This window comes from Pseudarthrobacter sp. P1 (assembly GCF_050156935.1).
Taxonomy (GTDB): Bacteria; Actinomycetota; Actinomycetes; order Actinomycetales; family Micrococcaceae; genus Specibacter.
In genome coordinates, this window is record NZ_CP189584.1 from 1 (window position 1) to 230,686 (window position 230,686).

Below are 230,686 nucleotides of genomic sequence, written 5' to 3' on the forward strand. Positions count from 1 at the left end.
TTGAGAACTCAATAGTGTGCCAAGTTTTATTGATACCAATGAATCATTGATTGGTTGAACGGGCCCGTCCATCCCACCCCCGTGGTGGTGGCGGCCCGAACAGCCGGTTTCAAATTTAGTGCACCGTGTGTCCGCCCTTTTCCGGCGGTCCGGGGTGTGTCTGTAAAAACATTTATGGAGAGTTTGATCCTGGCTCAGGATGAACGCTGGCGGCGTGCTTAACACATGCAAGTCGAACGATGGCCCCCGCTTGCGGGGGTGATTAGTGGCGAACGGGTGAGTAACACGTGAGTAACCTGCCCTTAACTCTGGGATAAGCCTGGGAAACCGGGTCTAATACCGGATATTTACCCTCCTCCGCATGGCGGGGGGTGGAAAGCCTTGTGCGGTTTTGGATGGACTCGCGGCCTATCAGCTTGTTGGTGGGGTAATGGCCCACCAAGGCGACGACGGGTAGCCGGCCTGAGAGGGTGACCGGCCACACTGGGACTGAGACACGGCCCAGACTCCTACGGGAGGCAGCAGTGGGGAATATTGCACAATGGGCGAAAGCCTGATGCAGCGACGCCGCGTGAGGGATGACGGCCTTCGGGTTGTAAACCTCTTTCAGTAGGGAAGAAGCGAAAGTGACGGTACCTGCAGAAGAAGCGCCGGCTAACTACGTGCCAGCAGCCGCGGTAATACGTAGGGCGCAAGCGTTATCCGGAATTATTGGGCGTAAAGAGCTCGTAGGCGGTTTGTCGCGTCTGCCGTGAAAGTCCGGGGCTCAACCCCGGATCTGCGGTGGGTACGGGCAGACTAGAGTGATGTAGGGGAGACTGGAATTCCTGGTGTAGCGGTGAAATGCGCAGATATCAGGAGGAACACCGATGGCGAAGGCAGGTCTCTGGGCATTAACTGACGCTGAGGAGCGAAAGCATGGGGAGCGAACAGGATTAGATACCCTGGTAGTCCATGCCGTAAACGTTGGGCACTAGGTGTGGGGGACATTCCACGTTTTCCGCGCCGTAGCTAACGCATTAAGTGCCCCGCCTGGGGAGTACGGCCGCAAGGCTAAAACTCAAAGGAATTGACGGGGGCCCGCACAAGCGGCGGAGCATGCGGATTAATTCGATGCAACGCGAAGAACCTTACCAAGGCTTGACATGAACCGGAAACGCCTGGAAACAGGCGCCCCGCTTGCGGTCGGTTTACAGGTGGTGCATGGTTGTCGTCAGCTCGTGTCGTGAGATGTTGGGTTAAGTCCCGCAACGAGCGCAACCCTCGTTCCATGTTGCCAGCGGGTTATGCCGGGGACTCATGGGAGACTGCCGGGGTCAACTCGGAGGAAGGTGGGGACGACGTCAAATCATCATGCCCCTTATGTCTTGGGCTTCACGCATGCTACAATGGCCGGTACAAAGGGTTGCGATACTGTGAGGTGGAGCTAATCCCAAAAAGCCGGTCTCAGTTCGGATTGGGGTCTGCAACTCGACCCCATGAAGTCGGAGTCGCTAGTAATCGCAGATCAGCAACGCTGCGGTGAATACGTTCCCGGGCCTTGTACACACCGCCCGTCAAGTCACGAAAGTTGGTAACACCCGAAGCCGGTGGCCTAACCCCTTGTGGGAGGGAGCTGTCGAAGGTGGGACCGGCGATTGGGACTAAGTCGTAACAAGGTAGCCGTACCGGAAGGTGCGGCTGGATCACCTCCTTTCTAAGGAGCACCAAGCACGCGACGGTGCACCGCATGGTGTCCTGTCGCTGTGAGGAAGCAAAGCCCATTGCGAGAACGATTGTTTCTCGGTGGGTGCTCACGGGTGGAATTTCAATGGAACAGACCCCTGGCGGGTTTGGCCGGTTTTCCAAGTACGGATGTCCGCACGCTTGCGTGGGGTGTCCTGGAACGGAGCGTGACCGGCCTTCTTCGTGGGGGGATCGTTTGGCACACTGTTGGGTCCTGAGGCAACAGGAACCGTTGGTGCTTAGGCATCACCGGTTGGCTGGTTGGCTTGGTTTCCCGCACACGACCCCGTCCCCGGGGTCCGCCGGCACGCCCGAAAGGGTGGTGTTGGTTCCGGGGTGTGGTGTGTGACGGGGTTGTTGGTTGAGAACTACATAGTGGACGCGAGCATCTTATAAAGGAAGCAATTTCTTATGAGTTGATGAACCTGGATCTGGCACGCCCTTGGGTGTGTCTGTTTTCATGGTTCTCTCGAAATATTATATTGAATTCTGTGATCTAAGTGGTCAAGTTTTTAAGGGCACACGGTGGATGCCTTGGCATTAGGAGCCGATGAAGGACGTAGGAATCTGCGATAAGCCTCGGGGAGTTGATAACCGAACGGTGATCCGAGGATGTCCGAATGGGGAAACCCCGCCACGCGCCGCAAGGTGACGTGGTGACCCATGCCTGAACACATAGGGCATGTGGAGGGAACGTGGGGAAGTGAAACATCTCAGTACCCACAGGAAGAGAAAACAACAGTGATTCCGTCAGTAGTGGCGAGCGAACGCGGACGAGGCTAAACCGGTCCATGTGTGATAGCCGGCGGGCGTTGCATGGTCGGGGTTGTGGGACTTTCCATTCCAGTTCTGCCGGACTGGTGAGGTGAGAGTGTAGGCATAGGTGAACGGTCTTGAAAGGCCGACCGGAGAGGGTGCGAGTCCCGTAACCGAAATGCTTGTTACACCGCCTGGGAAGCATCCCAAGTAGCACGGGGCCCGAGAAATCCCGTGCGAATCTGTCAGGACCACCTGATAAGCCTAAATACTACCTAATGACCGATAGCGGACAAGTACCGTGAGGGAAAGGTGAAAAGTACCCCGGGAGGGGAGTGAAATAGTACCTGAAACCGTGTGCTTACAAACCGTCAGAGCAGGCTTGGTTCCTGTGATGGCGTGCCTTTTGAAGAATGAGCCTGCGAGTTAGTGTTACGTCGCGAGGTTAACCCGTGTGGGGAAGCCGTAGCGAAAGCGAGTCTGAATAGGGCGAGTGAGTGGCGTGATCTAGACCCGAAGCGAAGTGATCTACCCATGGCCAGGTTGAAGCGACGGTAAGACGTCGTGGAGGACCGAACCCACTTCAGTTGAAAATGGAGGGGATGAGCTGTGGGTAGGGGTGAAAGGCCAATCAAACTTCGTGATAGCTGGTTCTCCCCGAAATGCATTTAGGTGCAGCGTTGCGTGTTTCTTGCCGGAGGTAGAGCTACTGGATGGCCGATGGGCCCTACAAGGTTACTGACGTCAGCCAAACTCCGAATGCCGGCAAGTGAGAGCGCAGCAGTGAGACTGTGGGGGATAAGCTTCATAGTCGAGAGGGAAACAGCCCAGACCACCAACTAAGGCCCCTAAGCGTGTGCTAAGTGGGAAAGGATGTGGGATTGCGAAGACAACCAGGAGGTTGGCTTAGAAGCAGCCATCCTTAAAAGAGTGCGTAATAGCTCACTGGTCAAGTGATTCCGCGCCGACAATGTAGCGGGGCTCAAGTACACCGCCGAAGTTGTGGATTTCCGGTACCAGGCAAGCCTTCGTGGTTCAGCCGCCGGGAGTGGTAGGGGAGCGTCGTGTGGGCAGTGAAGTCGCGGTGTAAACCAGCGGTGGAGCCCACACGAGTGAGAATGCAGGCATGAGTAGCGAAAGACGGGTGAGAAACCCGTCCGCCGAATGATCAAGGGTTCCAGGGTCAAGCTAATCTGCCCTGGGTAAGTCGGGACCTAAGGCGAGGCCGACAGGCGTAGTCGATGGACAACGGGTTGATATTCCCGTACCGGCGAAAAACCGCCCATGCCAAGCGGGGGACACTCACCGCCCGAAGCCTGCCCGGACACCCTTGTGGTGGAAGGGTTTTGGTGGAGCGCGGGAGAAGATCCCGGGAGGCAAGCGTATTAACAGGTGTGACGCAGGAAGGTAGCCGAGCCGGGCGATGGTTGTCCCGGTCTAAGGATGTAGGGCGGGCCGTAGGCAAATCCGCGGCCCTTAAATGCCTGAGATCTGATGGGACCCCCGTCAAGGGGGGATTCGGTGATCCTATGCTGCCTAGAAAAGCATCGGCGCGAGGTTTTAGCCGCCCGTACCCCAAACCGACACAGGTGATCAGGTAGAGAATACTAAGGCGATCGAGAGAATTATGGTTAAGGAACTCGGCAAAATGCCCCCGTAACTTCGGGAGAAGGGGGCCCCAACCTTGAACCACCCGCGCGGTGGGGAGGGGATCGGGGCCGCAGAGACCAGGGGGAAGCGACTGTTTACTAAAAACACAGGTCCGTGCGAAGTCGCAAGACGATGTATACGGACTGACTCCTGCCCGGTGCTGGAAGGTTAAGAGGACCGGTTAGCCGCAAGGCGAAGCTGAGAATTTAAGCCCCAGTAAACGGCGGTGGTAACTATAACCATCCTAAGGTAGCGAAATTCCTTGTCGGGTAAGTTCCGACCTGCACGAATGGAGTAACGACTTCCCCGCTGTCTCAACCATAAACTCGGCGAAATTGCAGTACGAGTAAAGATGCTCGTTACGCGCAGCAGGACGGAAAGACCCCGAGACCTTTACTATAGTTTGGTATTGGTGTTCGGAGTGGCTTGTGTAGGATAGGTGGGAGACTGTGAAGCGCCAACGCCAGTTGGTGTGGAGTCATCGTTGAAATACCACTCTGGTCACTTTGGACATCTAACTTCGGCCCGTAATCCGGGTCAGGGACAGTGCCTGATGGGTAGTTTAACTGGGGCGGTTGCCTCCTAAAGAGTAACGGAGGCGCCCAAAGGTTCCCTCAGCCTGGTTGGCAATCAGGTGTCGAGTGTAAGTGCACAAGGGAGCTTGACTGTGAGAGCGACAGCTCGAGCAGGGACGAAAGTCGGGACTAGTGATCCGGCGGCACATTGTGGAATGGCCGTCGCTCAACGGATAAAAGGTACCTCGGGGATAACAGGCTGATCTTGCCCAAGAGTCCATATCGACGGCATGGTTTGGCACCTCGATGTCGGCTCGTCGCATCCTGGGGCTGGAGTAGGTCCCAAGGGTTGGGCTGTTCGCCCATTAAAGCGGTACGCGAGCTGGGTTTAGAACGTCGTGAGACAGTTCGGTCCCTATCCGCTGCGCGCGCAGGAAATTTGAGAAGGGCTGTCCTTAGTACGAGAGGACCGGGACGGACGAACCTCTGGTGTGTCAGTTGTACTGCCAAGTGCACCGCTGATTAGCTACGTTCGGATGGGATAACCGCTGAAAGCATCTAAGCGGGAAGCTCGCTTCGAGATGAGATTTCCATGAACTTTGGTTCGAGAGGCCCCCAGCCAGACCACTGGGTTGATAGGCCGGATGTGGAAGCGAGGACTAACGACTCGTGAAGCTGACCGGTACTAATAGGCCGATAACTTACACCACCCCACACCTGGGTGAACCCGTTCTTCAAAAGGGGTTTACCACCTAAGGGTGTGGAGGTCACTGCATGCTTGCGTCCACTATGTGGTTCCCGGCCAACAACTTCCGTTGTTGCGCGGGGGACGAACACCCGCCACGGGTTTCCCCTCGGAAGCCCCGGCACGGGTGATAAATGAATGAAACGACACACGTTTCCCTGGTTTTCCCGCACCACCCCGCCTGAAAAGGCCAGGGTGTGGTGTGTGGAGGTAGAGTTACGGCGGTCACAGCGTGGGGGAAACGCCCGGTCCCATTCCGAACCCGGAAGCTAAGGCCCACAGCGCCGATGGTACTGCACTCGTGAGGGTGTGGGAGAGTAGGACGCCGCCGGACACCCATTAGGGCAGGCCCCGCACCGTTTGGTGCGGGGCCTGCCCGCATTTAACACCCGTTTTGGGGGCCGGGGGCGCGGCGCACGGTGCGTGGCCCGGCACCGCGCCGGTGATGCCTCGCGGCCATGACAAATGGCACAGCTCTGCTGCTGTCAGCGGTTTGGTTCCACGCCTAGGCTTGATACATGTCATCCTTGTTTTCCCATGCTGCAGATTCTGCCGAAGCGTCGGGCCCGGCTCCTGCACCGCGACACACGCTAGTGCGGTGACCTTAAACGTTGGGGGTGTTTTCTCATGCCGCTTTCGCGGTGTCGTGGCGGCCCCAGCGGTGGCCCTTCTCGCTGCGGATGCGGGCGCGTTCGCGGCGTTGGGCTTCCAGCACGTCGGGGTGGCGGGCGTGGGCGTTGCGCCAGCGCAGGTATTCGTGCAGCCGCCGGGTCTGCACGACGTGGTTGGGGTGGACCGAGTTGGCCAGGGTGAATTGGCGCAGCACCCCGAAGTGCGCCTCGATCGGGTTGGCCCAGGACGCGTTGGTCGGTGTGAAACACAGCTCCACGCGGTGGCGGGCGGCCCAGCGCCGGATCCGCGGGGTTCCGTGGGCAGAGAGGTTGTCCAAGATCACGTACACCGGTTCCCCGTCCGGGAGGTGGACCCGGATGCTCTGGAGCGCGGTGAGGCTGTTCACCCCGCCCTTGCGCCGGTGGTTGATGCCCCACAGGGTGTCCTCCCCGACCGAGTAGCAGCCGTGGAAGTACGTCACGCCCTCGGTGCGGTGGTAGGTCGCCGGCAACCGGTCCGGCCGCCGCTCCGGGGCCCATCCGGTGCCGGGGGTGGGGCGGATCCCCAACGGGCCGAATTCGTCGAAGGCGAAGGTGCGTTCCGGGTGCTGGTCGAGCACCTCCTCGATCCGCTCCAGTTTCGCCTCGATATCGGGGTCGGTGGAGTCCTTCCATGTCGAGGTGCGTTGGAAGGTGATCCGGTGCCGGTGCAGCAGGGTCCGCAACGCCTCCCTCCCGATCCGGACCGGATGATCAGGATCTTCGCGCAGATACCCGGCGAGCTTGCGCACCGACCAGTGCGTGATGGGCGTGCCCGCCACGCACGGGCGGGACAGGGCCGTCGCGGCGACGAGATCCTCGTGGCCATCATCGAGCAGGCGGGGACGGCCTCCCGCCCAGTCAGGGTCCAGGCAGTCCAAACCGATCTCGTTGAAGCGGTGGATCACCGCCCGCACGGTGTCCTCGTCCGCGGCAACCAGGCGGGCGATCACCGGCACCGTGTTTCCTCCCGCCGAGGCCAGGATCATCGTGGCACGCCGCCACCGGATCGCATTGCCGCCCTGCTTCGACTCACCCCGGCGCACGATCCGTAGCAGCCGCTCTCCCTCCGCCGGACTGAGCCGGCGCACCTTCACACGTTCAGCCATACTTCCAGCGTGGCACGACTTTAAACACCGTCAACCTTTGCGGTCACCGCACTAGTGAATGTCCCGGCCGGCCGCATTGACGCTTTCGAGGGTTTCACCGACAACATTCACCTGTGGTGGCCCATGGAAGATTTCAGTGTGACGGGACATGGATCCCACGTTGGATTCCAAAACGGTCAGCTGGTCGAGGAATCCGAGCGAGGCGAAGAGCACCTATGGGCCATCGTCCGGGGCTGGGAGGAAGCCGAATGGATTGAGCTGGCGTGGCAGCTGGGCGGAGATCCCCTCAACCCCACCCAAGTGAAGATCACTTTTACCATCGAACCTGACGGCGGCAGCGCCGTCGAGCTGGTCCAGAACGGGTGGATGCCGGGCCAGGCGGGCATCGACCAGTACGCGAAGTACTGTGATTGGCCACTCATCTTGGCCAGGTACGCCAGATTCATGGGTGCAGCGCCAAGCCTCGACTAGAATAGATGTTTGGGCCTGTGCGCCCTGTGATTTTTGACGAAGATATTTACATCCATAGTGAAGAGCGGCTGTTACTGTGCCAGTTAGTGCGCTCATAGTTTTAGGAGTCGACCATGGCTGAGCATTACAGCGGCAATCGCGAAGGAAATTCACACGAGGGGCGTGGAGACAACCGCCCTCAGCAGGGCCGCGACGGCGGGGCACCCCGTGGCGAGCGTCCCCCGACAAACGACCGTCGCCCGGCCGGCGACCGCCCCGCGTTCGGTGGCGGCCCCCGCCGCGATGACCGTGGCGCGGGCGACCGCAACTTCGGTGAGCGCAAGCCGTTCAACGACCGTGGTGACCGTCCGGCATTTGGTGGCGGTGACCGTCGCCCCGCTGGCGGACGCCCCACCGGTGACCGTCCGTCGTTTGGTGGCGGAGACCGTCGTCCCTCGGGCGACCGCCCCTCCTTTGGTGGCGGCCCGCGCCGCGACGACCGTCCCTCGGGCGACCGCCCCTCCTTTGGTGGTGGCCCGCGCCGCGACGACCGTCCCTCGGGCGACCGCAACTTCGGTGAGCGCAAGCCGTTCAACGACCGTGGCGACCGTCCGTCCTTCGGTGGCGGAGACCGCCGCCCGTCAGGCGACCGGCCCTTCAACGACCGCGCACCCCGCAGTGACCGCCCCGCTTTTGGTGGTGGCGACCGCCGCCCCTCGGGTGACCGCCCCGCTTTTGGTGGCGGCCCGCGCCGCGACGACCGCCCCTCGGGCGACCGCAACTTCGGTGAGCGCAAGCCGTTCAACGACCGTGGCGACCGTCCGTCCTTCGGTGGCGGAGACCGCCGCCCCTCGGGCGACCGCCCGTCCTATGGTGGAGCTCCTCGTGGGGACCGCCCCACCGGAGATCGCAACTTCGGTGGTGAGCGCAAGCCGTTCAACGACCGTGGCGACCGTCCGTCCTTCGGTGGCGGAGACCGCCGCCCCTCGGGCGACCGCCCGTCCTATGGTGGAGCTCCTCGTGGGGACCGCCCCACCGGAGATCGCAACTTCGGTGGTGAGCGCAAGCCGTTCAACGACCGTGGCGACCGTCCGTCCTTCGGTGGCGGAGACCGCCGCCCCTCGGGCGACCGCCCGTTCAACGACCGCGCACCCCGCGATGGTGAGCGCCGTGAATGGCAGCCGCGCGAGGACCGCGCACCCCGTGGTGACCGTCCGTCCTTCGGTGGCGGAGACCGCCGCCCCTCGGGCGACCGCCCGTCCTATGGTGGAGCTCCTCGTGGGGACCGCCCCACCGGAGATCGCAACTTCGGTGGTGAGCGCAAGCCGTTCAACGACCGTGGCGACCGTCCGTCCTTCGGTGGCGGAGACCGCCGCCCCTCGGGCGACCGCCCGTCCTATGGTGGAGCTCCTCGTGGGGACCGCCCCACCGGAGATCGCAACTTCGGTGGTGAGCGCAAGCCGTTCAACGACCGTGGCGACCGTCCGTCCTTCGGTGGCGGAGACCGCCGCCCCTCGGGCGACCGCCCCTCCTTTGGTGGCGGCCCGCGCCGCGACGACCGCCCCTCGGGCGACCGCAACTTCGGTGGAGGAGACCGCCGCCCGTCAGGCGACCGTCCGTCCTTCGGCGGCCATGGCCCCCGTGAGGACCGTCCGGCACCGACGCGCAACGCCGCGGACCTGCGCAGCGCCAACCGCCCCGACCGCGAGCGTTCGCCGGAAATCGATGACGACGTCACGGGCAGCGAGCTGGACAAGGTGACCCGTGCGCAGCTGCGCACCCTCGAGGCCAAGAACGCCGAGTGGGTATCGCGCCACTTGGTGATGGCCGGCCGCCTGATGGATGTCGACGCCGAGCTGGCCTTCCAGCACGCGCTGGCCGCCAGCCGCCGCGGCGGCCGCATGGCCGCCGTCCGCGAAGCCGTGGGCCTGACCGCCTATGCCGCCGGCCACTATGGCGAAGCACTGCGCGAATTCCGCACGTACCGCCGGATCAGCGGTTCCAACGAGCACCTTCCCGTGATGGCCGACTGCGAACGCGGTCTGGGCCGCCCGGACCGCGCCCTGGACCTGCTGCGTTCGGAGGAAGCCGAGACGCTCGACGCTGCCGGCAAGGTGGAGGCTGCGATTGTGGCTTCCGGTGCACGCACCGACCTGGGCGAGCTTGACGCTGCCGTGGCCGCACTGGAGATCGAGCAGCTGGACCTCAACCGGGCCTTCTCCTACAGCCCGCGGCTCTTCCGCGCCTACGCAGCCGCTTTGGTTGCCGTTGGACGCAACGATGAGGCGGCAAAGTTTGAGCACCAGGCCGTGGTGGCCGAGGACGCGCTGGGTCTGGGCGAGGATGCAGACCCGTTCATCTTCGACCTGGGTGAAGAGGACGAGCCGGAGCGCAAGCCCCGCAAGCCCCTCCACGACCCGCGCTTCGATGAGAACGGCGAGGCCATCGTGGTGAAGGCAGAGCCTGCTGACGCCAAGAAGGCCCCGGTCCGCGACGTGGAGCTGGACGATGCCGAGTCCGACTACTTTGAGTCCGACGATGCCGAGTCCGATGAGTACAGCGCAGAGGACGACGACGAAGATGGCACCGAGGGGTCCGACAACGATTCCGCCGAGGCCGGAGCCGAGGACGAGAGCGCTCCGAACGACGACGCCGAAGGATCCAAGCTGAATGACTGAGCCCCGGCCCGCCGCTGGCACCCTGATTTCCGCCTTTGACGCGGTGCTGTCCGATCTCGACGGAGTGGTGTACGCCGGTCCGCATGCGATCGACGGTGCCGTGGAGGCACTGCAGCGCCTGGCCGAGGTGGACGTGGCCCTGGGCTATGTCACCAACAACGCCTCGCGCACACCGGCCCAGGTGGCGGAGCATCTGCGTGAGCTTGGTGCCCCGGCAACCGAGGCCCAGGTGGTGAGCTCCGCCCAGGCCGGTGCCGCCCTGCTGGCGCAGCGGTTCCCCGCGGGGTCCAAGGTGTTGGTGACAGGCAGTGCGGCGCTGGCCCGCGAGGTGGAGCTGGTGGGCATGGTCCCCGTCCGGTCCGCGGACGAGGGCGCCGTCGTCGTGATCCAGGGCTTTGACCCCTCGCTGGGCTGGCGGGATCTGGCGGAGGCCGCCTACGCCATTGCCGGCGGGGCGGAATGGATTGCCACCAACACGGATATGTCCATCCCGCAGGCCCGGGGCATTGCACCCGGCAACGGGACGCTGGTGGCTGCCGTCAAGGCGGCCACCGGGCGCGAACCGCTGGTGGCGGGCAAGCCTGAGGCCGTCCTGTTCCACCAGGCGGCCGACCGGCTGAACTCCGTCGCCCCGCTGGTGGTCGGGGACCGGCTGGACACGGACATCCTTGGCGGCAACAATGCCGGCATGGCCACGGCCGCGGTGCTGACCGGGGTGGACACCATCGAGTCCATCCTGGCGGCCCGCACCGCCGAGCGCCCGGACTTTGTCCTGCGCACCCTGGACGAGCTCTACCTGCCCTACCCCGCCGTGGAGGCGCGTGGCGCAGGGTACGGTTGTGGAGCATCCTTTGCCGAGGTCGACGGCGGCGCCCTGCGGGTCAGCGGCTCGCCCGAGGACCTGGACAGCTGGCGTGCCGCCTGTGCCGCGTGGTGGGCCGAAGTGCCTGCGACCGACTCGGCCACCACGCCGTCGATCACCTGGCTGGCGGCGGGCCCGGAGGCCGCCCGTGGCTGATCCGGCACCCGGCGCCGCAACACCGGATTCCACCGCGGCCACGCCGCAGGACACAGTTCCTGCGGCGTGGCCGGTGGATGCCCCGGCCACCGGCGACTCCGGCGTGGACCGGGTGCTCTCCGGGGCCCGGATCCTGGCCACCACGCCCGTTGCCCGGCACACGGCCACCTATGCCACGCTGCATGACGCCCTGGTGGCCGAGCTCGACGCCGACCCCACCGCGCAGCTGGCGGGGAGCTAGGCCATGGCGCGACTCGACCAGGAACTGGTCCGGCTCTCGCTGGCCCGTTCCCGCACCCACGCCGCCACGCTGATCGCTGCCGGCTTGGCCAGTGTCAACGGAACCGTCCAGCGAAAGGCGGCGTTCGCCGTCGCCGACGGCGCACAGGTCACCGTGGCTGACACCGGGGCGGACGACTACGTCTCCCGGGCCGGCCACAAGCTCGCCGGTGCGCTGGACTTCTTCCCGCAGGTCATCGTCGCCGGCAAACGCTGCCTGGATGCCGGCGCCTCGACCGGCGGCTTTACCGACGTTCTGCTGCGCAGGGGAGCTGCCACGGTGCTGGCGGTCGACGTCGGGCACGGCCAGCTGGTGCCCCAGTTGCGCAGCGATCCGCGCGTGCAGGTCCACGAGGGCCTGAACATCCGCTACATGTCCGCGGAGGACATTGGCGGCCCCGCCGACCTGACCGTCTGCGACCTATCCTTCATTTCCCTCACGCTGGTGGTGGCGCCGCTGGCCGCCGCGACACGCCCGGGCGGCGAGCTGCTGCTCATGGTCAAGCCCCAGTTCGAGGTGGGCCGTGAACGGCTCAGCCGCACCGGCGTCGTCGGCTCCGAAAACGAACGCCGCCGCGCCGTGGGCCAGGTGGCACAGTCGGTGCTGGACGCCGGGCTCCTCCTGCTCGGGCTGGGCGCGAGCACGCTGCCGGGCCAGGATGGAAATGTGGAGTATTTTCTGCTGGCCGGCAAAGCGATGTCGGACGGGCCGCATAAGATCGAAGAGCACTCACCCAGCGTTGAGGAGCTGCTGGCCGGCCTCTGGCCCCAGCCGGCTTCATAGAACACAGAAAGCAGACTCCATGAGCAGGCGCGTACTGATCCTGGCCCACACCGGGCGAGAGGAGTCGATGGTCGCCGCATTGGAGGCCTGTGTGCAGCTCCATGCCTCGGCGCTGATTCCGGTCATGTTCCAGGACGAGCTCGCGGACATGACAGCGTACCTGGGGATGGTTGACGTTCCCATGCAGATCCTGGGCCTCGACGTCGGACTCGAAGACATTGAGCTCGTCATGGTCCTGGGCGGCGACGGCACCATTCTGCGCGGCGCGGAGCTGGTGCGCGAGTACGATCTTCCGCTGCTGGGCGTCAACCTTGGCCACGTGGGTTTCCTGGCCGAGAGCGAGCGGGCCGATCTGGCGCAAACAGTGGATTGGGTGGTGCGCCGCGCGTATTCCGTGGAGGAACGGATGACCCTCGATGTCACCGTCTGGGCCCAGGGTGCCAAGGTGGCCCACACGTGGGCGCTGAATGAGGTGGCGCTGGAAAAGGGCAACCGCGAACGCATGATCGAGGTGGTGACAGAGGTGGACGGCCGCCCGCTGAGCTCCTTTGGCTGCGACGGCGTGGTCATGGCGACCCCCACCGGTTCGACCGCCTATGCCTTCTCCGCCGGCGGCCCCGTGGTGTGGCCCGAGGTGGAGGCCCTGTTGATGGTGCCCATCAGCGCCCACGCCCTCTTCGCCAAGCCCCTGGTGGTGGCCCCGACGTCGACGCTGGCCGTGGAGGTGCTCAACCGCAACGGCGCCCAGGGCGTGATGTGGTGCGATGGCCGCCGCACGGTTGACCTCCCCCCGGGATCGCGCATTGAGGTCACCCGGTCCAACCGTCCCGTCCGGTTGGCCCGCACGCACCAGACACCCTTCTCGGCCCGTCTGGTGAACAAGTTTGAGCTGCCGATCCAGGGCTGGCGCGGACCGGCGACGGACGTTGCAAGCATGGCCACGGCGCCGATCCCTGTGGTGCTCAACCCCAAACCCAAATCTCCCGTGCCCGAGCCCGGGCCGGACACACAGTCGTTCAGGAGGGCCAAAACCACGCCATGATCGAGGAAATCCGCATTCGGGACCTGGGCGTCATCGCAGAGTCGGTGCTGCCGCTGGGCCCCGGCCTGAGCATCGTCAGTGGCGAGACCGGCGCGGGCAAGACCATGGTGGTCACCGCCGTCGGGCTGCTGCTGGGCAACCGCTCCGATGCCGGCGCCGTGCGCAATGGCGCCAAGTCGGCCATGGCGGAGGCCACGGTGCGCCTGCCCGCCGGCCATCCGGCGCTGCTGAGGGCGCTGGAGGCCGGCGCCGTGCTGGACGAGTTCGACGGCGGTGCGGAGCTGATCCTGGCCCGGACGGTGGGCAGCGACGGCCGCAGCCGGGCCCATGTGGGCGGCCGGAGTGTGCCCGTGGGGGTGCTGGCCGAGCTCGGCGAGCAGTTGGTGGTGGTGCATGGGCAGTCGGACCAGATCCGGCTCAAGAGCGCCGCGGCCCAGCGTGAGGCCCTGGACAAGTTTGCCGGCGAGGCCGATGCCTCCTTCGCAACCACCCTGGCCGAGTACCAGCAGCTGCACAGGCAGTGGCTGGCCGATGCCGCCACCCTCGACGAGCTGCGCAACAGCAGCCGTGAGCGCCTCCGCGAGGCGGAGGCGCTGTCCCTGTCGCTGGCGGAGATCGACGGCGTCGATCCCCAGCCGGGGGAGGACGAGGCCCTCAAGGCCGAGTCCATCAAGCTGTCCAACCTGGAGGCACTGCGGGTGGCCTCGACCCAGGCGCATGAGGCCCTGATTGCCGAGGACTACGCCGAGTCCGGCGACGCGACCACGCTGGTGGACACCGCCAAGCGGCTGCTGGAGCATGTGGCCGACGCCGACGAGGAACTGGCCGCCGCCGCCACCAGGCTGGCCGAGGTGGGCTATTTGCTGGCGGACATTGCCCGCGACCTGGCCGGCTATACGGCCTCGCTGGACACCGATGTGCCGGCCAGGCTGTCGGAGATCGAGGACCGCCGCGGCGCCCTGGCTGTACTGGTGCGCAAATATGCCCCGTCCGTGGATGAGGTGCTGGCCTGGGCCAACGCTTCCCGGCTGCGGCTGGAGGAGCTCAGCGACGACTCCGGCAGGATCGAGACGCTGCAGGCGCAGGTGGAGGCCGCAGCGGCCTCGCTGGACGCGATGGCGGCCACCCTGACGGGCATCCGCAGTGCTGCCGGCGCCACCTTGTCGGAGCGGGTCAGTGCCGAGCTGGCGGCCCTGGCCATGCCGGACGCCCGGCTGGTCATCGAGCTGGTGCCCGCCGCCCGCGGCATCCACGGCGCGGACGACATCTCCTTCCTGCTCAAGCCCCATGCCGGCGCGGCCCCGCGCCCGCTGGGCAAGGGAGCCTCGGGCGGTGAACTCTCGCGCGTCATGCTGGCGATCGAGGTGGTGCTGGCCGCCGTCGACCCCGTCCCGACCTTTGTCTTCGATGAGGTGGACTCGGGCGTGGGCGGCAAGGCCGCCGTCGAGATCGGCCGCCGGCTCGCCATGCTGGCCCAACACGTCCAGGTTTTGGTGGTGACACACCTGCCGCAGGTGGCCGCCTTTGCCGACCAGCACATCCGTGTGAGGAAGACCTCAGGGGCCGGTTTCACCTCCAGCGACGTGCTCCTGCTCGACGACGTCGAGCGGGTCAAGGAGCTGGCGCGCATGCTCGCCGGACAGGAAGATTCCGCCACAGCACAGGCCCACGCCCAGGAATTGCTGGAGGATGCCCGCCACGGGGCCCGCTGACAGGGGCCCTCCCGGCCGGCGGTCCGGGAGCCCCGACGCACAAGGCCAGGTGGCGCGATCCGCCCGCAAACCCTTCAAAGATGATAGGCTCGAATTCCGTGGTGCATCGATCAAATTCCCGGTTCAGTGGTCAGTCTCAGACGACCAAACACATTTTCGTCACCGGTGGCGTGGCGTCCTCTTTGGGGAAGGGTCTGACGGCTTCAAGCCTCGGCCATCTCCTGCGGGCCCGCGGCCTCTCCGTGACCATGCAAAAGCTGGATCCCTACCTCAACGTGGATCCCGGCACAATGAATCCCTTCCAGCACGGTGAAGTCTTCGTTACCGACGACGGCGCCGAAACCGACCTAGACATTGGCCACTACGAGCGCTTCCTGGATGAAAACCTTGAAGGCTCCGCCAACGTCACCACCGGCCAGGTCTACTCCACGGTGATTGCCAAGGAGCGCCGCGGCGAGTACCTGGGCGACACCGTGCAGGTCATCCCGCACATCACCGATGAGATCAAGCGCCGGATGCGCCTGCCCGCCGAGGGCAAGAACGCCCCCGACGTCATCATCACCGAGATCGGCGGCACCGTTGGCGACATCGAGTCCCAGCCCTTCCTCGAATCGGCCCGCCAGGTCCGCCAGGACGTCGGCCGCAACAACGTCTTCTTCCTGCACGTCTCCCTGGTGCCGTACATCGGCCCGTCGCAGGAACTGAAGACCAAGCCCACCCAGCACTCCGTGGCTGCGCTGCGCTCCCTGGGCATTGCCCCGGATGCGCTGGTCCTGCGTTCGGACCGGGACCTGCCCGACTCCATGCGCGAGAAGATCGGCCGTGCCTGCGATGTGGACGTCGAGGCCGTCATCGGCTGCCCCGACGCCCCCAGCATCTACGACATCCCCAAGACGCTGCACTCCCAGGGCCTGGACTCCTACATCGTCCGTGCGCTGGACCTGTCCTTCAAGGATGTGGATTGGACCAAGTGGGACACCCTGCTTGACGCCGTGCACAACCCGCAGCACCATGTTGAGGTTGCCCTGGTGGGCAAGTACATCGACCTGCCGGACGCCTACCTGTCCGTCACCGAGGCCCTGCGCGCCGGCGGCTTTGCCAACCGCGCCAAGGTCAAGATCCGCTGGGTCCCCTCGGACGAGTGCGCCACCGAGGCGGGCGCTGCGAAGGCGCTCGACGGCGTGGACGCCATCTGCGTGCCCGGCGGCTTCGGCATCCGCGGCCTCGAGGGCAAGCTGGGCGCGCTGAAGTTTGCCCGCGAAACCCAGCTGCCGGTCCTGGGCCTGTGCCTGGGCCTGCAGTGCATGGTCATCGAGTACGCCCGCAACGTGGTCGGTCTGGAAGGGGCGTCCTCCTCGGAGTTCGAACCCGATTCCAAGTACCCGGTCATCGCCACGATGGAAGAGCAGCTGGACATCGTTGACGGCAAGGGCGACCTCGGCGGCACCATGCGCCTGGGCCTGTACGACGCCACGCTGCTGGCGGGCTCCGTCATCGCGGAGACCTACGGCCGCACCGACGTCAGCGAACGCCACCGCCACCGCTACGAGGTGAACAACAAGTACCGCGACCAGATTGCCGCCGCGGGCCTGGTGTTCTCCGGCACGTCCCCGGACGGCAAGCTGGTGGAGTTCGTGGAGCTGCCCAAGGACGTCCACCCGTACTACGTCTCCACCCAGGCCCACCCGGAACTGAGCTCGCGACCCACCAAGCCGCACCCGCTCTTTGCCGGCCTGATCGGCGCAGCCCTGGAGCGCCAGAGCTCCGCCCGACTGCTGGAAGGCTGATCCATGACCGGTCTTGGTGCACCCCCGCCGCACGCCGTCGAGCCGGTTGTCCAGCCTCCGCTGGACAACCCGGCCATGCCGGCCGATGAGCTCAGTCCGCGCACGCGGCTGTCCTCCGACACGGTGTACCAGGGCCGGATCTGGAACGTTGTCTCCGACACCTTTGTCCTGGCCGACGGCGGCGCGCCGCTGACCCGGGACTACATCGACCACCCCGGCGCAGTGGCGGTGGTGGTTCTGAACGAGTCCAACCAGGTGTTGCTGCTGAGCCAGTACCGCCACCCCGTGGGCATGACCCTGTGGGAAATCCCGGCCGGGCTGCTGGACGTGGAGGGCGAGGACTTCGTGGTTGGCGCCGCGCGCGAGCTTGCCGAGGAGGCGGACCTGGTGGCCGCCGAATGGCATGTCCTCACGGACTTCTTCAACTCCCCGGGGTCCTCGTCCGAGGCCATCCGGCTGTACCTGGCCCGCGGCCTGAGCATGGTCCCCGAGGACCAGCGGCATGTCCGCACGGAGGAGGAAGCCGAAATCCAGTTCCGCTGGGTGGACCTGCCCGACGCCGTTGCCGCCGTCCTGGCCGGCTCCCTGCACAACCCCTCCGCCGTCGTCGGCATCCTTGCCGCGGCCGCCGCGCAGGCCACCGGCTTCACCTCGCTCCGCCCGGCCGATGCGCCCTGGACGGCGCACCCAAGCCAGCGCGGCCAATGAGCACCGCAGACGGCCGCGCCGCCACCGAGCTGGCCCGCGCCGTCACCGACTACCTGCAACATGTGGCAGTGGAACGCGGCCTGGCCGCCAACACCCTGGCTGCCTACCGGCGCGACCTCGCCCGGTACGTCAACTTCCTGTCGGCCCAGGACATTGCCGCCCCCGGTGCCGTCACCCGGCACCACGTCAGCGCCTTTGCCCAGGCCCTCTCGGACGGGTCCGACGGCGCCAGCACGCTGGGCGTGCGCAGCGCGGCCCGGACCATCGTCTCGGTCCGCGGCCTGCACAAATTCTGGGCGCTGGAGGGGTTGACGGTGGCCGATCCCGCGGCCGATGTGCACCCGCCGATGCCGGGCCGCCGGCTGCCCAAGGCCATCAGCGTGAAGCAGGTGTCAGCCATCCTGGAGGCCGCGGGATCCGACACCGCCACCGGCCTGCGCGACCGTGCCCTGCTCGAATTCCTGTATTCCACCGGCGCCCGCATTTCCGAGGCCGTGGGCCTGGACGTCGACGACCTGACACTGGGCCCCGGGGCCGGAACCACGGGCTCCGCCGAGGGCCCCGCCGTGGTCCGGCTGTTCGGCAAGGGGTCCAAGGAGCGGCTGGTGCCGCTGGGCTCCTACGGGGTGCGCGCACTGGAGGCGTACCTGGTCCGTGGCCGTGGCACGCTGGCCGCCAAGGGCAAGGGCACGCCCGCGCTCTTCCTGAACTCCCGGGGTGGGCGGATCAGCCGGCAGAGCGCCTGGACCATCCTGAAGGCCGCCGCGGAGAAGGCAGCCATCACCCAGGATGTCTCCCCGCACACGCTGCGCCACTCCTTCGCCACGCACCTGCTCGAGGGCGGCGCCGACGTCCGCGTGGTGCAGGAACTTCTCGGCCACGCCTCGGTGACCACCACGCAGGTCTATACGCTGGTCACGGCGGACACACTGCGCGAGGTCTACGCCGCCGCCCACCCCCGCGCCCTGGGCTGACCCGGGTGCGCGGGCATAGGGTGGAGGCGTGAATGCCGCCGCCGTGACCCTGTGCTTCCTGCTCCGCTCCGATGGCGCGGGGGACCACGTGCTGCTCGGGCTCAAGAAGACCGGCTTCGGCATGGGAAAGATCGTTGGCGTCGGCGGCCACGTGGAGCCGGGGGAGAGCGTCCTGGAAGCGATCTGCCGCGAGGTGGCGGAGGAAATCCACGTCCAGGTGGTGCCGGCGGACCTGCACCCGGCCGGGACGGTGGACTTTGTCTTCCCGGCACGTCCGGAGTGGGACATGGCCACCACCGTGTTCACCACCCGCAGCTGGCAGGGGGAGCCGCGCGAAAGCGACGAAATCTTGCCCGAGTGGCACCCGGTGGCCGTCCTGCCGGTGGACCGGATGTGGGCCGACGCCGAGCACTGGCTCCCGCCCATGCTGGCCGGGCGGCAGGTGGCGGCGACCATAGTGCTCGCCGACGACAACCAGACCGTCGCCAGCGCGGACATAGCGGTGGCGTAGCCGCCTGCCCGCGGACGGACCGTCCCTCGAAGCGTGTAGAGCCCGTTAACTATGGCTGTTAGTTCAGAACGGTGGGCCTGACAGAGAGCGGCTCTCTGCCAGGCCAATCACCTGTTCGGATTCCTCGCGATTGAGTCAGCCTGACGGCGGAAGCGCACGGCCACATGGGAAGGCGGGCGCGTGCCCACGATTGCGTGGATCAAAGACGACCGTTTGCGATGGAGCGCGCCTGGCGTGGGCTTGCTCCGTCGACCGCTATTTGGCTGACAGGCCCAGTTTCAGTCCGAAGCCGATGATGCCGTCGACTGTCCGCTTCGTCGAGCGCCGGCTGAGCCGTCCGCGGATTGAGCGGGCACCCGAAGATGATCATCGCGAACAAAGGGCATTCCTTCGATGTCGTGGACGAGCCCGAGCAAGATGCCCATCTTCAGCTGATGAGCGGGACGAATCGTGGAATCACCGCGAGGTAGAACGCGGAGATCTTGGGGTTGAGTAGGTTGGTCGGCAGTCCACGGTTCCACGAGCGCCAGGTGTCCGCTATGGCGGGCACGATCTTCGAGACAAGCCGTACGCCGCCAACGGTGTGGGGCGCCACCGTCCAGGGGATAGTCGGGGACAAGTCCGGGGCCCGCCCACCCCGGGGCAACGGGAGATGGAGCCGGCAGCGGTTCAGCATCAACGCGTTTCCTTGACGCTGGCTTCCTGGTAGGTAAATACTGTGATTCAGACCACAGCTCGAGAGGACGTGACGACCATGGACACCGTGGAGCACGAGAACTTTGGCAGCCCCAGCGAAACCCGCACCTTTCCCCACGGCAAGGCCGAGATCTTGACCATGGCTAATGGCACCATTGGCCGGCTGACCTTGGATCCGGGGTGGCGCTGGTCCAATGACGTCAAACCGATCGCCGGAACGGAAAGCTGCGAAGTGCCGCATTTCCAGTACCACGTCTCCGGACAGCTGGCCATCCGGATGGACGACGGAACCGAGTTCGTCGCAGGGCCCGGCGATGTCACCAGTCTCCCCCAGGGGCATGACGCCTGGGTTGTCGGCGACGAACCGGTCATCACCGTCGATTGGTTCGGTGCCACCAACTACGCGAAGGCCCCCGAGTAGCGTCGATCCACCGTCAGGGTGGCGGTGGTCCTGGAGTCATTTCCGGTGCCGGAACCCGATGGTTCCAAAAGCCCGCACCGAGTATAAGCCGACTATGGATGGTCCTCCAGGAATCAGGTCAAGACCGTGGATGAAACGACTGCAAACGAGAAGGTCATTAACCGGCTGATCGGTTGTATCAACGACCATCACATTGAGATCATGGACGAGCTGTTCCACGACGATGCGCTCATGCACTGGCCCCAATCCGGAGAACTCGTGCGCGGGGCCGAGAACCGAAGGAGGATCTACGGCGCGTTCCCGCAATTGCCGACCATCACGCCGCGCCGAATGCTCAGCGCCGGGGATCTGGTCATCGCCGAGGCGTCGTTGGATTATGGCGGCCCCAAGTATGAAACGGTGTTCATCTTTGAATTCCGGGCCGGCAAGATTGCCAAGGAAACGGCCTACTGGAGTGAGGCCTTCGACGCACCCCCGTGGCGCGCGCAGTGGGTTGAAAAAATCTAGAGACGGATCCGCGGCTGCGCGTTTCCACAGCGGGCTCCGGAATATGGGCCACCGTCGACGAACACCACGCCCTCGATCACCCGGACATGTTCTCCTGGCCCGAACCCGGTCGGAGGTGCCGGGACGACAGCGGATGAGGGCGGTGGCGAACAAGACCGCTGGTCACGGCCATGGGCCCGCACTCTCAGACTCCCCACCGTTTTCAGGGGTTGGGTCACGCAGCGGGCGCAGATCGGTCACCGGTTCCAGTGTCGGGAAGCTGTAGCGGCCTTCCCGGAGTGGTGCCGCCAGTTGTTGCCTGTGGTTTTCCCTGATTCGGTGGCTGGTGGATTGTGGCCGGGGTAGCGGGGTCGTAGCCGGCGGATGTTTGGTGGGTGAGGCGGGTGGCGTGGGCGACGACGTCGGGCAGGCTCCCGTGGCGTTCGTAGACTTGGCGCTGCCGGCTGGCCCCGGTTCCGTTGCTGAGGATCCGTTCCAGGGACTCCTCGACGTAGGCTCCATCCCCGGCCTCGTCCAGGGCGTCCCGGACATGGTCATGGAGTGCGGAGATGACACGTGTTGCGGTGTCCGGCTTGTGGGTTGTCGGGTGGAGCAGCTCGCCGTGGATGCCCCACCGGCTGGCCCGCCAGGCCCCTTGGCGCAGGATTATGGCGGGAACCAGGTCCGGCGGCTGGCCGGCCGCCCATTCCCGGGCGGCGGTCTCGACCAACGCCCGCACCAACGCGGCAATCAGGACGGTGTCCCGGGCATCGAGGCACACATCGGACACCCTGATCTCCACGGTGGGGTGGCGGGTGGACAGGCGGGCGTCAAAATCAGGATTGATGACAACCCCGGTGCTTGAGAGGTCTTCCACCAGGCCGTGGTAGGCCCGTGCCGATCCGAAGACCTCCGTCGGCCCGGCGGTCGACCACCGGTTCCAGGCCTGGGTGCGGAAGCTGGAGTACCCGCTGTCCGTGCCGTTCCAGAAGGGGGAATTTGAGCTCAACGCAATGAGCGGCGCCAGCCAGGACCTGATGCGGTCCAGGACCGCGACGCCTTCCTCGTCCGAGCCGACGGAAACATGGACGTGGGTTCCGCAGGTCAACTGCTCGCGGGCCGTCAGAGCATGCCTCTGGATGAGAGCGTCATATCGCTCGTTCCGGATTGGGTGGGGTGTGACGGGCAGCGGGGAGGTGGCAAGGGCGGCGATCCTCGCACCGACTTTCCGGGCCAGCGCGTCGGCGTGGGCGCGCCCGGCCCGTATCTCGGCGGCGAGCCCGGCCAGGCTGCTGTGCGGGTGCGTGATGACTTCGAGTTGTTCCTGCTGCAGCTCCGCGGCCAGCACCGCCTGGCCGCCGGGGCCATGGAGGCCCAGCACCTCCGCGGCCAGCGGCAGCGGGAGACCGTTGACGGGATCTACGATCAGGAATTCTTCTTCGACACCAAATGTACGCACCTGACAAGTGTGGCCGAGGATGGCGAAATCGATGGGCCGCGCACCCGTGTCCTTCATTGTTTCCCGACGCACTGTGGGCGCCCCTGGGCCCGCAACCCGATCCGCCCCACCGGACGGACCCGCGGGCCGGTCGCTCAGCCGGCCGTGCCTTAGGCGCCTGCGGGCAGGGCCTCGGGGACGTGCGGCTTGGCGATGCCGGCAAAGGTGAACTTCGCCTCGTCGCCCTCCCCGTCAACGTCCACGGCCACGATGTCGCCGGCCTTGAGCTCGCCGAAGAGGATCTTCTCGGAGAGCTGGTCCTCGATCTCGCGCTGGATGGTCCGGCGCAGCGGCCGGGCACCCATCGCGGGGTCGTAGCCACGGGTGGCCAGCAGGACCTTGGCGGCGGCGGTCAGCTCGATGCCCATGTCCTTGTCCTTCAGACGGCCCTCGAGGCGTCCAACGAACATGTCCACGATCTCGATGATCTCGTCCTGGGTCAGCTGCGGGAACACCACGACGTCGTCAACACGGTTCAGGAACTCGGGGCGGAAGTGCTGCTTGAGCTCCTCCGTGACCCGGGCGCGCATCCGGTTGTAGCCGGTCTGGGTGTCCGTGACGGACTGGAAACCGGTGGCGACGGCCTTGGAGATGTCCCGGGTGCCCAGGTTGGTGGTCATGATGATGATGGTGTTCTTGAAGTCCACCACCCGGCCCTGGCTGTCCGTCAGGCGGCCGTCCTCAAGGATCTGCAGCAGCGAGTTGAACAGGTCCGCGTGGGCCTTCTCCACCTCGTCGAACAGCACCACGGAGAACGGACGGCGGCGCACCTTCTCCGTCAGCTGGCCACCCTCTTCGTAGCCAACGTAGCCGGGAGGGGCACCGAACAGGCGGGACACGGTGTGCTTCTCCGAGTACTCGCTCATGTCCAAGGTGATCAGGGCATCTTCCTCGCCGAAGAGGAATTCGGCCAGGGCCTTGGCCAGCTCGGTCTTGCCGACGCCGGTGGGGCCGGCGAAGATGAACGAGCCGCCCGGACGCTTGGGGTCCTTCAGGCCCGCACGGGTGCGGCGGATGGCCTGGGAGATGGACTTGATGGCCTCGTTCTGGCCCACCACGCGCTTGTGGAGCTCATCCTCCATCTTCAGCAGGCGGCTGGATTCCTCCTCCGTCAGCTTGAAGACCGGGATGCCGGTGGAGTTGGCGAGCACCTCGGCGATGAGTTCCTCATCCACCTCGGCGACATCGTCCAGGCCGCCGGACTTCCACTGGCGCTCCTTCTCGGCGCGCTCGGCAATGAGCTTCTGCTCCTTGTCGCGCAGCGAGGCGGCACCCTCGAAGTCCTGCTCGTCAATGGCCGATTCCTGGCCCGCTTGACGTCGGCGATGACCTCGTCCATGGCCTTGAGCTCCGGCGGCGCCGTCATCCGGCGGATGCGCAGGCGCGCCCCGGCCTCGTCGATCAGGTCGATGGCCTTGTCCGGCAGGAACCGGTCGGAAATGTAGCGCTCGGACAGCGTGGCGGCGGCCGTGAGGGCGCCGTCGGTGATGGACACGCGGTGGTGCGCCTCGTAGCGGTCGCGCAGGCCCTTGAGGATCTCGATGGCCAGGGCCACATTGGGTTCCTGGACCTGGATCGGCTGGAACCGGCGCTCCAGCGCGGCATCCTTCTCAATGTGCTTGCGGTACTCGTCCAGCGTGGTGGCACCAATGGTCTGCAGCTCGCCGCGGGCCAGCATGGGCTTGAGGATCGAGGCCGCATCAATGGCACCCTCGGCCGCACCCGCACCAACCAGCGTATGGATCTCATCGATGAACAAGATGATGTCCCCGCGGGTGCGGATCTCCTTGAGGACCTTCTTCAGGCGCTCTTCGAAGTCGCCGCGGTAGCGCGAACCTGCCACCAGGGACCCGAGGTCCAGGGTGTACAGCTGCTTGTCCTTGATGGTCTCCGGGACGTCGCCGCGGACAATGGCCTGGGCCAGACCCTCCACGACGGCGGTCTTGCCGACGCCGGGCTCGCCGATCAGGACCGGGTTGTTCTTGGTGCGGCGGGAGAGGACCTGCATGACGCGTTCCATCTCGTGCTCGCGGCCAATGACCGGGTCAAGCTTGTTTTCGCGCGCGGCCTGGGTCAGGTTGCGGCCGAACTGGTCCAGCACCACCGAACCGGCCGGGGTGCCTTCCTGCGCGGTGCCGCCGCTGGCCACGGGCTCCTTGCCCTGGTAGCCGGAGAGCAGCTGGATGACCTGCTGGCGGACCCGGGTGAGGTCTGCGCCGAGCTTCACCAGCACCTGGGCGGCCACGCCCTCGCCCTCGCGGATCAGCCCGAGCAGGATGTGCTCGGTGCCGATGTAGTTGTGCCCAGCTGCAGGGCCTCGCGCAGCGAGAGCTCCAACACCTTCTTGGCGCGCGGGGTGAAGGGGATGTGGCCGCTGGGCGCCTGCTGGCCCTGGCCAATGATCTCCTGCACCTGCTCGCGGACACCGTCCAGCGAAATGCTCAGGGATTCAAGTGCCTTGGCGGCAACGCCCTCACCCTCATGGATGAGGCCGAGCAGAATGTGCTCGGTGCCGATGTAATTGTGGTTGAGCATGCGGGCCTCTTCTTGGGCCAGCACGACAACACGTCGGGCTCGGTCAGTAAATCTCTCAAACATTTCGCCACACTCCTAGCTACTGCGTACCTTGATGCTACGCAGAACGCGCCCCCCGTGGGGGCGTGTTCGCCACAGGCGCGATATTGGGCAGCCAGGTTCCCCGGGGGTGTGACTGTTGGTGGGGAAGGGCGGTTTCCTTTCAGCCTCAAATGCCGGTTCCAGACCCCTATGTCGCGGACCATCTGCTGTGCCATGCGGGGCAGCCCAGGATTCGACGTCACCTAGAACCGCCATTCCCAACTGTGAATTGACCGCCAAACAGTCACACCGTTAACACCACGGAAACACGTTTGTCACCGGATCTTTACCTTGGTGGATTTTCTGTAACCTCCCGGCAATCTCGTGGCCTCAGTCCGAAACAATGAGCACCCAAAATTGAAGTATTGACGGTGGGGGACCGGCGCCCCTGGGCCCGGTAGGCAGATTTCTTGAGAAGGGACCACCGGGTGCAAATCACTGCGGGAAACGTCTGGTTGATGGTGTCGGCGGCACTGGTACTCCTAATGACACCGGGACTGGCCGTGTTCTACGGTGGCATGACGCGCGCCAAGGCGGCCCTGAACATGATGATGATGAGCTTTGTCTCGGCGGGCATCGTCGGCGTTGTCTGGGTGCTGTGGGGCTATTCCATGACCACGGGGGAGGGCATCGGCGGCCTGTTCGGCAATCCGTTCGCCAACTTCGGACTGGAAGGGATTGCCGGCACCACGGATCTCATCAAGGCCGGCTTTAGTGCCACGTTTGCCATGGTGACGGTGGCACTCATCAGCGGAGCCATTGCCGACCGGGCCAAGTTCACTTCGTGGGTCATCTTCGTCCCTGTCTGGGTCACAGTGGTCTACTGCCCGCTGGCCTACATGGTCTGGGGTGGCGGACTGATGAGCCACGGCGGAGCCATCAGCGCCGTGTTCGGACAGGTGATCGACTTCGCCGGAGGCACCGTGGTTGAAATCAGCGCCGGCGTGGCCGCACTGGTCCTGGCACTGATCCTGGGCAAGCGCCACGGTTTCGGCTCCGATTCCAGCCAGCGCCCGCACAACATCCCGCTGGTCATGCTCGGTGCCGGCATCCTCTGGTTCGGGTGGTTCGGCTTCAACGGCGGCGCCGCTGCCACGGGTGAGCAGGCCGGGCTAATCCTGATGAACACCATGGCCGCCCCGGCTGCCGCCATGATCGGATGGCTGGTCACCGAAAAGGTCTGCGGCGGCCACCCCACCTCCCTCGGCGCGGCCTCGGGGGTCATCGCCGGTCTGGTTGCGATCACCCCCGCCTGCGCCAATGTGAGCCCGGTCGGCGCGCTGGGGCTGGGACTGGTGGCCGGCGTCGTCGCCGCCCTCGCCGTGGGCCTGAAGTTCAAGCTCGGCTTCGATGACTCGCTCGACGTCGTTGGCGTCCACCTCGTTGCCGGTTTGGTGGGAACCCTGGCACTTGGCTTCATCGCCGTCCCCGTCAACGGGCACGGCGGCGGGCTCTTCTACGGCGGCGGATTCGGGCAACTGATTGCGCAATTGGTGGCCGTGCTGGTCACCATCGCGGTCTCCGGCCTGGCAACGGCAGTGATTGGCCTCGCGATCCACAGGTACTTCGGGTTCCGCGTCAGCCACGAGGATGAGGTGGCTGGGGTGGACGTCTCCGAGCACGCCGAAACCGCCTACGAATTCGAGGGGCTGTCCCAGAGCAAGTTCAACCCCTTCGGCACGCAAGTGCGGGTGCACGCCCCGGTGCACCAGACCGCGGCCGACGAGGCCGCCGTCCCCACCCCCTAGCCTGAAGTTACGCAGGTTAGCTCCAGCTCTACGCTGCCAAAAAGCCGTTTGTCATCCGCCCGGTTTCTTGAAGAAGAAGGCCGCCGCGGTTCCCCAAGCAGCGACGGCGGGCCGGCCACGTGGGGAGGTGGCCGGCCCGCCGTCGTGCAGCCAGGCGCTAGGCCAGGTGGCGCTCGTCGGGGCCGTTGTAGGCGCTGAGCGGGCGGATCAGGGCGTTGGCGGCCCGCTGCTCCATGATGTGCGCCGTCCAGCCGGTGATCCGGGAGGCGATGAAGATGGGGGTGAACATCTCCGTGTCGAAGCCCATCAGGTGGTAGGTGGGGCCGGCCGGGTAGTCGAGGTTGGGCTTGATGGCCTTCGCCTCGTCCATCGCCTGCTCCAGTCCGTCGTACAGGCCCAGCATCTCCGGCCGGTGGAAGTGCGCGATCATCGCATCCAGCGCCGCCTTCATGGTGGGCACGCGGGAATCGCCGTGCTTGTAGACCCGGTGGCCGAAGCCCATAACCTTCTTCTTCGCGGCCAGGGCGTCCTCCATCCAGGCTTTGGCCCGGGCGGCGGCGTCCTCGCGGGACTCCTCGGCGCGGATGCCGATCTCCGTGAACGTGTGCATCACGGCCTCGTTGGCCCCGCCGTGCAGCGGGCCCTTCAGCGCCCCGATGGCCCCGGTGACGGCCGAATGCAGGTCCGAGAGCGTGGAGGTGATGACGCGCGCTGCGAACGTGGAGGCGTTGAAGGAGTGCTCCGCGTAGAGCACCATGGACACGCGGAACGCATCCACCACCGCCGGGGCTGCCTCCTCGCCGAAGGACATCCAGAGGAAATTCTGTGCGTAGTCCAGGTCCGACCGCGGTTCCACCACGTCCTGGCCGCGGCGGCGGCGCTGGTCGTAGGCGACGATGGCGGGGAAGGCGGCGAAGAGGCTTTGGGCCTTCGCCAGCTCCGCGGCGGGGGAGGAGTCCTCCGCCAGCGGATGCCTGGCCCCGATGACCGAGACCGCCGTGCGGCCCACGTCCATGGGGTGACAGTCCAGCGGTAGCAGGTCGATGGTCGCCTTCACCACCGGGTCGAGGGCACGGTGGGACCGTTCAAAGGACGTGAACGCGGCCAGCTCCTCCGCGGACGGCAGCTCGCCGGTCCACAGCAGCAGTGCCACCTCCTCGAAGCTCTTCTTGGCCGCCAGTTCCTGCACCGGATAGCCGCGGTAGAGCAGCGAATTGGTGTCCGCATTGACCTTGGAAACGGCGGTGTAGTCCACCGTGACGCCGGCCAGGCCCTTCTTGATCTCATGTGAGCTCATGGAATGTCTCCTTTGACGCGACAGGGATGATTAGAGGTTGGCGTTGTTTTCGCCGATGTCCAGGCCGGGGATCTGGAAGTTGAAGATGCCGGTGTCGAAACGGTTGTACGCCTCGTAGTCCACCAGATCGTAGAGCCGGGCCCGGGTGAGCATCTCGCCCACCTGCGATTCCTGGGTCCCGTCCGCGGAGATGGCATCGAGCACGCGCTCGGCCGCCCCCATCGCACTGCGCAGCAGGGTCACCGGGTAGATGACCAGGGCGACGCCGGTGCCGGCCAGCTGCTCCCGGGTGAAGAGCGCGCTCTTGCCAAACTCGGTCATATTGGCCAGCACCGGGACGTCGACGGCGTTGCAGACCGCCTCAAACTCGGACAGGTCCTTCATGGCCTCCGGGAAGATGGCGTCCGCGCCGGCGTCGACCAGGGCTTTGGCCCGGTCGATGGCCACCGCCAGGCCCTCGACGGCGCGGATGTCGGTCCGGGCCATGATCAGGAAGTTGGGGTCCCGACGCGCGTCCGCGGCGGCGGCAATGCGCTTGACCGCGGTGTCCAGGTCCACCATGTTCTTTCCGTCCAGGTGGCCGCAGCGCTTCGGATTGAACTGGTCCTCGATGTGCGCCCCGGCCAGGCCTGCGGTCTCCAGCTCCTGGATGGTGCGGGCCACGTTCATCGGCTCGCCAAAGCCGGTGTCGGCGTCGATCAGGCAGGGCAGGTCCGTCATCCGGGCGATCTGGCCGCCGCGGGTGGCCACCTCCGTCAGCGTGGTCAGCCCGATGTCCGGCAGGCCCAGGTCATTGGCCAGGACCGCGCCGGAGATGTACACGCCGTCGAAGCCCTTCTCGCCGATGAGCCGCGCCGAGAGCGGATTGAACGCCCCCGGGAACTGGCGTGCCGCCCCGGGGGTGAGCATGGCGCGCAGGTCCGCGCGCTTCTGCTCCGCCGTCTTGTGCGAGTACAACATCTAGAACAGACCCTTCGGTGCCGCCGCGAGGTCGATGACGCCGGGGGCGGCCTGGATGTTCAGCTGGTCCAGCTCGCCGGCGGCCAGCTCGGGCAGGCGCTCGGCGGCGGCCAGGAAGCGCTCGATCTCCGCCGGCTCCACCAGGCCCTGCGCCAGCGTGCGGAACTTGTTGATGTACTGCGCGCGAGCAAAGGGGCGGGCACCGAGCGGGTGGGCGTCGGCGACGGCGATCTCGTCGGTGATGACCGTGCCGTCGGCCAGCGTGATCTCCACGGAGCCGCCGAAGGCCTTCTCCGCGATGTCGTTGGTGTGGTACCGGCGCGTCCATTCGGCGTCCTCCTCCGTGGTGACCTTGTGCCACAGCTCCACGGTGTCCGGGCGTCCGGCGCGCTCGGGGGCGTAGGAGTCCACATGGTGCCAGGAGCCGTCCTGCAGGGCCACGGTGAAGATGTACGGGATGGAGTGGTCCAGCGTCTCCCGGGAGGCGGTGGGATCGTACTTCTGCGGATCGTTGGCGCCGGAGCCAATCACGTTGTGCGTGTGGTGGCTGGTCTTGATCAGCACGCTGGCCACGTTCTTCGGGTCCACCACCTCGGGGTGCTCGTGGTGCAGCTTGCGGGCCAGGTCGATCAGGGCCTGGGCCTGGTACTCGGCCGAGTGCTCCTTGGTGTAGGTGTCAAGGATGGCCCGCTTGGCCTCGCCCGGGGCCGGCAACGGCACCTCGTAGGAGGCATCGGGGCCGTCCAGCATCCACGCGATGACGCCGTCCTCGCCCTCGTAGATCGGCACGGGGGAGGTCTGCCCGCGCATGGCGCGGTCCGCCGCCTCCACGGCCATCTTGCCCGCGAACGCCGGGGCGTGCGCCTTCCAGGTGGAGATCTCGCCCTTGCGCGACTGGCGGGTGGCGGTGGTGGTGTGCAGCCCCTGGCCCACGGCCTGGAAGATGGTCTCCACGTCCAGACCCAGCAGCGTGCCGATGCCGGCCGCGGCGGAGGGGCCGAGGTGGGCCACATGGTCGATCTTGTGCTTGTGCAGGCAGATGGACTTCACCAGGTCCACCTGGATCTCGTAGCCGGTGGCGATGCCGCGCAGCAGGTCCGCACCCGAGGCCCCCACATGCTGCGCCACGGCCAGGATCGGCGGGATGTTGTCGCCCGGGTGGGAGTACTCGGCGGAGAGGAAGGTGTCGTGGTAGTCCAGCTCGCGGACGGCGACGCCGTTGGCCCAGGCGGCCCATTCGGGGGACACCTTCTCCGCAATGCCGAACACGGAAGCGCCGCTGCCGCCGGTGGACGGGGCGTGGCTGAGCGCCTGGGCGCGGGCGGCCACAATGGGCGCGCGGTTCAGCGAGGCAATGGCAACGGAGGCGTTGTCGATGACGCGGTTGATCACCATGTCGGCAACCTCCGGACTCACGGCCACCGGGTCGGCGGCGACGACGGCGATCTTGTGCGCCAGCTGGTCCTCGCGGGCCAGGTTTTCCTCGCTCTTGTACACACGGACGTGGTGCTGCGTAACCATAAGGGGTCCTCTCAGGAAGTGCCGGTCAAATCGTGGGCAGGGGCTGGCTGGATGCCAGCAGGTACTGCAGGCTGTTGTCCAGGTGGACGGTGGTGGCGGCGCTGGCGACGGCGGCCCGGCCGTTCGCGATGGCCAGGGCGATGGTGCTGTGCTCCCGTGCCGCCGCGGCCAGCCGGACGGTGTTGTCCCGGGACAGGCGGCGGATGCGCACCAGATGCACGCGCAGGCTCTTGAGGGCCTGGGCGAGGTAGGAGTTGCCGACGGCGTCATCAATGGCGCAGTCCAGGGCGCCGGCGAGCTCGTAGTAGCCGTGCCGGTCCGGGTCCCCGTCGGTGAGCAGAGCTCCGGCGTTCTCCAGTTGCAGGTGCAGGTCCAGGAAGACCTCGCGGTCGCCGCGCTCGCAGGCCAGCTCGGCCGCCCGGCATTCCAGTGCGGAGCGCAGTTCAAAGAGTTCCCTGACATGGTCCATGGAAATGTCGGTGACCACTACGCCGCGGCCCTTTTGCGGTTCCGCCAGCCCCTCGGCGTTGAGCCGGGCCAGGGCCTCGCGGATCGGGGTGCGGGACACGCCCAGGCGCTCGGAAAGTTCCACCTCGGCCAACACCGTGCCGGGCGGCAGGCGCCATTCGATGATGTCGCTGCGGAGGGCCGCATAGGCCTTGTCGCTGGCGCGCATGCCGGCCTCCTTTGGACGACTGGGTGGATGGATTCCGGCGGTGGGCGGGGGGCTTGCCGCCCGGTGGACTGCATCATCAGTGTATACAAACAAGCGCCATTTTGCCACGAATTTCGAAATCCTCCGTCGAAGATTCATCAAATGTATACACAAACCCTTGTTGACGCCGGAGCGGGAACGCTAGTATGGCTGGCATCACAACGGTGTGGAGGAGAGAATCCATGGTGGGATCCAGCTATCGGGAGCAATACCGGCGCAGCCTTGCCGATCCGGACGGGTTCTGGCGGGACGCCGCCGGAGCCGTGGACTGGGACACCGCCCCGGAGGTGGTGCACAGCGAGCTCGAGGCCCCCATTTCCCGCTGGTTTCCCGACGGCACCATGAACACCTGCGCCAACGCGCTGGACCGCCATGTCGCGGCCGGCCGCGGCGGGGCGGCGGCGCTCATCTACGATTCGGCCATGCTGGGCAGCTCGCGCGGCTATTCCTACGCGGAACTGGCGGAGCTGGTGGCGCGCTTTGCCGGGGTGCTCCGTGCCCACGGCGTCGGAAAGGGCGACCGGGTGGTCATCTACCTGCCGATGATCCCGGAGGCCGTGGTGGCCATGCTGGCCTGTGCCAGGCTGGGGGCCGTCCACTCGGTGGTCTTCGGCGGCTTTGCGCCCGCCGAGCTGGCGGCCAGGATCAGGGATGCCGCCCCCGCCGTCGTCGTCACGGCCTCCGGCGGTCTGGAGCCGAACCGCAAGGTCGAGTACCTGCCCGCCGTGCACGAGGCCCTGGCGCTGGCGGGCGCGCCGCACACCCCTGTGGTGGTCAAGGTCCGGGACGGATTCGCCACCGCGCCGGCGAGCCTGGACTGGACCTGGCTGGACTGGGATGCCGCCATGGCGGGAGCGCAGCCGGCCGCGCCCGTGCCGGTGGCCGCGACGGATCCGCTCTACATCCTCTACACCTCCGGCACCACGGGGACGCCCAAGGGCGTGGTCCGCGACAACGGCGGGCATGCCACGGCCCTGCTGTGGACCATGAAGAACCTGTACGGCATTGGCCCCGGGGACGTGTGGTGGACGGCCAGCGACGTGGGCTGGGTGGTGGGGCACTCCTACATTGTGTACGGCCCGCTGCTGGCCGGAGCCACCACAGTGCTCTACGAGGGCAAGCCCGTGGGGACACCCGATGCCGGCGCCTTCTGGCGGGTCATTGCCGAGCACAAGGTCAAGGCGCTCTTCACCGCCCCGACCGCCCTGCGTGCCATCCGCAAGGCCGATCCCGCGGCGGCGGAGCTGGCGAAGCACGACGTCGGAAGTCTGGAAACGCTGTTCACCGCCGGTGAGCGGCTGGACACCGACACCTTCCATTGGGCCAGCGATGTGCTGGGGGTGCCGGTGGTTGACCACTGGTGGCAGACGGAGACCGGCTGGGCCATCTGCGCCAACCCGCGCGGCATGGATCCGCTGCCCATCAAGGCCGGATCGCCCACCCTGCCGATGCCCGGCTACGACCTGTGCATCCTGAACGGCCAGGGAGCACCGGTGGCCACGGGGGAGGAGGGCAACATCGTGCTGCGCCTGCCGCTGCCGCCGGGCACCCTGACCACGCTCTGGCACAACGACCAGCGCTACATCGATTCCTACCTGCGCGCCTTCGAGGGGTTCTACGCCACCGGGGACTCCGGCTACCAGGACGAGGACGGCTACGTCTTTGTGATGGGACGGACGGATGATGTCATCAATGTCGCGGGGCACAGGCTCTCCACCGGATCCATCGAGCAGGCCCTGGCGCAGCATCCGGCCGTCGCGGAATGCGCCGTGATCGGTGTGGCGGACCAGCTCAAGGGCCAGCGGCCCAGCGGCTACGTGGTGCTCAAATCCGGGGTGGTGATCGACCCCGGGACGCTGGAAGGCGCGCTGGTGGCGCTGGTGCGCCGGCTGATCGGCCCCGTGGCGGATTTCAAGAACGCCACGGTGGTGGAGGCCCTGCCCAAGACGCGCTCCGGCAAGATCCTGCGCAAGACGATGCGCCAGATTGCCGACGGCGAGGACTACGTGGTGCCCTCCACCATCGAGGATCCCTCGGTGATCGAGGCGCTGGTCCCCGTGCTGCGCCCGGCGCAGACCTAGCCGGGCGCTTTGGCTGCGAAGCCTTCCCCTAGATCCTGATGACGATCCGGCAGTACAGCCATCCGCATTCCAGGCAGTACAAGCGTCCATGGACGCGGATGCATCCGATCGTCAGTCCCACGGCGTCGGGATGGCCAGGGAGCACCAGAACCAGAGTCTGCCCTTGCTGATCCTGGCTGGCCCCACGTTGTTCGGTGCCACCGACCCAGGTAATGGGCATTCGCTTCCACGCGGCCGGCGGCCTCAGGCCGAGTTCATCGACAAGATGGCTGACATCGTCCCCGGGCTTGGGCCGGCGGACCGTCAATGCGCTGATGAAAGCATGCAGAAACTGTTCGAGTTCTTTCACGTCCCGCAGGGAATCGGCTAGAGGATCACTTGTGTCCACCGGAACCTCCCTCAATTTGCCTCCAAGTCTACGACCGATTTGCGTTGATTTCATTGGATTTTCGGGGAAAGAAACTGCCTGTCGCAGGAAATGCCTTGCCCGTGAATTGAGGGAATGGGTTGCCGTTTTCCGGATATCCACGCGCCCTTGACAGGGTCCGCAATCGGGCGAACCATAACGAGTAATTGGTTGCATGGGAGCGAATTCGGCCGCTGGGGGCGCGCATTGTCTGAGGTGCCGGTGCGGATCGCACGTGCGCCTCAGGGGCGGGGCTTTGCAGAGGATTTGGACCATGACTACTTTCACCCGGGTTGGCGACAGCGGAGCATTGGCCGGTGCCGCCACCAATATCACTATTGAGGAACTTGGTTTCTTTTCGCTGACGGCGGTGCGGACCGGATCGGGCAGCCTGAAACTGATCAATTGGAGCACCGGTGGCCCGGGTCCAGTTACCCGCGACTCCGACAGCGATGGCCAGGCAGGGGCCGTGAGTGCAATTGCCGTCACGAGAAACCGGAACCTGACAGTGACCGCCGTCCGCGACGGCAGTGGAGACCTGCTTCTCATTTCCTGGGACGACGGGATCGGTGCGGGCCCCATCGCCCGGCTCAAGGACACCCACGGCAAAGCTGGTGCGGCCAGCATTGTCACCATAGTGCCCGGCCCGTCGAAAACCGCAGCGGATCTGGTCACGGCGGTCCGGGCCGGCAACGGCTCCCTGAAGCTCATCAGCTGGAGCCTGGACAACGCCACGGGAACCATGACCCGCTTGGGCGACAGCGGCGACCAGGCCGGCGCGGTGAGCCTCATCGCGGTCTCGGTCCCGACGCCCAATGTTGTGCTAACGGCGGTCCGGGCCGGCAACGGCAACCTCAAACTCATCAGCTGGGGCGTTTCCGAAGACGGCCACAGCATTTCGCGGCTGGGCGACAGCGGCGACCAGGCCGGCGCGGTGAGCGAAATTGCGCTGGCGGGGGTGGTCACGGCGGTGCGGGCCGGCAACGGCTCCTTGAAGCTCATCAGCTGGCGGATCTCGTCTGATGGCACACAGATCCAGCGGCTCCACGACAGCGGCAGCCAGGCTGGCGAGGCAACCTGCATCTGCATTTCCCGCTTTGGGGACGCGAGGTTTGTCACGGCGGTGCGGGCCGGCAACGGCTCCCTGAAGCTCATCAGTTGGGACATCGATCCGACCAGCGGAACCATCCACAGAACGGGGGACAGCGACGACAAGGCCGGCGCGGTCAGTGAAGTCGCCTTGGCCGTTCCCGGCGGAAACAACATCACGACTGCGGTGCGCGCCGGGAATGGGACATTGAAGCTCATTACATGGCGGATGGAAGGCTGACACCAGCCGTGCCAGCGCTCCGTGCCCCGAGCGCCACCAACCTTCGGTCCGGGTACTGCTACCCGCGGGCCTGCCGCCGCTGGTCGGCAAAGATGCGCGATCGCTCGGAGGAGAGTGCCAGCAGCAGCAGGATGTCCAGCGTCAGCCCCACCAGATTGGTTTCGAAGGCAAGCAGCGGGTTGCCCCATGCCGTCTGGATCCCTTGGAGGGCTATCGCCCCGGTGGTGAGGGACATGGCCAGGGTCCTGGCCCGGCGGCTGCCCCGGAAGACGGCCGCCGCCAGGGCGGCCTCCAACACCGCGAACAGGGCAAACGCGGCGCCGGTCCAGGCCACGGCCGTGGCGTCCACACCCACCAGGGTGATGTCCCCGGGCGCCAGGAACAGTGTGAGTGCCAGCTCCATGCCTTCGAGGGCGCCCGCGGCCAGGAAGAAGGCGCCGGCCACGGTGGAGGGTGGCCGCCTGGCTCCGGCCGGCGCGGCCGGTGCCGGTTCCGCGGCCGGTGCGTGGACCATGCGGACGTCCACGATGGGCAGGTCGCCGTCGGTGGCGATCGCATCGCCGCCGCCGTTGCGGGAATGGTAGCCGGTGGAAAAATCGCGGATCACCTCGACGGAGATGGGTGCCGGCCCGGCCGCCAGCGAGGCGAGGACATAGTCCCTTTCGACATCGATGTTCTTCTCGATCTTGTGGGTGATCTGCAGGGTGAAGAGCGAGAACCCCACGCTCTTGTCGAAGGTGCCCGCGGCGAGCCAATCGACCCCGACGCCGCCGGGCAGCGCCAAAACCTGATGTGGTGCCGCTTGCCCGGACTGCCGTCGACCTCCTGCTGGTAGGCAAAGTCCTGCTGCCGGCCAAAGAGCAGCAACGGGCTGACCGGAGCCTCAAGGTAGCTGCGCCGCCGCAGCGTGGAGGTGACGATCCGCCACCCGCTGGCCAGCGTCAGGTTGTCGGCGCGAGTCCAGCCGGCGCCGGACATGGCCGCCTGCACCTGGGCCCCGGAGCCCCGGAGGCCCACGTTGACGGGATCCCCGAGCAGGCCGTCGCTGGTGCGGGTCCGGCCGATGAAATAGGCGGGGACGTAGATCTGCGTGAGGATGCGGTGGATCCGGGGCAGCACCAGGTACGCCACCAGGACCCAAAAGACGCCCAGGAACCACAGCTGCCCCCACCCCCAGCCAAAACTGGCCCGGGCCAGGGAGGCGGCCAGCCAGAGGGCCGCCGCGCCGCCGACGACGAAAAAGGCATGGTCCAGCACTGTATAGCGCCGCATGCCCGCACCCCGTGGCGGAGCCGCGGCAGCCACGTCCGCTGGAGTCCCGTCCCGCTGCGCCATGGGGGCCATGCTAGCGGGGACCGTCCGGTCCGGACAGCCCCCGCCCGGTTCTAGCCCGCCCGGTCCTGGCGGAAGGCGGCCAGCGGGTTGGCCAGCCTGCCGGCCATCGCCAGTCCGCCCGAGGGATCGGCAAGGTCGAGCATGTTGGAGTTGTTGCGCAGCTGGAGCCGGTTCAGGCAGGAGAGGTCGAAATCGGCCGCAAAGAGGTCATGGCGTTCGAAGGCCTCGGCCAGTTCGGGGTGGTCCTGCTGGTAGCCGTGGAGCACGGCGGCCACGGTGCCCCAGAAGCCGTCCTCGTCCAGCTGGCCGTCCTCCACCAGGATCGCACTCAGGAACCCGAAGATGCAGTCGAAGACGTCGGTGAAGACGGCCAACACCATTTCACCCTCGGGGATGGCTGCCTTGATCCGGGAGATCTCCTCCGGCACGGCGAGGAGGTCTCCCATCAGGACGATCTCCTCGCCGATGTCCTTCATGATGGCCCGCACCGGCACACCGTCCTCCAGCACCAGGATGGCGTTCTCACCATGGGGCATGAACGCGAGTTCATAGCGGTAGAGGCAGTGCACCACGGGCACCAGATACGCGTGCAGGTACCGCCGCAGCCATTCCCGGGCGCCCAGGCGCGAGCGCCGGATCAACGCCGAGACGAACGGAACGCCGTCGTGGTCCACATGCAGCAGCGAGGCCATGGTGGCCAGCTGCTGGCCGGGCGCCAGCAGCGGCAGCGGGCTTTCCCGCCAGAGTGCGGAGAGCATCTTCCGGTAGGGGGAACCGTGCTCGGAGGCGTTCTCGTAGTGGCCGTTGTGGTAGCCGATGGTGGCACACTCGCGCAGCATGGCGGGCCCGTGGTGCGCCAGGGTGGCATCGGAGCTGATCAGGGCATGGAGCCAGTCGTTGATGGCGGGGGTGGCCTTCATGTACTGCGGCGAGAGCCCGCGCATGAAGCCCATGTTGAGCACCGACATGGCGGTCTTGACGTAGCAGCGCCCGGGTGCCGAAACGTTGAAGAAGGTCCGGATGGACTGCTGCGCCTGGTACACCTCCTCGACGGGCCCCAGCGGCACAATGCGCCGGGCGGCAATCTCCGCCGCGAAGGTCACCGCGATCTTGTTCTCCCACTGCCAGGGGTGGACGGGCATCAGCAGGTAGTCCAACGGATCCAGCCCCTGCCCCGCCAGCAGTGCGTCAAAGTGCGCCAGCAGGTCTGCGCCGAGCTCGGCGCCCAGATGTGCCGTGGCGTCCAGTCCGGCGCTCGCGGTGAAGACGGCCCTGGACCGGTGCACGGCCAGCCACTGGAGCCGGACCGGGGCGCCCGCCTCCGGGGCAAAGGCCAGATAGTCCTGGATGCCAAAGCCGAGCCGGCCGTTGTTGGCGACGAAGCAGGGATGGCCCTCCGTCATCGACAGTTCGATCAGTTGGAAATCTGCCGCGGGATCGTCCCCGCCGCTGGCACCTGCGGCCAGTTCGGCCGAGCCGGCGCCGGCCGCATATTGCTTGTAGGCATGGCTGGCCAGCGTGGAACTGATCTCTTCCAGGTACACCGGCAGCATCTGGGCATCGATGCCCAGGGAGCCGCGGAACTCCGCCACCAGCTCCATGGCGTCCAGGGGCAGCGCGTTTCCCCGGGCGTCGGTCTTGCGGATCGAGGCGGCCTCGATTGCCCAATGGTCCAGCCGGAGGCGGCGGGCGCTGAAGCGGTAGGCAACGGCGCCGTCGTCGCTGGCAAGCCAGTACTGCCCCCGGCCCGCGGGACCGCCCTGGAGCAGCTTGGGGCTGAGTAGGCGCTCATGGGAGAACTCGGCCAGGGCCTTGCGCGCCAGATGCCGGTTGGCGGCCGCCCAGCGGCCGGGGGTGAGGTGTGCGACGGCGGCCGCCTCGGGGCGCTCGGGCACCAGGAGGGCGGGGGAGTGGAGGGCGGCGGTGGTCATCGGTGGGTTCCTCCGGAAACGGTGGGTGCGGGGGTGGCGGGCGCAGGGACGGGGCGCGCCAGCAGCCGGCGGGCGTCGTTGAAATGCCTGCGGGTGCACAGGCTCAGCCAGGCTTCCTTGTCCGGCAGCTGGATGCGGGCCTGCCGGCGGAAGCCCAGGCGCTCATTGAGCCCATGGATCTTGGCGTTGGCGGAGTCGGGCTCCACCACCACGCGGTCCACGGCAGGGTCGGCGAAGATTTCGGCCAGCACGGCGGCCATGACATCGGTGGTGAACCCCCCTCCGGGGCTGCACCGGCGGGCCCACCAGCAGGTGCATGCCCACATCGGCTGCCCGCGCGTCGTACAGTCCCGCCAACGGGGACCGGGCCGGATCGTAGCGTTCCATCAGGAACGCCGGGGCGCCGTCCGCCAGGCCCAGCAGCGCCACGTGGTGGCCGCTGGCCTGGATTTGCGCATACTCCCGCTCCACCTCGGCAACACTGGCTGACGCCATGCCCCAGAACCGGGCATAGTCCAGGGTCACCCAGGAATGCAGCAGCGCCGCGTCGGCGGACGGGTCCACGGGCCGGAAGGTGAACGTCATGCCGGCACCCCCACCCGGGACGGCACGCCAAAGTGCGCGAACGCAATGCTCCGCTCCATCGGGTAGATCTCCTTGCCGGCGACCTCGCGGAGGATGGCGGAGTTGCGGTAGGCGGCCATGCCCAGATCCGGCGTCACGAATCCATGGGTGTGCAGTTCCGCGTTCTGGACAAAGATGTCCCCGTCGGTGCCGATCCCGTAGTTGCGGTCCACGTCGAACCTGCCCCGCGCGTCGCGGCGGATCCGGCCGGCGATGCCGGCCAGGAAGGCCGGTTCACGGTAGGTGTAGCCGGTGGCGAGCGCGACGGCGGCACTGTCCAGGCTGAAGTCCTCCGCCAGTTCCTGGTGGTGGAGCGCGAGCGTGTGGACGCCGTCGGCCGGGCTGTATGCGGCACCGGTGAGCGCCGCATGCGTCAGCAGGCTGGTGCGGACCGGGCCCGCCAGACTCTTGGCATAGAGGAGGGCGTAGATGTCGTTGATGAGCGCCTCGTCGATGCCCTTGTAGAGGTTATTTTTGGCTGGCGTTGAGCCGGTCCCGGGTCGGGGCCGGCAGGGCGTGGAAGTAGTCGACGTACTCGGGCGAGGTCATTTCCAGCGTCAGCTTGCTGTATTCCAGCGGGAAGAACCGCCCGGACCGGGTCACCCAGTTCAGCTGGTAACCGTGCACATCGATCTCGGCCAGCAGGTCGTAGTAGATCTCCGCGGCGCTCTGGCCCGAGCCGCCGATGGTGATGCTGGGCTGGCGCTGGAGTTCGGCCTTGCGGGCCAGGTAGTCGGCATTGTGCAGCACCACCCCGCCGGCGCCGAGCATCCCGGCGGCCGCCGCTGGCACGTACGGGCTGGTGCCGGTGCCCAGCACCAGGTTCCGGGCCAAAAACCGCGCCGGCCCCTCCGGTCCGAGCGCGTGGACGGTGTACACGCCGTCGGCAAAGCCGATGTGCTGAACATCCACACCGAAGTTCACCCGGGGGAGCTGGCTGGCCACCCACTGGCAGTACTGGTTGTATTCGGCCCGCAGCGGGTAGAAGTTTTCCCGGATGTAGAACGGGTACAGCCGCCCCGTCTCCTTGAGGAAGTTCAGGAACGAGTAGGGCGAGGTGGGGTCCGCCAGGGTGACCAGGTCGGCCAGAAACGGGACCTGCAGATGCGCCGCCTCCAGCATCATGCCCGGGTGCCAGTCAAAGCCGCTCCGGCGCTCGAGGAAGACGGCGTCGATCTCCTCCAGCGGTGCGGCCAGGGCAGCCAGCCACAGGTTGAAGGGGCCAACGCCGATCCCGGCAATGTCGTGGATGCGGTCCGTGGGGGTGCCGTGCGTGCTCATGCGGCACCGCCGGAAATGCTGGCCGCGGCGTCCGTGCGCAGGGCTGCGCCGGTGCGGCGCAGCAGCTCGACAATCTGGCGGAGGTCCCCGAGGGTGGTCTCGGCATTGAGCAGGGTGAACTTCAGGAAGTGCCGCCCGTCCACCGTGGTGCCCGCCACCACTGCCTCGCCGGAGGCGAAGACGCTGGCGCGGATCCTCGGATTCAGCGCGTCGGCCGCGTCCTCGTCCATGCCCGCGGGCCTGTAGCGGAACACCAGGGTGCTCAGCGCGGGTGTGGCCGCGAGGTCAAAGTCGGGGTCCTCGGCAAGCAGGCCGCCGGCCCGGGCGGCCAGATCGATCACCTCGTCGAAGAGGGCGCCCACGCCGTCGGCCCCCATCGTGCGCAGGGTCAGCCACAGCTTCAGGGCGTCAAAGCGCCGGGTGGTCTGGATGCTCTTGTCCACCTGGTTGGGGATGTCCGCCTTGGCGGCACTTTCCGGGTTCAGGTAGTCGGCGTAGTAGGTGACGTGGCCCAGGGTTGCCTTGTTCCGCACCAGGATGGCGCTGGAGCTGACGGGCTGGAAGAACGTCTTGTGGAAGTCGATGGTGACGGAATTGGCCAGCTCGATGCCGTCGATCAGGTGCCGGTGGCGGGTGGACACGATCCGGCCGCCACCGTAGGCGGCATCCACATGGAACCAGCTGCCGTAGGTCCGGCTGAGGGCGGAGAGCTCGCGCAGCGGATCGATGCTGCCAAAGTCGGTGGTGCCGGCCGTGGCTACGATGGCCATCGGCACCAAGACCTCGGCGTGGCAGGCGGCCAGTTCCGCCGCCAGCGCCGCGGGGTCCATCCGGCGGTCTTCCCCGCAGGGGATGGTGACGACGGCGTCGTAGCCCAGGCCCAGCATGGAGGCGGACTTGGCGATGCTGAAATGGCTCGCCTGTGAGGTGAAGATCCGCAGCCGGTCCAGCAGGGCCGGCAGGCGCAGTCCGGCGGCCGCCGGATCCAGCCGGAGCCGGGCCACCGTGTGGTTGCGGGCGATCAGCAGGGCCTGCAGGTTGGACTGCGTCCCGCCGCTGGTGAACACGCCGTCGGCGTCGGGCCCGAGGCCGATGTGCTCGGCGGTCCAGTCAATGAGGCGCCGTTCGATCATGGTGGCGCCGGCGCTCTGGTCCCAGGTGTCCAGCGAGGAGTTCACCGCCGACAGGACTGCCTCGCCCACCAGGGCGGGAATGACGACGGGGCAGTTCAGATGTGCCGCATAGCCGGTGTCGTGGAAGTAGACGGCGTCGCGCAGGCAGAGGGTGTCCAGCTCGGCCAGGGCCGCCGCCGTGTCCGCCAGCGGCGCCGCCAGGTCAACGGCAGCCACCTGGGCGGCCAGCTGGGCGGGGGTTGCGCCGGTGAAGGGGGCGGTGGTGCGCGCCACCTTGGTGGCCACCAGGTTCACCCCCTGCAGGACGTCGGCCACATAGCGGGCGCTGTTGCCGGCGTTGAACAGGTAGTTGGTCGCGGCCAGGGCCCGTTCCACTCCCGAGCCGAAATCGTGCTCGGCGGGTGGCAGGTGTTGCGTGTGGGGCAACGGTGTCACTGTAGAAATCCTTGCTGTCGGTAACGTTGGCGCTTTGGCTAAGCACAGCCTCGCCTTACTTAGGATTACCTTTACGTCAAACTACTATGACGTAATTACCGAAAGTGGAGGTGTTTGACGACCGGCCGCGGGTCAGCCGATCCAGCGGTATTCGCTTTCCGGCCGCCCGCCCGTGCCGTAGCGGGAACCGCGGTGTGCCCTGGACGATTCGGCCAGGAATTCCAGGTACCGCCGCGCCGTGACCCGGGACATGCCCAGTGCCTCCATGGTTTCCGTGGCCGAGACCGGTCCGGTGCTTCCGCGCAGCAGGCCGACGACGGCGGCCAGCGTGTCCTCTTTCAACCCCTTGGGCAGCGGTGTCTCGCCGGGGGTCCGCAGGCTGGCGAAGGCCGAGTCCACGTCCTGCTGGGAGGCCTTGGCGCCGGTGGTCTCCAGCTGCCGGCGGAACTGGCGGTAATTGGCCATCTTCTCCGCGAAGGCCGCGTAGGTGAAGGGCTTGATCAGGTACTGCACGATGCCGGCGGAGACGGCGCCGCGCACGATGGCCAGCTCGCGCACCGCCGTGATGGCGATGATGTCCACGCCGTAGCCGGCGCTGCGGATCCGCCGGCTGACATCCAGTCCGTGCAGATCCGGCAGGTTCATGTCCAGCAGGATCAGCTGGATGGGTGCTCCGGCGGTCTGGGCATCCTTGAGCGCGTGCAGCGTGCCCTGGCCGTCGTGGGCCACCGCTGCCACGGCGAAGCCCTCCAACCGGCGCACATAGGCCGCGTGGGCGTCGGCGGCAATCGGCTCGTCATCCACCACCAATACCCGGATAACGTCTGCGGAGCCGCCGGTCCTAGCGTCCATGGGGGTCCTCCTGGGTGGCCGGTGCTTCGGCCGGTGCGGGGCCGGCCGGCAGCACCACGGTGAAGACGGCGCCGGGGTTGCTGCGCACGGACAGCGTCCCGCCCAGCCGCTGGACGGCCTGCTGCACCAGGGCCAGCCCGATGCCCCTGCCGTAGCCATCGCTGCCCTTGGTGGTGTAGCCCATCCGCAGCAGCCGCTGGGCCGCCGCTGCATCGATCCCGGCTCCACTGTCGGCCACCTGCAGCACCACCTCGTCCGCGGTGGCGTCCATGGAGACCTCCACCCAGCGCGGCTCGGTTCCGTCGGCGGCGGCATCCAGGGCATTGTCGATCAGGTTCCCCACTACCGTGACGACGTCGTGGGCGCTGAGGGAATTCCCCGTGCCCGTGGCGCCGGCCGCAATGCGCAGCTCGATGCCGCGTTCACTGGCTTGTGAAATCTTTCCCATCAGCAGTGCGCCGGCGACGGGCTCGTCCACGCCGTTGAGGACTGTGTCGGCCAGCCGCTGGCTGAGCTGCAGATCCGCCGTCGCAAACTCCAGCGCCTGCTCCGTGCGGCCCAGCTCAAGCAGCGAGACCAGGGTGTGGATCCGGTTGGCGTGCTCGTGGGTCTGGGCGCGCAGGGCATCGGTGAGCGTCTTGGAGGAGCGCAGTTCGTCGTCGAGCGCCTTCAACTCGGTGTGGTCCTGCAGGGTGGCGACGGTGCCGATCACCCTGGGTTTGCCCCGGCGGGCCGCGGTGCCCGGCTCGTGGGCCTCGTCCTGGGAGACCACCAGCAGGCGGGTTGGCATCAGGTGCAGCTCCTCGCGGGCGGTGCGGCCGCTGCGCAGCAGTTCGGCCAGGCTCGGGGTCAGGTCCAGTGCCGCCAACCGTGGCGCGGGCTGCCCCTCGACGGGCGCCGGAATGCCCAGCAGCGTGGCCGCCTGGTCGTTGTACATCACCAGCTCGCCCCGCGGGTCCACCAGAACCAATCCGTCGCGGACGCTGTGCAGGACGGATTCGTAGTAGACAAACAATTGGCCCAACCGCTCCGGACCCCAGCCCAGCGTCACCCGGCGCAGGTAGCGGCCCAGCAGCCAGGCCAGCAGCGAGCCGCCCGCCAGCAGGGCCCCGGCCATGCCGACGACGGCGGGGAGCCGGGCATTGAGCGCCACCTCGAGGTTGCTGACCGTCACGCCCGCGGCCACCATGGCCACCACGTGTCCGCCGGCGTCCTTGACCGGCACGATCGCTCGCACGGAGGGGCCCAGCGTCCCGGGCGTGGTCTCGGTGTAGCTGTTTCCGGCGAGCGCCTGGTCCACGGAGCCGATGTACGGTTTGCCGATCTGGGCCGGATCGGGGTGCGTCCAGCGCGTCCGGTCCGGGGCCATGATGGTGATGAAATCCGCCTTGGCGTCGGCCATGACCTTTAGGGCATAGGGCTGCAGCGCCGCGGAGGGGTCCGGGGCGGCGGCGGCCTGTTCCACGTAAGGGTTGTCCGCCACGGCGGTGGCAATGGAGAGCATCCGCTCCCCGGCCTGGCTGTACGTGCGGCCCTTGGCATCCAGCAGCACGGCCGTGGACACCAGGGCGGCCACCACCAGGACAAAGAGCAGGTTGCCGACGAACAGGCGCCGGGCCAGGCTCCACCGTGCAAAGTGCATCATTGCACCCCTTCTGCCGAGCTGTCGTTCCGCCGTCGCCCTACGAGTCTTTCATGCGCATCCACTCCATGGTGGCAGGACGTCCATGACCAATATGACCGCAAGGGTGAGCAAAGTCACAAACGGGGCCACTGTTGAACAGAAGCGGTTCCACCACCGTCCCACCCAGCCCAAGCCCCACCCATCAGCCTAGATCAAGGAGTCATCATGAGCTCTCAACGTGGAGAGTCAGCAGTGCAGTCACCGGTCCGCCGCCGCGGATTGGACAAGACGCACTGGCTGTACCTGGCGGTCATCGCCGCCGTCGTCCTCGGCGTCGCCGTCGGCCTGGTCTTCCCCGGCAAGGACGGCTTTGCCGCCCAATTGAAGCCGCTGGGTGATGGCTTCATCTCCCTGATCAAGATGATGATCACCCCCATCATCTTCTGCACCATCGTGCTGGGCATCGGCTCCATTGCCAAGGCGGCCACCGTGGGCAAGGTGGGCGGCATGGTGCTGGTGTACTTCGCCATCATGTCCACCTTCGCCCTGGCCATCGGCCTGGTGGTGGGGAACTTCGTGCCGATCGGCGCCGGCCTGCACCTGCAGGACGCCGTGTACAAGGCCACCGCGGAGGCCAGCACCACCCAGGAGTTCGTCCTGGGCATCATCCCCACCACGCTCTTCTCCGCGCTGACCACCGGCAACATCCTGCAGACGCTGCTGATCGCCCTGCTCACGGGCTTTGCCCTGCAGCGCCTGGGCAAGACCGGCAAGGCAGTCCTCACCGGAATTGCCCACCTGCAGGCGGTGGTGTTCCGGATCCTGATGATGATCATGTGGCTGGCCCCCGTGGGCGCGTTCGGTGCAATTGCCGCCGTCGTCGGGCTGACCGGCTGGAAGGCCGTGGGCTCCCTGGCATTGCTGATGGGCGCCTTCTACCTGACCTGCGCGCTGTTTGTGGTGCTGGTGCTGGGCGGGCTGCTGAAGCTGGTCACGGGCGTCAACATCTTCAAGCTGATGCGCTACCTGGGCCGGGAATACCTGCTGATCGTCTCCACCTCCTCCTCCGACGTCGCCCTGCCCCGGCTGATCGCCAAGATGGAGCACCTGGGCGTCTCCAAGCCGGTGGTGGGCATCACCGTCCCGATGGGCTACTCGTTCAACCTCGACGGCACCGCCATCTACCTGACCATGGCGTCGCTGTTCATTGCCAACGCCATGGGCAAGCCGATGGACCTGGCCTCGCAGATCGGCCTGCTGGTGTTCATGGTGATCGCCTCCAAGGGCGCTGCCGGCGTCACCGGTGCCGGGCTGGCCACGCTGGCCGGCGGATTGGCGGCGCACCGGCCGGACCTGGTGGGCGGCGTGTCCTTCATTGTGGGCATCGACCGCTTCATGTCCGAGGCCCGCGCCCTGACCAACTTCACCGGCAATGCCGTCGCCACGGTCCTGATGGGCACCTGGGTCAAGGAGATCGACAGGGCCAAGGTGGACCGGGTGCTGGACAAGCTGGAGCCCTTCGACGAATCCGCACTCCTGGAGGATGGCCACGGGCCGGCCCGGGACTTGCCGGAAGATGGCCAGCCCGCAGACGACAAGTCCGTCAACGATGGCGCGTCCAAGGGTGCGCTGGAGCCGGCCGCCGTGTAGCCCGCACTCTCCGGCAGCCGCGGCGAGAATGCAGCAGTGGCTCCCTCGGGGTGCCGGATGCGACCACAACCGCATTCCCGGCCGGCATAAACCCCACAAAACGCCTGTGGCCGCGCCGTGGACAAGAAGTCCACGGCGCGGCCACAGGCGTTTGGCACCGGCCAGTTTGGCTGGGTCCTTAACGTCCTGCTGGCTGGGCCCGGCGCCGCAGCCGCGTGCCCCACAGGAACGCCAGCAGGCTGAGCAGCAGCTGCGCCGGATAGGCCACCGACGGCACGCCGCCGGAGACCAGGCAGATCAGCACCGGCAGCAGGGTGATCAGCGTCAGGTCCGGGCCCACCAGGAAGCTACGCACGGCACCGGTGGGCACCGGGCCCATGGCCGTGGACACCGCCGGCATGGTCCAGTCCGGTGCCGGCCGGAAGGCCGCGCGAATGGTTGCGGCGCCCAGTCCGGGACCGGCAAGGACGGCCAGCACCACCAGTGCCGGCGATCCCACGCCCAGCATGGTGAGCAGGACAAAAGCCGTGCCGCACCAGAGCACCATGCCCGTCGCCGGAACCACCCAGTGGACGCGGCGCACGATCCGTTCGGGCAGCGGCATGAGTGCATCCACGCTCGGATTCGAGGCGGCGAAGCGTGCCGTCGCACCCAGTGACACCACTGCGGCGTGGGCGCAGAAATAGACCACCACGGCAACCAGCACGGCATTGCCCAGGAACTGCACGGAGGCCAGGCTGGCGGGAAGTGTGGCCAGGACCAGGGCGCGCAGCAGCCGTGCTGGCTGGCGCAATTGCATGGCCAGCTGGGCGCTGAGCAGCGTCTTGACGGCCCGGGCCATGGCCGTGCCTCGGGGATGGACCAGCCTGATGCGGATCCGCGGGCCGGCGCCGGACAGGGATGCCGGACCGAGCGAGCGGGCCAGCTCGCTGGCGTCCATCGAGAGCACGGACCCGGCCACGTAGCTCGCGGCCAGGGCACTGGCGCGCAGCCTGGCGGTGCTGATCTGCTCCAGCCGGGCGTGCACCCACGCCAGGGCCATGCCGGCGGCGGCCAGCACCACCAGCGGCCACAGCGAGCCACTGGCCACCAGCAGCGGCCACCCGGTGGGCAGCGCCACCATCCAGCCCAGATCCGCCGAGCCGCCGGCGGCGTTGTACAGCGCCGTGGCCACCAGCGACAACGGCGCCAGCACCGTGACGGCACCCGCCACCGGGCGCAGCCATGCACCGCCGCCGGTGATCTGGGCCCACGAGGCAAGTGCGTGCACCAGCACCGCCAGTGCCGCGGCGCACAGCGAGGCCAGCCCCAGCCGGCCGGGGTCGGTGGTGCCTTCCAGGCCCAGGGCCAGGACCAGTGCGACGGCGGCCCCGGCCAGTGCCGGCCACAGCACGGAGCGGATGAATCCGGGCTGGATGAAGCCGCGCCGGTGCACGGGCAGGGGGAGCCACCAGGACGTCTGCGGCACCGTCATGGCAATGGGTCCCAGTGAAAGCTCCACGCCGAGCAGGGCCGCGGCCAGGGTGAGCAGCAGCGTGGCCGCGGCCTGCTCCGGGGCAAGATGTTCAAAGCCTGCCGACACGGCAGAGGCCGCCCAGCCGGGCTCCGCGGCCAGGCCAAGGGATTCGCGCAGCCGCACCACCAGGGCGCCGGACATGACCACCAGCACCAGGGCGCCCAACACGTAGGTGTAGCCCTCGGAGACCAGTTCCATCAGACCGCCCTCGGTGCGGACCAGGCCTGCCCTGAAGGTATAGGTGCGGATCTCCCGGGCGCTCAGCACGTCGGTGGGTGCACTCTTTGGATTGCGTGCCATCGCCGGCCCCTAGTCCGCGTGCGGGTTCTCGGCGGAGATGGCCACGGCGGCGGCCTCCGGCGTCATGGGGCGGATGGTGTCGGCGATGAACAGCGCCCCGGTGGCTGCGGTGCGCACAAACGCGGGATCGTGCGAAACCACCAGCAGTGCCAGCCCGCCGTCCACCTCGGCCCGAAGCCGGGCCGCCAGCCTGGTGCGCATGGCCGTGTCCAGCCGCTGCTCGGGCTCGTCGAGGACCAACAGGGAGCGCGGCCGGACAAAGGCCGCCGCCAGCAGCATGCGCCGGCGCTGCCCGGAGGAGAGCCGGTGCGGCAGCGAGGATTGCTCGCCCGCCAGCCCGAAGAACTCGAGCTCGGCGTCGATCAGTTCCTCCACCTCGGTGGCGCCGTGCCCGGCGGCCACGATCGCCAAATGCTCCGCGACCGTGAGTGCCGGGAAGAAGGCGTCGTCGTCGAACACCTGCGCCACCTCGCGGCGGAACTCCAGCGACCTGTCGTCCACCTCGGCGCCGTGGACAAGAGATGTTCCGCCGAGCGGCTCCAGCTGGCCCACCACGGTTTTGAGCACTGTGGACTTTCCTGCACCATTGGGTCCAATGAGCGCCATTGATTCACCGGCGCGGACCGTGAAGGTGACGGCCCCGCAGACCGGGACCTTGCCATAGCCGCTGAGCAGCTTGTTGGTCTGGACCACCACCGGGGCGGCGGATGCGCGTGAGTTGCTGCGGGGCTTGGAGGCGGGGCTGCTGGGCGTGTTCATTGAGCAGAAGTCTAGGCGCACCGGGCCCGGTGCGCTGGTTCGCAGCCCACCATCCTCGTGGACGCGGCGCCCTGTTTTCCCACCGCATTTATGCGGCGCGGAGGCATATGTTTGGCCGGGGTCAGCTAATTCCGGGTGCAAATCCTGCTTTGTTGATGCGGCGAATGCCACCCAAAATGTTGTCGGCGCTAACCGAATGCCAGGCCGACCGCCGGCCACCTTGGTCCGGCTGCGCTGTCACTTCAGGGTGGGGCAGACGTTCACCGCCGTGCCGGACCCGGAGAGTCCCCGCAATTGCGTGAAATCCAGGTTGAGGGCGTAGTTGACATTGCCCGTTGTCAGGTGGGGCACGTCGAATGCGGGAAGCAGCAGGTGGTTCCGCCCGGTCGAGGTGGCCTCAAAGCGATCGCTCAGAAATTCATGGCGGGAGCCGCCGGGCCGGCGCCCAGCACCAATCCGGCCACGCGGGCCGTCGATAATAGCCAGCGTTTCATGGCGAATTTCCTAGATGGTGATGGTTTGCTCCGTGCTGTATCGGTAGCCGTTAAACATCCACTGGTTTCATGGGGCCAATAGTGAGCGCAGCGGTGCTGGCAATATTCTTCCCGTTTATCCCTTCGCTGCCGAGGGTAAGGAAGGGAAATATGCGTGCTTTGGGGCTGCCCGGAAAGCGGGCCTGGCGATGCCTGGTCCACCAGCGGAACGGGCCGGGTTGAAGCGTGGTGCACCGGAAGGTTCACCCTTCACTTGAGGGTCAAGGCTCACGCGTCTACCGGGGCCGATGTCCAAAAGTTGGTTGCCGTGCGCGGTAACGTAGTGGTCAGGACCGTTAAACGGCGCAGCAGAGGCGAAAGTGTGGATCATTACGTGAGCAACGAGCAGAGTTCAACAACTCTGGCAGGGATCGAGGGCGACTTCGACGACGTCGTGATGGGCCCCACCGGGCGCCCCGTGACGGAATTCCCCGAACCTCCCGTGCTGACCTCGCACGGCCCTGCCCGGGTGATTGCCATGGTGAACCAGAAGGGTGGCGTGGGCAAGACCACCTCCACCATCAACCTGGGTGCCGCGCTGGCCGAGGCCGGCCGCAGGGTGCTGCTGGTGGACTTCGACCCGCAGGGCGCACTGTCCGCCGGGCTGGGCGCCAACCCCCACGAGCTGGACGTCACCGTGTACAACGTGCTGATGGACCGCAAGGTGGACATCCGCGATGCCATCCAGCACACCGACATTGAAAACATCGACATCCTGCCGGCCAACATCGACCTCTCCGCCGCCGAGGTGCAGCTGGTCAACGAGGTCGCCCGCGAGCAGGTGCTGGACCGGGCACTGAAGAAGGTTGAGGACGATTACGACGTCGTCCTGATCGACTGCCAGCCCTCCCTGGGCCTGTTGACAGTCAACGCGCTCACCGCCGCGCATGGCGTCATCATCCCGCTGATCTGCGAGTTCTTTGCCCTGCGTGCCGTGGCTTTGCTGGTGGAGACCATCGAAAAGGTCCAGGACCGGCTCAACCCGCGCCTGCAGGTGGACGGCGTGCTCGCCACCATGTACGACGCCCGCACCCTGCACAGCCGCGAGGTCATCACCCGCCTGGTGGAGGCCTTCGGCGACACGGTCTTCGAAACCGTCATCAAGCGCACCATCAAGTTTGCCGATGCCACGGTGGCCGCCGAGCCGATCACCACGTATGCGGCAAACCACCAGGGGGCGGAATCCTACCGCCGCCTGGCCAAGGAACTGATCGCCCGTGGCGGAGCGCCCTGAGGCACGCGCCACTGGCGGTTTTGAGCTCCGGCTGGACAACTTCACCGGCCCGTTTGACCTGCTGCTGGGCCTGATCTCCAAGCACGAGCTGGACATCACCGACATCGCCCTGGCCCAGGTCACGGACGAGTTCATCAGCTACATCCGTGGGCTGCAGGAATTGGGCCAGGAGTGGGCGTTGGATGAGGCCAGCGAATTCCTGGTGCTGGCCGCCACGCTGCTGGACCTGAAGGCTGCCCGGCTGCTCCCGGCCGGCGAGGTGGACGACGAGGGCGATCTGGAGCAGCTGGAGGCCCGCGACCTGCTCTTTGCCCGCCTCCTGCAGTACCGCGCGTTCAAGCATGCGGCGTCCCTGATGGCGGACAGGCTGGCCGAGGAGGCCGAGCGCTACCCCCGGATGGCGGGCCTGGAGGCCCAGTTTGCCGCGCTGCTGCCCGACCTCGTCTGGCGGCACACCCCTGAGGCCTTCGCCCAGCTGGCCGCCACGGCCCTGGCGCCCAAGGAAGCCGCGCCCACCACCGTGGCGCTGGACCACCTGCACGCGCCTGCCGTGAGCGTGGCGGAGCAGGCCGCCGTCGTGGCCGCCATGCTGGCCGGCGGCCGGCAGCGCTCGTTCGCCGCCCTGACGTCCGACGCCGGGTCCACCCTGGTGGTGGTGGCCCGGTTCCTGGCGCTGCTGGAAATGTTCCGCGACGGGGTCATCGCCTTCGACCAGGACACCCCGCTGGGGGAGCTGCGCATCCGCTGGAGCGCGGACGGCCACCACCACAGCGGGTACATCATGGCCAGCCAATACCGCTTGGCCAGTGGATTTGAACAAAATGGTGACCTTGGCCATGCCGGTGGCGATGGCCGGACCATGGACCTCGACGGCGCCGAGCAGGAGATGATCGCATGAGCACCCCAACACCACGGACGCCCCCCGGCGGCGCCCCGGATGCGCGCGCTGGCGCGGACATAGAGCTGGACGGACTGCCCGGCGGCGCGGCCGCAGCGTTGGAGGCGGTGCTCATGGTGGTGGACGAACCCGTCACCGAATCCCAGCTGGCCGCCGCCGTCGGATTGCCCGCGGAGCAGGTGGCGGGGCTGCTGGCGCAACTGGCCCTCGAATACGACGGTTATACTGGAAAGGTCAATGGTGCGCCACAAACCGGATCCCCAGCAATGGGACTGCCCACGTCACGGCCGAGAGGCTATGAACTGCGGCAACTCGCCGGAGGGTGGCGCATCTATTCGCGTGCCGAATTTGCGCCGATCGTCTCACATTTCGTGGTCGACGGCCAAACGGCACGGTTGACGCAGGCAGCGCTGGAGACCCTGGCGGTGGTTGCGTACCGGCAGCCTGTGACCCGTTCGCAGGTCTCTGCCATTCGTGGCGTCAACGTGGACTCCGTGGTGCGGACACTCGCCCAGCGCGGCCTCATTGAGGACGCGGGCGTGGATCCGGAATCCGGGGCAACCACCTACCGGACCACCGGACATTTTCTGGAACGGCTGGGCCTGGGCAGTGTGGAGGAACTTCCTCTGCTCTCGCCGCACCTGCCCGGGCTGGAACGGCTCCACGAATACAAGGATGCCATCTGAAAAACAGATGGCATGCGGTTTTACCGTCCGGCACCCTCGGTGCTGGACCATGCGACACCCGGGATGGGTGCCGAACAGCTAGCTTTAAGGACTTGATATGACGCCGTCTCCCCGTTCAGGGAATTCCTCCGGCCAGGACCGGAACCAGCCCCGCGGCGGGCGGCCGAGCTCCGGAGCGCCCAGGACCGGCAGCTCTGCCGGGTCCCGTTCCGGTGCCCCCCGCTCCGGCGGTTCCAGCTTCGGTGGCTCCGGTTCCGGTGCCCCCAAGTCCGGCGGGAAGTCCGGCTTCCCCAAGACGGGCTTCAAGCCCGGCTTCAAGGCCGGCAAACCCGGCGCCAAGGGTGCCGCGCCCAAGGCAGGCCCCAAGGGCGCAAAGGCCTTCGCTGGCGAGCGTTTCGGCCGCAGCCTGGGCCCGGTGAAGAACCGCCCCACGGAGCAGCTGCGCAAGCATGTTCCCACCGGCAACGAGATCGACCTGCACAACCCCGAGGGCGTACGCCTGCAGAAGCTCATGGCCTCCGCCGGCGTGGCGTCGCGCCGCGTCTGCGAGGACATGATCCTGGAGGGCCGCGTGGAGGTTGACGGCCAGATCTGCAATGAGCTGGGCCTGCGAGTGGACCCGGAGACGGCGGAGATCACCGTGGACGGCATGCGCCTGCAGCTCAACGACAACATGGTCTACATGGTCTTCAACAAGCCCAAGGGCGTTGTCTCCACCATGACGGACCCCGAGGGCCGCCCGTGCATCAGCGACTTCCTCAAGAAGCGCCAGAGCAACGAGCGCCTGTTCCACGTGGGCCGCCTGGACGCCAACACCGAGGGTCTGCTGCTGCTGACCAACGACGGCGAACTGGCCAACCGCCTCAGCCACCCCAAGTACGAGGTCCCCAAGACCTACCTGGTCCAGGTGCGCGGCCCGATGGGCCAGGGCATCGGCGCCGAGCTCAAGGACGGCGTCGAGCTCGAGGACGGCTGGGCCCGCCTGGACTCGTTCCGCCTGGTCGACTCCACCCCGGGACACGTCCTGGCCGAGGCGGTGCTGCACTCGGGCAAGAACCGCATTGTGCGCCGCATGTTCGAAGCCGTCGGCTACCCCGTGGAGCGCCTGGTGCGCGTCAAGTTCGGCCCGATCGCCCTGAGCGACCAGCGCCAGGGCAGCGTGCGCGTGCTCGGCCGCCAGGAAGTGGGCCACCTGCTCGCCTCCGTGGGGCTCTAGGCTCCATGAATCCATCACATCTGAGCGGACCGGTGCTGGTGCTTGGCACCGGCCTGCTCGGCGCCAGCATCGGCATGGGCCTGCGCAGCCGCGGAGTGGACGTGGTGCTCTCGGACCCCTCGCCGTCGGCCCAGGCCGTGGCCGTGGACATTGGCGCCGGGCGCGCCCTTGATCCGGCCGAGGCGCTGGCGCCCGAGCTTGTGGTGGTTGCCGCACCGCCGGACGTGACGGCCGCCGTCGCCGCCGGCGCCCTGCGGAGCTACCCCGGTGCGGTTGTGGTGGACATCGCCAGCGTCAAGGTGGCGATCCTGGAGGAGCTGCGCGCACTGCTGGGGGCCGACAGCGAGCTGCTGCACCGCTATGTGGGCACCCACCCGATGGCTGGGCGCGAGCGCTCCGGTCCGGTGGCCGCCCGCGGCGAGCTCTTCTCCTCCATGCCCTGGGTGCTGTGCCCGTCGCTGGATTCCTCCCCGGCCGCGGTCAAGGCGGCGCATTCACTGGCCATCGACCTCGGCGCCGTGGTCTTCCGCTTCGACCCCCAGGAACACGACGAGGCGGTGGCCCTGGTGTCGCACCTGCCCCAGGTCATGTCCTCGCTGGTGGCCAGCCGGCTGCAGGAGACGCCCGCGCATGCGCTCTCGCTGGCCGGCAACGGGCTGCGCGATGTCACCCGCATCGCCGCCAGCGATCCCACCCTCTGGGTGCAGATCCTGGGTGCCAACGCCCAAAAGCTCGTGCAGATCATGTACGGCGTCCGGGAGGACCTGGACCGGCTGATCAACACCCTTGAGGCCCCCACCGCGCCCGGTGCGCGGCTGGACCTGGCGCAGCTGATGGCCGAGGGCAATGCGGGCCAGTCCCGCATCCCGGGCAAGCACGGCGGCCCCGCCCAGTCCTACGCCTGGCTGACCGTCCTGGTGGACGACAAGCCCGGCCAGATCGCGCAGCTGCTGACGGAGATCGGCGAAATCGGTGTCAACGTAGAAGATTTGCGGTTGGACCACTCGGCCGGCCGCGAGGTGGGAATGGTGGAGCTGTCTGTGCTGCCGTCCCGCCGCGTGGCGCTGGTGGAAGAACTGACGGACCGCGGCTGGAAGGTCATTTTGTAATGGAGAACAACATCATCGCCCTGCGCCAGGGCAAGCCCCTGGTCATTGCCATCGACGGGCCCTCCGGCTCGGGCAAGTCCAGCGTCAGCCGCAAGGTGGCCGAGCGCCTGGGCCTGTCCTACCTGGACACCGGCGCCATGTACCGTGCGCTGACCTGGCACTGCCTGGACGCCGGCATCGACCTGTCCGACGCCGTCGCCGTCGAGGCCGCCGCACGGAACCTGGAGCTGGAGCAGAACTCACGCCCCGGCACCGAGTTTGTCTGCGTCTTTGGCACGGACGTCACCGAGGCCATCCGCGAGCCGGAGATCTCCTCCGCCGTGAGCGCCGTCGCCACCACCCTGGGCGCCCGCGCCGAGCTGGTGCGCCGCCAGCGGGCCCTCATCGCCGGCGCCCACCGGCGCATCGTGGTGGAGGGCCGCGACATCACCACGGTGGTGGCCCCCGACGCCGAGGCCCGGCTCCTGCTCACCGCCAGCGAAGAAGCCCGGATGGCCCGCCGTGGCATCCAGCTCGGTGGCACCCAGTCCGCCGAGCAGCTGGCCAGCCAGGTGCTGGCCCGCGACGCCAAGGACTCCACCGTGGTGGAGTTCCACCGTGCCGCGGACGGCGTGGCCACCGTTGACTCCTCCCACCTTGACTTCGAGCAAACGGTCGAGGCTGTGCTGGCCGCGGTGCTCGATGCCGTGTCCGGCCATCCCGTCCATGTCTGAGGCCACCGCACCCGGAAACTGGCGCACCCGGTGGAGCCGCCCGCTCGGCCGGTTCCTTGACCATGCCATCTACCGGACCTCGGTGGCCGGCAAGGCCAACATCCCCACGGCGGGTCCGGTGATCTTTGCCGCCAACCACCTCAGCTACCTTGACGGACCGGTGCTGGTGGGCGCCTCGCCGCGGTACATGCATGTTCTGGTCCGCCACGACATGTTCAAGGGCTTCCTTGGCTGGGTGCTCAAGGCCTCCGGCCAGATCCCCGTTGACCGCAGCGGAGACCGCGCGGCGCTGCAAACAGCCAAGGCCGTGCTGGAGCGCGGCGGCTGCATCGGCATCCTGCCGGAGGGAACGCGGGGGAGCGGAGACGCTGCCACCATGAACAGCGGGGTGGCGTGGCTGGCACTGAACTCCGGCGCCCCCGTCGTTCCCGTGGCCATCCTGGGCACGCGCCTTCCCGGCGAACACCGCGACACCATACCCCGCCCCGGCCGCCGGTTCCACGTGGAATTCGGTCCGGCCCTGACCATCACCCGCCAGCCCGGCGTGTCTGGCCGTGTTTCAATGGACAGAGCAGCCGAGCAGATCCGCCTGCGCTTGCAGGCCCACATTGCGGCCGCATCCAGGCGCACAGGCCAGCAATTGCCTGCGGCAGACGACTTAACTAATCAGCATGAAGGAAAGCAACCATGAGCGACTCCACGTCGGCCGGACAGAACGATGAAGGTGACTTCGGCCACGATGACTACACCCCAACCGGGACGGACCAGGTTGCCGAGCACCTTGCTGCCCTGAACGACGACGATGCCGAGGTCCGCGCCGCGTCCCTGCGTGCAGGGCTTGAGGACTACGAGCTCGACGAGGAAGACGCCCGGTTGCTCTCCGGCGAGTTCGACGACGGCGAGGGCGACGGCCTGCTGCGCCTGGACCCGGTGCTGGCCATTGTGGGCCGCCCGAACGTGGGCAAATCCACGCTGGTCAACCGCATCCTGGGCCGCCGCGAGGCAGTCGTTGAGGACGTCCCCGGCGTGACCCGCGACCGCGTCACCTACGCCGCCACCTGGAATGGCCGCGCCTTCACCCTGGTGGACACCGGTGGCTGGGAGCACGATGCCCGCGGCATCCACGCCCGGGTGGCCGACCAGGCCGAAATCGCCGTCGAGATGGCCGACGCCGTCCTGCTGGTGGTTGACGCCACCGTGGGCATCACCGCCACCGACGAGGCAGTGGTGAAGATGCTGCGCCGCGCCAAGAAGCCCGTCATCCTGGTGGGCAACAAGGTGGACGATCTGGTCCAGGAAGCCGACTCCGCCACCCTGTGGGGTCTGGGCCTGGGCCAGCCGTGGCCGGTGTCGGCCGTGCACGGCCGCGGCGTGGCCGACATGCTGGACCGCGTCATGGAGGTGCTCCCGGAGTTCTCCGCCGTCGAAGGCGTCGAGCGCACCGGCGGCCCCCGCCGCGTGGCCCTGATCGGCCGCCCGAACGTGGGCAAGTCCTCGCTGCTGAACAAGCTGGCCGGCACCGAGCGTGTGGTCGTTGACCCGATGGCCGGCACCACCCGCGACCCGGTGGATGAGTTCATCGAACTCGGCGACCGCACCTGGCGTTTCGTGGACACCGCCGGCATCCGCCGCCGCCAGCACATGGCCCAGGGTGCCGACTTCTACGCCTCCCTGCGCACCCAGGCCGCCCTGGAAAAGGCCGAGGTGGCAGTGGTGCTGCTGGCCGTGGACGAGATCCTCTCCGAGCAGGATGTGCGCATCCTGCAGCTGGCCATCGAGTCCGGCCGCGCGCTGGTGCTGGCCTTCAACAAGTGGGACCTGCTGGACGACGAGCGCCGCAAGTACCTCGAGCGCGAGATCGAGCAGGACCTGGCGCATGTGGAGTGGGCACCGCGCGTGAACATCTCCGCCAAGACCGGCTGGCACAAGGACCGCCTGGTCCCCGCCCTGGACCTGGCCCTGGAGAACTGGGACCGCCGCATCCCCACCGGCCGCCTGAACGCCTTCCTGGGCGAGCTTGTCGCAGCCCACCCGCACCCCGTGCGCGGTGGCAAGCAGCCCCGCATCCTCTTCGGCACCCAGGCCTCCAGCCGCCCGCCGAAGTTTGTGCTCTTCACCACAGGCTTCCTGGACCCGGGATACCGCCGCTTCATCACCCGCCGCCTGCGCGAAACCTTCGGATTTGAGGGAACTCCGATCGAGGTCAACATGCGTGTGCGCGAGAAGCGCAGCAAAAAGAAGTAACTGATTCCGTGCCAATGGCCGTTTTGGTCATTGGCACGGAATTTTTAATGTAAGCTTTTTCAGGTGGTTCGGCCGGAAGCGGTAAACGCGGAAAGCATGAATCTTTCGGGCTGTAGCGCAGCTTGGTAGCGCACCTGACTGGGGGTCAGGGGGTCGCAGGTTCAAATCCTGTCAGCCCGACCGAACAAAGAGGGTCTTCCGCAAGGAAGGCCCTCTTTTTGGTTTAACTACCGCGCCGGTTCACGCATATCCGCACCGGCCTGCGCAACGTTTGGCGCTGGCATTCCGCAGAAGCAGCTTCTGCGGAGAGTTGCGGTACAACTCTGCGCGGAACGGTACCGGCGGCGGACTAGATGAGGGAACCGAGCCAGAGGCCCAGAGCGGCCGCCCCCACGCAGGCCACCAGCATGCCCAGGCCGCTGGCCAGGGAGGCGCCGTACCGCCGCGCCTTGAGCAGCCGGACGGTTTCGTAGCTGGCGGTGCTGAACGTCGTGTAGCCGCCCAGGAAGCCGGTGCCCGCAATGGCGGTGAGATCCCCGGAGACGAGTTTGGCGGCCGCCAGGGCGGCCAGGAAGCCCAGCAGTGCCGACCCGGTGACGTTGATGACGGTGGTCGCCCACGGGTACGCCGTCTTCCATCGGGCCCGGATCAGTCCATCGACCACAAACCGGGCCACGGCACCCAGCCCGCCAGCCACGGCGAGGGCGGCAAACACCCAGAACGTCACGGCGTGCCCCGTCCGGCCGAAGCTGTCGCCGAAACGGCAGGGTCGGAGGGCGCGGTGCCGCCGGCGCGCCGGGAACCCGCCAGGATGCCCAGCCAGGTCGCGCAGCCGCCCACCAGCACCGTGCCCAGTGCGTAGCCGGCGGCGAGCCAGGGCGAGGTGCCGGTGGCCAGCGTGGCTGTGCCCAGGGCCAGTGAACTGTAGGTGGTCAGGCCGCCGCAGAACCCGGTGCCCACCAGCAGCCGCAGCCGCCTGGCCACCGGGTCGTGCGGGCCGCTCTCGAGCAGGCGCTCGTAGAGCCAGCCGAGGACGAACGCGCCCACCAGGTTGGCGGTGGCGATGGCCAGGGGCAGGGAATCGACGGCGGGAATCAGCAAGACCAGTCCCTCGCGTGCCCCCGCGCCGGCCGCGCCGCCCAGGGCCACGAGGGCGATCGAGGACCACTGCAGGTGGCCGGGCCGGGACGATGCCGCCATCAGCCGCGGGTGCCGGGGATCAGAGGCGTGGCCTCATGGGCGTGGGCGGGCACGACGACGACGGGCCGGCTCTGCTTGTGTGCCAGCTGGGTGGCCACGGACCGGGCAAAGAAATCGTGCAGGCTGGAGCCGGGGGAGCGCTGGTGGGTGCCAACAATGATCATGGCCGCATCCACGGTGTCTGCCAGGTGCCCCAGGGCCGTGGCGGCATCCCCGGCCAGCAGGACGGGGCGCCACGCCAGGCCGGTGTCCGCCAGCAGCGCCGCCAGCCGCGCCGCCAGGGCCGGGTCAAAGGATTCCTCGGCCTGGTCCTCGAAATCGGGGTCGATCGATCCCGTGGCCACCGTGCCGCTAGCGTCCTCGGAGACGGGGAAGCGGCCGGGGTTGGCGTAGGCGCAGAGCAGCTCGGCACCGAAACGGAGCGCAAACGCGGCGGCGGTGCGGAGCACATGGGCCGGCTGGCCGGGGTGGACGCCGACAACCACGGGCTGCGGCCGTCCGTGTGGCGTCTTCTCGGTCATGCCGCGAGCCTATCGCCGGGGTTGCCGGGGGGCAACACGGTCCACAGCCGTGGGTATTGTTCCGTCGCGGGCGGCCTCAGGGCTGTTTGCCCCGTTCGGCGTTGCGGGCGGCCTTGGTGGCGGCTTTCTCCGCTTCGCGGGTCTGCTGTGCGGCCGCCTTGTAGGCCGCCTCGGCGGCCTTGCGCTGCGCCTTCTCGGCGACCTTGTAGGCGCGGATCCGCTGGCCCCGGCGGCGCCACAGCGGGACGGCCAGGATGGCGCCGACGCCCGCCAGCACGCCCACCACCATGAACCACACGCTCCAGCTGCTGAACCAGGTGGCCTCGACGCTGAGGATGCGCTGGGCATCGTGGGCCGCATTGTTGGTGCCGTTGAGGATCCCGAGGGTGAGCAGATTGGGCACCGCCAGCAGCACCGCGACCACCAGGATGGAGATCCGCAGCCACCGCTTCATCCCCTTGTAGCGCGCCTGCCAGCCCATCACGACCGGCAGGAAGGCAAAGACAAAACCGTAGAAGATGCCCAGTCCGATGGCCGAGCCGGCGTTGCTTTGGACCTGGGTGCCGATGGTGTGCGCCCACATGACGGGCAGGGCGATGGAGGCGATGAGGTAGGCAAGTACCAGCGCCACCACGACGGCGGCGATGCCGATGCCGCGGTTCAGCCACGCCGGCCGGTGGCCCGGTCCACGGGGCGCGGCCGGAACCGGCGCATCGCTGCTGCTGGGTACAGGGGTGCCTGGGTTCTCGGTCATGGCATCATCATGGCAGAGCCCGTGGGGCGATGCACCACGCCACGGCCCCCAATTTTGCCCGGTTCTGCAAGGGGAGAGCGCTACAACGCCTATACTTTTTTGCGGCGGCTTGCCACCAATGGGTTGCAGCCGGAAGACTGGGGACCACCGGCCGGCTCCGGCCGAACGGCCCGACGGATTCCGTGCCGCTGTTTGACACGTACTTCCCTGCAGTTCACCTCCGTGAACCCACGAAAGGCTTTAGCGATGAGCAACATCCCCGCAGATCTCTCCTACACCGCCGAACACGAGTGGGTCACCGCGCCCGACGCCGACAACCTGGTCCGCGTGGGCATCACCGACTTTGCCCAGGATGCCCTGGGCGACGTGGTCTACGTCCAGATGCCCGAGGCCGGCAGCGCCGTGGCCGCCAACGACGTCGTCGGCGAGGTGGAGTCCACCAAGAGCGTCAGCGACATCTACGCTCCGCTGACCGGCGATGTGGTCCGCCGCAACGAGGCCCTGGACGCCGATCCGGCCCTGATCAACTCCGATCCGTACGGCGCGGGCTGGCTGGTTGAAATCAAGCTGGCCGACGCCGGCACGTTCTCTTCGCTGCTCAGCGCCGCAGAGTACGAAGAAAAGGTAGGCTAGTCGAAACGGCCCCGCCGGACACGTGTTCGACGGGGCCGCACGACAAATTTATTGGCACATTATCTTCAGGAGGAGCACCAATGGTTGAGCACGGGAACGACGCCGGAGTGAACGGTCAGGCGGAATTCCAGGACCAGCCGGGAGCCTCCGAGACCACCTCCATCCAGCTGCCGCCGATCACCATCGAGCCGTCGGCGGAGCCAAAGCTGGGTTCCGAGGAGCGCAGCGCCGTGGCGTCGCTGCCCGCCGGTTCCGCGCTGCTGATTGCGCACACCGGCCCCAACCTGGGCGCGCGCTTCCTGCTGGACGCCGACATCACCACGGCCGGGCGCCACCCAGAGGCCGATGTCTTCCTGGACGACGTGACGGTTTCGCGCCGCCACGTGGAGTTCCGGCGCGTGGCCGATGGCTTTGAGGTGGTCGATTCCGGCAGCCTCAACGGCACCTACGTCAATGGCGACCGCGTGGATTCGGTCCGTCTGCGCACGGGCAATGAGGTGCAGATCGGCAAGTTCCGGCTCACGTACTACTACAGCCCCGCCGCCCGCACCGCGCCGAACCACTGAGGGCCGCGATGGCGAGCATGAACAATGGCGCCCGAAGCCACATGGTGGATGCACGGTCCGGCGCGCGTGCGGGCACCCCGCAGATCTTCAACATCGGCGAGGTGCTGGCCCAGCTCAACGCCGATTTTCCGGCCATCACCGCCTCGAAGATCCGCTTTTACGAGGAAAAGGGGCTGATCACCCCGCAGCGCACGCCCGCCGGCTACCGCCAGTTCAGCGACGCCGACGTCGAACGGCTGCGTTTTGTGCTCGGGCTCCAGCGCGACCACTACCTGCCGTTGAAGGTGATCCGGGACTATCTGGACGCCATCGACCGGGGCGAGACACCGCAGAACCTGCCGCCGGGTGTATCGATTGCACCCCGGATGGTCTCGGACGCCCTGGCGCTGGAATTGAAGGGCCGCAGCCGCCGGTTGACGGGGGAGCAGCTGCGCGCCGAGTCCGGGGCCAGCGCCGGGCTGCTGGAGTCGATGCTCAGCTATGGCCTGCTCGAAGAGCACGATGGCTTTTTCGACGACAACGCCCTGCGCGTGGCCAAGGCCTGCACCGCGCTGGACGCACATGGTCTTCAGCCGCGCCACCTGCGCCCGTTCCAGTCCGCCGCCGAGCGTGAGTTCGGGCTCGTGGAACGGGCCGTCGCGCCGCTGTCCTCGCGCCGCGACGGAGCCTCCCAGGCCCGCGCCGCCGAGGCCGCCCGTGAAATTGCCGAGCTCTGCCTGGGCCTGCACAGCGCCCTGGTGCACGGGCACATTGCACGGATGGACCGCTGATGCGCAGCAACAGTTCCGGCACGGCGGAACCGGTTGGGAGGCAGCCATGATTGAGCTGGAAATCGTCGGCGTCCGCGTCGAAATGCCCTCCAACCAGCCGTTGGTGTTGTTGAAGGAGGTCCTCGGCGGACGGCATCTGCCGATCTGGATCGGCACGGCCGAGGCCACGGCTATCGCGCTGGCCCAGCAGGGCGTGGTGCCCCCGCGCCCGCTGACCCATGACCTGCTGTGCAACATCGTTGCGGCCTTGGGCCGGGTGATTGTGCGGGTGAACATCACTGCCGTCGAGGACGGGGTGTTCTACGCCCAGGTGGTGTTCGACGACGGCACGGTGGTGGGCTCGCGCGCCTCCGACGCCCTGGCCATCGCGCTGCGCGCCGAGTGCGGGATTTGGTGCGCCGAGGACGTGATGGACGACGCCGGTGTGCAGGTCACCGAACACGACGAGGCGGAACCGGACGTCATCAATTCCCCGGAGGCCGAGGAGCGCGAGCTGCGCCGGTTCCGGGAGTTCCTCAATGACGTCGAACCCGAAGACTTCGACAAATAGCAGGGCCCGCGGCCGGAGCCGATGAAACGCCATCAAATGGTCTAATTCGATGGGCCAACATTCAAGCGGCACCTGAAAGTTTCGACACGGTCCAAGTTTTTCCCGGACGTCTTTGACCTTGGCCTGACGCGGCCCTAACGTCGAAGTAACACTAGTTCCCATTGCGCGCGGGGGCTTCTGCGCTCACACTTGAAGACAAGTTACACCGTTGGCTTTTATTCTGTGCTGCGAAGAATCCGCCTCAGCGATTTCCATAGGGAACTGCGACAAGGAGGGAACACGTGAGTCCGAAAGGCGACGCTGGCGAGTTAAGGCACGCCACCGGCCCGGGGGCTGCCGCATCCGCCGGTGCCCAGGGATTGCTGTTCACCGAGGATCTGCCCGTTCTCGACGAGGACGCGGGCTACCGCGGCCCCACTGCCTGCAAGGCGGCAGGCATCACATACCGCCAGCTGGACTACTGGGCCCGCACCGGATTGGTGGAACCCGCAGTCCGCGGCGCCGCCGGTTCCGGATCACAGCGGCTCTACGGCTTCCGCGACATCCTGGTCCTGAAGGTGGTCAAGCGCCTGCTCGACACCGGCGTATCCCTCCAGCAGATCCGCAGCGCCGTCGAGCACCTGCGCGAGCGCGGCGTGGAGGATCTGGCCCAGATCACCCTGATGAGCGATGGTGCCTCCGTCTACGAGTGCACCTCCGCGGACGAGGTCATTGACCTGGTCCAGGGCGGCCAGGGTGTCTTTGGCATCGCCGTTGGCCGCGTCTGGCGTGAAGTTGAGGGGAGCCTGGCCGCATTGCCCAGTGAGCATGTGCTTGATGCCTCCTTTCCCGACGACGAACTGAGCAAGCGCCGGGCGGTCAGGAAGATTTCCTAGAAGGATTTCCCCAGGATGGGGTTTCCCAAATCCATGCAGCACCAATGCAAGAGCGGCCCCGTCCTGATGGACGGGGCCGCTCTTGCATTGGGCTCGGGGATCCGGCCGGCGCTAGGCGCGGTTGCGGCTGCGCGTCGGGCGCTGTTTGAGCACGCGCGAGAGCAACTGGTCGAACAGCGCCGAGGCGTTCTTGGCCGATTCGCCGGGCCACTGGTGGATCGGGTGCGCGGCGCCCTGGATCTGCTGCCAGTTGGCCTGCTCGGGGATGGTGGGGGAGAGCAGCAGGTCCCCGAACATCCCCGCCATCTCGGCCAGCCGGTAGGTGTGCTCGTTGGAGCCGGTGCGCACCCGGTTGGCCACAATGCCGGCCGGGCTGAGGCTGGGGGCAAATTCCGAGCGGAAGAGCTCGATGGCGCGCAGCGTGCGCTGCGTGCCGGCGACGGAGAAGAGGCCCGGTTCTGCCACCAGGAGCACGCGGTTGCTGGCCGTCCAGGCCATGCGCGTGAGTCCGTTGAGCGAGGGCGGGCAGTCGATGAGGACCAGCTGGTACGGACTGCCGCCGTTCTTGTCCGAGTTGGCCAGCACGGTGGAGAGCCGGCGCAGGTCGCGGCGGCCCAGGTCCGGGCGGTCGTAGATGCCGGCAAAGGCGGAGCCGATGGCGACGTCGAGGAGCGGTTCGCCGGCGCCGTCGTGCGGGGCATTGGCCACCCAGCCGCTGGGCAGCACATTGGCCGCCAGATCGGCGCGCCGGGCGTTCTTCATCATCTGGCCGATGTCGGCCTGGCCGGAGGCGCGCACGCCCAGGCCGGTGGTGGCGTCGGCATGCGGGTCAAGGTCGATCACCAGCGTCGGGATGCCGGCGGCCAAGGCCGCCGAGGCGAGTCCAAGCGTGACGGACGTCTTGCCGACGCCCCCTTTGAGACTGCTGATGCTCACTACTTGCACGGGCTGAACCAATACCTATCGTTGCGTACTCGTTGAACGTTGCTGCGGGCGTGTGTTGGCGGCCATGGTGGCACCTACAATAGCTGTGGAACGTTCGCGACTTGGAGACCCCATTGACTAGCATCCCAAACACCCCAGACATTTCGGCCAACAGCCCCCTGCCCAACAGCTTTGTGTCGGCACCTTTCAGTGACCGGCACATTGGGGTATCGACCCAACCCCACCTTCATCATATGTTGAGCACCTTGGGATTTGGTTCTTTGGAGGAGCTTACGACGGCGGCGTTGCCCTCAAGCATCCTTTCCACCGAGGCCCTGCAGCTGCCCGCTGCCGCGTCCGAGGAGGCCATGCTGGCCGAGCTGAAGGCCATGGCCGGCAAGAACACTGTCAACAAGTCCCTGATCGGCCAGGGCTACTACGGCACCTTCACCCCCGGGGTCATCCAGCGCAACGTGCTCGAGAGCCCGGCCTGGTACACCGCCTACACGCCGTACCAGCCCGAAATTTCCCAGGGTCGCCTAGAGGCCCTGCTGAACTTCCAGACCGTCGTGTCGGATTTGACCGGCATGGTCACCGCCAACGCCTCCATGCTGGACGAGGGCACGGCCGCCGCCGAGGCCATGACGTTGATGCGCCGCTCCAACCGCTCCGCGGCCGCCGATGCCGCGTTCGTAGTGGACGCCGATGTCTTCCCGCAAACCCTGGCCGTCATCACCACGCGTGCGGAGGCCATGGGGATTCCGGTCCACGTGCACAACTTCGACGACGGCCTGCCGGACGTTGACTACTACGCCATCCTGCTGCAGTACCCCGGGGACTCCGGCCAGATCCGCGACATCGCCCCCATCATCGAGGACGCGCACGCCCGCAAGGCCCTGGTGGGCGTCGCCGCCGACCTGCTGGCCCTGACCCTGCTGGAGGCACCGGGCACCCTGGGCGCCGACGTGGCCGTGGGCAGCTCCCAGCGCTTCGGCGTGCCGATGGGCTACGGCGGACCGCACGCCGGCTACATGGCCGTGCGCCAGGGCCTGGAGCGGGCCCTGCCCGGCCGCCTGGTGGGCGTGTCCAAGGACGCCGACGGCAACCTGGCCTACCGCCTGGCCCTGCAGACCCGCGAGCAGCACATCCGCCGCGAGAAGGCCACCTCCAACATCTGCACCGCCCAGGTGCTGCTGGCCGTCATGGCCGGCATGTACGCCGTCTACCACGGCCCCGCCGGGCTGGTGGCGATTGCCACCCGCGTGCACGCCATGGCCACCGCCGTGTCCGAAGCGGCCACCGCCGCCGGCCACACCGTGGTGCACGACAGCTTCTTTGACACGGTCAAGATCCGCGTCGCCTCCGTCAGCGGCCATGCCGCAGCGGAGATCGTGGCGGCCGCCCACCGGGCCGGCTACCTGCTGCGCCTGGTGGACCACGACCACATCCAGATCGCCGTGGACGAGACCACCACCGAGGCCGACATCGCCGCCGTCGCCCGCCTGCTCGGCGCCAACGGGGCCCCGGCCCTGGCCCAGGGTGCTCCCGCCCCGGCCCGGAGCACCGATTTCATGGCCAATGCCGTCTTCCACGCGCACAACTCCGAGACCCAGATGCTGCGCTACCTGCGCCGGCTCTCGGACGCCGATTACGCGTTGGACCGTGGCATGATCCCGCTGGGCTCGTGCACCATGAAGCTGAACGCCACGGCGGAAATGGCCGCCGTGACCTGGCCCGAATTCTCCAACCTGCACCCCTTCGCCCCGGCGTCGGACACCGTGGGCATCGTGGAGATGGCCACCCAGCTGGAGGGCTGGCTGGCGGAGATCACCGGCTACGACGCCGTCTCGGTCCAGCCCAACGCCGGCTCGCAGGGCGAGCTGGCCGGCCTGCTGGCCATCCGCGCCTACCACCGCGAGAACGGCGCCCCGGAACGCAACATCGTGCTGATCCCCACCTCCGCACACGGCACCAACGCGGCCTCCGCCGTGATGACCGGCCTGAAGGTGGTCCCGGTCGCCACGGACGGCTTCGGCAACGTGGACATCGACGACCTCAAGCGCCAGCTCACGCTGCACGCCGACGATCTGGCCGCCATCATGGTGACCTACCCGTCCACGCACGGTGTGTTCGAAACCGAGATCACCACCATCTGCGCCATGATCCACGACGCCGGTGGCCAGGTATACGTGGACGGCGCCAACCTCAATGCCCTGGTGGGCCTGGCCCAGCCGGGCAAGTTCGGTGCCGACGTGTCGCACCTGAACCTGCACAAGACCTTCTGCATCCCGCACGGCGGCGGCGGACCCGGCGTCGGACCGGTGGCAGTGCGCGCCCACCTGGCCCCGCACCTGCCGGCCCGCGAGCTGGGCGCCGGGAGCAGCGTCGGCCTGGTCTCGGCCGCACCCTACGGTTCGGCGTCGATCCTGCCGATCTCCTGGGCCTACATCCGCATGATGGGTCCGGAGGGGCTGCGCCGCGCCACCCAGACGGCCATCCTGTCCGCCAACTACATTGCCCGCCGCCTGGGCGAGCACTACCCGGTGCTCTACACCGGCGCCAATGACCTGGTGGCCCACGAGTGCATCCTGGACCTGCGCGGCATCAGCGCGGACTCGGGCGTGTCGGTGGACGACGTCGCCAAGCGCCTGATCGATTACGGCTTCCACGCGCCCACCATGTCCTTCCCCGTGGCGGGCACCCTGATGGTGGAGCCCACCGAGTCCGAGGACCTGGGCGAGGTGGACAGGTTCATCGACGCGATGATCGCCATCCGCAAGGAAATCGCCGCTGTCCAGGACGGCCTGTGGCCGCTGGCGGACAACCCGTTGGCCAACGCCCCGCACACGGCCGCCACGCTGGTGCAGGAATGGAACCACCCGTACAGCCGCGAGGAGGCCGTCTTCCCGGCCGGCGTGGACCCGCGGGCCAAGTACTGGCCGCCGGTGCGCCGGATCGACCAGGCGTACGGGGACCGCAACCTGGTGTGTTCCTGCCCGTCCATTGAAGAGCTTGCCGAGGTGTTCTGATCCACCGAGCCGGGGAGCCGGTGCCGGGTGCACCGGCTCCCCGGCCGTTTTGGGCGCCAATGTTACGCCTTGGCACAGTGAATCACTTCACACCATTTGGTGGGGCGGGTCCGGCTCCTAGAGACTTGCACCACTTTATCCACGCAGAACCTCACTCCCACGTGCAGTCATGAGGAGAATCATGTTTTCCAAAATTCTGGTAGCAAACCGCGGTGAAATCGCCATCCGCGCGTTCCGCGCGAGCTACGAGCTCGGTGCCAAAACCGTGGCCGTGTTCCCCTACGAGGACCGGAACTCCATCCACCGCCAGAAGGCGGACGAGGCCTACCTGATCGGTGAGGAAGGGCACCCGGTCCGGGCCTACCTCGACGTCGAGGAAATCATCCGCGTCGCCAAGGAGTCAGGCGCCGACGCCATCTACCCCGGCTACGGCTTCCTGTCCGAGAACCCGCAGCTGGCCGAGGCGGCCAAGGCCGCCGGCATCACCTTTGTCGGCCCGCCGGCCGATGTGCTCGAACTTGCCGGGCACAAGGTGCGCGCCCTGGAGGCCGCCCGCAAGGCCGGCATCCCCGTGCTCAAGTCCTCGGCACCCAGCTCCGACCTCGAGTACCTCATCGGTGCCGCGGACGAGATCGGGTTCCCCATCTTCGCCAAGGCCGTGGCCGGTGGGGGCGGGCGCGGCATGCGCCGTGTGGACCGCCGCGAGGACCTCGAGGAGGCACTGAAGGCCGCCATGCGCGAGGCCGACGCCGCCTTTGGCGACGACACGATGTTCCTGGAGCAGGCCGTGCTGCGCCCGCGCCACATCGAGGTGCAGATCCTGGCCGACGCCGAGGGCAACGTCATGCACCTCTTCGAGCGCGACTGCTCCCTGCAGCGCCGCCACCAGAAGGTGGTGGAGATTGCCCCGGCCCCGAACCTGGACGAAGGCATCCGCCAGGCGCTCTACCGCGACGCCGTGAAGTTCGCCAAGGCACTGAACTACGTCAACGCCGGCACCGTCGAGTTCCTCGTGGACACGGTGGGCGAGCGCGCCGGACAGCACGTGTTCATCGAGATGAACCCGCGCATCCAGGTGGAGCACACCATCACCGAGGAAATCACCGACGTGGACCTGGTCCAGGCCCAGCTGCGCATCGCCTCGGGGGAGACCCTGGCTGACCTTGGCCTCAGCCAGGAGAGTGTGGCCATCAAGGGTGCCGCCCTGCAGTGCCGCATCACCACCGAGGATCCGGCCAACGGCTTCCGCCCCGACGCCGGCAAGATCACCAGCTACCGCTCCGCCGGCGGCGCGGGCATCCGCCTGGACGGCGGCACCATCTACTCCGGTGCCGAGGTCAGCCCGCACTTCGATTCCATGCTGGTCAAGCTCTCCTGCCGCGGCCGCGACTACCCGGCCGCCGTGGCCCGGGCCCGCCGTGCCCTGGCCGAGTTCCGCATCCGCGGCGTGTCCACCAACATCTCCTTCCTGCAGGCGGTGCTGGAGGATCCGGCGTTCATTGCCGGCGACATCGCCACCTCCTTTATTGACGAGCGCCCCGAGCTGCTCAAGGCCCGTGTCTCCGCAGACCGCGGCACCAAGCTGCTCACCTGGCTGGCCGACGTCACGGTGAACAAGCCCAACGGCGAGCTGAAGGTGCACGCCGATCCGGCCCGCAAGCTGCCCGCCGTCGACCTCGCCTCGGCCCCGGCAGGCTCGCGCCAGCGCCTGGCCGAGCTGGGCCCGGAGGGCTTCGCCGCGGCCCTGCGCGCGCAGACGGCCGTCGCCGTCACGGACACCACCTTCCGCGATGCCCACCAGTCGCTGCTGGCCACCCGGGTGCGCACCCGGGACCTGGTGGCGGCCGGACCGGCCGTGTCGGTGCTGACCCCGCAGCTGCTCTCTGTCGAGGCCTGGGGCGGTGCCACGTACGACGTCGGGCTGCGCTTCCTGGGCGAAGACCCGTGGGAGCGGCTCACCGCCCTGCGCGCCGCGCTGCCGAACGTCTGCCTGCAGATGCTCTTGCGCGGGCGCAACACCGTGGGCTACACGCCCTACCCGGAGGAGGTCACCGAGGCCTTTGTGGCCGAGGCGGCCGCCAGCGGCATCGACATCTTCCGCATCTTTGACGCGCTGAACGATGTCAGCCAGATGGCCCCGGCCATCACGGCCGTCCGCGCCACCGGCACCGCCGTCGCCGAGGTGGCCCTGTGCTACACCGGCGACCTGCTGGACCCGGCGGAGACGCTCTACACGCTGGACTACTATCTGGAGCTGGCGCGCAAGATCGTTGCCGCCGGTGCCCATATCCTGGCCATCAAGGACATGGCGGGCCTGCTCCGCCCGGCCGCGGCGGCCAAGCTGGTCACAGCCTTGCGTGCCGAGTTCGACCTGCCGGTGCACCTGCACACTCACGACACGGCCGGTGGCCAGTTGGCCACCCTGATGGCCGCCATCAATGCCGGTGTCGACGCCGTCGATGTCGCCTCCGCCTCGCTGGCCGGCACCACCTCCCAGCCCTCGGCCTCCGCCCTGGTGGCGGCCCTGGCCCACACCGATCGCGACACCGGCATCTCGCTTTCCGCCGTGAGTTCGCTGGAGCCGTACTGGGAGGCCGTGCGCCGCGTCTACGCGCCGTTCGAGTCCGGCCTGGCCGGCCCCACCGGCCGGGTGTACCAGCACGAGATCCCGGGCGGCCAGCTCTCCAACCTGCGCCAGCAGGCCATCGCGCTGGGGCTGGGCGAGCGCTTCGAGGAAATCGAGGACATGTACACCGCCGCCGACAGGATCCTGGGCCACCTGGTCAAGGTCACCCCGTCGTCGAAGGTGGTGGGCGACCTGGCCCTGCACCTGGTGGGCATCAAGGCCGATCCGGCCGACTTCGAGGCCAACCCGCAGAACTACGATGTCCCCGACTCCGTGATCGGCTTCCTCTCCGGCGAGCTGGGCGACCCGCCCGGAGGCTGGCCGGAACCGTTCCGCACCAAGGCCCTGCAGGGCCGCGAGATCAAGGTCCGCGACGTGGAGCTTTCCGCGGCGGACAGCGCGGCACTGGCCTCGGACAGCGCCACGCGCCGCGCCACGCTGAACCGGCTGCTCTTTGCGGGGCCGGCGAAGGAATTCGCCCGGGTCCGCGAGCAGTACGGCGACGTCTCCGTGCTGGACACCCGCGACTACCTTTACGGGCTGCAGCGCGGCGCGGAGCACTCCATTGGCTTGGGCAAGGGTGTGCGCCTGATCGCCGTTCTGGAGGCAATCTCCGACGCGGACGAAAAGGGCATGCGGACCGTCATGTGCACGCTGAACGGGCAGTCCCGCCCCGTGGTGGTGCGCGACAATAGCATCGTCAGCTCCGTGAAGTCCGCGGAAAAGGCCAACCCAGACGACGCCAGCCACGTGGCCGCACCGTTCGCCGGGGCCGTCAGCGTCAAGGTGGCCATCGGTGCCACAGTGGCCGCCGGCGACACGGTGGCAACCATCGAGGCCATGAAGATGGAGGCCTCCATTACGACGCCGGTGGCCGGCGTTGTGACGCGCCTGGCCGTCAGTGGCGTGGCCCAGGTGGAGGGCGGGGATCTGCTGGTGGTGGTGGGGTCCTGATCCCCTCCTGCGCAGGCGACCTTCTGCGCTAAAGTTAGGGCAGTTCAGCCACCGCGGCCGGAAAATTCCGGCCGCGGTGGCGTTGCACCCGAGCGGAAGATTATGACAGTGGAGAAGAAAGCCCCGGCCGCCAACGTTGGCGATGCCAAGTCCGCAGCTGCGGACGAGCCCCGCCCGGATGCACCACAAACGGCGGACGCCGCCCCGGACGCCGTGGAACCGGATGCCGTAATTGCACCCCAGGCGGAGGCCGACGACGCAACCGGGAACGCTGTGGAACCCGACGCCGTAGACGCTTCCGCGGAGGCTTCCGACGACGATTCGCCCGAGGACGGCGGCGCCGACGACGACGCGGCCACGCCGGAAACCACCGTGGTGCTTGCGGTGGAAACGCCCGCCGCGGTGGATGCCGACCCCATCAACCTCTCGACCATTCCCGCCAGCGCGGACCCCGGGTTCACCGGCGCCATCGGCACCGTCGCCCCGCTGTTCACCGAGGCCCGCCCGGACGAGCCCGTCTTTGCCTCGGTTCCCGGCTGGGAACCGTCGGGGTCCGCCACGCCGGCCACCACCGCCGTCGAGCCGTCCGCCGAGGTGGAGGCAGGCACAGCTGCGGCGGCCGCCCCGGCCGAAGCCGCGGAAGCGCCGGCCGAATCCGGACACAGTCCGCGCCGCGGCAAGGAAAACGGCCCCGAGCCCGCCGCGGCACTGACGGCGGACCGTCTGCTGTCCAAGGCTGCCCTGCCGCCCGTGGATGGCTGGCGGCGCTGGCTGTACAACGCCTCCTTCGGCAGCATCAACGTGGGCGACTCGGACAAGGTGCGCATCCTGCGGGCCACCGAGCACAGCATCGCCGCCCGGCTCGGGGAGCGCACGCGCTACGTCCCCGTGCTCTCGCGCAAGGGCGGCGTGGGCAAGACCACCGTCACGACGCTGCTGGGCATGGTGCTGGCGGATCTGCGCGAGGACCGGGTGATCGCCATGGACGCCAATCCGGACCGCGGCACGCTCAGCGACCGTTCCCCGGGCCGCGCCGATTACACCGCGCGCCACCTGGTCAAGGACCGCTTCTCCGTAACGTCCTTCTCCCAGCTGTCCAACTACACGGCCCGCGACGGCTCCCGGCTGGACGTGCTGGCCTCAGACACCGACCCTGCCGTGGCGCAGGCCTTTGATGATTCCGACTACCGCGCGGTGACCGACGTGCTGGGCAAGTTCTACTCCATCGTGCTGACCGACTCCGGCACGGGCATGGTGCACTCGGTCATGAAGGGCACGCTGGAAAAGGCCGACACGGTGGTGCTGGTGTCCGGCGGCAGCGTGGATGAGGCCCGGTTGGCCTCCGAGACGTTGTCCTGGCTGGAGGCGCACGGCCGCCATGACCTCGTGGCCCGGGCGATCGTGGTCATCAACATGGCCGGCGGTGAAACCCAGGTGGACATCGACGCCATCGAGGAGCACTTCCGCTCCCGGGTGAACCACGTGCTGCGCATCCCGTACGACAAGCATCTGGCCGAGGGGTCGCGGATCATGCTGGACCAGCTGCGCCCGGCCACCAAGGCCGCTGCCGTGGAGCTGGCTGCGCTGGTGGTGGGGGAGCTGACGGCCAGCTAGGCGCACCGCAAACCACAGAAGCCCGGCCGGCCCCCTCGAAGGGGGCCGGCCGGGCTTCTATGCGTCGTGCCTGGAAGCGCGCCTGGAACCTAGGCGGGCCGGCGCGCCGTGTAGATTTCCTCAACCACCGTTTTGAAGTCCTTGAGCACCTGGGCCCGCTTGACCTTCATGGACGGGGTCAGGTGCCCCGAGCCCTCGGTGAAATCGGTGGGGACGATCCGGAACGACTTGATGGCCTCGGCCTGGGACACGGACTGGTTGGCCTTGTCGATGACCTTCTGGACCGCCGTCGTGACGGTCGGGTTGGTGGCGGCCTCGGTGACGGTGATCCCGGCGGGCAGTCCGTGGTGCTCGGCCCACTTGGGCAGCGCCTCCTCGTCCAGGGTGACCAGGGCGGCGATGAACGGCCGCGCCTCGCCCAGCACCAGGCACTGGGACACCAGGGCATCCGCCCGGATCTGGTCCTCCAGCAGGGCCGGCACCACATTCTTGCCGCTGGCGGTGACGATGATTTCCTTCTTGCGCCCGGTGATCCGCAGGAAGCCGTCTGCATCGAGGGTGCCGATGTCCCCGGTGCGGAACCAGCCGTCGACGAAGGTCTCGGCCGTGAGGTCCTCGCGGCCGAAGTAGCCGCGCATGACGCAGACGCCCTTGGCCAGGATCTCGCCGTCGTCGGCAATCTTGACGGAGTTGCCCGGCAGCGGCGTGCCGACGGTGCCGATCTTGATCAGGGCGGGGCGGTTGACGGAGATCGGTGCGGTGGTTTCGGTCAGTCCGTAGCCCTCCAGGATCTGCAGGCCGATGCCCTGGAAGAAGTGGCCCAGCCGCTCGCCCAGCGGGCCGCCGCCGGAGACGGCGTGGCGGATGTTGCCGCCCATGGCGTTGCGGAGCTTGCCGTAGACGAGCTTGTCGAACACGAAGTGCTTGGCCGCCAGCAGCACGGGCACCTTGCCGGACTGGCGGGCTTTGGAATAGGCGATGGCCGTGTCGGCGGCGGCGGCGAAGATCTTGCCCTTGCCCTCGGACTCGGCCTTCAGCGCGGCCGAGTTGTACACCTTTTCGAAGACACGCGGGACGGCCAGGATGAAGGTGGGCTTGAAGCTCTGCAGATCCGCCAGCAGGTGCTTGATGTCCGGGGTGTGGCCGACCTTGGCGCCGGCGGCCACGGCCAGCACGGAGATGAACCGGGCAAAGACATGGGCCAGCGGCAGGAACATGATGGTCGCAGCGCCCTCGGCGACCACATCGGAGAGCTCCACCAGGGCGTTGTCGGAGAGTTCCACAAAATTGCTGTGCGTGAGCTCGCAGCCCTTGGGCCGGCCGGTGGTGCCTGAGGTGTAGATGATGGTGGCGAGGCTGTCCAGGCCGGCGGAGGTGCGCCGGGCCTCCAGCTCGCCGTCGGTGATCCCCGTGCCGGCCTCGCGCAGGACGTCAAGGCCCGCGCCCTCCAGCTGCCAGACATTGGCCAGCGCGGCCAGGCCCTCAGTGTGGGCCGCCTGCCGGACCACGTTTTCATGGGCGGCGGTCTCGGCAAAGACGGCGACGGCGCCCGAGTCGCCGAGGTTCCAGGCCACCTGGCTGGGGGAGGACGTCTCGTAGATCGGCACGGAGACGGCGCCGGCAAACCAGATGGCGAAGTCCACCAGGGACCATTCATAGCGGGTGCGGGCCATGATGCCCACCCGGTCGCCGGCCCCGATGCCGGAGGCCATGAGGCCCTTGGCCAGGGCCGAGACGTCGGCAAGGAATTCCCGTGCGCTGATGTCCACCCAGACGTTGTCCTCGTTGCGGCGGGAAAACAGTGCGGGGTTCGCCGGCTTCTTGGCCTGGCGCAGCACCAGATCCGTGGTGTTCATTGTCCGGGGGCTGACCACAGTGGCGGGAGAGGAAAATTCTCGCACGATAGCTCCTTCGATACCTTGGGCGACTTGGGCTTGGCCTTACTCTATCGGGCGGCGGTGCGGCCAAGCATTCCATTTTGTTACTGGTGAGTAACTTTAGGGGCAGGGCCGGGAATGTCAAAGTGAGCCAGGACACATGCGGGTGCCCTCTGGCTGCTGGCTAGACTGGAGCGATGCCCCGCCGCACTCCAGAACAGCAGCCCGCCCTCGACCTTTCAGCGCCCGCTCCGCCCGGTGCGGCCGTGGCGGTTGCCCGCGGGCGCCTTGCCTCGCGGCTGGCCGCGGCGCGGCTGCGTCCGCGGGCCCGCGTACTGGGCCGCCGCGCATCGCGCCGGGCGCTGGCCATCGGCATCGACATCGGCGGCACCAAGGTGGCCGCCGGCGTCGTGGACCCGCACGGCCGCGTGCTGGCCCAGCTGCGCCGCCCCACGCCGGGCCGGGATCCACGTGCCGTCGAGGCCACCATCGCCGAGCTGGTGGGCGAGCTGGCCGCCGGCTTCCATGTAGCCAGCGTGGGCATTGGTGCTGCCGGCTGGATGGATCTGGCCTCCTCCACCGTGCTCTTCAGCCCCCATTTGGCTTGGCGCAACGAGCCGCTGCGGGCCAATCTGGAGCGGATCCTGCGCCGTCCGGTGGTGCTGGCCAACGATGCCGATGCCGCCGGCTGGGCGGAATGGCGCTTCGGCGCCGGCCGCGGCCATGCGCGCATGGTGTGCCTGACGCTTGGCACCGGGATCGGCGGCTCCATGGTGAACGACGGCGTCCTGGAGCGGGGCAGTTTTGGCCTGGCGGGGGAGTTTGGCCACCAGGTCATCATGCCCGGCGGCCACCGCTGCGAATGCGGCAACCGAGGCTGCTGGGAGCAGTACGCCTCCGGCAATGCCCTGGGCCGCGAGGCGCGTGGGCTGGCGGCGGCCGGCTCGCCGGTGGCGCAGGAACTGCTCCGGGCCGCCGGCGGCGACCCCGATGCGGTGACGGGTGCCCTGGTGACCGAGCTGGCGCTGGCCGGGGACGCGGCCAGCCGCGAACTGGTGCACGAGGTGGGCCAGTGGCTGGGCCTGGGCATGGCCAATCTGGCCGCGGCGCTGGACCCCGGGCTGTTTGTGGTGGGTGGCGGCCTCGGTGCCGTGGGGGACCTCCTGCTGGATCCGGCCCGCGATGCCTTTGCCCGCAACCTCACGGGCCGGGGCTTCCGGCCGATGGCCACCATCAGTGCCGCGGCGCTGGGCCCCGACGCCGGCATGGTGGGCGCCGCAGACCTCTCCCGCGCCCACGCCTAGCCCTCGTGCCGAGAGTGCGGCTGTGGCTGCATCCGAGGCCGCCAGGCAGCCAGTGCTGCACTCTCGACGGGACGGAAGCTCCGCCCGGGCTGCGGCGCCAATTTTCCGGCGGCTAGGGCACCTGGCCGCAAGCGGCCTCGAGCCCTTTGATGCCGCCTACAAAAATTGGCGCCTCCACCGGACCACGTGATTACTCCGGCGTCCACCCCAAGGCATACAGCGCCTGGCGGAAATGTGACACCACCCACTGTTCTCCCAGCGCCATGTCGCGGGCGTAGATCTTGATCTGCCGCCAGCCGGCCCGGGCCACCACATCGTCCCGTCGCCGGTCGGCAGCCTGCTGTGCGGGCGTGGCATGGTGGGCGCCCTCGTACTCGGCGCAGATCCTGTAGTCGGGGCACCCCAGGTCCGTCCATGCCGGCGGCTCAGCGTCGTCGGACACCGGACAGTCAGGCACAAAGTCCGGCAGCCCCGATCGCGCCAGCATCAGCCGCAGGTACGTTTCGGGCGGGGAATCGGCACCAACCCGCAGCAGAGCCAATGCTGACCGGGCCCTACCGATGTTCCGGACAGGGCCCTTCCCGCCAATATAGGTGGCCAGCTCGCCCAGCGGCAGTCGGGGTGGCCGGTCCCAACGGTCCCCGTGGTGGTGCTCGCAGACCAGATGGTCGCCGGCCGCGACGAGCTCATCCAAGGACAGGATGCCGGCCAGATCCAGCCAGGTCCGGGCCAGCGAGGTGGCAGGGACACCGCGGACCTCGGTCCGTTCCGTCTCCGCCAGCGCCCCGCGGTGCCCCTTCACGCCGCGCCGCCGCGGATTGGCCGCCATGCCGGGGCGCATCAGGTGGATGGTTCTGGCCTCGGCCTCATGCTCGGCCCAGTACGGCAGCGGAATTCCATGCAATCTGGCGGCGGTCAGGTGGCTGGCATCCACGACCGTGCCCAATTGTGTGCACGGCCGGACCCGGTCCGCGAAGTTCTGTTGCTCTGCGCGGGGCACCCGGATTGAACGGCTGGGCGTACGAAGTCCGCGGACCCGGGTCCGGCCCCGTCCCACACCCAGTTCGCGGGCCTGTCCAAGGGTAAAGGACCTGCCCCGAAGGGGTTCCGGCAATGGTGCGGGCTTTGCCATCTGGCCATTCTGCCCCGAGTGGGCACCCCGCCCGGAGTTGTCCACAGGTTGGCCCCTTCGGTGCGTGCCGAGAGTGCAGCAAAGGCGCTATGGCATGCCTCGATGCAGCCATGGCTGCATTCTCGGTGGACCCCGCTAGACGACGGCGCCGTCGTCGCCGTCGTCGTCCCGGTGGCCGGGCAGCCGGTAGACCAGGTACCCGGCACAGGCGACGAAGGCGACGATGATGCCCACCACCACGGTGAGCGGGGCCGTGCGCCACAGCAGTGCCGTCAGCAGCAGGGCGATGGGCCCGCCGGCCGTACCAATCCAGGCCAGAACGAGGGCGGGTTCGGCATTGGCCAGCGAGGGTGGATCCTCGGGCACAAACTCCCCGTCGTCGTCCTCGGCCTCGTAGTCGCGCGGGCCCGGCGGCGGGAGCAGATGCTCGGCGCGCGCAAAGCCGGCCGGGCCCGGGGGTGCCGGGGGAGCGGCAGGGGCCGCGGGTGCCGGGGCATCCGGTGCGCCAGCATCCGTGCCGCCGTCCGGTGCCGGGGTGCCGCCGCCAAGGCCGCTGGCCCGGCCTGCCTCGACGTCAAAGACGTCGTCGCCGTCCACGGCCTCCAGCCGGGCCACGAGGTCGCGCCAGACGGCGTCGTCGTTGTCATCCGCGGGGGAGTCCCAGGAGTTGGGCTCCGGCTGGCTAACCACCGGCGTGCTTGCGGAAGAAGGCGGCGGATTCGGCGAAGATCTGGGGTGCGTCGTTGTCCATGGTGGCCACGTGGTAGCTATTGTGCAGCGGCACGATGGACAGCTCCTTGGTCCCGATGCCCGCCTGGATGGCCTCCACACTGGTGTCCGGCACCACGCGGTCCACGGTGGAGCGGAACACCACCGTGGGTGCCGTGACCCGGTCCAGCCCGGCCACGGTGTCGGCAAAGAGCTTGCCGAGTTGGTGGACGGAGGCCACGGGGGTGCGCGTGTAGGCACCCTCGGTGATGCCGGAGGCCTTGATGTCGTCGCCGATGGCCGGGACGCTCTTGAGCACGTATTTGAGCACGCCGGAGTATTTGGCACGTTTGTCGGAGAAGGTCAGGCCGGGATTGACGACGGCGACCCCCGCCACCGGGTGGTGCTCGGCCACCCGCAGGGCCAGCGCCCCGCCCATGGACAGGCCGGCGGTGAACACCACGTCGCAGCGGGCGGCCAGCTCCAGGTAGGCGGCCTCGTAGTCGCGGTACCAATGCTGCCACGGGGTCCGCGACATCTCCTCCCAGCTGGTGCCGTGGCCGGCCAGCAGGGGGAGGTTGACGGCGAAGCCCTCGTTGGCGAGGTAGTCGGCCCAGCCGCGCATGCTCTGCGGCGAGGAGGTGAAGCCATGGGAAATGGCCACGCCCACCCGCGCCATCGGGCCGTGTCCGGCAGACTTGAATGACACTGCAGAGCTCATCAATCCTCCATTGGCGTTATGCAACCATCCACCCCATCGTGCCACCGTTGGGGGCGCTAATCACTAGACTAATCTGGAACCGATCCGCTAGTGGGGATCATGGGGTCCGCAGGCGTGGATCCTTGCCGCAGAAGGGAAACGCCACGTGTTTTATTGGGTGATGAAGAAGGTCTTTCTGGGGCCGATCCTAAAGCTGCTGTTCCGCCCCTGGATCAAGGGACTGGACAATGTGCCCCTGGACGGGCCGGCCGTGCTGGCCAGCAACCATCTGTCCTTTTCGGATTCCATTTTCATGCCGCTGATGGTGCCGCGCCCCGTGGTGTTCCTGGCCAAGAGCGAGTACTTCACCGGCAAGGGGCTCAAGGGACGGGCCGTGGCGATGTTCTTCCGGCTCACCAACCAGCTGCCGATGGACCGCTCCGGCGGGGCCGCCTCGGCCAGCTCGCTGGATTCGGGGCTGGACGTGCTCCGCGGCGGCGGGCTGCTGGGCATCTACCCGGAGGGCACGCGCAGCCCGGACGGGCGCCTCTACCGCGGCAAGGTGGGGGTGGCCAAGCTGGTGCTCAAGGCCAATGTGCCGGTGATCCCGGTGGCCATGATCGGCACCGACAAGGTCCAGCCAATCGGGCGGCGCATCCCCAACATCCGCCGCCTGGGCATCATCTTCGGCGAGCCGCTGGACTTCAGCCGCTACCAGGGCCTGGAGGACGACCGCTTCGTCCAGCGCTCCGTGACCGACGAGATCATGTACGAACTCATGCGCCTCTCCGGCCAGGAGTACGTCGACGCCTACGCCTCCACCGTCAAGGAAAAGCTGGCATCCAAGAAGGCCGCCGCCGAGGCGCCCGCCGCGCCGGCAACCCCGGACGCCGGTGCGGCGGTCCGGCTGGATCCGGGCACGCCGGTGCTCAAACCCGGCACGGTGACGGTGATTGGACACCAGCCCGGTTCCGCGGCTGTACCCGACGCCGGTGCGGCCGGGTCCGTGGCGGCCGCCGGCGGGGGGGCCCGGGCGGTTGTGGAGACGGGGGCGGCAGAGGGTCCCGCCGGGATCCCCGCCACGGCCGCGCCCGCGGCCATCCTGCTCGAGGGCGACAACCTCTCCGCCCGGGTGAAGGACGACGCCGATGCGGAGTCCGGCAGCGCCGGCTGACGCCGCCGGTGCCCGCCGGTGTGCCCGGTGGCGAATGTGACGGTGCCGCGCGAATGCGTTACGGCCCCACCGACGCCGCATTGGCCCGCAGGAACTAGGCTGGGAGGGTGACTGATCTATCTACTTCCGCCCAGCAAATTCCTGCCAGTGGAGCCTTCCCGTCCAACCCCGGTGCAGCCAACTACCCCGGCCTGGACGACTGGCGCCAGCTGCCCATCGCGCAGCAGCCCACGTGGTCGGACCCGGCGGTCTATGACGCCTCCATCAAGGAGCTCTCCATCCTTCCCCCGCTGGTCTTTGCCGGCGAGGTGGACAATCTGCGCAGCCGGTTGGCCCAGGCCGCGCAGGGCAAGGCCTTCCTGCTCCAGGGCGGGGACTGCGCCGAGACGTTCGAAGGCGCCACCGCCGACAAGATCTCCGCACGCGTGAAGACCATCCTGCAGATGGCAGTGGTGCTGACCTACGGTGCCTCGATGCCCGTGATCAAGATGGGCCGCATGGCCGGCCAGTTCGCCAAGCCGCGCTCCTCCAACGATGAAACCCGCGACGGCGTGACCCTGCCGGCCTACCGCGGCGACATCGTCAACGGCTACGATTTCACCCCGGAATCCCGCGCGCACGATGCCTCCCGGATGCTCAAGGCGTACCACACCTCCGCCTCCACGCTGAACCTGATCCGTGCCTTCACCACCGGCGGATTTGCCGATCTGCGCGCCGTGCACCAGTGGAACAAGGGCTTCACCTCCAACCCGGCCCACGCCCGCTACGAGTCGCTGGCCAAGGACATTGACCGGGCCATCAAGTTCATGGACTCCTGCGGCGCGGACTTCGAGGCACTCAAGCGCGTGGAGTTCTTTGCCAGCCACGAGGCGCTGCTGCTGGACTACGAGCGCGCCCTGACGCGCATCGACTCCCGCACCGGCCTGCCCTACGACACCTCGGGCCACTTCCTGTGGATCGGGGAGCGCACCCGCGAGCTGGACCAGGCCCATGTGGACTTCCTCTCCCGTGTCCGCAACCCGATCGGCGTCAAGCTCGGCCCGGGCACCAGCGGCGACGACGCCCTGCGCCTGATCGAGAAGCTGGACCCCAACCGCGAGCCGGGCCGCCTGACGTTCATCACCCGCATGGGTGCGAAGAACATCCGCGAGAAGCTGCCGCAGCTGGTGGAGAAGGTCACGGCCTCCGGCGCCCAGGTCTTGTGGGTGACGGACCCCATGCACGGCAACACCGTCACCTCGCCCAACGGCTACAAGACGCGCAACTTCGACGACGTCATTGACGAGGTCCGCGGCTTCTTCGAGGTGCACCAGGCGCAGGGGACGTTCCCGGGCGGCCTGCACGTGGAGATGACCGGCGACGACGTGGCGGAGTGCCTCGGCGGTGCCGACCCGATCGACCAGGAGGCGTTCCTGACGGGCTACGAGTCCGTCTGCGATCCGCGCCTGAACCACATGCAGTCGCTGGAGATGGCGTTTCTCGTGGCGGGTTCCCTAGCCAAGCGCTGACCCCTCGGACGAAAGCCCCCTTCGAAGCGTTGGCGTGTGGAGGGGGCTTTTGCGTCCCCACGGCACCCGGGCCTCCGTGGTTCAGAGGGACCCCGCCCGCTTCGCGGACGCCCGAAGCCGCTCCCGGGCCCCTCTGAACCACTCCGGCCCGGGCGCCGAACACAACTGTCCCGCAGTTATCGCCGGCTTGGGGGTCCAAGCGAGCGATACGTGCGGGACAGTTGCGGGTCAGACCACGGTCAGGGTGATGGTGCTGCCTTCGGGGACGTCTTTGTTGACGGGGGACTGGTCGCGGACGGTGCCGAAAAAGCCGCCAAGGATGTTGTTGACCTTGACATCGAAGCCGAGGTCCTTGAGCTCCTGCACGGCCTTCTCCACCTGCTTGCCGACGTAGCTGGGGACAGTGACCAGCTTGGGGCCCTTGGAGACCGTCAGGGTGACCTTGCCACCCTTGGTCAGCGTGCCATTGGCCGGATCCTGGGCGACGACGGTGCCGGCGGGGATGGTCTTGTCGAAAACGTCGGGGGCAAACACCGCGGCCAGTCCGGCGTCGGCGATGGCCTTGGCCGCGGCGTCCTTCGGCTGGCCGACGACGGCGGGCACGGGAATCGGCGTCGGGCCCTTGGACACCACCAGGTTCACGGGGGTGGCCGAGCGCTTCTCGGTGGCGGGGGCGGGATCCTGTGCCAGCACGGTGCCGGCCGCAGCGCTCTCGTCGAACCGTTCGGTGACGGTCCCCAGAGCCATTTTTGCCGCGGTCAGGGCCACCTTGGCGGCCTCCAGCGTTCCGCCGGTGACGGCGGGGACGGGGTAGAGCACGGGGCCCTTGGAGACCAACAGGGTCACGTGTTGAAACCTGCGCTGCTCCGTCGCGGGCCCGGGGTCGGTGGTCACCGCCAGGCCCTGTGCGATGTTCTCGTCGAAAACGTCCTCGATGCTGGCATTGAACCCCTCGCGGCTGAGCAGCTCCTGGGCCTCGGCCACGGTCTTGTTGCTGACCTCCGGCACGGTGGCCAAGGCGCCGGGGCCCATGCCAAAGAACCAGCCGGCGCCTGCCCCCAGCACGGCCAGCACCAGTACGATCGTGAGCCAGATCAGGCCGCGGCGGCGCGGGTTGCCCTTGCCCAGGGTTTTGACCGGCCGGGCGGCAGCCTTGGCCCGGGCCTTCTCGGCGGCGCGCGCTTCGCGCTTGGCCGCCCGCGGGACGCGGCTGCGGTCGGGGCGGTCGCCAACTTCGGGTTCGGGGCGGGCATCGCCGGGCACATAGAGCCTGTTGCCGGCCGGCATGACGGTGGTGTGGTTGGCAAGGCCGCCCAGGGCAACGGTGGCCGATTGGCCAGCGGACTGGCCGAAGGCCGGCCCGGCGAAGGCCTCGGTGGCCTGGTGGCCGGTGGTCCGGACCGGCGCGGTGTGCGCGGGCAGGACGGTGGTGGCGGTGCCGTGCAGGCCGCCGGCCGCGGCCGGCTGGCGTGCACCGGCCGGCACAAAGTCCAGATCGGTGTCGGCCATGGTGGCGCGCACGTGGCGCAGGTCCTCCAGCAGCGCGTAGCCATCCTCCGGACGGTCCTCCGGGCGCATCTCGGTGCAGCAGCGGACCAGCTCGTCCAGGTCCGCGGAGAGGCCTGGCAGCACCTCGGAGGGGGCAGGGACGGTGCCGCGGACATGCTGCATGGCCACATGGATGGGCATGTCGCCGCGGAAGGGCTGTTGGCCGGTCAGCAGCTCGTAGAGCATGATGCCCACCGAGTAGATGTCGCTGCGGGCATCGGCCAGTTCGCCGTTGACCAGTTCGGGGGAGATGTACGCGACGGTGCCGATCAGCGTTGCCGTGTTCGTCGTCGTGGTCACGGCCCGGGCCAGGCCGAAGTCGCCGATCTTGATCCGGCCGTCGTGGGAAAGCAGCACGTTTTCGGGCTTGACGTCACGGTGCACCAGGCCGGCCGCATGCGCCGCGCCCAGACCCTCGACGACGGCGTCCAGGTAGCGCAGGGCCTCGCGCGGGGTCAGCGCCCCCCGGGCGTTGAGCTCGTCGCGCAGCGTGTTCCCGGGCACATATTCCATGACCAGGTAGGCCAGCTGGCCGTTGTAGGCCTGGTCGAAAATGCTCACCACATGTGGATGGGACAACTGCGCGGCGGCCTGGGCCTCGCGCTGGAGCCGGGCCACAAAGTTCTCATCCAGCGCCAGGTGCGGGTGGAGCACTTTCAGGGCCACATAGCGGTTGAGCCGGTGGTCCGTGGCGAGGTAGACGGTGGACATGCCGCCGCGCGCCACCTTGGACTGGACAAGGTAGCGGGAGTCAACGGTTGAGCCCACCAGGGGATCAGAGGGGTGTTCATGCACCCTTCGATATTAGGCGCTGAAACGAAAAGGGACCGGATCCAACACTCGACCGGTCCCTTTCGATGGCTCTGGGCCCCTACTGGAAGCTGGCCTGGATGGCCTTCACGGAGGCTACATAGCCCTCGGTGTCCGGGTACATGCCGTGCAGTGAGACGGAGTAGGCGCCCTGGTAGTAGCCGGCGATGGCCTCGTCCAGGCTGGGGGCATCGTTCACCAGCGCCCGGATGATGGCGACGCCGGCCGTGACGTTGTCGTGCGGGTCCAGCAGGTTCAGCGGCCGGCCCACCAGCTCGGAGGCCCATTCGCCGGCCTGCGGGATGACCTGCATAGTGCCGATGGCGTTGGCCGGGGAGACGGCCTGCTGGTCGAACCCTGATTCCTGCAGGGCGAAGGCCTGCGCCAGGGACGAGTCGACACCCATCTGGACGGCGGTGTTGGCCACGAGCTGCTGCATCTGTGCCGGGGAAGGGACAGGTGCCGCCAGCAACGCGGCCTTGTTCACATTGGCCTGTGCCACGACGGCCTGCGGGTAGGTGTAGTCCAGGAAGGTGCTGGGCACCAGTGCATCCACCGCTGCCGGGGAGGGCTCGACGGCGGTGATGGAACTCGATGCCGCCGCCACCGCTGAGCCGAGGGAGAGCTGCTGTCCGGGCTTGATGATGGTGCTGGCCGTGAGGCCGTTGGCCGCCAGGACCTCGTGGACCGAGAGCCCATGGGCGGCGGCAATGGCGCTGACGGTGTCGCCGGCCCTGACCACATAGCTGGCGGAGGCCGCCGCCGGGGCTGCATCGGCCGATGCCGCGGACCCGCCACCGCCGCTCAGCGAGAGTTCCTGTCCGGGGTGGATGATGGTGCTGGCCGTGAGGCCGTTGGCCGCCAGGACCTCGTGGACCGAGAGTCCATGGGCGGCGGCAATGGCGCTGACGGTGTCGCCGGTTTTGACCACATAGCTGGCGGAGGCGGCTGCCGGGGCTGCCGGGGCCGCCTCGGCGGCGGCACTTCCGGTCAGCGACAATGCCTGGCCGGGGTGGATCATGGTGGCCGGGCCAAGTCCGTTCAGGGCGAGGACGGTGTTGGTGTCCAGGCCGTAATGCGCGGCGATGGCGCTGACGGTGTCACCGGCCTGCACAATGTGTTGGTCGGGAACGGCCACCTGCACGGGTGCGACGCCGGTGGGCACCGTCCCGGCCACGAGGGCTGCGGGGATGTTGCTGGTGGCGGTGCTGGCCGCTGCAACGGCGCCGTGCCCCATGGCGCTCGGCGAGGCCTTCACCGGTGCGGCGGGTGCGGCGGCGGCCGCCGGCTGTGCCAGCGCCATCGAGGAGAGCATGACCACAGGGATGGCAGCGGTGGCGGCAACGGCCAGCTGCTTGGTGGTTTTGGGACTCTGACGGCTCTTGCGATCGGAAGTCATTGGGTTGTCCTCAATAGTCCGGGGCTGGTGGTGCCAGTGATGAAGAAGTTAAGAGTGTGACTGTTGTGAAACACAACCACTGGAAAATTTACACGAGTCCGCGAGGCTGGCAAGAATCTTTTCGACGCCCAATTGGCCCTTTGGCACAGCAAATTCCCTATCCCCAGCAATATATCCGCACTGTGCCCGCAGGCACGCCAAGAGCCGTTTGTGCCACGCCGCGCCGCCGGGGCGGTGGTCCGGCGTGCGGCGGGCAGAGCGGTGTGGGAACCTTAGCTGGTGAGTAACGTTGAAAATGTGGTTAGTGAATGGTTGCCCCTGCCGGATGTCAGCGAATTGCTGGGTGTGTCCATTACCAAGGTCCACGCGTACATAAATGATGGAACACTGCTGGCCGCCCGCGTGGGCGACCGCCACATCCGCTGTGTTCCGGCCGAGTTTTTTATGGATGGCGCCATCCTGGACAGCCTCAAGGGCACCGTCGGTGTCCTGTCCGACGCCGGCTACGGCAGCGAGGAAGCCATTGTGTGGCTGTTCACCAATGACGACTCCCTGCCGGGCCGTCCCATCGATGCCCTCCGCGAGGGCCGCAAGACCGAGATCCGCCGCCGCGCCCAGGCCCTGGGCTGGTAGCAGGATCCTGCCGCTGAACGCGCAGGCACAAGAAAGCAGGGCCCTACCGTCTGGTGGGGCCCTGCTTCATTATTAAGACGGCCGGTGCTGCCCGCTTGGGACTTGCGCCTAGCCCGGGGTTTTCATCAGGGTTGGGCTGAGGGGTGTGTTTAAGACACGAAAAGGTGCTCTGACAAGGGAAAATAGGGGTGTCTACGCCGTTATTTCCGTGTCTTGAAGGAGCACCTTTTCGATGCATCAGCCTACCAAGGTCTTCCCGTCCCTCCCGGTCACTTTCACCGGCCAGTCGCTGGTCTCCCATGCCGGGGGACGGATCCTGACCTCATTCATCGACGCCCTCGGGTTCCGGGACCTGTGCGAGGACCGGCTCGGGCAGTTCGTCCCCGCGATGGCCTCACACCGGCCCGGGAGGCTGCTCGGGTCGCTGGCGGTGATGCTCGCCGCCGGCGGCGAGCACGCCTCGGACCTGGACATCCTGCGCGCCCAGCCCGGCGTGTTCGGCAACGTGCCCTCGAACGCAACAGTCTCCCGGTTCTTCGAACGCACCGTGAAGAACCCGGACGTCTTCGATTACGGCTTTTCGACCCTGGCCAAGGAACTGCGGACCCGGGCATGGGAAGCCGCAGGAGACCGCAGCCCGGCGGTGAAGGCGACGGCCGCGGACCCGCTGCTCATCGACCTCGACGCCACCTTGGTGACCTCGCACTCGGACAAGGAACAGGCCACCGGAAACTACAAGGGCGGGTTCGGATTCGCCCCGTTCACCGCCAGCCTCGATTACGGTGCCGGCAGCGGCACCGGGGAGGAACTCGCGGTACTGTTGCGTCACGGCGGGGCCACGGCGAACAACGCCGAGGACCACATCCGCATCTTCGAGGCCGCCATCGCCGTCCTGCCCGACTCCCTCTACGGTGGGACCGGGGAACTGGACGGGGAGAAGATCCTGGTCCGCACCGACAGCGCCGGCGCGTCCCGGAAGTTCCTCTGGTACCTGCATTCGCGGGGCGTGCAGTTCTCCGCCTCGTACCCGGTGCCGGTCGGCAAGGCCCACATGATCGACTGGATCAACGACAAGAAATACTGGCAACCGGCCCTGGACCAGGACGGGGTCGAACGCGATGACGCCTGGGTCATCAACGCCACGCAGGTGATCCCGCTCGATGACTACCCGCCGGGGACGAAGATCTTCCTGCGCGCCGAACCGCTGCACCCCGGCGCGACACCGACCCTGCTCGACATCGACGGTCACCGTGTGACAGCGTTTCTGACGAACTCCCCGCGCTGGCACGGACCTTTTCTGGATGCCCGGCACCGGGCCCGCGGCCGGGCCGAGAACCGCATCAAAACCCTAAAGAACACCGGGCTCGGAAAGCTCCCCTTCTTCGATTTCGCTGCCAACCAGGCCTGGGCCAACCTCGCGGTCCTGGCCGCGAACCTGGTCTCCTGGCTCCAGCTCACCGCCCTGCCCGACGGCCACAAAGCACGGGGCTGGGACATCAAACGCTGGCGCTACCGGCTCTTCGCCACCGCCGGGAAAATCATCACCCGCGCCCGCCGGAACCACCTGCTGCTGCCCGCCGCCGCGCCGGAGCAACCCCTGATCAGCGCCCTGCTCGAAGCCATTGAACGGATCGCCGCAGCCGCGAACCGCCCCGCGGTCCTCCTGCGGGCCTGACACCGCAACCCCCCGTCAACCAACGAGCAGGAAAGAAGAACACCAACGGGAACAGTGGAAGCCCGCGCACAGCCCGGCGCCCCCGGGTCCATCAGCCACACCCGAAATCCGATTCAGCCCGCCGGGACGGCAAAACCCGCACCCAACGCCCCGACCGCCGTCCGATGAAAAATCCGGGCTAGGACTTGCGCTGGACGGCGGCCGTGGCCAGCGCACGCAGTGCCACGGCCGGCACGGCGGCGACGTCGAGGGCGGCCAGGGCCGCGAAGGCCGTGGCGCTGCGTTCCTCAATCATGGCCTCGGTGGCCACCAGCGCTCCGGAGCCGACCATGATGGCCCGGATGGATTCGATCTCCTCGGCGCTCAGATCCTGGCTGCCCAGCCGGGAATCGACAAAGCGGGCGTCCGCGGCGTTGGAGCGGGTCAGGGCCAGGCCCACCAGGACGGTGCGTTTGCCCTCGCGCAGGTCATCGCCGGCGGGCTTGCCCGTGGTGCCGGGATCGCCAAAGACACCCAGGACATCGTCGCGCAGCTGGAAGGCCTCACCCAAGGGCAGGGCGAACGCGCTGTAGCCCGCCAGCAGGTCAGCGCCGGCCCCGGCCAGGGCGCCGCCGAGGACCAGCGGATGCTCGGTGGAGTACTTGGCGGACTTGAACCGGATGATCGATTCCGCCCGCGTGACGGCGTCGGCCAGCGGCTTGGAGGGCCCGGCCACCTCTTCGAGGATGTCAAGGTACTGGCCGGCCATGACCTCGGTGCGCATCAGGTCGAACACATGCCGGGCCCGCGTGCCGGTTGCCGTCGCCGGGCCGATCCGGGTGAAGACCTCTTCGCTGAAGGACAGGCACAGATCGCCCGTCAGGATGGCCGCGGCATGGCCGAAGCGCTCGTCGTCCAGGGCCCAGCCCTCGCGCCCGTGCAGGAGCGAGAATGTGCGGTGCACGCTGGGCCCGCCGCGGCGGGTGTCCGAGCGGTCAATGATGTCGTCATGGATCAGCGCCGCGGCCTGGAACAGCTCCAAGGCGGCACCGGCCGTGACAATCTCCGGCGCATCCACCGCGCCGCCCGCGGCCCGCCAGCCCCAGAAGCACATCAGGGCCCGCAGCCGCTTGCCGCCGGTGACCAGCGTGCGGATGGAATCGAGCAGGACCAGCGTGTCGGGGGAGATCCCCCGCAGCAGCGCGGACTTGGAGTCGAGGAAGGCGGTCAGCGACTCGGCCACGGCCTGGACATACGCCGCCTGCTCGCCGGCGGCCACGGCGTCGTGCGTGTTTTCCCGGTTCAGGGTTCCGCCGCTCACTTCAGCGACGCCGGGAGCACGTTGGCGCTGAGGGTGAAGGTCACGGTTCCGGTGCCGGGCACCATCGAGAGGTTGACCAGCTCCGTGCCGTTGGCCCGGGTGAAGTCCTTGGAGGGGACGCTGCCCACGGCGTCGCCGGGCAGCGGCGTGAAGCCCTGGTCCCCGAGCGCCTTGGTGTAGAAGGCCAGGATGGCCTCGGTGCTCGCCGCGGTGTCCGCCACCAGGGCGGCGGTGGCCTTGGCTCCGGTGGCGTCGTAACTGGAGCTCTTGAGCGTTGCGCCGGGCATCAGGGGCAGCAGCGCGGCCGGGAATCCGGGCACCAGGGCGCCCACCGTGGACGTCGCCGACGGGGATGCGGTGGAGCCGGCGCTGGCGGATGCCGGGGCCGATGCGGACGCAGTGGCGGACGCGGTTGTGGCAGTGGTGCTTCCGGCCGGAGCCGGCGTGCCGGTGCCGCAACCGGCCAACAGGACGACGGCGGCAAGGGCCGCGGCGCCTGTTGCCGCAAGGGCAGGATGGCGGCGGTGGGGTGTGCGCGCAGTGCTCGGCATGGCTGGACCTCTACTTCCTGGGCATGTGCTCATCAACGTCCAGTTTACCCAGTTGGCCGGTGGCCGCTGCCGGTTCGGTGGTGGCCGGTGTCGGCGGCCGAATCTAGGATGGATGGTGTGGCATGGGCAGAGAACGGGGCACGGGTGGCTGGCAGCCACATCCTGCATGTGGACATGGATGCCTTCTTTGTCTCCGTTGAGCTGCGCGAGGCGCGGCACCTGAGGGGCCGGCCCGTCATTGTGGGGTTCCCGGCCGGGCGCTCGGTGGTGCTGTCCGCGTCCTACGAGGCCCGGGCCGTGGGCGTGCGTTCGGCCATGCCGATGTCCACCGCCATGCGGCTGTGCCCGCGTGCTGTGGTCATCGAACCCAGGCATTCGGTGTACTACGAGGTCTCCGGACAGCTGATGGGGATCTTCAATTCCATCACAGACCTCGTGGAGCCGCTGAGTGTGGACGAGGCCTTCCTTGACGTGGCCGGGGCCGTGCGCCGGCTGGGATCGCCCGAGGAGATCGGCGCCCTGATCCGCGCCCGGGTGGCAAGCGAGCTGGGCATCACCGCCTCCGTGGGGATCGCCGCCAGCAAGTTTGTGGCCAAGATCGCCTCCACCCGGTGCAAGCCGGATGGACTGCTCCTGATCCGGCCCGAAGATACGGTGGCCTACCTGCACACCCTGCCGGTGCGCGCCCTCTGGGGCGTGGGGGAGAAGACGATGGCCACGCTGGCGCGGCTGGGCATCCATACGGTGGCCGATGTTGCCGCTACGCCGCTGCCGGTGCTGCGCAAGGTGCTCGGCGCCACGGGCGAGCACGTCCACCGGCTCTCGTGGGGCATCGACGACCGTGCCGTCACCCCGGTGCGGGTGGAGAAGAGCATCGGCGCCGAGGAGACCTTTGCGGTGGACACGCCGGACACCGCGATCCTGCGGCGTGAATTGCTGCGGCTGGCCCACCGGACGGCGACCCGGCTGCGGGCCAGCGGCCTGCTGGCCAGGACGGTGGCCCTGAAGGTCCGATACGCGGATTTCTCCCTGGTGAACAGGTCCCGGACGCTGGGCACGCCGGTGGACAGCGCCGCGCTCATCTACGCCGCGGCAGTGGCCCTGCTGGACGGGTTGGGGCAGCGGCCCATGAGCGTGCGGCTGATCGGCCTGCGCGCCGAGGGGCTGGAGCCGGTGGCGGAAACTGCCCTGCAACTGAGCCTGGACCGGCGCGATGACAATTGGCGCGGCGCCGACGCCGTGGCCGATGCCGTCGCGGCCAAATTCGGCGGGGCCAAGATCGGCCCGGCCCGGCTGTTGGGATCCAACACCGCGCGCCGTCTCCAGCCGCCCGGAACCGGCGGCTGAGACCACCGGCCGGGAGCCCCCGGCGGGGCATCCGGGCAATGGGTCCACACCGGTGCGTCGCATGGCGCCGACGGGGCGTTTCCGGTGTACTTTGACAGGAACACGGCGGGTTTCAGTTATGCAAAATCAAGCCTATTCTTAAGTCAAGGAGTTCTTCTTGGAACAGCTCCGCAGCTGGCAGCAGCCTTGGCCGCCGCCTGGACCGGTTCGCAACGCCTGGCGGTGCGTGCCCCAGGGGCGAGGGCCCGGGAACCAAATGCCGTGCGGTGTTCGTTAAGGGAAGAGACGCCCAGGCCCGGACCAGAAGGAGGTCGTGATGCCCCTCTCGGAGCACGAACAGAGGCTGCTTGATGCACTCGAGCAGCAGTTGCACGCGGAAGACCCGAAGTTTGCCAACACTCTGGGGGCCGACCCTGCCCGCTCATTCTCCACACGCCACATCGTGGTTGGCGCGCTGGTGTCCATTGCCGGCATCCTTCTGCTGCTCTTTGGGGTCATGACGCAGATCATTGCCCTGGGTGTGGCAGGATTCCTGATCATGGGTGCGGGTGTGTATTTCGCCACACTGCGCCGCAGGTTTGGCACCGCGGGCACGGGAACCGCGCCCAAGAAGTCCAAGAGCTCGTTCATGAGCAATCTTGAAGAGCGCTGGGAAGAGCGCCGCAAGGAGAACTGACACCGCCGGCGGACCGCCGCCAAAACCCTCCACTTTGCGCCCCGCATGGGCGGATGGAATGGAAAAGGACCCCCAGAAGGGTCCTTTTCGGCGTTTTAGGGCCCTTTTCCGACCCTTTCCAAGCAGGTCCGGGCCGTCCGGCCCGCGCGGCGTGCAAATTCCCTCCACCCCCACCCGCGGGGGTTTTCCCCTGCAATGGCGCGGAACTTGGCAGCAGCCCGCCGCCGTGAAGAGGCAATGGGTCGTTGACGGTGGAGGATTGTGGAGTAAAGTGGAGCGCGTAAGAGGGTATTGGTAGACGAGGGTGTTGCGGACCTCCGGCTAGGGGCGGTGGGGGATGTTTCTTGGAACTCACTCGCCGCGCCTTGATGAAAAGGGCCGGATCATCCTTCCGGCCAAGTTCCGTGAGGAACTAGCCGGTGGATTGGTGCTCACAAGGGGCCAGGAACGCTGCATCTACGTCTTCAGTGCACGTGAATTCGAAAAGGTCCATGAGCAAATGCGGGAAGCTCCAATTTCCTCCCGCCAGGCCCGTGACTACATTCGTGTTTTCCTCTCCGGAGCCTCTGACGAAATCCCTGACAAGCAAGGCCGCGTAACCATTCCGGCCATGCTGCGGGCGTATGCGGGTCTTGACCGGGACCTCACCGTGATCGGTGCGGGGAACCGGGCCGAGATTTGGGATGCGGCCGCGTGGGAGCAGTACCTGGCGGAGCAGGAGAAAGCCTTCTCCGAAACCGACGATGATGCCATCCCCGGCATCAACTGACAGCACGGCAGTTCCACCACGGCAGCATCGCCACTGGTGGTTCGGCACCGGGTTCTTGGATGAGATCTCCAGCCGCCCAGCACGCCCGACCTGGCTCACCTTCCCCGGAGCCAGGCTAGGCAGTTGCTTGGGAGGATGGGGGTCTGGTTTAAGAAAACGCCGGGCCGGCACCGGCCGGCACACCCAGCACCAGCGGACCAAGGTCAAAGGAGAGAGTGTATGACGCAGGGCGATCCCACCCCGGACAACCCCACGCCGCCCACCTCTTCACGCCACGTACCTGTTCTGAAGGACCGCTGCATCAACCTGCTGGCCCCGGCCTTCGAGGCGGCCATCGCCGAGGGCAAGACGCCCATCGTGATCGATGCAACCCTGGGCATGGGCGGGCACAGCGAGGCCATGCTGGAACGATTCCCCACGCTGCACCTGATCGGCATCGACCGCGACACCGAGGCGCTGGCGCTGGCCGGTGCCCGGCTGGCCCCGTTCCAGGACCGCACAGATCTGGTCCACGCCGTCTACGACGAGATCCCGCGGGTGCTCGAGGACCTTGGTGTGGACGAGGTCCACGGAGTGCTGATGGACCTGGGCGTCTCCTCCCTGCAGCTTGACGAGCGCGAACGCGGCTTTGCCTATTCCTACGATGCCCCGCTGGACATGCGCATGGACACCAGCCGCGGCCAGACGGCGGCCGACGTCGTCAACAACTACTCCGAGGACGACCTGGTGCGGATCATCCGCAAGTGGGGCGAGGAGAAGTTTGCCGGCCGCATTGCCAACCGGATCGTCGCCGACCGGGCCCGGCAGCCCTTCAGCACCACCGGCGAGCTGGTGGAAAGCATCCGCGCCGTTGTCCCCGCCGCCGCGGCCCGCACCGGCGGCCACCCGGCCAAGCGGACCTTCCAGGCGCTGCGCATTGAAGTCAACGAGGAACTGAGCGTGCTCGAGGCCGCCGTTCCCGCCGCCGTCGACGCCCTCGCCCTGCACGGGCGAGTGGTGGTGATGTCCTACCACTCATTGGAAGACAAGATCGTCAAGAGTGTCTTCGCAGCAGGCTCCAAGTCCTCCGCCCCGCTGGGTTTCCCGGTGGAGCTGGAGGAGCACAAGGCCACCCTCAAGACGTTGACCAAGGGCACCGAGGTGCCCACGGAAGCGGAAATCACCGAAAACCCCCGGGCCGCCTCGGCCCGGTTGCGGGCAGTGGAACGAGTCAGGAGAGCTGTATGAGCGCCGCACCGAATTACGTTCAGAGCATCATCGGCAACACCGCCAGAGCATTGCCCTGGGTGGCGCCGGCCGAGGAGAGCTCACCTGGGCGCAAGCTGCGCACCCCGCTGTCCCTGGTGGTCAGCCCGCCGCGCCGGCGCCGGGCACCGTTTGTCGTGATGTGCTTTGGCATCCTGGTGGCCGCCCTGATGACGGTCCTGGTGCTCAACGTCCAGCTCTCCTCCGGACAATACGAGCTGGTGCAGCTCAAGGCCGCGCAGGCCGACCTGGTCAAGACCAACCAGGACCTTGCCTCCCAAGAGCAGAACGCCGGGGCGCCGCAGAACCTGGTGGCACGCGCGGTGGGCATGGGGATGGTGACGTCCTCAAATACGGGCCAGATCAATGCCGACACCAAGGCCATCACCGGCAACCCCATGCCGGCGCTCGCCACGCCCGAACAGCAGGCAGTGATTCCGTCCCCCGACGTCAACGCCGGCGACCACGCACCCGAGCCGGTGGAGCCCGTGGCACCGGGCGGCCCCGCCAAGTCGGGCGAGGACGGCACGGCCGCCGCGGCGGGACAAGCGGGCGTCCAGGCGCCCGCCATGGCGCCGGAACCTGCCCCCGCGCCGGACCTGAATGGCGGCACCATTCCGGCCCCGGCACAGAAGGACAGCTAAACTTTTAGAACACCAACGGATGGACCGGCAGCAGCGCTGCACATCGAAAGAGACAGCAAGGAAGCTCAGTGGCATCACCAACCAAAGGCTCTCCTCGCGGCGCTGCCCGGCCATCCCGTCCACTCTCGGCCAAGAGCCGGCTGCGCTGGGTCATGGTGGTCATGTTGGTGCTGCTGTTGGTCATTACGGGCAAACTGTTCCTGATCCAGGGGCTCGACGCCGGGTCCATGGCCGAGGCCGCCGTCAGCCAGCGCACGGTGGTGCAGAAGCTTCCGGCCACCCGCGGGAAGATCCTTGATGCCAACGGCCGGGTCATGGCGGAGAGCATCATCCGTTACAACATCACCGTCTCGCCCAAGAACAACACCGGTGCCGACGACTTCCAGCGCGTCATCGACAAGGAGTTGGTGAAGATTCCGCGGGCCCAGGGCCTGAAGGAGCTCGCCGATGTCCTGGGCATGAGCGTTGCCACCGTCACCGAAAAGGCCACCGGCACCAGCAATTTCGCCTACATTGCCATGGGCGTGACACCGGCCATCGAATCCAAGGTGATGGATCTGGGCCTGCCGGGCATCTACTCCGAACCCGTCAGTGAACGCACCTACCCGGACGGCGCGGTGGGCGGCAGCATTGTCGGCTTCACCAGCAAGGACGGCCAGGCGCTGGCCGGCATCGAGCAGACCATGGACGCCAAACTAGCGGGCAAGGACGGGGAGCGCGAATACCAGCGCGGCGCCAACGGCATCGTGATCCCGACGGCGCCGGTGGACACCACCCCCGCAGTGGACGGCCAGAGCGTCCGGCTCACCATCAACCAGGACATCCAGTACTACGCCCAGCAGGCGGCCGAGCAGCAGAAGAAGCAGTACTCCGCCGATTGGGCCAACATCGTGGTGGTCGAGGCAAAGACCGGGCGCGTGATCGCCCTGGCCGACACCAACTCCCTGGACCCCAACAACCCCGGCGCCTCCAAGGCCGCGGACATCGGCGTGCGCGCCGTGACAGGCGCCGTCGAGCCCGGCTCCACGGAGAAGACCGTCACGGCGGCCGCGGCCATCGAGCAGGGGCTGATTTCCGCCGACAGCCACATCCTCATTCCGCCGACGTACACCGTGGATGGGCAGACCTTTTCCGATGCGTTCTCGCACGGCACCGAGCAGCGCACCTTTGCCGGTGTCATCGGCGACTCGCTGAACACCGGAACGGTGATGGTGGGCCAGAAGCTCACCCCGCAGGAGCGCTACGACTGGTTGCGCAAGTTCGGCATCGGCCAGGCCACAGGCATCGAGCTCCCGGGCGAGAACCCGGGCATCCTGGCCACCCCGGACAAGTGGGACGGCCGCCAGCAGTACACGGTGCTCTTCGGCCAGGGTGTGGCCCAGACTCCGCTGCAGACGGCCATGATCTACCAGGCCATCGCCAACAACGGCGTCCGGCTCAAACCCCAGCTCATCGACGCGTACATCGATCCCGACGGCACCGAGCACAAGGTGGCCCAGCAGCCCGGCACCGAGGTCATCACGCCCAAGACCGCCGCTCAGGTGCGCGACATCCTCGAGAGCGTCACCACCATCGCCGACGCTACCAACGTCGTCGTCCCCGGCTACCGCGTGGGCGGCAAGACCGGAACCGCGGAGGCGCCGGCCGAGAACGGTGTTGGCTTCGACGGCTACACGTCCTCGTTTGTCGGCATGGCGCCGATGGACAATCCCGAGTACGTGGTCCTGATCACCGTCCAACGCCCCAAGACCAACATCTACGGTGTGAACCAGGGCTACACCTTCAACGACGTCATGGGACAGGTGCTGCGCACCTTCAACGTGCCGCCGTCCACCACGCCGTCCATCAAACTGCCGCAGTACTACTAACCACCCCGGAGCATCAATACCGTGTCTTTCAACCATCCGAGTCCAGGCGCAGCCGCCTCTCCCGTGCGTCCCGCACAGGTGGCTCCCGTTCCGCTGGCGCAGCTGGCGGCGCTGATCGGGGCCCAACTGCCCCCGGGGGATGTCCTGGTGCGCGGGATCAGCCTGGATTCGCGTGCCATTGTGCCGGGGGACCTGTACCTGGCCCTGCCCGGTGCCCGCAGGCACGGCGCCGAGTTTGCCCGGGCCGCCGTGGCCGCCGGTGCCGTGGCTGTGCTGACCGACGACGACGGCGCGCGCCTGCTGGCCGGTCTGCCCGCCGTCCCCGTCGTGGCGGTGGCGAACCCGCGCGCCGTGGCCGGGGCCGTGGCCGCGGCCATCTACGGCACCGGATCCTCGGCCATGCCCCTGTTTGCCGTCACCGGCACCAATGGCAAGACCACCACCACCTACTTCATCAACTCCCTGCTGAAGGCCCTGGGCCGGAGCACCGGGCTGATCGGCACCATTGAGATCCTGGCCGGGAACGAACCCATCCCCAGCAAGCTCACCACCCCCGAATCCACGGACGTCCACGCGCTGCTGGCGCTGATGCGGGAGCGCTCGCTCACCGCCGCCTCCATGGAGGTTTCCTCCCATGCGCTGGAGTTCGGCCGCGTGGACGGGGTGGTCTTCGACGTTGCCGGATTCACCAACCTGACCCAGGACCACCTGGACCTGCACGGCAGCATGGCGGACTACGCGGGGGTCAAGGCGCAGCTGTTCACGCCCGCCCACACACGCCGGGCAGTGGTGACCATCGACGACGCCTGGGGCCGGAAGCTGGCGGCCTCGGCCACCGTGCCCGTGGCCACCCTGTCCACGGTGCCGGCCGGCGGCGATGGCGCCGCGGAGGCCGGTGCGGGGGCGGATTGGCGCGTGGCCTCGGTTGCGGCCGAGGGGCTGGGCAGCCGCTTTGTGCTGGCCGGGCCCGACGGCATCGAGCTGCGCCTGCACACCGGCCTGCCCGGCAGCTTCAACGTGGCCAATGCGGCCCTCGCCGCTGCCATGGTGGTGGAGCAGCTCGGCCTGGGGCCCAACGGTGCCGGGTCCCGGCTGGCCGCCGCCGGCCTGGTCCAGGCCGCCGCCGACGCCGCGGACCCCTTCACCGTCCAGGTGCCCGGCCGGATGCAGCTGGTGGGCCGTGCGCCCGCCGCGATTGTCGACTTTGCCCACAACCCCGATGCCCTCGAACGGGCACTGGGTGCCGTGCGCGCCCCCGGGGCCCGGGTGATAGTCGTCTTCGGCGCCACCGGCCAGCGCGACGCGACCAAACGCCCCACCATGGGTGCGGTGGCCGCACGGCTGGCGGACGTGGTCATCGTCACCGATGACGATCCCCACGACGAGGACGCCGCCGCCATCCGCGCCGGCGTGCTGGCCGGTGCCCGCGGTGCCGTCGCCGACGAGCGCCTGGCCACGTCCGTGGAGGAAGTTTTTCCGCGCGCCGACGCCATTTTCCGCGCCGTCGAACTGGCCGGCGTGCACGACACCATCCTGGTCGCCGGACGCGGCCACGAGGTGGTGCAGGAGGTCAAGGGTGTCGACCTCCCGTTGGATGACCGGGTGGAATTGCGCTCCGCCCTGCTCCACTATGGATTCACCCCAGAGCCGACAACCGGGATAGAGTCCTAGATCGAGATGATTGAATTTACAGCGGCGTCCATCGCCGCCATTACCCACGGCCGTCTGGCCGCCACCACGGATCCAGAGCTGGCGGTGGCCCTCCACCTCACCGTGACGGATTCCCGCGAAGCCACCCCCGGCAGCCTCTACGTCGCCAAACGCGGCGAGGCGGCGGACGGGCACGACTTCATCCCCGCTGCCTTTGCCGCAGGTGCCGTGCTGGCCCTGGCCGAACGTGAGACCAGTAGCGACGACGGCGGCCCGTTCCCGGCCGTTCTCGTCGAGGACGCCGTGCTCGCCATGGGCGCGCTGGCCGCCGAGGCGGTCCGCCGCATCCGCGCCGCCGGCGACCTGACCGTGCTGGCGATCACCGGTTCCGCCGGCAAGACCACCACCAAGGACCTGCTGGCGGGCATCTTGTCCCCGCTGGGCCCCACGGTGGCCCCGCGCGGGTCCTACAACGGCGAGGTGGGCGTGCCGCTCACGGTGTTCTCCGCCAGCCTGGACACGCGCTACCTGATCATTGAAATGGGTGCCACCAAGGTGGGCCAGATCGAGTACCTGGCCTCGTTGGTCAAACCGGACATCGGCGTCGTGCTGGGCGTTGGCTCGGCGCACGCCGGAGAGTTTGGCGGCGTGGAGAACATTGCCCAGGCCAAGGGTGAACTTGTGGCCGCGCTGGACCCGGCCACCGGGACGGCCGTGCTCAACTACGACGATGCCCGCGTCCGCGCCATGGCCGGGCGCACCACGGCCCGCACCGTCTTCTTCGGCAACGCCGAGGCCGGCGGACCCGCCGTGGTGCAGGCCGAAAACGCCACCACCAACGCCGCTGGACACCCCGAATTCGTGCTGCGCTTTGCCGGCACCGGCGAGGCCTTCCCCGTGACGAGCGGCCTGCTCGGGCTGCACCACATGCCCAACCTGCTGGCCGCGGCCGCCGCGGCACAGCTCGCCGGCGCGCCCGCGGAGCACATTGCCGCCTCGCTCAACTCGCTCAAGGCCGCCAGCCGCTGGCGGATGGAGCGGATGGAGCGTGCGGACGGCGTCACCGTCATCAACGATGCCTACAACGCCAACCCGGAGTCCATGCGCGGTGCCCTGCGCACGCTGGCCGAGCTTGGCAGCATTGCCAACCGCCGCACCTGGGCGGTGTTGGGCGAGATGCTCGAACTCGGCGATGACTCGGTGCTCGAGCACGACGCCGTCGGTCGGGTGGCCGTGCGGCTGAACATTTCCCGCCTGGTGGTGGTGGGCCAGGCGGCCCGCGCCATGCATGTGGGTGCCGTGATGGAGGGCTCCTGGGGGGACGAATCCGTCTTTGTGGCCGACGCCGACGCGGCCTACGAACTGCTGGCCCGGGAGCTTGTCCCGGGCGATATTGTCCTGGTCAAGTCCTCCAATGGTGCTGGCCTGCGATTCCTGGGGGATCGGATAGCATTACCGGAAACCGGCCCGGACAGCACCACTGGTGAAAGGACAATGACCCGATGATCGCATTGCTCATGGGTGCCGGCTTGGGGTTGTCCTTTGCCATGATTGGCACTCCACTGTTTATCCGGCTCCTGGTGAAAAAGGGCTACGGCCAGTTCATCCGCGACGACGGACCCACCTCGCACCACACCAAGCGCGGCACGCCCACCATGGGCGGCGCGGTGGTGGTTGGCGCCGTGGTGGGCGCCTACTTCCTGACCCATCTGGCCATCTGGCTGATCAACCCCGATGCGCCTGGCCCGACGGCCTCCGGCTTGCTCATGCTGTTCCTCATGGTCGGCATGGGCCTGGTGGGCTTCCTGGACGATTTCATCAAGATCTCCAAACAGCGCAGCCTGGGCCTGGACGCCAAGGCTAAGCTGATTTCCCAGGGTGCCGTCGGGATTGCCTTCGCCGTGCTGGCCTTGAACTTCCCCAACGCGATGGGCCGCACCCCGGCGACCACCAAGATCTCCTTTGCCCGGGACATCCCGGGCCTGGACCTGGCCTTTGGCGGGGCGGCGCTGGGCGTGATCCTGTTCATCATCTGGTCCAACCTGATTGTCACGGCCGCCACCAACGGCGTGAACCTCACGGACGGCCTGGACGGCCTGGCCGCCGGCGCCTCGGTGCTGGTCTTCGGCGCCTACGCACTGATCGGCCTGTGGCAGACCAACCAGAGCTGCGGCTCGCCCCGGGCCATCGGCGGCACCGTCTGCTACGAGGTCCGCGACCCGCTGGACCTGGCCCTGCTCGCCGTGATCTGCATGGGGGCCGTGATCGGCTTCCTCTGGTGGAACACCTCGCCGGCGAAGATCTTCATGGGGGACACCGGCTCGCTCGCCATCGGCGGGGCCATCGCCGCGTTCGCCATCCTCTCCCGCACGGAAATCCTGCTGGCCATCATCGGCGGGCTCTTCGTGATGATCACGCTGTCGGTCATCATCCAGGTGGGCTTCTTCAAGCTCTCCGGTGGCAAGCGTGTGTTCAAAATGGCACCCCTGCAGCACCACTTCGAGCTCAAGGGCTGGGCCGAGGTCACGGTGGTGGTCCGGTTCTGGATCCTCGCCGGGCTGATGGTGGCCGTGGGCCTGGGTGCCTTCTACGCCGAATGGATTGTCCAGCTGTGAGTTCCGCTTTCCCCTCGTCCACCGCCCGCCTTGATTCCCTGCGCAGCTGGGACGCCGATTGGCGTGGGTTGCGCGTGGTGGTCACGGGCATCACCAAGACCGGCTTCTCCGCCGCCGACACGTTGGCCGAGCTTGGCGCCCGCGTGGTGGTGGTTGCCGCCTCCGACGACGACGCCGCCCGCCGCAATGCCGAGACGCTGAAGATCGTCGGTGTCGCCGAGGTTCTGTTGGGCGAGGAAACCTCCACCGTCCTGCCGCTGGTGGACGGCCTGGCTCCGGAACTGGTGGTGACCAGCCCCGGGCTGCGCCCCAGCCACCCGCTGCTGGCCGCCGCCGCCGAGGCCGGGATTCCGATCTGGGGCGACGTCGAACTCGCCTGGCGGGTGCGCATCCGCCCCGGCCGCAAGACGGCCGAGTGGATTGCCATCACCGGCACCAACGGCAAGACCACCACGACGACGATGGTTGAGTCGATGCTCCAGGCCGCCGGGCTGCGGGCCATCGCCGCGGGCAACATCGGCACCCCCATCCTGGACGCGGTCCGGGACCCGGAGGGCTACGATGTCCTCGCCGTGGAGCTGTCCACCTTCCAGCTGCACTGGACCGAGTCGATGGAGCCGTTGGCCAGCGTCTGCCTGAACCTGGCCACGGACCACGTGGACTGGCACGGCAGCTTTGCCGCCTACGCCGCCGACAAGGCCCGCGTCTACACCAACACTAAGGTCGCCTGCGTCTACAACGCGGAGCAGATCGAGACCGAGCACATGGTCGAGGAGGCCGACGTGGCCGAGGGCTGCCGCGCCGTCGGCTTCACCACCGGCATGCCCGCCATCTCCATGGTGGGTGTCGTGGAGGGCCTGCTGGTGGACCGGGCGTTCATCCCCGAGCGCAAGGACTCCGCCGTCGAACTGGCCACGGTGGCGGACATCGCCCCGCTGGTGCCGCGCCACCTGGTGGCCAATGCCCTGGCCGCGGCCGCCCTGGTGCGCGCCTACGGACTGGCCCCGGCGGACGTGAAGGCCGGACTGGTCAACTACGAAAACGGTGAGCACCGCATCCAGCCGGTGGCCACGTTCAACGACGTCCTGTGGGTCAACGATTCCAAGGCCACCAACCCGCATGCGGCCGCGGCCTCGCTGTCCGCGTTCAACCCGGTGGTGTGGATTGCCGGCGGCCTGTCCAAGGGCGTGGACTATGCGGACCTGGTCAGCACCCACGCCCCGCGGCTGAAGGCGGTGGTGCTCATTGGCGCCGACACGGCCTCGCTGCGGGCGGCGCTGCGCCAACACGCCCCCGATGTGCCGGTGGTCGAGGCCGCCGCGGCGCACACTGGAAGCGAGAGAATGGCAGCCGGCGCCTCATCCGGCGCCACCCCGATCTTTGGCGAGAGCATCATGGCGGCGGCCGTGGCCGCTGCCGCGGAGCTGGCCGGACCGGGGGATACGGTGCTGATGGCACCCGCCGCTGCCTCCATGGACCAGTTCTCTTCCTACGCCCACCGCGGCCAGTCCTTCATCAACGCGGTGCGGGAGCTGCTCCAGGGGCAGGACCCAACCACCAAGGAGCCATAGTGGCAGCGACGGACGTCGGCACACCCAAGGGGCCGAAAGGGCCTGTGGGGCGCCTGAGGGGGTTCTTTGCCGGCTTTTGGTCCAGGCTCGACGGCAGCACCCGGCCCAGCAGCGGGTCCGGGTACTACCTGATTGTCGGCACCACGCTGGCGCTGACGGCCATTGGCCTCATGACGGTGCTGTCGGCCTCCGCCGCGGAGTCGATCTCGCAGAACAAGGACCCCTACGACCTGTTCCTGAAGGAAAGCATGTTCGCGGCCCTTGGGTTGGTGGCGATGTTCGCCCTGTCCCGGGCCAGCAAGGCGTTCCTGAAGAAGATGGCGTATCCGGCGGTCATCCTGTCCATCGTGCTGCTGGGGCTGGTCTTCACGCCCATCGGCAAGGAGGTGGGTGGAAACCGCAACTGGATTGTTGTAGGCCAGTTCAGTGCCCAGCCCTCCGAAGCTGCCAAGCTGGCGCTGTCGCTCTGGATCGCAGCGGTGCTTTCCCGAAAGGGTGACCTCGTCCAGAACTGGAAACACGCTTCCATTCCGGTCGTTCCCGTAGCGGCATTGGCCATCGTGCTGGTGCTTGCCGGCAAAGATCTGGGGACATCGGTGATCATCATGTGCGTCGCCGGCGCCGGGCTGTACCTTGGCGGCGCCCGCGCCAAGTTGTTTCTGCCGGCAATCGCCGTGGGTCTGGCGGGAGCTTTGGTCCTCGCGCTGACCAGTGGCAACAGGATCACTAGGCTTTCGGGCTGGCTGGGCAACTGCGACTCCGGCAACGACATCTGCTTCCAAGCCCAAAACGGCATCTACGCCCTGGCCTCCGGCGGCTGGTGGGGCGTGGGGCTGGGCCAGAGCCGGCAGAAGTGGAGCTGGATCCCCGAGGCCCACAACGACTTCATCTTCGCCATCATTGGCGAGGAATTCGGCCTGCTGGGCACGCTGCTGATCGTGCTGCTCTACACCGCCCTGGCGCTGGCCATCTTCCGCGTCATCGTCCGGCACAACGATCCCTTTGTCCGCATCGTCTGCGGATGCATCATGACGTGGATCATCGGCCAGGCGCTGGTGAACATTGCCATGGTCACCGGCCTGCTGCCCGTGATCGGCGTGCCCCTGCCCTTCATCTCCTACGGCGGCAGCTCCCTGCTGCTGGTGCTCTGCGCCATCGGCGTCGTGCTCTCCTTTGCCCGTACACCCACCGAAAGCGAAATCCCCGCCCCATGAGTTCCCCCTCCCGCGAGTCCTCCCGGCCGCTGTCCGTCGTCCTGGCCGGTGGTGGGTCGGCCGGGCACGTGAGCCCGTTGCTGGCCATCGCCGACGCCGTCAAGGACCTGCGCCCGGACGCCCGGATCCTGGCCGTCGGCACGGCGGACGGACTGGAGGCACGGCTGGTGCCGGCTGCCGGCTATGAGCTCGCGACCATCGACAAGGTTCCGCTTCCGCGCCGGCCCTCCGTGGACCTGCTCAAGCTGCCCGGCCGGCTGCGTGCCGCCGTCGCCGCGGCCAAGGCCATCCTGGCCGGGGCGCAGGCCGATGTCCTGGTGGGCGTCGGCGGCTACGTCTGCACCCCCATGTACCTCGCGGCCCGCAAGCTGGGCATCCCGATCGTGGTGCACGAGGCCAACAGCAGGCCGGGCCTGGCCAACCGGGTGGGTGCCCGCTATGCCGCAGGGGTGGGCACCGCCTTCGCCGGCACCAAGATCCGCGGCGGCGTCCACGTGGGCATGCCGATGCGCACCGCCGTGTCCTCGCTGGACCGTGCCACTGCCCGGGCCGCCGCGCGGGCCGGGCTGGGCCTGGACGCCACCAAGCCGACGCTCATTGCCACCGGCGGCTCGCTCGGTGCACTGAACATCAACCGGGCCCTGGCCGGATCCCTCGAGGCGCTGGCCGCGGCCGGCATCCAGACGCTGCACATCACGGGCCGCGGAAAGGTGGTGGCCGGCGACGCCGGTGCGCCGCTCACCGCGCCCGGCTACCGGCAGGTGGAGTACATCGATGCGATGGAGACTGCCTATGCCGCGGCGGACGTATTGCTCTGCCGCGCCGGTGCCGGCACCGTCTGCGAGGTGGCCGCCGTCGGACTGCCCGCCGTCTTTGTCCCGCTGCCCATCGGCAACGGCGAACAGGCGCTCAACGCACGCTCCCTGGTGGCGGCCGACGCCGCGCTGCTGGTCGCCGACGCCGCCCTCACCCCGGAGTGGATCGAGGCGAACCTGGTGCCGCTGTGCACCGACGGTCCGCGGCGCGGGCGGATGGCCGCCGCCGCCGCGGGGCTGGGCATCCGCGATGCGGACCAGCGCATGGCCCAGATGGTTCTTTCGGCAGCAGGGAAGTGACGACTATGGATTTTGACTCCACCACGGGTGTGGACCGGGCCGGACTCGGCCGGGTGCATTTCATCGGCCTCGGCGGCGCCGGCATGTCCGCCATCGCCCGCATTCTGCTGGCCCGCGGCGTGGCCGTGAGCGGCTCCGACGCCAAGGATTCCGCCGGGCTCCGGGAGCTCGAGGCCCTGGGCGCCACGGTGCACGTGGGCCACGGGGCGGACGCCGTGGCCGCCGTCGACACGGTGGTGGTTTCCACCGCCATCCGCGAGGCCAACCCCGAGCTGGCGGCCGCGCGCGCGGCCGGGCTGCGCATCATCCACCGCTCCCAGGCACTGGCTGCCGCCATGGCCGGGGACAGGGTGGTGGCCGTGGCCGGCACCCACGGCAAGACCACCACCACGTCGATGGTCACTGTGCTCCTGCGCGCCACGGGGGTTGATGCCTCCTTCGCCATCGGCGGGACGGTGCCGGCGCTGGGGGTCAACGCGGCCCATGGCAGCGCCGATGTCTTTGTGGCCGAGGCCGACGAGTCCGATGGATCCTTCCTGAACTACCTCCCGCACATCGCCGTGGTGACGAATGTGGAGCCCGACCATCTGGACCACTACGGCACGGCGGAGGCCGTGTACAAGTCCTTCGACGACTTTGCCGCCCTGGTCCCGGCCACGGGGTTGCTGGTGGCCTGCGCGGACGACGCCGGTTCGGCCGCCCTGGCCGCCCGGGCCCGGGCCGCCGGCACCGCCACCTGGACCTATGGCCGCAGCGAGGGCGCGGACCTGCGCCTGTCCGCAGGGATGGACAGCACCGGCACCGGCACGCACAGCACCGTCACGCTGGCCGGGCCCGGCGGCGCGGCGCTGGTGCTGCCGCTGGACCTGCAGGTTCCGGGCGAGCACAACGCGCTGAACGCCGCCGCCGCGCTGGCCGTGGCCGTGGCACTGGGCGTGGACCCGGCCGCGGCCGCCGCGGCCCTGGGCACCTTCACCGGAGCCGCCCGCCGTTTTGAGGCCAAGGGGCAGGCCCGCGGCGTGCGGGTCTTCGACGACTACGCCCACCACCCCACCGAGGTGGCCGCCGCCCTGAAAGCGGCCCGGAACGTGGCGGGGGAGCACCGGGTGCATGTGCTGTTCCAGCCGCACCTGTTCTCCCGGACCCGCGAGTTTGCCGCCGAGTTTGCCCAGGCGCTCTCGCTGGCCGACACCGTTGCCGTGCTGGACATCTACCCGGCCCGCGAGGATCCCATTGAGGGGGTCACCAGCGAGCTCATCACCGATCGGCTGCAGGGGAGCCGCGGCTACGCCCCGGATGCCCAGGCGGCCGTGGCGGCCCTGGCCGCCGCCGCCGTCGACGGCGACATCATCCTCACCATCGGCGCCGGGGACGTGACAGGCTACGGACTGCCGCTGGTGCAGGCGCTGGCGGACTCCACCGCCGCGGCAGGCTCCGGGGGTGCCGGTGGCCATTAACCGCCGGCCCCGGCTGGTCCGCAGCGGCACTGAACAGCCCGTGCCGGGCTTCCAAAAGCCGGCCGTCCCGGCGCCGGAGCCGTATGCGGCCGCGCCCGTTGCCGCCGTGACCGTCACCCCGGTGCCGGCCGACGACGGCACGGCCGCCGCCGTCGTGCCCGGTGCGCAGGAGCCGGCGCCCGCCGAGCAGGCCCAGGCCAGCGCCACGGGGAGCGCCAAGGTCACCCTGCTGCCGTTGGAGGACACCGGGCCGCAGGCCATCGTGGTGCCCCTCGCCCAGCCGCAGGCCCAACCCCCGGCCCGCGCCGCGCAGCAGCCGGCGGGTTCCGGCCCGGCCGCCGCGCACCCGGACCCGGCAGCCGCGCCCGGCGCCACGGTGCTCAGCTTCCCCACTCCGGCCTTCAAACGCCGCCGCCTGAGGCTGTGGACGGTCCTGGGCAGCGTGGCCGCCGCGGTGGCGCTGGTGGTGGCCCTGGCCGTGTATTCACCCCTGCTGGCGCTGAAGACCATCACCGTCGACGGCAACAAGCTGGCGGGCCTGGACACCATCCTGGCCACGCTGGCGCCCCTGCAGGGCAAACCGCTGCCGCAGGTCGATGAATCCACTGTGGAGCAGCTGCTCTCGACACTGCCGCAGGTGCGCAGCGTCACGGTTGAGGCACGGCCGCCGCAGACCTTGCTGGTGCACATCGTGGAGCGGCAGCCGGTGGCGCTGCTCAAGGACGGCGACAAGTTCATCATGGTGGACCCCGGCGGTGTGGCTCTGGGCAGCACCGCCGACCAGAGCGCCATCGCGCTGCCCCTGATCGACGGCGGCACGGCGGCGATTGGCGGCAAGAACTTTGTCGCCATCACAGCGGTGTTGGCGGTGCTGCCGCCGAGCGTGCTGGGCAAACTCCAGCACGCCTCGGCGACCTCGCCCGACGCGGTGGAGCTCAAGCTCAATGACGGCAAGACGGTGGTGTGGGGCAACGCTTCGCAAAACGAACTCAAGGCCAAGGCCCTGGATGCGCTGCTGAACACGCCGCTTCCACCGACCGCTCCGGGCAAGCCGGTGCGTGCGCCGGTCACGGTTTATGACGTCAGCACCCCCAGACACCCCGTCACAAGGTAATTTCTACCTTGATTCGCGCGACACGCGGGGGCGGTTATTGCATGCGGCACCGATGCCCCATACCGTCGCAATAAGAGTTACTTGACATAACTATAACCTTCAAGTTGAAGGTTAAGATCGAAACATTCAACCAGTGGTTCAGGGAAGACCGGCGTGCATAGCGTGCCGGGCTGCCGCGAGGCAGGTGCCATTTGGGGGAAAACAGATTCTCATCAGGACACGAACAAGGGACACGTAACGTGGCAGCACCCCAGAATTACTTGGCCGTCATCAAGGTCGTCGGCATTGGCGGCGGTGGCGTCAATGCAGTCAACCGCATGATCGATGTGGGACTGCGCGGTGTTGAATTCATCGCGGTCAACACGGATGCCCAGGCTCTGCTGATGAGTGACGCCGATGTCAAGCTCGACATTGGCCGCGAACTCACCCGTGGCCTGGGCGCCGGCGCAAACCCGGAGGTTGGCCGCCAGGCCGCCGAGGACCACGCGGAGGAGATCGAGGAAGTGCTCCGCGGTGCGGACATGGTCTTCGTGACCGCCGGCGAGGGTGGTGGCACCGGCACCGGTGGCGCCCCCGTGGTGGCCCGCATTGCCCGTTCGCTGGGCGCGCTGACCATTGGTGTGGTCACCCGCCCGTTCACCTTCGAGGGCCGCCGCCGCGCCACCAGTGCCGAGAACGGCATTGACTCGCTGCGCGACGAGGTCGACACGCTGATCGTCATTCCCAACGATCGACTGCTTTCCATCAGTGACCGGAACGTCTCCGTGCTGGACGCCTTCCGCTCCGCTGACCAGGTGCTGCTCTCAGGTGTCCAGGGCATCACCGACCTCATCACCACCCCCGGCCTGATCAACCTCGACTTTGCCGACGTCAAGTCCGTCATGCAGGGTGCCGGTTCGGCCCTCATGGGCATCGGCTCCGCCCGCGGCGAGGACCGTGCCGTCAAGGCCGCCGAGCTGGCCATCGCCTCCCCGCTGCTGGAGGCTTCGATCGACGGCGCCCACGGCGTGCTGCTCTCCATCCAGGGTGGTTCCGACCTGGGCCTGTTCGAAATCAACGAGGCGGCCCGCCTGGTGCAGGAGGTGGCGCACCCGGAGGCCAACATCATCTTCGGTGCCGTCATCGACGACGCCCTTGGCGACGAGGCCCGCGTCACTGTCATTGCCGCCGGCTTCGACAACGTGGACGTCACCAGCGCCCCGGTGGACCACTCGGTCAAGGCACCGGCCATCCCCGCCGCGGCACCGGCTGTCCCGGCTGCCGCTCCGGTGGCCACCGTCACCAGCCTGAACCAGTGGGGCCAGCAGTCCTCGTCCCACGTTCCGGCCGACGGCGGGTTCGACGTGGATCTGCCGGCCATCGTGGAGCCGGACCTTTCCGGCCACCGCGCCGACGAGCTCGATGTTCCGGACTTCCTGAAGTAGAGGCTTCTTTGAAGCAAACGCAGAAGTAAACCCCGTGCCCGGCTGGGTGCGAACGTGATTGGTCAGGTAGCAGTGGTGTGGTGGCATGAGGAAGTCAGCCCGGGAATCTGGGTCGGCTTCACCGGCGCCGATGCCGGCAACCTGGCCTTTCACGTAGGTGGGGATGCCGGGGAGGTGCGGGCCAACCGTGCCGCCCTGGCCGTGGAACTGGGCCTGGACACAGCCCCCGCGGCGGCCCGCCTGCAGTTCATGGACCAGGTCCATGGCAACGACGTCGCAGTGGTGTCCGCCGGGGATTTTGCCCCTGAGGCCGGTCCGACGGCCGATGCCATGGTCTCGCTGGGGGAGCCGCTGGCGGTGCTGGTGGCCGATTGCGTGCCGGTGGTCCTGGTCGGGGCGCGTGCCGACCACACCCCCGTGCTGGCCGTGGCCCACGCCGGCCGCCCGGGCGTGGCAACCTCCGTGGTGCCGCGCACCGTGGCTGCCATGCGGGGCCAGGGTGCAGTGTCCATCCGGGCCTGGCTGGGCCCCTCCGTCTGTGGCGCGTGCTACGAGGTCCCGGCGGCCCTGCGGGACGAGGTGGCAGCCGTGGCACCGGCGAGCTGGTCCACCACCTCCTGGGGGACTCCGGCGCTGGACCTCCCCGCCGCCGTGCTGGCCCAACTGGCCGCGGCGGGCGTCGCGGCGCAGCGCATCAAGGCCTGCACACTTCAGGAACGCGGGCTGTTCTCGCACCGGCGCTTCGGGCGTGAGGGTGGCAGCCAGGGACGGTTTGCGGGTGTGGTCCATGCCCGGCACTGACCAGCAGACAACCCTGAGGGCCCAGGAGTTGGCGGCCAACCTGGCCGCTGTCACGGCCCGCATTGGTGCCGCGGCCGCGGCCCCCGCGCGCCCGGCGTGGCCAACTCGACCCCGGCGCTGATAGTGGTCACCAAGTTCCATCCGGCCGCGGATGTGCGCACCCTGCATGGGCTGGGCGTGCGCGACGTGGGGGAGAACCGGTGCCAGGAGGCCGCCGCCAAAGCCGGCGATTTGGCCGGGCTGGAACCGGCGCTGCGCTGGCATTTCATTGGCCAGCTCCAGACCAACAAGGCCAAATCCGTGGCCGCCTATGCCCATGCCGTCCACTCGGTGGACCGCCCGGCACTGGCCACGGCGCTGAACAAGGCCATGGTGGCCGAGCAGGAGACCCGGGGCCGGGAGCCGCTGGGCGTCTTCCTGCAGGTCTCCCTGGACCTGGATTTGCCGGCCACCGCGGCGGCGGATGCCCCGGCCGGACGCGGTGGGGTGGCGCCGGCGGACCTGCTCGGGCTGGCCGAACTGGTCGAGTCCCTCCCCGGGCTGCGGCTGCGCGGCTTGATGGCCGTGGCTCCGCTCGGCGGAAACCCGGACGCCGCCTTTGAACGGCTGGCCGGATTGTCGGCCACTGTGCGGGAGTCCTTCCCCCATGCGGGGGAGCTCTCCGCCGGGATGAGCGGGGACCTCGAAGCGGCCGTTCGTTGGGGCGCGACACACCTGCGCGTCGGATCGGATGTGCTCGGTCCCAGACCGGCCGTGCGGTAGCGTCAAAACTGTCGGAAATAACCAGCAATGCCCGCACAAGCACTGCCGTCCACTCAACCAGCAGCAAACACACATGAGGAGATACCCATGGCTGGCGCTCTGCGCAAGACAATGATCTATCTTGGGCTCGCCGACGGTGACGAGCAGTACGAGGCCGAGCACACGCTGCCCGCGCCGCGGGCCGAGGAACATCCGGCCGACCGCGACTACGAGCCCACGCCCCACCTTGAGGGGGCGCCGGAACCCGTGGTGAACAAGGTGGCCGAAGAAGAGTACCGGGCTCCCGTGACCCCCATCAAGCGTGCGGCATCCAGCCGCGAAGAGGCGGCAGAATTGCGTCAGATCACCACCGTGCACCCGCGTTCGTACAACGATGCGAAGATCATTGGTGAAAGCTTCCGTGACGGCATCCCCGTCATCATGAACGTCACCGATATGGGCGAGGCCGATGCAAAGCGCCTGGTGGACTTCTCCGCCGGCCTCGTATTCGGTCTGCACGGCTCCATCGAGCGCGTCACCAACAAGGTGTTCCTGCTCTCGCCCTCGTTCGTTGAGGTCCTTGGCGACGACAAGAAGATCTCCGACACCCAGGCCAGCTTCTTCAACCAGAGCTGACCATCCACGGCACCAGCGGCAAGGCCCGGCCCCATGGCCGGGCCTTTCGCATATCCGGTCCCGCCGGGCCAACGCCGAGGCAGTAATGTTATGGTCAAAATGAACCACTACGACTAAGGAATGTGTCCGCGCGCGTGCCCATTGTATTTGCGTTGCTATATCTGCTGCTGCTCGTGTTCTTTTTGGCCCTGATGGTCCGCCTGGTCTTTGACTGGGTCCAGGTGTTCGCACGGGAGTGGAAGCCCCGTGGCGTGGCCCTGCTGGGTGCCTCGGTGGTCTATTCGGTGACCGATCCGCCGCTGCGCCTGCTGCGGCGCCTGCTGCCGCCGCTGCGGCTGGGCAGTATCTCCCTCGATCTGGGCTTCATTCTGCTCCTGATCGTGGTGAGTCTTCTCATGAACTTTGCGGGCAGCCTGGCGCTATAGCGCTCCAGTCCAGCGGGGAAACGTTGCGGCGTGTCGGCACAAACTGTTAGTTTTCCGGCGCACAAAGATATACTTCAAACCGATATACCCACAATTACGGGTCCCAGACACGTATTAGGTACCGTAGGGGCAGTGGCCTTTGGCCGCGGACCCTAACTTAAACCAACGAGGTGACTAGATGGCGCTCACGCCAGAAGATGTTGTCAACAAGCGGTTTCAGCCGACAAAGTTTCGTGAAGGCTACGACCAGGACGAAGTCGACGACTTTCTTGACGAAATCGTCGTTGAACTCCGCCGCCTGAACCAGGAGAACGAGGAGCTTCGCAAGAAGCTCGCCGACCAGTCCTCCAACCCGCAGGCAGCATCCGCCGCCGCAGCGCCCGTCGTCGAGCGCGTTGCGCCCGCCGAGGCGAAGGCTCCGGAGGTCAAGGAGCCCGTGGTCGAGAAGGCCAAGGCCGAGCCCGCCCCCGAGAAGGCCAAGGCCGAGCCCGCTCCGGTTGCCGCTGCACCGGCACCCGTCGTGGCTGCGCCGGCGCCGTCCACTACCAGCGTGGAGTCCGCTGCAGGCGTTCTGGCGATGGCCCAGAAGCTGCACGACGAGTACGTCACCGCCGGTGTCGTACAGCGCGACAAGATCATCGCCGAGGCCCAGATCGAGGCTTCCAGCCTGGTCAACGATGCCCAGGAGAAGAGCCGCAAGACGCTCGGTGCCCTAGAGCAGCAGCGGTCCGTGCTGGAGCGCAAGGTTGAGCAGCTGCGCGGCTTCGAGCGCGACTACCGTGCCCGCCTGAAGACGTACATCGAAGGCCAGCTTCGCGATCTGGACGCCCGCGGTTCCGTGGCCGCTCCGGACTTCGCCGAAGGCGGCGCCGAGTCCTAGGACCGGCGCAAAGGCCGGCGGCTGGGGATAGCCCAGCCGCCGGCCTTTGCCTTTAACACCCCTGCCCGACGGTGCCAGGCGCCGCGGGCACAGCCTTTCCTCCGCCCCGCGTGATACAACGAAAGCATCATGAACGACGATTCCCCCACAGCGGACGCCTCCTCCGTGCCCGAGTCCGCGCCCCCATCCCAGAGTGCGGCCAGCCCCGCGGCCACGCCCAAACGGCGGCTGTGGCTGCTGGTGGCCGGCTTTGCCGTGCTGGCCTATGTCCTGGACCAGGCCACCAAATTCTGGGTCACGGCAACCATGGTGGAGGGCCAAAGCACCCCCGTCATCGGCAACCTGCTGCGCTGGTACTACATCCGCAACTCCGGTGCCGCCTTCTCCATCGGCGAAAACTTCACCTGGTTCTTTTCCCTGGTGATGGCCGCTGTCTCGGTGGCGATCATCAGCCAGGTCCGCAAGATCGGCAGCGCCTGGTGGGCGGTGGCGCTGGGCCTGGTGCTTGGCGGTGCGCTGGGCAACCTCACGGACCGGCTCTTCCGCGAACCCTCGTTCGGCATGGGCCACGTGGTGGACTTCATCTCGTTCCCGAACTTCGCCATCTTCAACCTCGCCGATTCCGCCGTCGTCGGTGGCGTGATCCTGATCTGCATCCTGACCCTCAAGGGCATCCCGATGCGTGGAAAGAGTGCCGGCAATGACTGATCCGATCCGGGTTCCCGAGGAGCTGGCGGGCGAGCGCACCGACACCGTGCTGGCCAAGCTGTTGGGCATCTCACGCTCGGCCGCGGCCCTGCTGTGCGCCGAGGGCAATGTCCTGCTGTCCGGGGCCGTGCTGGCCAAGGCGGACAAGGTCCGCGCCGGCGATGCGCTCTCCGTCACCATCCCCGAAAGGCGGGACCCGCTTGAGATCGTGGTTGAACCCATCGAAGGGCTGAAGATCCTGCTCGACGACGACGCCTTTGTCGTCATCGACAAACCGGTGGGCGTGGCCGCACATCCGTCGCCGGGCTGGGTCGGCCCCACCGTGGTGGGCGGGCTGGCCGCGGCCGGCTACCGCATCTCCACCTCCGGCGCCCCCGAGCGCGCCGGCATTGTGCACCGGCTCGACGTTGGCACCTCCGGCGCCATGGTGGTCGCCAAAACCGAGCAGGCCTATACGGTGCTCAAGCGGGCCTTCAAGGAGCGCACCGTGGACAAGGTCTACCACGCCCTGGTCCAGGGCCTGCCGGACCCGCTGCAGGGCACCATCGACGCGCCCATCGGCCGGCACCCCGGCTACGACTGGCGCTTTGCCGTCATCGAGGACGGCCGGCCCTCCGTGACGCACTACGAGGTGCTGGAAGCCTTTGGCAAGGCCTCGCTGGTAGAGGTGCACCTGGAGACGGGCCGCACGCACCAGATCCGCGTCCATTTCTCCGCCCTGCACCACCCGTGCGCCGGCGACCTCACCTACGGTGCGGACCCCCGCCTGGCGGCCGAGCTGGGCCTGACCCGGCAGTGGCTGCACGCCCGCCGGCTCGGCTTCAACCACCCGGTGTCCGGCGATTGGGTCGAGGCCACCAGCGAGTACCCGCAGGACCTGGCCTATGCCCTCTCCGCCCTGGAGAACGGCACCCGCTAGCGTCTCGAAGCGGGCGGGGCCCACGTGCCCGGGGAATACAATGGATGGGTGGCTAGCCAAGATTCCTTCGTCCATCTGCACAATCACACCGAGTACTCCATGCTGGACGGCGCGGCGCGCCTGACCGAGCTGTTTGCCGAGACCGAGCGGCTGGGCATGAAGTCCCTGGCCACCACCGACCACGGGTACCTCTTCGGTGCCTTCGACTTCTGGAGCAAGGCCACGGCGGCCGGCATCCGGCCCATCATCGGCGTCGAGGCCTATGTCACCCCGGGCACTGCCCGGAACGACAAGACCCGTGTGCGCTGGGGCGAGGAAAACCAGCGCAAGGACGATGTCTCAGGTGGTGGTGCGTACACGCACATGACCCTGCTCAGCTACAACAACCAGGGCATGCGCAACCTGTTCCGGGCCTCGTCCATCGGCTCGCTCGACTCGGTCTTTGGCAAATACCCCCGGCTGGACCGCGAACTGCTGCAGACCTACAGCCCCGGGCTCATCGCCACCACCGGCTGCCCCTCCGGCGAGGTTCAGACCAAGCTCCGGCTGGGCCAGTACAACGAGGCCAAGGCAGCCGCCGCCGAATTCCAGGACATCTTCGGCAAGGAGAACTACTTCTGCGAACTGATGGACCACGGGCTGGACATCGAGCGCCGCGTCACCAAGGACCTGCTGAAGCTGGCCAAGGAACTGGACATTCCGCTGGTGGCCACCAACGACCTCCACTACACCCACGAGCACGATGCCAAGGCCCATGAGGCCCTGCTGGCCATCCAGTCCGGCTCCACCCTGCTGGAACCGACCTACGACATGGGCGGCTCCCGCTTTGCCTTCTCCGGCAGCGGCTACTACCTCAAGTCACCGGCCGAGATGCGCGCGCTGTTTTCCGAGGTCCCCGAGGCTTGCGACAACACGCTGCTCATCGCCGAGCGGTGCGAAGTTTCGTTCAACACCAACGCCAACTACATGCCCAAGTTCCCCTGCCCGGAGGGGGACAACGAGGAATCCTGGCTGGTCAAGGAGGTCGACGCCGGTCTGGCCTACAGGTACCCGGCCGGCATCCCGGACGATGTGCGCAAGCAGGCGGACTACGAGCTCGACGTCATCAACCGGATGGGCTTCCCCGGCTACTTCCTGGTGGTGGCCGACTTCATCAACTGGGCCAAGAACAACGGCATCCGGGTGGGCCCAGGCCGTGGTTCCGGTGCAGGGTCCATGGTGGCCTACGCCATGCGCATCACCGACCTGGATCCGCTGCGCCACGGGCTGATCTTCGAGCGCTTCCTGAACCCCGAGCGCGTCTCCATGCCCGACTTCGACGTCGACTTCGATGATCGCCGCCGTTCCGAGGTGATCGACTACGTCACCCGCAAGTACGGCGACGAGCGCGTGGCCATGATCGTCACCTACGGCACCATCAAGACCAAGCAGGCGCTGAAGGACTCCTCGCGCGTGCTGGGCTACCCGTTCAGCATGGGCGAGACGCTGACCAAGGCGCTGCCGCCGGCGGTGATGGCCAAGGACATCCCGCTGCACGACATCGAGGACAAGAACTCCAAGCGGTACTCCGAGGCCGCGGACTTCCGCGAGCTGGTGGCCACCAACCCGGACGCCGCCAAGGTCTTCGAGACGGCCAAGGGCATCGAGGGTCTGAAGCGCCAGTGGGGCGTGCACGCGGCCGGCGTGATCATGAGCTCGGACCCCATCATCGACGTCATCCCCGTCATGCGCCGGTTCCAGGACGGGCAGGTCATCACCCAGTTCGACTACCCCACGGCCGAGGGCCTGGGCCTGATCAAGATGGACTTCCTGGGGCTGCGGAACCTCACGATCATTTCCGATGCACTGGAGAACATCAAGCTCAACCAGGACGTCGATCTGGACCTCGAGCGCCTGGAGCTCGACGACGCCGAGTCCTACGAGCTCATGGCCCGCGGTGACACCCTGGGCGTGTTCCAGCTCGACGGCGGGCCCATGCGGTCGCTGCTGAAGCTGATGCGCCCTGACAACTTCGAAGACATCTCCGCCGTGCTGGCGCTGTACCGCCCGGGCCCGATGGGTGCCAATTCGCACAACAACTATGCGCTGCGCAAAAACGGCATCCAGGAGATCACTCCGATCCACCCCTCGCTCGAGGAGCCGCTCAAGGACATCCTCGGCGGCACGTACGGCCTGATCGTGTACCAGGAGCAGGTCATGTCCATCGCGCAGAAGCTGGCCGGCTACTCGCTGGGCCAGGCGGACATCCTGCGCCGCGCGATGGGCAAGAAGAAGAAGTCAGAGCTGGACAAGCAGTATGCCGGCTTTGCCAAGGGCATGAACGACAACGGCTATTCCGATGCCGCCGTCAAGACGCTCTGGGACATCCTGCTGCCGTTCTCCGACTATGCCTTCAACAAGGCCCACTCGGCCGCGTACGGCGTCGTGAGCTATTGGACCGCCTACCTGAAGGCGCACTACCCGTCCGAGTACATGGCCGCCCTGCTCACCTCCGTGGGCGACGACAAGGACAAGCTGGCGCTGTACCTGAACGAATGCCGGCACATGGGCATCACGGTGCTTCCGCCGGACGTCAATGAATCAGCGCTGAACTTCACCCCCATCGGTAACGACATCCGCTTCGGCATGGGTGCCATCCGCAATGTTGGCGCCAACGTGGTCAACGCCATGGTCACCGCCCGTGGCGAGAAGGGCGCCTACGAGAACTTCCGGGACTTCCTGATGAAGGTCCCGGCGGTGGTCTGCAACAAGCGGACCATCGAATCGCTGATCAAGGCCGGCGCCTTCGATTCGCTGGGGCATGCCCGCCGGGCCCTGGCCATGATCCACGAGGAGTCCATCGACTCGGTCATCACGCTCAAGCGCAATGAGGCGGTGGGCCAGTTCGACCTCTTCGCCGGCCTGGGCGGGGACGACGCCGAGCCAGAGGCGAGCCTGACCACCGAAATCCCCGATGTGCCCGAGTGGGAGAAGAAGGACAAGCTGGCCTTCGAGCGGGACATGCTGGGCCTCTACGTCTCCGACCACCCGCTCCAGGGCCTGGAGGGTGTGCTGAACCAGCATGCGGACCAGTCCATCACGGCCGTGCTGGGCGAGGACGGTCCGGCGGACGGGCACATCATCACCATCTGCGGCATGATCACCTCGCTGCAGCGCCGCATCGCCAAGAACAGCGGCAATCCGTACGCCCGCTGCGAGGTGGAGGACCTCGGCGGCTCGATGGAGGTCATGTTCTTCGGCCAGGTCTACGGCCCCATCGCCTCCATCCTGGCGGAGGACCTGATCGTGGTGGTCAAGGGCCGGCTCCAGCGCCGCGACGACGGTGCCGTCACCCTGAACGCCATGGAGCTCTCCGTCCCGGACCTCACCGACGGGCTCACCGGCCCGGTGGTCATCTCCATGCAGGAGCACAAGGCCACCGAACCGGTGCTGCTGGCGCTCAAGGATGTGCTGGACACCCACCAGGGCACCACCGAGGTGCGCATGCGGCTCACCGGCACCAAGTCCGTGGCCGTCATGAAGCTGCCGCTGCACCACCGGGTCAATCCGAACCCGGCGCTTTTTGGGGACCTGAAGGTGCTGCTGGGCCCCGCCTGCCTGGAGGGCTGAGGTGCCTGTCCGGGGCAGCCGCGGGCGTTTGCTAGCGTGTAGCCCATGAGTGAGCCAGCCGATTCCGGCCTGCAGTCCTATCCGCCGCCGGCCTATGCCCCGGCGGTCCCGCCGGACTTGGCCACGGCACCGCCGGCCCGGCTGGCCACCTGGGCCGGCGCGGCGGCGGCGGCCGGGGTCCCCGTGGGTGTGCTGTGGTGGCTGCTCGCCCCCGGCGGTGCCTGGTTCGTGGACGGGGCCGACTTCATGGCGTGGCTGCCGCGCGACGGTGTGCTGGCCCTGCTCGGCGTCGTGGCGGGCATCGCCACGGCAGCCATCTTGCTGCCGCGCCGCCGCAAGGCCGGCACCGCGGCCCGGGCCGGGGCCGCGGTCGCCGGCTCCCTGGCGGGGTCCGTGCTGGCCTGGCGGCTCGGGGAACTGGCGGGCGGGCTGGCCGGCAAGGGCAGTGGAGACGGCGCGTTCGTGCTGCGTGCGACGGGCGTGCTCTTCCTCTGGCCGCTGGCCGCGGCCGCCGTGCTCTTTGCCGGCACCGTGGTGAGCCTGCTGCGCAGCGGACCCTCCCGCGAGGCGTAGGCGCCACGCCAGCAGGGACCCCGCCAGGGAGCCGCGTTACGCCGCCGCGGCCGGCCGGATTGGGCCCGGTTCCGCGGGCCGGTAAACTGGGCGCGTGACCAGCAATGAACTCCGCAGCGACCTGTCCGTGACCGACCCCGCCCCGGCGGTGGCGTTCCACCGCATCGACCTGCGCGGCAAGTCGCTCAGCCTCGCCGAACTGCGCCAGGCCGTGCCGCGGGCCAAGTCCTCCACCGTGGCCTCCGCCGAGGAGACCGTCAGTGCGATCATCGCCGACGTCCGCGGCCGCGGCTTCACCGCCCTGTCGGAGCTGGCGCAGAAGTTCGACGGCGTCACCCAGGTCCACCCGCGGGTGCCGGCCGCCGCCCTGGCCGAGGCCCTGGAGAATCTGGATCCGGCGGTGCGTGCCGCGCTGGAGGAATCCATCGCCCGGGCCACCGCCTTCGCCATGGCCCAGCGCCCGGCAAATGTGGACCTGCCCATCGCCGACGGCGCCGTGGTCTCCCAGCACTGGGTCCCGGTCTCCCGCGTGGGCCTCTACGTGCCCGGCGGACTGGCTCCGCTGTCCTCCTCGGTGGTCATGAACGTCGTCCCGGCGCTGGCCGCCGGTGTGGGCTCCATCGCCCTGGCCTCCCCGCCGCAGAAGGGCTCCGGCGGGCTGCCCGATCCCACCATCTTGGCCGCCGCGGCGCTGCTGGGCATCGAGGAGGTCTACGCCATGGGCGGCGCCCAGGCCATCGCGGCCTTCGCCTACGGCATCCCCGCAGGCACCGCCGTCGACGGCTCCGGCGAGGCCCTGGACCCGGTGGACGTGGTCTCGGGCCCGGGCAACATCTTCGTGGCCACGGCCAAGCGCCTGGTCAAGGGGATGGTGGGCATCGATTCCGAGGCAGGAACCACCGAGATCGCCATCCTGGCCGACGACACCGCCCGGCCCGCACTCGTGGCGGCGGACCTGATCAGCCAGGCCGAGCACGACCCCAAGGCCGCCTCCGTGCTGGTGACCACCTCGGTGGCACTGGCCGACGCCGTCGCCGTCGAGCTGGCGGTCCAGACGGCCGCCACCCTGCACCGCGACCGCGTGGCCGAGGCGCTTTCCGGGCCGCAGTCCGGCGTCGTCCTGGTGGACTCGATCGAGCAGGGCATCGCCGTCGTCGACGCCTACGCGGCCGAGCACCTAGAGATCATGACGGCCGATTCCGCGGCCGTGGCTGCCCGGATCCGCAATGCCGGCGCCATCTTCGTGGGCAGCTACAGCCCCGTCAGCCTGGGCGACTACTGCGCCGGATCCAACCACGTGCTGCCCACGTCCGGCACGGCCGCCTTCTCCTCGGGCCTGAACGTGACAACCTTCCTGCGCGCCATCCAGGTCATCAACTACTCCAAGGACGCGCTGGAGCAGGTGTCGCGCCACATCGTCTCACTCTCCCGGGCGGAGAACCTGCCGGCCCACGGCGACGCCGTCTCCATCCGCTTCACCGGGGAGTAACCTCCGCCCCGGGTATGGACCAACACCACTACATGTGGTACTTACGTCCTTGTAATTAGGCTAGATGTGGCCGTAGGATGAAATCGCACGGCCGCGTCATACACAGTGGAAGGGGAGCGGATGTACTGCCCGTTCTGCCGCAATCCGGACTCCCGCGTTGTGGACTCCCGGATTGCCGACGACGGCGCCTCCATCCGCCGCCGCCGCCAATGCACCGAATGCGGCCGCCGCTTCAGCACTGTGGAAACCTCCAGCCTGTCCGTAATGAAGCGTTCCGGCGTGGCCGAGCCCTTCAGCCGGAGCAAGGTCATCACCGGCGTGCGCAAGGCCTGCCAGGGCCGTCCCGTGACGGACGACGACCTCGCCGTGCTCGCCCAGGAAGTCGAAGAGCGGATCCGGGCCAGCGGATCGGCCGAAATCAACGCCAATGACGTGGGGTTGGCCATCCTGGGACCGCTGCAGAAGCTGGACCAGGTGGCGTACCTGCGCTTTGCCTCCGTGTACCAGAGCTTTGATTCCCTGGAAGACTTCGAGCGGGCCATCGCCCTGCTGCGCCACGAAGCGCAGCACGAGGCCGTGCCCGACGCAGTCCCGGCAGCGGCAGCCGGACACTAGCGCCGCCACGAAGCCCCGGTGGTGGCCGGGGAGGGGAAGCCCGGGCCACCACCGGCACCACGGGTGCCGCTGGCCGAGCCTGAAACTGCTTGCCGAGACCCCACCCGCTGGTCGAGCCTGTCGAGACCCAACCCGCTGGTCGAGACCCGGCGCGGGCATGCCGCGGATTTTCCGGCGACTGGGGCACCCGGCCGCAAGCGGCCTCGTGCCCTTTGACGTTCGCCTGCAAAAATCCGCTGCACGCCCGCCCGACGGTTCCTGGCGTGTTTCAGCGCCCCCATGGGCGGGACCGGAACCATGGCGGATGGGCTGTTTCAGCACCCCGGCATGCCTTCGGCAGGCTATGGGGACGCTGCTCCGGACGCGGGACGCCCCACGCCTTTCATGACGCAATCGTAGGTGCGTCCTGAAAGGGAATCGGCGTCCGCGCCGCCATCAATGCTCCCGCGCTGCCGCAACCCCGAGGGAAGCGGCAGCCGGGACCGCTGCTACTTTGCGAGTTTGAAGTGGATGGCGGCCTCGAGGGCGCCGCCCACGATGCCGGCGTCGTTCTTCAGCTTGGCGGGCACGATGGGTGCGCGCAGCCTGAGCTGGGGGAGGAAGTCTTCGCTGCGCTTGGAGATGCCGCCGCCGACGATGAACAGCTCGGGGGAGAACAGGAATTCCACGTGGGAGAAGTAGCGCTGCAGCCGCACCGCGTACTCGTCCCAGTCGATCCCGTCGCGTTCGCGGGCGACGGCGGAGGCCTTGGTCTCGGCGTCGACGCCGTCGATCTCCAGGTGGCCCAGCTCCACGTTCGGAACCAGCTTGCCGTTGAAGATGAAGGCCGAGCCGATGCCCGTGCCCAGCGTGATGACCAGCACGGTGCCATCGACGTCCTCGCCGGCGCCGTAGCGGGCCTCGGCCAGGCCTGCGGCGTCGGCGTCGTTGACCACCTCGACGCGGCGGCCCAGCTCGGCGGTGAAGATGGCGTCGACGTCGGCGTTGATCCAGCTCTTGTCCACATTGGCGGCCGAGAGCGCAATGCCGTGCGAAATGATCGCCGGGAACGTAATGCCCACGGGAGAATCGGCCGCCGGGGCCTCGGGGCGGGTCATGAGCTCGTCCACCACCTCGGCCACCGCCTTGGCCACGGACTGCGGAGTGGCCGGCTGCGGGGTGTCGATCCGGAAACGCTCGCCCACCAGCTTGCCCTTGCCGAGGTCGACGATGCCACCTTTGATGCCGGTGCCGCCGATGTCGATGCCGATGACGTGGGACGAGTGCTTCTTGGACATGCTTACTCCGTGACTTCTTGAATGACGTACTGGGCAGGACGGTGTGGCACAGGCTTAGGGAAGGGTGAGGACTTCAGCGCCGGTGCTGGTGACAACCATGGTGTGCTCGAACTGGGCGGTCCGCTTGCGGTCACGGGTGACGACGGTCCAGTCGTCTTCCCACATGTCCCACTCGATGGTGCCGAGGGTGAGCATAGGTTCGATGGTAAACACCATGCCCTCTTCCATCACAGTGTTGTAGGCCGGTGCTGCGTCATAATGCGGAATGATCAGTCCGGTGTGGAAGGCTTCGCCCACGCCGTGGCCGGTGAAGTCGCGCACCACGCCGTAGCCGAAGCGCTTGGCATAGGCGGAAATGGCGCGGCCGATCACGTTGATCTCGCGCCCCGGGGCCACGGCCTTGATGGCGCGGCGCAGCGATTCCTCGGTGCGTTCCACCAGCAGGCGGGACTCCTCGTCCACATTGCCCACGCAGAAGGTGTAGTTGGTGTCGCCGTGCACGCCGTTCTTGTACGCGGTGATGTCGATGTTGATGATGTCGCCATCCTGGACCACCGTGGAGTCGGGAATGCCGTGGCAGATGACCTCGTTCAGCGAGGAGCACAGGGACTTGGGGAAGCCGCGGTAGCCCAGCGTGGACGGGTAGGCCTGGTGGTCCAGCAGGAATTCGTGGCCGACGCGGTCCAGCTGGTCGGTGGTGACGCCGGGAACGATGTGCTTGCCCACCTCCACGATGGCCTGGGCGGCAATCCTGGCGGAGATGCGGATCTTCTCGATGGTCTCCGCATCCTTGACCTCGGAGCCGGTGAACTTTGCCGGGCCGGCCTTGCCCACATATTCGGGGCGGGGGATGGAATGCGGCACGGGCAGGACCGGGCTGACGGTTCCCTGGACCAGGGAACCGAGGGGAGCGGTGGTGGTGTTCTCAAGCATGCATCCATCCTACTGGGGAGCATCGGCGGCGTAGGATCGAGCCAACGGATTCCGCTGACACAAGGAGGCACGCCATGGGGCAGTTTTGGTACAACGTGAAGACCCATGAGGTCGAGGAGGACGCCATGAGCGATTGGACCCAGCTCATCGGCCCCTACGACTCCCGCGAGGAGGCCGAGGCGGCACTGGAGAAGGTGCGCAAGCGCAACGAGGCGTGGGACGCCGACGACGACGCCTAGGCCGCCGGCCAGCCGCCCCGGAGCATGTGGCTAGAAGACGTGCTCCGGGCCCGGGAACGTGCCGTTGCGGACGTCCTCGCCATAGGCCTTGGCCGCGTCGGAGAGCACCGTGCGCATATCCGCGTACTGCTTGACGAACTTGGCGATCTTGCCCGTCCGCAGCCCGGCCATGTCCTGCCACACCAGCACCTGGCCGGTGGTGGAGGTGCCCGCGCCAATGCCGATCGTGGGCATCTCGATCGCGGCGTCGACGGCGGCCGCCGAGGTGGCCGGCACCATTTCCATCAGCACGGCGAACGCGCCGGCCTCGGCCAGCGCGACGGCGTCGTCCACCAGGTTCTGTGCGGCCTCGCCGCGGCCCTGCACCCGGTAGCCGCCGAGCATGTGCTCGCTCTGCGGAGTGAAGCCGATGTGGGCCATGACGGGGATGCCGGCCTGCGTCAGCGCGCGGACGGTGGGCGCGTAGTAGGCGCCGCCCTCCATCTTCACGGCGTGGACCAGGCCCTCCTTCATCAGCCGGACGGAGGAGGCGATGGCCTGCTCGGGGGACTGCTCGTAACTGCCGAAGGGCAGGTCGGCCACCACCAGGGCCCGGTGCGTGCCGTTGGTGACGGCGCGGGAGAAGATGATCATCTCGTCCAGCGTGATGGGCAGCGAGGTCGCATTGCCCAGGACGTTGTTGGAGGCGGAATCGCCCACCAGCAGGACCTCGATGCCCGCCTCGTCAAAGATCTGCGCGGTGTACTGGTCGTAGGCGGTCAGCATGGCGAACCTGGTGCCGTTGGTCTTGGCCGCCAGCAGGTGGTGGGTCCGCACGCGTCCGGCCGGGCTGGCCGGCGCTGTTGCTCCCGTGCCGTAGGGGGCTGCGGTTTCCGTGGTTGCCGGGGCAGAAGATTCGGGGCGTGAAGTCGGGGCCATGGCTAGAGCCTAGTCCGCCGTGCGCTCCGCTTGCCAGCCGGGCCGGGTGGGTGGGCGGATCCGCGCCCGGCCCGCGCCCGGGCGGACGTCAAATATGGCCGGGTGGGCAGCCAATCCAAGTAGAGTAATCAGCAGGGCCGCCGGCACCACCGCCGGACCCGCCCCACCGCCCTGAGCGGACCGTCTGGGAGCGCCGGAATCCGGCCTCGCTGCGGGGGAACCGCTTTGCACGTCAGCAGAAATGCTTCAGCAGAAATGAGGCCGCCATGGACCGCCAGCAAGAATTCGTCCTGCGCACCATTGAAGAACGCGATGTCCGCTTTGTCCGGCTCTGGTTCACCGATGTGGTCGGCTCGCTCAAGTCGGTGGCGCTGGCGCCGGCCGAGGTGGAGGGTGCCTTCGAAGAGGGGTTGGGCTTTGACGGCTCCGCCATCGAGGGCCTGGCGCGCGTATTCGAGTCGGACATGCTGGCCCAGCCTGACCCCTCCACCTTCCAGATCCTGCCCTGGCGCGGGGAGACGGAGCAGACCTCGCGGATGTTCTGCGACATCCTCACCCCGGACGGCGAACCGTCCTCCTCGGACCCGCGCAATGTGCTCAAGAAGACGCTGGCCAAGGCCGCCGACATGGGCTTCACCTGCTACACGCACCCGGAGATCGAGTTCTACCTGCTCAAGTCCGCCCAGCCCGGCCCGGACGGCATCCCGGTGCCGGTGGACCAGGCCGGCTACTTTGACCATGTGCCCGGTGGCGCCGCCCAGGACTTCCGCCGCACCGCCGTCACCATGCTGGAGAGCGTGGGCATCTCCGTCGAGTTCAGCCACCACGAGGGCGGCCCGGGCCAGAACGAGATCGACCTGCGCTACGCGGATGCCCTGCAGACCGCCGACAACATCATGACCTTCCGCACAGTCATCCGCGAGGTGGCGCTGCAGCAGGGCACCTACGCCACGTTCATGCCCAAACCCTTCTCCGACCACCCGGGCTCGGGCATGCATACGCACTTTTCGCTGTTCGAGGGCGACACCAACGCCTTCTACGAGGCAGGGGCGGAGTTCCAGCTCTCCAAGACGGCACGGCAGTTCATTGCCGGCATCCTGCGCCACGCGCCGGAGTTCACTGCCGTGACCAACCAGTTCGTGAACTCCTACAAACGCCTTTGGGGCGGGGGAGAGGCCCCCAGCTACCTGTCCTGGGGCCACAACAACCGCTCCGCCCTGGTCCGCGTGCCGCTGTACAAGCCCGGCAAGGGACAGTCGGCGCGCATCGAGTACCGCGGCATTGATTCCGCGGCCAACCCGTACCTGGCCTACGCGGTGCTGCTGGGCGCCGGGCTGAAGGGCATCGAGGAGGGCTACGAGCTCCCGCCCGCGGCCGAGGACGATGTCTGGGCATTGAGCTCGGCCGAGCGCCGCGCCATGGGCCACGACCCGCTGCCGTCCTCGCTGCACGACGCCGTCGTGCAGATGGAGGAATCCGAGCTCATGCCCCAGATCCTCGGCGAGCAGGTGTTTGAATTCTTCCTGCGGAACAAGCGGGCCGAGTGGCAGGACTACCGGCTCCAAGTCACCCCCTACGAACTCCGGCGATACCTGGGCATCCTCTAGGAGATTCGGTGGGAAGCCTGCAGCGGACCCTGATTGCCCACGGCTTCGCCGACCTGGAAAAGAGCGAGCGGTTCCTCAACGCCGCCGAACTGGCGGACTTTGGCGAGGACGCCCTGCTGCGCGCCCTGGACCTGGCCCCGGACCCGGACCTGGCCCTGCAGTCACTGGTGCGGCTGCTGGCCGTCCACCCGCAGCTTGGCGCCCTGGTGGACGACGGCGGCCGCGGCCCCAGCGAGCCGCTGTTTAGGCTGCTGGGCGCCTCCGAGGCCCTGGCCGAGTTCCTGATCCGGCACCCCGAGCATCTTCAGGTGCTCCAGACCCAGACCAGCCCCGAGCCGCGGGCCCGCGATGGTGCCGAACTGCGTACCGCGATGCTGCTCGCCGTGGGCGCGGAGCCGTCGTCGGAGGTCCCCGTCGCGGCGCTGGGCGGGCCGGAGGCCTACGTGGCCCTGCGGACGCAATACCGGCGCCTGCTGGCCGAGCTGGCCATCCGGGACCTCTGCGCGGCCTCGCCGCAGGACTTTCTGCCCGACGCCGGGGCGGAGCTGGCCGACCTGGCCGGCGCCGCCCTCGAAGCGGCGCTGGCCGTGGCGCGCTGCGACGCGGGCCAGACGCTCCCGGCCGAGCAGGTGGCCGCCGTCCGGCTCAGCATCATCGGCATGGGCAAATGCGGGGCCCGGGAACTGAACTACATTTCCGACGTCGACGTCATGTACGTGATCGAGGCGCCGGGACTGGACGAGCACACCGCCGTCACGGTGGGCAGCGCGCTGGCCAGCGGCATTTCGCGCGCCATCTACTCCCCGGCGCGCGAGCCGGGACTGTGGGAGGTGGACGCCAACCTGCGCCCGGAGGGCAAGGACGGCCCGCTGGTGCGCACGCTGGAGTCCTACCTGCGCTACTACAACCGCTGGGCGCTCAGCTGGGAGTTCCAGGCGCTGCTGAAGGCCCGCGCCCTGGCCGGCGACGCCGAGCTCGGCGCGCGCTTCGAGGCCGCCGTGGCACCCATGATCTGGGCCTCCTCCGAGCGCGACGGCTTCGTGGAATCGGTCCAGGCGATGCGCCGCCGCGTCACCGACCACATCCCCGCCGCGGAGGCCGGCCGGCAGCTGAAGCTGGGCACCGGCGGGCTGCGCGACGTCGAGTTCACCGTCCAGCTGCTGCAGCTGGTGCATGCCAAGAACGATGAATCGATCCGCTGCAAGGACACCACCACTGCGATCGCGGCACTGTCCGCGGCCGGCTTCATCGGCCGCACCGATGCCCGCAGCCTGGACTCCGCCTACCGTTATCTGCGGGTGCTGGAGCACCGCATCCAGTTGGTGCAGATGCGCCGCACGCATCTGATGCCCATCCAGGACGCCGCCCTGCGTGCGCTGGCCCGTTCCGCGGCCGGGCCGCTGGCCATCGGCCGGCCCAGCGCCGATGTGCTCACCGCGCAGTGGCACAAGGTCAAGCGCGAGGTCCGCACGCTGCACGAGCGCATCTTCTACCGCCCCCTGCTGGCCACCGCGGCGCACCTGAGCGCCGACGACGTCGCGCTGACCTCCGAGGCGGCCCAGAGCCGGCTGGCGGCGCTGGGCTACCGGGACGCCGCCGGAGCCATGCGGCACATCGAGGCCCTCACGGCCGGGGTGAGCCGGCGCGCTGCCCTGCAGCGCCAGCTGCTGCCGGTGCTGCTGGGCTGGCTGGCCGACGGCGTGGACCCCGACGCCGGGTTGCTGGGCTTCCGTCGGATCAGCGAATCGCTGGGCACCTCGCACTGGTACCTGGGCATGCTGCGCGATTCCGCGGCGGCCGCCGAGCGGCTTTGCCACGTGCTCTCCAGCTCCCGGCTCATCACCGACCTGTTGGAGGTCTCCCCGGAGGCCACGGCCTGGCTGGGTACGGACAAGGAGCTGGTGCCGCTGGGCTTTGGCGCGCAGTGGGCCGAAATCCGCTCCAAGATGTCCCGCCACCCGGACGCCACCGAGGCCATGCGGCTGATCCGGCTGATCCGCCGCCGCGAGATTCTGCGCATCGCCATTGCCGACAGCTCCGGCGTGCTGGAACAGGACGAGGTGGGCTACGCGCTGGCCGATGCCGACCGTGCCGCCATCCTCGGGGCCCTGCATGTGGCCGAGGCCGAGGTCCAGCAGGGCGAGGGGGCCAAGACCAATGTGCTGGTGGTTGCGATGGGCCGCCAGGGCGGGCGCGAGATCGGCTACGGTTCCGACGCCGACGTGCTCTATGTGCACCGTGCCCTGCCGGGCGTTCCCCCGGAGGAAGCGCAGCGCCAGGCCCTGGACATTGTGGGCCGGATGTCCTCGCTGCTGACCCAGCCGCTCAAACCCGCCATTCAGGCCGAGCGGGTGCTCGCCATCGACGCCGCCCTGCGCCCCGAGGGCCGCAACGGCCCGATGGTCCGTTCGCTGGAGGCCTACCGCGAGTACTACCAGCGCTGGTCGCTGGTCTGGGAGGCCCAGGCGCTGCTGCGGGCGCGCCCGCTGGCCGGTTCGGACGACGTCGCCGCCGAGTTCATGGCCCTGGTTGACACCGTGCGCTACCCGGAGGCCGTGGCCGAGGCGGATGTGCGCGAGATCCGCCGGATCAAGGCGCGGGTGGAATCGGAGCGGCTGCCGCGCGGCGCCGATCCGGCCCGGCACGTCAAGCTGGGGCGCGGCGGGCTCAGCGACGTCGAGTGGCTCATCCAGCTGCTCCAGCTCCAGCATGCCCACCTGCACCCCGAGCTGCGCACCACCTCCACCCTGGAGGCGCTGGAGGCCGCCCGCGCGCTGGGACTGCTCGACAAGGACGACGCCGTGCTGCTGGCCGCGAGCTGGCGGCTGGCCAGCCGGATCCGCTCCGCCAACGTCATCTGGAGCGGCAAGTCCTCGGACCTGTTGCCGTCCAAGCGCCGCGATCTGGAGGCGGTGGCCCGCTGGTGCGGATACGACGCCGGGGCCGCGGCGCGTTTCGAGGAGGACTACCTCAGCCTCACGCGCCGCGCCCGGACCGTCTTCGAGCGCGTCTTCTACGGCTAGGCCAGCGCGGCGAGCCGTTCGCGGGCGGAGGCCAGCATCGGCACGACGGCGGCGCCGGGCACCAGGGCGCCGCCGCGGACAAACCCCTCCTCCCGGCCGGTGAGGTCCGCGATGAGCCGGCCCTTCCACAGCGCCAGCAGCGCAGCATGGGCGGGATCCTCGGCCAGGTTGGCCAGCTCCCCAGGATCGGCATCCAGGTCGAACAGCTCCTCGGTGCCCCAGCCGGAGGCCCAGAGGTACTTCACATGGCCGTCCGTCACCCACTGCAGCGACTGGCCGAAGTAGACGTGTTCGCCGTGCAGCCACTCGCGCCACGGCACCAGTGGTGCCGAAGCGCCGGCGGCGCCAACGCCGTCGTTGCCCTTCGGCTCGTGGGCGGTGCGCAGGAACCGCGCGAGCGAGCGTCCGTCGCAGCTCTCCGGCACCGGCACCCCTGCCAATTCCAGCAGCGTGGGCATGACATCGCGCAGCTCCACCACCTCGTCCACCACCGTGTGGCGGATGGCCGCCGTGTCGTTCGGTGCCGGGGCAATGATCAGCGGGATGCGGGCCGAGCCCTCGTAGCCCACGGCCTTGCGGTAGAAATCGTGGTCGCCCAGCATCTCGCCATGGTCGGAGGTGAACGCCACGATGGTCTCATCGGCCAGACCGAACTCGTTCAGCGCCTCGAAGACGCGCATCAGCTGCAGGTCGATGTGCGTCATCAGCCCGTAGTATCCGGCGCGGGCGCGGTGGGTGACGGCCTCGGACAGGGTGCCGAAGGCCAATTGGTGCAGCCCATCGGTGCGCACCGACTCGTAGTGGTGCTCCCAATTGCCCACCCGGCGCTTGAACGCGGGCAGGTCAAGGTACATCTCCATGGCCCAGGCCGGCGGATCGTAGGGCGGGTGCGGGCGGTGAAAGGAGAGGTAGAGGAAGAACGGCGCGGTGGGGTCGCGGCGGTAGAGCCAGTCGATGGCCATCTGCCCGGTCCAGCTAGTGGGGTGCAGGCGCTCGGCCTTGTCCCAGGGCCTGGCCACGGTGGAATTGCAGCCCACGCCGTGGTCGAAGTACTCCTCGTCGGCGGTGGCGCGGGGCTGGCGGCGCAGCCACGGCACATAGTCGTCGAAGAACTTGAAGTCGCGGCGGTGTACCTTGCGGGCGTAGTGCAGGAAGCCGTCGTGGAGCACGACGTCGTCGAAACCCACCCGGCTGCGCTCCGGGTAAACATGCATTTTGCCGATGGCCTGGGTCTGGTAGCCCGCCTTGCGGAACTCGCCCTGCAGGGTCACCGGGTGCAGCCCATCAAACGGCACGCCCTCCTGGTAGCCCACCCGGCCGTGGCGCTCCTGCGACTGGCCGGTGAACAGGGCCACGCGGGCCGGGACGCAGGTGGGGGTGGCCGAGTAGGCGTGCCGGAACCGGGCGCCCTTGCTGGCCAGCTCGTCGAGGTGGGGCGTCTGCACGTAGGGGTGCCCCTCCGCCGACAGCGCGTCACCGCGCCATTCGTCCACACAGATCAGAATCACGTTTTGCTGCGCCACGGGCTGCCTTTGCTGTCACATTGCAGGCAACAAAGGGCAATGCCCGGGCCTGCAATAGGGCTGGGTTATCGATAACAACAACTCTACCGGGCGGCGTCCAGCCTGAGCTGGAGCTGGGCCAGCAGGCGGTGGTCCGGGTTGTGCAGTTCGATGCCGGAGAGCTCGCACGCCCGCCGGAGCCGGTAGTGGACGGTGTTGCGGTGGATGGCCAGGGACTGGGCGCACGCCACGAGGTCGCCGAACGTGTCCAGGTAGGCAGCCAGCGTTTGGGCCAATTCGGGGTGCTCCTGGTGCAGCCTGGCCACGCCCGCATGCCGGACATCGCGCCGGGGCCACCAGGGAGAGGATTTCGCCGACCAGCACCTCGGACTCCAGCTCCGCGAAGGAGGCCACCGTGCACGAGGGTCCGCGGCCATGGCGGCCAGGACTCCGCGGACCAGCGGCAGGGTCGCGGGCAGCTCCACCAGGGCCGGGGCCACGGGGCCGACGGCGGCCCGAAGCGCGTAGCCGTAGTGGGTCCGCGCGTCGGCGGCGATCCCGGCCGCCAGGCGGCGCAGGGCGGCGGGGGATGTCCGCTCGTCCAGTTCGGGCAGGATCACCGCCAGATCCGGACCAATCCGTCCAACGATGGCGGCCGGGCGGAAGCCGGCGGCATGCACGGCGGCCACGGCGGCAACCTCGGCATGCATCAGCTCGGCGGCGGACCCGGTCATCTCCGGCTCCGTGGCCGAGAACAGGACCAGTGCCGCGGGCCGCGCCGGGTCGATGCCCGCCGCGCGGGCCTGGGCCTGGATCTGGGCACTCCCGCCAAGGAAGGCCCGGATGCGTTCACTCCGGGCGGCAGTGGCGTGGCCGCCGCGCTGGCGCAAGAGTTCGACGGCGGCCTGCCGGGCCGAGCCCCCCAGCACGTTGTCGACATGCGGGGCCAGCGGCTCGGCGCCCTCCTGCAGCCAGATGTAGCCCAGCATCCGGGCGCCGGCACGGATTCCGATGGCCACCCGCTGGCGCAGCCCGTGCTCCGGATCGGCGGCGATGCGAACCGGCACGTCAACGGCGTGGAGCTGTTCGTAGATGCCGCGGTCCTTGAGCAGCTTCTGGTACGGCTCCGGTCCCCGGCGCGCCAGGATCGAGAGCCGGCGCAGCTCATCGACGTCGTTGGACGCGGGGGAGTAGGCCAGGACGCGGTTGCCGGCGTCCTCAATCACCACATGGGCGCGGGTGAGCGTGGCAGCGGTCTGGGCAATGGCAAAGAGGTCGGGGGATCCCGTGGCAGGGCCGGCGGTCGCGCCGGTGGGCTGGCCGAGCCGCTGGCGCAGCATCCCCTCGAACTCATCCCAGGGGAGCCCCGGCGCCACGGCCACCAGTCCGCAGCCCGATCCCCGCAGTGTTTCGGACACCTCGGCCAACCCGGCTGGCGTCCCCTTCACCGCGATGGCGGCCGGGTGGCCGGCCAGCAAGCGGCGGACCGCGGGCAATGCTGCCCGCCCCCTCGCTCCGGCCAGCAGAACCAGCGCTCCGGCCAACGGGGGCGCGTCATCCTCCGAGTCCAGCACGCACAGCCGTTCCACGCGGTCGGTGTCCGCCGCGGGCTCGGCGAGCACCTGGGCCTGGTCCACATCGATGTCGGCCATGGCCTCGCCGAGGGTCAACCAGTGGCGTGCGGCGCCTGCCGTGGCGGGTCGCATCGTTGCGGTCCTTGCTCTCTCGTGGTTGGCCTGCGCGGGGCCACAGATTGCGCCATTGGAGGGCCACACAGTTTTGCCTGCCCGATGTTGTTCCAATGGCCAATAAATTGTCGCGTTCGTCACACTATATTTGAAGTGTGCCATTGGGAAATCGGATGGTGCGCCAAGGTTTGACAGGCTCCGAGCCGCCGCTGGAACGACCACGGATGGCGCGGGGATTCGGCATCGTGGCACTGCGGGGTGGGGATCCACCGGGCGGCCGTGGTCCGGCCGTCCACATTATTGTTTTTCCGCGCCGGGGCCTGTCCCCGCGGAGCAGGAGTCAAAGGAGACCCCGCCGTGCCACCAACGTTTTCCCCCACCCTGGCGCCGTCCGACGCCGCTGTCCGCCAAGCCGGCCAGGCCGTGGCCGCCCCGGATCTCGACGACGAGCCGTGCACCGGCATTCTGCGCGCCAGCCAGTGCCCCTACTGCTGGGGTCCCGAGACGGATTAGCCGCAGCCGCGGCCGGGCCAACCGGCACAACGCATAGAATCTACGAGAGCCATGCGTGGTGCCGGCATTTGGCGTGCCCGCAGCAGTGCCATGGCAGCCCCTCCCCACCGATACAAAGGATGGTCTTTGACCTTGTACGCATATCGCTTGGCCACCAGACGCGGGCGGGCCGCACTCGGCGCGCTGCTGACCGTCATGGCGCTGTTCCTCGGCCTGGCATCAGCCTCCGCCGCGGTCCCCGGACACCAGTCCGCACTGCCCGCCAGTGCCCCCGCAGATGTGAAGGGCAAGACCTTCACCATCGGCACCGACACCACGTTCGCCCCGTTCGAGTTCCGCAACGGCTCCGGCGACCTGGTGGGCATCGACATGGACCTGCTCCAGGCGATCGCCAAGAACCAGGGCTTCACCGTCAATGTGAAGTCCCTCGGCTTCGACGCCGCCCTGCAGGCCCTGCAGTCCAACCAGGTGGACGGCGTCATTGCCGGCATGTCCATCACGGACAAGCGCAAGCTGATCTTTGACTTCAGCGACCCGTACTTCGATTCCGGCATCCAGATGGCCGTGGCCAAGAGCAACAACGACATCAAGTCCTACGCGGACCTGGCCGGCAAGAATGTCGCCGTCAAGCGGGGCAGCGAGGGCGAGACCTTCGCCAACTCCATCAAGGACAAGTACAACTTCACGGTCAAGGCGCTGGACCAGTCGGCCACCATGTACGACGACGTCAAGGCCGGCAACTCCGTGGCCGTGTTCGACGACTACCCCGTCCTGGCCTATGGCATCAGCCAGAACAACGGGCTCAAGGCCGTCACCGCCAAGGAGGCCGGCAGTTCCTACGGCTTTGCCGTCAACAAGGACAAGAACGCGGACCTGCTGGCCGCCTTCGACACCGGGCTGGCCGAGCTGAAGGCCAACGGCGAGTACCAGAAGATCCTCGACGTCTACCTGAAGGACCCCTCGCAGGCGGCGAACACCAACTTCTTCTCGCTGCTGGCCAATTCCTTCCCCGCCCTGATGAAGGGCCTAGGCCTGACCCTGCTGGCGACGGCGCTGTCCCTGGTCATTGCCCTGGTGCTGGGCCTCGTGTTCGGCTTCTTCAAGGTGGGCGAGAACAAGGTCCTCCGCGGCGTGGCCACCATCTATGTCGCCATTTTCCGCGGCACCCCGCTGCTGGTGCAGGCGTTCTTCTTCTACTTCGGCCTCCCACAGATGACGGGCGTGCCCATCGATGTCCTCACCGCCGGCGTGCTGACGCTGAGCCTGAACGCCGGCGCCTACATGACCGAAATCGTCCGCGGCGGCATCCAGTCCGTGGACCCCGGCCAGCTGGAGGCCAGCCGGAGCCTGGGCCTGAGCTACGTCACCTCGATGCGCCGGGTGATTGTGCCGCAGGCGGTCAAGATCATGACGCCCTCGTTCATCAACCAGTTCGTCATCACGCTCAAAGACACCTCGCTGCTCGCCGTGATCGGCTTTGCCGAGCTGACCTACGCCGGCCAGCAGATCTACGCGTCCAACTTCCGCACCGGTGAGACGCTGCTGATCGTGGGCGCCATCTACTTCATCGTCATCACGCTGCTCACCCAGCTCTCCAACGTTCTGGACAGGAAGTTCAACAAATGAGCGCCAAGATCCACGTCACCGGGCTGAAGAAGTCCTTCGGATCCAACGAGGTTCTGAAGGGGATTGACGTTGAAGTGGCCGAGGGCGAGGTGGTCTGCGTGATCGGGCCCTCCGGCTCGGGCAAATCCACGTTCCTGCGCTGCCTGAACAAGCTCGAAGACATCACCGGCGGCCACGTAGTGGTGAACGGATTCGACCTCACGGATCCCAAGGTGGACCTCAACGCCGTCCGCCAGAACATTGGCATGGTGTTCCAGCACTTCAACCTCTTCCCGCACATGACGGTCATCGAGAACATCATGCTGGCCCCGGTGGAGCTGAAGAAGTCCGACAAGGCCGGCGCCCGTGCCAAGGCCATGGAGCTGCTCAAGCGCGTGGGTCTGTCCGAGAAGGCCGATGCCCGTCCGGCGTCGCTTTCCGGCGGCCAGAAGCAGCGCGTGGCCATCGCCCGCGCGCTGGCCATGAACCCCGGCATCATGCTCTTCGACGAGGCCACCAGCGCCCTGGATCCGGAGATGGTGGGCGAGGTGCTGCAGGTCATCAAGGACCTGGCCGGGGAGGGCATGACCATGGTGGTCGTCACGCACGAGATGGGCTTCGCCCGCGAGGTCTCCGACCGGGTGATCTTCATGGCCGACGGCGTCATCTGCGAACAGGGCAGCCCGGAGGCCATCTTCTCCAACGCCCAGCAGCCGCGCCTGCAGGACTTCCTGGCCAAGGTCCTCTAGGACCCGTCCGGGCTTTTCAACTATTCGACGGCGGCGCGCCCGGCCGGTGAAATCCACCGGGCCGGCGCGCCGCTGGCATGCTGGGAAGGTGGATTTTGTGAACCAGGCAGGTGGGCCGGACGTGGACATCCAGCGGCTTCTCGACGACATTGCGGCCACCGTGGAGCCGTTGCTGGGGGAGGGCCACGTGGCCGACTACATCCCCGGGCTGGGCGCCGTCGCACCGGGGCAGTTCGGCATCTCCGTCGCCATGGCCGACGGCCCCGTCTACGGGGCGGGGGATTGGCAGCGCCCCTTCTCCATCCAGAGCATCTCCAAGGTCTTCTCGCTGGCGCTGGTGCTCTCCCGCGAGGGGGATGCAATCTGGCGGCGGGTCTTCCGCGAGCCCTCCGGCACGCCGTTCAATTCGCTGGTCCAGCTGGAGGCCGAGAACGGCATTCCCCGCAACCCCTTCATCAACGCCGGTGCCCTGGTGGTGACGGACCGGCTGCAGACGCTCACCCGCGATGCCGCCGGGGCTGTCACGGCGCTGCTGCGCACGGAAAGCGGCAACCCGGCCGTGGGCGTGGATGAGCGGGTGGCCGCGTCGGAGGCGGCCAATGGCCACCGCAACGCCTCGATGGCGCACATGCTGGCCAGCTACGGCAATCTGGAAAACCCCGTGGACGAGGTGCTGGAGCACTACTTCCGCCAGTGCGCGCTGGAAATGAGCTGCGCGGACCTGGCGCTGGCGAGCCGCTTTCTGGCCCGCAACGGCGTCGCCTCCGACGGTACGGCCTTCCTTTCGCCCAGCCAGAGCAAGCGGGTCAATGCCGTCATGCTGACCTGCGGCACCTACGATGCCGCCGGCGAATTCGCCTACCGGGTGGGCCTGCCCGGCAAGAGCGGCGTGGGCGGCGGCATCATCGCCGTGGTGCCCGGCAAGTGCTCCATCTGCGTATGGAGCCCGGCACTGGGCCCGAACGGGAACTCGGTGGCCGGCGTGGCGGCCCTGGACGAGTTCACCACCCGCACGGGCTGGTCCGTCTTCTGATGGCGGCGGCCTGCGGCGTGGAATTGCTGGAGATCAAGAGGCTGGCGCCCGGGGCGCGCGAAGACGAGCTGCAGCGCATTGGCCGGTTGGTGCTGGCCCCTGGCCAGGACATCTATGTGGGAGACGCCGGGGAGATGACCGCCAGGGCGCTGGGAATTGACGCCCGGCACCCCTTCAGCATCGTGGCCGGGCAGGAGACGGTGGGTGTGGGCACCTTGCACGTCGGCGCCGCCACGGACGCCGGCTGGCCCGACGACGACGGCGCCGTTCTGCTGCGCGGGGTCCTGATCGACAGCAGCCACCAGGGGCTGGGCTACGGCACCATGGCCGCCCGCACCGCCGTCGTGCTGGCCGCGGACCTGGCGCACCAGCTGGACCTGGCCGCCACCGGAGTCGTGCTGGACGTCAATGAACTCAATCTGGCCGGCATCAAGGCCTACGAACGGGCCGGCTATGCCGACCGCGGCCAATTCCTGGGCGGCCGTTCCGGCCCGCAGCGGACCATGTTCGCCCCGTTCCGGGACCGCCCCGTCAACTTCCATTGACGTCCGGGTCCGGCGTCAACTACGGTTGACGGATGGAGGTGGAATTGAAATGGAGGTGGAGCGGATGAAGACGCTGGTGGGATCGATGGACGGCAGGGGGCCCGCGGAGGTGCTGGGTGCCGTCGCCGAACTGCACAAGGAATTGGCCCGGACCGAGACGGAGGCCGTGCTGCGCGCGCGGGCGGCCGGGCTCTCCTGGGAGGCCATTGCGGTGTGCCTGGGCGTGAGCAAACAGGCCGTGCACAAGAAGTACGGCAAGCGCTGACGGCGGGGGTTACGCTGGTGGCAAGGACCGCACCAGGGAGGCTGCCATGACCGATCTCAATGCCATCGCCAAGGACCATTTGCGCGCCGCCATGGCGTCGGAGCATGGCCGCAGCGCCGTGCTGGTGGCCCAGGACGGGCCGCTGCGCCAAACGGTGCTGGCGCTGAAGGAGGGCGTGTCCATGGGCGAACACAACGCACCCCATGCCGCCACCCTGTACGTCCTGGAGGGCTCCATCGCGGTGGTGTCCGCCGGCGGACGGCTGGTGCTCGGCGAAGGCCAGCTAGCGGTGGTTCCGCAGGAACGGCATGCGGTGGAGGCACTGGAGGATGCGGTGTTCCTGCTCACGGCCGTGACGGCGGTGCCGTGAATCGTGGATATCTGATCGTGCGTTAAACGCCGGCGGCGGCACCCGGATGGGTGCCGCCGCCGGACGAATTGCAGTGGTGGTTACACGCCGTAGTAGAGCTCGAACTCGTACGGGTTCGGGCGCAGCGAGAGCGGCTTGATCTCGTTCTCGTACTTGTACTCGATCCAGGTGTCGATCAGGTCCTGGGTGAAGACGCCGCCGGCCTGCAGGAACTCGTTGTCCTCGCGCAGGGCCTCCAGTGCCTCCTCGAGGGAGCCCGGAGCCTTAGGGATGTCCTTGGCTTCCTCGGCGGGCAGCTCGTAGAGGTCCTTGTCGATCGGAGCCGGGGGTTCGATCCGGTTCTTGATTCCGTCCAGGCCGGCCATCAGCTGGGCAGCGAAGGCCAGGTACGGGTTGGAGGAGGGGTCCGGTGCGCGGAACTCGAGGCGCTTGGCCTTCGGGTTGGAGCCCGTGATCGGGATGCGGATGCCGGCGGAGCGGTTGCCCTGTGAGTAGACCATGTTGACCGGAGCCTCGAAGCCCTTGACCAGGCGGCGGTAGGAATTCACCGTCGGGTTGGTGAAGGCCAGCACTGCGGAGGAGTGCTTGAGCAGGCCGCCGATGTACCAGCGGGCCATGTCGGACAGGCCGGCGTAGCCCTTCTCGTCGTAGAAGAGCGGCTCGCCGTTGGACCACAGCGACTGGTGGCAGTGCATGCCCGAGCCGTTGTCTCCGAAGACCGGCTTGGGCATGAACGTGGCGGATTTGCCCCACTGCCAGGCGGTGTTCTTGATGACGTACTTGAAGGTCTGCAGATCATCGGCTGCGTGGACCAGCGTGTTGAACTTGTAGTTGATCTCCGCCTGGCCGGCCGAGCCAACCTCGTGGTGGGAGCGCTCAACCTCAAGGCCGGCGGCGTCGAGCTCGATGCACATGGCATCGCGCAGGTCGGCCTGGTGGTCAACGGGGGCAACCGGGAAGTAACCGCCCTTGACGGGGGTCTTGTAGCCGAGGTTTCCGCCCTCTTCCTCGCGGCCGGTGTTCCAGTGGGCCTCTTCGGAGTCGATCTTGTAGAAGGAACCCTGCGGGGAGGACTCGTACTGGACGTTGTCGAAGACGAAGAACTCGGCCTCGGCGCCGAAGAATGCGGTGTCGGCAATGCCGGTGGAGGCCAGGTAGGCCTCGGCTTTTTCGGCCACGCCGCGCGGGTCGCGGTGGTACGGATCGCCGGTGCGCGGGTTCACGATGGAGAAGTTCAGGGCCAGGGTCTTCTCAACACGGAAGGTGTCGACGAACGCCGTGGTGGGGTCCGGGATCAGCTGCATGTCCGATTCGGCAATGCCCTGGAAGCCGCGGATGGAGGAACCATCGAAAAGCTGGCCGTTGATGAAGAAATCTGCATCCACAGTCTTGGCCGGCACGTTGAAGTGCTGCTGTACACCCGGGAGGTCGGTAAAGCGAATGTCGACGAACTTTACATCTTCGTCTTTGATGAACTTGAGGACTTCGTCCGCGTTCTTGAACATCTATGCTCCTTTGGCATACTTCGAAACCGGCCGGTGTTCGGCCGCATGTGCAACTGCAACTGTTGACAACCCTAGAGAAGCGGCATTACTCAATCGTGTCCGGTTTGTTTCCGGGACGTTACAGAGTCCTCCGGGCCGGCGCCGGATGCGTCCCAGCTCCCTACCAGTAGTCTTGATAGGTGGTAGATCGCAAAGACATTGGCTCCTGGCTGAGTGGCCCGGACACCTCTAACATATCCAAATATCCCGGCGAGCGGCTGGGGCGTCCAGAGTCCGGACATGGTTCCATGGCCCGCGCCGGCCGCCGGATCCTGGCGCTGTGCATCGATTGGGGCCTTTCCTACCTGATTGCGCACATGCTTTTTGGCGACAATTCGATGGCCATTCTGGGCATCTTCGCCCTCGAGCAGACGCTGCTGGTGGGAACGCTGGGCTACAGCATCGGGCACCGCATTGCCGGTATCCAGGTGGTGAGGCTCGACGGCGGCCCCGCTGGCCTGCTGGCGGGCCTGGTGCGGGCGCTGCTGCTGTGCCTGGTGGTGCCGGCAGTGATTGGCGATGCCGACCATCGCGGCCTGCACGACCGCGCGATGAAAACAATCCTCGTCCGCCGCTGAACCGATGCGCAGGTAACAAAGCAGTCTTAAACGTGTGAGGGCGTTCCCCACGGGAACGCCCTCACACGTTTAAGACTGGTGGACCTTAGCGGCCGCGTGCTGCCTTGCGGTCGGGGCGGGCCTTGTAGGGGTCGATGCCCTTGGGGATCGGCAGCGCGGAACCCATGGAGGAGATGCGCTTGTTGACGGCACCCACCTCAATCTTGGTCAGCTCCGGCTTGAGTTTCTGCATGGTCTTGGTCAGCTTGCTGAGCTCGATCTGGCCCTCACCGCGGCCGGTCTCCAGCACGTGGATGGTGACGTTGGGCAGGATGCGCGCCAGACGGCGGCGCTCGGCGTCGACCAGGGTCTTCACCCGGGTGGACGGCCCCTCGGTGACCAGCACGACGCCGGGGCGTCCGATGGCGCGGAAGACGACGTCCTGGGTGCGCGGGTTGACGGCGGCCGGCTGCTCTTCGACGATCCAGCCGCGGCGCAGCGAGTTCATGGCGGCACCGGCGGCGCCGGGCTTGCCCTCGATCTGGGCAAACGCGGCCTTCTCGGCGCGGCGGGACATGACGATCAGCGCCAGCAGCAGGCCCACCGGGATGCCGAGGATCAGTGCCGTGATCCAGTTGCCCACCAGGAAGCCAACGGCCAGGGAGAAGCCCACAACGGCAAGGAACACCAGCAGCATCAGCCATACGACGTTCTTGTCGTAGCGGCGGGTCATCTTAAAGATTTCCACCATCTGCTTCACGCGGCCCGGCTGCTTGGGCTTCTTGGCGACGGCCTCTTTGGGCTTGCGGGAGAAGAGCGAGCGCTTGGGGGCGTCGGAGCTGGTGGGTGCGGAATCAGAGGATTTGGCCATAGTGGTGTTAATTCTAGCCGTTCTTTGCGGAGTTGATCGGTGGGCGAACGCCCGGCGTGTGCCGGGCTTGGAACCGGTGGCCGGGTTAGTGTCCGGCGAGGAGGGTGGCGGCCTCCTGGCGGGTGGTGCCGGAGTCCTGAATGCCCTCGGCGATGTGGGCCAGGTGGGCGGGGATGTCGCGGCCCTTCTTGCGCATCGCGGTGGCCCAGAGCCGGCCGGCCCGGTAGGAGGAGCGCACGAGGGGTCCGGACATGACGCCCAGGAAGCCCAGCTCCTCGGCCTCGGCGGCGAGCTCGACGAACTCCTGGGGCTTGACCCACCGGTCCACGGGCAGGTGCCGTTCGGAGGGGCGCAGGTACTGGGTGATGGTGAGAAGGTCGCAGCCGGCCCCGTGCAGGTCCGCGAGGGCCTCGGAGATCTCCGCCCGGGTTTCGCCCATGCCCAGGATCAGGTTGGACTTGGTGACCATGCCGTGGTCCCGGCCCTGGGTGAGAACGTCCAGGGAGCGGTCGTAGCGGAACGCGGGGCGGATCCGCTTGAAGATCCGGGGCACGGTCTCCACGTTGTGCGCGAACACCTCCGGGGCGGAGTCGCAGATCGCGGCGATGTGCTCGGGGTTGCCGGAGAAGTCCGGGATGAGCAGCTCGACGCCGGTGTTGGGGTTCAGTTCGTGGATTTTCCGCACGGTTTCGGCGTACAGCCAGGTGCCCTCGTCGGCGAGGTCGTCGCGGGCGACGCCGGTGACGGTGGCGTAGCGCAGGTTCATCTTCACCACGGAGCGGGCGACCTTGGTGGGTTCGAACCGGTCGATGGGGGAGGGTTTGCCGGTGTCGATCTGGCAGAAGTCGCAGCGGCGGGTGCATTCGGAGCCGCCGATCAAAAAAAATCGCCTCGCGGTCCTCCCAGCATTCGAAGATGTTCGGGCAGCCCGCCTCCTCGCAGACGGTGTGCAGGCCCTCCTTTTTGACCAGGTTCTTCATGGCGATGTATTCCGGGCCCATGGAGACCTTGGCCTTGATCCAGTCGGGTTTGCGCTCGACCGGGGTGGCGGCGTTGCGCGCTTCGATGCGCAGCATCTTGCGGCCTTCGGGTGCCAGCGTCACAGTGCTGCTCCTTCTGCGGGGGAAAGCTCGGCTTCCGTCCCGGTGGTTGACTCGGGGGATCCGCCGTCGCGCGTTGTGTCGTCAATGCCGACGAGCGCATCTTCGCGCGAGCGGAATTCCTCAATGAGGGTGGCGAGCAGGTCCGCCGGGGAAATGTCGCGGCCGGTTTCTGCGGCAATGGTGGTGGTTCCGGCATCGGAGATGCCGCAGGCAATGATCTGGCCATACGGGGCCAGATCATTGTTGGCGTTGATGGCAATGCCGTGCATGGTCACACCGTTGTGGACGCGGATGCCGATGGCGGCGATCTTGCGGGTGGGGCCGCGTTCGTCGGCCTCGATCCAGATGCCGGCCCGGCGGTCCACGCGGGTGCCGGTGAGGCCGACGCTGGCGAGCGTGGAGATGATGATGTCCTCCAGCACCCACACGTACTCACGGATGCCGTGGGGGTCCTTCAATTTGACGATGGGGTAGGCCACCAGCTGGCCGGGGCCGTGCCAGGTCAGCTTGCCGCCGCGGTCGACGGCGATGACGGGCGTGCCGTCGAAGGGCCGTTCATGGTCCTCCGTGCGCTTCCCTGCGGTGTAGACGGCGGCGTGTTCAAGGAACAGCACTGTGCTGGGTGCAGATCCGGCGACCACGTCTTCGTGGAGACCGCGCTGGATGTCCCAGGCCTGCATGTAATCAACGAACTTCGGGGCAAGGCCGACCTCAGTGTACTCAAGAGTCATGAGATCAAGGGTAGACGCCCTGCACCCCAGCCCTAAATCGGTCCGTGTCATCTGTCTGTGGATAACTTCTGCGGAGAAGCAGAATCTGGGTTATCACTGAGGGATGGACAGTTTCCAGCCGTGGAATGAACCAGCAGATCCGCCCCAGCTGCGCGGCTACGGCGTGGAGCGGCTGCTGGGCCGAGGATCCAGCGCCAGCACGTGGCTCGTGCGCCCCGACGGTGGTGGGACGGCATTGGCGGCCAAGTGCTTTCCGCCGCCTGCCCCCCCCCCCCCCCGGCCGGCCTGGGCCCGCCGGCCGGGGCGGGCCTTCCCGGCGCGGGGCACTCTGCCGGCGGCGGGTCCGGATGGGAGCGGGAACTGCGCATCCTCTCCCGGTACCGCCACGAGCACCTGCTGGCCATGCACGGCGTCGCGGCACTGGCCGGGCCGTGGCAGGGCGGACGGGCCCTGTTGATGGAGTGCGCCGCCGGGGGCTCGCTGGCGGAGGTGGTGGCGGCCCGCGGGGCGCTGGGGGTGGGCGAATGCGTCACGGTCCTCACGCCCCTGGCACAGGTGCTCGGCTACCTGCATGGCGAAGGCGTGTGGCACGGTGACGTCTCGCCGGCCAATATGCTCTTCACCGCGCACGGCAAACCGGTGCTGGCCGACTTTGGCCTGGGCCGGCTGCTGGGCGAGAGCGGCGCCGCCGTGCTGGGGACGGCGGGGTTTGCCTCGGCCTCGGAGGTGCGCCTGAGCGCGGCCGCCGACGTTCGGGCCGCGGCCGCGCTCGGGTGGTACGCGCTGACGGGCCAGGTTCCGGCCCCGGCGCTGGACCGCCCGCCGCTGCCGATGCTGGTGCCGGGCGTCCCCGCGGAGCTGGCCGCTGCCCTGGAGGCGGCCCTGCGCGAGGATCCGGCCCAGCGCCCCACGGCCCTTGAGCTGGCCCAGGCGGTGTACCGCAGCGCCCCGGCCGAGCCCGTCGACCTGGCCCTGGCCGTCCACCCGTCAGTGCTGCCCGAGCTGCTGACCCGCCGGGCGGCGGTGCCCGCCCGCAGCCAGTGGAGCGGAGCAGAGCCCGGCTGGTGGCCGCGGCTGCGCTCGGGGGCCGCAGGCTGGATCCGGCGCCGCCGCGGGCGTCCCGAGGCCTGGCGGCGGGTGCCGTGGCACGACAGCAGCGCCTCGGCTGCCCCACAGCCTGCCCCGCCGGTCCCCGGGGCCCGCCCGGGTCCGGCATCCCGCCCTGCCGCGAACGTGCTCGCGGCCGCCGGATTGGGTCGTGGCGGCGCGGCCGGGCACCGGTGGGCGGTGCCGGGCACCGTCCCGGCCACCGGCACCACCCGCAACGTGCCCGCTGCCACCCGCAACGGCACCCGCGCCGGGCACCCGCCACGGGCCCGGTCCGGGCGCTGGACGGCCTTCAGCGCTGCGGTGCCGGCGGCGGACCGCCAGCGGCACCGGTGGCTGCGCCCCGCGGCGGCCGGCGCCGTCGTGCTGCTGGGGCTCGGCGCCGGCCTGCTCAGTTGGCGGCCGGGCGGCCCCGCCGATGCCAGGATGCCGGACGGGCCCGCCGCCGCGGCGGTCCCCGCGGATCCGCTGGCCGCTGCCGCGCTTCCGGATGCCGTCAGGGGCCAGCTGGCCGCCGGTGATCCGGCGCAGGCGCTGGCGGGCCTGTCCTGGCTGCGCTCCTACGCCCTGGGATCCGGCCAACCGGAGCTGCTGGCATGGGTGGATACGGACGGATCGCCGGCCCTGGCGGCGGATGCCGCGGTGGCCAACGCCCTGGCTGCCGCCGGCCACTCGTTCAGCGGGCTTGAGACAACCGTGGTCCAGGCTTCCGCCGTGGCCGCTGCGGGGCCGGAGCCCGGCGGCGGCCGCGCCGTGGTCGACGCCGTCGTCGCCACGGGACCGTTCATCGAACTGGATGCGGCGGCGCGCGTGGTGTCCACGCACCAGGAGTCGGCCAGCCAGTATCTTCGCTTTGTCCTAGTAGATCGTCGTGGCTAAGGTGCGCAGTTGGAGGGATGATGTTCCTGGCGGGTTCTTCCCCGACCGCCCGCCGGGAGCGAGACCACGATGTCCAGGACGAAGTCGCGGCCGGTGGCGCTCAGCCCGGCGGAGCGGCAGCTGCTGACGGCTCTGACCCGCACGGGCTCGCATCCGGCCCAGCAGGTTCGCCGGGCCAGGATCCTGCTCGAGCTGGACGAGAACAGCCCCGGCCGCCACGGGCCGGTTCCCGCCCAGACGGTGGTGGCCGAGCGGGCCGGCGTTGCCGTTGACACGGTCGTTAAGGTCTCCAAGGCCTACGCCGACCGGGGCGGCGACGTCGTCGCCACGATCACCCGGAAGAAGCGGGCCACGCCGCCGGTGGAACCGACCGTCACCGGCGAGGTCGAAGCCCGCCTGATCGCGCTGGCCTGTTCCGCCCCTCCCGAGGGCAAGGACCGGTGGAGCCTGCGCCTGCTCGAGAAGCACGTCGCGCTCATCGAGGACATCCCCGACCTGGACCACTCCACCATCGGGCGGGTCTTAAAAAAACGGAACTTCGCCCCCACCTGAAACAGTGCTGGACCATCCCCCGCACGCCAACGGGGAGTTCGCCGCCCGGATGGAAGACGTCCTGGACATCTACGCCACGCCCTTCGACCCGGATCGGCCGGTGGTGTGCATGGACGAGAAGCCCTACCAGCTCCTCGCCCACGCCCGGGACCCGATCCCGGCCGCGCCCGGGCGCGACCGCAAGGAGGACTCGGAGTACGTCCGGTGCGGGACGTGTTCGATCTTCGTGTGGGTCGAGCCCCTGGCCGGCTGGCGGCACGTGGACGCCCAATCCCGCCGCACCATGCTCGACTGGGCCCACCAGGTCGAGCGCCTGCTCACCGTCGACTACCCCGACGCCGGGAAGGTCGTGCTGGTGATGGACAACCTCAACACCCACACGATCGGCTCGCTCTACGAGACGTTCGCACCGGCCAAGGCCCACGCCCTGGCCCAGCGACTCGAGATCCACCACACCCCCAAGCACGGGTCCTGGCTGAACATCGCCGAGATCGAACTCTCCGCCCTCACCCGCCAATGCCTGGACAGGCGCATCGACGACCTCGACGTACTTAACCACGAACTGGCCGCCTGGCAAGCCAGCACCAACGCCGACCAGCGGCAGGTGAACTGGCACTTCACCACCAGCGACGCCCGCACCAAGCTCCGCCACCTATACCCCGAATATTAGAGACGACGATCTACTAGTCCGCGAGGACGGCCGCTGGCAGATCAGCGAGGTGCGCGACCCGGGGCCATAGCCGGGACGGGCCGCGGCGCGCGGGGCCGCCGCCGCACCGGGGCAGGGGGTGTTGGCTAAGATGCGTAAATGACCTCTTCACAGTATTTCCGCTACCCGCATGTCCATGGAGATCTGGTCACTTTTGTGGCCGAGGACGATGTCTGGGTGGCCCCGCTGGCCGGCGGCCGTGCGTGGCGCGTGTCCTCGCTCGGGCAGCCGGCCCGGAACCCGCGGTTCACCCCCGACGGCACCGCCCTGGTCTGGACCGTCGTGTGCGGCAGCGCGCCGGATGTGGTCACCGTGCCGGTGGATGGCGGGGACCTGCGCCGGCTGACGCATTGGGGCCATGCCAGCACCAAGGTGCGCGGATTCACCCCCTCGGGCGATGTCGTGGCCACCAGCTCGCACGACCAGGCGGACACGCGGCACACCTGGGCCCATGCCGTCCGCCTGGACGGCAGCGGCGACGAACGGCTGTCCTACGGCCCGGTGGACTCGGTGGTGTTCGGCCCCGAGGTGGGCGACGAACGTCCGGTGGTGGTCTCCTCCGTGCTCTCGCGCGAGCCGGCCTGGTGGAAGCGCTACCGCGGCGGCACTGCCGGAAAGCTGTGGATCGACGTGGACGGCTCCGGCGAGTTTGCCCGTTTGGTGCCCGAGCTGGACGGCAACCTGGCCGATCCGCTGTGGGTGGACGGGCGGATCGCCTTCCTCTCCGACCATGAGGGCCACGGCAACCTGTACTCGGTGCTCCCCAACGGCAGTGCCCTGCGGCGCCACACGGACCACGAGGGGTTCTACGTGCGCCATGCGGCCACCGACGGCACCCGGGTGGTCTTCGAATCGGCCGGGCACCTCTTTGTGCTGGACGGGCTCGACGCCGAGCCGCGGCGGCTGGAGATCACGCTGGGTTCGGCCTCCACTGGCCGGCGGCTGCGCCCGCTGGATGCCGCCGCGCACCTGGGCGAGGTGGTCCCCGACGAGAGCGGCCGTGCCAGCGCGGTGGAGACGCACGGGACCGTGCACTGGCTGACGCACCGCGACGGCCCCGCCCGGGTCCTCGAGGCGGTCCCCGGCGTCCGCGCCCGGCTGGTGCGCCCGTTGGCCGGGGACCGCGCCATCTACGTGGCCGACCACGATGGTGTGGAGGCGCTGTACATCAAGGATCTGGCGGGCCCCGGCGAGGACACGGGACGCCCGGCCGCTGCAGCGGAGGTTCCCGCTCCCGGCGGCGCAGCCGGGCCGGCAGCCGGGCAGGGTGCACCGTCCGCGGAGGGACTGCCCCGGCCCGTCTCCGCCGCGGCCGTGAACTCCACACTGGCCGCCGCGGTGCCGCTGCCCCGGCCGGTTGGCGCAGCCGTTCCGGCCAGCGCCGGTGCCGCCGCATCCACTGCGGAAAAGCCCGCCGCGGTGCCTGCCGCCGCGGAACGCCCGGCACCCGCAGCCGGTGGCCAGCAGGGTGCGCGCCGGATCGACTTTGCCGAGCCCACCCGCGCCTGCCAGATCGCCACCAGCCCGGATGGCAGGTTTGCCGCCATCGGCACCGAATTCGGCAAGGTCCTGCTGCTGGACGTCGACGGCGGAACGCTGCGCGAGGTGGCCCATTCGGACGCCGACGCGGTGGCCGAGCTGGCGTTCAGCCCGGACTCCGCCTGGCTGCTCTGGGCTGATCCGGTCACCAGCGACGACGGCCGGACCAAGCTCCGGCTGGCCCCCGTGGCCGGCGATGCGCCCGTCATCGACCTCACGGCCGGCCGGTTCCGCGATTTCTCGGCCGACTTCACCCCGGACGGAAAGTTTGTCGCCTTCCTCTCGCGCCGCAGCTTCGACCCGGTCTACGACACCCATTCCTTTGACCTGAGTTTCCCGCAGTCCACCAAGCCGTACCTGATCGCGCTGGCGTCCCGCACGCAGTCGCCCTTTGGGCCCTCCGTGGCGGGCCGCGCGGCCGCGCCGGAGAAGGCGGACGCCGCTGCGGCACCGGCCGCCGTCGTCGTCGATCCCGAGGGGATCGGCGCGCGCATCATGGGGGTGCCCGTGGCACAGAGCGGCTACCGCAACCTGGCGGCCGTGGACGGGGCCTTGCTGTGGATGGTGGACGGGGCCGAGGGGGTGCTGGGCGACGGCCGGGCCACCACCGCCGCCCGCCCGGCCTCCAGCCGGCTCGAACGCTTTGAGCTGGCCACGGCCAAGACCACAGTGCTGGTGGAAAAGCTCGACCGCTACCGGACCACGGGGGACCGGAAGCGGTTGGTGGCCGTCAGCCAGGGCCAGGTCATGGTGGTCCCCACCAATGCCCCCGCCGACGCCGAGTCCCCGGAGCGGGTGGATGTCGACCTGGAGCGCATCCGGGTGGACCTGGACCCCGTGAAGGTGTGGGGCCAGGCCTTTGAGGAGGCTTGGCGGCTGCAGCGGGATTTCTACTGGACCGCCGACATGGCCGGCCTGGACTGGCAGGAGGTCCACGACCGCTACCGCCCGATCGTGGAGCGCCTGGGCAGCCACGACGACCTCGTGGATCTGCTCTGGGAGGTCCACGGCGAGCTGGGCACCTCGCACGCCTACGTGAGCCCGCGCCCGGCCGCCACCGGGGGAGCGCAGGGCCGCCTGGGTGCGGATCTGCTGCCCACCGCCACAGGCGCCGAGATCGTGCGCATCCTGCCCGGCGAATCCTCCGACCCGCAGGCCGTGTCGCCCCTGCAGGCCGCCGGCGTCGCGCTGGCCGCGGGGGACGAGATTGTCCAGGTGAACGGCAAGGACGTGGCCGGCCCGGGGCTTGCGGCGCTGCTGGCCGGAACGGCCGGCACCGTGGTGGAGCTGACGGTGCGGACCAGGGCCGGCGGCGACGGCGTGCGCGGGATCCGCCGGGTGGCGGTGGTGCCGCTGGCCGACGAGGCCCGGCTGCGCTACCAGGACTGGGTGGCCGGCAACCGCTCGGTGGTCCGCCAGGCCTCCAACGGCAGCTTCGGCTACCTGCACATCCCCGACATGCAGGCCCACGGCTGGGCGCAGCTGCACCGCGATCTGGATACCGAGACGGCAGCGGACGGGCTCATCGTGGACGTCCGCCGCAACCGCGGCGGGCATACGTCCCAGTTGGTGGCCGAGCGCCTGGCCCGCCGGATGGATGCGTGGGGCATGGCCCGCGGCCAGCAGCCCTACATCTACCCGGCCCAGGCGCCGCGCGGCCCCGTGGTCATCCTGACCGACGAGTTCGCCGGTTCCGACGGAGACATCATCACCCAGGTGGCCAAGCTGCGCGGCATCGGCCCCGTGGTGGGCATGCGCACCTGGGGCGGCGTGGTGGGCATCGACGGCAAGTTCTCGCTCGCCGACGGCACAGGTGTCACCCAGCCGCGCTACGCCTTCTGGTTCCGCGGCGGCACCGGCTTCAACGTGGAGAACTACGGCGTGGACCCGGACATCGAGGTGCCCTTCCCGCCGCACGACTACATGAACGGCGATGATCCCCAGCTGGAATCCGCCGTCGGCGTGCTCAAGGAGATGCTCAAGGAGATCCCCACGGAGCGCCCGCCGGAGGTGGTTGGCTACCGCAAGCTCAAACCGGCCAAGCTGGCCCCCCGCCCGCAGGGGAAATAACCCCGCAGACCAAAAAGCGCGCCCCGTCGAATGGCGGGGCGCGCTTTTTGGTCTGCGTTGCTTGCGTTACGGGGTGACAACCACCGGCGGGACGAGCTCGGCGTCCAGCGTGATCGGGATGGCGGCCAGGGCGCCGGAGACCGGGCAGCCGGTCTTGGCGGCGTCCGCGATGCGGGCGAAGTCCTCCTGGCCCAGGCCGGGCACGCAGGCCTTCACGGTCAGGTGGCTGCCGGTGATGCCCTCGCCGGGCTGGAAAGTGACATCCGCCGTCGTCTGGATCTCGTCGGCCGTGAAGCCCTCGTCGCTGAGGGCAAGGGAGAAGGCCATGGAGAAGCAGGAGGAGTGGGCTGCGGCGATCAGTTCCTCGGGGCTGGTCTTGCCCTCGGACTGCTCTGCGCGGGCCTTCCAGGTAACGTCGTAGGTGCCCAGTCCGGAGCTGTCCAGGGTGACCTGGCCGGCGCCGTCGAAGAGGGTGCCGTTCCAGACGGTGTGGGCTGTGCGTGTAGTGGCCATGAGGGGGCTCCTTGTGTTGATGGATCCTTGCGACTCCACCCTATGCGCTGGCGGGCCTGTGGTGCAGCTTCGTCCACTAGGGTGTGACATATGCCAGCGCTGTCATCTATCATGATCAATTCCACCAATGCCCCGGCGTTGGCCGCCTTCTGGTCCAGCTATCTGGAAACCGGCATCGAAGCCGAGCACGAGGTGTTCATCTGGCTGGGCCGCCGGGCAGGTGAAACGCGGCTGGCCTTCCAGCAGGTGGAGCGCGCCACCGAGGGCCGCCGCCGGCTGCATCTGGACTTCGGGTCCGACGACGTCGAGGCCGACATCGCCCGGGCCGTCGCCCTGGGCGCCACGGAGATCGAGGACCTGTGGTCCGGATCCTTCCACTGGCATGTGCTGGCCGATCCCGACGGCAACGAGTTCTGCATCGGCCCGGCCAACGAGTAGCCCCTTAAACAAAAACTGTGGTGCAGCAGTTCCCCGGCGGCTCCCGAAACTCGCAAGCTCGCTTCGGGACCCTCGCCGCCGTGGGCCCACTTCTGGAGCCCGGAAGAACTACTACTGCACCACAGTTGGGGCTGCTAGTGCCAGAGGGTGGCGACGGCGATGTTGATCAGGGCCATGCCGCCGACGGCGTGCGCCAGGCCGGTGGAGATCTCCTGGCCCGCCTTGGCCTTGCGGTAGCCCAGAATGGCCGGAACCAGGACGGCGATGGCGATGACCAGCTTGACGGCGATCTTCGCGTAGTTCATGTCCGTGTGGCTGGCTCCGGCAATGCCGACGAACGCCAGTCCTGTCACCAGCTGGGCAATGGCACCCCAGAGCTGGATGGGGAGGATGGTTGGCTTCTTGAAGGTGGCAAACCAGCCACCCACGATCGCCGCGGCGCCGAGGATGTGCAGGAACAGCAGTACATATACAAAGAAGTTATCCATAGCCACCAGTTTAGCGACTATGTGTCTGTAAACCACTTAGGGCTGCCTTCCCCGAAAGGGAAGGCAGCCCTAAGTGTGCGGGGAGAGCCTAGAGGCCCAGGTCCGCGGTGAACTCGCCCTCTTCAAGGCGGGCCTTGAGGGTCTGCATGAAGCGTCCGGCATCCGCGCCGTCCACCAGGCGGTGGTCGTACGTCAGGCACAGGTACATCATGTGGCGGATGGCGATGGTGTCATCGCCGTCGGCGTTGGCCACCACCACGGCGCGCTTGACGATTGCGCCGGTGCCCAGGATGGCCACCTGGGGCTGGTTGATGATCGGCGTGTCGAACAGGGCGCCCACGGAGCCGATGTTCGTGATGGAGAACGTGCCGCCGGAGAGCTCATCCGGGCCGATCTTGCCCGAGCGGGTGCGGGAGGCGACGTCGGCGATCTTGCCGGCCAGGCCGGCCAGGTTCAGGTCGCCGGCGTTGGAGATGACCGGGACCAGCAGGCCCTTGTCGGTGTCCACCGCAACGGCCAGGTGCTCGGCGTTGTGGTAGGTGATCTCCTGGGTGTCCTCGTTGTACTCGGCGTTCAGCTTCGGGTGCACCTTCAGGGCCTCGGCCACGGCCTTGGCGATGAAGGGCAGGAACGTCAGCTTGGTGCCGTTGGTCGCCTGGAAGGAGCCCTTGGCGGAGTTGCGCAGCTTGGCGATCCGGGTCATGTCGACCTCGTGGACCTGGGTCAGCTGGGTGGAGACATCCAGGGACTCGCGCATGCGGCGGGCAATGACCTGGCGGATGCGCGGAGCCTTGGCGACGGTGCCGCGCAGGCTGGAGGGTGCGGCGGCGGCCGGCTTGGCCGGTGCTGCTACGGCGGCGGCCGGTGCGGGTGCAGCAGCGGCCTTGGCTGCATCGGCTGCGGCGACGACATCCTGCTTGCGGATGCGTCCGCCGACGCCGGTGCCGGAGACGGTGGAAATGTCCACGCCGTGCTGGTTGGCCAGCTTGCGGACCAACGGGGTCACGTAGTTGGACTCGGCGCCGGCCGGTGCTGCTGCCGGAGCCGGACCGGCCGGAGCGGCAACGGGTGCCGGGGCTGCGGCCGGAGCTGCGGGGGGTGCAGCCACAGGTGCCGGTGCGGCCACGGGGGCCGGAGCTGCGGGGGGTGCAGCCACAGGTGCCGGTGCGGCCACGGGGGCCGGAGCTGCGGGGGGTGCAGCCACAGGTGCCGGTGCGGCCACGGGGGCCGGAGCTGCGGGGGCGGCGGCCGGTGCGGCAGCGGCGGCGGAACCGATGACGGCCAGCACGGAGCCAACCTCGGCGGTCTCGTCCTCGGCCACGCGGATCTCCAGCAGGATGCCGGCCACGGGGGAGGGGATCTCGGTGTCGACCTTGTCGGTGGAGACCTCCAGCAGCGGCTCGTCAACCTCGACGGCGTCGCCGATGGCCTTCAGCCAGCGGGTCACGGTGCCTTCGGTGACGGACTCGCCCAGTGCGGGCAGCGTGACATTCTGGGTGTCGCCGCCGGCTGCCGGAGCGGCAGCGGGGGCCTCGACGGGAGCTGCCGGGGCCTCGGCAGACGCGGCCGCCGGGGCCGGGGTCTCGACGGGCTCGGCCACCGGAGCGGGTGCAGCCGGGGCAGCGGCGCCGTCGCCAGTGCCGATGCGGACCAAGGGAGCGCCAACCTCGGCGGTCTCGTCCTCGGCCACCAGGATTTCTTCGATGACGCCGGCAATCGGAGAGGGGATTTCGGTGTCGACCTTGTCGGTGGAGACCTCCAGCAGGGGCTCGTCAACCTCGACACGGTCGCCAACCTGCTTCAGCCACCGGGTCACGGTACCTTCGGTGACGCTTTCGCCCAGGGCGGGCAAGTTCACGGATTCAGACATTTCGTCCCCGTTCTCCTTATATAAGCAATGCGCATGCCAAGCATGCAATCCAATGATTCAAAAGTTGTTTCTGAGCTTAGTGCACCCGGCGGGTTGCGCCGGGTGCACCAAGGGTGGTTCTTTTAGCCGTGCAGCGGGCGTCCGGCCAGGGCCATGGCGGCCTCGCCGAGGGCCTCGTTCTGCGTCGGGTGGGCGTGGATCAGAGATGCCACGTCCTCCGGGTAGGCTTCCCAGTTCACGATGAGCTGTGCCTCGCCGATCTGCTCGCCCACGCGGGTGCCGATCATGTGCACGCCCACCACGGGACCGTTCTTTTCGCGGACAAACTTGATGATGCCGCCGGTGCCCAGGATGGCGCTCTTGCCGTTGCCGGCCAGGTTGTACTCGGACGTCTCAACGCCGTCGTCGCCGAACTTCTCCTTGGCCTGCTTCTCGTTCAGGCCAACGGAGGCAATCTCGGGATCGCAGAAGGTGACCTTGGGGACGTTGATGTCCTCGACAACCACCGGGTTCAGACCGGCGATTTCCTCGGCCACGAAGATGCCCTGCTGGAAGCCGCGGTGGGCCAGCTGGACACCGGGGACGATGTCGCCGACGGCGTAGACGTTGCCGACGCCGGTGTGCAGGCGCTCGTTGGTGATGACGAAGCCGCGGTCGATGGTGACTCCGGCCTCCTCGAAGCCCAGGCCAGCGGTGGACGGGCCACGGCCCACGGCCACCAGCAGCAGTTCGGCTTCAAACGTCTTGCCATCCACCAGGGTGACCTTGACGCCGTTGGCATCCTGCTCGACGCCCTGGAAGAAGGTGCCGGTGCTGAACTTGATGCCGCGCTTCTTGAAGGTGCGCTCGAGGACCTTGATGATGGACGGGTCCTCGTTGGGGACCAGCGACGGCAGGCCCTCCACAATGGTGACGTCCACGCCGAAGGACTTCCAGACGGAAGCGAATTCGACGCCGATGACGCCGCCGCCCAGGACGATGACGCTCTTGGGCACGTAGTCCATGGTCAGCGCCTGGTCGGAGGTGATGACCCGGCCGCCGATTTCCAGGCCCGGCAGCGAGCGGGAGTAGGAACCCGTGGCGAGCACGATGTTCTTGCCCGTGTAGGCCACGCCGTTCACCGTGATGGTGTTGGCGGCGGTCAGCTTGCCTTCACCCTCGATGACGGTGATGCCCTTGCCCTTGATGAGCCCCTGCAGGCCCTTGTACTTGCCGGCAATGATGCCGTCCTTGTAGGCGTTCACCGCGGTCATGTCGATGGAGTGGAAGTCAACGTTGACTCCGTACTTCGCACCTTCACGGGCGTGGTCGGCAACCTCTGCCGAGTGCAGCAGGGCCTTGGTGGGGATGCATCCGTTGTGCAGGCAGGTGCCACCGAGCTTGGCCTTCTCAACCAAACCAACGGTGAAACCCAGCTGTACGGCGCGCAGTGCCGTGGCGTAACCACCACTGCCACCACCGAGAACCAGGATGTCGAATTCTTGCGCAGCTGCCTGATCGGCCACTTAAACGCTCCCTCGCGTGTCTGTGTGGCGCGCGGATTGCGCGCCACTCATCGATTGATGCATTGCATCCCCGGATGCCGGGGCGCAACTGAAGTTTTCGCTAACGTAATGCTTTCTGATTCACCATAGCGAACGCCTCCTCCATGCTCCACCTGTAAAGCGGCTTAGGAGAAGTGGATGTGGCGAGTCTCACGTCCGGTTATGACGTACGAGACAGCACATCCTCGACATAGGCCACTAATGTTCGCACGGCAACGCCCGTTCCCTGCTTGGGGGTGTAGCCGTAGGCACCGCCCTCGTTGAAGGCGGGGCCCGCGATGTCCAGGTGGGCCCACGGGATGGTGGCGCCATCCTTGCCCTTGCCAACGAACTCGGCCAGGAAGACGGCGGCGGTCATCATGCCGCCCATCTTTTCGCCGATGTTGGCCAGGTCGGCCACCGGGGAATCCAGGCTGGCGCGCAGCTCCTCCGGCAGCGGCATCGGCCAGAAGAGCTCGCCGGCGCGGTCCGCCGCGGCCTTCACCGCGGCGCTGACGCCGTCGTCGCCCATCACGGCGGAGGTGCGGTTGCCCAGCGCCACCACCTGGGCGCCGGTCAACGTGGCCACGTCCAGGATGGCGTCGGGCTGCTCGTTGGAGGCGGCCACCAGGCCATCGGCCATGACCAGGCGGCCCTCGGCGTCGGTGTTGAGCACCTCGACGGTCTTGCCGCCGAACATGGTCAGTACATCGGAGGGACGCGTGGCGGTGGAGGAGGGCATGTTCTCCGCCAGGCACAGCCAGGCGGTGAGCTTGACGGGCAGGCCCAGGCGGGCCACGGCCAGCAGCGCGTTCAGCACCGCGGCGGCGCCTGCCATGTCGCACTTCATGGTGACCATGCCGGCACCGGGCTTGATGGAGATTCCACCCGAGTCGAACGTGATGCCCTTGCCCACGAAGGCCAGCTTCACCTTGGCCTTGGTGGGGGCGTACTCCACCTTGACCAGGCGCGGCGGGCGGGAGGAACCCTGGCCGACGCCCAGAATGCCGCCGTAGCCGTCCTTCTCCAGCTTCTTCTCATCGAGCACCGTGACCTTGACCGGCAGGCCCTTGGCCAGCTCCTTGGCGGCGGCGGCGAAGGTCTCCGGGTAGAGGTGGCTCGGCGGCTCGTTGACCAGGGTGCGGGTGGCGTTCACGGCCTCGGCCAGCACCTGCGCACGCTCCAGGGCCTCGGGCAGCCCGGCGGTGTCGGACAGCGCCGTGACGATGGTGATGGTTTCCACCGGTGCCTTGCGGCCCTCGGTGGAGGAGTGGTGGCTGTCGTAGGAGTAGGCGCCCAGGGCGGCACCCTCGGCGACGGCGGCCACCTGGCCCACCGTCGTCGTCGGCAGGGCGATGGCGACGCTGGAGATGCCGGCCAGCTGGCGGACCGCGGACCCGGCGGCCCGGCGCAGGGCCTCCTCGGTGATCGTGTTGTCCGAGACCTTGCCGACACCGGCCAGCACCAGCACCTCGACGCCGGACTCGGCGATGCCCGGGATGCGTACCACATTGTCGGCCGCACCGCTGACACCCAGAACATCCAGTGAGGCGGCGAGCGCATTGGCGGCCTTGACCGGCAGCGGGTTGTCCAGCAGCACGGGACCCTCGGTGCCGCGTCCGACGCCGATGACCAGCGCCTGGGCCTGGACCTTCTTCAGGTCCGCTGCGACGGCATGGATGGTGGTGTCTTGGGATGTGATCACGAAACGCTTACCTCACTTGTCGTGGTGTCCGCCGTGGCGGCTTTGCCTTCGATCGTAGTCCTCCCGCGCACAGGGACGGGACCACACCGCGGACGGGACCACGCCGCGGACGGGTGCGTGCGGCGGTGGGGGGCGATGTGCCGGTCCGCGCCCGGGCCCGGGTGCCCGGTGCTGTTGTACGGTGATTTCCATGAGTGAAAATTCCCCTGCACTGCTCCATGGCCCGCTGCACGACTGGCATGTCGGTCACGGTGCCAAGATGGCCGAGTTTGGCGGTTGGCTGATGCCGCTGCAGTACGACGGCGGCGGCGTGGTGGCCGAGCACACGGCCGTCCGGAGCGCCGTCGGCCTCTTTGACGTCTCCCACCTGGGCAAGGCGGCCATCCGCGGCGCCGGGGCCGCGGAGTTCGCCAACCGCGCGCTCGCCAACGACCTCAACCGGATCCAGCCCGGCAGCGCCCAGTACACGCTGGCCCTGACCGAGTCGGGCACCGTCACCGATGACCTGATCGCCTATCTGCGCGGCGCCGATGACCTCTTCCTGATCCCCAATGCGGCCAACACCGCCGTCGTGGTGGCGGACCTGGTGGCCGCCCGAGACGCCGAGGGTGCCGAGCTGGCCATCGAGGACCTGCACCGCTCCTTTGGCGTGTTCGCCGTGCAGGGGCCCAAGTCTGCCGAGGTCTTGGCGGAACTGGGCCTGGCCCAGCCCGAGGAGTACATGTCCTTCGTGGACACGACCTGGGCCCATGGCGGCACCGGGATCCCGCTGACCATCTGCCGCACCGGCTACACCGGCGAGCACGGCTACGAGATCGTTCCGCGCTGGGAGGACGCCCTGGTGGTCTGGGAGGCGCTCGCCGCCGCCGTCGCCCGCCACGGTGGCCGTGCCGCCGGCCTGGGCGCCCGCGACACGCTGCGCACCGAGATGGGCTACGCCCTGCACGGCCACGAGCTCTCCACGGACATCACGCCCGTCGAGGCCGGCGTCGGTTGGGCCGTGGGCTGGACGAAGGAGGCCTTCTGGGGCCGGGAGGCACTGCTGGCGCAGAAGGCTGCCGGCGCCCCGCGCAAGGCAGTGGGCCTGCTGGCCACCGAACGCGGCGTGCCGCGGGCCGGCGTCAACGTGCTCGACGCCGACGGCGCCGTCGTCGGCGAAACCACCTCCGGCACGTTCTCGCCCACCCTCGCCAACGGCATCGCGCTGGCCCTGGTCGCGCCGTCGGTCCAGCTGGGGGACACCCTGGCGCTGGACATCCGCGGCCGCCGGCTGGGCGTCACCGTGGTCAAGCCCCCGTTCGTCGAGGTCAACGTCAAGGATTGACGCCACGCCGCCCCGCCAACGCACGAGGTGCCCGGAATGTTTCCGGGCACCTCGTGCGTTGTTAGGGTAGAAGCCCTGTCCCGAGGAAGAAAAGCGTGAACGACATCCAGTACTCCCCGTTTTTGGATCCCCATTCCCTCTATGCCACCAATGACGAGCTCTTGGCGCGGGAGGATCTGCGGGGACTGAACCTCCTCATGGCCTTTTCCGGGTTTTCCGACGCCGGCCACGTGGTGACCCAGCTGGCCGGCGAGCTCGCGGACACGCTCGACGCCGAGCCGGTGGCGGTGTTCGACATCGACCAGCTCCTTGACTACCGCTCCCGCCGCCCGCGGATCACCTTCGAGCAGGACCACCTCACTGACTACCGCCAGCCCAAGCTGGGCCTGTACCGGATGCGCGATTCGATGGGCCAGCCGTTCCTGTTCCTGACCGGCAACGAGCCGGACCTGCAGTGGGAACGCTTCGCGCTGGCCGTGCTGGGCCTGGTGGACCGTTTCGACGTGAACCTGGTGGCGTGGGTGCATTCCATTCCGATGCCCGTTCCGCACACCCGGCCCATCGGCGCCACCGTCCACGGCAACCGGCCGGACCTGATCGAGGGCATCTCGGCGTGGCGCAGCACGGTGGACATCCCCTCGGCCATCGGCCACCTGCTGGAGTACCGGCTGGCCAATGCGGGCCGCAATGTGGTGGGCTACGCCATCCACGTCCCGCATTACCTTTCCGACGCCGAGTATCCGCCGGCCGCCGTCGCCGGCCTGGAATACCTTGGTGCCGCCGCCTCCCTGATGCTGCCCAGCGAACGGCTCCGCGAGGCGGGGCGGGTCGTGGAGCGCCAGATCGCCGAACAAACCGAGGGCTCGGCCGACGTGGCCGCCGTGGTGGGCAGCCTGGAGAAGCAGTACGACGAGCACGCGCACGGCAACACCCGCCGCTCGCTGCTCGCGGGCGAGAACGATGAACTGCCCGGCGCCGACGAGCTCGGCGCCGCGGTGGAGGCCTACCTGGCCAGCCGGGACGCCGACGCGGCGGACGGTGACGGCGGTGCCGGTCCCAACCAGGGCGGTCTTGGCGGCCCCGGCGGCGACGGCGGTCCACCCGGTGCGGGGACAGGCCCCGGCGGAGCCTAAACTGTCGTAGGTGAACACCGGCAAAGCATGGTTTGTATGGGGCGTAGGCGTTGCCGCCTACCTGGTGGCGATCACCCAGCGCACGTCGTTCGGCGTGGCGGGGCTGGATGCCACCGAACGGTTTAATGCGACGGCGTCGGCGTTGTCAGCCTTCACCGTCGTGCAGCTGCTGGTCTACGCGGGGCTGCAGATCCCGGTGGGCGTGCTGGTGGACCGGCTCGGCCCACGCTTCATGATTGCCATCGGTGCTGCGCTGATGTGCCTGGGCCAGGTGCAGCTGGCGGCAGCCACTTCCGTGCCCGCGGGGCTGGTGGGCCGCATCCTGGTGGGTGCCGGCGACGCGATGACATTTATCGCCGTCATCCGGCTGATCCCGGCCTGGTTCCCGGCCCAGCGGGTTCCCGTGCTCACCCAGCTGACCGGCCAATTGGGACAGCTGGGCCAGCTGATCAGCATCATCCCCTTCGCCTTCGTCCTGCACACCTTTGGCTGGAGCGCGGCCTTCCTCAGCACTGCCGCACTGGGGCTGCTGGCGTTCGTGCTGGCCGCGGCCCTGATCCGGAACGAACCCGCCGGGACGCCGGCGGCGCCCAAATCCGCGGGGATGAAAGACTCGGCCGCCGACCTGGCCAAGGCGTGGCTGCAGCCGGGCACCCAGCTGGGCATGTGGAGCCACTTCACGGTGCAGTTCTCCGGCACCGTCTTCATCCTGACCTGGGGCTATCCCTTCCTGCGCTCCGGCCAGGGGCTCGACAGCGGCACCGCCACAGCGCTGATGAGCCTGTTCGTGCTGGTGGGCCTGGTCTGCGGTCCGCTGCTCGGCGGCTGGGTGGGCCGGCACCCGCTGCGCCGCTCCACCATGGTTCTGTTGATTTCCGCGGCCACGGCCGTGGCCTGGGCGGCCACACTGCTCTATCCGGGGCGGGCACCGCTCTGGCTCCTGGTGGTGCTGGTGCTGACCCTCGCCCTGGGCGGGCCGGCCTCCATGATCGGCTTCGACTTCGCCCGCACCTACAACCCCTCGCACCGGTTGGGCACCGCCACAGGCATTGTCAACGTCGGCGGATTCTGTGCGGCGCTGGTGACCATGTACCTGGTGGGGCTGGTCCTTGACCTGCTGCACAACAACGGGTTCTCGTCCGAGCTCTATGCCCTGGACTCCTTCCGGGTGGCCCTGTCCGTGCAGTTTGTGGTGCTGGGCATCGGAGCGGTGGCCATGGTCATGAGCCGCCGGGTGGTGCGGCGCCGGATGGCCGCCGCCGGCGTGGTGGTGCCGCCGTTGCGCACCGCGCTGGCCAGGGAATGGCGGCGGCTGCGCAGCGGAGGGTAGCCGCCCCGAACACCACGGCCCGGTGCCCCACGCCCCGGTGCCCTGCACAGGGCGCACCGGCGCCCCCATGGTGCACAGCATCGGCATGGACCCACCCGGGGCCGGTGCGCCGGCGCCACGCTGGAGGCATGAGCAACTTTGAGCGCCTCACCGCAACCAGCAGCCAAGATGTCCTGAGCATCATTCCGTTCAACCTCGGCTTCTGGCCGAGCGCCAGTGTGGTGTGCATCGGCGTGGCCGGAGCCGCCGTCCGGGCCACGCTGAGGGTGGACCTGCCGGATCCGGAGGCCGGTTCCTTGGCGGGCTTTGCCGAGTTGGTGGCCCAAACCCTGCGCAACGATCCCGGGGCCAACGGCACGCTGCTGGCCATCTACGGTGCCCAGGACTGGGACGGTGCGGGGCCGGGGCCTGCCGGCGCACTGGCGTCGGTGCTGGCCGAGGAGCTGGGCCGCAGCGGCATGCCGCTGCGGGACGGCTGGTACGTCGGCCCGGAGCACTGGCGCCACCTGCACTGTGTGTCGGCAGGGTGCTGCCCCGGAGCCGGCCAGCCGCTGTCGGGCATCCTCACCAGCACCATGTCCGCGGAACTTGTCTTTGCCGGCAAGTCCTACGAACCCGACCCCGCCGTGCGGGCCGCCGAATGCGTCAAGCCGCTGCCCGAGCCGCTGGCCCGGGCCATCGCCGCGCATACCGAGCGCGCCTGGCCTGCGCTGGCGGAGCGGGCTCTGGAGGCGCGCCAATTCGCGCTCTTAATGCAACAGTGGCGATTGGCCATGGCCAGGCTGCCACAGCTGCCGGATCCGCCGGCCATGGGGTACCTGGTGGCGAGCCTGCGCCACGCCACGGTGCGCGATGCCGTGCAGGTCATGGCGGCCGCCGGTGTGCAGGCGGCAGTCCGGGGCGCCGGATTCTGCGGGTTCCTTGAGGCCAGCCGCGGACGGAGCATCCGCTTGGCGGCCCCGGGCCCCACGGCGGCGGAGCGGCTCCTGCTGGACCATGAGGCGGCGGCAGCCGCGGGCTGGGAGTCCGCCGACTACGCTGCCGTTCTCATGGCGGGCACCGGGGGAGGCCCGGGCCCGGCGCCCGATTGGCAGCGGATGGAGCAGGCCGAGGCACTGCTGCGGCATTTGTCACGGGCGGCCGACGGCAGTGCCCGGGCCGCAGCCCTGACCATGATCGGATGGATCCAGTGGTGCAAGGGGCGCAGCTCCGTGGCGGCGCGGTATCTGCACCTGGCCCTTGAAACCTGTCCGGGGTACCGGCTGGCCGCCCTGCTCGATGAACTCCTCGCCCAGGGGTGCGTGAGTGGATGGGCCACCAACCCGGAGACGGCCTGGCGGCCGTCCGTGGGGGAGCTGGGGTAGGACCACAGCGGTTCGGCCGTGCGTCGTCGGCCGGTGCTCACGGGTCCCGCACCGGTGCCGGGCGGGCCGACGCCGGGCCGGAAACCATGAGACAATGAAAGCCGAGACCCGGTTGGGTCCGCGTTTTGCGCGCAGTTCGCGCCGCTGGGAAATCCACGGCAGCGGCTCTGCTGCACCGGGAACATTGCCGGTGCGCCGGCCGTTGTACGGAGTGGCCCTGCAGCCGGGAACAGTGCGCAAAAGCACCGCGGACTTGACAGGGTCATAGTGGTGTTGCCCGCAGGTGGCACCACAGACCGCCGCAAGAAAGGTTTTCTGTGTCTCCTACTTCCAAGAGGAACGACTCTGCTACCGGGGCCGATGCCCCGGCAACCACGGCGGGCGAGCCGCTGAGCCCCGCGCAGAAGAGGGCGGCCACCATCGCCGCCAAGAAGGCCGCAGCCGCCGCAGACGGCACCGCTGTTCCCGCCACGCGCGGCCGCAAGCCCAAGGCCGCCGGCGATGCCGCTCCGAAGGCAACCCGCGGACGCAAGGCCGCCAAGGATGATGACGACCACGGCGACGGCGAGGCTGTCGACATTGAGGCCGAGGCCGAGGACGCCGACCACGACGACGCCGAGGCGCCCGCCGCGGGCAGCGCGGCCCCGGCCGCGACAGGCACCGGCTTTGTCTACTCCGATGCGGACGACGACGACGCCCCCGTGCAGCAGGTCATGTCCGCCGGCGCCACCGCCGACCCGGTCAAGGACTACCTGAAGCAGATCGGCAAGGTCGCACTGCTGAACGCCGAGCAGGAAGTCGACCTCGCCCTGCGGATCGAGGCCGGCCTCTTCGCCGAGGAAAAGATCACCCGCGAGGGCGACACCATGGATCCGAAGTTCAAGCGAGAGCTTGAGTTCATCATCCACGACGGCAAGCGCGCCAAGAACCACCTGCTCGAGGCCAACCTGCGCCTGGTGGTGTCGCTGGCCAAGCGCTACACCGGCCGCGGCATGCTGTTCCTGGACCTGATCCAGGAAGGCAACCTGGGTCTGATCCGCGCCGTGGAGAAGTTCGACTACACCAAGGGCTTCAAGTTCTCCACCTACGCCACCTGGTGGATCCGCCAGGCCATCACCCGTGCCATGGCCGACCAGGCCCGCACCATCCGCATCCCGGTGCACATGGTGGAGGTCATCAACAAGCTGGCCCGCGTCCAGCGCCAGATGCTCCAGGACCTGGGCCGCGAGCCCACACCGGAGGAACTGGCCCTCGAGCTGGACATGACCCCCGAAAAGGTGGTCGAGGTCCAGAAGTACGGCCGCGAGCCCATCTCGCTGCACACCCCGCTGGGTGAGGATGGCGACTCCGAGTTCGGCGACCTCATCGAGGACTCCGAGGCAGTCGTTCCCGCCGACGCCGTGAGCTTCACCCTGCTCCAGGAGCAGCTGCACTCGGTGCTGGACACGCTCTCCGAGCGTGAAGCCGGTGTGGTGGCCATGCGCTTTGGCCTGACCGATGGCCAGCCGAAGACTTTAGACGAAATCGGCAAGGTCTACGGCGTCACGCGTGAGCGCATCCGCCAGATCGAATCCAAGACCATGTCCAAGCTGCGCCACCCGTCGCGGTCGCAGGTGCTGCGGGACTACCTGGACTAGTCCCCAGCGGCTCCCCGGGTTCGCAAGCTCATCCGGGGAGCCCTCGCCGCTGTGGGCCCACCCACCTTCGTCTTGCGAGCTGGACCCGTTTCCGGCCGCCTTCCATGCACCTGCGTGGACGGCGGCAGGAAACGGGTCCAGCCGTTTAACGCTGCGACCCGCCGCCGGATGCGCCCGGATGCGCAAAGAGGGACCCCCAGTTTGGGGATCCCTCTTTGTCTGTGGCGTGCTTTGTGGCCGACGAATCAGTCGTCGATCGACACCGGGGCCTTCTCGGTGAGGCGGCTGGTCTCGTCGTGCCATTCGGCGGCCAACGGGCGCAGGGTTGCTTCGACGCTGCGGGCGTGGTGGCCGCAGAAGATGAGCTCTCCGCCGGAGGCTTCCAGCACCACACGCACGTAAGCCTGGGCTCCGCAACGATCGCAGCGGTCCAAGGTGTTCAGCTCGCGGCTGGCGAGGGCTGTGGTCATGATGGCCTCCTAAAGTAGATCTGTGTACCAATACAACCATCGGGCACCGACATTCGTGGTCCCCAAAGGTGGACTTTCGCTTACCGCGTAGAACCCTTGCCGCCGGGGCCTTGCCCTGCTTGTGGCCGTGCCGTCCGGCACGCCTGCACTGTCGGTGCCTTCTGGCACGCTAGCCTAGAGTTGGCCCCCAAAACACGCAGGGCACCGCCATGCCGCCTGGTTCCAGGCGGCAACGGTGCCTGGGCGGCCAAGTTTTCCCGTCCACACCAGTCCAAGGAGCATGCCAGAGAATGGCCCGCCAGAATTCCGATTACACCGCCCGCCATCTCTCCGTGCTGGAGGGGCTGGAGGCGGTGCGCAAGCGGCCCGGCATGTACATCGGGTCCACGGACTCCCGCGGTCTGATGCACTGCCTCTGGGAAATCATCGACAACTCCGTCGATGAGGCCCTGGCCGGCTATGGCCAGAACATCAAGGTGATACTGCACCCGGACAGCTCCGTGGAGATCCACGACGACGGCCGCGGCATCCCCGTGGACGTGGAGCCCAAGACCGGGCTGACCGGCGTCGAGGTGGTGCTGACCAAGCTCCACGCCGGCGGCAAGTTTGGCGGCAGCTCCTACTCGGCCTCGGGTGGTCTGCACGGCGTCGGCGCCTCGGTGGTCAACGCGCTCTCCGCGCGCCTGGACGTCCAGGTGGACCGTGGCGGCAAGACCTACCAGATGTGCTTCCGCCGCGGCGAGCCCGGCCACTTCCAGGACACCGGCCGCACGCTGAGCCCCGACGTGGACTTCGAGCCGTTCGTGGACAAGTCCTCCCTGGACATTGTGGGCACCACCAAGCGCGGCGTGACGGGCACCCGCATCCGCTACTGGGCGGACCGGCAGATCTTCACGCCCGACGCCAAGTTCTCCTATGACGATCTGGCCGCGCGCGCCCGGCAGACCTCCTTCCTGGTGCCGGGCCTGCGGATCACCATCCGCGACGAGCGCCGGCTGGCCGGCACCCCCGGCGAGTCCGCGGTGCACGAAGAGGTGTTCCACCACGACGGCGGCCTGACCGAATTTGTGGACTTCCTGGCCAACGACGCCGCCGTGACGGACATTTGGCGCCTGCACGGCAGCAGCACCTTCAAGGAAACCGTTCCCGTGCTGGACGCGAACGGCCACATGAAGAGCACCGAGGTGGAGCGCGACTGCGAGGTGGACATTGCCCTGCGCTGGGGCATCGGCTACGACACCACCGTGCGCTCCTTCGTGAACATCATCGCCACGCCCAAGGGCGGCCGCCACCAGGAGGGTTTCGAGCAGGCCCTGCTGAAGACCTTCCGCAAGGTCATCGAGGCCAATGCCCGCAAGCTCAAGGCCGGCAACGACAAGATCGACAAGGATGACGTCACCGCCGGCCTGACCGCCGTGCTGACCGTCCGCATGGCCGAGCCGCAGTTTGAGGGCCAGACCAAGGAGATCCTGGGCACGCCGGCGGTGCGCAACATCGTCGCCAAGGTGGTCGAACGCGAGCTCAGCGCCAAGCTGACCTCCACCGCCCGCAATGAGAAGACCCAGTCGGCGCTGCTGCTGGAAAAGGTTGTCGCGGAGATGAAATCGCGCATCTCCGCGCGGGTGCACAAGGAGACCCAGCGGCGCAAGAATGCGCTGGAGACCTCCTCGCTGCCCACCAAGCTGGCCGACTGCCGCACCGACGACACCGTGCGCAGCGAGCTCTTCATTGTCGAGGGCGACAGCGCGCTGGGCACGGCCAAATTGGCCCGTTCCTCCGACTTCCAGGCCCTGCTGCCCATCCGCGGCAAGATCCTCAACGTCCAGAAGGCGTCGGTGGGCGACATGCTCTCCAACGCCGAATGCGCGGCGCTGATCCAGGTGGTGGGTGCCGGGTCCGGGCGCAGCTTTGACCTCGAGGCCGCCCGCTACGGCAAGGTGATCCTGATGACCGACGCCGACGTCGACGGCGCGCACATCCGTACGCTGCTGCTCACCCTGTTCTTCCGCTACATGCGCCCGATGATCGACGCCGGCCGGGTCTATGCCGCCGTGCCGCCGCTGCACCGGGTGGAGGTCATCAACGCCGGCTCCAAGGCCAATGAGATGGTCTACACCTACTCCGAGCAGGAACTCCACACGCTGCTGGCGAAGCTGGAGAAGGGGGGCAAGCGCTACAAGGAGCCCATCCAGCGCTACAAGGGCCTGGGTGAAATGGACGCCGACCAACTGGCCGAGACCACCATGGATCCGCGGCACCGCACGCTGCGCCGTGTGCGGGTGGTCGACGCCGAGGCGGCGGCCAGCGCCGAGCGCACCTTTGAGCTGTTGATGGGCTCCGACGTCGCCCCGCGCAAGGACTTCATCATCGCCGGCAGCGCGTCCCTCGACCGGGACCGCATCGACGCCTAGCTAGGAGAACGCGCCCGGGACGATCAGCAGGGCCGTGGGGGCGGCCAGCAGCAGGGCGGAGGCGCCGAGCACCAACGCCTGGGCGCCGCGCCCGAGCGGTGGCGCGGGCTTGAGCAGCCGTCCCAGCCGGGCCGAGGTGGTTTCCGGCGTGTCGATCTTGGCGCCGCCGGTGCCCACCAGTTCGGCCGCGGGCAGCTGGGCGGAGCCGCTGGCCACCAGCGCTATCGCCGTCACCAGGGTGCCCCGGCTGACCGTCTTGAGCGCGACGTCGTCGGCGAGCATTTCAATCAGCGAACTCACCGATCGCTGGGCCAGCTTGGAGGTGGGCAGCCACGGCAGGGCCGAACGCCAGGCGGCAAAGGCCCACAGCAGCAGGTGGTGGCGCTGGGCCAGATGCGTCTCCTCGTGGATCAGCACGGCCCGCAATTCCTCCGCGGAGAGCAGGTTCATCAGCCCGTCCGAGAGCACCGTGACGGAGCGGGATCCGCCGGGCAGGCAGTACGCGACAGGCGCGTCGTGGTTGATGACCACCGTGTCGGGGCGCTCGGCCGAGGGGGAGCTGAGCAGGTGCAGCATGTCCCGGTGCCGACGGCGCTGGGATTGGATGCGGTAGTAGGTCAGCAGCAGGGTGAAGACGAGGTGGGCCAGCAAAAGGGCCGCCGCGCTCAGGGCGAAGGCGTGCCAAATGCCCAGCGCATCCATGGACTCGCGGCCGAGGGCGATGCCCAGCAGATGGCGCAGCCCGGCAATCAGATTCTCGCCCAGCGGTTCCAGCCCGAAGCAGAGCATGGCGCCGATCATGGAGAGTCCACCGGCGAGGGCGATCGCCTGCCACAGGATCAGGGCGGCAAAAGGCGAGCGGGCAGGCCAAGCGGCGCGCGAAAGCAGCACCGGAACCGGCCACGCCAAGGCAACCGCCAGGGCAGCCAGAAACCAAGAGGTGGCGAACATACGTTCAGGCTACCGTGCCGGTGGCGGCGCGGTAGCCCTTAGCCGTGGCCCAGCAGCTTGCGCAGGGTTTCGGCCTCGCCGTCGCTGACGGTGCCGATGAAACGGGCCAGTACGGCCTCGCGGTCCGGAGCGGAGCCCAGCACCTCAAGCATGAGCTCGGCGGTGTGCTCGGCGCGGCTTGTCACGGCGCGGTAGCGGTGCGGGCGGGTGTCGCGTTCGCGCTCCACCAGCCCCTTCTTCTCCAGCCGGGACAGGACAGTCAGCACGGTGGTGACGGCCAGCGACTTGGTGTCGTTGGCCCGGCTGTTGCTGGCGGCGGGCCGCAGCGAAAGCAGGTCACGGAGCTCATTGGCCGTGATTGCCTCCGGGTGTTCCCACAACAGATCCATGACAGCTCGTTCGAGCTCCCCAAGAGTGGCCATTTAGATCCTTCAAGCGAGTTGTCCTACATGTGTCTTGAGGTTAAATGTACCTGCAATCCGATCAATGTTCTACAGTGGGTAGAAGTAACTCTTCTACGTGACGTAGAAAAGCAATCCGAACCCACCTCCGAGGGGAACTGATGGAAGCATTGGACATTGCACGCTGGCAATTCGGAATCACCACGGTTTACCACTTCCTGATGGTCCCGTTGACCATCGGTCTGGGACTCGTGGTGGCCGTCATGCAGACGTTTTGGCACCGGACGGGAAAGGACGAGTACCTCCGGATGACCAAATTCTGGGGCAAGCTCTTCCTGATCAACTTCATCATGGGCGTGGCCACCGGCATCGTCCAGGAGTTCCAGTTCGGCATGGCCTGGAGCGAGTACAGCCGGTTTGTGGGCGATGTGTTCGGCGCCCCGCTGGCCATGGAGGCCCTGCTCGCCTTCTTCGTGGAGTCCACCTTCCTGGGCCTGTGGATCTTCGGCTGGAAGAAGCTGCCCAAGGCGGTCCACCTGGCCTGCCTGTGGGTCGCCGTCGTCGGCTCGGTCATCTCCGCCTACTTCATCATCGTCGCGAACTCCTGGATGCAGCACCCGGTGGGCGTGAAGCTGGTCAACGGCCACCCGCAGATGGTGGACGCCTGGGCCGTCTTCACCAACAACACCGCCCTCGTGGCCTTCCCGCACACCATCATGGGCGCCCTGGCGGTGGCCGGCGGTTTCCTGCTCGGCATCGCCTGGTACCACCTGTGGCGCCGCCGCCACGACGGCATCGACACCGTTGACGCCAACGGCTACGTGGTGGTGGGGGAGTCCGCCACCATCCTCGGCCGCGACAAGCGGGACCACAAGGTCTGGCTGACCTCCCTGCGCATCGGCGCCGTCGTCGCCATGATCTCCTTTGCCGGCACCGCCATCACCGGGGACCTGCAGGGCAAACTGATGTTCGAACAGCAGCCGATGAAGATGGCCGCCGCGGAGGCCGCCTGCCACGACGGCACCAGCTTCTCGGTGCTCTCCTGGGGCGACGTCGGCAGCCGCAACTGCGACGACGTCGTGGCCCTGATCGAGGTGCCGGGGCTGCTGTCCTTCCTGGCCCACGGCGACTTCAGCACCGAGGTCAAGGGCGTGAACACCCTTGTGCCGGAGTACCAGGCGAAGTACGGCACCAACCTGCCCGACAACCCCATCTACGGCGACCGCGCCGGCAGCGACGTCCAGTACGTGCCCGTCATGGCCGTCACCTACTGGGGCTTCCGCATGATGATCGGCTTCGGCGGGATCGCGGCGCTGGCGGCGTTCGTGGCGTTCTTCGTGGTGCGCAAGGGCACGGTGCCCCAATCGAAGTGGCTGATGCGGCTGGCGCTGTTCGGCATCCTGGCGCCGTTTGGTGCCAACTCGGCCGGCTGGATCTTCACCGAGCTGGGCCGCCAGCCCTTCGTGGTGGCGCCCAACCCGCAGATGAACGGCATCGACCAGGTCTTCATGTTCACCGCGGCCGCCGTGTCGCCCGGGGTGTCCATCGGCGAACTGCTGTTCTCCGTGATAGCCCTGACCGCCGTCTACGCCGTGCTGCTGGTGGTGGAGGTGGGCCTGCTGGTCACTTACATCCGCGGTGGCGTGGCCTCGGCCATGCCGGAGCTGGCGCACCCGCCGGCGGCCGCCGGCGGCAAGGACAAGGGCAAGGACCACGACGGCGGCACCCCGGACGGGGACGACGTCCTGGCGTTCGCGTACTAGGCACTGGATAAGGATTCGATTCAATGGAAACTCTGCCCACAATCTGGTTTGTCCTGATCGCCGTGCTCTGGACCGGGTACCTGTTCCTGGAGGGCTTCGACCTCGGCGTCGGGATGCTGGTCAAGACCTTCGCCCGCACCAATGATGAAAAGCGCCTGCTGCTGAACACGGTGGGCCCGGTCTGGGACGGCAACGAGGTCTGGCTGCTGACCGCCGGCGGGGCCACCTTTGCGGCCTTTCCGTTCTGGTACGCCTCGCTGTTCTCCACGCTCTACGTGCCGCTGGTGCTGGTGCTGCTCGCCCTGATCTTCCGGGCGGTCTCCTTCGAATACCGGGGAAAGGTGGATTCGCCGCGCTGGCGGGCCGGCTGGGACTGGGCCATGTCCTTGGGCTCGTTCCTCTCCGCCTTCGGTGTCGGGGCCATGCTGGCCCTGACCACCACCGGCCTGCCGATCAACGCCAACGGCGACCGCGAGGGCGGACCCTTCTCCTGGTTCAACGGCTACGCCGTCCTGGGCGGGCTGGCCATCGTGGCCTTTGCCCTGGTGCACGCGCTGGCCTTCCTGGCCCTGAAGACCGACGGTGAAGTCCGCCTGCGCGCCCGCAGGGCCGTGCGCCGCTGGTTGCCGGTGGCGCTGCTGCCGCTGGCTGCCTGGGTCATCATCGTGGCCCTGCAGCGCGGCAATGCCGCCAGCTGGGTGCTCATCGTGTTGGCCGTGGCCGGGGCGGTGGCCGCCTGGGTGTTCAACGCCGCGGACCGCGAGGGCCTCAGCTTCGCCTCGCTGGGGGTGTTCCTGCTGGCCGGGAGTGCCTCGCTGTTCACCTCGGCGTTCCCGACGGTGCTGCCCTCCACGCTGGACCCGGCGTGGGACCTCACTGTCAACAACGCCTCGTCCTCGCCCTACACGCTGGGGCTGATGACGGTGGTCGCGTGCATCGGCGTGCCGCTGGTGCTCGCCTACCAGGCCTGGACCTACTGGGTGTTCCGCAAGCGGATCAGCACCAAGCACCTGCCGGCCGCGCACGCCGTCGTCCCCGCGGTTGGGGCGGGTCCGGCAGCGGCCGCTTCGGGCCAGGCCTAGCCATGGCGGAACTCGCCAGCGTGCCCGGCGCCGTCCCGCAGGCTCGGAGCCGGCGGGGCCCCGAGCTCCCGCCGGGGCGTGCGGCCCGTGCCGCCCTGGTGTGGCTGGGGGCGGCCGCCGCGGCCAAGGCGGCGTCGCTGGTGCTGCTCATGGGCGGGCTGGCCTCGGCGCTGGCGTCGCTGGCGGCCGGGCACGGCGTGGACGCCTCCGCGCTGCTCTGGCAGGGGCTGGCCGGCGGTGCCGGGCTGGCCGGCGCCGGCTGGGGGCAGGCGATCCTGGCCCGCCGTGCGGCGCTGGGCACCAAGGAGGAGCTGCGTGCGGCCCTGATGGCCAGGCACCTCGGCCCCGGTGGCGCCGGGGGAACCGGTGCGCCCGGCGCCGGGGCGCAGAGCATGCTCGCCAGCCGGGGCCTGGACGGCCTCGACGCCTACTTCGCCGCCTACCTGCCTGCCCTGGTCACCACGGCCGTGTTGCCGCTGATGCTGGGTGCCCGGATCCTGCTGGCCGATTGGGTGAGCGCGCTGATCATCGTGCTGACCATTCCGCTGGTGCCCGTCTTCATGGTCCTCATCGGCCTGCACACCCAGGAGCGCGTGGCCGCTGCCGCCGCCGGGCTGGACCGGCTCTCCAACCACCTGCTCGAGCTCGCCCGCGGGCTGCCGGTGCTGGTGGGCCTGCGCCGGGCCGGTGCCCAGCGGGCCGCCCTGCGCGACGTCTCGGAGCAGTACCGCAAATCCACCATGGCGACGCTGAAGACAGCCTTCCTCTCCAGCCTGGCCCTGGAACTGATCAGCACCATCTCCGTGGCAGTGGTGGCCGTGTTCATTGGCGTCCGCCTCGTGTACGGGCAGATGCCGCTGGAGGCCGGGCTGCTGGCCCTGATGCTCGCGCCGGAGTGCTTTCGCCCGCTGCGCGAGGTGGGGGCGGCGCACCATGCCAGCGAGGACGGCGTCGAGGCCCTGCGCCGCGTCCGGACGCTGCTGGACGGCGGCGAGGACGAGCCGGGCGGCGCGTTGGGCGGGGCCGCCTCCGGCCACCTCGACCGCACGGACGCCGGCAGCGGTGCAGGCGTGGCGGTCCGCGGCCTGGCGGTCCGCTATGCCGGCCGCACCGACCCGGCCGTGGACGGTGCCACCTTCAGCATTCCCGCCGGGGGAGCCCACGTGCTGGACACCCCCAGCGGCACCGGCAAGACCACCGTGTTGGCCGTGCTCGCCGGCTCTCTGGCGGCCGTCCCGGGTGTGGAGGTCACCGGCAGCGTCAGCGGACCTGCGGCCGGGCGCACCGTCTACGCCGCACAGCACCCGCTGTTCACTGAGGACACCGTCGACGCCGAGCTGCGGCTCCACGGCGGCGGCCCGCGGGAGCTTCCGGTCGGCGAAGGGCAGCTCGCCTCCGTGCTCGCCGCCGCCAACGCCGGGCACCTTGGGGGCCGCACGCTCACCGAGTGCAGCCCGGGGGAGCTGCGCCGGGTGGCCGTGGCCCGTGCCCTGCTCCGCTGCGCCGTCGACCCTTCCGTGGCCCTGGCGCTCTTTGACGAGCCCACGGCCCATCTGGACCCCGCCTCTGCCGACGCCGTCCGCCGGGCCATCGCGGGCCTGCGCGGCACTGCCACGGTGCTGGTGGCCACGCACGACCGTGCCCTGGCGGCCCTGCTCACCGGGACTACGGTTGACCCGGGGACAGCCGGCGCATCCTCCACCGCAAGCTCCACCCCTGCCGGGCCTGCCCGCGCCGGGGAGCCGGAGCCGGCTGCCCCGGCCGACCCCGCCGCCCCGGCGCTGCCGCCATTCCGCTGGCGCTGGCTGGCCCGGCTGCCGCTGCACTCGCCCCGGTTCGCCGCCGGCGTCGTGCTCTCCTCGCTGGCCACGCTCAGCGCCGCGGCGCTCGCGGGCCTGTCCGGCTGGCTGATCGTCCACGCCGCGGAACGCCCGCCCATGCTGTACCTGATGGCCTTCATCGTGGGTGTGCGGTTCTTTGGCATTGCCCGGTCCGTGCTGCGGTACTGCGAGCGGCTGTTCGTCCACGATGCCGCGCTGCGCTGGTCCGCCGGACTGCGGCTGCGGCTCTGGGACGCCCTGGGCTCCAGCGTCGCGCACTGGGGCCGGCTCACGCGCTCCGGCGGCGCCCTGGGCACGCTGGTGGCCGACGTCGACGAGCTGCGCGACGCCGTGCCCCGGGCCATCGTCCCGCTGCCGGCCGCCGTCCTCTCCTACGCCGGCATTCTGCTGGCCGTCGGTGCACTGGTGCCCCAGGCGGTGTGGATCGTTGCCGTGGCCGGTGTGCTGGCCCTGGCCGTGCTGCCCCTGGCCATGCTGGCCGCCGAGCGGCGCAGCAGTGCCGCCGTGGCCGTGCACCGCTCCTGGCTGGCCGAACGCACCAGCACGCTGTTGGCCGCCGCCGGACAGCTGGCCGCCAACTCCGTGGGCCGCCTCCAGGCGCGCCGCTTCGCCGACGCCGACCTGCGCGGCGGTGCCGCGGCCCGGCGCGCAGCCTGGGCCGCCGGGATGGGGCAGGCCGGCGTCTTCGCACTGACCAGTGCCGGCGCCGTGGCCGTGCTGCTGGCCGGTGCCGCCGGCGGGTCCGATGCCAAGGCCGTGGCCGTCGCCGTGCTGCTGATGCTGGCCCTGTCCGAGCCGCTGGGCAGCTACCTCGAGGCCGTCCTGCAACTGCCCGTGCTGGCGCAGATGATGCGGCGCACCATGCCGCTGCTGGATGCCCCCGCCACGGTGGTGCCCGCGGCGGTGGAAGCCGAGGCCGATGCCGCTCCGGCGGCGGTGGATGCGGACGTTCATGCCGCTCCGGCGGCTCTGCCCGCCGCCACAGCACTGGCGGTCCGGGAACTCGCCGCACGCTACCCGGGCGGCACCGCCGACGTTTTTGCCGGCGTTTCGGGCTCCGCCCGGCCGGGCCGCTGGTGGGTGGTCACCGGGTCCTCCGGGTCGGGCAAGTCCACGCTGCTTGCGGTGCTGCTGGGCTTCCTGGCCCCCAGCGCCGGCAGCTACACGCTCCAGACAGGAACCCAAGCGCCGGTGGACCCCTACCTGGGCCGCACGCCGGTCGCGGCCGCCGCGCTGGCCTCCGTCGCCTGGTGCCCGCAGGAGGCCTACCTCTTCGACTCCACCCTCCGGGCCAACCTGGCCCTCGCCCGCCCGGCCGGGGCGGCGCCCTCGGATGGGGAATTGGCCCAGGCCCTGCACACCGTGGGACTGGGGTCCTGGCTGTCCGGGTTGCCCGACGGTCTGGCCACCCGGGTGGGTCCGGGCGGCCACCACCTCTCCGGAGGGCAGCGCCAGCGCGCCAGCGCCGCCCGCGCCCTGCTGGCAGGGTCCGCCGTCGTCCTGTTGGACGAGCCGACCGCCCACTTGGGCGCCGACGAGGCCCGGGCGCTGGTGGCGGACCTCCGGGAGGCCCTGGCGGGCAGCACGGTGGTGCTGGTGACGCACGACGGCGCCTTGGCCCAGCGCGGTGGCGGAGCCACCATCCTGCCGGCCGCCAGCGCCGGGGCGTTCGAGCCGGCCGGGGACGGTGCCGAGCTGCTGGCGGTTTAGTAGGCTGGCGGCATGAGTGAGGAACGTGTGGCCCTGCCCACTGCGGACGGGCTGGAATTCCGCGCCATCACGGCGGCGGACATTGAGCCCTGGCTGGCCCTAATCCAGCGCATCGCCGCGGTCGAGAAACCGCCGTGGCATGAGCAGCGCTCGGATCTGGAGGACGTCTTCGCCTCGGCGAAGAACGATCCGGTGCTGAACACCCTGATGGGGTTCGATGCCGGCGGGACGCCGCGCGCCTGGGGCCGGGTGACCAAGAACCTGGACGGGGCCAAGGCCCTCGTGGCCGGCGGCGTCGATCCGGATTTCCGCCGGCGGGGCCTCGGTACGGCTGTGCTGCGCTGGTCCGTGGCCCAGGCCGGGCGCCGCTTTGCCGACGACGGCGGTGGCGCGCCACTCGTGCGCGCCTTCGCCGAGGAATCCAACACCGGCACCAGTGCGCTGCTGGCGGCCGGGGGCTTCGCCGTGGTGCGCTGGTTCACGGAAATGAACCGCCCCCTGTCCGGCGGGCTGCCGGCGGTGGAGCTGGCCGAGGGGCTGCGGATCGTCCCGTTCGGCCCCGGACTCAGCGAACAGGTCAGGCTGGCCCACAACGAGGCGTTCGCCGACCATTGGGGCTCCGAACCGCGCGACGAGGAGGCCTGGGGATTCGTGGTCAACCACGAGCAGAGCCGCCCCGATTGGAGCACAGCCGTTCTTGACGAGGCCACCGGGGAGATGGTGGCCTACCAGCTGGCCAGCTACGACCCCGCCGTGCTGGCCAACGAGGGCCGCGACGAGGGCTACACGGAGCTGTTGGGTGTCCGCCGGCAATGGCGCGGCCGCGGCCTGGCCCGGGCGCTGCTGGCCGATGCGATGGCACGGTTCAAGGCCTCCGGCATGGACCACGCAAGCCTCGGCGTCGACACCGAAAACCCCTCCGGCGCCCTGGGCATCTACCAACGCATGGGCTACACCGCCACCCACCGCTCCATGGCCTGGGACAAGGCGCTCTAGCTAGCCGTCCACGTCGTGCAGGTGGTGGACGACGTCGTGCAGGAAGTATCCGGCGAGCGTGTGGACGGTGAAGGCGGAGCCGTTGCTGCGCAGCCCGGTGCGCTCCCACTGGTCCTCGCTGACGGTGGCGAAGGCGGAGGCGGCCGCCTCGCCGGCGTCGAGCAATTCATGGGCGACCACGGCGGGGTCCTGGCCGGCGTAGTCGGCGTCGACGGCCGCCTTGTCCTGGTCCCAATTGGCAAAGGTGGGATTGTCCTGGGCCAGCATGAGGTCCAGGCGGCCCTCGAAGACCTCGAACACATCCCGGACGTGGCAGGCGTACTCCAAGGCCGACCAGGTGTGCTCGTTGGGGCGGACGGCTGCCTCGTGCCGGCGCAGGACGGCCTGCCACCGGGGCAGCAGCTCCGGAATGGTGCTCGCCACGGTGGCAGGGGTGGCCTCGGCGGCGGCAAAACCGCATTCCGGGCACGTCTCGTCCAGGACCCAGGTCCAGTCTTTGTCATCGGGAATGATCGCCATGGGGCCAGTGTAGGCATACGCCGCCGGCCGGCGTGCCGCTGTTACAGCAGCACGCCCTGGCCGTTGTCCAGGCCAAAGGCCTCGGGCTCGACGGCGGAGGGTGCCAACGCCGGTTTGGCCCTGGGTGCCTCTGGTCCACCTGGTGCCTCCGGTCCACCCGGGCCGGCGGGCGCCGGGGATCCGCCGGTGTCGACGCTGGGGCCGAGGATGTCGATGCTCTGCGCCAGGGCGATGCCGGACCCGTCGCGGCGGCCGTGCTCGGTGGGCAGGGCGCGGACGACGCCGTTGGCCGCGGAGGCCTTCGCCGGACCGTGGCCGGCCCAGGCGAGCAGCAGGACGTCCTCGCCCTTGAGGAAGCGGTGCGCGCGCACACCGGCCGTTGCGCGTCCCTTGGCGGGGTATTCGTCGAACGCCGTGACCTTGGCGCTGCCGGTGTTGGTGCCGGGCAGGGCATCGGTGGCGCCGGCGATGGTGACCACCACGGCGTCCGGGTCGGCCACCGGCACCACGTTGAAGCTGATGGCCCGGTCGCCGGCGGCCAGCTTGATGCCCGCCATGCCGCCGGCCAGCCGGCCCTGCGGGCGCACCGCCCCGGCCGCCAGGCGCAGCAGCTGGGCGCCGGCGGTGATGAACACGAGTTCGTCGTCGTCCGACGCCGGGGCGGCGCCGAGAACGCGGTCCTTGCCCTTGAGCGTGATGTACTCCCAGTCGTCCCGGTTGAGCGGGTAGTCCGGCTGGACACGCTTGACGATGCCCTCGGCGGTGCCCACGGCCAGGACGGCGTTGAGCGAGGCGAAGGCCACCACGGTCTCGCCCTTGGCCAGGGTGATGAACTCCTTGGCGGGCACGCCACCGGCCAGATTGGGCAGGGCCGCGGTGGGCGGCAGCAGGGGCATGTCCACCACCTGCAGGCGCAGCATGCGCCCGGCGGAGGTCAGTGCGCCAATCTCGGCCCGGGCGCTGGTCCTGACCACGGAGAGGAAGATGTCGTGCTTGGTGCGCCCGCCGGTCTCCACCAGCGGCTCCGCCGTCGAGGTCCGCGCGATCTGGCCCGAGGCGGTCAGGACCACCCAACAGGGGTCGTCGGCGATTTCCAGGGCCAGCGGGGCCACCTTGCCCTTGGCCCCGGCGGGGCCGGCCGCGAGGGCCTTCGCCACCGAGGCATGAACCGCCTCGGATTCGAGCAGGATGGTCCGGCGCCCGGTGGCGTACTTCTCGGAGATGGCGCCGAGTTCGCTGGAGACCAGGGAGCGCAGCGCGGCCTCGGAGCCCAGGATGGCCTCCAGCTCCGCGATCTCGCGGTGCAGCTCGGACTGCTCCTTCTCCAGTTCGATCCGCGAGAAGCGGGTGAGCTGGCGCAGGCGCAGTTCCAGGATGTGGTTGGCCTGGATCTCGGAGAGGTCGTAGATGGACATCAGCCGTTCGCGGGCGGCGGCCGTCTCGTCCGAGGACCGGATGACCGCGATGACCTCGTCGATGTCCACGATGGCCACCAGCAGGCCCTCCACCAGGTGCAGGCGGTCCTTCTTCTTGCCCAGCCTAAAGACGGTGCGGCGGCGCACCACGTCCAGGCGGTGGCCCACATAGACGCGCAGCAGCTCCAGCAGCCCCAGGGTCTGCGGCTGGCCGTCCACCAGTGTGACGTTGTTGATGCCGAAGGAATCCTCCATGGGGGAGTACCTGTACAGCTGCTCGATGACGGCGTTGGGGTTGAAGCCGTTCTTGATCTCGATGACCAGGCGCAGGCCGTGGTTGCGGTCGGTCAGGTCCACGATGTCGGAAATGCCGGCCAGCTTCTTGGAGGTGACGGCGTCCTTGATCTTTTCGATCACCTTTTCCGGGCCCACCATGTACGGCAGCTCGGTGACCACCAGCCCGGTGCGGCGGGCGGTGAGCTGCTCCACCTCCACCTTGGCGCGGGTCTTGAAGGAGCCGCGGCCGGTGCGGTAGGCGTCGCGGATGCCGGCCAGTCCCACGATCCGCCCGCCGGTGGGCAGGTCGGGGCCGGGGATGAAGCCCATGATGTCCTCGAGCGTGGCATCGGGGTGGTCGATCAGGTGCCGGGCGGCGGCAATGACCTCGCCCAGGTTGTGCGGGGCCATATTGGTGGCCATGCCGACGGCGATGCCGGTGGCGCCGTTGACCAGCAGGTTGGGGAAGGCGGCGGGCAGGACCTCGGGCTGGGTGAGCTGGTTGTCGTAGTTGGGGACAAAGTCCACCACGTCCTCGTCCAGGTTGTCCGTCAGCGCCAGCGCGGAGGCGGCCAGCCGGGCCTCGGTGTAGCGGGGAGCGGCGGGGCCGTCGTCGAGCGAGCCGAAGTTTCCATGTCCGTCGATCAGCGGCAGGCGCAGCGAGAACTGCTGGGCCATGCGCACCATGGCGTCGTAGATGGCGGTGTCGCCGTGCGGGTGCAGCTTGCCCATGACCTCGCCCACCACGCGGGCGCTCTTGACGTGGCCCCGGTCCGGGCGCAGGCCCATCTCGCTCATCATGTACAGGATGCGCCGCTGGACCGGCTTGAGGCCGTCGCGGGCGTCCGGGAGGGCGCGCGAGTAGATCACCGAATAGGCGTATTCGAGGAAGGACCCTTCCATCTCCTGGGTCACATCAATGTCGATGATGTTTTCCGTGAAATCCGCCTCTGCCGGGGGTTGCCGCTTGGCCATGGTGGGGAAAGGGTCCTTACTGCTGGATCGTGACGTGTGGAGATTCCACAGCCGGGCGCGCAGGCCGCGGCCTTGCTCCGGAACGAGTGTGGGTACAGTGATTCTATGGTGAACCACCGACAGCCCGGGGCATATCCCCAACATTGGGAGGCCGATGTCGTCCTGCGGGACGGGGGCACGGCCCACCTGCGGCCCATCGCGCCCGATGACGCCGAGGGGCTCCAATCCTTCCACATGGCGCAGTCGGCGGACTCCACCTACCTGCGCTTCTTCACCTACAAGGCCAAGCTGAGCGCCAAGGAAGTGCGCCGTTTCACAGAGTTGGACTACCGCGACCGGGTGGCATTGGTCATCACCCACGGTGGGGAGATCATCGGCGTCGGCCGCTACGACCGGCTGGACAACCCCGCCGAGGCGGAGGTGGCCTTCAACATTTCCGACGCGCACCAGGGCCGCGGGCTGGGTTCGATCCTGCTGGAGCACCTGGCCGCCGCCGCGCGGGAAAACGGGATCAGCCGTTTCATCGCGGAGATCCTGCCGGAGAACCGCAAGATGCTCCAGGTGTTCTCCGAGGCCGGCTATGAGGTGCACAGGCATTTCGACGACGGCGTCGTGTCGGTGGCGTTCGACATCGACCCCACCGAGAAGTCCCGGGCCGTGATGGCCTCCCGCGAGCACCGCGCCGAGGCCCGTTCGGTGGCCGGGCTGCTGGCGCCGCGGACCGTGGCAGTGATCGGTGCCAGCCGGCGCTGGGGCAGCGTGGGGCAGCAGCTGCTGGACCACGTGGTGGAGGGCGGTTTTGCCGGCGGCATCTTTGCCGTGAACCCGGATGCGCTGGAGGTCAACGGGATGCTGCCGTACGCCAGCATCTCCGCGGTGCCCGGCCCGGTGGACCTGGCGGTCATCGCCGTGCCCTATGGCGAGGTCGCGCGCGTGGTGGCGGAGTGCGGCGCCGCCGGGGTGCGCGGGGTGCTGGTGGCCACGGCCGGCTTTGCCGACGACGGCGAGGCCGGGCTGGCACGCCAGCGCGCCCTGGTCCGGCAGGCCCGGGAGAACGGCATGCGGCTGATCGGCCCCGCGTCGCTGGGCCTGCTGAACACCCGCCCGGAGGTCTCCCTCAATGCCTCCATGGCGCCAACGCTGCCCCTGCGCGGCGGGCTGGGCATGTTCAGCCAGTCCTCGGCCATCGGCGTCTCGCTCTATGCCGCGGCCAGCCGGCGCCGGGTGGGGCTCTCCACCATGCTCTCGGCCGGCAACCGCGCCGATGTCTCGGGCAACGACCTCATGCAGTTCTGGGAGGACGACGACGCCACCGCGGCCTGCGCCCTGTATCTGGAATCCTTCGGCAACCCCCGCAAGTTCTCCCGCATCTCCCGGCGGCTGGCCCGCAGCAAGCCGGTGATCGTGGCCAAGTCGGACATGATGGGCCTGCGCCTGCCGCCGGGCCATGCCGTGCGCACCACGGCGGCGCCGGCCGGGGCGCTGGATGCCATGCTGCGCCAGTCCGGGGTGATCCGCGTGCCCACGGTGGAGGCACTGGTGGACGTGGCCCAGATCGTCACCGCCGCACCGCTGCCCGCCGGTCCCGGCGTGAGCGTCTTCAGCAACTCGCTGGCGCTTGGCAAGGTGCTGGCGGACGCGGGGGAGTCCCAGGGACTGCGGATCGAAGAGATCGTGGCGGACCTGGCCCTGGACACCGGCCAGTCGGTGGCCCTGCCGGCGCTGCGCAAGGCCGTGCTGGCCTCGCTGGCCAAGGACGGCGTCCACTCCGCCGTCGTGACCCTGCTTCCCGCCCCCGGGCTGACGGTGGACGCGATCGCCGCAGTGCTGCACGAGTGCTCCCGGACCGCGGGGAAGCCGGTGCTGGCGGTCTTCACCGGCATCCTGGACCCCTCCATCTATGTGGAGGGGCTGCTGGCCGGCGGGCTGCCCTGCTACTCCAACCCGGGGGCGGCGGTGGCCGCGCTCGCCGCCGTCGTCCGCTATGGCCGGTGGCTGGCCCAGCCGCCGGCCAGCTTTGACCGGCCGGCCGGCGTCGACAGTGCCGCGGCCTCGGCCCTGCTGGAGGCGGCGCTCGTGTCCGTAGCCGGGGACGCGCTGGTGCCACTGGACGCGGGCGCCACGGCAACGCTGCTGGGCCACTACGGCCTGACGGTGCTGGAATCGCTGGCCTTCGTGGGCACCGACGACGCCGTGGCCGCCGCCGGACGGCTGGGCTGGCCGGTGGCGCTGAAGACCACGGATCCGGCCCTGCGGCACCGGCTGGACCTGGGCGGGGTGCGGCTGAACATCGAAAACGCCGACTCCCTGCGCCGCAACATCGACCAGATGCGCAATGTGCTCCGGCCCTACGGGGCGGTGGGCCTGGAGGTGCAGAGCATGGCCGAAGTGGGCCAGTCCTGCACCGTGCGCGCCATCGAGGACCCGCTGCTGGGCCCGGTGGTCTCCTTCGGCCTGGCCGGGGACGCCGTCAACCTGCTCGACGACTGGGCGCACCGCGTGCCCCCGCTCTCCGCCGCGGACACGGCCGAACTGGTCCGCTCGCCGCGCGCGGCCCGGAAACTCTTTGGCTACCAGGGCCTGCCCGCCGTCAACGTGGCGGCGCTGGAGGACCTGGTGGCGCGGGTGGCGCTGATGAAGGACGAGCACCCGGAGATAGCGCTGATGGAGTTCAACCCCGTGTTGGCAGGCCCCAACAAGGTGACGGTGCTGGCCGCGGACATTCGGATCGCCAACCCGGCCCGGCGCACCGACAGCGCCCGCCGGGCCATGGTCTCCTAGGATCTCCTAGCCGGAACCATCCAGTGGGCCGGCGCCCGAGCGCTTTTTCACCGCGATGCCGGCAAGCTGGGTGTTGAACACCAACACCGGGGTGCGCAGCGTGTAGGGATGCAGCTCCACGGAGCCGAAGCCCGCGCCGCGGATCAGCGTGGCCAGGTCGCGCTCGCAGGAGCAGCCCTCAAAGCACCATGCCCAGGGCCGCCGGAGGGCGTGCTGCAGGCGCCGGGTGAGGGTGCCCTCGCGGGCCGCGACATGCTCGACAAAGGCGAACCGGCCGCCCGGGCGGAGCACGCGCAGGACCTCGGCCAGCACCTGTGCCGGGTCCGTGACGGTGCACAGCACCAGCGAGGAGAGCACGGCGTCGGCGCAGGCGTCCGGCAGGTCGATCCGCTCGGCCGCCACCGGGTGCAGGTCCAGTTCGATGCCATGCTGCGCGGCCCGTGCACGGAGCCTGCCGTGCATGGCCGGATTGGGTTCGATCGCGGCCAGATGCGTCCCGGGGGCCAGATACCTGAAGTTGGCACCCGTGCCCGGGCCCAGCTCGACGACGTCGGCGGGCAGGTTGGCGAACACCCGCCGCTTCCGGGTGCCCAGCAGCGCATCCATGGCGGCATCCAGCAGAGCCAGGCCCGCGGCATTGGCGCGCCCGCGGAGGAGGTGGGTGGGAGGCAATGCGTCCATGGACCGGACTGTACGCCCCCGCCGACGGCCGGGAAAGTGCACGGCCGGGCGGCTCCAGCTGCCGCGCCGGGGAGGCAGCGGGCACCGGCGGTTCGCGCCGCGTGGGCGCATCTGTGAAAATGGAGGCATGAACACCTTCGGCACCACCACCCCGGCGAACACGAACGGGCGCGGTCTGGACGCGGCCCTGCAGCGTGCGGGCTTCTACCCCCTGCTGGTCTCGGACGTGGTCGACGATGCCCTGGACGGCCGCGAGCCGCTCTCGCATCTGGTGCACCTGGAAACGCACTTTGACCGCACCGAAGTGCACCGCCACATCACCGTCCTGGTGCTGACCGAGGACATGCTGGTGATCACCCACGTGGACGACCAGCAGCTGGACGACGCCGGAGAGCAGATGGTGGCCCAAGTCTCCACCGAGTCCGTGCCGGTGGCCCAGATCCGTTCCGTGGTGCTCAGCTACCTGTACTCGCAGCCGCAGAACTACAAGCCCTCGGACCCGGTCCGCGAGCTCACCCTGTCCATCGCCTGGTCCGGCGGCCAGCGCCTGGACCTGGGCCCGACGGGGTGCGGGGATCCGCAGTGCGACGCCGACCACGGCTACAGCGGCACCATTGCCCAGGAGGACATCGCCCTGCGCATCAGCGCCGAGGCCGATGGCCTGCAGGCCGTGCAGGATGCCAAAACCTTCGCCCGCGCCCTCCGCGCGGCCAACACCAGCACTCCGGCCAGCGCCGTCGCGCACGAGGACCTCCGCCCCCGGCGGCCCGCCTTCGGCACCCGGCTGGGCCGTGGGGCCTCGCGGCGCTAGGACGTGTCCATCCTCACCCAGCCCGCGCTGCCCGCTGCCCCCGGCTATGGGCACTCCTCCATCGCCGACGTCCTGACCAGCAGTGCCGCGGCGCTCGGCGCCCCGGGATTCACCAACACGCTGAACCTGCCGTCCGCCCCGCGCGTCTGCGTGGTGCTGGTGGATGGCCTCGGCAAGGCCCTGCTCAAGCAGCGCGCCGCCCACGCCCCGTTCCTGCGCTCCGTGCTGGCCGGCGGCGGGGGCCGGCACCCGGCCACCATCAGTGCGGCGTTCCCGTCCACCACTGCCACCTCGCTGTCCTCGCTGGGCACCGGCGTCGCGCCCGGCCTGCACGGCATGGTGGGCTACGACGTGTTGGACCCGGACCAGGACAAGGTGGTGAACCTGCTGGGCAACTGGGATCCCGGGGTGGACCCGCTGCGCTGGCAGCCGTACCCCACGGTGTTTGAGCGGCTGGACGGGCACGTGCCCAGCACCACCATCAGCCTGCCCAAGTTCGCCTCCTCGCCCATGACCCGGGCCGCCCTGCGCGGCAGCACCTTCATCGGCGCCGGCACCGCGCATGCGCGCACCCAGGCCGCGGCCGAGGCGATGGCCGCGCACCAGAACATGCTCATGTACTTCTACTGGGCCGAGCTGGACAAGGCCGGGCATGCACACGGCAGCGATTCGGCCCAGTGGGAGCACCAGCTGGAGGAGCTCGACGCCGCCATGAAACGGCTCTCCACCCAGTTGCCGGCCAACACGCTGCTGCTGCTGACGGCCGACCACGGCATGGTGGATGTGGCAGCGGCGGACCGGATCGACTACTCGGCCTTCCCCGCGCTGCTCGCCGGCGTTCGGCACACGGCGGGGGAGCCGCGGATGGTGCACCTGTACCTGGAACCGGATGGCACCGAGGCCACCCGCGACGCCCTGGTGGCCGCCTGGCTGGAGCGCTTCGGCAAGAAGGCCTGGGTGCTGACCCGGGCCGAGGCCATTGCAGCGGGATTCTTTGGCGAGGTCCGCACCGAGGTGGCTCCACGGATCGGCGATGTCCTCATCGCCGCCCGCGAGTCCATCGCGTTCTACGATTCCCGGCGCGTCCGCCCCGCGGCCCTGGAGGTGGTGGGCCAGCACGGTTCCGTCACCCGGGCCGAGCGCGAGGTGCCGCTGCTGCAGATCCCGGTGGCCGGCGCCAAGAAGGCGGCCACGAAGCGCCGCTGACCGCACTTAACAAACTAGGGCGCAGCAACTGCTCAAAACCGGCTGGTTCTGAGCAGTTGCTGCGCCCTAGTTGTCTGCCTAGTCGCCCTTGGTGCCGAAGACGATCTCGTCCCAGCTGGGGACGGAGGAGCGCTTGGGCTTCGCGGCGGGCTTGCGCTCGAGCTTGTCGGCGGCGGCCGAGGACACGGGTCCCGGACCCGGGACGACGTCGGTGGGTGCCGTGATGACCGCCGTGGCTGCCGGCTCCTCGGCGGTTGCGGCCGCCGCCACGCCAAACGACGCCGGGGCCGCGGAAATGCGGATTTCCCGCGTTTCGGTGCTCACCTCGTGCAGTGCGATGGAGGATTCCTCCTCCGGCAGCTGGGGCGCCAGGCTCAGCAGCGGGAAGTTCCGGGCGGGGCGGGGCGGCGGCAGGGTCGAGGCGGCTTCCACCGCATCCTCGGCCTCCGGTGCACCGCTGTCGCCGGCCGGCTCGCCGTCGGCCTCAACCGCCACGGGCTCGCCGCCGGCCACGGCAGGGCCGGCCGCTGCGGTCTCGTCCGTGGCGAGCCAGGGACGGGCCGGCGGCGGCGGTGTGCTCTGGGCCAATAGCAGGGCCAGGGCATCATCCTCGTCCACGTCGACACCCAGGCGCTGGCCGCGCCGGGCCCGGAGCATGTCGAGCAGGCCGTTGGCCCGCTCGCTCTCGCGGGCGGCGGCAGCCTCGGTGCCGGCCTCGCCGTCGTCGGATTCAATGTCAAAGGGACGGTCGGCCACGGCGGCCAGCCGCCGGGAGGGAACCGGGCCGTCCAGTGGCTCCAGCTCGCTGAGCTGCTGGGCCCAGCGGTTGGTGTTGGCGATGGTGCGGCGGCTGGCGTTGAAGATCCACTGCGCCGGGGCGGGCTCGCCAATGCTGGCGGCGGCAGCACTGTGGCCGGGGTTGAAATCTGCCGCGACGGTCCAGGTGCCGTCGTGGCGGCGCCACGCGTCCCAGCTGACGCTCACCGGGTCGATGCCGAAGGCGGCCAGGCGGTGGGCCACCATCTCTTCCAGGTTGGCGGGGTTGTCGCCGAAGGCCGAGCGGTACCCGTCATGGCCGGGCAGGGCGGCCTGGACCTGGACGCGGCGTGCCTGGGTGGCGATGTAGTCACGTTCGGCCAGCACCGGACCCTCGTAGCGCTGCACCTGGGCCAGCGGCAGCCCGGACGATTCGGCCACGGACTCGGCGGAGGCCCCGGCCCGGATCTGCATCTGGATTTCGCGCGGGGACAGCCGCACACCGGCCGGCGTGGGCGGCAGCGAGGCAGTGCGCGCCGGCGTCTTGGAGGAGGCTACCTTGAGGGCTTCGTCGATGCGAAGCCGAAAGATGTCACCGCCGGTTCCACTGAGCAGCAGATGTTCGCCATCATCGTGGACACCCACCAACCGTAGATCCTGCATCAAGCCCTCCAGAGTCTTTACACGTTTCACTTCGAAACTTTGCCATTGTCGCGCCACATTTCCTACGACCGGGGTGGGCGTGGCGTGAAACGGCGCTCAAATATGGCGAATGCTTCGTACTAGGCCTGCGGCGTGGCCAAGGCGGCCTTGAGCTTTTCCGGGCGGCGGCTGGAGGCAAGCCAGTACGGAGTGCGGTCCGAGGGGTCGGTGATCTCGATCTTCACCACGGGGTTGACCCAGCCGCGGATGCACAGGTAGGCGAGCCCATTGAGCTTGGGACCGCGCTGGGCCGTGGCGTCCTCGCCGGAGTAGCACTCGACGTCGCCGATGAACCTGCGCTCAATGTGCGCCCGGCCCACCTGCAGGGAATCAGCGGTGACGGTGATGCGCGGGGTCGAGGTCAGGAGCAGGGTGGCCTGGAGAATGAACAGGCCCACGGCGGCCAGGTAGCCGGCCAGCATGCTGATGGGGGCCAGGATCAGGATGCCGGCGGCCGAGAGGCCGATGATGATGAGCCACACCCACACATTGGGCCACAGCTTTTCCGAGTAGACGGGCATGGCGGGGGACTGCGGGGAGGCTTGGGACATGGTTCCAGCTTTCCACCTTTCCGCCGCGATTTCACCTTGGCCCGGGGCGGGGGAGGGGAGCCGGTGGCCGCCTCGGGCTAGAGTGGTCTGCTGTGACTGCACTGAACAACACGAACCCCGCCCCAAATGACGCCGGGAACCACTCCGGCGCACCGGCCACCCTGGTGGTGGAGTTGAAGATGCTCGACGCCGGGATCGAGCCGCCGCACTATGCCCACCCCGGCGACGCCGGTGCCGATCTGCGCACCCGCATCGACCTGGTGATCGCCCCGGGCGAGCGCGTGCTCGTGCCCACGGGCGTGTCGCTGGCCCTGCCGTTTGGCTACGTGGCCCTGGTCCACCCGCGCTCCGGACTGGCCACCAAGCATGGCCTGACCATCGTCAATGCCCCCGGCACGGTGGATGCCGGCTACCGCGGGGAAATCTCCGTCACCTTGCTCAATACGGACTCCGCGCACAGCATCGTGCTGGCCCGGGGCGATAGAATTGCACAGCTGGTCATCCAGCGCGTGGAGCACGCGCATTTCGTGGCCGTGGACACCCTGCCGGAGTCCGTGCGCGGCACCGGCGGCTTCGGATCCACCGGCGGATTCACCGCAGAACCCGCAGCCCACTAGCCTCACCAGCAACGCGGCCGCAAGGACGCAGACACCTCGAAGGAGATACAGGCCACCATGGTTTTCGGTTTCGGCAAGAAGTCACGGCAGGACGGGAACGACGACGCCGAGGCGGTGGAGTCCGCGGCACAGGTAGGCGCCGTGGCGCCCGGACCGGCCGCGGCCCCCGAACTGCCCGCCGACCCCTCGGATGTTGCCTACGACCGTGCCCTGCACGGCCCGTTCGACGCCGACGAAGTGTCCGGCCGCGAGGGCTACGTAGACCTGGGCGCCCTGCTCCTGACACCGCGGGAGGGGCTCCAGCTGCGCCTGGAAGTGGAGGAGCGCACCCAGCGCGTCATCGCCGTGACCCTTGACCTGGACGGCTCGAGCCTGCAGCTGCAGGCCTTTGCCGCACCCCGGTCCGAGGGGCTCTGGCCCGACATCCGCGAGCAGATCGGCCTGTCCGTGGGTTCGCAGGGCGGCAGCATCGAAACCCTGGACGGGACGTTCGGCAAGGAAGTGCTGGCCAAGCTGCCCGCCGAGGCGGCGGACGGCAGCCGCGGCTTCCGGGTGGCCCGGTTCATCGGCGTGGACGGGCCGCGCTGGTTCCTGCGCGGCGTCTTCGGCGGCGCCGCCGCCCTGGACCGTGATGCCGCGGCCGACCTGGAGCGGCTGTTCCGCGCCACGGTCGTGGTGCGCGGGGAGTCCCCGCTGCCGCCGCGCGACCTGCTGGTCCTGCGCCTGCCCAAGGACGCCGTCGCCGACGCCACCGGACACGTGGCGGCGGACCACCCGGCGCCGGCCCAGGGCGGGGAGCCCTTCCGCCGCGGTCCGGAAATCACCCAGATCGGCTAGCGCCATGGCCATCCCGCAGGACCCGTGGCCCCCGGCCACCGCCATCTGCGACCTTCCCGTGCGCGGGCGGGCCGTCTGTGGGGGCTTCATCGACTCGGTGACTATCCTCCCGGCCGCCGAGGCGCCGCAGTTTTCGGCGATCGTGACGGACCGCGACGAATACGCCGAGGCGGGCCAGCGCCCTGAACCCGGCCTCAACCACCGCGTCCGGCTGATCTGGCTGGGCCGGCGCAGGGTCCCCGGCATTGCCGTGGGCACCCGGGTGCGCTTTGAGGGCATGGTCTCCGTCCGTGACGGCCTGCCGACCATCTTCAATCCCCGCTACGAGATCATTGGCAAACAGGAGACCTGAGTTGACCACCCCGCCCAACACGCCGCAACCGGCGCCGGAGCCTGCCCGGCCCGAGACGTCGGAGACGCCCTCGCTGGAGTCGCTGGCCCACGAGATTGCGGCCAAATCGTCGCTGGCCCGCACGGCCAGTGGGCACATCGACCTGCTGAACTCCGCCGGCGGCTGGCGCGGCATCGCCGAGAGCATCCTTCCGGGCCTGGTGTTCCTGATTGTCTTCACCCTGACGAGGCCCTCGCAGAACGCCGCCGCGGAGGCGGTGGCACCCAACCAGGGCCTCGTCTACGCGCTGATCGCCGCCTTCTTCGTCTCCGCCGTCTTCATGCTGGTGCGCCTGGTCCAGAAGTCCCCAGCCACGCAGGCCTTTGCCGGTGTCGCCGGGGTGGCGCTCTCCGCCGTGCTGGCCCTGACCACGGGAAAGGCGGAGAACTTCTACCTCTGGGGCTTCATCACCAATGCCGGCTACATCGTGGGCATGGTGGCCTCGATCCTGCTGCGCTGGCCGGTGCTGGGGCTGTTGTTCGGCTATGCCCGCAACGAGGGCCTGCGCTGGCGGGCGAACGCCGAACGCCGCCGGGCCTATGCCGCCGCCACCTGGATCATTGTGGGCGTCATGACCCTGCGCCTGGTGGTGCAGTTCCCGCTGTACCTGGCCGGCCAGGTGGACGCGCTGGGGGCCACGCGGCTGCTCATGGGCGTCCCGCTGTACGCGCTGGGCCTGTGGGTGGCGTGGCTGATCAGCCGCCCGGTGAAGGAACCCGAAGCGGAACCGGCCGAGGGTCCCTGACCGGAACAGGCGTTTAACGCAGAATGCGGCCCCGCGCAGGGGCCGCATTCTGCGTTAAACGCCGGCGTTTGAGGCCGGTCGCGGCCTCAGTCCTCGCGGAGGGCCGCCTTGCTGGGGGAGAGCAGCGCCCGCAGGCTGTCCTCGGCGGCGATGGTGGAGACGAAGAAGAGCTCGTCCCCGCCCTCGATGACGTCGTCGGAACTGGGGGCGATGGGTGCCTCGTCGCGCAGGATGGCCACCAGCGTGGCGTCCTGCGGCCATTCGATGGTGCCCACCGTGCTGCCGATGATGTACGAGTCGCCGGGGACGGTGAACTCCACCAGGGATGCCACACCGGTCTGCAGCGTCAGCAGGCGCACCAGGTCCCCGATCTCGACGGCCTCCTCGACCAGTGCCGTCATCAGCCGCGGGGTGTTGACGGCAACGTCCACGCCCCAGGAATCGTCAAACATCCAGTCGTTCTTGGGGTTGTTGACGCGGCCCACGGTGCGGCCCACGCCAAACTCGGTCTTGGCCAGCAGCGAGACCACCAGGTTGACCTTGTCATCGCCCGTGGCGGAGACCACCACATCGGCCTCGTCGAGCTTGGCCTCCTTCAACGTGGTGATTTCGCAGGCATCGCCGACCAGCCAGCGAGCGCCGCGGAGCCCGCTGCGGCCGATGACCTCCGGCTTGGGGTCGATCAGCAGGATTTCGTGCCCATGGGCGAGCAGCTCGCGGGCAATGGAACAGCCCACGCTGCCGGCCCCAACAATGACGACTTTCACTCGGACTCCTTCACGGGGGCACTGGCAAGAATGCGGCTGATTTCGGCGTCCTCGGCCACGCGCAGCATGACGTGCACGGTGTCGCCCTGCTGGTAGCTGGTGTCCTCGCCCACCAGCATGCCCTCGCCAAAGCGGGTCAGGTAGGCCACACGGGCGCCGGAGGCGACCTCGATGTCGTGGATGTGGCGGCCGATCCAGCCCGGATGCAGGGCCACCTCGGTCAGGATCAGGCGGCCCGAGGGCTCGCGGAAGTCGCCGGAAATGTTGGCCTCCGGGAGGATGCGGCGCAGCACCTGGTCGGCGCTCCAGCGCACGGCGGCGACTGTGGGGATGCCCAGGCGCTGGTAGATCTCGGCGCGGCCGGGATCGTAGATCCGGGCCACCACATGCTCCACATGGAAGGTTTCGCGGGCCACCCGGGTGGCCAGCACATTGGAATTGTCACCACTGGAGACGGCGGCAAAGGCGTAGGCATTCTCGATGTCGGCCTGCTTGAGCGTTTCGCGGTCGAAGCCGACGCCGGTGACGCGCCGCCCGGCGAACCCGGTCCGCAGCCGGCGGAAGGCGTGGTCATCCTGGTCGATGATGGCCACCGAGTGGCCGGCATCCTCCAGTGTGTGTGCCAAGGTGGCGCCGACACGGCCGCAACCCATGATCACAAAATGTGCCACTGATGCTCCTCTTGGTGCTGGGGACCGAACGAACGGGCGCCAGTGTGGTGAATTAGTACGACTGTGGACATTATCAGCTTGGGTGCGGGTGCATACCAATTGTTCTTGGTGCGCTGTGCGTCACGGCGCCAAGGCTCCACCATGACATTGCCCCGCCAAGCGACTAGCGTTACCCGCGTGCTGACTTTCTTCAACGCGTTCAAACGCGTGCTGGTCGGTCGTCCGTTCCGGAACGACAAACTGGCCCATACCCTGCTGCCCAAGCGGATCGCCCTGCCCATTTTCGCCTCGGATGCGCTCTCCTCCGTAGCCTATGCCCCGGACGAAATCCTGCTGACGCTGGCGCTGGCCGGCGTCGCGGCCGTGACGCTGGCACCTTGGGTGGGTATCGCCGTCATGGTGGTGCTGCTGACGGTGGTGGCCTCCTACCGCCAGAATGTGCACGCCTACCCCTCCGGCGGCGGCGACTACGAGATCGCCAATGTCAACCTGGGCAAGTTTGCCGGGCTGACGGTGGCCTCGGCCCTGCTGGTGGACTATGTGCTCACCGTGGCCGTGTCCATGTCCTCGGCCGCCAACTACCTGGCCACCGCCGTCCCCGGCATGCACGGCACCCAGGCCTGGGTTGCCGTCATCGGCGTCGTGGTGCTGGCGCTGGTGAACCTGCGCGGCATCCGCGAGGCCGGCAGCGTCTTTGCCGTCCCCACCTACATCTTCATCGTCTGCATCATGGGCATGACGGCCGTGGGCATCTTCCAGGCCGTCACGGGCACCCTGGGCCAGGCGCCGTCTGCGGCCTTTGAGATTGTCCCCGAGCCCGGCTTCGAAAGCGGCCTGGTGGGCCTGGCCGGCGGCTTCCTGCTGCTGCGCGCCTTCTCCTCCGGCGCCGCGGCCCTGACGGGTGTGGAGGCCATCAGCAACGGCGTGCCCAACTTCCAAAAGCCCAAGAGCAAGAACGCGGCCACCACGCTGCTGCTGCTGGGCGCCATCGCCGCCGCCATGCTGGCCGGCATCCTGTTCCTGGCCAATGCCACCCATGTGCACGTGGTGCTGGACCCCGCCAAGGAGTTCCTGCTCAACGGAGCGCCGCTGCCCGAGGGCTATGTGCAGTTTCCCGCCATCAGCCAGATCGCGGCCACCGTCTTCGGCAACGGGTCCATCCCGTTCTTCATCATCGTCGCCGCCACCGGCGTCATCCTGGTCTTCGCCTCCAACACCGCCTTCAACGGCTTCCCGGTGCTGGCCTCCATCCTGGCCCAGGACGGCTACCTGCCCCGCCAGCTGCGCACCCGCGGGGACCGGCTGGCCTTCAGCAACGGCGTGCTGGCCCTGGCCTTCGGCGCCATCGTCCTGATCGTGGCCTTCAATGCCGACGTCACCAAGCTGATCCAGCTCTACATCGTGGGCGTGTTCATCTCCTTCACCGCCAGCCAGGTCGGCATGGTCCGGCACTGGACCCGCGAGCTCCGCCGGGTCAAGGACCGGCTCACCAGGCTGCGCATGCTGCGCTCGCGCACCATCAACAGCATCGGCTTCCTGATGACGCTGACGGTGCTGATCATCGTGCTGGTCACCAAGTTCGAGCAGGGCGCCTGGATTGCGCTGCTGGCCATGCTGGTGCTGTTCCTGATCATGTGGAGCATCCGGGCGCACTACGACAACGTGGCCAAGGAGCTGGCGGTGGACGCTGACGTCTCCGCCCGCGCGCTGCCCTCGCGCATCCACGCCGTGCTGTTGGTCTCCCATGTGCGCAAGCCCGTGCTGCGCGCCCTGGCCTTTGCCCGTGCGTCGCGCCCGTCCACGCTGGAGGCCATCACGGTGGACATCGACCCGGACGAGACCGAGCGGACCATCGCCGACTGGGACATGCTGGACCTCCCCGTGCCGTTGACAGTGCTGGCCAGCCCGTACCGGGAGACCATCACGCCGATCATGAACCACATCACCGCCATGCGCCGGGACTCCCCGCGGGATTTGATCGTGGTCTACATCCCCGAATACGTGGTGGGCAAGTGGTGGGAACAACTGGTGCACAACCAGACCGCCCTGCGCATCAAAACCCGGCTCCACTTCGAGCCCGGCGTCATGGTGGCCAGTGTCCCGTGGCAGCTGAAATCGTCCAAAGACTCCCAGAAATACCAGGAATTGAGTTCATGACCCCCGTACAGCCCATGGCCACTGCCATGCCCGCCGAAATCACCGTAACCGTTGGGCCGGTGGCCCACGGCGGCCACTGCGTCGCCCGGCACGAGGGGCGGGTGATCTTCGTCAGGCATGCCCTGCCCGGCGAGGTGGTCAAGATCCGCCTGACCGAGCACGAGGACGGCGCCAGCTTCTGGCGCGCCGACACCATCGAGGTGCTGGAGGCCTCGGCGGACCGGGTGCCGCATTTCTGGGCCGAGGCCGACGCCCTGGCCGCCGCCAGGCGCGGGCAGCAGCCCGTGGGCGGCGCCGAATTCGGCCACATCTCCCGCCCCGGCCAACGCCGGCTCAAGGAGGCGGTGCTGCGCGAGCAGCTGGCGCGCCTGGCGGGGATCGACGCCGACTGGATCGAGGCCCGCGAGGGCGTGCTCGACGACGGCGTGGAGGACGTTGACGCCGGCGGCACCGAGGAGCAGCGGGCGGGGCTGGGCTGGCGCACGCGCGCCGCCTTCGCCGTCAGCCCGGCCGGCAAGCTGGGCATGCACGCCCACCGCTCCACCCGCATCGTGCCCGTGGATGGCATGCCGCTGGCCGTGGACGGGATCAACAACCTGCGCCTGTCCGAGCTGGACCTGACGGGCATCTCGCGCATCGAGGTCGCGGCCCCGGCCAACGGCTCGGTGCCCCTGGTGCTGCTGGCCCCGGCCGAGGAGCTCGGGCCCAAGGCCGCCGGCCTGGCCCTCAAGCGCGTGGGCAACGCCATCAAGAACGCCTCGGCGGAGCGCGGCCAGGCCGTCTCGGTGGCCTCGTGGAACCCGGAAACGGGTGCCATTGAGGTGCTGGCCGGCCGCGGCTGGGTCTCCGAAACCGCCGCCGGCCACGAGTTCCGGGTCACCGGCGCCGGCTTCTGGCAGATCCACCGCAACGCCCCGGCCGTGCTGACCGGTGCCGCCCTGGACTTCCTTTCCGACGGCGGATTCCTCGCCGCCGGTGCCGGGGTGGCCGACCTCTACGCCGGGGCCGGGCTGTTCACCGCACCGCTGGCCGACGCCGTGGGCGCCACCGGCACGGTGCTGTCCGTGGAGGGGGCGGCGGGCACCAGCAAGGACGCCCGCAAAAACCTGCACGCCGCCGGCCAGGTGCAGATCCAGCTGGGCAAGGTGGAGCGTGTGCTCGCGGCCGCGCGCCGCAGCTTCGACGCCGTCGTCCTGGACCCGCCGCGCGCCGGCGCCGGCAAGCCAGTGGTGCGCCAGCTGCTGGCCACCGGGCCGCGCGCCATCGCCTACGTCTCCTGCGACCCTGCCTCCTTTGCCCGCGACCTGGGCTACTTCCGCAACGCCGGCTGGGAGCTGGCGGCACTGCGCGCCTTTGACCTCTACCCGCACACGCACCACCTGGAGACTGTGGCCCTGCTGACGCCGCGGGAGACCGCTTGACCACAGACGGGGACCGCCTGACCAACAAGCTTGTGCGGAACCGGACGCCGCGGTCCTCGCGGATCCTTGCCGCGCGGGCGCAGGCCCGGCAGGAGCGCCTCGACGCCGCCCGCGCGGCCCTGCCGGCCCTGGCGGACGCCGCGCTGGCGGCCACCGGGCTGAACGCCGCACAGGTGGCCGAGCGCACCGCCGCCGAGCTGACCAACCAGGTCCCGCACGAGAGCAGCCGCAGCGTGTGGGCCATCATGCGGGCCAACATCTTCACGCTGTTCAACGCGGTGCTGGGCGCCTGCCTGGTGGTGGTCCTGCTGGTGGGGGATCCACGCGATGCCCTGTTCGGCTTCATTGTGCTGGCCAACGCCGCCATCGGCGTGGTGCAGGAATACCGTGCCAAGCGCACGCTGGACCGGTTGGCGGTGTTGCATGCGCCGCGGGCCCGCGCGCTGCGCGAGGGCGCCGTGGCCGAGCTGGCCGTGGGCGCCGTCGTCCACGACGACGTCCTGCTACTGCGCACGGGCGACCAGGTCCCGGCGGACTGCCTCGTGCTGGCCGGCGAGGGGCTCTCGCTGGACGAATCCCTGCTGACGGGGGAGTCGGACCCCGTGGACAAGGAGCCGGGCGAGGAGGTCCTCTCCGGCTCGGCCGTGGTGGCCGGGCACGGCTCGGCGCGCGTCATCCGGGTGGGCACCGCCTCCTACGCCAACAAGCTCACGGCCGAGGCCAAACGCTTCTCGCTGGTGAACTCGGAGATCCGCAATTCCATCAACCGGATCATCCTGTACATCACCTGGGCACTGGTTCCCCTGGTGCTGCTGGTGGTCAACGGCCAGATGCAGGCGCACGGCGGCTGGAGCGCCGCCGTGGCCTCCGGTGCATGGCGCACCGCCGTGGTCAGTGCCGTGGCGTCCATTGTGGCCATGATCCCCGAGGGCCTGGTCCTGCTGACCTCCATTTCCTTTGGCCTGGCCGCCGTGACGCTGGCCCGCCGGCACGTGCTGGTGCAGGAGCTGCCGGCCGTCGAGGGCCTGGCCCGGGTCGACATGGTCTGCCTGGACAAGACCGGAACCCTCACCGAGGGGGAGATCGTCCTTCTCGGGCGGTGGCCGCTGCCCGGCGGGGACGGGCCGGTGGCGGCAGACCCGCCGGGTGGCTGGGAATCCGTGCTGGCCTGGTTCGGCGCCGATCCCAACGCCAATGCCACAGCCGCCGCGCTCACGGCGGACTTCACCGTGCTGCCGGGGACCGCACCCTCGGCCCAGCTGCCGTTCAACAGCGCCCGCAAGTACAGCGCCGTGGCGTTCCCGGCCGGCGATGGATCCCCGGCCGGCCAATGGGTGTTCGGTGCCCCGGAAATGGTGCTCAGTGCGGGCGTGCCGGTGCACGCGGCCGCCCTGGAGCCGGCCGCCGCTGCGGCAGCGGCCGGGCACCGGGCACTCGTCCTGGCCCATTCGCCGTCGACGGACGATGCCGCGCTGGCGGCCGGCACGCTGCCCGCCGGGCTGGTGCCCTCCGTCCTGCTCACCTTCAGCGAGAAGGTGCGCCCGGATGCGGCCGCGACCCTGTCATATTTCCGCGAGCAGGGTGTGGCCCTGCGGGTGCTGTCCGGCGACAATCCGCTCACCGTGGCCGCCGTCGCCCGGCAGGTGGGCTTCGACGGCGCCACCGGCTACGATGCCCGCCAACTGCCCGAGGACCTGGCGGCCATCGGCGAGGTCCTGGAACGTGAGCACGTGCTGGGCCGCGTCACGCCCGAACAGAAGAAGTCCATCGTGCTGGCCCTGCAGCAGCGTGGCCACGTGGTGGCCATGACCGGCGACGGCGTCAACGACGCCCTGGCGCTCAAGCACGCCGACATCGGCATCGCCATGGGCTCCGGGGCCGCCGCCACCAAGGCCGTCTCCCGGCTGGTGCTGCTGGACGGCCAGTTCTCCCGGATGCCCGGCGTCGTCGCCGAGGGCCGGCGCGTGATCGCCAATGTGGAGCGGGTGGCCAACCTGTTCCTGACCAAGACCTCCTACGCGATCATCATTTCGCTGGTGATCGGCATCGCGCTGTGGCAGTACCCGTTCCTGCCGCGCCAACTCTCCATCGTCAGCTCGCTCACCATCGGCATTCCCGCGTTCTTCCTGGCCCTGCTGCCCAACAAGCGCCGCTACCAGCCCGGGTTCCTGCGCCGGGCGCTGGCGTTCTCCATCCCGGCCGGCACCATCATCGCCGCCGCCATCCTGGCCGTCTACGGCTATGCCCGGGCCTTCCCGGACCCCGCCCTGGCGGCCGGGGAGCAGCTGAAGGCGGCCCAGACGGCGGCCACCGTGGCGGTGCTGCTGGTGGCGCTGTGGGTGCTCGGCGCGCTGGCCCGTCCGTTCGATCGGTGGCGGGCGCTGCTGGTGGGCGCCATGGCGCTGGGTTTGGTGCTGGTGCTCGCCGTTCCGTTTGCGCGCAGCTTCTTTGCGCTGGAGATACCGTCCGGGACCCTGCTTGCGGCTACGATGGGCGTAGTTGTCCTGGGCTGCGTGGGCATCGAAATTCTGTACCGGACCCTGAAGAAACTCGGGGCCGTGTCTGAGCACGAGTAAGGCATCCCTAACTAGCGAGTAACTGCCCGCGTGGCAAAGATAAAGCTGTGGCGAGAGGAGTCCAATTATGACAAATGTGGACAGTTTTGGTTCCAAAGGCGTATTGAACGTCGAGGGAGCCGAGTACGAGATTTTCCGGCTGAATTCCGTTGAAGGTGCTCAGAACCTTCCGTTCAGCCTAAAGGTGCTGCTGGAGAACCTCCTGCGCACCGAAGACGGCGCCAACATCACCGCGGACCACGTTCGCGCGCTGGCCGGGTGGAACCCGGATGCACAGCCCGACACGGAGATCCAGTTCACTCCGGCCCGCGTGATCATGCAGGACTTCACGGGCGTGCCCTGTGTTGTGGACCTGGCAACCATGCGCGAGGCCGTCAAGGAACTCGGCGGGGATCCCACGCGCGTAAATCCGCTGGCTCCGGCCGAGATGGTCATCGACCACTCAGTGCAGATCGACGTGTTCGGCAACTCCGGCGCCGTTGAGCGCAACATGGAGATCGAATACCAGCGCAACGGCGAGCGTTACCAGTTCCTGCGCTGGGGCCAGAGCGCATTCGAGGACTTCAAGGTTGTGCCCCCGGGCATGGGCATCGTCCACCAGGTCAACATCGAGTACCTGGCCCGCACCGTGATGACCCGCATGGTCGACGGCGTCCTGCGTGCCTACCCGGACACCCTGGTCGGCACCGACTCCCACACCACCATGGTCAACGGCCTGGGTGTGCTGGGTTGGGGCGTGGGAGGCATCGAGGCCGAGGCAGCCATGCTGGGCCAGCCCGTGTCCATGCTGATCCCGCGCGTCGTCGGCTTCAAGCTGACCGGCTCCATCCCCGCCGGCGCCACCGCGACCGACGTCGTGCTGACCATCACCGAGCAGCTGCGCAAGCACGGCGTGGTGGGCAAGTTCGTCGAGTTCTACGGCGAGGGTGTTGCGGCTGTGCCGCTGGCCAACCGCGCCACCATCGGCAACATGAGCCCGGAGTTCGGCTCCACGGCCGCCATGTTCCCGATCGACTCCGTCACCATCGACTACCTGCGCCTGACCGGCCGTGCCGAGGACCAGCTTGCCCTGGTCGAGGCGTACGCCAAGGAGCAGGGCCTGTGGCACGACCCGTCCGTGGAAATCAAGTTCTCCGAGTACCTCGAACTTGACCTCTCCACCGTGGTGCCGTCCATCTCGGGCCCGAAGCGCCCGCAGGACCGCATCGAGCTGACCAACGCGAAGGCGCAGTTCCGCTCGGACCTGAAGAACTACGTTGCAGCCGACGTGGACGCCGAGGGCAACACGGTGGACGAGGCCCTGGAAGAGAGCTTCCCGGCCTCCGATTCGCCGTCGTTCACCCACCCGGACAACCACACCCACGAGACCGAGCGCCACCTGGCCTCCGCTGCGGCGAACGCCAACGGCCGCGTTTCGCAGCCGGTGCACGTGAAGAACGAAGCGGGTGTCGAGTTCGAGCTGGACCACGGTGCGGTCTCGATCGCCTCGATCACCTCCTGCACCAACACGTCCAACCCGTCCGTGATGCTGGCCGCCGCCGTGCTGGCGCGCAACGCCGTCAACAAGGGCCTGGCCTCCAAGCCGTGGGTCAAGACCTCCGTGGCCCCCGGGTCCAAGGTTGTCACCGACTACTACGAGAAGTCCGGCCTGATCCCGTACCTGGAGAAACTGGGCTTCTACACCGTGGGCTACGGCTGCGCCACCTGCATCGGCAACTCCGGCCCGCTGGACACCGAGATTTCCCAGGCGATCCAGGACAACGACCTCTCGGTGACGGCCGTCCTCTCGGGCAACCGCAACTTTGAGGGCCGCATCAACCCGGACGTCAAGATGAACTACCTGGCCTCCCCGCCGCTGGTCATCGCCTACGCCCTGGCCGGCACCATGGACTTCGACTTCGAAAACGATGCCCTGGGCCAGGACGAGGCCGGCAACGACATCTTCCTGAAGGACATCTGGCCGAACCCGGTGGAAGTCCAGGAAGTCATGGACGCCTCGATCGACCGCGAGATGTTCACCAACTCCTACGCCACCATCTTCGATGGCGATGACCGTTGGAAGGCCCTGGACACCCCCGAGGGCGACACCTTCGCCTGGGACCCGAAGTCCACCTACGTGCGCAAGCCCCCGTACTTCGAGGGAATGAAGGCAACTCCGGACCCGGTCAGCGACATCGCTGGCGCCCGCGTGCTGCTCAAGCTGGGCGATTCGGTCACCACCGACCACATCAGCCCCGCCGGTTCCTTCAAGTCGGAGACCCCGGCCGGGCAGTACCTGCTGGCCAACGGCGTGGAGCGCAAGGACTTCAACTCCTACGGCTCCCGCCGTGGCAACCACGAGGTCATGATCCGCGGCACGTTCGCGAACATCCGCATCAAGAACCAGCTGCTGTCTTCGTTCAACGACGGCGCCGGCGTCGAGGGTGGCTTCACCCGCGACTTCACCGTTGCCGACGGCCCGCAGGCCTACGTCTACGACGCCGCGCAGAACTACAAGGCCGCGGGCACCGCGCTGGTGGTCCTCGCCGGCAAGGAGTACGGCTCCGGTTCCTCCCGTGACTGGGCTGCCAAGGGCACCGCCCTGCTGGGCGTCAAGGCCGTCGTCGCCGAGAGCTACGAGCGCATCCACCGCTCCAACCTCATCGGCATGGGCGTCCTCCCGCTTCAGTACCCGGCAGGGCAGAACGCACAGTCGCTGGGCCTGACCGGCACCGAGGTCTTCGCCATCGAGGGCGTCACCGAGCTGAACAACGGCACCACGCCCAAGACGCTCAAGGTCACCGCCACGGCCGAGGATGGCACGGCAACGATGTTTGACGCCGTGCTGCGCATCGACACCCCCGGCGAGGCCGACTACTACCGCAACGGCGGCATCCTGCAGTACGTGCTGCGCCAGATCTCCGCGGCGTAGTTCCTCTGCATAGTTAGCTTCACCACTTCATGGGCCGCGGCCCGCCGATCGGAACTTCGATGGGCGGGCCGTGGCCTTTGCTGGCGTGGACCTGTCTTGGCAGGCGATAGAGTTGTTCGTTGATGGTCAATCCAAGGAGGGGACCTATGGGACTTTTGGAAACGATCGGGCATCCGCGGGACCTCAGCAAGCTCACCGATGAGCAGATGGTCCAGCTTGCCGCGGAAATCCGTGAATTCCTGGTGGCCAATGTGTCCCAGACCGGCGGCCACCTCGGCCCCAACCTCGGCGTCGTCGAAATGACGCTGGCCATCCACCGCATCTTTGATTCCCCCCGCGACAGTGTCGTCTTCGACACCGGCCACCAGTCCTATGTGCACAAGCTGGTCACCGGCCGGCAGGACTTTTCCACGCTGCGCCAGCAGGGCGGGCTCTCGGGCTACCCGGACCGCGCCGAATCCGTGCACGACATTGTGGAGAGTTCGCACGCCTCCTCCTCGCTGTCCTGGGCCGATGGCATCTCCCGGGCCCGCCAGCTCACCGGCGACGGCGACCGGTACGTGGTGGCCGTCATCGGCGACGGCGCCCTCACCGGCGGCATGACCTGGGAGGCGCTGAACAACATCGCCGCGGACAAGCGCCGCCGCGTGGTGATAGTGGTCAACGACAATGGCCGCTCCTATGCCCCCACCGTGGGCGGGCTGGCCGACTACCTGGCCTCGCTGCGCCCCACGATCGACCAGGTCCGCACGCACCGCCGCTACGAAGACACCATGAGCTGGGCCAAGCAGAAGCTCCAGGACGGCAACCTGGCCGGCCAGTTCATCTACAAGAGCCTGCATGCGGCCAAGAAGGGCATCAAGGACTGGTGGGCCCCGCAGGGCCTCTTCGACGACTTGGGCCTGAAGTACATCGGCCCGGTGGACGGCCATGACCAGAAGGCCATGGAGGCCGCCCTGGCCACCGCCCGCAACTATGCCGGCCCCGTCATCGTGCACGCCATCACGGAGAAGGGCCGCGGCTACGCGCCCGCACGTGCCCATGAGGCGGACCAGTTCCACGCCGTCGGCGTCATCGACCCGGAGACCGGCGAGCCGATGGATTCGCCCTCGGGCAAGTCCTGGACCTCCGTCTTCGCGGACGAAATGGCTGACATCGCCGACGAGCGCCCCGACGTCGTCGGCATCACCGGGGCCATGCTGATCCCGGTGGGCCTGCACAAGATGGCCGCCAAGCACCCGGACCGCGTCTTCGACGTGGGCATCGCCGAGCAGCACGCGCTCACCAGCGCCGCCGGCATGGCCTTTGGCGGCCTGCACCCCGTCGTCGCCATCTATGCGACCTTCCTCAACCGCGCCTTCGACCAGCTGCTGATGGACGTGGCCCTGCACAAGGCCGGCGTCACGGTGGTCCTGGACCGCGCCGGCGTCACCGGCCCGGACGGCCCCAGCCACCATGGCATGTGGGATATGGCGATGCTGCAGATCATCCCCGGGCTGCACCTGGCCGCCCCGCGCGATGCCGTGCGCCTGCGCGAGGAGCTCCGCGAGGCGGTGGCCGTCTCCGACGCCCCCACCGTGGTCCGCTTCTCCAAGGGCACCGTGGGCCCGGAGGTCAAGGCGCTGGAGCGGCTCGCCGACGGCGTGGACGTGCTGGCCCGCCGTCCCTCCGAAGATGGCAGCCACGACGTCCTGATCGTATCCGTGGGATCCATGAGCGAAATGGCCCTGGATGTGGCCAACCGCCTGGGCGCCCAGGGCATCAGCTCCACAGTGGTGGACCCGCGCTGGGTGCTGCCCGTGCCGCCATCCATCGTCCGGCTGGCCGCCGGACACCGCATTGTCATAGTGCTCGAGGATGGCGTGCGCGCCGGTGGCGTGGGGTCGCGGATCCGGCAGGAGATGCGTGCGGCAGGGGTGGACACCGCCCTGAACGAGGTCGGCCTCCCCGTCGAGTTCCTGGTCCACGGCAGCCGCTCCCAGATCCTGGAGCGCATCGGCCTGACCGCCCAGCGGGTGGCGCAGGACGTCGTCGAGCAGGTCCTGGGCACCAAGGTTCCCTTTGCCCGTCCGCTGCCGGGCCAGCCGTCCCCGCGCACCGGCCAGCTCCCGAAACTGTGAGCCGCACCGTGCACCCCCGCCCCGCGGGCATCCGGCCCGGCGACCTGGTGGTCTCGCGCAACCGCAAGTACGACGGCAAGGCGCACTGGGTGGTGCCCGGGCGCTACCTGGGCACGGATGAGCACGGGATCTGGATCTTCCAGGGCACAAACGAGTTCATCTCCCGCCCCGGTGCGGCGCTCTACACCGAGTCCGACGCCGTGCTGCTGATCCCGCATTCCGGGGAGTACGTGGTGACGTTCTATGATGACGCGCACCCCACAGGCTGCCGGATGTACATCGACCTGGCCCACGACCTCGCGTGGAACCAGATCCGACCCGGCATCTTCGAGTTCCACATGATCGACATGGACCTGGACGTCATTTCCACCCGGGACCGCGGCACCTTCATCGACGACGAGGACGAGTTTGCCGACCACCAGGTCCGGATGGACTACCCCAGCGCGCTGGTGGCGGACATCGAAGCAGAATGCCGGCGGATCTTCACCGCGGTGAAGAGCGCCGCGGCACCATTTGACGGTACAGACATCGCTTGGTTCGCCAAGGGGAGGACAAACGCATGAGCATCATCAGGTTGTACAAGAAGGACGACGACGGGGCGCTGAGCTTCCGCGAGGCCTGGGTGGACTCCCCGGATGCCGAGGAGGCGGCCGCCGACGGGTCCTCCGCTGGCGCGGCCGACGACGGCGTCTGGTTCGTCATCAACCACGGGCCGGTGGGCTACCAGAGCACCACCAAGGAAACCTCCGTGGACACCGTCGAGGAGGCCGAGGCACTGCTGGCCGCCTTCGGGATCCAGTGTGCCGAGGACGGCTTTGCCGAGGTCCCGCTGGCGGACCAGTCTTGGGTGGTGGCGCAGTTTGCCCTCAAGACCGCCGCCGGCTCCGAGCGCGACAAGTTCCTTGAGCGCAAGGCCACGGAGGCCATCACCTCGTACTTCGCCTGGCGCGGCATCGGCATCGTGGACCGCAGCGAATTCGTCGCGGGGGAGCATGGAACCGGCAAGCTGAACATCTACTGCCTCTCTCCGGACGCCGCCAAGGCCGTCGCCGGCATCAAGATCGCCATCCGCGAGGCCAAGCAGGACTTCACCAAGCTCAGCGTCGGTGTAGCGCCCTACAACGACCTCGCCGCCATCAAGGGCAAGCACGCCCCCAAGCCCGGCGCCGCCTTCACCCTGTAGCAGGCCCGGTGCCGCGTCCCCGGTGGTTTTGGCGGTCCCAGCTGATGCCGATGACAAGGGTTGAGCAGGCTGGTTCGATGCCTCGGCTCTGATCGGCCCTGCCTCAGCGATCTTCAAAAAGGCTAATGAAGTCCCCGGTGGCACGACCGGATCTGTCCATCAGGTGCCCCAGATGCTTGAAGACGCGGATGACCATGGAGCGATCCATGATCGTGGCATTGGGCAGCCGCTCTTCGAGTTTGGCTTCCAACCGGGGGGCGTCGGCGACGTTTCGGGCGCTGAGTGCCACGATCAGATTCCATTGGCCAGTGCTCACACAGGCGAATTGCACCTCCGGCATGCCGGCAAGCGATTCTTGGGCCGCGCTGATGGACGAACTTGGCGCCCGGATGAAGTACCACAACACCGTCGGCCAGGTCGAATATGGCTGTGCGATGTCCACCCGGAGGTCCAGGTATCCCTGGTGCCTCATCGTGGCGATCGCGTCCCCGACGCGCTGTGGACTCATGCCGAGCGTTTCCGCCAATTCCACGTTGGTCGCGCGTGCGTTCCCTTCCAAGGCTCTGGCCACACCTGACATGGTCTGTTGCGGGACGACTTTCGCGGCTCCGGGGCGTGGGGGCCTGAACCGCGGTATCCGTTCCGCCTGCCCGTCCGTCAGCGCCCGCAGGGTCCACTGTGCCCCGGTCTTTACCCTCACATTGACGATATTCGTTCTGACCAGGCGTACGGCGGGAAGCTGGCCCAGTTTGACGAGGATGTACTCGGCTAGTTCGTCGTCGTTCCTTGCGAACAGTGTCATGACGATGTCGCGGAAACCGCTTGTGAGGTCGATCGAGTAGATCGCTGGGTCTCGGCTGGCTTGTGCGGCGGTGGTGAGGGCTTGCCCTGATTCGCACTGTATTTCGACGATGGCCACGCTGTGTGGTGCGTCGGCTTCGTGCACGGCGCTGATCCAGGCCAACCCTTTAGTGGAGATCCGTTCCCAGCGTCGTGCAAGTGTGACGGCGTCAGTGCCAATGATCCTGGCGAGCGACGTCCACGGCACTCTCGGTTCGATCTGCAGCGCATTAATAATCTGCAAATCCAGTTCGTCCAGTTGATCTTTGTTCATATGACTTTCCAATACCGCCAGAATCCTGCACATCAGCATGTACTTCTGTTGCCAGTGTCACAGTATTCCACAGAGCTGCCACACCGGTGAGCTCACTAGGAAGGAAGACAACATGGACACAGCACACCGAGGGGCCCAGAAGGTGGCGGGCGCCAAGCTTCGATGGTTCGTCCCGGTTCTAATTGCCCTTGAGCTCTTCTCTGGACTTGTCCAGGGATGGATAGTGCCATTGCTGGGAGAGATTGGGCGTGTTTATGGTGTGCCCGCCGGGTCTACCAGCTGGGTCCTTGCCGTGGGACTGCTCTCGTCCGCCGTGTCGGTGCCGTTGATTGCCATGCTGGGCGACCGCTTCGGGCACCAGCGGCTGCTGGTCGTTTCTGTAGCGTTGGTAGCCGTCGGTTCGCTGCTGATCGCTTTCGCCCCCACGTTCCCACTGGTCCTGCTCGGCGCGGCCATCCAGGGTCCGGTGGCCGCTTTCCTCCCGCTCGACATGGCCCTGCTCAAAGCCCACCGCCTTCGGTCGGCCAACCGCGACGTCGGGCTGATTGTGGGTGCCCTCACCATTGGGCTGGCAGCGGGCATGCTGTTGTCCGGAGTGGCGCTGGATGCCATGGGAAACCTCGCCGTGGTCCAGTTGATTCCGGCGGTCGGAATCGCTGTGCTTGTACCTTTCATCTGGATGTTGGTCCCGGAGACCGGCCCCGATGCCTTCCGCCGCATTGACTGGAAGGGGGCTGTGCTCCTCGGCGCCGGCCTGGTGGGAATCATGTACGGGCTGTCCGAGGCACCGCATCTGGGGTGGGGCTCCCCGCAGGCCCTTCCTCCCCTTGCTGTCGGCCTCGCCGCATTGGTGCTCTTCTTTCAAGTGGAGAAGCGGGCCAAATCCCCGCTCGTGGATCTCAAAGTCATCCGTGCCGCCCGGCTGGGCAATCCCATCGGCATCGGCTTCCTCATCGCGGTGACCATGTTCGGCAACCAGGCACCGTCTGTGCTCTTCCTGAGTGCCAATCCGGACAAGCTTGGCTACGGTGCCGGCATGTCGGTCTCAGCCGTGGGGCTCGTCCTTGCCATAGGGGCTGTCAGCAGCACCCTGGGCTCGTTCTCTGCCGCATTCCTGAGCCGGCTGATGGGCGGCCAAGCCCGGACACTGGTGTTCGCATGCCTGACGGCGGCCGCGGCACTTCTATGCCTGGCCTTCGTACCGTCATCAGGCGTGGTCTTGATCGTCTGGCTGGCGATCGCAGGATTCGGCAACGGAATCGTCCTCAGTACCCTGCCGGCTCTCGTGATCGACCGGGCCCCCGCGTCTGCCCCCGCCTCGGCCTCCGGCGTCTACAACACGGCCCGCACCATTGGCGGTTCCCTGGCCGGGGCGTTCGTGGCCTCGGTGACGACCGTCCTGGTTGTCTCCGTCGGTGGTTCCGGGTCAGGTGTCGTTGCACCCTCGCTTGGAGCGTTCCAGATGATCTGGACGGTCTTTGCCGCACTGAACGTGGCTGCCGCCATTGCCTCTGTCTTTCTGTCGCGCGGGCGCACCACCAGCCGGGGCGGGGCGGCTTCGACGGACTCCGGCCGCGCCCCTGCCAGTGTTCACCCATAACGGCCACCTCAACAAAGCAAACAAAGATAGGAACAGCCATCATGACCTCAGAAACGTCCCCGATCGTCCGGGAAGCCATCACGGAAGCAATCGAAGGGCATCGGAATCAGCTGCTGCAGCTGAGCCATCGGATCGGCACCAACCCGGAGCTTGCCTTCGAGGAGTTTCAGGCGTCGGCCATGGTGGCCGACGTGCTCGAGCAGGCAGGATTCGACGTTGAACGGGGAGCCTACGGGCTGCCCACTGCGATCGAAGCGGCCTTCGGAAACGGTGACTGCACGGTGGCGCTGGTTGCCGAGTATGACGCCCTTCCGGGCATTGGCCACGGCTGTGGGCACAACGTGATCGCGGGAGCAGCCGTTGGTGCCGCTCTTGCGCTCAAGGGCGTTGCGGACGCGCTGAACCTGCGGGTGAAGCTGCTCGGCGCGCCGGCGGAGGAGAAGGGCGGCGGAAAGATCCTCATGCTCGAACGTGGCGCGTGGGACGACGCCGATTTCTCCCTCATGGTGCACGGGTTCACCGGCCCGCAACTGCCGTGTGAGGCATTCACCGCACAGTCCCTCGAGCACCTGAATGTGACCTTCACCGGCCGCACCGCCCACGCTGCCGCGGCACCACACGAGGGAATCAACGCAGCAGATGCCGCGACCTTGGCCCAAGTGGCCTTGGGGCTGCTGCGCCAGCAGCTCAAGCCGGGCATTGTGATTGCATCGTTCATTGAAAATGGCGGCGCTGCCAGCAACATCATTCCCGGCCGGACGGACCTCCAGGTTGAAGTCCGTGCGTCCGAGGAAAACGACTGGATTGAAACGAGCGCCCGTGTGCGGGCCTGCCTAGAAGGGGCCGCCCTGGCCAGCGGCTGCCAGGTGGACATTCGCCAATCGGAAAAGCCGTACGCGCCCATGCTCCATCACCCGGACATTGCGCGCTACTGGGACGGCAACATCGCCGATCTCGGCTACCAGATCGAGGCCCCCGCCGGATCCGGCGGGGGCGGGTCCACGGACATGGGCAACATCTCCCAGTACCTGCCCTCGATACACCCCTGTGTGGTGTTCAAGGGCAGCGAAGCCGTTCCGCACACCGTCGAGTTCGCCGAGGCTGCTGTTTCACCGGCCGGGGACAAGGCCGTCATCGACGGCGCCTTGGCACTGGCCCTTACCGTGGCCAATGTTGCGGCCGACGGCGAACTGCTCGCCAGCTTGCGGCGACTGAGGATTGAACGATCTGCCCTGGCTTCGCGCAAAGGCGAGGATGCAGCTGTTCTGAGCGAAGCAGCTAGGGCGTGTCTCCCAATGCGGCGCTCCAGATGACGACGGCGTGCAGGACGGCCGCTGAGCGGTAGGTGAGGGCCAGTTTGTCGTAGCGGGTGGCCAGGGACCGCCATTGCTTGAGGGTGTTGAAGCTGCGCTCGACCACATTGCGCCGTTTGTAGGCGTCCCTGTCGTATCTGACGGGGCGTCCCCCGGCGGAGCCCTTGCGTTTCCGGTTGGCCTTCTGGTCGTCCTTTTCCGGGATAACGCACTCGATGCCCCGCCCGCGCAGGTACGCCCGGATTGCTTTGGAGGAATAGGCCTTGTCGGCCATGGCCCGGTCCGGGCGGGTGCGGGCCCGGCCGGGACCGGGCCTTTCTACCTTCAGGGCCTCCATGAGGTTCTCAAACATCGGCGAGTCCCCGCCCTGGCCCGGCCCCAGCAGCAGGACCAGGGGACGCATGTTGCCATCCACCAGGGCGTGGATCTTGGTGGTCAGCCCGCCGCGGGACCGGCCGATGGCATGGTCCTCAGGCTCGTCGAGCAGATTCCTGTAATTCGACAGGTCCCCCTGTGTGGCGGGGCAGGTTCGTGCCGTGCTGGTGGGCACGGTTGACCGTGGAGTCGATCGAGACCTCCCAGTTGATCAGCCCGGCCGTGTCCGCGCGGGTCAGCAACGCCGCCAGGACCTTGTCCCAGGTCCCGTTGGCGGCGTTGCGGCGGTGGTGCTTCCACACGGTCTTCCACGACCCGAAATAGGCAGGGAGATCACGCCATGGGATCCCTGCCCGGTAGCGGTAGATGATGCCCTCGGTCATCAGCCGGTGGTCGTTGAAGGGTCGGCCCGGTTTCCCCGACGAATCGGGCATCAACGGGGCAATGGACTCCCACTGGGCATCGGACAACACGGAATAGCGAGAAGGCACCCATCAATCATGCCAAACCGCAAAACCACTGATTAGGAGACACACCCTAGGCGCGGCCTGCTGAATGACAGTGAACCGGCAGCTGCAGCAGCTCTTTCCGTGACACGAACCATAAGAGGGTCGAAGGCGCTCGCCAAGTGACTGTTAACTTCGTTTGGTTCTGGCACGAATTTCGTGAATTGGAGATCATCCGTGGCTGTGTCCTCACGTCGAGGACACAGCCACGGTGGGGATCAGAACGGTTTGGTGGGCAGGTATTTTCCGTCGAGGGTGATCACGGCACGTGAACCGCCGTCGGGGTCTTCAACCTTCTTGATGTCCAGCTTGAAGTTGATGGCACTGATGATGCCGTCACCGAACTGCTCGTGGACCAAGGCCTTCAGGGTGGAGCCGTAGACCTGCAGCATTTCGTAGAACCGGTAAACAGTAGGGTCGGTCGGGATGCCGCCGGGGATGCTGCCGCGCAGCGGAATGGTCGCCAGCAGCATTGCGGCGTCCTCGCCCAGACCCAGCCGCTCGGCGACGATTTCCGCAGCGGTTTCAGGCAACGGATGCTGGCCGAGCAGGGCGGCGGTGACGAAGGCAAGGCTCAGGCCGGTTCCATCGGTCAGTTCCTGCCAAGAGAGGTCCTTGCGCATCTTGGCATCGATGATGGCGGCGGTCAGTTCCTCGCGCGGAGCCTGGCTGTTCTGGGAATGAATCATGGTGTTTTCCTCTTCTTTCGGTGATATCAGGTAGTTACGCGGCCAGGCCGGAGGTGGCCGGCGTGGCACAGGTCTGCGGGTTGTCCGCGAGTGGGACAAAGCGGCCCGTGACGCCGTCCAGGGTGTCGATGGAACCGGTTCCGATGTCGTAGACCCAGCCGTGGAGGCTCAGCCGGTTCTGGTCCAGGGCCAAGGCGATGGCGGGATGGGTCCGGATGTTGGTCAGCTGGGCGATGACGTTCCCGTGGACCATGGCCTCCAGCCGCGCCTGGGCCGATCCGTGGGTGCGGGCGGCGTTGACGGCCTTCGCCGCGTCGGCATGGGCAAGCCAGCTGGCCACGGCCGGCAGGTGGTCCAGGTTCGTATCGGTCGAGACGGCGGTCATCGCTCCGCAGTCGGAATGGCCACAGATGATGATGTCCGTGACGCCCAGGACGGCGACCGCGTACTCGACTGTCGCGGAGACACCGCCGGGCTCCGGGCCATAGGCGGGCACGATGTTGCCGGCGTTGCGGATGACGAACAGGTCACCCGGTTCCCGCTGGGTCAGCAACTCCGGAACGACCCGGCTGTCCGAGCAGGCAATGAACAGGGCCCCGGGGTTCTGGGCGGTGGCCAGCTCCTTGAAGAGTCCAGAGCGCTCCGGAAAGGCTTCCCGTTGGAATTTCAGAAAGCCTTCGATGATGTCTTGCATGGGCCGTCTCCTTGATGTTTGGGGGATAACTCAAGGATGGCGGAATCGAACTATAGTGTCCAAGACTTGTTTACAATGGAATCAATAAGTAATTCCTATAGTTGGAGCGTCGTGATGCTACGCCACATCCGTTACCTGGACGCGGTCGCGGAACACCAAAACTTCACCCGCGCGGCCGAGGCGCTGCATGTCTCCCAACCGACGCTGTCGCAACAGATCAAGCAACTGGAGAACTCGCTGCACGTCCAGCTCCTGGACAGGTCCGGGCGGACCGTGCGGCTGACGGATGCCGGTGAGACCTACCTGCGCTATGCCCGTCGCGCCCTGCGTGAGCTTGACGCCGGAACCCGGGCCATCCACGACGTGCAGGATCTGATCCGGGGATCGCTCCGGTTGGCGATGACGCCTACGTTCACCGCCTACCTGATCGGTCCGCTGGTCGAGCGCTTCAGCACCCGCTATCCCGGCATCACCTTGAGCGTGCGGGAGATGACCCAGGACCGCATCGAGGCGGCACTGGCCGAGGGCACCCTCGATCTAGGCATCGCATTCGCCGAGGCGCGGTCGCCCGAGATCGAGACCCAGGCACTGTTCGCCGAAACCCTTGGCCTGGTCGTCGGCAATAACCACCCCCGCGCCGGCTCGCAGGCACCCATGGCCCTGCGGGAGTTGGAACAAGAGGGCCTTGTGCTGCTTAGTGGCGACTTTGCGACCCGGCGCCACATTGACCTGCACTTCCGGGACCACGGCATTGCCCCCCGCATCGCGATTGAAGCCGACTCCATCAGTGCGATCGTGGAAATCATCCGCCGCAGCCAGCTCGCCACCGTGCTGCCCGAAGCCATTGCCCGCGAACAGCCGAGGCTCCACCCGGTCGACCTGTCGCCGGCCATTCCACACCGCACCGCAGCCCTGCTCAGAAGGAAAGGCGCCTACGTGAGCGCAGCCAGCCAGGCGTTCACCGAGCTGTCATCGACGTGGAGCTAACCGCCTGACCGGGCCGCCCTCAGGGCCTGGGTCTCCGCGCGTTCGTTTCTCGCTCGGTTGACCACCGGATTCAAGGGCCCGCTGGTCGAGGTTGTCGAGACACGGTGCCGGGTCTAGCCTGAACACATGTCGGCGGAGCTGGAAGCATACCGGAAGGCCCTTGAGAGGGCACACGAGCACTCGCTGGCGTGGCTGGCGTCGCTGGCCGGTCGCCGGATCGGGCCCACGGCCAGTGCCGACGAGCTGGTCCCGCAGTTTGGCGGCGCCCTCCAGGAGGGGCCCACGGACCCGGCTGCGGTGGTCGATGAACTCGTTGCCTTGTCAGCCCCTGGCCTGATGGCCATGCCGTCCGGCCGCTTCTTTGGCTGGGTGATCGGCGGCACGTTGCCGGCCGCGCTGGCGGCGGACTGGCTGGTCAGTGCCTGGGACCAGAATGCGGTCCTGCGCTTCGCAACTCCAGCCGCGGCCGCCGCCGAGGAGGCAGCCGGGGCGTGGGTGCTGGACCTGTTGGGCCTGCCGGCTGCCTCCGGCGTCGGCTTTACGACGGATGCCACGATGGCCAATTTCGTGGGCCTGGCCTGCGGCCGGCGGGCGGTTCTGGAGCGGCTCGGCCACGATGTCCGCACGGCGGGTCTCGGCGGCGCCCCGCGGATCACGGTGCTGGTCGGCCAGGAGCGGCACGCCTCGGTGGACCTTGCCCTGCGCTATCTCGGCCTTGGCCAGCCCACGGCCGTGGCGGCCGACAGCCAGGGCCGCATCCTTCCCGGGGCGCTGGCCCAGGCGCTGGAGGGCATCGACGGGCCGGCCATTGTGTGCCTGCAGGCCGGAAACCTGCACTCCGGCGCCTTTGATCCGATGCGCGAGGCCATCGCCGTGGCGCACCGCCATGGGGCCTGGGTGCACGTCGACGGCGCCTTCGGACTGTGGGCGGCGGCGAGCCCGCTGCTCCGGGGCCGGCTGGACGGGCTGGAGACCGCCGACTCCTGGGCGACGGACGCCCACAAGACACTCAATGTGCCCTACGACTGCGGGATCGCCATGGTGGCGCAGCCGGAGGTTCTGCGCTCCGAGTTCGGCTTCAGCACCAGCTACTTCATCCAGGACGACGACGGCCCCGGGGATCCGTTCGAGCGCGTCCCGGAGCTGTCGCGCCGGGCGAGGGGTGTCCCGGTGTGGGCGGCCCTGCGGTCGCTGGGCCGGGCCGGCACCATCGCCCTGGTCGAGGGACTGGCGGCCAATGCCCGGGCCCTGGCCGGCGGCCTGGCCCGGCTGGAGGGGGTGGAGGTGCTCAACGACGTCGTTTTCACCCAGGTCTGCCTGGCCTTTGGCTCCGACGAGCGGACCCGCCAGGTGACCCGGAGGCTGATCGAGGACGGCACCGTGTGGATGTCGGGCTCGTCGTGGCAGGGCCGGGACATCCTGCGGATCTCGGTCAGCAATTGGTCAACGGACGACGCGGACATCGCAGCCTCCATCGACGCCGTCGCCCGCGCCCTGGCCGCCGTCCCCGGCTGAGGGTTCCCGGCAGCGCACCCAGCCCCCGCGGCTACAACGCGACGGTGTCGGAGAAGATCCGCAGGGCCCGCCCCACGGGATGCACCGTGGCACCGGCGGCCGGGGCCACGATGTCCCCGGCCTCAATGTCCGGCGCCGTGGCAACAATGGTCCGGCCGTCGGCGTTGACCAGCGCGGCGCGGGTGCCGATGCGGCGCAGCAGCGGCATTCCCAGCCGCTCCAGCGTCTGGGCCAGCACATCCAGGCCCACAATCCCGGCGATGGTGCCGCCGTCAAAGACGGGGTGGGTGAAGGTCAGCACGTATTCGTCGGTGCACAGCAGGTCGATGTACGGACCCGTGACGTGGGGGAGCCCGGTCTCCACCGGCACGCGGAACCACTCGGCCTTGACGTAGCGGCTGGTGGACTGCGGGCTGAAGTTGGCCAGCGCATCCACCCGCTCCAGATCCTCGCCCTGCCACCAGGCGATATAGCTGCGCTCCGGCCCCAGGGCCCCGGTGGCAGCGACAAATCCGGCCCCTGCCAGCAGGGAACCCTCGGCCGCCAGCATGGCCTGGACGGCCGGGCGGATGGACTTGTCGATGGCCGTTCCGGTCAGTTTCCCGGTGGCGGTGATCCAGGCCGTGGTGGCCGCCGCCCAGTCGTCCAACTGGCGTTCTATGCCGGCCACCAGGTCGTGGAGATCCGCCACACCCTGGGTGGCCGCCTCGGCAACGCTGCCGCTCATGGTTGTTCCTTTGTCCGTGCCGCTACGGCTGGCCTGCCGCGTGGTCCGCCAGCAGCCAGTTGGTTGTTGCCTGTATCAATTCCCTGGTCCGGGCCTCCGCCGTGGCTGCGTCATGGCCCGCGATGGCTGCCGTGACGGCCTCGCTGAGGTCCGCGGTGCGTTCGCAAAAGTCGCCATCGCTGAAGGGCAGCAACGTCAGCGTGCCCAGATCGGCCTGCAGGTGCAGGAGCTCCCGGGCCAGCCGGGCGGAGCGGGCCACGGCGGCGATCTCCAGCAGGAATTCCGACGACGCCAGCCGCCAGGCCAGGGCGGTGTCGGCCTCCGGGCGGATGTAGGAGCGCAGTGTTTCGATGTCGTCCGCATTGGACCGTTTGGCGGCGATGCCGGCGCAGGCGACGGCAATGGCCTGGTGGTGCAGGCCCAGATCGGTGATCTGCAGGCGGGTGAGCGTGCGGAGCTTGCTGCGGGCGTTCTCCAGCGACGGCAGGGCATCGTCGGCGATGAAACTCCCGCCGCTGCGCCCCCGGGCCGTCCGGATCAGGCCCTGGCCCCGCAGCTGCGACAACGCCTCGCGGGCCGTCACGGCCGAGATGCCCAGGGCACCGGCAAGTTCCACCTCGTTGGGCAGCCGCTGGCCGGAGGTGAGCAGCCCGGTTTCGACGGCCAGTTCGATCCGCCGGCACACCTCATCCACCAGGCCGCCGGACTTGATCGGGGTGAAAACGGCCGCCAGGCTCCGCGAGGCACCCAAGGGCGATAGCGACATCGTGCCTGCCTCCCGGGTGTGTCGTGGCGTGCTTTCTGCGGTCACAGCCATCGTATCCATAGGCCCATATCCGGGTCTATACATAAAACATCCTAAGTAATAGTATTTATTTCAACCACCCGTTGTGTGGCGTGGATCACATCCGAGTGGAGCACCGGCACCTAATCCGAAAGGCGCAACCATGAGCCAGACTGCCTTGAGCGGCGCACCGGCCTCCACCACGGAGGTTCCAGCCATCCGGCTGCGGAACCTGACCAAAACGTTTGGCGAGACCACCGCCGTCCACGGCGTGGATCTGGACATCCGCCAGGGCGAGTTCTTCTCCATGCTTGGCCCCTCCGGTTCAGGCAAGACCACCGTGCTGCGCCTGATTGCCGGCTTCGAGCTGCCCACCTCGGGCACCATCGAGCTGGAGGGCGCCGACGTCAGCGGCAAGGCCCCCTTTGAGCGGGACGTCAACACGGTGTTCCAGGACTATGCACTCTTCCCGCACATGTCCCTGGTGGACAACGTGGCCTATGGCCTGCGGGTGCGCGGCGTCCACAAACGTGAACGCCGCCAGCGCGCCGCCGAGGCGCTGGCCCGGGTGCAGCTGGGGAAGTTTGTCGGCCGCCGCCCCTCCCAACTCTCCGGCGGCCAGCGCCAGCGCGTCGCCCTGGCCCGCGCCCTGGTGGTGGAGCCGAAGGTCCTGCTCCTGGACGAGCCGCTGGGCGCCCTGGACCTCAAGCTGCGCCAGCAGATGCAGATCGAGCTCAAGGAGCTCCAGCGTTCGTTGGGCATCACCTTCATCTTCGTCACGCACGACCAGGAGGAGGCGCTGACCATGAGCGACCGGATTGGCGTGTTCAACAACGGCAGGCTCGCCCAGATCGGCACGGCGCATGAGATCTACCAGCGTCCCACCGGCGCCTTTGTGGCGAACTTCGTGGGCACGTCCAACATCTTCGATGCCGCGGCCGTGCACCGGCTGTACGGGCGGGCGGGCCAATTCGCCATCCGGCCCGAACGGCTCACCCTTCTCTGGGGAGGGGAGGGGGGCCGTGCGGACGGCGTCACCTCCGTCGGTGGGCGGATCACCTCCCTGGTGTATGTCGGCCATGCCACCCAGGTGCACGTGGCGCTCGACGGCGGTCCCGCCGTCGTCGTGCTGGCAGGCGCCGAGATGCTCCCGGACGAGGCGCTGGTGGGCCGCGAGGTGGCCGTCAGCTGGGCCGAACGCGACGCCGTCTGGCTCCCGGACGCACCCACTGTCCCGGCAGCATGAAATCCCAGGCTTCCCTGCACCATCCCGCGCTGCGAAAGGAAAGAACCGTGGCAACCAAGAACAAGTCCTACCGAGTCATAGGCGCCCTTGCGGTGGCAGCCCTGGCCCTTTCCGCCTGCGGTACCAGCGGGGGAGGTGGCGGCGCCGAGGCCTCGGCCAAGACCAGCATCGGCCCCGGCGAGGGCCATGTCTCCATCCTCGGCTGGCCCGGCTACGTGGAGGACGGCAGCAACGACCCCGCCGTGGATTGGGTGCACCCCTTCGAAACGGCCACGGGCTGCCAGGTTGACTTCAAGCCGTTCGGCACCTCGGACGAGGCGGTGACGCTGATGCGCACCGGCCAGTACGACGTCGTGTCCGCCTCAGGCGACGCCTCCCTGCGCCTGGTGGCCGGCGGCGACGTGCAGCCGGTGAACATGAGCCTGGTGAAGAACTACGCCGATGTGTACCCCTTCCTGAAGGACAAGGCCTGGAACACCGTGGACGGGAAGAATTACGGCATGCCGCACGGGTGGGGTGCCAACCTGCTGATGTACCGCACGGACAAGGTCAGCCCGGCACCGACGTCGTGGGGTTCGGTGTTCACCGATGCCGCCAGCTATGACGGCAAGGTCACCGCCTACGATTCACCCATCTACATTGCCGATGCAGCGCTGTACCTGATGGCGCACCAGCCCGGCCTGGGCATCAAGAATCCCTACGCCCTCGATGCCACCCAGCTCGCGGCGGCCGTGACCCTGCTCAAGGCCCAGCGCCAGCATGTGGGGGAGTACTGGTCCGACGTGGTCAAGGAAGTGCAGTCCTTCGCCTCCGGCAGCTCCGTCATCGGCACCACCTGGCAGGTGGGCGCCAACATCGCCAAGACCGACGGTGCCGCGGTGGAGACCCTGCTGCCCTCCGAAGGGGCCACCGGCTGGTCCGACACCTGGATGATCGGGGCCAAGACCAAGAACCCGAACTGCTCCTACCAGTGGCTGGACTACATCGCCAGCCCGGAGGCCAATGCCCAGGTGGCGGAGTACTTCGGTGAGTCTCCCGCCAACGCCAAGGCCTGCGCACTGACAGTGGACAAGGAACACTGCCAGACCTACCACTCCGGCGACGTCGCCTACGCGGAAAAGATCTGGTACTGGACCACACCGGTGGCCACCTGCCTTGACGGACGCAAGGACGCCAAGTGCACCGACTACTCCGCGTGGACCAAGGCCTGGACGGAGATCAAGGGCTAAATGGCACTGAAGACACAGCAGCCCGGCGCAACGCCGGACCCGCACGGCACGCCGGGCAGCACCGGCGTGCCCCGGGCCCGGAAGAACACGTTCTCCGCCCTGCTCCACCGCTCACCGCGCCTGCGGCTGGCGGGACTGCTCACGGCCCCCGCCGGCTGGCTGGTGCTGGTCTACATCGCGGCACTGGCGGCACTGTTGATCACCGCCCTGTGGACGGTGGACACCTTCACCGGAAAGGTGTCCACCACCTGGACGCTGGAGAACATCATTGCCGTCGCCACCGATCCGGTGTACCAGATCATCACGCTGCGGACCATCGGCATCGCGCTCGCCGTCACGGCCATCGACGTCGTGGTGGCCCTGCCGATCTCCTTCTTCATTGCCAAGGTGGCCACGGCCCGGTGGCAGAAACTGTTGGTGGTGGCCGTCCTGATGCCGCTGTGGGCCAGCTATCTGGTCAAGGCCTATGCCTGGCGCAACGTCCTGGCCGAGGGCGGCCTGCTTGAATGGCTCGGCACGCCCGTGGGGGTGACCAGCCCTGGCTACTCGGAGACGGCCGTCATCCTCACGCTGTCCTACATCTGGCTGCCGTACATGATCCTGCCCATCCACGCCGGTTTTGACCGTGTGCCGGACTCGCTGCTGGAAGCCTCCAGCGATCTGGGCGCCAAACCATGGACCACCATGCGCCTGGTGATGCTGCCCATCCTGGTGCCGGCCATCATCGCCGGAACCATCTTCACTTTCTCCCTGTCGCTGGGTGACTACATCACGGCACAGATCGTGGGCGGCACCACGCAGATGCTCGGCACGGTGGTCTATGCCAATGTGGGCGCGGCCAACAACCTGCCGTTCGCCTCCGCTGTATCCCTGATCCCGATCGTGATCATCATGGTCTACCTCTTTGTGGTCCGCCGCACCGGCGCCCTGAACAACCTGTAGGAGCCGGAAGTGAGACTGTCCCGCAGTGCCAAAGCCATCCTGGGCGCAATCACCGCCCTGGTCCTGCTCTTCATCTATGCGCCGCTGCTCCTGGTGGTGGTGAACTCCTTCAACTCGGACCGCACCTTCGGCTGGCCGCCCAAGGGGTTCACCCTCCAATGGTGGGGCCGGGCCTTCGACTCCGCGGGTGGGCGCGAGGCCCTGCTGACCTCCCTGTGGGTGGCGGTGGTCGCCACCCTGATATCGCTGGTGCTGGGCACCCTGTTGGCCCTGGCGCTGCAGCGCTACAGGTTTTTTGGCCGCGACGCCGTGAACCTGCTGGTGATCCTGCCCATTGCGCTGCCCGGCATCGTCACGGGCATCGCGCTGAACAATATGTTCACCACCATCCTGGGTGTCTCGCTGAGCATGTGGACAGTGGTCATCGCGCATGCCACCTTCTGCATGGTGACGGTGTTCAACAACGTCATCGCCCGGCTGCGCCGCATGGACGGCCGACTGGAGGAGGCCTCCGCGGACCTCGGGGCCGGGGTCTTCACCACGTTCCGGCTGGTTACGTTTCCGCAGCTGCGCTCGGCCCTGCTGGCCGGCGGGCTGCTGGCCTTCGCTCTGAGCTTTGACGAAATCATCGTCACCACCTTCACCATCGGCGCCGGCGACACCACGCTGCCCATCTGGATCCTGCAAAACCTGTTCCGGCCCAACCAGGCACCAGTGGTGAATGTGGTGGCGGTGGTGCTGATCCTGGTCTCGATCCTGCCGATCTGGCTGGCCCAGAAGCTCTCGGCGGATTCGGTGGGCGTCGGCGCTGCCCGCCCGGCCAAGGCCAAGGCGGCTAGGGTGGTTCCATGACTGAATACCGCCAGCTTGGCAACTCTGGACTCACCGTTTCCGTCGTCGGACTCGGCTGCAACAATCTGGGCCGCTCCGGGACGCCCACCGAATCGCAGGAGGGCACCAACACTGTCATCCATGCGGCCCTCGACGCCGGAATCACGCTCTTCGACGTGGCGGACGTCTACGGCAAGCGGCCGGGTCTGAGCGAGGAGATGCTGGGCACCGCGCTGGCAGGGCGGCGCGAGGACGCCATCGTGGCCACCAAGTTCGGCATGGACATGTCCGGGGCGAACGGCGCCGATTGGGGCCACCGTGGATCGCGCCGCTACATCATCAAGGCCGCCGAGGCATCCCTGCGCCGGCTAAAGACCGAGTGGATCGACCTGTACCAGTTCCACACCCCCGACAACGGGACCCCCATCGAGGAGACGCTGGCGGCGCTGGACGACCTGGTCGCCGCCGGCAAGGTCCGCTACATCGGCCATTCCAACCGGGCCGGCTGGCAGATTGCCGAGGCCGAGTTTGCGGCGCGGTTGGGCGGCTGGACGCCCTTCATCTCCAGCCAGAACCACTACAACCTGCTGGACCGCCGCGCCGAGCTGGAGGTGACTCCCGCGGCCGAGGCCTACGGGCTGGGCGTGCTGCCCTACTTCCCGCTGGCCAACGGCCTGCTCACGGGCAAGTACAGCACCGGCAACGCCCCGGCGGGCAGCCGGCTCACGCACTCGCGGCAGAACCTGCTGGAGAAGGCCGACTACGGCCAGCTGGGCGAGTTCTCCGCCTTCTGTGCCGAGCGCGGCCTGACCGAGGTGCAGGTGGCGTTCTCCTGGCTGGCATCCCGGCCGTCCGTGGGGTCCGTCATCGCCGGCGCCACCACTGTGGAGCAGGTCCGGGCCAACGCCTCGGCCGCCTCCTGGGTGCCCGGCGGGGCGGACCTGGCGGAGCTGGAGGCAATCTTCCCGGCGGCCCCCAAGGTGGCCCTCTTCTAGAGCGGCGCGGCTAGAGGCTGACGGTGATGTTCTCGCCGTCGATCGCCGCGGCATAGCGTTCCAGCGGCAGCTTGGCCGGACCCACCGCAACGCTGCCGTCGGCTGCATTGAACGTGGAACCGTGGCAGGGGCAGGAGAACGTGGCACCCGCCGCGGCCACGGTGCAGCCGGCGTGGGTGCAGACGTCGCTGTACGCCAGCACGGTGGTCTCGTTCGGCCGGAAGATCAGGATGCCTTTGCCATTGGCCTTGCCGGCGGCGCTGCCGCCCACGGGCACCTCGCTGAGCTTGCCCACCTGCACCGGCGTGCCGCCGGCCGTGGGAACGGGCGGGGACTCGATGGCGGTCTTCGCGCTTGGCTCGGCCCCCTGGCTGGGCGTGCACGCGGCCAAGGCCAGGCCGCAGGCGGCGGTGGAGGCGCCAATAACGGCGCGGCGGGTCAGCTGTGGCGGGTTCGTCATGCCTTCCAGTCTGCCAGACGTCCTTGGACGTCCGCTGTGAACCGGCTGTGCGCCGCACCCGGCCGCGGGAGCGCGGAGCGCGGACCGCCGGAGCCCGGAGCGCCGGCGGGAACCTGCTACACACGGAAGCGGCGGCCGCCCCGCCAAAGGGGCAGCCGCCGCTTCCGTGCGCCGGGCTAGACGGAGGCCATCGCCGGGGCGTGGAACGTCTTGCCGTTGACGCGCTCGGAGGCGCCTACGCGGTCCAGGTACGGCGTGATGCCGCCCAGGTGCATGGGCCAGCCGGCGCCGAGGATCATGCACAGGTCGATGTCCTCCGGCCCGGCGACAACACCCTCGGCCAGCATCAGGCCAATCTCCTGGGCCAGGGCATCCTGGGTGCGGACCAGCAACGCCGCCGAGGTGGAGGGGGTGGAACCGAAGTCCAGCAGGTCCAGCGTCTCCTGCGGCACAAACTTCGTGCCGTCCTGGGCGCTCTCCCAAATGCCCTTCCGGCCGGCGTCGATCAGCTTCGCCAGGTTCGCCGAGACGGCGATCCGGTGACCAAAGGCGGCATGCATGGACTCGGTGACGTGCGCGGCCACCGGCAGGCCCACCATGGCCAGCAGGGTGAACGGCGTCATCGGCAGGCCCATGGGGCGCAGCGCGTTGTCGGCCGTGGCGGCATCCGTGCCCTCGTCGAACGCGGAGAAGACCTCCCCCATCAGGCGCAGCAGCACGCGGTTGACCACGAAGGCCGCCGCATCCTTGACCAGCACGGCCGTCTTGCGCAGCGCCTTGGCCGTGGCAAACGCCGTGGCCAGCACGGCGTCGTCGGTCTGCGGTGCGCGCACAATCTCCAGCAGCGGCATCACGGCCACCGGGTTGAAGAAGTGGAAGCCCACCAGCCGTTCGGGGTGCTTGAGGTCCGCGGCCATCGCCGTGACGGAGAGCGAGGAGGTGTTGGTGGCCAGGATGCATTCGGCGGAGACAATCTCCTCCACCTCGGCAAAGACCGCCTTCTTCACACCCAGTTCCTCGAAGACGGCCTCGATCACGAAGTCGGCGTCGGCAAAGGCGGCCTTGGAGACGGAGCCGGTGACCAGTGCCTTGGTGCGGTTGGCGGCGTCGGCGCTGATCCGGCCCTTGGCCAAGAGCTTGTCCACCTCGGCGTGGACGTAGCCAACGCCCTTGTCCACGCGCGCCTGGTCGATGTCCGTCAAGACCACCGGCACCTTGAGTTGGCGGGCGAAGAGCAGGGCGAACTGGCTGGCCATCAGGCCCGCACCCACCACGCCCACCTTGGTGACGGGGCGGGCCAGTGCGGCGTCCGGGGCGCCGGCCGGGCGCTTGCCGCGCTTCTGCACCAGGTCCAGGAAGGCGTACACGGTGGCGCGGAACTCGTCCGTCTGGATGAGCTCGCCCAGCGCCACGTCCTCGGCGGCGAAGGATTCCGCCTTGGTCCAGGCCTTGCCCTTCTCCAGCAGCTCGATCGCCCGGGCCGGGGCCGGGGCGGCGTTGGAGGTCTTGGCCTCGACAAACGCCTTGGCGCCGGCGACGGCGGCATCCCAGGCGGCGCTGTCGGCCGCGGAGAGTGGCTCGGCGACGGCGTTCGGGCGTTCGACGGCGGTGGCACCGGTGATGATCTTGGCCGCCCAGGCCAGCGACTGCTCCAGGAAGTCGGCCGGTTCGAAGAGTGCATCGGCAATGCCCAGCTGGAAGGCCGCGGCACCGCTGAGCGTGCGGTTGTTGCTCAGCGGGTTCTCCAGCATGACCTTCACGGCATTGGCCGGGCCGATCAGGCGGGGGAGCAGGTAGACCCCGCCCCAGCCGGGGACCAGCCCAAGGAACGTCTCGGGCAGGCCCAGCGCGCCGGCGCCGGTGGAGACGGTGCGGTAGTTGGCGTTCAGGGCGACTTCCAGCCCGCCGCCCAGGGCCAGGCCGTTGATGAAGACAAAGCTGGGCACTCCCAACTCATTCAGCGTGGAGAACACGTCATGCCCCAGCCGGGCCATCATGATGCCCGACTCCGGGTTGGACAGCTTCTTGATCGCCGACAGGTCGGCGCCGGCCACCAGGAAGTGCGGCTTGCCGGTGACGCCCACGCCCACAATTTCGCCGCGGGCGGCCCGCTCGCGCTGGGCCTCCAGCACGGTGCCCAGTTCCACCAGGGTGTTGGGCCCCAGCGTGGTGGGGCGGCGGTGGTCCAGCCCGTTGTCCAGGGTGACCAGGGCAAAGGTGCCGGGGCTGGGTTGTCCGGCTGCGCCGGGGAGGTCCACGTCCTGGACGAAGGAATGCGTGACCACCTCGTCCGGGAAAAGCTCGGCGAGTTCGGTGAAATCCTTGGCGCTCATGCGGCGCTCCCTTCTACGCTGGTTTCGCTGGTCGAGCCTGGGGCCCCGGCCGCAGGGTCCCCTGGCTGAGCTTGCGAAGCTAGGGGACGGCTGGGGAGCGAGACCCAGTGCGGGTTCTCCCAGATGACGGTGCCGCCCATGCCCAATCCGATGCACATGGTGGTGATCCCGTACCGCACGGAGGGGTCCTCGGCGAACTGGCTGGCCAGCTGGTTCATCAGCCGGACCCCGGAGGAGGCCAGCGGGTGCCCGACGGCGATGGCGCCGCCGTAGCGGTTGACGCGGTGGTCGTCGTCGGCGATGCCAAAGTGGTCCAGGAAGGAGAGCACCTGGACGGCAAAGGCCTCGTTGATCTCAAACAGGCCGATGTCCTCGATGGACAGTCCGGCGTTCTTGAGGGCCTTTTGGGTGGCCGGGACCGGGCCGATGCCCATGACGTCGGGCTCGACGCCGGCAAAGGCGTAGGACACGAGCCGCATCTTCACCGGCAGGCCCAGTTCCTCGGCGGCCTCTGCGGAGGCCAGCAGGGCCGCCGTCGCGCCGTCGTTCAACCCGGCGGCGTTGCCGGCGGTGACCCGGCCGTGGGCGCGGAACGGCGTGCGCAGGGCATCCAGGTCCGCCAGGGTGGTCCCGGGCCGCGGCGGCTCGTCCACAGTGTTAAGGTTCCAGCCGGCACCGGGCTTGATGGTGGCGACGGGGACCAGATCGGGCTGGATCTGGCCGTTCGCGTAGGCGGCGGCCAGCTTTCCCTGGCTGGCCACGGCGTAGGCATCCGTGCGTTCCTTGGTGATGGCCGGGAAGCGGTCGTGCAGGTTCTCGGCGGTGGTGCCCATGTTCAGCGCGGCGGGGTCCACCAGGCGCTCGGACAGAAAGCGCGGGTTGGGGTCCGCGCCGGCGCCCATCGGGTGGTTGCCCATGTGCTCCACGCCGCCGGCAATCACGACGTCGTATGCGCCGAAGCCGATGCCTGAGGCGGTGGTGGTCACAGCCGTCATCGCCCCGGCGCACATCCGGTCGATGGCAAAGCCGGGCACGGACTGCGGCAGACCGGCCAGCAGGGCCGCGGTGCGACCGATGGTCAGGCCCTGGTCGCCGGTCTGGGTGGTGGCGGCGATGGCCACCTCGTCCACACGCTCCGGCGGGAGCGAGGGGTTGCGGCGCATCAGTTCCCGGATGCACTTGACCACCAGGTCATCGGCGCGGGTGCCCGCGTAGATGCCCTTCTCGCCAGCCTTGCCGAAGGGGGTCCGGACGCCGTCCACAAAGACGACATCCCTAATTTGCCGGGTTTGGCTCACCTGATACTCCTCATTGAGACATGGATTGCCGAGCGCTTCCCCAGGGGGCGTTCGACGGCGTCAGGAGTCATGTTACTTGTCAGTAACTTAGCTGGCAAGCATGGCGCACATCACGCCCCGTTAGTCCTGGGCCCTGGCAGTCTTGGTCTCCTTGGCGGGCAGCGGATCGGGTTTGGCAAACGCCGCGGCCAGCAGGGGGGCCACATGGTCGATCTGCCACTGCCGGGCACCCAGCCCGGCCAGCTCGGCGGCGATCCCGGCGGTGGAGGTGTCCGCCGGCGGGCGCCAGGTGATGCGGCGCAGGAAGTCAGGGGTCAGGATGTTCTCCACCGGCATGTTCAGTTCCTGGGCCTGCTCGCCCAGCGTGCGCCTGCCGGTGGCCAGCCGCGCGGCGGCGACGGGATCGCGGTCCGTCCAGACACGCGGGGGCGGCGGGCCATTGGTGGCCACCTGCAGGGGCGGCAGTTCCGCGAGGGAGAGGTCGCGGGCAATGGCGATGGACCGCAGCCAGCGCGGCGCCTCGCGCTTGGCGGCGCGGCCGTGGAAGCCGGGTACGCCCAGCAGCTGGGGCACGGTGCTGGGCATGGCCTTGGCCGCTGCCACCAGCGCGGAATCGGGGATCAGCCGGCCCGGGGCGACGTCGCGCTTGCGGGCTAGGGCGTCGCGCTCGTTCCAGAGCTCGCGCACGGCGGCCAGCTGGTGCTTGTTGCGCAGCTGGTGCGTGCCGGTGGTGCGGCGCCACGGATCCGTCTTGGGCTCCGGGATGCCGGCGGCGAGGATGGCGGCAAATTCCTGCTCGGCAAACTCCAGCTTGCCGGTGGCGGCGAGGAGTTCGATGAGCTCCTCGCGCAGTTCCGCCAACACCTCAACGTCCAGGGCGGCGTAGCGCAGCCAGGGCTCGGGCAGCGGGCGGGTGGACCAGTCGGCGGCCGAGTGCTCCTTGGCCAGGCCGAAACCCAGCAGGTTCTCGATCACGGCGGCCAGTCCGACGCGCGGCATGCCGGCCAGCCGCGCGGCCAGCTCGGTGTCGAAGAGGGTGTCGGGCCACATGCCGACCTCGGCCAGGCAGGGCAGGTCCTGGGTGGAGGCGTGCAGGATCCACTCGACCCCGCGCAGGGCGTCGTTGATGATGGCCAGGTCGTCAAACGCTTCGGGATCGATGAGCCAGGTGCCGGCCCCCTCGCGGCGGATCTGGATCAGGAAGGCGCGTTGTCCGTAGCGGAAGCCGGAGGCGCGCTCGGCGTCGACGCCGGCGGGGCCGGTTCCGGCGGCCAGGGCCGCGGCGCAGCGGGCCAGGCCTTCGGGCGTGGAGATGACCAGCGGAACGCCCTCGCGCGGAGTGTCGAGCTCGACGATCGCGGGGATCTCGGACATGTCGATGTCCACACCGTTGACGGTGACCGGCGGCAGGCCGGCGGTGTCGTCAAGGGTGGTTTCTGCGGGGGAACCGGGATCGGCGGTTCCGCTGGCGGCCACCGTGGCGGCTGTGGGGGTGGTCGCGCGCGGGGTTCTGCCGCTGCGGACTCGGGTGCGCTTGTGCGTGCTGGGGCTGGTCATGATGCCTCCAGTCTACCGAGCGCGGCATTTCCCACCCAGTTGGCCCCTAGCTCCGGCGCCGGCGGGGCAGTGCGCTGACGCCGTCGGGCAGCGGCGGCAGCCCCGCGAAGGTGCAGACCATGTCGCTCCAGGCCTCGAGGTGGGACTGCACATCGGCCCCGTCCGGGGTCCAGGAGGCACGCAGCTCGATGTCGATCGAGTCCGCCCGGCCCGCGAGCGTCCCATAGCTCTCGCTCAGGATCCGGGTGGCTGTCCCGCCGGCCTCGCGGTACGGGGCGCCGTGGTTCTCCAGTGCATCCACCAGCCAGGTCCAGGCCACCGAGCCCAGCATTTCGTCGTTGCCCAATTCCGGCTCCAATTGGGCGCGGATGTAGGTGACGATGCGGAAGGTACCGTCCCACACGCTTGACCCCGCTGGGTCGTGCAGCAGGATGAACCGTCCGGTGGCCAGTTCGGGCTCGCCCACCACCACGGAGGCGGCGGGCAGGTGCAGCGGCTGGTGGCTGGTGACGGCGTGCAGGGGCGGATGAGGGACGGCGACGACCTCCGCGCCCAGCGCCACCGAGAAGGGGGCCAGCCGGGCGGGGGCGGGGATTTCAGCCAACCGCATTTCGGGCCGGCACTGGCCTTGGCGGAGGGCTCCCAGGGCTGTCAGGAAATCTGCGGGAACCTGTGCTATCGCGTTCACCTTGGCAGGTTATGTGCCGGCGCGCATAATTCCCTGCAGGCGCGCCGCGGGGCGCACCGGCAGGGAACCGGCCGGCGGCCCCGGAAACCCTAGGAGGCGAGCTCGGCCCTGATGGCTGCCACGAAGGCGTCGATGTCCGCCTCGGTGGTGTCGAAGGAGCACATCCAGCGCACCTCGCGGGCCGCCTCGTTCCAGTCGTAGAAGCGGAAGGACTCGCGCAGCCGGTCCGCCACGCCGTCGGGCAGGATGGCGAACACGCCATTGGACTGTGTGGGCTGGGTGGGGGTGACGCCGTCGATGGTGTCCACGGCGGCGCGCAGCCGGGCCGCCATCGCGTTGGCGTGGCCGGCCGAGCGCAGCCAGAGGTCACCCTCCAGCAGGGCGATGAACTGGGCGGAGATGAAGCGCATCTTGGAGGCCAGCTGCATGTTCATCTTGCGCAGGTATTTGAGCCCGTCCGTGGCGGAGGGGTTCAGCGCCACCACCGCCTCGCCAAACATCAGGCCGTTCTTGGTGCCGCCAAAGGAGAGCACATCCACGCCGGCATCGGAGGTGAAGCTGCGCAGCGGCTCGCCCAGGTGCGCGGCGGCGTTGGCCAGCCGGGCGCCGTCCATATGGACCTTCATGCCCAGCGAGTGGGCATGGTCGGCGATGGCCTTGACCTCGGCGGGGGTGTAGCAGGTGCCCAGCTCGGTGGTCTGGGTGATGGAGACGGCCAGCGGCTGGGCGCGGTGCTCGTCGCCGAAGCCCCAGGCCTCCCTGTCGATCAGCTCCGGGGTCAGCTTGCCGTCTGTGGTGGGGACGGCGAGCAGCTTCATGCCGCCCACGCGCTCCGGGGCGCCGTTTTCGTCGCAGTTGATGTGGGCGGTGGAGGCACACACCACGGCACCCCATCGCGGCAGCAGCGATTGCAGGCCCAGCACGTTGGCCCCCGTGCCGTTGAACACCGGGAAGACCTCCACCGCTGTGCCGAACTTCTCCGCCATGACCTCATGCAGCCGTGCGGTGTAGGCGTCCTCGCCGTAGGCCACCTGGTGGCCGTCGTTGGCGGCGGCCACGGCGGCCAGCACCTGCGGGTGCACGCCGGAGTAGTTGTCCGAGGCAAAGCCGCGCACGCCGGTGTCGTGCAGGGCCGTGAACGTGGAGTCTGTCACAGGAGGAATCCGCCTTTATTGGTTAGAGGAGAATGCGGGCGCCGTTGATGGCCTCCGCGGGTTGGCTGAAGAGTCCGGCCACGGCCCGTGCCAGATCCGCGACGTCGGTGAAGCCGGGGAAGCTGCGCTCGGGGGCGGCGGCGCGCATGCCGTCGTCCACCAGCGCCTTGACCACCAGCACGACGGCGGCACCCGGGCCGCCGGCCAGGCCCTGGGCCACGGACTGCGTCCAGGCCTCCGCGGCAGCCTTGGCAGCGGCGTAGTTGGCATTGCCCGCGGTGGGCGCCGTGACGGAAGTGGAGGAGACGATGGCCAACCGGCCGGCGGGGGAGCCCGCCAGATCAGGGTAGAAAGTGCGGGAGGTGTTGCGCAGCGTGGTGACCACATTGCGGTGCAGCACGTCCCAGTCCTCATCGGACTGTTCCACGATGCCCTTCCCGCCGCGCCAACCGCCCACCAACTGGACGAGCCCGTCGATGGGCCCGAAGTCCCGGTGGATGTCCACGGCCAACCGCTCGACGTCGGCCCGGTCCGCCAGATCGCAGACCAGCGGCACTGCCGCAGCGGCGCCCGGCTGCCCGGCGGCCGCCCGCGCCGCGGCCGCCCGTTCGGTGGCGGCGGCTGCGGCGGCGCCGATGCGGCCGGCGTCGGATCCCACGGTGAGGACCCGCATGCCGGCGGCCAGCAGGGCGGCGGCGGTGGCGACGCCGGCGGCACTGCTGCCGCCGGCAATCAGGACTGTGGGCACATCATTGGTCTGGGGCACAGTCCCTAGCGTAGCCACTTAGGCGCTGGGCTCGACGGTGGCGCCGGTGATTCCCGCGGTGGAGTCGATCACCGGGCGCATCTTCTTCTCCAAGGCCTCGTAGAACATGGACAGCGGGAACTCATCGTCCAGCACCTGGTCCGTCAGGCCGCGGGGTGCGCCGTCCAGCGGGAGCCCGCCCGGGCCCTTGGCCCACACGGAGGCGGGGTTGGGCGTCACGGTGGCGGAGACCAGTTCGTAGGCCGCCAGCCAGTGCGCCACCTTGGGGCGGTCGATGGAGCGCCAGTAAAGCTCCTCGATCTGCGCGCCCAGGGCGATCACGACGTCGGGCACGGATTCCCAGTCGATGGCCAGCTTGGTGTCGGTCCAGTGCAGCACGTGGTGCTGGTGCATCCAGGCAAAGAGTAGCTGGCCGCCCAGGCCGTCGTAGTTGCGCACGCGGCTGCCGGTGATGGCGAAGCGGAAGATCCGGTCAAAGATCACCGCGTACTGGACCAGCTTGGCCTGCCGGCGGGCATCGGGGGAGGCGGCGTCGTCATGCTCCACGCGGACGGACTCGCGGAAGGCGGTCAGGTCGCAGCGCAGTTCCTCCAGCGAGTACAGGAAGTACGGCATGCGCTGCTTGATCATGAACGGGTCGAAGGGCAGATCCCCGCGCATGTGCGTGCGGTCGTGGATCAGGTCCCACATGACGAAGGTTTCCTGGGCCAGGGCCTGGTTGTCCAGCAGCTCGGCGGCGTCGGCTGGGAGCTCCAGCGCCGTCACCTTGGCGGCGGCGCGCAGCACCCGGCGGAAGCGGGCGGCCTCGCGGTCCTGGAAGATGGCGCCCCAGGTGAAGGCGGGGGTCTCGCGCACTGCCACGCTCTCCGGGAACAGCACGGCGGAGTTGGTGTCGTAGCCCGGCGTGAAGTCGAGAAAGCGCAGCGGGACAAAGAGCTTGTTGGAGTAGTTGCCGGCCTCCAGCTCGCCGATGAATTCGGGCCAGATGACCTCCACCAGCACGGCCTCGACAAAGCGGTTGGTGCTGCCGTTCTGGGTGTACATCGGGAAGACCACCAGGTGGCCCAGGCCGTTCACCCGGTGCTCCTGCGGGGCGAAGGCCAGCAGTGAATCCAGGAAGTCCGGCACGCCCAGGCCTTCGGCGGCCCAACGGGTGAAGTCTGCCACCAGCAGGCGCAGGTACTCGGCGTCGTGCGGGAAGTTCGGGGCCAGCGCCTCGATGGCGTCGGTGATGGCGTTGATGTGGGCCATGGCCGCCGCATGGTCCCCGGCCTCCGGCACGGAACCGTCCTGGACCTGCAGCCCCTGCAGGGCGGTGGCGGCGGCCTTCAGGGACAGCCAGGCCGGGGTCTGGGCCAGGGCATCGTTGCCCCGGCTCGGTGTGTGCGTCGGTGCGTGCGCCGGCGCGGCGGCTGCGCTGGTGGTGCCCTGGGTGTCGAGTGCGGTGTTCACTATTTGCCACGTCCTTCGGTTCTCTGGCAGTGGCCGGCGCGGGGGATCCGCGGCGCCATTGGCTCTGGATTGAGCGTAGCAACAGAACAGCAGCACTTACGTTAATAGTAGCCGAGCATTAGAAACTGTAGTGCTCAGATGCATGGCTGAGCCGGGCTGGACCAGCGCTGGGAATGCTGGCACGCCCGGGACGCAAAATACCGCCGGGGACGCGTCCGAAAACGTGTCCCCGGCGGCATTCGGCCGCGCGGGTGCGCCTAGGCGTCCCCGGTGGGCCTGAGCTTGAGCGAGATGGAGTTGATGCAGAACCGCTGGTCCGTGGGGTTGTCGTACCCCTCGCCCTCAAAGACGTGGCCCAGGTGCGAGTCGCAGGTGGCGCAGCGGACCTCGATCCGCTCCATGCCCAAGGTCCGGTCATGGATGTACTTCACGGTGCCCTCGGCCAGCGGTGCCCAGAAGGACGGCCAGCCGCAGTGCGAATCGAACTTCTCGCCGCTGGTGAACAGTTCCGCGCCGCAGGCGCGGCATGCGTAGACGCCCTCGGTGTGGGTGTCTACGTATTCGCCGGTGTAGGGGCGCTCCGTGCCGGCCTTGCGCAGGACGGCAAACTCGTCGGGGGTGAGTTCCTCGTGCCACTGGGCATCGGTCTTTTCGACCCGGGCAACCGGGACAATGGAGGGAATCTTGCCTTCTTCGTGGGTGCTCATGGTTGCTTAACGCTCAGGAATCGCCAATGAATCCCGAGCCGGAGTACAAATGCAGCACCGGGAGCCCCAGCTTGTGCTGGGCCTGGCTGGCCCAGTCCTGCCGGAAGGTGTCGGCCAGGGCGTGCGGCCGCGTGACCACCACGGCCTGCCGGGCATCGGAGGCCTTGACCTCGGCCACCAGGGAATCCACGGCATTGCCCTCGGCCACCCGGCCGGTGACCATGGCGCCGGCGCCGCGCAGGGTGGACAGCGAGGCTTCCAGTATCTCGGAGGCCTCGGCGCGCACTGTGGAGGCATCGCGGTGTTCGCGCAGTTCCCGCAGCGCGCCGGGAAGGTCCAGCATCGTCAGCTGGTCCACAACATCCACCAGGAGGTTGCGCTTGGTGTCGGCGGGAACCAGCAGCACCAGCGCGACGTCGTCACCGTCGTCGTAGAGGCGCGTGATGTTGGCGGCATCGGCTGCCACCAAGGGTTCCTCGGTCAGGATGATGATCGAATCAGTCATGAGCCAAGAGTATGCCAGTGCACCGCCAGCAGCGCCGGTTTGTTGCACCATTTGTGTTGCAGAGTTCCCCTGCGGACCGGTGTGCCGCTCGACGGCGCCCACGGCTTGCGGACACAATGGAGGCATGGGAACTACGGTGGAATCTGCACGGAGCCCGTGGCTCAAATGGACGCTGCTCGCCGGCGCCACCGGCGCGGCCGGTGCGTCGCTGGTGGCCACCGCCACCTCGGCCCTGGCCGGGTACTTTGCGCGCAAGGTGGTCACCCCGGACAAGGTGCGCGAGGAGGACCTTGACATCCTGGCCGTCATCCCCGACGGCCAGCGGCTGCAGATCGTGCTGCCGGCCACCGCCGACACCACGGTGGAGGGCACCTACGGACTGTTCTTCGACGCCGGGGCTGGGCACGCCGTCGTCGGCTCCATCATTTCCTACGTCCCGCGGGAGGGCAGCGTCACGCGCGAGGTCCTGCGCGTGACGGCCGGCGATCTGCGGGCAGCCAAGCGCGGTTGGTGGTCCGGATCGATCTTCACCCACCCGGACCAGCTGGGCCTGGGCAGCGAGGACGTCACCATCGAGCTGCCCGGCGGCCCGGCCCCGGCCTGGCTCATCCGGGCCGAACCGGCACTGGCCACCTGGGCCGTCATGGTGCATGGCCGCGGCACCACGCGGATCGAGGGCCTGCGGGCCGTCCAGACGGCCCGGGGCCTGGGCATGAACTCGCTGTTGGTGTCCTACCGGAACGACGGCGACGCCGCGGCGGCGAACGACGGCCGCTATGGCCTGGGCGTCACCGAGTGGGCCGACATTGAGGCGGCCATCGACTATGCGCTGGCCCACGGCGCCAAGGACGTGGTGCTCTTCGGCTATTCCATGGGCGGAGCCATTGCCCTGCAGGCGGCGGACAGGAGCCGGCTGCGCAAGAGGATCCTGGCGCTGGTGCTGGACGCGCCGGTGATCAACTGGGTGGATGTGCTGGCGCACCAGGCCAAGCTCAACCGGCTGCCCGAGGCCGTGGGCCGGTACGGGCAGCTGATGCTCACCCACCCGCTGGGCCGGCGCATCACCGGGTTGGCCGCACCGGTGGATCTGAAGAGCATGGATTGGGTCAGCCGGGCCGTGGAGCTGCGCACGCCGACCTTGATCATCCACAGCATCGACGACGACTTTGTGCCTTACGGCCCGACGGCGGAGCTGGCACGCCGGAACCCGGAGATGGTCGAGTTCGAGCCGTTCAGCCACGCCCGGCACACCAAGGAATTCAATGTCGATCCGGGCCGGTGGGAGGCCGTGGTGGATGCCTGGCTGCGCCCGCGGCTGGGCTGCTATGATCTGCCGCGCGAGGGCGGGCGCGACGCCGGATAAGGGCTACGGGGCGCCGATGGCGGCGGTGCTGCCGTTCGTCAGGCGCAGCAGGTCGGCCGGGGCCAGTTCAAGGTCCAGCCCGCGGCGGCCGCCGGAGACGAAGATCGTCTCGAACCCCAGCGCGGAGGCGTCGACGACGGTGGGCGAGCCTTGGCGCTGGCCGAGCGGGGAAATCCCGCCCAGGACGTAGCCGGTGCGGCGCGCGGCGGCGGCGGGATCGGCCATGGCGGCCTTCTTGTGGCCCAGCGAGCCCGCCAGCGCCTTCAGGTCCAAGGTGCCGCTGACGGGGACCACTGCCACCACCAAAGTGCCGTTGACCTCCGCCATGAGGGTCTTGAACACCTGCCGCGGATCAATGCCCAGCACCTTGGCCGCTTCCAGGCCATAGTTGGAGACGGCGGGGTCGTGGGTGTACGGATGTGCCGTGAACGGCACCCCTGCAGCCAAAAGTGCTGCAGTGGCCGGTGTCCCGGCCGCCGCAGCACCCTTTGGTTTTGCTTTTGCCACCAACGCTTCGCTGACGCTACGTCGCGGTCCGCAGGCCGCCGGCAATCTTGCGCTTGATCCGGCCCAGCATGGCCGTCATGCCGCGCATGCGCAGCGGCGTGATGGCGCGGGTCAGGCCGAGCAGATGCGGCATGTCGTCCGGAACGGCGAGGATTTCCTCCGCCGTCAGCCCGTCCAGCCCGTCGAAGAGCACGGAGGCGAATCCGCGGGTGGTGGGTGCCTCCGGCGGGGCCTGGAAGTACAACCGGACGCGATCGCCGTCGTCGTGCTTCTCGGCCTCAACCGTCAAAAACAGCGGCGACTGGCATTCCACCACCTGCTCCAGCAGTTCCGGGTGGTCCTTCAACCGTTCCGGCAGCGGCGGCAGCGCGCGGGAGAACTCCAGCAGGAGCTGGAGCCGCTCCGGCTCGTCCAGCGCCTGGAAGTCTTCAACAATCTCCGCCAGCGCGGGCGGCAACTTGTAAGTAGTCATCACATCAAGCCTACTGAAGAAATGCGGGCACGGGGCCCGCATGACCCCTAGTTGCGGCCGGGAACCTCGCCGCGCTCGGTGCCCTTGACGATCGGGACGCGCACGGCGTTGCCCCACTCGGTCCAGGAACCGTCGTAGTTGCGGACGGTTTCGAAGCCCAGCAGGTACTTCAGGGCGAACCAGGTGTGGCTGGAGCGCTCACCGATGCGGCAGTAGGCCACCACGTCGTCGCCGGCGGCCAGGCCTGCCTCGCCCAGGTAGAGGGCTTCCAGCTCGCCGCGGCTGCGGTAGGTGCCATCCTCGGCTGCGGCGCGGGCCCACGGAATGGAGGCCGCAGTGGGGATGTGGCCGCCGCGCAGCGCCCCCTCTTCGGGGTAGGCGGGCATGTGGGTCCGAGCGCCGGAGTATTCCTCGGGCGAACGGACATCGATCAGCGGGTTGCCGAAGTGGGCCAGGACGTCGTCCTTGAAGGCGCGGATCGGGGCGTCGTTGCGCTCGACCTCGGGGTACGCGGCCTCAAGGACATCGGTCTTGTCGGTGGTGAGCTCGCGGCCCTCGGCGATCCACTTGTCGCGGCCGCCGTCGAGCAGGCGGACGTCCTCGTGGCCGAACAGAGTGAAGACCCACAGGGCGTAGGCGGCCCACCAGTTGGACTTGTCGCCGTAGATGACCACGGTGCTCTCGCGCGAGATGCCCTTGGCAGCGGCCAGCTTGGCGAAGGCGGCGCCGTCCACGTAGTCGCGGGTGACCTCGTCGTTCAGGTCCGTGTGCCAGTCGATCTTGACGGAGCCGGGGATGTGGCCGGTCTCATAGAGCAGCACGTCCTCGTCGGACTCCACCACGACAAGGTTGCCATCGGCAGCGGCACCGGAGGCCAGCGCGTCGGCGAGCCACTGGGTGGAGACCAGGCGCTCGGGGTGCGCGTACTCGGTGAACTTGGGGTTCGTTTCTACTGCAACAGCCATCGTGCCCTCACTTGTGGGTTGAAAAGTCCATAGCTTGGGGTGCGCAGCCGCGGGCGGCCACAGGACCCTCTTCTACCTCAGCGTAACGAGGGAGCCTGCCCAAAACTTCCCCACAGTAATCTTGCGCAACATCGCCGGGCCCGCCGCTGCCTCCGGGCCGGGTCCCGGTGCCGGGCGGGCCGCGGGTTGGCGGTATTCTTGCTGTGGCCCTCCTGCGCGGCCGCAACCCATTGTGCCCGCGCGGAACACCCCAATTCTGGTTTCAGACAGAGCAAACGATCGGACCCCCTTGGTACAGCTTGAGCAACTTTCCACCCGTATGCCGTCCTTGTCGGTGGACGAGCTGCTCAAGGGTTTCCACCCCTCGCCGCGCTTTGGCGAGGTGTCCTTTGCCAGCTACCGCCCGGACCCCGGCCAGCCCTCGCAGGCCGCCGCGGTCAGCGCACTGGAGGCCTTCGGGGCCGGCATTGCCGATGGCAAGGTGAGCGGGCTGCGCAAGTTCTTCGGTGGCAAGCCCAAGAAGAGCAACGGCCGGGCCGGCATCTACCTCGACGGCGGCTTCGGCGTCGGCAAGACCCACCTGCTCTCCTCGCTCTGGCACGCCGTCGAGGGCCCTAAGGCCTTTGGCACCTTTGTCGAGTACACCAACCTGGTGGGCGCGCTCTCCTTCCGCAAGACGGTGGAGGCGTTGAGCCACTACAAGCTGGTCTGCATCGACGAGTTTGAGCTGGACGATCCGGGCGACACCGTGCTGATGTCCCGGCTGATGCGCGAGCTCGCCGACGCCGGTGTGAAGCTGGCCGCCACCTCCAACACGCTGCCGGGTTCCCTGGGCGAGGGCCGTTTTGCCGCCGTCGACTTTGCCCGCGAGATCCAGGTCTTGGCGGACCAATTTGATGTCTTGCGGGTCGACGGCGAGGACTTCCGCCACCGCGGCCTGCCCACACCGCCCCAGCCGCTGCACAACAGCGACCTCGACGCGCGGATGAAGCGCGAGTTCGACGGCAAGACGGTTGCCGTTGACGATTTCGGCACGCTGGTCGAGCACCTCTCGGGTGTCCACCCCTCCCGCTACCGCCAGCTGCTGGCCGGCGTGGACGCCGTGGTGTGGCGCGATGTGAAGACCATCTCCGAGCAGTCCGTGGCCCTGCGCTTTGTGGTGCTGGCGGACCGCCTCTACGACAAGGACGTGCCGATCCTGGCCAGCGGCGTGCCGCTGGACCAGCTCTTCACTCCGGAGATGATGAACGGTGGCTATATGAAGAAGTACTTCCGCGCCGTTTCCCGTCTCACGGCCTTGGCGCGCGAGGCGCAGAACCACGAGGCCAGCTAGGCCCTCTTTCCGCCTGGCACCGGGGTCGTGGACCCGGCCGTGCCGGATCCGGCCGCTGCGTCGGACTCCGCCTCGGCGGCGGAACCGATGGACGGGCCCGCCGTATGGGCCGCCTCCTTGTGCCGGCTGGCGAGCAGCCAGCGGACCAGCAGGCCGGCCGCCAGCGCCCAGAAAGCCGCGCCGATGCCCGCGAAGCTGAGGCCCGACGCCGCCATCAGGAAGGTGACCACTGCGCCAATGCGCTCGTGCGGGTTCTGGAGCGCCGCGGCCACCGCCGAGGCCAGCGTGCCCAGCAGCGCCAGGCCGGCCACCGCCTCCACCAGCCCGGGCGGCGCGGCCGCCACCAGGCTCACCAGTGCCGCGGACGTGGCGGCCAGCACCAGATAGGCCCAGCCGGAGCTGAACGCGGCGATCCAGCGCCGCTTTGGATCGTGCCCGGCCTCCTCGCCGGCGGCCAGTGCGGCGCTCAGCGCGGCCAAGTTGATGGCGTGCCCGCCAAACGGCGCCCCGACGGCCGTGCCGATGCCCGTGACCACCATGGACGATTTCCAAGGCGTGGTGAACCCAAAGGACTTCAGCACGGCCACGCCCGGAATGTTCTGCGACGCCATGGTGACGATGAACAGTGGCAACGCAATGCCGGCCATCGCCTGCCAGCTGAAGGCCGGCGTCGTCCACTGTAGGGACGGCAGCAGCGGTGCGCCGCCCAGATCGGCTCCGGTGGCAGCGAGGTAGATGCCGATGACGGCCAGCGCGACGGCCAAAGCCACCGGCACCGCCCAGCGCGAGGCCAGCTTCATCATGAGCAGCCAGCTGATGATCACCGGCGCCACCAGCAGAGGAGTGGAACCGAGGGATTTGAAGGGTGCCAGGCAGAGCGGGAGCAGCACCCCGGCGAGCATTGCCTGGGCCAGGGCCACTGGGATCTTGCCGATCAGGGTGCCGAACGCCGGCACCAGACCGGTCAGCATGATCATTCCGCCCACTGCAAGGAACGCACCGACGGCGGCCGGCCAGCCGCCGTCGACCAACCCGGTGCTGGCCAGCAATGCCGCGCCCGGTGTGGACCACGCCAGCGTCACCGGCAGTTTGCTCCGCCACGAGAGCAGCAGCACACCCAGGCTGAACGTGATGGTCAGGGCCAACAGACCGGAGGCGGCCTGGGCATCCGTGGCGCCCACGGCCTTCAGTCCGGCCAAAACCACAGCAAACGACGAGGTGAACCCCACCAAGGCCGTGACGACACCGGC

At 68.4% G+C, this 230,686-nt stretch carries 185 protein-coding genes, 1 tRNA gene, 3 rRNA genes and 5 pseudogenes (1 of these 194 cut by a window edge); 119 read left to right on the forward strand and 75 right to left on the reverse strand.

Annotated features, from left to right (window positions below; translation table 11 throughout):
* Positions 1–171: 171 nt before the first annotated feature.
* From ACQCSX_RS00005 to rrf, 3 genes are all read left to right on the forward strand, one after another.
* Positions 172–1,696: ribosomal RNA gene (locus tag ACQCSX_RS00005) — 16S ribosomal RNA — on the forward strand.
* Between the two features lie 531 nt (positions 1,697–2,227).
* Positions 2,228–5,356 (forward strand): 23S ribosomal RNA (locus tag ACQCSX_RS00010).
* Positions 5,357–5,608: 252 nt separating this feature from the next.
* Positions 5,609–5,725: ribosomal RNA gene (rrf, locus tag ACQCSX_RS00015) — 5S ribosomal RNA — on the forward strand.
* Together the 16S, 23S and 5S rRNA genes form the textbook arrangement of a ribosomal RNA operon.
* Positions 5,726–6,016: 291 nt before the next feature.
* Here the strand turns inward: rrf and ACQCSX_RS00020 are convergent.
* Positions 6,017–7,150: an IS630 family transposase gene (locus ACQCSX_RS00020; RefSeq protein WP_427017102.1), complete on the reverse strand. Its 1,134-nt coding sequence runs from the start codon at positions 7,148–7,150 to the stop codon at positions 6,017–6,019.
* A 123-nt stretch (positions 7,151–7,273) separates the two neighbouring features.
* On the opposite strand from ACQCSX_RS00020, the gene ACQCSX_RS00025 reads away from it, so the two are divergent.
* The 13 genes from ACQCSX_RS00025 to ACQCSX_RS00085 all read left to right on the forward strand — a co-directional run bounded on the left by ACQCSX_RS00025 (position 7,274) and on the right by ACQCSX_RS00085 (position 20,717).
* Positions 7,274–7,621: a hypothetical protein gene (locus ACQCSX_RS00025; RefSeq protein ID WP_427017103.1), complete on the forward strand. Its 348-nt coding sequence runs from the start codon at positions 7,274–7,276 to the stop codon at positions 7,619–7,621.
* Positions 7,622–7,734: 113 nt separating this feature from the next.
* Positions 7,735–10,278, forward strand: a complete 2,544-nt coding sequence (locus ACQCSX_RS00030; protein ID WP_427017104.1) for a hypothetical protein — start codon at positions 7,735–7,737, stop codon at positions 10,276–10,278.
* Positions 10,271–11,296, forward strand: coding sequence for an HAD-IIA family hydrolase (locus tag ACQCSX_RS00035; protein WP_427017105.1), 1,026 nt, complete (start codon positions 10,271–10,273; stop codon positions 11,294–11,296). The genes ACQCSX_RS00030 and ACQCSX_RS00035 overlap by 8 nt, the downstream gene beginning before the upstream one ends.
* Entirely contained in the window at positions 11,289–11,537 is a 249-nt protein-coding gene (locus tag ACQCSX_RS00040; protein ID WP_427017106.1) for a hypothetical protein, read from the forward strand. The genes ACQCSX_RS00035 and ACQCSX_RS00040 overlap by 8 nt, the downstream gene beginning before the upstream one ends.
* A 3-nt stretch (positions 11,538–11,540) precedes the next feature.
* Entirely contained in the window at positions 11,541–12,359 is an 819-nt protein-coding gene (locus tag ACQCSX_RS00045) for a TlyA family RNA methyltransferase (RefSeq protein WP_427017107.1), read from the forward strand.
* 19 nt (positions 12,360–12,378) lie between these two features.
* Positions 12,379–13,401, forward strand: coding sequence for an NAD kinase (locus ACQCSX_RS00050; protein WP_427017108.1), 1,023 nt, complete (start codon positions 12,379–12,381; stop codon positions 13,399–13,401).
* Positions 13,398–15,113 (forward strand): DNA repair protein RecN, encoded by a 1,716-nt coding sequence (gene recN / locus ACQCSX_RS00055; RefSeq protein ID WP_427017109.1) that lies wholly within the window; start codon positions 13,398–13,400, stop codon positions 15,111–15,113. The genes ACQCSX_RS00050 and recN overlap by 4 nt, the downstream gene beginning before the upstream one ends.
* 80 nt (positions 15,114–15,193) lie before the next feature.
* Entirely contained in the window at positions 15,194–16,900 is a 1,707-nt protein-coding gene (locus tag ACQCSX_RS00060; protein ID WP_427017110.1) for a CTP synthase, read from the forward strand.
* Positions 16,901–16,975: 75 nt separating this feature from the next.
* Positions 16,976–17,608, forward strand: a complete 633-nt coding sequence (locus tag ACQCSX_RS00065) for an NUDIX domain-containing protein (protein ID WP_427018924.1) — start codon at positions 16,976–16,978, stop codon at positions 17,606–17,608.
* The gene (gene xerD, locus ACQCSX_RS00070) at positions 17,605–18,582 is read left to right on the forward strand and encodes a site-specific tyrosine recombinase XerD (protein ID WP_427017111.1); all 978 of its coding nucleotides are present in this window, start codon (positions 17,605–17,607) and stop codon (positions 18,580–18,582) included. The genes ACQCSX_RS00065 and xerD overlap by 4 nt, the downstream gene beginning before the upstream one ends.
* 28 nt (positions 18,583–18,610) lie before the next feature.
* Positions 18,611–19,093, forward strand: a complete 483-nt coding sequence (locus ACQCSX_RS00075; RefSeq protein ID WP_427017112.1) for an 8-oxo-dGTP diphosphatase — start codon at positions 18,611–18,613, stop codon at positions 19,091–19,093.
* Between the two features lie 718 nt (positions 19,094–19,811).
* Positions 19,812–20,210 carry a cupin domain-containing protein gene (locus ACQCSX_RS00080; RefSeq protein WP_427017113.1) on the forward strand — a complete coding sequence of 133 codons (399 nt, stop codon included), beginning with the start codon at positions 19,812–19,814 and terminating at the stop codon, positions 20,208–20,210.
* 126 nt (positions 20,211–20,336) lie between these two features.
* The gene (locus ACQCSX_RS00085) at positions 20,337–20,717 is read left to right on the forward strand and encodes a nuclear transport factor 2 family protein (protein WP_427017114.1); all 381 of its coding nucleotides are present in this window, start codon (positions 20,337–20,339) and stop codon (positions 20,715–20,717) included.
* A 214-nt stretch (positions 20,718–20,931) separates the two neighbouring features.
* On the opposite strand, the gene ACQCSX_RS00090 is transcribed toward ACQCSX_RS00085, so the two are convergent.
* Together ACQCSX_RS00090 and ACQCSX_RS00095 are read right to left on the reverse strand one after the other, a co-directional pair.
* Entirely contained in the window at positions 20,932–22,155 is a 1,224-nt protein-coding gene (locus tag ACQCSX_RS00090; protein ID WP_427017115.1) for a carboxylate-amine ligase, read from the reverse strand.
* Between the two features lie 149 nt (positions 22,156–22,304).
* A pseudogene (locus tag ACQCSX_RS00095) lies at positions 22,305–24,792 on the reverse strand (ATP-dependent Clp protease ATP-binding subunit).
* 446 nt (positions 24,793–25,238) lie between these two features.
* Between ACQCSX_RS00095 and ACQCSX_RS00100 the strand changes: the two are divergent.
* On the forward strand, positions 25,239–26,558 hold the full coding sequence (locus tag ACQCSX_RS00100; RefSeq protein ID WP_427017116.1) for an ammonium transporter: 1,320 nt from the start codon (positions 25,239–25,241) through the stop codon (positions 26,556–26,558).
* A gap of 157 nt (positions 26,559–26,715) precedes the next feature.
* On the opposite strand, the gene ACQCSX_RS00105 is transcribed toward ACQCSX_RS00100, so the two are convergent.
* The 4 genes from ACQCSX_RS00105 to ACQCSX_RS00120 are packed head-to-tail and all read right to left on the reverse strand — an operon-like array spanning position 26,716 to position 31,012.
* Complete coding sequence (locus ACQCSX_RS00105) at positions 26,716–27,855, reverse strand: bifunctional 2-methylcitrate synthase/citrate synthase (RefSeq protein WP_427017117.1); 1,140 nt, start codon at positions 27,853–27,855, stop codon at positions 26,716–26,718.
* A 30-nt stretch (positions 27,856–27,885) separates the two neighbouring features.
* Positions 27,886–28,815 (reverse strand): methylisocitrate lyase, encoded by a 930-nt coding sequence (prpB, locus tag ACQCSX_RS00110; RefSeq protein ID WP_427017118.1) that lies wholly within the window; start codon positions 28,813–28,815, stop codon positions 27,886–27,888.
* Positions 28,816–30,336 carry an MmgE/PrpD family protein gene (locus ACQCSX_RS00115; protein WP_427017119.1) on the reverse strand — a complete coding sequence of 507 codons (1,521 nt, stop codon included), beginning with the start codon at positions 30,334–30,336 and terminating at the stop codon, positions 28,816–28,818.
* Between the two features lie 25 nt (positions 30,337–30,361).
* Positions 30,362–31,012: a GntR family transcriptional regulator gene (locus ACQCSX_RS00120; protein WP_427017120.1), complete on the reverse strand. Its 651-nt coding sequence runs from the start codon at positions 31,010–31,012 to the stop codon at positions 30,362–30,364.
* Positions 31,013–31,233: 221 nt separating this feature from the next.
* On the opposite strand from ACQCSX_RS00120, the gene ACQCSX_RS00125 reads away from it, so the two are divergent.
* On the forward strand, positions 31,234–33,132 hold the full coding sequence (locus ACQCSX_RS00125; RefSeq protein ID WP_427017121.1) for an AMP-binding protein: 1,899 nt from the start codon (positions 31,234–31,236) through the stop codon (positions 33,130–33,132).
* Between the two features lie 28 nt (positions 33,133–33,160).
* Here the strand turns inward: ACQCSX_RS00125 and ACQCSX_RS00130 are convergent, their stop codons facing one another.
* The gene (locus ACQCSX_RS00130) at positions 33,161–33,481 is read right to left on the reverse strand and encodes a hypothetical protein (protein ID WP_427017122.1); all 321 of its coding nucleotides are present in this window, start codon (positions 33,479–33,481) and stop codon (positions 33,161–33,163) included.
* A 331-nt stretch (positions 33,482–33,812) separates the two neighbouring features.
* Between ACQCSX_RS00130 and ACQCSX_RS00135 the strand changes: the two genes are divergently transcribed.
* Positions 33,813–34,868, forward strand: coding sequence for a hypothetical protein (locus ACQCSX_RS00135; protein WP_427017123.1), 1,056 nt, complete (start codon positions 33,813–33,815; stop codon positions 34,866–34,868).
* Between the two features lie 58 nt (positions 34,869–34,926).
* On the opposite strand, the pseudogene ACQCSX_RS00140 reads toward ACQCSX_RS00135, so the two are convergent.
* From ACQCSX_RS00140 to ACQCSX_RS00175, 8 genes and pseudogenes are all read right to left on the reverse strand, one after another.
* A pseudogene (locus ACQCSX_RS00140) lies at positions 34,927–36,212 on the reverse strand (LssY C-terminal domain-containing protein).
* 41 nt (positions 36,213–36,253) lie between these two features.
* The gene (locus tag ACQCSX_RS00145; protein WP_427017124.1) at positions 36,254–38,134 is read right to left on the reverse strand and encodes an IucA/IucC family protein; all 1,881 of its coding nucleotides are present in this window, start codon (positions 38,132–38,134) and stop codon (positions 36,254–36,256) included.
* Positions 38,131–38,394 (reverse strand): GNAT family N-acetyltransferase, encoded by a 264-nt coding sequence (locus ACQCSX_RS00150; RefSeq protein WP_427017125.1) that lies wholly within the window; start codon positions 38,392–38,394, stop codon positions 38,131–38,133. Before ACQCSX_RS00150 ends, ACQCSX_RS00145 begins: the two co-directional genes overlap by 4 nt.
* Positions 38,297–38,719, reverse strand: a complete 423-nt coding sequence (locus ACQCSX_RS00155; protein WP_427017126.1) for a GNAT family N-acetyltransferase — start codon at positions 38,717–38,719, stop codon at positions 38,297–38,299. Before ACQCSX_RS00155 ends, ACQCSX_RS00150 begins: the two co-directional genes overlap by 98 nt.
* A pseudogene (locus ACQCSX_RS00160) lies at positions 38,716–40,039 on the reverse strand (lysine N(6)-hydroxylase/L-ornithine N(5)-oxygenase family protein). The gene ACQCSX_RS00155 and the pseudogene ACQCSX_RS00160 overlap by 4 nt, the downstream one beginning before the upstream one ends.
* On the reverse strand, positions 40,036–41,607 hold the full coding sequence (locus ACQCSX_RS00165; protein WP_427017127.1) for a pyridoxal phosphate-dependent decarboxylase family protein: 1,572 nt from the start codon (positions 41,605–41,607) through the stop codon (positions 40,036–40,038). Before ACQCSX_RS00165 ends, ACQCSX_RS00160 begins: the two are co-directional and overlap by 4 nt.
* Before the next feature lie 132 nt (positions 41,608–41,739).
* Positions 41,740–42,459: a response regulator gene (locus ACQCSX_RS00170; protein WP_427017128.1), complete on the reverse strand. Its 720-nt coding sequence runs from the start codon at positions 42,457–42,459 to the stop codon at positions 41,740–41,742.
* Positions 42,449–44,104, reverse strand: a complete 1,656-nt coding sequence (locus tag ACQCSX_RS00175) for a sensor histidine kinase (RefSeq protein WP_427017129.1) — start codon at positions 44,102–44,104, stop codon at positions 42,449–42,451. Before ACQCSX_RS00175 ends, ACQCSX_RS00170 begins: the two co-directional genes overlap by 11 nt.
* Before the next feature lie 204 nt (positions 44,105–44,308).
* On the opposite strand from ACQCSX_RS00175, the gene ACQCSX_RS00180 reads away from it, so the two are divergent.
* Positions 44,309–45,733, forward strand: coding sequence for a cation:dicarboxylate symporter family transporter (locus tag ACQCSX_RS00180; RefSeq protein WP_427017130.1), 1,425 nt, complete (start codon positions 44,309–44,311; stop codon positions 45,731–45,733).
* Between the two features lie 178 nt (positions 45,734–45,911).
* Here ACQCSX_RS00180 and ACQCSX_RS00185 read toward each other — a convergent pair whose 3' ends face one another.
* Together ACQCSX_RS00185 and ACQCSX_RS00190 are read right to left on the reverse strand one after the other, a co-directional pair.
* Positions 45,912–47,549 (reverse strand): DUF6297 family protein, encoded by a 1,638-nt coding sequence (locus ACQCSX_RS00185; protein ID WP_427017131.1) that lies wholly within the window; start codon positions 47,547–47,549, stop codon positions 45,912–45,914.
* 9 nt (positions 47,550–47,558) lie between these two features.
* Positions 47,559–48,308, reverse strand: coding sequence for an ABC transporter ATP-binding protein (locus ACQCSX_RS00190; protein ID WP_427017132.1), 750 nt, complete (start codon positions 48,306–48,308; stop codon positions 47,559–47,561).
* An 867-nt stretch (positions 48,309–49,175) separates the two neighbouring features.
* Here ACQCSX_RS00190 and ACQCSX_RS00195 point away from each other — a divergent pair.
* The 9 genes from ACQCSX_RS00195 (at position 49,176) to ACQCSX_RS00235 (ending at position 57,121) form a co-directional block, all read left to right on the forward strand.
* Entirely contained in the window at positions 49,176–50,075 is a 900-nt protein-coding gene (locus tag ACQCSX_RS00195; protein WP_427017133.1) for a ParA family protein, read from the forward strand.
* Complete coding sequence (locus ACQCSX_RS00200; protein ID WP_427017134.1) at positions 50,059–50,973, forward strand: segregation and condensation protein A; 915 nt, start codon at positions 50,059–50,061, stop codon at positions 50,971–50,973. The genes ACQCSX_RS00195 and ACQCSX_RS00200 overlap by 17 nt, the downstream gene beginning before the upstream one ends.
* Positions 50,970–51,659 (forward strand): SMC-Scp complex subunit ScpB, encoded by a 690-nt coding sequence (scpB, locus tag ACQCSX_RS00205; protein ID WP_427017135.1) that lies wholly within the window; start codon positions 50,970–50,972, stop codon positions 51,657–51,659. Before ACQCSX_RS00200 ends, scpB begins: the two co-directional genes overlap by 4 nt.
* Positions 51,660–51,756: 97 nt before the next feature.
* The gene (locus ACQCSX_RS00210; RefSeq protein WP_427017136.1) at positions 51,757–52,875 is read left to right on the forward strand and encodes a pseudouridine synthase; all 1,119 of its coding nucleotides are present in this window, start codon (positions 51,757–51,759) and stop codon (positions 52,873–52,875) included.
* 5 nt (positions 52,876–52,880) lie between these two features.
* Complete coding sequence (locus tag ACQCSX_RS00215; RefSeq protein WP_427017137.1) at positions 52,881–53,984, forward strand: prephenate dehydrogenase; 1,104 nt, start codon at positions 52,881–52,883, stop codon at positions 53,982–53,984.
* On the forward strand, positions 53,984–54,697 hold the full coding sequence (cmk, locus tag ACQCSX_RS00220; protein WP_427017138.1) for a (d)CMP kinase: 714 nt from the start codon (positions 53,984–53,986) through the stop codon (positions 54,695–54,697). The genes ACQCSX_RS00215 and cmk overlap by 1 nt, the downstream gene beginning before the upstream one ends.
* Positions 54,690–55,388 carry a lysophospholipid acyltransferase family protein gene (locus tag ACQCSX_RS00225; RefSeq protein WP_427017139.1) on the forward strand — a complete coding sequence of 233 codons (699 nt, stop codon included), beginning with the start codon at positions 54,690–54,692 and terminating at the stop codon, positions 55,386–55,388. The genes cmk and ACQCSX_RS00225 overlap by 8 nt, the downstream gene beginning before the upstream one ends.
* Complete coding sequence (gene der / locus ACQCSX_RS00230) at positions 55,385–56,941, forward strand: ribosome biogenesis GTPase Der (RefSeq protein WP_427017140.1); 1,557 nt, start codon at positions 55,385–55,387, stop codon at positions 56,939–56,941. Before ACQCSX_RS00225 ends, der begins: the two co-directional genes overlap by 4 nt.
* A 106-nt stretch (positions 56,942–57,047) precedes the next feature.
* Positions 57,048–57,121, forward strand: a tRNA-Pro gene (locus ACQCSX_RS00235).
* A 169-nt stretch (positions 57,122–57,290) separates the two neighbouring features.
* Here the strand turns inward: ACQCSX_RS00235 and crcB are convergent.
* The 4 genes from crcB to ACQCSX_RS00255 all read right to left on the reverse strand — a co-directional run bounded on the left by crcB (position 57,291) and on the right by ACQCSX_RS00255 (position 59,416).
* Entirely contained in the window at positions 57,291–57,668 is a 378-nt protein-coding gene (gene crcB, locus ACQCSX_RS00240; protein WP_427017141.1) for a fluoride efflux transporter CrcB, read from the reverse strand.
* A complete protein-coding gene (locus ACQCSX_RS00245; protein ID WP_427017142.1) occupies positions 57,665–58,141 on the reverse strand; it encodes a fluoride efflux transporter FluC in 477 nt (158 codons plus the stop codon). The genes crcB and ACQCSX_RS00245 overlap by 4 nt, the downstream gene beginning before the upstream one ends.
* Positions 58,141–58,662: a universal stress protein gene (locus ACQCSX_RS00250; protein WP_427017143.1), complete on the reverse strand. Its 522-nt coding sequence runs from the start codon at positions 58,660–58,662 to the stop codon at positions 58,141–58,143. The genes ACQCSX_RS00245 and ACQCSX_RS00250 overlap by 1 nt, the downstream gene beginning before the upstream one ends.
* A gap of 76 nt (positions 58,663–58,738) precedes the next feature.
* Positions 58,739–59,416 (reverse strand): hypothetical protein, encoded by a 678-nt coding sequence (locus ACQCSX_RS00255; protein WP_427017144.1) that lies wholly within the window; start codon positions 59,414–59,416, stop codon positions 58,739–58,741.
* A 246-nt stretch (positions 59,417–59,662) separates the two neighbouring features.
* Between ACQCSX_RS00255 and gcvH the strand changes: the two genes are divergently transcribed.
* The 5 genes from gcvH to ACQCSX_RS00280 all read left to right on the forward strand — a co-directional run bounded on the left by gcvH (position 59,663) and on the right by ACQCSX_RS00280 (position 62,810).
* Positions 59,663–60,049 (forward strand): glycine cleavage system protein GcvH, encoded by a 387-nt coding sequence (gene gcvH / locus ACQCSX_RS00260; RefSeq protein WP_427017145.1) that lies wholly within the window; start codon positions 59,663–59,665, stop codon positions 60,047–60,049.
* Between the two features lie 80 nt (positions 60,050–60,129).
* Positions 60,130–60,615 carry an FHA domain-containing protein gene (locus ACQCSX_RS00265; protein ID WP_427017146.1) on the forward strand — a complete coding sequence of 162 codons (486 nt, stop codon included), beginning with the start codon at positions 60,130–60,132 and terminating at the stop codon, positions 60,613–60,615.
* Positions 60,616–60,632: 17 nt separating this feature from the next.
* A complete protein-coding gene (locus ACQCSX_RS00270; RefSeq protein WP_427017147.1) occupies positions 60,633–61,385 on the forward strand; it encodes a MerR family transcriptional regulator in 753 nt (250 codons plus the stop codon).
* Between the two features lie 46 nt (positions 61,386–61,431).
* Positions 61,432–61,935, forward strand: coding sequence for a bifunctional nuclease family protein (locus ACQCSX_RS00275; RefSeq protein WP_427017148.1), 504 nt, complete (start codon positions 61,432–61,434; stop codon positions 61,933–61,935).
* A gap of 281 nt (positions 61,936–62,216) precedes the next feature.
* Positions 62,217–62,810 (forward strand): MerR family transcriptional regulator, encoded by a 594-nt coding sequence (locus tag ACQCSX_RS00280; RefSeq protein ID WP_427017149.1) that lies wholly within the window; start codon positions 62,217–62,219, stop codon positions 62,808–62,810.
* 111 nt (positions 62,811–62,921) lie between these two features.
* On the opposite strand, the gene ACQCSX_RS00285 is transcribed toward ACQCSX_RS00280, so the two are convergent.
* Complete coding sequence (locus ACQCSX_RS00285; protein ID WP_427017150.1) at positions 62,922–63,755, reverse strand: ParA family protein; 834 nt, start codon at positions 63,753–63,755, stop codon at positions 62,922–62,924.
* A gap of 140 nt (positions 63,756–63,895) precedes the next feature.
* On the opposite strand from ACQCSX_RS00285, the gene gcvP reads away from it, so the two are divergent.
* From gcvP to ACQCSX_RS00300, 3 genes are all read left to right on the forward strand, one after another.
* On the forward strand, positions 63,896–66,763 hold the full coding sequence (gcvP, locus tag ACQCSX_RS00290; RefSeq protein ID WP_427018925.1) for an aminomethyl-transferring glycine dehydrogenase: 2,868 nt from the start codon (positions 63,896–63,898) through the stop codon (positions 66,761–66,763).
* A 181-nt stretch (positions 66,764–66,944) separates the two neighbouring features.
* Complete coding sequence (locus tag ACQCSX_RS00295; RefSeq protein ID WP_427017151.1) at positions 66,945–70,343, forward strand: pyruvate carboxylase; 3,399 nt, start codon at positions 66,945–66,947, stop codon at positions 70,341–70,343.
* A 108-nt stretch (positions 70,344–70,451) separates the two neighbouring features.
* On the forward strand, positions 70,452–71,957 hold the full coding sequence (locus tag ACQCSX_RS00300; RefSeq protein ID WP_427017152.1) for a MinD/ParA family ATP-binding protein: 1,506 nt from the start codon (positions 70,452–70,454) through the stop codon (positions 71,955–71,957).
* Positions 71,958–72,046: 89 nt separating this feature from the next.
* Here ACQCSX_RS00300 and ACQCSX_RS00305 read toward each other — a convergent pair whose 3' ends face one another.
* Positions 72,047–73,858, reverse strand: a complete 1,812-nt coding sequence (locus tag ACQCSX_RS00305; protein WP_427017153.1) for an AMP-dependent synthetase/ligase — start codon at positions 73,856–73,858, stop codon at positions 72,047–72,049.
* Positions 73,859–74,031: 173 nt separating this feature from the next.
* Here ACQCSX_RS00305 and ACQCSX_RS00310 point away from each other — a divergent pair, with 173 nt between their 5' ends.
* Positions 74,032–75,138, forward strand: coding sequence for an ROK family protein (locus ACQCSX_RS00310; protein ID WP_427017154.1), 1,107 nt, complete (start codon positions 74,032–74,034; stop codon positions 75,136–75,138).
* A gap of 190 nt (positions 75,139–75,328) precedes the next feature.
* On the opposite strand, the gene ACQCSX_RS00315 is transcribed toward ACQCSX_RS00310, so the two are convergent.
* The 3 genes from ACQCSX_RS00315 to ACQCSX_RS00325 form a co-directional block, all read right to left on the reverse strand.
* On the reverse strand, positions 75,329–76,072 hold the full coding sequence (locus ACQCSX_RS00315) for an endonuclease domain-containing protein (protein ID WP_427017155.1): 744 nt from the start codon (positions 76,070–76,072) through the stop codon (positions 75,329–75,331).
* Positions 76,073–76,405: 333 nt separating this feature from the next.
* A complete protein-coding gene (locus ACQCSX_RS00320) occupies positions 76,406–76,960 on the reverse strand; it encodes a hypothetical protein (RefSeq protein WP_427017156.1) in 555 nt (184 codons plus the stop codon).
* Entirely contained in the window at positions 76,953–77,699 is a 747-nt protein-coding gene (locus tag ACQCSX_RS00325) for an alpha/beta hydrolase (RefSeq protein ID WP_427017157.1), read from the reverse strand. The genes ACQCSX_RS00320 and ACQCSX_RS00325 overlap by 8 nt, the downstream gene beginning before the upstream one ends.
* Before the next feature lie 145 nt (positions 77,700–77,844).
* On the opposite strand from ACQCSX_RS00325, the pseudogene ACQCSX_RS00330 reads away from it, so the two are divergent.
* Positions 77,845–78,525, forward strand: a pseudogene (locus ACQCSX_RS00330) (lysophospholipid acyltransferase family protein); the annotation flags it as partial.
* Between the two features lie 464 nt (positions 78,526–78,989).
* Entirely contained in the window at positions 78,990–80,360 is a 1,371-nt protein-coding gene (locus ACQCSX_RS00335) for a class II 3-deoxy-7-phosphoheptulonate synthase (RefSeq protein WP_427018926.1), read from the forward strand.
* Between the two features lie 228 nt (positions 80,361–80,588).
* Here the strand turns inward: ACQCSX_RS00335 and pknB are convergent, their stop codons facing one another.
* Positions 80,589–82,676 (reverse strand): Stk1 family PASTA domain-containing Ser/Thr kinase, encoded by a 2,088-nt coding sequence (gene pknB / locus ACQCSX_RS00340; protein ID WP_427017158.1) that lies wholly within the window; start codon positions 82,674–82,676, stop codon positions 80,589–80,591.
* 103 nt (positions 82,677–82,779) lie between these two features.
* Positions 82,780–84,117, reverse strand: coding sequence for a LysM peptidoglycan-binding domain-containing protein (locus tag ACQCSX_RS00345; RefSeq protein ID WP_427017159.1), 1,338 nt, complete (start codon positions 84,115–84,117; stop codon positions 82,780–82,782).
* 279 nt (positions 84,118–84,396) lie between these two features.
* Between ACQCSX_RS00345 and ACQCSX_RS00350 the strand changes: the two genes are divergently transcribed.
* The gene (locus tag ACQCSX_RS00350; protein ID WP_427017160.1) at positions 84,397–84,750 is read left to right on the forward strand and encodes an Rv2175c family DNA-binding protein; all 354 of its coding nucleotides are present in this window, start codon (positions 84,397–84,399) and stop codon (positions 84,748–84,750) included.
* Between the two features lie 232 nt (positions 84,751–84,982).
* Positions 84,983–86,425 (forward strand): IS1380 family transposase, encoded by a 1,443-nt coding sequence (locus ACQCSX_RS00355; RefSeq protein ID WP_427015697.1) that lies wholly within the window; start codon positions 84,983–84,985, stop codon positions 86,423–86,425.
* A 178-nt stretch (positions 86,426–86,603) separates the two neighbouring features.
* Here ACQCSX_RS00355 and ACQCSX_RS00360 read toward each other — a convergent pair whose 3' ends face one another.
* A complete protein-coding gene (locus ACQCSX_RS00360) occupies positions 86,604–87,725 on the reverse strand; it encodes a polyprenyl synthetase family protein (RefSeq protein WP_427017161.1) in 1,122 nt (373 codons plus the stop codon).
* Positions 87,722–88,276, reverse strand: coding sequence for a hypothetical protein (locus ACQCSX_RS00365; protein WP_427017162.1), 555 nt, complete (start codon positions 88,274–88,276; stop codon positions 87,722–87,724). Before ACQCSX_RS00365 ends, ACQCSX_RS00360 begins: the two co-directional genes overlap by 4 nt.
* 174 nt (positions 88,277–88,450) lie before the next feature.
* On the opposite strand from ACQCSX_RS00365, the gene dinB reads away from it, so the two are divergent.
* The 26 genes from dinB (at position 88,451) to nrdR (ending at position 118,381) form a co-directional block, all read left to right on the forward strand.
* Positions 88,451–89,623 (forward strand): DNA polymerase IV, encoded by a 1,173-nt coding sequence (gene dinB, locus ACQCSX_RS00370; RefSeq protein ID WP_427018927.1) that lies wholly within the window; start codon positions 88,451–88,453, stop codon positions 89,621–89,623.
* A 316-nt stretch (positions 89,624–89,939) separates the two neighbouring features.
* Complete coding sequence (locus tag ACQCSX_RS00375) at positions 89,940–90,299, forward strand: DUF3040 domain-containing protein (RefSeq protein WP_427017163.1); 360 nt, start codon at positions 89,940–89,942, stop codon at positions 90,297–90,299.
* A 337-nt stretch (positions 90,300–90,636) separates the two neighbouring features.
* The gene (gene mraZ, locus ACQCSX_RS00380) at positions 90,637–91,068 is read left to right on the forward strand and encodes a division/cell wall cluster transcriptional repressor MraZ (protein ID WP_427017164.1); all 432 of its coding nucleotides are present in this window, start codon (positions 90,637–90,639) and stop codon (positions 91,066–91,068) included.
* Between the two features lie 219 nt (positions 91,069–91,287).
* Positions 91,288–92,295, forward strand: a complete 1,008-nt coding sequence (gene rsmH, locus ACQCSX_RS00385) for a 16S rRNA (cytosine(1402)-N(4))-methyltransferase RsmH (protein ID WP_427017165.1) — start codon at positions 91,288–91,290, stop codon at positions 92,293–92,295.
* Positions 92,292–92,957, forward strand: coding sequence for a hypothetical protein (locus ACQCSX_RS00390; RefSeq protein ID WP_427019124.1), 666 nt, complete (start codon positions 92,292–92,294; stop codon positions 92,955–92,957). The genes rsmH and ACQCSX_RS00390 overlap by 4 nt, the downstream gene beginning before the upstream one ends.
* A 68-nt stretch (positions 92,958–93,025) precedes the next feature.
* Positions 93,026–94,825: a peptidoglycan D,D-transpeptidase FtsI family protein gene (locus ACQCSX_RS00395; protein ID WP_427017166.1), complete on the forward strand. Its 1,800-nt coding sequence runs from the start codon at positions 93,026–93,028 to the stop codon at positions 94,823–94,825.
* Between the two features lie 63 nt (positions 94,826–94,888).
* Complete coding sequence (locus ACQCSX_RS00400) at positions 94,889–96,496, forward strand: UDP-N-acetylmuramoyl-L-alanyl-D-glutamate--2,6-diaminopimelate ligase (RefSeq protein ID WP_427017167.1); 1,608 nt, start codon at positions 94,889–94,891, stop codon at positions 96,494–96,496.
* Between the two features lie 6 nt (positions 96,497–96,502).
* Positions 96,503–97,981 (forward strand): UDP-N-acetylmuramoyl-tripeptide--D-alanyl-D-alanine ligase, encoded by a 1,479-nt coding sequence (locus tag ACQCSX_RS00405; protein ID WP_427017168.1) that lies wholly within the window; start codon positions 96,503–96,505, stop codon positions 97,979–97,981.
* Complete coding sequence (mraY, locus tag ACQCSX_RS00410) at positions 97,978–99,090, forward strand: phospho-N-acetylmuramoyl-pentapeptide-transferase (protein ID WP_427017169.1); 1,113 nt, start codon at positions 97,978–97,980, stop codon at positions 99,088–99,090. Before ACQCSX_RS00405 ends, mraY begins: the two co-directional genes overlap by 4 nt.
* Positions 99,072–100,661, forward strand: coding sequence for a UDP-N-acetylmuramoyl-L-alanine--D-glutamate ligase (gene murD, locus ACQCSX_RS00415; protein WP_427017170.1), 1,590 nt, complete (start codon positions 99,072–99,074; stop codon positions 100,659–100,661). Before mraY ends, murD begins: the two co-directional genes overlap by 19 nt.
* A complete protein-coding gene (gene ftsW / locus ACQCSX_RS00420; RefSeq protein ID WP_427017171.1) occupies positions 100,661–101,875 on the forward strand; it encodes a putative lipid II flippase FtsW in 1,215 nt (404 codons plus the stop codon). The genes murD and ftsW overlap by 1 nt, the downstream gene beginning before the upstream one ends.
* Positions 101,872–102,990: an undecaprenyldiphospho-muramoylpentapeptide beta-N-acetylglucosaminyltransferase gene (gene murG, locus ACQCSX_RS00425; RefSeq protein WP_427017172.1), complete on the forward strand. Its 1,119-nt coding sequence runs from the start codon at positions 101,872–101,874 to the stop codon at positions 102,988–102,990. Before ftsW ends, murG begins: the two co-directional genes overlap by 4 nt.
* A 5-nt stretch (positions 102,991–102,995) precedes the next feature.
* Complete coding sequence (murC, locus tag ACQCSX_RS00430) at positions 102,996–104,447, forward strand: UDP-N-acetylmuramate--L-alanine ligase (protein WP_427018928.1); 1,452 nt, start codon at positions 102,996–102,998, stop codon at positions 104,445–104,447.
* Complete coding sequence (locus ACQCSX_RS00435; RefSeq protein ID WP_427017173.1) at positions 104,431–105,561, forward strand: cell division protein FtsQ/DivIB; 1,131 nt, start codon at positions 104,431–104,433, stop codon at positions 105,559–105,561. The genes murC and ACQCSX_RS00435 overlap by 17 nt, the downstream gene beginning before the upstream one ends.
* 239 nt (positions 105,562–105,800) lie before the next feature.
* The gene (gene ftsZ, locus ACQCSX_RS00440; protein WP_427017174.1) at positions 105,801–106,985 is read left to right on the forward strand and encodes a cell division protein FtsZ; all 1,185 of its coding nucleotides are present in this window, start codon (positions 105,801–105,803) and stop codon (positions 106,983–106,985) included.
* A 72-nt stretch (positions 106,986–107,057) separates the two neighbouring features.
* Positions 107,058–107,786 (forward strand): laccase domain-containing protein, encoded by a 729-nt coding sequence (locus ACQCSX_RS00445; protein WP_427018929.1) that lies wholly within the window; start codon positions 107,058–107,060, stop codon positions 107,784–107,786.
* A 96-nt stretch (positions 107,787–107,882) separates the two neighbouring features.
* Positions 107,883–108,548, forward strand: coding sequence for a YggS family pyridoxal phosphate-dependent enzyme (locus ACQCSX_RS00450; RefSeq protein WP_427017175.1), 666 nt, complete (start codon positions 107,883–107,885; stop codon positions 108,546–108,548).
* 87 nt (positions 108,549–108,635) lie between these two features.
* Positions 108,636–109,163, forward strand: a complete 528-nt coding sequence (locus ACQCSX_RS00455; RefSeq protein WP_427017176.1) for a cell division protein SepF — start codon at positions 108,636–108,638, stop codon at positions 109,161–109,163.
* A 134-nt stretch (positions 109,164–109,297) separates the two neighbouring features.
* Complete coding sequence (locus ACQCSX_RS00460) at positions 109,298–109,588, forward strand: YggT family protein (RefSeq protein ID WP_427017177.1); 291 nt, start codon at positions 109,298–109,300, stop codon at positions 109,586–109,588.
* Positions 109,589–109,766: 178 nt separating this feature from the next.
* A complete protein-coding gene (locus tag ACQCSX_RS00465) occupies positions 109,767–110,468 on the forward strand; it encodes a DivIVA domain-containing protein (protein WP_427017178.1) in 702 nt (233 codons plus the stop codon).
* A 129-nt stretch (positions 110,469–110,597) separates the two neighbouring features.
* Complete coding sequence (gene lspA / locus ACQCSX_RS00470; protein WP_427017179.1) at positions 110,598–111,176, forward strand: signal peptidase II; 579 nt, start codon at positions 110,598–110,600, stop codon at positions 111,174–111,176.
* A complete protein-coding gene (locus ACQCSX_RS00475) occupies positions 111,169–112,095 on the forward strand; it encodes an RluA family pseudouridine synthase (protein ID WP_427017180.1) in 927 nt (308 codons plus the stop codon). Before lspA ends, ACQCSX_RS00475 begins: the two co-directional genes overlap by 8 nt.
* A 48-nt stretch (positions 112,096–112,143) precedes the next feature.
* Complete coding sequence (gene dnaE, locus ACQCSX_RS00480) at positions 112,144–115,704, forward strand: DNA polymerase III subunit alpha (protein ID WP_427017181.1); 3,561 nt, start codon at positions 112,144–112,146, stop codon at positions 115,702–115,704.
* A gap of 45 nt (positions 115,705–115,749) precedes the next feature.
* Positions 115,750–116,277, forward strand: a complete 528-nt coding sequence (locus ACQCSX_RS00485) for a hypothetical protein (RefSeq protein ID WP_427017182.1) — start codon at positions 115,750–115,752, stop codon at positions 116,275–116,277.
* 94 nt (positions 116,278–116,371) lie between these two features.
* Positions 116,372–117,766 (forward strand): histidinol dehydrogenase, encoded by a 1,395-nt coding sequence (gene hisD / locus ACQCSX_RS00490; RefSeq protein ID WP_427017183.1) that lies wholly within the window; start codon positions 116,372–116,374, stop codon positions 117,764–117,766.
* Positions 117,767–117,886: 120 nt separating this feature from the next.
* On the forward strand, positions 117,887–118,381 hold the full coding sequence (gene nrdR / locus ACQCSX_RS00495; RefSeq protein ID WP_427017184.1) for a transcriptional regulator NrdR: 495 nt from the start codon (positions 117,887–117,889) through the stop codon (positions 118,379–118,381).
* Between the two features lie 488 nt (positions 118,382–118,869).
* Here the strand turns inward: nrdR and ppgK are convergent, their stop codons facing one another.
* Together ppgK and map are read right to left on the reverse strand one after the other, a co-directional pair.
* The gene (gene ppgK / locus ACQCSX_RS00500) at positions 118,870–119,658 is read right to left on the reverse strand and encodes a polyphosphate--glucose phosphotransferase (protein ID WP_427017185.1); all 789 of its coding nucleotides are present in this window, start codon (positions 119,656–119,658) and stop codon (positions 118,870–118,872) included.
* 54 nt (positions 119,659–119,712) lie between these two features.
* On the reverse strand, positions 119,713–120,591 hold the full coding sequence (gene map, locus ACQCSX_RS00505) for a type I methionyl aminopeptidase (protein WP_427017186.1): 879 nt from the start codon (positions 120,589–120,591) through the stop codon (positions 119,713–119,715).
* 74 nt (positions 120,592–120,665) lie between these two features.
* Here map and ACQCSX_RS00510 point away from each other — a divergent pair, with 74 nt between their 5' ends.
* Positions 120,666–120,830 carry an SPOR domain-containing protein gene (locus tag ACQCSX_RS00510; RefSeq protein ID WP_427017187.1) on the forward strand — a complete coding sequence of 55 codons (165 nt, stop codon included), beginning with the start codon at positions 120,666–120,668 and terminating at the stop codon, positions 120,828–120,830.
* 30 nt (positions 120,831–120,860) lie between these two features.
* On the opposite strand, the gene panB is transcribed toward ACQCSX_RS00510, so the two are convergent.
* Positions 120,861–121,748 (reverse strand): 3-methyl-2-oxobutanoate hydroxymethyltransferase, encoded by an 888-nt coding sequence (gene panB / locus ACQCSX_RS00515; protein ID WP_427017188.1) that lies wholly within the window; start codon positions 121,746–121,748, stop codon positions 120,861–120,863.
* Positions 121,749–122,014: 266 nt separating this feature from the next.
* On the opposite strand from panB, the gene glnA (ACQCSX_RS00520) reads away from it, so the two are divergent.
* Together glnA (ACQCSX_RS00520) and ACQCSX_RS00525 are read left to right on the forward strand one after the other, a co-directional pair.
* Positions 122,015–123,355, forward strand: a complete 1,341-nt coding sequence (gene glnA, locus ACQCSX_RS00520) for a type I glutamate--ammonia ligase (RefSeq protein WP_427017189.1) — start codon at positions 122,015–122,017, stop codon at positions 123,353–123,355.
* 8 nt (positions 123,356–123,363) lie between these two features.
* Positions 123,364–126,378 carry a bifunctional [glutamine synthetase] adenylyltransferase/[glutamine synthetase]-adenylyl-L-tyrosine phosphorylase gene (locus tag ACQCSX_RS00525; protein WP_427017190.1) on the forward strand — a complete coding sequence of 1,005 codons (3,015 nt, stop codon included), beginning with the start codon at positions 123,364–123,366 and terminating at the stop codon, positions 126,376–126,378.
* On the opposite strand, the gene ACQCSX_RS00530 is transcribed toward ACQCSX_RS00525, so the two are convergent.
* Complete coding sequence (locus ACQCSX_RS00530) at positions 126,375–127,901, reverse strand: arylsulfatase (protein ID WP_427017191.1); 1,527 nt, start codon at positions 127,899–127,901, stop codon at positions 126,375–126,377. The two genes, ACQCSX_RS00525 and ACQCSX_RS00530, sit on opposite strands and share 4 nt — an antisense overlap.
* Before the next feature lie 83 nt (positions 127,902–127,984).
* Complete coding sequence (locus ACQCSX_RS00535) at positions 127,985–129,586, reverse strand: PucR family transcriptional regulator (protein ID WP_427017192.1); 1,602 nt, start codon at positions 129,584–129,586, stop codon at positions 127,985–127,987.
* A gap of 339 nt (positions 129,587–129,925) precedes the next feature.
* On the opposite strand from ACQCSX_RS00535, the gene ACQCSX_RS00540 reads away from it, so the two are divergent.
* The 7 genes from ACQCSX_RS00540 to ACQCSX_RS00570 all read left to right on the forward strand — a co-directional run bounded on the left by ACQCSX_RS00540 (position 129,926) and on the right by ACQCSX_RS00570 (position 134,648).
* Positions 129,926–130,081, forward strand: a complete 156-nt coding sequence (locus ACQCSX_RS00540) for a hypothetical protein (RefSeq protein ID WP_427017193.1) — start codon at positions 129,926–129,928, stop codon at positions 130,079–130,081.
* Positions 130,082–130,276: 195 nt separating this feature from the next.
* The gene (locus ACQCSX_RS00545; RefSeq protein WP_427018930.1) at positions 130,277–131,707 is read left to right on the forward strand and encodes an amino acid ABC transporter substrate-binding protein/permease; all 1,431 of its coding nucleotides are present in this window, start codon (positions 130,277–130,279) and stop codon (positions 131,705–131,707) included.
* Positions 131,704–132,435 carry an amino acid ABC transporter ATP-binding protein gene (locus tag ACQCSX_RS00550; protein WP_427017194.1) on the forward strand — a complete coding sequence of 244 codons (732 nt, stop codon included), beginning with the start codon at positions 131,704–131,706 and terminating at the stop codon, positions 132,433–132,435. The genes ACQCSX_RS00545 and ACQCSX_RS00550 overlap by 4 nt, the downstream gene beginning before the upstream one ends.
* A 121-nt stretch (positions 132,436–132,556) precedes the next feature.
* On the forward strand, positions 132,557–133,468 hold the full coding sequence (locus ACQCSX_RS00555; protein ID WP_427018931.1) for a glutaminase: 912 nt from the start codon (positions 132,557–132,559) through the stop codon (positions 133,466–133,468).
* A gap of 17 nt (positions 133,469–133,485) precedes the next feature.
* A complete protein-coding gene (locus tag ACQCSX_RS00560; RefSeq protein WP_427017195.1) occupies positions 133,486–134,013 on the forward strand; it encodes a GNAT family N-acetyltransferase in 528 nt (175 codons plus the stop codon).
* Positions 134,014–134,077: 64 nt separating this feature from the next.
* Positions 134,078–134,278, forward strand: a complete 201-nt coding sequence (locus tag ACQCSX_RS00565) for an AsnC family protein (protein ID WP_427017196.1) — start codon at positions 134,078–134,080, stop codon at positions 134,276–134,278.
* A gap of 46 nt (positions 134,279–134,324) precedes the next feature.
* Positions 134,325–134,648, forward strand: a complete 324-nt coding sequence (locus ACQCSX_RS00570; RefSeq protein WP_427017197.1) for a cupin domain-containing protein — start codon at positions 134,325–134,327, stop codon at positions 134,646–134,648.
* Between the two features lie 80 nt (positions 134,649–134,728).
* On the opposite strand, the gene glnA (ACQCSX_RS00575) is transcribed toward ACQCSX_RS00570, so the two are convergent.
* Positions 134,729–136,153, reverse strand: coding sequence for a type I glutamate--ammonia ligase (gene glnA, locus ACQCSX_RS00575; protein ID WP_427017198.1), 1,425 nt, complete (start codon positions 136,151–136,153; stop codon positions 134,729–134,731).
* 179 nt (positions 136,154–136,332) lie between these two features.
* Between glnA (ACQCSX_RS00575) and ACQCSX_RS00580 the strand changes: the two genes are divergently transcribed.
* Entirely contained in the window at positions 136,333–136,770 is a 438-nt protein-coding gene (locus ACQCSX_RS00580; protein ID WP_427017199.1) for an RDD family protein, read from the forward strand.
* Between the two features lie 85 nt (positions 136,771–136,855).
* Here ACQCSX_RS00580 and ACQCSX_RS00585 read toward each other — a convergent pair whose 3' ends face one another.
* From ACQCSX_RS00585 to lipB, 3 genes and pseudogenes are all read right to left on the reverse strand, one after another.
* Positions 136,856–137,620, reverse strand: a complete 765-nt coding sequence (locus ACQCSX_RS00585) for a DUF4191 domain-containing protein (RefSeq protein ID WP_427017200.1) — start codon at positions 137,618–137,620, stop codon at positions 136,856–136,858.
* An 85-nt stretch (positions 137,621–137,705) separates the two neighbouring features.
* Positions 137,706–138,723, reverse strand: a pseudogene (gene lipA / locus ACQCSX_RS00590) (lipoyl synthase).
* Complete coding sequence (gene lipB / locus ACQCSX_RS00595; protein WP_427017201.1) at positions 138,720–139,454, reverse strand: lipoyl(octanoyl) transferase LipB; 735 nt, start codon at positions 139,452–139,454, stop codon at positions 138,720–138,722. The pseudogene lipA and the gene lipB overlap by 4 nt, the downstream one beginning before the upstream one ends.
* A 246-nt stretch (positions 139,455–139,700) precedes the next feature.
* Here lipB and ACQCSX_RS00600 point away from each other — a divergent pair, with 246 nt between their 5' ends.
* The 4 genes from ACQCSX_RS00600 (at position 139,701) to ACQCSX_RS00615 (ending at position 146,310) form a co-directional block, all read left to right on the forward strand.
* A complete protein-coding gene (locus ACQCSX_RS00600) occupies positions 139,701–141,440 on the forward strand; it encodes a serine/threonine protein kinase (protein WP_427017202.1) in 1,740 nt (579 codons plus the stop codon).
* A 69-nt stretch (positions 141,441–141,509) separates the two neighbouring features.
* Positions 141,510–141,992: a helix-turn-helix domain-containing protein gene (locus ACQCSX_RS00605; protein ID WP_427015875.1), complete on the forward strand. Its 483-nt coding sequence runs from the start codon at positions 141,510–141,512 to the stop codon at positions 141,990–141,992.
* A 4-nt stretch (positions 141,993–141,996) separates the two neighbouring features.
* Positions 141,997–142,662, forward strand: a complete 666-nt coding sequence (locus ACQCSX_RS00610) for an IS630 family transposase (protein WP_427017203.1) — start codon at positions 141,997–141,999, stop codon at positions 142,660–142,662.
* Positions 142,663–142,800: 138 nt separating this feature from the next.
* Entirely contained in the window at positions 142,801–146,310 is a 3,510-nt protein-coding gene (locus ACQCSX_RS00615; protein ID WP_427017204.1) for a S41 family peptidase, read from the forward strand.
* 66 nt (positions 146,311–146,376) lie between these two features.
* Here ACQCSX_RS00615 and ACQCSX_RS00620 read toward each other — a convergent pair whose 3' ends face one another.
* Entirely contained in the window at positions 146,377–146,823 is a 447-nt protein-coding gene (locus ACQCSX_RS00620; protein WP_427017205.1) for an OsmC family protein, read from the reverse strand.
* 111 nt (positions 146,824–146,934) lie between these two features.
* On the opposite strand from ACQCSX_RS00620, the gene ACQCSX_RS00625 reads away from it, so the two are divergent.
* Entirely contained in the window at positions 146,935–147,261 is a 327-nt protein-coding gene (locus ACQCSX_RS00625; RefSeq protein ID WP_427017206.1) for a VOC family protein, read from the forward strand.
* Positions 147,262–147,395: 134 nt separating this feature from the next.
* Here the strand turns inward: ACQCSX_RS00625 and ACQCSX_RS00630 are convergent, their stop codons facing one another.
* The 4 genes from ACQCSX_RS00630 to ACQCSX_RS00645 all read right to left on the reverse strand — a co-directional run bounded on the left by ACQCSX_RS00630 (position 147,396) and on the right by ACQCSX_RS00645 (position 152,847).
* Entirely contained in the window at positions 147,396–147,749 is a 354-nt protein-coding gene (locus ACQCSX_RS00630; protein ID WP_427017207.1) for a hypothetical protein, read from the reverse strand.
* A gap of 88 nt (positions 147,750–147,837) precedes the next feature.
* Positions 147,838–149,619 (reverse strand): 2-oxoglutarate dehydrogenase, E2 component, dihydrolipoamide succinyltransferase, encoded by a 1,782-nt coding sequence (gene sucB, locus ACQCSX_RS00635; RefSeq protein ID WP_427017208.1) that lies wholly within the window; start codon positions 149,617–149,619, stop codon positions 147,838–147,840.
* A 122-nt stretch (positions 149,620–149,741) separates the two neighbouring features.
* Positions 149,742–151,124: a dihydrolipoyl dehydrogenase gene (gene lpdA, locus ACQCSX_RS00640; RefSeq protein ID WP_427017209.1), complete on the reverse strand. Its 1,383-nt coding sequence runs from the start codon at positions 151,122–151,124 to the stop codon at positions 149,742–149,744.
* A gap of 199 nt (positions 151,125–151,323) precedes the next feature.
* The gene (locus ACQCSX_RS00645) at positions 151,324–152,847 is read right to left on the reverse strand and encodes a leucyl aminopeptidase (RefSeq protein ID WP_427017210.1); all 1,524 of its coding nucleotides are present in this window, start codon (positions 152,845–152,847) and stop codon (positions 151,324–151,326) included.
* Between the two features lie 190 nt (positions 152,848–153,037).
* On the opposite strand from ACQCSX_RS00645, the gene gcvT reads away from it, so the two are divergent.
* The 5 genes from gcvT to ACQCSX_RS00670 all read left to right on the forward strand — a co-directional run bounded on the left by gcvT (position 153,038) and on the right by ACQCSX_RS00670 (position 159,635).
* Entirely contained in the window at positions 153,038–154,171 is a 1,134-nt protein-coding gene (gene gcvT, locus ACQCSX_RS00650) for a glycine cleavage system aminomethyltransferase GcvT (protein ID WP_427017211.1), read from the forward strand.
* A 95-nt stretch (positions 154,172–154,266) separates the two neighbouring features.
* Entirely contained in the window at positions 154,267–155,304 is a 1,038-nt protein-coding gene (locus tag ACQCSX_RS00655) for a proteasome assembly chaperone family protein (protein ID WP_427017212.1), read from the forward strand.
* A gap of 10 nt (positions 155,305–155,314) precedes the next feature.
* Positions 155,315–156,634 (forward strand): MFS transporter, encoded by a 1,320-nt coding sequence (locus ACQCSX_RS00660; protein ID WP_427017213.1) that lies wholly within the window; start codon positions 155,315–155,317, stop codon positions 156,632–156,634.
* A 128-nt stretch (positions 156,635–156,762) separates the two neighbouring features.
* The gene (locus ACQCSX_RS00665; RefSeq protein ID WP_427017214.1) at positions 156,763–157,998 is read left to right on the forward strand and encodes a DUF4192 family protein; all 1,236 of its coding nucleotides are present in this window, start codon (positions 156,763–156,765) and stop codon (positions 157,996–157,998) included.
* 317 nt (positions 157,999–158,315) lie between these two features.
* Complete coding sequence (locus ACQCSX_RS00670; protein WP_427017215.1) at positions 158,316–159,635, forward strand: RNA polymerase sigma factor; 1,320 nt, start codon at positions 158,316–158,318, stop codon at positions 159,633–159,635.
* Between the two features lie 245 nt (positions 159,636–159,880).
* Here ACQCSX_RS00670 and ACQCSX_RS00675 read toward each other — a convergent pair whose 3' ends face one another.
* On the reverse strand, positions 159,881–160,105 hold the full coding sequence (locus ACQCSX_RS00675) for a DUF7455 domain-containing protein (protein WP_427017216.1): 225 nt from the start codon (positions 160,103–160,105) through the stop codon (positions 159,881–159,883).
* A gap of 290 nt (positions 160,106–160,395) precedes the next feature.
* Here ACQCSX_RS00675 and ACQCSX_RS00680 point away from each other — a divergent pair, with 290 nt between their 5' ends.
* Positions 160,396–162,516, forward strand: a complete 2,121-nt coding sequence (locus ACQCSX_RS00680) for a DNA gyrase/topoisomerase IV subunit B (protein ID WP_427017217.1) — start codon at positions 160,396–160,398, stop codon at positions 162,514–162,516.
* Here ACQCSX_RS00680 and ACQCSX_RS00685 read toward each other — a convergent pair whose 3' ends face one another.
* Together ACQCSX_RS00685 and ACQCSX_RS00690 are read right to left on the reverse strand one after the other, a co-directional pair.
* Positions 162,517–163,467 carry a M56 family metallopeptidase gene (locus tag ACQCSX_RS00685; protein ID WP_427017218.1) on the reverse strand — a complete coding sequence of 317 codons (951 nt, stop codon included), beginning with the start codon at positions 163,465–163,467 and terminating at the stop codon, positions 162,517–162,519.
* Between the two features lie 38 nt (positions 163,468–163,505).
* Positions 163,506–163,889: a BlaI/MecI/CopY family transcriptional regulator gene (locus ACQCSX_RS00690; protein WP_427017219.1), complete on the reverse strand. Its 384-nt coding sequence runs from the start codon at positions 163,887–163,889 to the stop codon at positions 163,506–163,508.
* Between the two features lie 140 nt (positions 163,890–164,029).
* On the opposite strand from ACQCSX_RS00690, the gene ACQCSX_RS00695 reads away from it, so the two are divergent.
* From ACQCSX_RS00695 to ACQCSX_RS00710, 4 genes are read left to right on the forward strand one after another with little or no spacing between them, the layout of a single operon-like run.
* The gene (locus ACQCSX_RS00695) at positions 164,030–165,631 is read left to right on the forward strand and encodes a cytochrome ubiquinol oxidase subunit I (protein ID WP_427017220.1); all 1,602 of its coding nucleotides are present in this window, start codon (positions 164,030–164,032) and stop codon (positions 165,629–165,631) included.
* Between the two features lie 23 nt (positions 165,632–165,654).
* The gene (gene cydB / locus ACQCSX_RS00700; RefSeq protein ID WP_427017221.1) at positions 165,655–166,713 is read left to right on the forward strand and encodes a cytochrome d ubiquinol oxidase subunit II; all 1,059 of its coding nucleotides are present in this window, start codon (positions 165,655–165,657) and stop codon (positions 166,711–166,713) included.
* A 2-nt stretch (positions 166,714–166,715) separates the two neighbouring features.
* Complete coding sequence (gene cydC / locus ACQCSX_RS00705) at positions 166,716–170,264, forward strand: thiol reductant ABC exporter subunit CydC (protein ID WP_427017222.1); 3,549 nt, start codon at positions 166,716–166,718, stop codon at positions 170,262–170,264.
* Positions 170,265–170,276: 12 nt separating this feature from the next.
* On the forward strand, positions 170,277–171,260 hold the full coding sequence (locus tag ACQCSX_RS00710) for a GNAT family N-acetyltransferase (protein WP_427017223.1): 984 nt from the start codon (positions 170,277–170,279) through the stop codon (positions 171,258–171,260).
* Here the strand turns inward: ACQCSX_RS00710 and ACQCSX_RS00715 are convergent, their stop codons facing one another.
* Entirely contained in the window at positions 171,261–171,779 is a 519-nt protein-coding gene (locus ACQCSX_RS00715; RefSeq protein ID WP_427017224.1) for a DinB family protein, read from the reverse strand.
* Between the two features lie 41 nt (positions 171,780–171,820).
* A complete protein-coding gene (locus tag ACQCSX_RS00720; RefSeq protein ID WP_427017225.1) occupies positions 171,821–174,445 on the reverse strand; it encodes a DNA gyrase/topoisomerase IV subunit A in 2,625 nt (874 codons plus the stop codon).
* A gap of 105 nt (positions 174,446–174,550) precedes the next feature.
* Here ACQCSX_RS00720 and ACQCSX_RS00725 point away from each other — a divergent pair, with 105 nt between their 5' ends.
* Positions 174,551–177,226 carry a GNAT family N-acetyltransferase gene (locus ACQCSX_RS00725; protein WP_427017226.1) on the forward strand — a complete coding sequence of 892 codons (2,676 nt, stop codon included), beginning with the start codon at positions 174,551–174,553 and terminating at the stop codon, positions 177,224–177,226.
* A 6-nt stretch (positions 177,227–177,232) separates the two neighbouring features.
* On the opposite strand, the gene ACQCSX_RS00730 is transcribed toward ACQCSX_RS00725, so the two are convergent.
* Positions 177,233–177,907 carry a class I SAM-dependent methyltransferase gene (locus tag ACQCSX_RS00730; protein ID WP_427017227.1) on the reverse strand — a complete coding sequence of 225 codons (675 nt, stop codon included), beginning with the start codon at positions 177,905–177,907 and terminating at the stop codon, positions 177,233–177,235.
* Between the two features lie 127 nt (positions 177,908–178,034).
* On the opposite strand from ACQCSX_RS00730, the gene ACQCSX_RS00735 reads away from it, so the two are divergent.
* Positions 178,035–178,718: a DUF5998 family protein gene (locus tag ACQCSX_RS00735; protein WP_427017228.1), complete on the forward strand. Its 684-nt coding sequence runs from the start codon at positions 178,035–178,037 to the stop codon at positions 178,716–178,718.
* Positions 178,719–178,721: 3 nt separating this feature from the next.
* A complete protein-coding gene (locus ACQCSX_RS00740; protein ID WP_427017229.1) occupies positions 178,722–179,924 on the forward strand; it encodes an alkaline phosphatase family protein in 1,203 nt (400 codons plus the stop codon).
* Between the two features lie 78 nt (positions 179,925–180,002).
* On the opposite strand, the gene sepH is transcribed toward ACQCSX_RS00740, so the two are convergent.
* Positions 180,003–181,343, reverse strand: coding sequence for a septation protein SepH (gene sepH, locus ACQCSX_RS00745; RefSeq protein WP_427017230.1), 1,341 nt, complete (start codon positions 181,341–181,343; stop codon positions 180,003–180,005).
* A 119-nt stretch (positions 181,344–181,462) separates the two neighbouring features.
* Positions 181,463–181,933, reverse strand: a complete 471-nt coding sequence (locus tag ACQCSX_RS00750) for a DUF3093 domain-containing protein (RefSeq protein ID WP_427017231.1) — start codon at positions 181,931–181,933, stop codon at positions 181,463–181,465.
* A gap of 101 nt (positions 181,934–182,034) precedes the next feature.
* On the opposite strand from ACQCSX_RS00750, the gene dut reads away from it, so the two are divergent.
* From dut to ACQCSX_RS00770, 4 genes are read left to right on the forward strand one after another with little or no spacing between them, the layout of a single operon-like run.
* Positions 182,035–182,550: a dUTP diphosphatase gene (dut, locus tag ACQCSX_RS00755; protein WP_427018932.1), complete on the forward strand. Its 516-nt coding sequence runs from the start codon at positions 182,035–182,037 to the stop codon at positions 182,548–182,550.
* 57 nt (positions 182,551–182,607) lie between these two features.
* Positions 182,608–183,387: a DUF3710 domain-containing protein gene (locus ACQCSX_RS00760; RefSeq protein WP_427017232.1), complete on the forward strand. Its 780-nt coding sequence runs from the start codon at positions 182,608–182,610 to the stop codon at positions 183,385–183,387.
* A 4-nt stretch (positions 183,388–183,391) separates the two neighbouring features.
* The gene (locus ACQCSX_RS00765; RefSeq protein ID WP_427017233.1) at positions 183,392–183,739 is read left to right on the forward strand and encodes a hypothetical protein; all 348 of its coding nucleotides are present in this window, start codon (positions 183,392–183,394) and stop codon (positions 183,737–183,739) included.
* Position 183,740: 1 nt separating this feature from the next.
* Positions 183,741–184,523, forward strand: coding sequence for a DUF3159 domain-containing protein (locus ACQCSX_RS00770; RefSeq protein ID WP_427017234.1), 783 nt, complete (start codon positions 183,741–183,743; stop codon positions 184,521–184,523).
* A gap of 86 nt (positions 184,524–184,609) precedes the next feature.
* On the opposite strand, the gene ACQCSX_RS00775 is transcribed toward ACQCSX_RS00770, so the two are convergent.
* Together ACQCSX_RS00775 and ACQCSX_RS00780 are read right to left on the reverse strand one after the other, a co-directional pair.
* Entirely contained in the window at positions 184,610–185,290 is a 681-nt protein-coding gene (locus ACQCSX_RS00775; RefSeq protein WP_427017235.1) for a potassium channel family protein, read from the reverse strand.
* Positions 185,287–185,961 (reverse strand): potassium channel family protein, encoded by a 675-nt coding sequence (locus tag ACQCSX_RS00780; RefSeq protein ID WP_427017236.1) that lies wholly within the window; start codon positions 185,959–185,961, stop codon positions 185,287–185,289. The genes ACQCSX_RS00775 and ACQCSX_RS00780 overlap by 4 nt, the downstream gene beginning before the upstream one ends.
* A 141-nt stretch (positions 185,962–186,102) precedes the next feature.
* Between ACQCSX_RS00780 and ACQCSX_RS00785 the strand changes: the two genes are divergently transcribed.
* The 7 genes from ACQCSX_RS00785 to ACQCSX_RS00815 all read left to right on the forward strand — a co-directional run bounded on the left by ACQCSX_RS00785 (position 186,103) and on the right by ACQCSX_RS00815 (position 198,329).
* Positions 186,103–188,118, forward strand: a complete 2,016-nt coding sequence (locus ACQCSX_RS00785) for an APC family permease (RefSeq protein WP_427017237.1) — start codon at positions 186,103–186,105, stop codon at positions 188,116–188,118.
* On the forward strand, positions 188,115–189,539 hold the full coding sequence (locus ACQCSX_RS00790) for a class I SAM-dependent RNA methyltransferase (RefSeq protein ID WP_427017238.1): 1,425 nt from the start codon (positions 188,115–188,117) through the stop codon (positions 189,537–189,539). The genes ACQCSX_RS00785 and ACQCSX_RS00790 overlap by 4 nt, the downstream gene beginning before the upstream one ends.
* The gene (locus ACQCSX_RS00795) at positions 189,536–192,115 is read left to right on the forward strand and encodes an HAD-IC family P-type ATPase (RefSeq protein WP_427017239.1); all 2,580 of its coding nucleotides are present in this window, start codon (positions 189,536–189,538) and stop codon (positions 192,113–192,115) included. Before ACQCSX_RS00790 ends, ACQCSX_RS00795 begins: the two co-directional genes overlap by 4 nt.
* A gap of 67 nt (positions 192,116–192,182) precedes the next feature.
* Positions 192,183–195,026 (forward strand): aconitate hydratase, encoded by a 2,844-nt coding sequence (locus ACQCSX_RS00800; protein WP_427017240.1) that lies wholly within the window; start codon positions 192,183–192,185, stop codon positions 195,024–195,026.
* Positions 195,027–195,172: 146 nt separating this feature from the next.
* Positions 195,173–197,146, forward strand: coding sequence for a 1-deoxy-D-xylulose-5-phosphate synthase (dxs, locus tag ACQCSX_RS00805; protein ID WP_427017241.1), 1,974 nt, complete (start codon positions 195,173–195,175; stop codon positions 197,144–197,146).
* On the forward strand, positions 197,143–197,709 hold the full coding sequence (locus ACQCSX_RS00810) for a DUF402 domain-containing protein (protein WP_427017242.1): 567 nt from the start codon (positions 197,143–197,145) through the stop codon (positions 197,707–197,709). The genes dxs and ACQCSX_RS00810 overlap by 4 nt, the downstream gene beginning before the upstream one ends.
* Positions 197,706–198,329 carry a hypothetical protein gene (locus tag ACQCSX_RS00815; RefSeq protein ID WP_427017243.1) on the forward strand — a complete coding sequence of 208 codons (624 nt, stop codon included), beginning with the start codon at positions 197,706–197,708 and terminating at the stop codon, positions 198,327–198,329. The genes ACQCSX_RS00810 and ACQCSX_RS00815 overlap by 4 nt, the downstream gene beginning before the upstream one ends.
* 103 nt (positions 198,330–198,432) lie before the next feature.
* Here the strand turns inward: ACQCSX_RS00815 and ACQCSX_RS00820 are convergent, their stop codons facing one another.
* Positions 198,433–199,443, reverse strand: a complete 1,011-nt coding sequence (locus tag ACQCSX_RS00820; protein ID WP_427017244.1) for an Lrp/AsnC family transcriptional regulator — start codon at positions 199,441–199,443, stop codon at positions 198,433–198,435.
* A gap of 112 nt (positions 199,444–199,555) precedes the next feature.
* Here ACQCSX_RS00820 and ACQCSX_RS00825 point away from each other — a divergent pair, with 112 nt between their 5' ends.
* On the forward strand, positions 199,556–201,043 hold the full coding sequence (locus tag ACQCSX_RS00825) for an MFS transporter (protein WP_427017245.1): 1,488 nt from the start codon (positions 199,556–199,558) through the stop codon (positions 201,041–201,043).
* 41 nt (positions 201,044–201,084) lie between these two features.
* Entirely contained in the window at positions 201,085–202,356 is a 1,272-nt protein-coding gene (locus tag ACQCSX_RS00830) for an amidohydrolase (RefSeq protein WP_427017246.1), read from the forward strand.
* Here the strand turns inward: ACQCSX_RS00830 and ACQCSX_RS00835 are convergent.
* The 3 genes from ACQCSX_RS00835 to ACQCSX_RS00845 all read right to left on the reverse strand — a co-directional run bounded on the left by ACQCSX_RS00835 (position 202,322) and on the right by ACQCSX_RS00845 (position 204,620).
* Positions 202,322–203,165, reverse strand: a protein-coding gene (locus tag ACQCSX_RS00835; RefSeq protein ID WP_427018933.1) for an IS5 family transposase whose coding sequence is annotated in 2 segments (ribosomal slippage) — positions 202,322–202,858 and positions 202,860–203,165 — 843 coding nt in all. Because the reading frame shifts where the segments join, the coding sequence is not laid out codon by codon here. The two genes, ACQCSX_RS00830 and ACQCSX_RS00835, sit on opposite strands and share 35 nt — an antisense overlap.
* A gap of 290 nt (positions 203,166–203,455) precedes the next feature.
* Positions 203,456–203,926 (reverse strand): cyanase, encoded by a 471-nt coding sequence (gene cynS, locus ACQCSX_RS00840; protein ID WP_427017247.1) that lies wholly within the window; start codon positions 203,924–203,926, stop codon positions 203,456–203,458.
* 34 nt (positions 203,927–203,960) lie between these two features.
* Complete coding sequence (locus tag ACQCSX_RS00845) at positions 203,961–204,620, reverse strand: carbonic anhydrase (protein ID WP_427017248.1); 660 nt, start codon at positions 204,618–204,620, stop codon at positions 203,961–203,963.
* A 114-nt stretch (positions 204,621–204,734) separates the two neighbouring features.
* Between ACQCSX_RS00845 and cynR the strand changes: the two genes are divergently transcribed.
* Positions 204,735–205,607: a transcriptional regulator CynR gene (gene cynR, locus ACQCSX_RS00850; RefSeq protein ID WP_427018934.1), complete on the forward strand. Its 873-nt coding sequence runs from the start codon at positions 204,735–204,737 to the stop codon at positions 205,605–205,607.
* A 126-nt stretch (positions 205,608–205,733) separates the two neighbouring features.
* A complete protein-coding gene (locus tag ACQCSX_RS00855; RefSeq protein WP_427017249.1) occupies positions 205,734–207,122 on the forward strand; it encodes a pyridoxal phosphate-dependent decarboxylase family protein in 1,389 nt (462 codons plus the stop codon).
* A 31-nt stretch (positions 207,123–207,153) separates the two neighbouring features.
* Here ACQCSX_RS00855 and ACQCSX_RS00860 read toward each other — a convergent pair whose 3' ends face one another.
* Both ACQCSX_RS00860 and ACQCSX_RS00865 read right to left on the reverse strand, forming a co-directional pair.
* Entirely contained in the window at positions 207,154–207,849 is a 696-nt protein-coding gene (locus ACQCSX_RS00860; RefSeq protein WP_427017250.1) for a cache domain-containing protein, read from the reverse strand.
* 22 nt (positions 207,850–207,871) lie between these two features.
* Complete coding sequence (locus ACQCSX_RS00865; RefSeq protein ID WP_427017251.1) at positions 207,872–208,615, reverse strand: FadR/GntR family transcriptional regulator; 744 nt, start codon at positions 208,613–208,615, stop codon at positions 207,872–207,874.
* 181 nt (positions 208,616–208,796) lie between these two features.
* Between ACQCSX_RS00865 and ACQCSX_RS00870 the strand changes: the two genes are divergently transcribed.
* From ACQCSX_RS00870 to ACQCSX_RS00890, 5 genes are read left to right on the forward strand one after another with little or no spacing between them, the layout of a single operon-like run.
* Complete coding sequence (locus tag ACQCSX_RS00870; RefSeq protein ID WP_427017252.1) at positions 208,797–209,879, forward strand: ABC transporter ATP-binding protein; 1,083 nt, start codon at positions 208,797–208,799, stop codon at positions 209,877–209,879.
* A gap of 47 nt (positions 209,880–209,926) precedes the next feature.
* A complete protein-coding gene (locus tag ACQCSX_RS00875) occupies positions 209,927–211,108 on the forward strand; it encodes an ABC transporter substrate-binding protein (protein WP_427017253.1) in 1,182 nt (393 codons plus the stop codon).
* Positions 211,109–212,050, forward strand: a complete 942-nt coding sequence (locus tag ACQCSX_RS00880) for an ABC transporter permease (protein ID WP_427017254.1) — start codon at positions 211,109–211,111, stop codon at positions 212,048–212,050.
* Positions 212,051–212,059: 9 nt separating this feature from the next.
* Positions 212,060–212,902, forward strand: a complete 843-nt coding sequence (locus ACQCSX_RS00885) for an ABC transporter permease (RefSeq protein WP_427017255.1) — start codon at positions 212,060–212,062, stop codon at positions 212,900–212,902.
* Positions 212,899–213,876: an aldo/keto reductase gene (locus ACQCSX_RS00890; protein ID WP_427017256.1), complete on the forward strand. Its 978-nt coding sequence runs from the start codon at positions 212,899–212,901 to the stop codon at positions 213,874–213,876. Before ACQCSX_RS00885 ends, ACQCSX_RS00890 begins: the two co-directional genes overlap by 4 nt.
* A 10-nt stretch (positions 213,877–213,886) precedes the next feature.
* Here ACQCSX_RS00890 and ACQCSX_RS00895 read toward each other — a convergent pair whose 3' ends face one another.
* From ACQCSX_RS00895 to ACQCSX_RS00940, 10 genes are all read right to left on the reverse strand, one after another.
* On the reverse strand, positions 213,887–214,336 hold the full coding sequence (locus tag ACQCSX_RS00895; RefSeq protein ID WP_427017257.1) for a Rieske (2Fe-2S) protein: 450 nt from the start codon (positions 214,334–214,336) through the stop codon (positions 213,887–213,889).
* A 176-nt stretch (positions 214,337–214,512) separates the two neighbouring features.
* Positions 214,513–216,669: a 3-hydroxyacyl-CoA dehydrogenase NAD-binding domain-containing protein gene (locus tag ACQCSX_RS00900; protein WP_427017258.1), complete on the reverse strand. Its 2,157-nt coding sequence runs from the start codon at positions 216,667–216,669 to the stop codon at positions 214,513–214,515.
* Positions 216,666–217,967, reverse strand: coding sequence for a thiolase family protein (locus tag ACQCSX_RS00905; protein WP_427017259.1), 1,302 nt, complete (start codon positions 217,965–217,967; stop codon positions 216,666–216,668). The genes ACQCSX_RS00900 and ACQCSX_RS00905 overlap by 4 nt, the downstream gene beginning before the upstream one ends.
* A 120-nt stretch (positions 217,968–218,087) precedes the next feature.
* On the reverse strand, positions 218,088–219,524 hold the full coding sequence (locus tag ACQCSX_RS00910) for an HRDC domain-containing protein (protein WP_427017260.1): 1,437 nt from the start codon (positions 219,522–219,524) through the stop codon (positions 218,088–218,090).
* Between the two features lie 46 nt (positions 219,525–219,570).
* Entirely contained in the window at positions 219,571–220,212 is a 642-nt protein-coding gene (locus ACQCSX_RS00915) for a DUF3000 domain-containing protein (protein WP_427017261.1), read from the reverse strand.
* 89 nt (positions 220,213–220,301) lie between these two features.
* Positions 220,302–221,366: a threonine aldolase family protein gene (locus ACQCSX_RS00920; protein WP_427017262.1), complete on the reverse strand. Its 1,065-nt coding sequence runs from the start codon at positions 221,364–221,366 to the stop codon at positions 220,302–220,304.
* A 22-nt stretch (positions 221,367–221,388) separates the two neighbouring features.
* Positions 221,389–222,132, reverse strand: a complete 744-nt coding sequence (locus ACQCSX_RS00925) for an SDR family oxidoreductase (RefSeq protein WP_427017263.1) — start codon at positions 222,130–222,132, stop codon at positions 221,389–221,391.
* Between the two features lie 18 nt (positions 222,133–222,150).
* Complete coding sequence (locus ACQCSX_RS00930; RefSeq protein ID WP_427017264.1) at positions 222,151–223,584, reverse strand: DUF6421 family protein; 1,434 nt, start codon at positions 223,582–223,584, stop codon at positions 222,151–222,153.
* A gap of 257 nt (positions 223,585–223,841) precedes the next feature.
* Positions 223,842–224,291 carry a peptide-methionine (R)-S-oxide reductase MsrB gene (gene msrB / locus ACQCSX_RS00935; protein WP_427017265.1) on the reverse strand — a complete coding sequence of 150 codons (450 nt, stop codon included), beginning with the start codon at positions 224,289–224,291 and terminating at the stop codon, positions 223,842–223,844.
* Between the two features lie 13 nt (positions 224,292–224,304).
* Positions 224,305–224,796 carry a hypothetical protein gene (locus tag ACQCSX_RS00940; protein ID WP_427017266.1) on the reverse strand — a complete coding sequence of 164 codons (492 nt, stop codon included), beginning with the start codon at positions 224,794–224,796 and terminating at the stop codon, positions 224,305–224,307.
* A gap of 124 nt (positions 224,797–224,920) precedes the next feature.
* Here ACQCSX_RS00940 and ACQCSX_RS00945 point away from each other — a divergent pair, with 124 nt between their 5' ends.
* A complete protein-coding gene (locus ACQCSX_RS00945; RefSeq protein ID WP_427017267.1) occupies positions 224,921–226,159 on the forward strand; it encodes an alpha/beta hydrolase in 1,239 nt (412 codons plus the stop codon).
* A 3-nt stretch (positions 226,160–226,162) separates the two neighbouring features.
* On the opposite strand, the gene ybaK is transcribed toward ACQCSX_RS00945, so the two are convergent.
* Genes ybaK through ACQCSX_RS00960 form a run of 3 tightly spaced genes read right to left on the reverse strand, consistent with a single transcriptional unit; the run spans position 226,163 to position 228,103 of the window.
* Complete coding sequence (gene ybaK, locus ACQCSX_RS00950; RefSeq protein WP_427017268.1) at positions 226,163–226,666, reverse strand: Cys-tRNA(Pro) deacylase; 504 nt, start codon at positions 226,664–226,666, stop codon at positions 226,163–226,165.
* 16 nt (positions 226,667–226,682) lie between these two features.
* The gene (locus tag ACQCSX_RS00955; RefSeq protein WP_427017269.1) at positions 226,683–227,138 is read right to left on the reverse strand and encodes a SufE family protein; all 456 of its coding nucleotides are present in this window, start codon (positions 227,136–227,138) and stop codon (positions 226,683–226,685) included.
* A 47-nt stretch (positions 227,139–227,185) separates the two neighbouring features.
* Positions 227,186–228,103: a sulfurtransferase gene (locus tag ACQCSX_RS00960; RefSeq protein ID WP_427017270.1), complete on the reverse strand. Its 918-nt coding sequence runs from the start codon at positions 228,101–228,103 to the stop codon at positions 227,186–227,188.
* A 289-nt stretch (positions 228,104–228,392) separates the two neighbouring features.
* Between ACQCSX_RS00960 and zapE the strand changes: the two genes are divergently transcribed.
* Positions 228,393–229,436 carry a cell division protein ZapE gene (gene zapE / locus ACQCSX_RS00965; RefSeq protein WP_427017271.1) on the forward strand — a complete coding sequence of 348 codons (1,044 nt, stop codon included), beginning with the start codon at positions 228,393–228,395 and terminating at the stop codon, positions 229,434–229,436.
* Here the strand turns inward: zapE and ACQCSX_RS00970 are convergent.
* On the reverse strand, positions 229,433–230,686 hold the 3' portion of the coding sequence (locus tag ACQCSX_RS00970; RefSeq protein ID WP_427017272.1) for a benzoate/H(+) symporter BenE family transporter. The gene runs 93 nt beyond the window's last position; only the last 1,254 of its 1,347 coding nucleotides appear in the window; the start codon falls outside the window, past its right edge — the gene reads right to left on this strand; it ends in the stop codon at positions 229,433–229,435. The genes zapE and ACQCSX_RS00970 overlap by 4 nt on opposite strands.

What these genes read in the sequence shown, in the direction of transcription:
- glnA (WP_427017189.1), top strand. Translation starts at nt 122,015, where the DNA reads ATGGACCGCCAGCAAGAATTCGTCCTGCGCACCATTGAAGAACGCGAT.
- ACQCSX_RS00615 (WP_427017204.1), top strand. Translation starts at nt 142,801, where the DNA reads ATGACCTCTTCACAGTATTTCCGCTACCCGCATGTCCATGGAGATCTG.
- ACQCSX_RS00820 (WP_427017244.1), bottom strand. Translation starts at nt 199,443, where the DNA reads ATGAACAAAGATCAACTGGACGAACTGGATTTGCAGATTATTAATGCG.
- ACQCSX_RS00375 (WP_427017163.1), top strand. Translation starts at nt 89,940, where the DNA reads ATGCCCCTCTCGGAGCACGAACAGAGGCTGCTTGATGCACTCGAGCAG.
- der (WP_427017140.1), top strand. Translation starts at nt 55,385, where the DNA reads ATGAGCGACTCCACGTCGGCCGGACAGAACGATGAAGGTGACTTCGGC.
- ACQCSX_RS00825 (WP_427017245.1), top strand. Translation starts at nt 199,556, where the DNA reads ATGGACACAGCACACCGAGGGGCCCAGAAGGTGGCGGGCGCCAAGCTT.
- ACQCSX_RS00695 (WP_427017220.1), top strand. Translation starts at nt 164,030, where the DNA reads ATGGAAGCATTGGACATTGCACGCTGGCAATTCGGAATCACCACGGTT.
- ACQCSX_RS00565 (WP_427017196.1), top strand. Translation starts at nt 134,078, where the DNA reads ATGAAGACGCTGGTGGGATCGATGGACGGCAGGGGGCCCGCGGAGGTG.
- ACQCSX_RS00910 (WP_427017260.1), bottom strand. Translation starts at nt 219,524, where the DNA reads ATGACCAGCCCCAGCACGCACAAGCGCACCCGAGTCCGCAGCGGCAGA.
- ACQCSX_RS00485 (WP_427017182.1), top strand. Translation starts at nt 115,750, where the DNA reads ATGAGTGAGCCAGCCGATTCCGGCCTGCAGTCCTATCCGCCGCCGGCC.
- sepH (WP_427017230.1), bottom strand. Translation starts at nt 181,343, where the DNA reads ATGCAGGATCTACGGTTGGTGGGTGTCCACGATGATGGCGAACATCTG.
- ACQCSX_RS00870 (WP_427017252.1), top strand. Translation starts at nt 208,797, where the DNA reads ATGAGCCAGACTGCCTTGAGCGGCGCACCGGCCTCCACCACGGAGGTT.
- ACQCSX_RS00890 (WP_427017256.1), top strand. Translation starts at nt 212,899, where the DNA reads ATGACTGAATACCGCCAGCTTGGCAACTCTGGACTCACCGTTTCCGTC.
- ACQCSX_RS00860 (WP_427017250.1), bottom strand. Translation starts at nt 207,849, where the DNA reads ATGAGCGGCAGCGTTGCCGAGGCGGCCACCCAGGGTGTGGCGGATCTC.
- ACQCSX_RS00030 (WP_427017104.1), top strand. Translation starts at nt 7,735, where the DNA reads ATGGCTGAGCATTACAGCGGCAATCGCGAAGGAAATTCACACGAGGGG.
- cydB (WP_427017221.1), top strand. Translation starts at nt 165,655, where the DNA reads ATGGAAACTCTGCCCACAATCTGGTTTGTCCTGATCGCCGTGCTCTGG.
- ACQCSX_RS00630 (WP_427017207.1), bottom strand. Translation starts at nt 147,749, where the DNA reads ATGGATAACTTCTTTGTATATGTACTGCTGTTCCTGCACATCCTCGGC.
- ACQCSX_RS00355 (WP_427015697.1), top strand. Translation starts at nt 84,983, where the DNA reads ATGCATCAGCCTACCAAGGTCTTCCCGTCCCTCCCGGTCACTTTCACC.
- ppgK (WP_427017185.1), bottom strand. Translation starts at nt 119,658, where the DNA reads ATGTCCAAGAAGCACTCGTCCCACGTCATCGGCATCGACATCGGCGGC.
- lspA (WP_427017179.1), top strand. Translation starts at nt 110,598, where the DNA reads ATGAACGACGATTCCCCCACAGCGGACGCCTCCTCCGTGCCCGAGTCC.
- prpB (WP_427017118.1), bottom strand. Translation starts at nt 28,815, where the DNA reads ATGTTGTACTCGCACAAGACGGCGGAGCAGAAGCGCGCGGACCTGCGC.
- ACQCSX_RS00180 (WP_427017130.1), top strand. Translation starts at nt 44,309, where the DNA reads ATGAGCTCTCAACGTGGAGAGTCAGCAGTGCAGTCACCGGTCCGCCGC.
- ACQCSX_RS00025 (WP_427017103.1), top strand. Translation starts at nt 7,274, where the DNA reads ATGGAAGATTTCAGTGTGACGGGACATGGATCCCACGTTGGATTCCAA.
- ACQCSX_RS00545 (WP_427018930.1), top strand. Translation starts at nt 130,277, where the DNA reads ATGGCGCTGTTCCTCGGCCTGGCATCAGCCTCCGCCGCGGTCCCCGGA.
- recN (WP_427017109.1), top strand. Translation starts at nt 13,398, where the DNA reads ATGATCGAGGAAATCCGCATTCGGGACCTGGGCGTCATCGCAGAGTCG.
- ACQCSX_RS00210 (WP_427017136.1), top strand. Translation starts at nt 51,757, where the DNA reads ATGACGCCGTCTCCCCGTTCAGGGAATTCCTCCGGCCAGGACCGGAAC.
- ACQCSX_RS00880 (WP_427017254.1), top strand. Translation starts at nt 211,109, where the DNA reads ATGGCACTGAAGACACAGCAGCCCGGCGCAACGCCGGACCCGCACGGC.
- ACQCSX_RS00945 (WP_427017267.1), top strand. Translation starts at nt 224,921, where the DNA reads ATGGGAACTACGGTGGAATCTGCACGGAGCCCGTGGCTCAAATGGACG.
- murC (WP_427018928.1), top strand. Translation starts at nt 102,996, where the DNA reads ATGGATTTTGACTCCACCACGGGTGTGGACCGGGCCGGACTCGGCCGG.
- ACQCSX_RS00715 (WP_427017224.1), bottom strand. Translation starts at nt 171,779, where the DNA reads ATGGCGATCATTCCCGATGACAAAGACTGGACCTGGGTCCTGGACGAG.
- ACQCSX_RS00225 (WP_427017139.1), top strand. Translation starts at nt 54,690, where the DNA reads ATGTCTGAGGCCACCGCACCCGGAAACTGGCGCACCCGGTGGAGCCGC.
- ACQCSX_RS00270 (WP_427017147.1), top strand. Translation starts at nt 60,633, where the DNA reads ATGAACAATGGCGCCCGAAGCCACATGGTGGATGCACGGTCCGGCGCG.
- ACQCSX_RS00250 (WP_427017143.1), bottom strand. Translation starts at nt 58,662, where the DNA reads ATGACCGAGAAGACGCCACACGGACGGCCGCAGCCCGTGGTTGTCGGC.
- cynS (WP_427017247.1), bottom strand. Translation starts at nt 203,926, where the DNA reads ATGATTCATTCCCAGAACAGCCAGGCTCCGCGCGAGGAACTGACCGCC.
- ACQCSX_RS00170 (WP_427017128.1), bottom strand. Translation starts at nt 42,459, where the DNA reads ATGGACGCTAGGACCGGCGGCTCCGCAGACGTTATCCGGGTATTGGTG.
- mraZ (WP_427017164.1), top strand. Translation starts at nt 90,637, where the DNA reads ATGTTTCTTGGAACTCACTCGCCGCGCCTTGATGAAAAGGGCCGGATC.
- ACQCSX_RS00185 (WP_427017131.1), bottom strand. Translation starts at nt 47,549, where the DNA reads ATGGCACGCAATCCAAAGAGTGCACCCACCGACGTGCTGAGCGCCCGG.
- msrB (WP_427017265.1), bottom strand. Translation starts at nt 224,291, where the DNA reads ATGAGCACCCACGAAGAAGGCAAGATTCCCTCCATTGTCCCGGTTGCC.
- ACQCSX_RS00535 (WP_427017192.1), bottom strand. Translation starts at nt 129,586, where the DNA reads ATGCGACCCGCCACGGCAGGCGCCGCACGCCACTGGTTGACCCTCGGC.
- ACQCSX_RS00760 (WP_427017232.1), top strand. Translation starts at nt 182,608, where the DNA reads ATGGTTTTCGGTTTCGGCAAGAAGTCACGGCAGGACGGGAACGACGAC.
- xerD (WP_427017111.1), top strand. Translation starts at nt 17,605, where the DNA reads ATGAGCACCGCAGACGGCCGCGCCGCCACCGAGCTGGCCCGCGCCGTC.
- ACQCSX_RS00690 (WP_427017219.1), bottom strand. Translation starts at nt 163,889, where the DNA reads ATGGCCACTCTTGGGGAGCTCGAACGAGCTGTCATGGATCTGTTGTGG.
- ACQCSX_RS00960 (WP_427017270.1), bottom strand. Translation starts at nt 228,103, where the DNA reads ATGGCTGTTGCAGTAGAAACGAACCCCAAGTTCACCGAGTACGCGCAC.
- ACQCSX_RS00050 (WP_427017108.1), top strand. Translation starts at nt 12,379, where the DNA reads ATGAGCAGGCGCGTACTGATCCTGGCCCACACCGGGCGAGAGGAGTCG.
- cydC (WP_427017222.1), top strand. Translation starts at nt 166,716, where the DNA reads ATGGCGGAACTCGCCAGCGTGCCCGGCGCCGTCCCGCAGGCTCGGAGC.
- ACQCSX_RS00585 (WP_427017200.1), bottom strand. Translation starts at nt 137,620, where the DNA reads ATGGCCAAATCCTCTGATTCCGCACCCACCAGCTCCGACGCCCCCAAG.
- ACQCSX_RS00940 (WP_427017266.1), bottom strand. Translation starts at nt 224,796, where the DNA reads ATGACTGATTCGATCATCATCCTGACCGAGGAACCCTTGGTGGCAGCC.
- ACQCSX_RS00310 (WP_427017154.1), top strand. Translation starts at nt 74,032, where the DNA reads ATGCCCCGCCGCACTCCAGAACAGCAGCCCGCCCTCGACCTTTCAGCG.
- glnA (WP_427017198.1), bottom strand. Translation starts at nt 136,153, where the DNA reads ATGTTCAAGAACGCGGACGAAGTCCTCAAGTTCATCAAAGACGAAGAT.
- ACQCSX_RS00155 (WP_427017126.1), bottom strand. Translation starts at nt 38,719, where the DNA reads ATGACGTTCACCTTCCGGCCCGTGGACCCGTCCGCCGACGCGGCGCTG.
- ACQCSX_RS00570 (WP_427017197.1), top strand. Translation starts at nt 134,325, where the DNA reads ATGACCGATCTCAATGCCATCGCCAAGGACCATTTGCGCGCCGCCATG.
- ACQCSX_RS00390 (WP_427019124.1), top strand. Translation starts at nt 92,292, where the DNA reads ATGAGCGCCGCACCGAATTACGTTCAGAGCATCATCGGCAACACCGCC.
- mraY (WP_427017169.1), top strand. Translation starts at nt 97,978, where the DNA reads ATGATCGCATTGCTCATGGGTGCCGGCTTGGGGTTGTCCTTTGCCATG.
- lipB (WP_427017201.1), bottom strand. Translation starts at nt 139,454, where the DNA reads ATGACTCTTGAGTACACTGAGGTCGGCCTTGCCCCGAAGTTCGTTGAT.
- ACQCSX_RS00720 (WP_427017225.1), bottom strand. Translation starts at nt 174,445, where the DNA reads ATGGCCAAGCGGCAACCCCCGGCAGAGGCGGATTTCACGGAAAACATC.
- ACQCSX_RS00785 (WP_427017237.1), top strand. Translation starts at nt 186,103, where the DNA reads ATGACATTGCCCCGCCAAGCGACTAGCGTTACCCGCGTGCTGACTTTC.
- ACQCSX_RS00465 (WP_427017178.1), top strand. Translation starts at nt 109,767, where the DNA reads ATGGCGCTCACGCCAGAAGATGTTGTCAACAAGCGGTTTCAGCCGACA.
- ACQCSX_RS00790 (WP_427017238.1), top strand. Translation starts at nt 188,115, where the DNA reads ATGACCCCCGTACAGCCCATGGCCACTGCCATGCCCGCCGAAATCACC.
- murG (WP_427017172.1), top strand. Translation starts at nt 101,872, where the DNA reads ATGAGTTCCCCCTCCCGCGAGTCCTCCCGGCCGCTGTCCGTCGTCCTG.
- ACQCSX_RS00620 (WP_427017205.1), bottom strand. Translation starts at nt 146,823, where the DNA reads ATGGCCACTACACGCACAGCCCACACCGTCTGGAACGGCACCCTCTTC.
- ACQCSX_RS00215 (WP_427017137.1), top strand. Translation starts at nt 52,881, where the DNA reads ATGAATCCATCACATCTGAGCGGACCGGTGCTGGTGCTTGGCACCGGC.
- ACQCSX_RS00765 (WP_427017233.1), top strand. Translation starts at nt 183,392, where the DNA reads ATGGCCATCCCGCAGGACCCGTGGCCCCCGGCCACCGCCATCTGCGAC.
- ACQCSX_RS00735 (WP_427017228.1), top strand. Translation starts at nt 178,035, where the DNA reads ATGAACACCTTCGGCACCACCACCCCGGCGAACACGAACGGGCGCGGT.
- ACQCSX_RS00125 (WP_427017121.1), top strand. Translation starts at nt 31,234, where the DNA reads ATGGTGGGATCCAGCTATCGGGAGCAATACCGGCGCAGCCTTGCCGAT.
- cmk (WP_427017138.1), top strand. Translation starts at nt 53,984, where the DNA reads ATGGAGAACAACATCATCGCCCTGCGCCAGGGCAAGCCCCTGGTCATT.
- scpB (WP_427017135.1), top strand. Translation starts at nt 50,970, where the DNA reads ATGAGCACCCCAACACCACGGACGCCCCCCGGCGGCGCCCCGGATGCG.
- murD (WP_427017170.1), top strand. Translation starts at nt 99,072, where the DNA reads ATGGATTGTCCAGCTGTGAGTTCCGCTTTCCCCTCGTCCACCGCCCGC.
- ACQCSX_RS00295 (WP_427017151.1), top strand. Translation starts at nt 66,945, where the DNA reads ATGTTTTCCAAAATTCTGGTAGCAAACCGCGGTGAAATCGCCATCCGC.
- ACQCSX_RS00365 (WP_427017162.1), bottom strand. Translation starts at nt 88,276, where the DNA reads ATGCCGAGCACTGCGCGCACACCCCACCGCCGCCATCCTGCCCTTGCG.
- ACQCSX_RS00955 (WP_427017269.1), bottom strand. Translation starts at nt 227,138, where the DNA reads ATGACTACTTACAAGTTGCCGCCCGCGCTGGCGGAGATTGTTGAAGAC.
- ACQCSX_RS00190 (WP_427017132.1), bottom strand. Translation starts at nt 48,308, where the DNA reads ATGAACACGCCCAGCAGCCCCGCCTCCAAGCCCCGCAGCAACTCACGC.
- ACQCSX_RS00680 (WP_427017217.1), top strand. Translation starts at nt 160,396, where the DNA reads ATGGCCCGCCAGAATTCCGATTACACCGCCCGCCATCTCTCCGTGCTG.
- rsmH (WP_427017165.1), top strand. Translation starts at nt 91,288, where the DNA reads ATGACGCAGGGCGATCCCACCCCGGACAACCCCACGCCGCCCACCTCT.
- ACQCSX_RS00725 (WP_427017226.1), top strand. Translation starts at nt 174,551, where the DNA reads ATGGTGAACCACCGACAGCCCGGGGCATATCCCCAACATTGGGAGGCC.
- ACQCSX_RS00510 (WP_427017187.1), top strand. Translation starts at nt 120,666, where the DNA reads ATGGGGCAGTTTTGGTACAACGTGAAGACCCATGAGGTCGAGGAGGAC.
- ACQCSX_RS00345 (WP_427017159.1), bottom strand. Translation starts at nt 84,117, where the DNA reads ATGACTTCCGATCGCAAGAGCCGTCAGAGTCCCAAAACCACCAAGCAG.
- ACQCSX_RS00855 (WP_427017249.1), top strand. Translation starts at nt 205,734, where the DNA reads ATGTCGGCGGAGCTGGAAGCATACCGGAAGGCCCTTGAGAGGGCACAC.
- dinB (WP_427018927.1), top strand. Translation starts at nt 88,451, where the DNA reads ATGGATGCCTTCTTTGTCTCCGTTGAGCTGCGCGAGGCGCGGCACCTG.
- ACQCSX_RS00020 (WP_427017102.1), bottom strand. Translation starts at nt 7,150, where the DNA reads ATGGCTGAACGTGTGAAGGTGCGCCGGCTCAGTCCGGCGGAGGGAGAG.
- ACQCSX_RS00710 (WP_427017223.1), top strand. Translation starts at nt 170,277, where the DNA reads ATGAGTGAGGAACGTGTGGCCCTGCCCACTGCGGACGGGCTGGAATTC.
- ACQCSX_RS00865 (WP_427017251.1), bottom strand. Translation starts at nt 208,615, where the DNA reads ATGTCGCTATCGCCCTTGGGTGCCTCGCGGAGCCTGGCGGCCGTTTTC.
- gcvT (WP_427017211.1), top strand. Translation starts at nt 153,038, where the DNA reads ATGAGTGAAAATTCCCCTGCACTGCTCCATGGCCCGCTGCACGACTGG.
- ACQCSX_RS00900 (WP_427017258.1), bottom strand. Translation starts at nt 216,669, where the DNA reads ATGAGCGCCAAGGATTTCACCGAACTCGCCGAGCTTTTCCCGGACGAG.
- ACQCSX_RS00895 (WP_427017257.1), bottom strand. Translation starts at nt 214,336, where the DNA reads ATGACGAACCCGCCACAGCTGACCCGCCGCGCCGTTATTGGCGCCTCC.
- ACQCSX_RS00120 (WP_427017120.1), bottom strand. Translation starts at nt 31,012, where the DNA reads ATGCGCGCCAGCGACAAGGCCTATGCGGCCCTCCGCAGCGACATCATC.
- ACQCSX_RS00145 (WP_427017124.1), bottom strand. Translation starts at nt 38,134, where the DNA reads ATGACCACCGCCGCCCTCCACTCCCCCGCCCTCCTGGTGCCCGAGCGC.
- panB (WP_427017188.1), bottom strand. Translation starts at nt 121,748, where the DNA reads ATGGCCCCGACTTCACGCCCCGAATCTTCTGCCCCGGCAACCACGGAA.
- ACQCSX_RS00035 (WP_427017105.1), top strand. Translation starts at nt 10,271, where the DNA reads ATGACTGAGCCCCGGCCCGCCGCTGGCACCCTGATTTCCGCCTTTGAC.
- ACQCSX_RS00685 (WP_427017218.1), bottom strand. Translation starts at nt 163,467, where the DNA reads ATGTTCGCCACCTCTTGGTTTCTGGCTGCCCTGGCGGTTGCCTTGGCG.
- ACQCSX_RS00750 (WP_427017231.1), bottom strand. Translation starts at nt 181,933, where the DNA reads ATGTCCCAAGCCTCCCCGCAGTCCCCCGCCATGCCCGTCTACTCGGAA.
- ACQCSX_RS00135 (WP_427017123.1), top strand. Translation starts at nt 33,813, where the DNA reads ATGACTACTTTCACCCGGGTTGGCGACAGCGGAGCATTGGCCGGTGCC.
- ACQCSX_RS00675 (WP_427017216.1), bottom strand. Translation starts at nt 160,105, where the DNA reads ATGACCACAGCCCTCGCCAGCCGCGAGCTGAACACCTTGGACCGCTGC.
- ACQCSX_RS00815 (WP_427017243.1), top strand. Translation starts at nt 197,706, where the DNA reads ATGAGCATCATCAGGTTGTACAAGAAGGACGACGACGGGGCGCTGAGC.
- ACQCSX_RS00550 (WP_427017194.1), top strand. Translation starts at nt 131,704, where the DNA reads ATGAGCGCCAAGATCCACGTCACCGGGCTGAAGAAGTCCTTCGGATCC.
- ACQCSX_RS00730 (WP_427017227.1), bottom strand. Translation starts at nt 177,907, where the DNA reads ATGGACGCATTGCCTCCCACCCACCTCCTCCGCGGGCGCGCCAATGCC.
- ACQCSX_RS00065 (WP_427018924.1), top strand. Translation starts at nt 16,976, where the DNA reads ATGCCGGCCGATGAGCTCAGTCCGCGCACGCGGCTGTCCTCCGACACG.
- ACQCSX_RS00115 (WP_427017119.1), bottom strand. Translation starts at nt 30,336, where the DNA reads ATGGTTACGCAGCACCACGTCCGTGTGTACAAGAGCGAGGAAAACCTG.
- dxs (WP_427017241.1), top strand. Translation starts at nt 195,173, where the DNA reads ATGGGACTTTTGGAAACGATCGGGCATCCGCGGGACCTCAGCAAGCTC.
- ACQCSX_RS00175 (WP_427017129.1), bottom strand. Translation starts at nt 44,104, where the DNA reads ATGATGCACTTTGCACGGTGGAGCCTGGCCCGGCGCCTGTTCGTCGGC.
- sucB (WP_427017208.1), bottom strand. Translation starts at nt 149,619, where the DNA reads ATGTCTGAATCCGTGAACTTGCCCGCCCTGGGCGAAAGCGTCACCGAA.
- ACQCSX_RS00405 (WP_427017168.1), top strand. Translation starts at nt 96,503, where the DNA reads ATGATTGAATTTACAGCGGCGTCCATCGCCGCCATTACCCACGGCCGT.
- ACQCSX_RS00605 (WP_427015875.1), top strand. Translation starts at nt 141,510, where the DNA reads ATGTCCAGGACGAAGTCGCGGCCGGTGGCGCTCAGCCCGGCGGAGCGG.
- ACQCSX_RS00265 (WP_427017146.1), top strand. Translation starts at nt 60,130, where the DNA reads ATGGTTGAGCACGGGAACGACGCCGGAGTGAACGGTCAGGCGGAATTC.
- ACQCSX_RS00475 (WP_427017180.1), top strand. Translation starts at nt 111,169, where the DNA reads ATGACTGATCCGATCCGGGTTCCCGAGGAGCTGGCGGGCGAGCGCACC.
- nrdR (WP_427017184.1), top strand. Translation starts at nt 117,887, where the DNA reads ATGTACTGCCCGTTCTGCCGCAATCCGGACTCCCGCGTTGTGGACTCC.
- ACQCSX_RS00150 (WP_427017125.1), bottom strand. Translation starts at nt 38,394, where the DNA reads ATGGCCGCCGTGCTGGCCGAAATCTTCGCCGACCCTGCCGTGGACCGC.
- ACQCSX_RS00255 (WP_427017144.1), bottom strand. Translation starts at nt 59,416, where the DNA reads ATGACCGAGAACCCAGGCACCCCTGTACCCAGCAGCAGCGATGCGCCG.
- ACQCSX_RS00455 (WP_427017176.1), top strand. Translation starts at nt 108,636, where the DNA reads ATGGCTGGCGCTCTGCGCAAGACAATGATCTATCTTGGGCTCGCCGAC.
- ACQCSX_RS00830 (WP_427017246.1), top strand. Translation starts at nt 201,085, where the DNA reads ATGACCTCAGAAACGTCCCCGATCGTCCGGGAAGCCATCACGGAAGCA.
- ACQCSX_RS00060 (WP_427017110.1), top strand. Translation starts at nt 15,194, where the DNA reads ATGATAGGCTCGAATTCCGTGGTGCATCGATCAAATTCCCGGTTCAGT.
- ACQCSX_RS00045 (WP_427017107.1), top strand. Translation starts at nt 11,541, where the DNA reads ATGGCGCGACTCGACCAGGAACTGGTCCGGCTCTCGCTGGCCCGTTCC.
- ACQCSX_RS00275 (WP_427017148.1), top strand. Translation starts at nt 61,432, where the DNA reads ATGATTGAGCTGGAAATCGTCGGCGTCCGCGTCGAAATGCCCTCCAAC.
- ACQCSX_RS00800 (WP_427017240.1), top strand. Translation starts at nt 192,183, where the DNA reads ATGACAAATGTGGACAGTTTTGGTTCCAAAGGCGTATTGAACGTCGAG.
- ACQCSX_RS00625 (WP_427017206.1), top strand. Translation starts at nt 146,935, where the DNA reads ATGATCAATTCCACCAATGCCCCGGCGTTGGCCGCCTTCTGGTCCAGC.
- map (WP_427017186.1), bottom strand. Translation starts at nt 120,591, where the DNA reads ATGCTTGAGAACACCACCACCGCTCCCCTCGGTTCCCTGGTCCAGGGA.
- ACQCSX_RS00105 (WP_427017117.1), bottom strand. Translation starts at nt 27,855, where the DNA reads ATGAGCTCACATGAGATCAAGAAGGGCCTGGCCGGCGTCACGGTGGAC.
- ACQCSX_RS00325 (WP_427017157.1), bottom strand. Translation starts at nt 77,699, where the DNA reads ATGAGCTCTGCAGTGTCATTCAAGTCTGCCGGACACGGCCCGATGGCG.
- ACQCSX_RS00665 (WP_427017214.1), top strand. Translation starts at nt 156,763, where the DNA reads ATGAGCAACTTTGAGCGCCTCACCGCAACCAGCAGCCAAGATGTCCTG.
- gcvH (WP_427017145.1), top strand. Translation starts at nt 59,663, where the DNA reads ATGAGCAACATCCCCGCAGATCTCTCCTACACCGCCGAACACGAGTGG.
- cynR (WP_427018934.1), top strand. Translation starts at nt 204,735, where the DNA reads ATGCTACGCCACATCCGTTACCTGGACGCGGTCGCGGAACACCAAAAC.
- ACQCSX_RS00245 (WP_427017142.1), bottom strand. Translation starts at nt 58,141, where the DNA reads ATGGCGGCATCGTCCCGGCCCGGCCACCTGCAGTGGTCCTCGATCGCC.
- ACQCSX_RS00845 (WP_427017248.1), bottom strand. Translation starts at nt 204,620, where the DNA reads ATGCAAGACATCATCGAAGGCTTTCTGAAATTCCAACGGGAAGCCTTT.